The sequence below is a fragment of the Bombilactobacillus mellis genome (assembly GCF_000967245.1).
GTDB classification, from domain to species: Bacteria; Bacillota; Bacilli; order Lactobacillales; family Lactobacillaceae; genus Bombilactobacillus; species Bombilactobacillus mellis.
The window spans coordinates 1-230,686 of the sequence record NZ_KQ033878.1; the positions used below are offsets into that span (position 1 = coordinate 1).

At 36.8% G+C, this 230,686-nt stretch carries 216 protein-coding genes (1 of these 216 cut by a window edge); 44 read left to right on the forward strand and 172 right to left on the reverse strand.

Annotated features, from left to right (window positions below; genetic code table 11):
* Positions 1-23 precede the first annotated feature (23 nt).
* From JG29_RS04290 to JG29_RS04315, 6 genes are all read right to left on the reverse strand, one after another.
* Positions 24-1,811: an adenine deaminase gene (locus tag JG29_RS04290; RefSeq protein WP_045922740.1), complete on the reverse strand. Its 1,788-nt coding sequence runs from the start codon at positions 1,809-1,811 to the stop codon at positions 24-26.
* 14 nt (positions 1,812-1,825) lie between these two features.
* Positions 1,826-3,100 carry a PTS sugar transporter subunit IIC gene (locus tag JG29_RS04295; protein WP_156961625.1) on the reverse strand — a complete coding sequence of 425 codons (1,275 nt, stop codon included), beginning with the start codon at positions 3,098-3,100 and terminating at the stop codon, positions 1,826-1,828.
* 14 nt (positions 3,101-3,114) lie between these two features.
* Positions 3,115-3,423: a PTS sugar transporter subunit IIB gene (locus JG29_RS04300; protein WP_045922742.1), complete on the reverse strand. Its 309-nt coding sequence runs from the start codon at positions 3,421-3,423 to the stop codon at positions 3,115-3,117.
* Between the two features lies 1 nt (position 3,424).
* The gene (locus tag JG29_RS04305) at positions 3,425-3,736 is read right to left on the reverse strand and encodes a PTS sugar transporter subunit IIA (protein ID WP_045922743.1); all 312 of its coding nucleotides are present in this window, start codon (positions 3,734-3,736) and stop codon (positions 3,425-3,427) included.
* 577 nt (positions 3,737-4,313) lie between these two features.
* Entirely contained in the window at positions 4,314-5,480 is a 1,167-nt protein-coding gene (locus tag JG29_RS04310) for a cation:proton antiporter (protein ID WP_045923402.1), read from the reverse strand.
* A 163-nt stretch (positions 5,481-5,643) separates the two neighbouring features.
* The gene (locus JG29_RS04315; protein ID WP_045922744.1) at positions 5,644-7,179 is read right to left on the reverse strand and encodes a ClC family H(+)/Cl(-) exchange transporter; all 1,536 of its coding nucleotides are present in this window, start codon (positions 7,177-7,179) and stop codon (positions 5,644-5,646) included.
* 285 nt (positions 7,180-7,464) lie between these two features.
* On the opposite strand from JG29_RS04315, the gene JG29_RS04320 reads away from it, so the two are divergent.
* Positions 7,465-7,698, forward strand: coding sequence for a hypothetical protein (locus JG29_RS04320; RefSeq protein ID WP_045922745.1), 234 nt, complete (start codon positions 7,465-7,467; stop codon positions 7,696-7,698).
* Between the two features lie 221 nt (positions 7,699-7,919).
* Here the strand turns inward: JG29_RS04320 and JG29_RS08580 are convergent, their stop codons facing one another.
* From JG29_RS08580 to JG29_RS04335, 3 genes are all read right to left on the reverse strand, one after another.
* Positions 7,920-10,736, reverse strand: coding sequence for a BspA family leucine-rich repeat surface protein (locus JG29_RS08580; protein WP_052696306.1), 2,817 nt, complete (start codon positions 10,734-10,736; stop codon positions 7,920-7,922).
* Positions 10,737-11,046: 310 nt separating this feature from the next.
* Positions 11,047-13,494, reverse strand: coding sequence for a BspA family leucine-rich repeat surface protein (locus JG29_RS08585; protein ID WP_052696307.1), 2,448 nt, complete (start codon positions 13,492-13,494; stop codon positions 11,047-11,049).
* 433 nt (positions 13,495-13,927) lie between these two features.
* The gene (locus JG29_RS04335) at positions 13,928-14,605 is read right to left on the reverse strand and encodes a B3/B4 domain-containing protein (RefSeq protein ID WP_052696308.1); all 678 of its coding nucleotides are present in this window, start codon (positions 14,603-14,605) and stop codon (positions 13,928-13,930) included.
* 524 nt (positions 14,606-15,129) lie between these two features.
* Here JG29_RS04335 and JG29_RS04340 point away from each other — a divergent pair.
* The 3 genes from JG29_RS04340 to JG29_RS08675 all read left to right on the forward strand — a co-directional run bounded on the left by JG29_RS04340 (position 15,130) and on the right by JG29_RS08675 (position 17,597).
* Positions 15,130-15,858, forward strand: a complete 729-nt coding sequence (locus tag JG29_RS04340) for a gamma-glutamyl-gamma-aminobutyrate hydrolase family protein (protein WP_045922746.1) — start codon at positions 15,130-15,132, stop codon at positions 15,856-15,858.
* A gap of 16 nt (positions 15,859-15,874) precedes the next feature.
* Positions 15,875-17,170, forward strand: coding sequence for an APC family permease (locus JG29_RS04345; protein ID WP_045922747.1), 1,296 nt, complete (start codon positions 15,875-15,877; stop codon positions 17,168-17,170).
* A 187-nt stretch (positions 17,171-17,357) separates the two neighbouring features.
* Complete coding sequence (locus tag JG29_RS08675) at positions 17,358-17,597, forward strand: SDR family NAD(P)-dependent oxidoreductase (RefSeq protein WP_084232575.1); 240 nt, start codon at positions 17,358-17,360, stop codon at positions 17,595-17,597.
* A gap of 40 nt (positions 17,598-17,637) precedes the next feature.
* Here the strand turns inward: JG29_RS08675 and JG29_RS04350 are convergent, their stop codons facing one another.
* The 5 genes from JG29_RS04350 to JG29_RS04370 form a co-directional block, all read right to left on the reverse strand.
* Positions 17,638-19,881: an ATP-binding cassette domain-containing protein gene (locus tag JG29_RS04350; protein ID WP_045922748.1), complete on the reverse strand. Its 2,244-nt coding sequence runs from the start codon at positions 19,879-19,881 to the stop codon at positions 17,638-17,640.
* Positions 19,871-20,302 carry a MarR family winged helix-turn-helix transcriptional regulator gene (locus JG29_RS04355; RefSeq protein WP_045922749.1) on the reverse strand — a complete coding sequence of 144 codons (432 nt, stop codon included), beginning with the start codon at positions 20,300-20,302 and terminating at the stop codon, positions 19,871-19,873. The genes JG29_RS04350 and JG29_RS04355 overlap by 11 nt, the downstream gene beginning before the upstream one ends.
* 1,131 nt (positions 20,303-21,433) lie before the next feature.
* Positions 21,434-22,243: a hypothetical protein gene (locus JG29_RS04360; protein ID WP_045922750.1), complete on the reverse strand. Its 810-nt coding sequence runs from the start codon at positions 22,241-22,243 to the stop codon at positions 21,434-21,436.
* A 185-nt stretch (positions 22,244-22,428) separates the two neighbouring features.
* Positions 22,429-22,803, reverse strand: coding sequence for a hypothetical protein (locus JG29_RS04365; protein WP_045922751.1), 375 nt, complete (start codon positions 22,801-22,803; stop codon positions 22,429-22,431).
* Positions 22,804-24,133: 1,330 nt separating this feature from the next.
* Positions 24,134-25,909 (reverse strand): DNA/RNA helicase domain-containing protein, encoded by a 1,776-nt coding sequence (locus JG29_RS04370; RefSeq protein WP_045922752.1) that lies wholly within the window; start codon positions 25,907-25,909, stop codon positions 24,134-24,136.
* A 697-nt stretch (positions 25,910-26,606) separates the two neighbouring features.
* Here JG29_RS04370 and JG29_RS04375 point away from each other — a divergent pair.
* The 4 genes from JG29_RS04375 (at position 26,607) to JG29_RS04390 (ending at position 29,104) form a co-directional block, all read left to right on the forward strand.
* Entirely contained in the window at positions 26,607-27,041 is a 435-nt protein-coding gene (locus JG29_RS04375; RefSeq protein WP_045922753.1) for a LytTR family DNA-binding domain-containing protein, read from the forward strand.
* Positions 27,038-27,496, forward strand: a complete 459-nt coding sequence (locus JG29_RS04380; RefSeq protein ID WP_232297089.1) for a DUF3021 domain-containing protein — start codon at positions 27,038-27,040, stop codon at positions 27,494-27,496. Before JG29_RS04375 ends, JG29_RS04380 begins: the two co-directional genes overlap by 4 nt.
* A gap of 1,105 nt (positions 27,497-28,601) precedes the next feature.
* Positions 28,602-28,832, forward strand: a complete 231-nt coding sequence (locus JG29_RS04385; RefSeq protein ID WP_045922754.1) for a DUF6290 family protein — start codon at positions 28,602-28,604, stop codon at positions 28,830-28,832.
* Positions 28,829-29,104, forward strand: coding sequence for a type II toxin-antitoxin system RelE family toxin (locus JG29_RS04390; RefSeq protein ID WP_045922755.1), 276 nt, complete (start codon positions 28,829-28,831; stop codon positions 29,102-29,104). Before JG29_RS04385 ends, JG29_RS04390 begins: the two co-directional genes overlap by 4 nt.
* A gap of 319 nt (positions 29,105-29,423) precedes the next feature.
* On the opposite strand, the gene JG29_RS04395 is transcribed toward JG29_RS04390, so the two are convergent.
* The 4 genes from JG29_RS04395 to JG29_RS04410 all read right to left on the reverse strand — a co-directional run bounded on the left by JG29_RS04395 (position 29,424) and on the right by JG29_RS04410 (position 34,270).
* Entirely contained in the window at positions 29,424-30,428 is a 1,005-nt protein-coding gene (locus JG29_RS04395) for a hypothetical protein (RefSeq protein WP_045922756.1), read from the reverse strand.
* A gap of 753 nt (positions 30,429-31,181) precedes the next feature.
* Positions 31,182-32,837, reverse strand: coding sequence for a DUF2326 domain-containing protein (locus JG29_RS04400; RefSeq protein WP_045922757.1), 1,656 nt, complete (start codon positions 32,835-32,837; stop codon positions 31,182-31,184).
* Positions 32,815-33,054: an ABC-three component system middle component 7 gene (locus JG29_RS04405; protein WP_045922758.1), complete on the reverse strand. Its 240-nt coding sequence runs from the start codon at positions 33,052-33,054 to the stop codon at positions 32,815-32,817. Before JG29_RS04405 ends, JG29_RS04400 begins: the two co-directional genes overlap by 23 nt.
* On the reverse strand, positions 33,041-34,270 hold the full coding sequence (locus JG29_RS04410; RefSeq protein ID WP_045922759.1) for an ABC-three component system protein: 1,230 nt from the start codon (positions 34,268-34,270) through the stop codon (positions 33,041-33,043). The genes JG29_RS04405 and JG29_RS04410 overlap by 14 nt, the downstream gene beginning before the upstream one ends.
* Positions 34,271-34,693: 423 nt before the next feature.
* Here JG29_RS04410 and JG29_RS04415 point away from each other — a divergent pair, with 423 nt between their 5' ends.
* Positions 34,694-35,218 carry a sigma-70 family RNA polymerase sigma factor gene (locus JG29_RS04415; RefSeq protein WP_045922760.1) on the forward strand — a complete coding sequence of 175 codons (525 nt, stop codon included), beginning with the start codon at positions 34,694-34,696 and terminating at the stop codon, positions 35,216-35,218.
* A 366-nt stretch (positions 35,219-35,584) separates the two neighbouring features.
* On the forward strand, positions 35,585-36,115 hold the full coding sequence (locus JG29_RS04420) for a DUF2815 family protein (protein WP_045922761.1): 531 nt from the start codon (positions 35,585-35,587) through the stop codon (positions 36,113-36,115).
* Positions 36,116-36,977: 862 nt separating this feature from the next.
* Here JG29_RS04420 and JG29_RS08895 read toward each other — a convergent pair.
* The 7 genes from JG29_RS08895 to JG29_RS04450 all read right to left on the reverse strand — a co-directional run bounded on the left by JG29_RS08895 (position 36,978) and on the right by JG29_RS04450 (position 41,388).
* Positions 36,978-37,265: a DUF6037 family protein gene (locus JG29_RS08895; RefSeq protein WP_274602249.1), complete on the reverse strand. Its 288-nt coding sequence runs from the start codon at positions 37,263-37,265 to the stop codon at positions 36,978-36,980.
* Complete coding sequence (locus JG29_RS08960; RefSeq protein ID WP_282432005.1) at positions 37,231-37,380, reverse strand: DUF6037 family protein; 150 nt, start codon at positions 37,378-37,380, stop codon at positions 37,231-37,233. The genes JG29_RS08895 and JG29_RS08960 overlap by 35 nt, the downstream gene beginning before the upstream one ends.
* Positions 37,381-37,643: 263 nt before the next feature.
* A complete protein-coding gene (locus JG29_RS04430; protein WP_045922762.1) occupies positions 37,644-38,228 on the reverse strand; it encodes an NAD(P)H-dependent oxidoreductase in 585 nt (194 codons plus the stop codon).
* Complete coding sequence (locus tag JG29_RS04435; RefSeq protein ID WP_045922763.1) at positions 38,225-38,764, reverse strand: TetR/AcrR family transcriptional regulator; 540 nt, start codon at positions 38,762-38,764, stop codon at positions 38,225-38,227. Before JG29_RS04435 ends, JG29_RS04430 begins: the two co-directional genes overlap by 4 nt.
* Positions 38,765-39,537: 773 nt before the next feature.
* Entirely contained in the window at positions 39,538-40,440 is a 903-nt protein-coding gene (locus tag JG29_RS04440; protein WP_045922764.1) for a DUF4097 family beta strand repeat-containing protein, read from the reverse strand.
* Position 40,441: 1 nt separating this feature from the next.
* Positions 40,442-41,077, reverse strand: a complete 636-nt coding sequence (locus JG29_RS04445) for a DUF1700 domain-containing protein (protein WP_045922765.1) — start codon at positions 41,075-41,077, stop codon at positions 40,442-40,444.
* The gene (locus JG29_RS04450) at positions 41,077-41,388 is read right to left on the reverse strand and encodes a PadR family transcriptional regulator (protein ID WP_045922766.1); all 312 of its coding nucleotides are present in this window, start codon (positions 41,386-41,388) and stop codon (positions 41,077-41,079) included. Before JG29_RS04450 ends, JG29_RS04445 begins: the two co-directional genes overlap by 1 nt.
* Positions 41,389-41,939: 551 nt before the next feature.
* Here JG29_RS04450 and JG29_RS04455 point away from each other — a divergent pair.
* Complete coding sequence (locus JG29_RS04455) at positions 41,940-42,254, forward strand: type II toxin-antitoxin system RelB/DinJ family antitoxin (protein WP_198139895.1); 315 nt, start codon at positions 41,940-41,942, stop codon at positions 42,252-42,254.
* Between the two features lie 20 nt (positions 42,255-42,274).
* The gene (locus JG29_RS08680) at positions 42,275-42,589 is read left to right on the forward strand and encodes a type II toxin-antitoxin system RelE/ParE family toxin (RefSeq protein WP_198139901.1); all 315 of its coding nucleotides are present in this window, start codon (positions 42,275-42,277) and stop codon (positions 42,587-42,589) included.
* A gap of 507 nt (positions 42,590-43,096) precedes the next feature.
* Here JG29_RS08680 and JG29_RS04460 read toward each other — a convergent pair.
* Both JG29_RS04460 and JG29_RS04465 read right to left on the reverse strand, forming a co-directional pair.
* Positions 43,097-43,960, reverse strand: coding sequence for an aldo/keto reductase (locus JG29_RS04460; RefSeq protein WP_045922767.1), 864 nt, complete (start codon positions 43,958-43,960; stop codon positions 43,097-43,099).
* A gap of 47 nt (positions 43,961-44,007) precedes the next feature.
* Positions 44,008-44,421 (reverse strand): cupin domain-containing protein, encoded by a 414-nt coding sequence (locus tag JG29_RS04465; protein WP_045922768.1) that lies wholly within the window; start codon positions 44,419-44,421, stop codon positions 44,008-44,010.
* Positions 44,422-44,732: 311 nt separating this feature from the next.
* Here JG29_RS04465 and JG29_RS04470 point away from each other — a divergent pair, with 311 nt between their 5' ends.
* Positions 44,733-45,170, forward strand: a complete 438-nt coding sequence (locus JG29_RS04470; protein WP_045922769.1) for a MerR family transcriptional regulator — start codon at positions 44,733-44,735, stop codon at positions 45,168-45,170.
* A gap of 200 nt (positions 45,171-45,370) precedes the next feature.
* Here JG29_RS04470 and JG29_RS04475 read toward each other — a convergent pair whose 3' ends face one another.
* The 4 genes from JG29_RS04475 to JG29_RS04490 all read right to left on the reverse strand — a co-directional run bounded on the left by JG29_RS04475 (position 45,371) and on the right by JG29_RS04490 (position 48,704).
* On the reverse strand, positions 45,371-46,312 hold the full coding sequence (locus JG29_RS04475; protein WP_045922770.1) for an aldo/keto reductase: 942 nt from the start codon (positions 46,310-46,312) through the stop codon (positions 45,371-45,373).
* Between the two features lie 551 nt (positions 46,313-46,863).
* Positions 46,864-47,661 carry a DUF1129 domain-containing protein gene (locus JG29_RS08590; RefSeq protein ID WP_052696309.1) on the reverse strand — a complete coding sequence of 266 codons (798 nt, stop codon included), beginning with the start codon at positions 47,659-47,661 and terminating at the stop codon, positions 46,864-46,866.
* A 2-nt stretch (positions 47,662-47,663) separates the two neighbouring features.
* Positions 47,664-47,999 carry a PadR family transcriptional regulator gene (locus tag JG29_RS04485; RefSeq protein WP_045922771.1) on the reverse strand — a complete coding sequence of 112 codons (336 nt, stop codon included), beginning with the start codon at positions 47,997-47,999 and terminating at the stop codon, positions 47,664-47,666.
* A gap of 150 nt (positions 48,000-48,149) precedes the next feature.
* Positions 48,150-48,704 (reverse strand): TIGR01440 family protein, encoded by a 555-nt coding sequence (locus JG29_RS04490; RefSeq protein ID WP_045922772.1) that lies wholly within the window; start codon positions 48,702-48,704, stop codon positions 48,150-48,152.
* Between the two features lie 473 nt (positions 48,705-49,177).
* Here JG29_RS04490 and JG29_RS04495 point away from each other — a divergent pair, with 473 nt between their 5' ends.
* The 6 genes from JG29_RS04495 (at position 49,178) to JG29_RS04520 (ending at position 55,368) form a co-directional block, all read left to right on the forward strand.
* On the forward strand, positions 49,178-50,353 hold the full coding sequence (locus JG29_RS04495) for an ImmA/IrrE family metallo-endopeptidase (protein ID WP_045922773.1): 1,176 nt from the start codon (positions 49,178-49,180) through the stop codon (positions 50,351-50,353).
* 108 nt (positions 50,354-50,461) lie between these two features.
* Positions 50,462-50,884 carry a DUF4411 family protein gene (locus JG29_RS04500; RefSeq protein WP_084232577.1) on the forward strand — a complete coding sequence of 141 codons (423 nt, stop codon included), beginning with the start codon at positions 50,462-50,464 and terminating at the stop codon, positions 50,882-50,884.
* 660 nt (positions 50,885-51,544) lie between these two features.
* Complete coding sequence (locus JG29_RS04505; protein ID WP_045922775.1) at positions 51,545-52,291, forward strand: glucose 1-dehydrogenase; 747 nt, start codon at positions 51,545-51,547, stop codon at positions 52,289-52,291.
* A 267-nt stretch (positions 52,292-52,558) separates the two neighbouring features.
* Positions 52,559-53,746, forward strand: coding sequence for a metal-dependent hydrolase family protein (locus tag JG29_RS04510; protein ID WP_045922776.1), 1,188 nt, complete (start codon positions 52,559-52,561; stop codon positions 53,744-53,746).
* Between the two features lie 264 nt (positions 53,747-54,010).
* Positions 54,011-54,523, forward strand: a complete 513-nt coding sequence (locus JG29_RS04515) for an ECF transporter S component (RefSeq protein WP_045922777.1) — start codon at positions 54,011-54,013, stop codon at positions 54,521-54,523.
* Entirely contained in the window at positions 54,520-55,368 is an 849-nt protein-coding gene (locus JG29_RS04520; protein WP_045922778.1) for a bifunctional hydroxymethylpyrimidine kinase/phosphomethylpyrimidine kinase, read from the forward strand. The genes JG29_RS04515 and JG29_RS04520 overlap by 4 nt, the downstream gene beginning before the upstream one ends.
* A gap of 197 nt (positions 55,369-55,565) precedes the next feature.
* On the opposite strand, the gene JG29_RS04525 is transcribed toward JG29_RS04520, so the two are convergent.
* From JG29_RS04525 to JG29_RS04580, 12 genes are all read right to left on the reverse strand, one after another.
* A complete protein-coding gene (locus JG29_RS04525; RefSeq protein ID WP_045922779.1) occupies positions 55,566-56,606 on the reverse strand; it encodes a zinc-binding dehydrogenase in 1,041 nt (346 codons plus the stop codon).
* Between the two features lie 368 nt (positions 56,607-56,974).
* Positions 56,975-57,808, reverse strand: coding sequence for a sugar phosphate isomerase/epimerase family protein (locus JG29_RS04530; protein WP_045922780.1), 834 nt, complete (start codon positions 57,806-57,808; stop codon positions 56,975-56,977).
* A 395-nt stretch (positions 57,809-58,203) separates the two neighbouring features.
* The gene (locus JG29_RS04535; protein ID WP_045922781.1) at positions 58,204-58,674 is read right to left on the reverse strand and encodes a heme-binding protein; all 471 of its coding nucleotides are present in this window, start codon (positions 58,672-58,674) and stop codon (positions 58,204-58,206) included.
* A 12-nt stretch (positions 58,675-58,686) separates the two neighbouring features.
* A complete protein-coding gene (locus JG29_RS04540; protein ID WP_045922782.1) occupies positions 58,687-59,526 on the reverse strand; it encodes a sugar phosphate isomerase/epimerase family protein in 840 nt (279 codons plus the stop codon).
* 469 nt (positions 59,527-59,995) lie between these two features.
* Entirely contained in the window at positions 59,996-60,664 is a 669-nt protein-coding gene (locus tag JG29_RS04545; RefSeq protein ID WP_045922783.1) for a type 1 glutamine amidotransferase, read from the reverse strand.
* A gap of 258 nt (positions 60,665-60,922) precedes the next feature.
* Positions 60,923-62,389 carry an FAD-binding oxidoreductase gene (locus JG29_RS04550; RefSeq protein ID WP_045922784.1) on the reverse strand — a complete coding sequence of 489 codons (1,467 nt, stop codon included), beginning with the start codon at positions 62,387-62,389 and terminating at the stop codon, positions 60,923-60,925.
* Between the two features lie 13 nt (positions 62,390-62,402).
* Complete coding sequence (locus JG29_RS04555; RefSeq protein WP_052696310.1) at positions 62,403-63,869, reverse strand: FGGY-family carbohydrate kinase; 1,467 nt, start codon at positions 63,867-63,869, stop codon at positions 62,403-62,405.
* 61 nt (positions 63,870-63,930) lie between these two features.
* Positions 63,931-65,052 (reverse strand): glycerol dehydrogenase, encoded by a 1,122-nt coding sequence (locus JG29_RS04560; RefSeq protein ID WP_045922785.1) that lies wholly within the window; start codon positions 65,050-65,052, stop codon positions 63,931-63,933.
* Between the two features lie 274 nt (positions 65,053-65,326).
* Positions 65,327-66,271 carry a hypothetical protein gene (locus JG29_RS04565; RefSeq protein ID WP_045922786.1) on the reverse strand — a complete coding sequence of 315 codons (945 nt, stop codon included), beginning with the start codon at positions 66,269-66,271 and terminating at the stop codon, positions 65,327-65,329.
* Positions 66,264-66,710 carry a RusA family crossover junction endodeoxyribonuclease gene (locus tag JG29_RS04570; protein WP_045922787.1) on the reverse strand — a complete coding sequence of 149 codons (447 nt, stop codon included), beginning with the start codon at positions 66,708-66,710 and terminating at the stop codon, positions 66,264-66,266. The genes JG29_RS04565 and JG29_RS04570 overlap by 8 nt, the downstream gene beginning before the upstream one ends.
* Positions 66,703-67,203, reverse strand: a complete 501-nt coding sequence (locus JG29_RS04575) for a hypothetical protein (protein WP_045922788.1) — start codon at positions 67,201-67,203, stop codon at positions 66,703-66,705. Before JG29_RS04575 ends, JG29_RS04570 begins: the two co-directional genes overlap by 8 nt.
* Before the next feature lie 119 nt (positions 67,204-67,322).
* Positions 67,323-68,015: a PAS domain-containing protein gene (locus JG29_RS04580; protein ID WP_052696311.1), complete on the reverse strand. Its 693-nt coding sequence runs from the start codon at positions 68,013-68,015 to the stop codon at positions 67,323-67,325.
* 541 nt (positions 68,016-68,556) lie between these two features.
* Between JG29_RS04580 and mscL the strand changes: the two genes are divergently transcribed.
* Entirely contained in the window at positions 68,557-68,934 is a 378-nt protein-coding gene (gene mscL / locus JG29_RS04585; protein ID WP_045922790.1) for a large conductance mechanosensitive channel protein MscL, read from the forward strand.
* A gap of 30 nt (positions 68,935-68,964) precedes the next feature.
* Here mscL and JG29_RS04590 read toward each other — a convergent pair whose 3' ends face one another.
* The 4 genes from JG29_RS04590 to JG29_RS04605 form a co-directional block, all read right to left on the reverse strand.
* Entirely contained in the window at positions 68,965-70,386 is a 1,422-nt protein-coding gene (locus JG29_RS04590; protein WP_045922791.1) for a nicotinate phosphoribosyltransferase, read from the reverse strand.
* 333 nt (positions 70,387-70,719) lie between these two features.
* Complete coding sequence (locus tag JG29_RS04595) at positions 70,720-75,105, reverse strand: hypothetical protein (RefSeq protein WP_156961626.1); 4,386 nt, start codon at positions 75,103-75,105, stop codon at positions 70,720-70,722.
* A gap of 88 nt (positions 75,106-75,193) precedes the next feature.
* Complete coding sequence (locus tag JG29_RS04600; RefSeq protein WP_198139896.1) at positions 75,194-75,643, reverse strand: hypothetical protein; 450 nt, start codon at positions 75,641-75,643, stop codon at positions 75,194-75,196.
* A gap of 398 nt (positions 75,644-76,041) precedes the next feature.
* On the reverse strand, positions 76,042-80,316 hold the full coding sequence (locus tag JG29_RS04605; protein ID WP_045922793.1) for a hypothetical protein: 4,275 nt from the start codon (positions 80,314-80,316) through the stop codon (positions 76,042-76,044).
* 521 nt (positions 80,317-80,837) lie between these two features.
* On the opposite strand from JG29_RS04605, the gene JG29_RS04610 reads away from it, so the two are divergent.
* Both JG29_RS04610 and JG29_RS04615 read left to right on the forward strand, forming a co-directional pair.
* Positions 80,838-81,545 carry an ABC transporter ATP-binding protein gene (locus JG29_RS04610; protein ID WP_174788910.1) on the forward strand — a complete coding sequence of 236 codons (708 nt, stop codon included), beginning with the start codon at positions 80,838-80,840 and terminating at the stop codon, positions 81,543-81,545.
* Positions 81,546-81,561: 16 nt separating this feature from the next.
* On the forward strand, positions 81,562-84,147 hold the full coding sequence (locus JG29_RS04615; protein ID WP_045922795.1) for an ABC transporter permease: 2,586 nt from the start codon (positions 81,562-81,564) through the stop codon (positions 84,145-84,147).
* Positions 84,148-84,197: 50 nt separating this feature from the next.
* Here the strand turns inward: JG29_RS04615 and JG29_RS04620 are convergent, their stop codons facing one another.
* The 5 genes from JG29_RS04620 to parE all read right to left on the reverse strand — a co-directional run bounded on the left by JG29_RS04620 (position 84,198) and on the right by parE (position 91,962).
* Positions 84,198-85,415 (reverse strand): ArgE/DapE family deacylase, encoded by a 1,218-nt coding sequence (locus tag JG29_RS04620; RefSeq protein ID WP_045922796.1) that lies wholly within the window; start codon positions 85,413-85,415, stop codon positions 84,198-84,200.
* A 96-nt stretch (positions 85,416-85,511) separates the two neighbouring features.
* Positions 85,512-86,441, reverse strand: coding sequence for a manganese-dependent inorganic pyrophosphatase (locus tag JG29_RS04625; RefSeq protein ID WP_045922797.1), 930 nt, complete (start codon positions 86,439-86,441; stop codon positions 85,512-85,514).
* A 52-nt stretch (positions 86,442-86,493) separates the two neighbouring features.
* Complete coding sequence (locus tag JG29_RS04630; RefSeq protein WP_045922798.1) at positions 86,494-87,462, reverse strand: LysR family transcriptional regulator; 969 nt, start codon at positions 87,460-87,462, stop codon at positions 86,494-86,496.
* A 31-nt stretch (positions 87,463-87,493) separates the two neighbouring features.
* Positions 87,494-89,950, reverse strand: coding sequence for a DNA topoisomerase IV subunit A (gene parC / locus JG29_RS04635; protein WP_045922799.1), 2,457 nt, complete (start codon positions 89,948-89,950; stop codon positions 87,494-87,496).
* A 14-nt stretch (positions 89,951-89,964) separates the two neighbouring features.
* Entirely contained in the window at positions 89,965-91,962 is a 1,998-nt protein-coding gene (gene parE / locus JG29_RS04640) for a DNA topoisomerase IV subunit B (RefSeq protein WP_045922800.1), read from the reverse strand.
* Between the two features lie 108 nt (positions 91,963-92,070).
* Between parE and plsY the strand changes: the two genes are divergently transcribed.
* The gene (gene plsY, locus JG29_RS04645; protein ID WP_045922801.1) at positions 92,071-92,691 is read left to right on the forward strand and encodes a glycerol-3-phosphate 1-O-acyltransferase PlsY; all 621 of its coding nucleotides are present in this window, start codon (positions 92,071-92,073) and stop codon (positions 92,689-92,691) included.
* Positions 92,692-92,898: 207 nt separating this feature from the next.
* On the opposite strand, the gene JG29_RS04650 is transcribed toward plsY, so the two are convergent.
* From JG29_RS04650 to JG29_RS04715, 14 genes are all read right to left on the reverse strand, one after another.
* Positions 92,899-93,588, reverse strand: coding sequence for a methionine ABC transporter permease (locus JG29_RS04650; protein ID WP_045922802.1), 690 nt, complete (start codon positions 93,586-93,588; stop codon positions 92,899-92,901).
* On the reverse strand, positions 93,589-94,650 hold the full coding sequence (locus JG29_RS04655) for a methionine ABC transporter ATP-binding protein (protein WP_045922803.1): 1,062 nt from the start codon (positions 94,648-94,650) through the stop codon (positions 93,589-93,591). It lies immediately after the preceding gene.
* Positions 94,651-94,659: 9 nt separating this feature from the next.
* Positions 94,660-95,988: a M20/M25/M40 family metallo-hydrolase gene (locus JG29_RS04660; protein WP_045922804.1), complete on the reverse strand. Its 1,329-nt coding sequence runs from the start codon at positions 95,986-95,988 to the stop codon at positions 94,660-94,662.
* 17 nt (positions 95,989-96,005) lie between these two features.
* Positions 96,006-96,839, reverse strand: coding sequence for a MetQ/NlpA family ABC transporter substrate-binding protein (locus JG29_RS04665; protein ID WP_045922805.1), 834 nt, complete (start codon positions 96,837-96,839; stop codon positions 96,006-96,008).
* Positions 96,840-97,321: 482 nt separating this feature from the next.
* Positions 97,322-98,725 (reverse strand): ATP-dependent protease ATPase subunit HslU, encoded by a 1,404-nt coding sequence (gene hslU, locus JG29_RS04670; protein WP_045922806.1) that lies wholly within the window; start codon positions 98,723-98,725, stop codon positions 97,322-97,324.
* A 9-nt stretch (positions 98,726-98,734) separates the two neighbouring features.
* A complete protein-coding gene (gene hslV, locus JG29_RS04675; protein ID WP_045922807.1) occupies positions 98,735-99,259 on the reverse strand; it encodes an ATP-dependent protease subunit HslV in 525 nt (174 codons plus the stop codon).
* Between the two features lie 118 nt (positions 99,260-99,377).
* On the reverse strand, positions 99,378-101,489 hold the full coding sequence (gene topA, locus JG29_RS04680; protein WP_156961628.1) for a type I DNA topoisomerase: 2,112 nt from the start codon (positions 101,487-101,489) through the stop codon (positions 99,378-99,380).
* Between the two features lie 60 nt (positions 101,490-101,549).
* Positions 101,550-102,398: a DNA-processing protein DprA gene (dprA, locus tag JG29_RS04685; RefSeq protein ID WP_052696314.1), complete on the reverse strand. Its 849-nt coding sequence runs from the start codon at positions 102,396-102,398 to the stop codon at positions 101,550-101,552.
* Positions 102,399-102,440: 42 nt separating this feature from the next.
* Positions 102,441-103,214: a ribonuclease HII gene (locus JG29_RS04690; protein WP_045922808.1), complete on the reverse strand. Its 774-nt coding sequence runs from the start codon at positions 103,212-103,214 to the stop codon at positions 102,441-102,443.
* On the reverse strand, positions 103,207-104,043 hold the full coding sequence (ylqF, locus tag JG29_RS04695; protein ID WP_045922809.1) for a ribosome biogenesis GTPase YlqF: 837 nt from the start codon (positions 104,041-104,043) through the stop codon (positions 103,207-103,209). Before ylqF ends, JG29_RS04690 begins: the two co-directional genes overlap by 8 nt.
* Positions 104,044-104,113: 70 nt before the next feature.
* Positions 104,114-104,347: a YozE family protein gene (locus JG29_RS04700; RefSeq protein ID WP_045922810.1), complete on the reverse strand. Its 234-nt coding sequence runs from the start codon at positions 104,345-104,347 to the stop codon at positions 104,114-104,116.
* A gap of 14 nt (positions 104,348-104,361) precedes the next feature.
* Positions 104,362-104,973, reverse strand: a complete 612-nt coding sequence (locus JG29_RS04705; protein ID WP_045922811.1) for a YpmS family protein — start codon at positions 104,971-104,973, stop codon at positions 104,362-104,364.
* Between the two features lie 2 nt (positions 104,974-104,975).
* The gene (locus JG29_RS04710; protein WP_052696315.1) at positions 104,976-105,767 is read right to left on the reverse strand and encodes an SGNH/GDSL hydrolase family protein; all 792 of its coding nucleotides are present in this window, start codon (positions 105,765-105,767) and stop codon (positions 104,976-104,978) included.
* Between the two features lie 26 nt (positions 105,768-105,793).
* Entirely contained in the window at positions 105,794-106,639 is an 846-nt protein-coding gene (locus JG29_RS04715; protein ID WP_045922812.1) for a DegV family protein, read from the reverse strand.
* 115 nt (positions 106,640-106,754) lie between these two features.
* On the opposite strand from JG29_RS04715, the gene trhA reads away from it, so the two are divergent.
* Entirely contained in the window at positions 106,755-107,420 is a 666-nt protein-coding gene (gene trhA / locus JG29_RS04720) for a PAQR family membrane homeostasis protein TrhA (RefSeq protein WP_045922813.1), read from the forward strand.
* On the opposite strand, the gene JG29_RS04725 is transcribed toward trhA, so the two are convergent.
* The 18 genes from JG29_RS04725 to dnaE form a co-directional block, all read right to left on the reverse strand.
* The gene (locus JG29_RS04725; protein WP_045922814.1) at positions 107,411-107,899 is read right to left on the reverse strand and encodes a dihydrofolate reductase; all 489 of its coding nucleotides are present in this window, start codon (positions 107,897-107,899) and stop codon (positions 107,411-107,413) included. The genes trhA and JG29_RS04725 overlap by 10 nt on opposite strands.
* A gap of 8 nt (positions 107,900-107,907) precedes the next feature.
* Positions 107,908-109,800: a ribosomal protection-like ABC-F family protein gene (abc-f, locus tag JG29_RS04730; RefSeq protein WP_045922815.1), complete on the reverse strand. Its 1,893-nt coding sequence runs from the start codon at positions 109,798-109,800 to the stop codon at positions 107,908-107,910.
* Position 109,801: 1 nt separating this feature from the next.
* A complete protein-coding gene (locus JG29_RS04735) occupies positions 109,802-111,001 on the reverse strand; it encodes a CCA tRNA nucleotidyltransferase (RefSeq protein WP_045922816.1) in 1,200 nt (399 codons plus the stop codon).
* The gene (locus JG29_RS04740) at positions 110,991-112,262 is read right to left on the reverse strand and encodes a tetratricopeptide repeat protein (protein ID WP_045922817.1); all 1,272 of its coding nucleotides are present in this window, start codon (positions 112,260-112,262) and stop codon (positions 110,991-110,993) included. Before JG29_RS04740 ends, JG29_RS04735 begins: the two co-directional genes overlap by 11 nt.
* Before the next feature lie 163 nt (positions 112,263-112,425).
* Positions 112,426-112,701 carry an HU family DNA-binding protein gene (locus JG29_RS04745; RefSeq protein WP_045922818.1) on the reverse strand — a complete coding sequence of 92 codons (276 nt, stop codon included), beginning with the start codon at positions 112,699-112,701 and terminating at the stop codon, positions 112,426-112,428.
* A gap of 164 nt (positions 112,702-112,865) precedes the next feature.
* Positions 112,866-114,182, reverse strand: coding sequence for a ribosome biogenesis GTPase Der (gene der, locus JG29_RS04750; RefSeq protein WP_045922819.1), 1,317 nt, complete (start codon positions 114,180-114,182; stop codon positions 112,866-112,868).
* 174 nt (positions 114,183-114,356) lie between these two features.
* The gene (gene rpsA / locus JG29_RS04755; protein ID WP_045922820.1) at positions 114,357-115,562 is read right to left on the reverse strand and encodes a 30S ribosomal protein S1; all 1,206 of its coding nucleotides are present in this window, start codon (positions 115,560-115,562) and stop codon (positions 114,357-114,359) included.
* 71 nt (positions 115,563-115,633) lie between these two features.
* Positions 115,634-116,299 carry a (d)CMP kinase gene (gene cmk, locus JG29_RS04760; RefSeq protein WP_045922821.1) on the reverse strand — a complete coding sequence of 222 codons (666 nt, stop codon included), beginning with the start codon at positions 116,297-116,299 and terminating at the stop codon, positions 115,634-115,636.
* A 46-nt stretch (positions 116,300-116,345) separates the two neighbouring features.
* Positions 116,346-116,987, reverse strand: coding sequence for a LysM peptidoglycan-binding domain-containing protein (locus JG29_RS04765; protein ID WP_045922822.1), 642 nt, complete (start codon positions 116,985-116,987; stop codon positions 116,346-116,348).
* 112 nt (positions 116,988-117,099) lie between these two features.
* Positions 117,100-117,822, reverse strand: coding sequence for a pseudouridine synthase (locus tag JG29_RS04770; RefSeq protein WP_045922823.1), 723 nt, complete (start codon positions 117,820-117,822; stop codon positions 117,100-117,102).
* 11 nt (positions 117,823-117,833) lie between these two features.
* Positions 117,834-118,397, reverse strand: coding sequence for an SMC-Scp complex subunit ScpB (gene scpB, locus JG29_RS04775; RefSeq protein ID WP_045922824.1), 564 nt, complete (start codon positions 118,395-118,397; stop codon positions 117,834-117,836).
* Complete coding sequence (locus JG29_RS04780; protein WP_045922825.1) at positions 118,388-119,137, reverse strand: segregation and condensation protein A; 750 nt, start codon at positions 119,135-119,137, stop codon at positions 118,388-118,390. The genes scpB and JG29_RS04780 overlap by 10 nt, the downstream gene beginning before the upstream one ends.
* Before the next feature lie 11 nt (positions 119,138-119,148).
* The gene (locus tag JG29_RS04785; RefSeq protein WP_045922826.1) at positions 119,149-119,514 is read right to left on the reverse strand and encodes a hypothetical protein; all 366 of its coding nucleotides are present in this window, start codon (positions 119,512-119,514) and stop codon (positions 119,149-119,151) included.
* 104 nt (positions 119,515-119,618) lie between these two features.
* Entirely contained in the window at positions 119,619-120,482 is an 864-nt protein-coding gene (locus JG29_RS04790; RefSeq protein WP_045922827.1) for a CvfB family protein, read from the reverse strand.
* Positions 120,483-120,498: 16 nt separating this feature from the next.
* The gene (locus JG29_RS04795) at positions 120,499-120,960 is read right to left on the reverse strand and encodes a DUF441 domain-containing protein (RefSeq protein ID WP_045922828.1); all 462 of its coding nucleotides are present in this window, start codon (positions 120,958-120,960) and stop codon (positions 120,499-120,501) included.
* Positions 120,961-121,074: 114 nt separating this feature from the next.
* The gene (pyk, locus tag JG29_RS04800) at positions 121,075-122,844 is read right to left on the reverse strand and encodes a pyruvate kinase (protein WP_045922829.1); all 1,770 of its coding nucleotides are present in this window, start codon (positions 122,842-122,844) and stop codon (positions 121,075-121,077) included.
* A gap of 63 nt (positions 122,845-122,907) precedes the next feature.
* Entirely contained in the window at positions 122,908-123,867 is a 960-nt protein-coding gene (gene pfkA / locus JG29_RS04805) for a 6-phosphofructokinase (RefSeq protein WP_045922830.1), read from the reverse strand.
* A 100-nt stretch (positions 123,868-123,967) separates the two neighbouring features.
* Positions 123,968-127,273: a DNA polymerase III subunit alpha gene (gene dnaE / locus JG29_RS04810; RefSeq protein WP_045922831.1), complete on the reverse strand. Its 3,306-nt coding sequence runs from the start codon at positions 127,271-127,273 to the stop codon at positions 123,968-123,970.
* Positions 127,274-127,376: 103 nt separating this feature from the next.
* Between dnaE and JG29_RS04815 the strand changes: the two genes are divergently transcribed.
* Positions 127,377-127,556 carry a YjzD family protein gene (locus JG29_RS04815; RefSeq protein ID WP_045923413.1) on the forward strand — a complete coding sequence of 60 codons (180 nt, stop codon included), beginning with the start codon at positions 127,377-127,379 and terminating at the stop codon, positions 127,554-127,556.
* A gap of 155 nt (positions 127,557-127,711) precedes the next feature.
* Here the strand turns inward: JG29_RS04815 and rpmF are convergent, their stop codons facing one another.
* The 5 genes from rpmF to obgE form a co-directional block, all read right to left on the reverse strand.
* Positions 127,712-127,897 carry a 50S ribosomal protein L32 gene (gene rpmF, locus JG29_RS04820; RefSeq protein WP_045922832.1) on the reverse strand — a complete coding sequence of 62 codons (186 nt, stop codon included), beginning with the start codon at positions 127,895-127,897 and terminating at the stop codon, positions 127,712-127,714.
* A gap of 150 nt (positions 127,898-128,047) precedes the next feature.
* Positions 128,048-128,857 carry an SDR family NAD(P)-dependent oxidoreductase gene (locus JG29_RS04825; protein WP_045922833.1) on the reverse strand — a complete coding sequence of 270 codons (810 nt, stop codon included), beginning with the start codon at positions 128,855-128,857 and terminating at the stop codon, positions 128,048-128,050.
* The gene (gene rnz / locus JG29_RS04830) at positions 128,854-129,798 is read right to left on the reverse strand and encodes a ribonuclease Z (protein WP_045922834.1); all 945 of its coding nucleotides are present in this window, start codon (positions 129,796-129,798) and stop codon (positions 128,854-128,856) included. The genes JG29_RS04825 and rnz overlap by 4 nt, the downstream gene beginning before the upstream one ends.
* 17 nt (positions 129,799-129,815) lie before the next feature.
* Positions 129,816-131,723: an acyltransferase family protein gene (locus JG29_RS04835; RefSeq protein ID WP_045922835.1), complete on the reverse strand. Its 1,908-nt coding sequence runs from the start codon at positions 131,721-131,723 to the stop codon at positions 129,816-129,818.
* Between the two features lie 20 nt (positions 131,724-131,743).
* The gene (gene obgE, locus JG29_RS04840) at positions 131,744-133,033 is read right to left on the reverse strand and encodes a GTPase ObgE (RefSeq protein ID WP_045922836.1); all 1,290 of its coding nucleotides are present in this window, start codon (positions 133,031-133,033) and stop codon (positions 131,744-131,746) included.
* A gap of 176 nt (positions 133,034-133,209) precedes the next feature.
* Here obgE and JG29_RS04845 point away from each other — a divergent pair, with 176 nt between their 5' ends.
* The 5 genes from JG29_RS04845 to JG29_RS04865 all read left to right on the forward strand — a co-directional run bounded on the left by JG29_RS04845 (position 133,210) and on the right by JG29_RS04865 (position 138,872).
* Positions 133,210-133,968 carry a DeoR/GlpR family DNA-binding transcription regulator gene (locus tag JG29_RS04845; RefSeq protein ID WP_045922837.1) on the forward strand — a complete coding sequence of 253 codons (759 nt, stop codon included), beginning with the start codon at positions 133,210-133,212 and terminating at the stop codon, positions 133,966-133,968.
* Complete coding sequence (gene pfkB / locus JG29_RS04850) at positions 133,965-134,882, forward strand: 1-phosphofructokinase (protein ID WP_045922838.1); 918 nt, start codon at positions 133,965-133,967, stop codon at positions 134,880-134,882. The genes JG29_RS04845 and pfkB overlap by 4 nt, the downstream gene beginning before the upstream one ends.
* 16 nt (positions 134,883-134,898) lie before the next feature.
* Positions 134,899-136,848: a PTS fructose transporter subunit IIABC gene (locus JG29_RS04855; RefSeq protein WP_045922839.1), complete on the forward strand. Its 1,950-nt coding sequence runs from the start codon at positions 134,899-134,901 to the stop codon at positions 136,846-136,848.
* 154 nt (positions 136,849-137,002) lie between these two features.
* Positions 137,003-137,617 (forward strand): copper homeostasis protein CutC, encoded by a 615-nt coding sequence (locus JG29_RS04860; RefSeq protein ID WP_045922840.1) that lies wholly within the window; start codon positions 137,003-137,005, stop codon positions 137,615-137,617.
* A 103-nt stretch (positions 137,618-137,720) separates the two neighbouring features.
* Positions 137,721-138,872, forward strand: coding sequence for a glycosyltransferase family protein (locus tag JG29_RS04865; RefSeq protein ID WP_045922841.1), 1,152 nt, complete (start codon positions 137,721-137,723; stop codon positions 138,870-138,872).
* A gap of 63 nt (positions 138,873-138,935) precedes the next feature.
* Here the strand turns inward: JG29_RS04865 and uvrC are convergent, their stop codons facing one another.
* Entirely contained in the window at positions 138,936-140,747 is a 1,812-nt protein-coding gene (gene uvrC, locus JG29_RS04870; protein ID WP_045922842.1) for an excinuclease ABC subunit UvrC, read from the reverse strand.
* Between the two features lie 113 nt (positions 140,748-140,860).
* On the opposite strand from uvrC, the gene JG29_RS08835 reads away from it, so the two are divergent.
* Complete coding sequence (locus JG29_RS08835; RefSeq protein ID WP_174788682.1) at positions 140,861-141,010, forward strand: SPJ_0845 family protein; 150 nt, start codon at positions 140,861-140,863, stop codon at positions 141,008-141,010.
* 171 nt (positions 141,011-141,181) lie between these two features.
* Here JG29_RS08835 and dhaM read toward each other — a convergent pair whose 3' ends face one another.
* The 5 genes from dhaM to clpX form a co-directional block, all read right to left on the reverse strand.
* Positions 141,182-141,553, reverse strand: coding sequence for a dihydroxyacetone kinase phosphoryl donor subunit DhaM (dhaM, locus tag JG29_RS04875; protein WP_045922843.1), 372 nt, complete (start codon positions 141,551-141,553; stop codon positions 141,182-141,184).
* 13 nt (positions 141,554-141,566) lie between these two features.
* Positions 141,567-142,151 (reverse strand): dihydroxyacetone kinase subunit DhaL, encoded by a 585-nt coding sequence (gene dhaL, locus JG29_RS04880; protein ID WP_045922844.1) that lies wholly within the window; start codon positions 142,149-142,151, stop codon positions 141,567-141,569.
* Positions 142,152-142,154: 3 nt separating this feature from the next.
* Positions 142,155-143,147: a dihydroxyacetone kinase subunit DhaK gene (gene dhaK / locus JG29_RS04885; RefSeq protein ID WP_045922845.1), complete on the reverse strand. Its 993-nt coding sequence runs from the start codon at positions 143,145-143,147 to the stop codon at positions 142,155-142,157.
* Between the two features lie 162 nt (positions 143,148-143,309).
* Positions 143,310-143,900, reverse strand: a complete 591-nt coding sequence (gene yihA / locus JG29_RS04890; protein WP_045922846.1) for a ribosome biogenesis GTP-binding protein YihA/YsxC — start codon at positions 143,898-143,900, stop codon at positions 143,310-143,312.
* A gap of 8 nt (positions 143,901-143,908) precedes the next feature.
* On the reverse strand, positions 143,909-145,171 hold the full coding sequence (gene clpX / locus JG29_RS04895; protein ID WP_045922847.1) for an ATP-dependent Clp protease ATP-binding subunit ClpX: 1,263 nt from the start codon (positions 145,169-145,171) through the stop codon (positions 143,909-143,911).
* Between the two features lie 130 nt (positions 145,172-145,301).
* On the opposite strand from clpX, the gene JG29_RS04900 reads away from it, so the two are divergent.
* The gene (locus JG29_RS04900; protein ID WP_045922848.1) at positions 145,302-146,225 is read left to right on the forward strand and encodes a lactate/malate family dehydrogenase; all 924 of its coding nucleotides are present in this window, start codon (positions 145,302-145,304) and stop codon (positions 146,223-146,225) included.
* Positions 146,226-146,306: 81 nt separating this feature from the next.
* Here the strand turns inward: JG29_RS04900 and tig are convergent, their stop codons facing one another.
* The 5 genes from tig to rpsO all read right to left on the reverse strand — a co-directional run bounded on the left by tig (position 146,307) and on the right by rpsO (position 152,481).
* The gene (gene tig, locus JG29_RS04905) at positions 146,307-147,596 is read right to left on the reverse strand and encodes a trigger factor (RefSeq protein ID WP_045922849.1); all 1,290 of its coding nucleotides are present in this window, start codon (positions 147,594-147,596) and stop codon (positions 146,307-146,309) included.
* Between the two features lie 317 nt (positions 147,597-147,913).
* The gene (tuf, locus tag JG29_RS04910) at positions 147,914-149,104 is read right to left on the reverse strand and encodes an elongation factor Tu (RefSeq protein WP_045922850.1); all 1,191 of its coding nucleotides are present in this window, start codon (positions 149,102-149,104) and stop codon (positions 147,914-147,916) included.
* 202 nt (positions 149,105-149,306) lie between these two features.
* Entirely contained in the window at positions 149,307-150,236 is a 930-nt protein-coding gene (locus JG29_RS04915; RefSeq protein ID WP_045922851.1) for a tetratricopeptide repeat protein, read from the reverse strand.
* Positions 150,237-150,319: 83 nt separating this feature from the next.
* On the reverse strand, positions 150,320-152,026 hold the full coding sequence (locus JG29_RS04920) for a ribonuclease J (protein ID WP_045922852.1): 1,707 nt from the start codon (positions 152,024-152,026) through the stop codon (positions 150,320-150,322).
* Between the two features lie 185 nt (positions 152,027-152,211).
* Positions 152,212-152,481, reverse strand: coding sequence for a 30S ribosomal protein S15 (gene rpsO, locus JG29_RS04925; protein WP_045922853.1), 270 nt, complete (start codon positions 152,479-152,481; stop codon positions 152,212-152,214).
* A gap of 189 nt (positions 152,482-152,670) precedes the next feature.
* Here rpsO and rpsT point away from each other — a divergent pair, with 189 nt between their 5' ends.
* The gene (rpsT, locus tag JG29_RS04930) at positions 152,671-152,925 is read left to right on the forward strand and encodes a 30S ribosomal protein S20 (protein ID WP_045922854.1); all 255 of its coding nucleotides are present in this window, start codon (positions 152,671-152,673) and stop codon (positions 152,923-152,925) included.
* 54 nt (positions 152,926-152,979) lie between these two features.
* Here the strand turns inward: rpsT and holA are convergent, their stop codons facing one another.
* The 14 genes from holA to JG29_RS05000 all read right to left on the reverse strand — a co-directional run bounded on the left by holA (position 152,980) and on the right by JG29_RS05000 (position 168,226).
* The gene (holA, locus tag JG29_RS04935) at positions 152,980-154,005 is read right to left on the reverse strand and encodes a DNA polymerase III subunit delta (RefSeq protein ID WP_045922855.1); all 1,026 of its coding nucleotides are present in this window, start codon (positions 154,003-154,005) and stop codon (positions 152,980-152,982) included.
* A complete protein-coding gene (locus tag JG29_RS04940; protein WP_156961629.1) occupies positions 154,002-156,164 on the reverse strand; it encodes a DNA internalization-related competence protein ComEC/Rec2 in 2,163 nt (720 codons plus the stop codon). The genes holA and JG29_RS04940 overlap by 4 nt, the downstream gene beginning before the upstream one ends.
* A 40-nt stretch (positions 156,165-156,204) precedes the next feature.
* Positions 156,205-156,834, reverse strand: coding sequence for a helix-hairpin-helix domain-containing protein (locus tag JG29_RS04945; protein ID WP_045922857.1), 630 nt, complete (start codon positions 156,832-156,834; stop codon positions 156,205-156,207).
* A gap of 38 nt (positions 156,835-156,872) precedes the next feature.
* Complete coding sequence (locus JG29_RS04950) at positions 156,873-157,907, reverse strand: SepM family pheromone-processing serine protease (protein WP_045922858.1); 1,035 nt, start codon at positions 157,905-157,907, stop codon at positions 156,873-156,875.
* On the reverse strand, positions 157,904-158,407 hold the full coding sequence (coaD, locus tag JG29_RS04955) for a pantetheine-phosphate adenylyltransferase (RefSeq protein ID WP_045922859.1): 504 nt from the start codon (positions 158,405-158,407) through the stop codon (positions 157,904-157,906). Before coaD ends, JG29_RS04950 begins: the two co-directional genes overlap by 4 nt.
* On the reverse strand, positions 158,400-158,969 hold the full coding sequence (gene rsmD, locus JG29_RS04960; protein WP_045922860.1) for a 16S rRNA (guanine(966)-N(2))-methyltransferase RsmD: 570 nt from the start codon (positions 158,967-158,969) through the stop codon (positions 158,400-158,402). Before rsmD ends, coaD begins: the two co-directional genes overlap by 8 nt.
* Positions 158,960-159,247, reverse strand: a complete 288-nt coding sequence (locus JG29_RS04965) for a YlbG family protein (protein ID WP_045922861.1) — start codon at positions 159,245-159,247, stop codon at positions 158,960-158,962. The genes rsmD and JG29_RS04965 overlap by 10 nt, the downstream gene beginning before the upstream one ends.
* A gap of 17 nt (positions 159,248-159,264) precedes the next feature.
* A complete protein-coding gene (locus JG29_RS04970; RefSeq protein WP_045922862.1) occupies positions 159,265-160,443 on the reverse strand; it encodes an FtsW/RodA/SpoVE family cell cycle protein in 1,179 nt (392 codons plus the stop codon).
* Between the two features lie 145 nt (positions 160,444-160,588).
* Positions 160,589-162,427 carry a translational GTPase TypA gene (gene typA / locus JG29_RS04975; protein ID WP_045922863.1) on the reverse strand — a complete coding sequence of 613 codons (1,839 nt, stop codon included), beginning with the start codon at positions 162,425-162,427 and terminating at the stop codon, positions 160,589-160,591.
* A gap of 81 nt (positions 162,428-162,508) precedes the next feature.
* A complete protein-coding gene (locus JG29_RS04980; RefSeq protein WP_045922864.1) occupies positions 162,509-163,282 on the reverse strand; it encodes an inositol monophosphatase family protein in 774 nt (257 codons plus the stop codon).
* A 131-nt stretch (positions 163,283-163,413) separates the two neighbouring features.
* On the reverse strand, positions 163,414-164,838 hold the full coding sequence (gene lpdA / locus JG29_RS04985) for a dihydrolipoyl dehydrogenase (RefSeq protein ID WP_045922865.1): 1,425 nt from the start codon (positions 164,836-164,838) through the stop codon (positions 163,414-163,416).
* 5 nt (positions 164,839-164,843) lie between these two features.
* Complete coding sequence (locus JG29_RS04990) at positions 164,844-166,124, reverse strand: 2-oxo acid dehydrogenase subunit E2 (RefSeq protein ID WP_045922866.1); 1,281 nt, start codon at positions 166,122-166,124, stop codon at positions 164,844-164,846.
* Between the two features lie 22 nt (positions 166,125-166,146).
* Entirely contained in the window at positions 166,147-167,124 is a 978-nt protein-coding gene (locus JG29_RS04995; RefSeq protein ID WP_045922867.1) for an alpha-ketoacid dehydrogenase subunit beta, read from the reverse strand.
* Position 167,125: 1 nt separating this feature from the next.
* Positions 167,126-168,226 (reverse strand): thiamine pyrophosphate-dependent dehydrogenase E1 component subunit alpha, encoded by a 1,101-nt coding sequence (locus JG29_RS05000; RefSeq protein WP_045922868.1) that lies wholly within the window; start codon positions 168,224-168,226, stop codon positions 167,126-167,128.
* A gap of 238 nt (positions 168,227-168,464) precedes the next feature.
* Between JG29_RS05000 and def the strand changes: the two genes are divergently transcribed.
* The 4 genes from def (at position 168,465) to JG29_RS05020 (ending at position 172,207) form a co-directional block, all read left to right on the forward strand.
* Positions 168,465-169,055 (forward strand): peptide deformylase, encoded by a 591-nt coding sequence (gene def / locus JG29_RS05005; protein WP_045922869.1) that lies wholly within the window; start codon positions 168,465-168,467, stop codon positions 169,053-169,055.
* Positions 169,056-169,175: 120 nt separating this feature from the next.
* A complete protein-coding gene (locus JG29_RS05010) occupies positions 169,176-169,397 on the forward strand; it encodes a DNA-directed RNA polymerase subunit epsilon (protein WP_045922870.1) in 222 nt (73 codons plus the stop codon).
* 3 nt (positions 169,398-169,400) lie between these two features.
* Entirely contained in the window at positions 169,401-171,110 is a 1,710-nt protein-coding gene (rnjA, locus tag JG29_RS05015; RefSeq protein ID WP_045922871.1) for a ribonuclease J1, read from the forward strand.
* A 161-nt stretch (positions 171,111-171,271) separates the two neighbouring features.
* Complete coding sequence (locus JG29_RS05020; RefSeq protein WP_045922872.1) at positions 171,272-172,207, forward strand: diacylglycerol/lipid kinase family protein; 936 nt, start codon at positions 171,272-171,274, stop codon at positions 172,205-172,207.
* On the opposite strand, the gene recD2 is transcribed toward JG29_RS05020, so the two are convergent.
* From recD2 to JG29_RS05060, 9 genes are all read right to left on the reverse strand, one after another.
* Positions 172,202-174,589, reverse strand: a complete 2,388-nt coding sequence (recD2, locus tag JG29_RS05025; protein WP_045922873.1) for an SF1B family DNA helicase RecD2 — start codon at positions 174,587-174,589, stop codon at positions 172,202-172,204. The two genes, JG29_RS05020 and recD2, sit on opposite strands and share 6 nt — an antisense overlap.
* A 3-nt stretch (positions 174,590-174,592) precedes the next feature.
* On the reverse strand, positions 174,593-175,255 hold the full coding sequence (locus JG29_RS05030; protein ID WP_045922874.1) for a tetratricopeptide repeat protein: 663 nt from the start codon (positions 175,253-175,255) through the stop codon (positions 174,593-174,595).
* Positions 175,256-175,266: 11 nt separating this feature from the next.
* Positions 175,267-175,929 (reverse strand): histidine phosphatase family protein, encoded by a 663-nt coding sequence (locus tag JG29_RS05035; protein ID WP_045922875.1) that lies wholly within the window; start codon positions 175,927-175,929, stop codon positions 175,267-175,269.
* A gap of 154 nt (positions 175,930-176,083) precedes the next feature.
* Entirely contained in the window at positions 176,084-177,199 is a 1,116-nt protein-coding gene (gene mnmA / locus JG29_RS05040; protein ID WP_045922876.1) for a tRNA 2-thiouridine(34) synthase MnmA, read from the reverse strand.
* 16 nt (positions 177,200-177,215) lie between these two features.
* Positions 177,216-177,551: a hypothetical protein gene (locus JG29_RS05045; protein ID WP_045922877.1), complete on the reverse strand. Its 336-nt coding sequence runs from the start codon at positions 177,549-177,551 to the stop codon at positions 177,216-177,218.
* Positions 177,552-177,568: 17 nt separating this feature from the next.
* Complete coding sequence (locus JG29_RS05050; protein ID WP_045922878.1) at positions 177,569-178,711, reverse strand: cysteine desulfurase family protein; 1,143 nt, start codon at positions 178,709-178,711, stop codon at positions 177,569-177,571.
* A 21-nt stretch (positions 178,712-178,732) separates the two neighbouring features.
* On the reverse strand, positions 178,733-179,422 hold the full coding sequence (locus JG29_RS05055) for a 5'-methylthioadenosine/adenosylhomocysteine nucleosidase (RefSeq protein WP_045922879.1): 690 nt from the start codon (positions 179,420-179,422) through the stop codon (positions 178,733-178,735).
* A 13-nt stretch (positions 179,423-179,435) separates the two neighbouring features.
* Positions 179,436-179,597: a hypothetical protein gene (locus JG29_RS08775; RefSeq protein WP_156961630.1), complete on the reverse strand. Its 162-nt coding sequence runs from the start codon at positions 179,595-179,597 to the stop codon at positions 179,436-179,438.
* Complete coding sequence (locus JG29_RS05060; RefSeq protein WP_045922880.1) at positions 179,590-180,147, reverse strand: NUDIX hydrolase; 558 nt, start codon at positions 180,145-180,147, stop codon at positions 179,590-179,592. The genes JG29_RS08775 and JG29_RS05060 overlap by 8 nt, the downstream gene beginning before the upstream one ends.
* Before the next feature lie 95 nt (positions 180,148-180,242).
* Here JG29_RS05060 and JG29_RS05065 point away from each other — a divergent pair, with 95 nt between their 5' ends.
* Complete coding sequence (locus JG29_RS05065) at positions 180,243-180,689, forward strand: DUF3290 domain-containing protein (protein WP_045922881.1); 447 nt, start codon at positions 180,243-180,245, stop codon at positions 180,687-180,689.
* Positions 180,690-180,703: 14 nt separating this feature from the next.
* Positions 180,704-181,345 carry a DUF421 domain-containing protein gene (locus tag JG29_RS05070; RefSeq protein ID WP_045922882.1) on the forward strand — a complete coding sequence of 214 codons (642 nt, stop codon included), beginning with the start codon at positions 180,704-180,706 and terminating at the stop codon, positions 181,343-181,345.
* An 88-nt stretch (positions 181,346-181,433) separates the two neighbouring features.
* Here the strand turns inward: JG29_RS05070 and JG29_RS05075 are convergent, their stop codons facing one another.
* The 16 genes from JG29_RS05075 to mraZ form a co-directional block, all read right to left on the reverse strand.
* A complete protein-coding gene (locus JG29_RS05075; RefSeq protein ID WP_045922883.1) occupies positions 181,434-181,637 on the reverse strand; it encodes a cold-shock protein in 204 nt (67 codons plus the stop codon).
* Between the two features lie 9 nt (positions 181,638-181,646).
* Positions 181,647-184,424, reverse strand: coding sequence for an isoleucine--tRNA ligase (gene ileS, locus JG29_RS05080; protein ID WP_045922884.1), 2,778 nt, complete (start codon positions 184,422-184,424; stop codon positions 181,647-181,649).
* A 171-nt stretch (positions 184,425-184,595) separates the two neighbouring features.
* Entirely contained in the window at positions 184,596-185,285 is a 690-nt protein-coding gene (locus JG29_RS05085) for a DivIVA domain-containing protein (protein ID WP_045922885.1), read from the reverse strand.
* A 14-nt stretch (positions 185,286-185,299) separates the two neighbouring features.
* Complete coding sequence (locus tag JG29_RS05090; protein ID WP_045922886.1) at positions 185,300-186,064, reverse strand: YlmH family RNA-binding protein; 765 nt, start codon at positions 186,062-186,064, stop codon at positions 185,300-185,302.
* A 1-nt stretch (position 186,065) separates the two neighbouring features.
* Positions 186,066-186,329 (reverse strand): YggT family protein, encoded by a 264-nt coding sequence (locus JG29_RS05095; RefSeq protein WP_045922887.1) that lies wholly within the window; start codon positions 186,327-186,329, stop codon positions 186,066-186,068.
* Between the two features lie 16 nt (positions 186,330-186,345).
* The gene (locus JG29_RS05100) at positions 186,346-186,747 is read right to left on the reverse strand and encodes a cell division protein SepF (RefSeq protein ID WP_045922888.1); all 402 of its coding nucleotides are present in this window, start codon (positions 186,745-186,747) and stop codon (positions 186,346-186,348) included.
* Between the two features lie 11 nt (positions 186,748-186,758).
* Positions 186,759-187,943 (reverse strand): cell division protein FtsZ, encoded by a 1,185-nt coding sequence (ftsZ, locus tag JG29_RS05105; RefSeq protein ID WP_045922889.1) that lies wholly within the window; start codon positions 187,941-187,943, stop codon positions 186,759-186,761.
* Between the two features lie 40 nt (positions 187,944-187,983).
* Positions 187,984-189,291 (reverse strand): cell division protein FtsA, encoded by a 1,308-nt coding sequence (gene ftsA / locus JG29_RS05110; RefSeq protein WP_045922890.1) that lies wholly within the window; start codon positions 189,289-189,291, stop codon positions 187,984-187,986.
* 91 nt (positions 189,292-189,382) lie between these two features.
* Complete coding sequence (locus JG29_RS05115) at positions 189,383-190,171, reverse strand: cell division protein FtsQ/DivIB (RefSeq protein ID WP_052696317.1); 789 nt, start codon at positions 190,169-190,171, stop codon at positions 189,383-189,385.
* Complete coding sequence (murG, locus tag JG29_RS05120) at positions 190,158-191,279, reverse strand: undecaprenyldiphospho-muramoylpentapeptide beta-N-acetylglucosaminyltransferase (RefSeq protein WP_045922891.1); 1,122 nt, start codon at positions 191,277-191,279, stop codon at positions 190,158-190,160. Before murG ends, JG29_RS05115 begins: the two co-directional genes overlap by 14 nt.
* A gap of 3 nt (positions 191,280-191,282) precedes the next feature.
* Positions 191,283-192,647 carry a UDP-N-acetylmuramoyl-L-alanine--D-glutamate ligase gene (gene murD / locus JG29_RS05125; protein ID WP_045922892.1) on the reverse strand — a complete coding sequence of 455 codons (1,365 nt, stop codon included), beginning with the start codon at positions 192,645-192,647 and terminating at the stop codon, positions 191,283-191,285.
* 10 nt (positions 192,648-192,657) lie between these two features.
* Positions 192,658-193,629, reverse strand: a complete 972-nt coding sequence (mraY, locus tag JG29_RS05130) for a phospho-N-acetylmuramoyl-pentapeptide-transferase (protein ID WP_045922893.1) — start codon at positions 193,627-193,629, stop codon at positions 192,658-192,660.
* Between the two features lie 24 nt (positions 193,630-193,653).
* The gene (locus JG29_RS05135) at positions 193,654-195,813 is read right to left on the reverse strand and encodes a penicillin-binding transpeptidase domain-containing protein (RefSeq protein ID WP_045922894.1); all 2,160 of its coding nucleotides are present in this window, start codon (positions 195,811-195,813) and stop codon (positions 193,654-193,656) included.
* On the reverse strand, positions 195,810-196,193 hold the full coding sequence (locus JG29_RS05140; RefSeq protein ID WP_045922895.1) for a hypothetical protein: 384 nt from the start codon (positions 196,191-196,193) through the stop codon (positions 195,810-195,812). Before JG29_RS05140 ends, JG29_RS05135 begins: the two co-directional genes overlap by 4 nt.
* Before the next feature lie 20 nt (positions 196,194-196,213).
* Positions 196,214-197,155 carry a 16S rRNA (cytosine(1402)-N(4))-methyltransferase RsmH gene (gene rsmH, locus JG29_RS05145; RefSeq protein ID WP_045922896.1) on the reverse strand — a complete coding sequence of 314 codons (942 nt, stop codon included), beginning with the start codon at positions 197,153-197,155 and terminating at the stop codon, positions 196,214-196,216.
* 16 nt (positions 197,156-197,171) lie between these two features.
* Positions 197,172-197,612: a division/cell wall cluster transcriptional repressor MraZ gene (mraZ, locus tag JG29_RS05150; RefSeq protein ID WP_045922897.1), complete on the reverse strand. Its 441-nt coding sequence runs from the start codon at positions 197,610-197,612 to the stop codon at positions 197,172-197,174.
* Positions 197,613-197,934: 322 nt separating this feature from the next.
* On the opposite strand from mraZ, the gene JG29_RS08685 reads away from it, so the two are divergent.
* Complete coding sequence (locus JG29_RS08685; protein ID WP_156961632.1) at positions 197,935-198,045, forward strand: DUF4044 domain-containing protein; 111 nt, start codon at positions 197,935-197,937, stop codon at positions 198,043-198,045.
* Positions 198,046-198,134: 89 nt separating this feature from the next.
* Here JG29_RS08685 and JG29_RS05155 read toward each other — a convergent pair whose 3' ends face one another.
* The 14 genes from JG29_RS05155 to JG29_RS05220 all read right to left on the reverse strand — a co-directional run bounded on the left by JG29_RS05155 (position 198,135) and on the right by JG29_RS05220 (position 213,743).
* The gene (locus tag JG29_RS05155) at positions 198,135-198,914 is read right to left on the reverse strand and encodes an amino acid ABC transporter substrate-binding protein (RefSeq protein ID WP_232297090.1); all 780 of its coding nucleotides are present in this window, start codon (positions 198,912-198,914) and stop codon (positions 198,135-198,137) included.
* 8 nt (positions 198,915-198,922) lie between these two features.
* Positions 198,923-199,552, reverse strand: coding sequence for an amino acid ABC transporter ATP-binding protein (locus tag JG29_RS05160; protein WP_045923415.1), 630 nt, complete (start codon positions 199,550-199,552; stop codon positions 198,923-198,925).
* A gap of 10 nt (positions 199,553-199,562) precedes the next feature.
* The gene (locus JG29_RS05165) at positions 199,563-200,204 is read right to left on the reverse strand and encodes an amino acid ABC transporter permease (RefSeq protein ID WP_045922899.1); all 642 of its coding nucleotides are present in this window, start codon (positions 200,202-200,204) and stop codon (positions 199,563-199,565) included.
* 287 nt (positions 200,205-200,491) lie between these two features.
* Complete coding sequence (minD, locus tag JG29_RS05170) at positions 200,492-201,301, reverse strand: septum site-determining protein MinD (RefSeq protein WP_045922900.1); 810 nt, start codon at positions 201,299-201,301, stop codon at positions 200,492-200,494.
* An 11-nt stretch (positions 201,302-201,312) separates the two neighbouring features.
* Complete coding sequence (locus JG29_RS05175; RefSeq protein ID WP_045922901.1) at positions 201,313-201,978, reverse strand: septum site-determining protein MinC; 666 nt, start codon at positions 201,976-201,978, stop codon at positions 201,313-201,315.
* Positions 201,979-201,998: 20 nt separating this feature from the next.
* Entirely contained in the window at positions 201,999-202,535 is a 537-nt protein-coding gene (gene mreD / locus JG29_RS05180) for a rod shape-determining protein MreD (protein WP_084232595.1), read from the reverse strand.
* Positions 202,519-203,379: a rod shape-determining protein MreC gene (gene mreC / locus JG29_RS05185; RefSeq protein WP_045922903.1), complete on the reverse strand. Its 861-nt coding sequence runs from the start codon at positions 203,377-203,379 to the stop codon at positions 202,519-202,521. Before mreC ends, mreD begins: the two co-directional genes overlap by 17 nt.
* 44 nt (positions 203,380-203,423) lie before the next feature.
* On the reverse strand, positions 203,424-204,425 hold the full coding sequence (locus JG29_RS05190; protein WP_045922904.1) for a rod shape-determining protein: 1,002 nt from the start codon (positions 204,423-204,425) through the stop codon (positions 203,424-203,426).
* A gap of 80 nt (positions 204,426-204,505) precedes the next feature.
* Entirely contained in the window at positions 204,506-205,153 is a 648-nt protein-coding gene (gene radC, locus JG29_RS05195) for a RadC family protein (RefSeq protein ID WP_045922905.1), read from the reverse strand.
* A gap of 57 nt (positions 205,154-205,210) precedes the next feature.
* A complete protein-coding gene (locus JG29_RS05200) occupies positions 205,211-206,506 on the reverse strand; it encodes a bifunctional folylpolyglutamate synthase/dihydrofolate synthase (protein WP_045922906.1) in 1,296 nt (431 codons plus the stop codon).
* 73 nt (positions 206,507-206,579) lie between these two features.
* On the reverse strand, positions 206,580-209,219 hold the full coding sequence (locus tag JG29_RS05205) for a valine--tRNA ligase (RefSeq protein WP_045922907.1): 2,640 nt from the start codon (positions 209,217-209,219) through the stop codon (positions 206,580-206,582).
* A 323-nt stretch (positions 209,220-209,542) separates the two neighbouring features.
* A complete protein-coding gene (thiI, locus tag JG29_RS05210; RefSeq protein WP_045922908.1) occupies positions 209,543-210,760 on the reverse strand; it encodes a tRNA uracil 4-sulfurtransferase ThiI in 1,218 nt (405 codons plus the stop codon).
* Between the two features lie 12 nt (positions 210,761-210,772).
* Positions 210,773-211,918: a cysteine desulfurase family protein gene (locus JG29_RS05215; RefSeq protein ID WP_045922909.1), complete on the reverse strand. Its 1,146-nt coding sequence runs from the start codon at positions 211,916-211,918 to the stop codon at positions 210,773-210,775.
* Between the two features lie 136 nt (positions 211,919-212,054).
* Complete coding sequence (locus JG29_RS05220) at positions 212,055-213,743, reverse strand: septation ring formation regulator EzrA (RefSeq protein ID WP_198139897.1); 1,689 nt, start codon at positions 213,741-213,743, stop codon at positions 212,055-212,057.
* 328 nt (positions 213,744-214,071) lie between these two features.
* On the opposite strand from JG29_RS05220, the gene rpsD reads away from it, so the two are divergent.
* From rpsD to JG29_RS05240, 4 genes are all read left to right on the forward strand, one after another.
* A complete protein-coding gene (gene rpsD, locus JG29_RS05225) occupies positions 214,072-214,683 on the forward strand; it encodes a 30S ribosomal protein S4 (RefSeq protein ID WP_045922911.1) in 612 nt (203 codons plus the stop codon).
* Between the two features lie 114 nt (positions 214,684-214,797).
* Complete coding sequence (locus JG29_RS05230; protein WP_045922912.1) at positions 214,798-216,090, forward strand: replication-associated recombination protein A; 1,293 nt, start codon at positions 214,798-214,800, stop codon at positions 216,088-216,090.
* Positions 216,080-216,358 (forward strand): hypothetical protein, encoded by a 279-nt coding sequence (locus tag JG29_RS05235; protein WP_045922913.1) that lies wholly within the window; start codon positions 216,080-216,082, stop codon positions 216,356-216,358. The genes JG29_RS05230 and JG29_RS05235 overlap by 11 nt, the downstream gene beginning before the upstream one ends.
* 73 nt (positions 216,359-216,431) lie before the next feature.
* Positions 216,432-216,911 (forward strand): universal stress protein, encoded by a 480-nt coding sequence (locus JG29_RS05240; protein ID WP_045922914.1) that lies wholly within the window; start codon positions 216,432-216,434, stop codon positions 216,909-216,911.
* Positions 216,912-216,987: 76 nt separating this feature from the next.
* Here the strand turns inward: JG29_RS05240 and JG29_RS05245 are convergent, their stop codons facing one another.
* The 19 genes from JG29_RS05245 to JG29_RS05330 all read right to left on the reverse strand — a co-directional run.
* Positions 216,988-218,196 carry an FtsW/RodA/SpoVE family cell cycle protein gene (locus tag JG29_RS05245; protein WP_045922915.1) on the reverse strand — a complete coding sequence of 403 codons (1,209 nt, stop codon included), beginning with the start codon at positions 218,194-218,196 and terminating at the stop codon, positions 216,988-216,990.
* Between the two features lie 8 nt (positions 218,197-218,204).
* Positions 218,205-218,441 (reverse strand): DUF2969 family protein, encoded by a 237-nt coding sequence (locus tag JG29_RS05250; protein ID WP_045922916.1) that lies wholly within the window; start codon positions 218,439-218,441, stop codon positions 218,205-218,207.
* Positions 218,434-218,745 carry a membrane protein insertion efficiency factor YidD gene (gene yidD, locus JG29_RS05255; RefSeq protein WP_045922917.1) on the reverse strand — a complete coding sequence of 104 codons (312 nt, stop codon included), beginning with the start codon at positions 218,743-218,745 and terminating at the stop codon, positions 218,434-218,436. Before yidD ends, JG29_RS05250 begins: the two co-directional genes overlap by 8 nt.
* A 5-nt stretch (positions 218,746-218,750) precedes the next feature.
* Positions 218,751-218,921 (reverse strand): DNA-directed RNA polymerase subunit beta, encoded by a 171-nt coding sequence (locus JG29_RS08690; protein ID WP_084232601.1) that lies wholly within the window; start codon positions 218,919-218,921, stop codon positions 218,751-218,753.
* Between the two features lie 13 nt (positions 218,922-218,934).
* Positions 218,935-219,924: a rod shape-determining protein gene (gene mreB, locus JG29_RS05260; RefSeq protein WP_045922918.1), complete on the reverse strand. Its 990-nt coding sequence runs from the start codon at positions 219,922-219,924 to the stop codon at positions 218,935-218,937.
* An 86-nt stretch (positions 219,925-220,010) separates the two neighbouring features.
* Positions 220,011-220,244, reverse strand: coding sequence for a DUF1146 family protein (locus JG29_RS05265; protein WP_045922919.1), 234 nt, complete (start codon positions 220,242-220,244; stop codon positions 220,011-220,013).
* Positions 220,245-220,409: 165 nt separating this feature from the next.
* On the reverse strand, positions 220,410-220,838 hold the full coding sequence (locus JG29_RS05270) for a F0F1 ATP synthase subunit epsilon (RefSeq protein ID WP_045922920.1): 429 nt from the start codon (positions 220,836-220,838) through the stop codon (positions 220,410-220,412).
* A 14-nt stretch (positions 220,839-220,852) separates the two neighbouring features.
* Positions 220,853-222,310, reverse strand: coding sequence for a F0F1 ATP synthase subunit beta (gene atpD / locus JG29_RS05275; protein ID WP_045922921.1), 1,458 nt, complete (start codon positions 222,308-222,310; stop codon positions 220,853-220,855).
* A gap of 16 nt (positions 222,311-222,326) precedes the next feature.
* Complete coding sequence (locus tag JG29_RS05280; RefSeq protein WP_045922922.1) at positions 222,327-223,256, reverse strand: F0F1 ATP synthase subunit gamma; 930 nt, start codon at positions 223,254-223,256, stop codon at positions 222,327-222,329.
* 16 nt (positions 223,257-223,272) lie between these two features.
* The gene (atpA, locus tag JG29_RS05285) at positions 223,273-224,805 is read right to left on the reverse strand and encodes a F0F1 ATP synthase subunit alpha (RefSeq protein WP_045922923.1); all 1,533 of its coding nucleotides are present in this window, start codon (positions 224,803-224,805) and stop codon (positions 223,273-223,275) included.
* Between the two features lie 23 nt (positions 224,806-224,828).
* A complete protein-coding gene (gene atpH / locus JG29_RS05290; protein WP_045922924.1) occupies positions 224,829-225,374 on the reverse strand; it encodes an ATP synthase F1 subunit delta in 546 nt (181 codons plus the stop codon).
* Positions 225,361-225,882: a F0F1 ATP synthase subunit B gene (atpF, locus tag JG29_RS05295; RefSeq protein ID WP_045922925.1), complete on the reverse strand. Its 522-nt coding sequence runs from the start codon at positions 225,880-225,882 to the stop codon at positions 225,361-225,363. Before atpF ends, atpH begins: the two co-directional genes overlap by 14 nt.
* Positions 225,883-225,916: 34 nt before the next feature.
* Positions 225,917-226,126 (reverse strand): F0F1 ATP synthase subunit C, encoded by a 210-nt coding sequence (atpE, locus tag JG29_RS05300; protein ID WP_045922926.1) that lies wholly within the window; start codon positions 226,124-226,126, stop codon positions 225,917-225,919.
* A gap of 17 nt (positions 226,127-226,143) precedes the next feature.
* Positions 226,144-226,857, reverse strand: coding sequence for a F0F1 ATP synthase subunit A (atpB, locus tag JG29_RS05305; RefSeq protein ID WP_045922927.1), 714 nt, complete (start codon positions 226,855-226,857; stop codon positions 226,144-226,146).
* Positions 226,858-226,981: 124 nt separating this feature from the next.
* On the reverse strand, positions 226,982-227,611 hold the full coding sequence (gene upp, locus JG29_RS05310; protein ID WP_045922928.1) for a uracil phosphoribosyltransferase: 630 nt from the start codon (positions 227,609-227,611) through the stop codon (positions 226,982-226,984).
* Between the two features lie 2 nt (positions 227,612-227,613).
* Positions 227,614-228,642: an L-threonylcarbamoyladenylate synthase gene (locus JG29_RS05315; RefSeq protein ID WP_045922929.1), complete on the reverse strand. Its 1,029-nt coding sequence runs from the start codon at positions 228,640-228,642 to the stop codon at positions 227,614-227,616.
* Entirely contained in the window at positions 228,639-229,490 is an 852-nt protein-coding gene (prmC, locus tag JG29_RS05320; RefSeq protein WP_045922930.1) for a peptide chain release factor N(5)-glutamine methyltransferase, read from the reverse strand. The genes JG29_RS05315 and prmC overlap by 4 nt, the downstream gene beginning before the upstream one ends.
* On the reverse strand, positions 229,468-230,565 hold the full coding sequence (prfA, locus tag JG29_RS05325) for a peptide chain release factor 1 (protein WP_045922931.1): 1,098 nt from the start codon (positions 230,563-230,565) through the stop codon (positions 229,468-229,470). The genes prmC and prfA overlap by 23 nt, the downstream gene beginning before the upstream one ends.
* A 15-nt stretch (positions 230,566-230,580) precedes the next feature.
* On the reverse strand, positions 230,581-230,686 hold the end of the coding sequence (locus JG29_RS05330) for a thymidine kinase (protein WP_045922932.1). It continues 473 nt past the right edge of the window; the window shows 106 of its 579 coding nt (coding positions 474-579); its start codon lies off the right edge, out of view — the gene reads right to left on this strand; the stop codon is at positions 230,581-230,583.

Genomic DNA, 230,686 nt, shown 5'->3' on the forward strand with positions numbered 1-230,686 from the left:
ACTTAAAGGATAAGGATTTGCCGCTAGTTGGGGTAGTCGGGAAACAGCGGCAGCAGTTGGTGCTGCAGCGTATCTACCAGGCCTAAGTCGGACAGCTTAAAGTAAGGACTGACTAGTAATGATACAATGGTCATTCTGGAAATGGGATTAGCTAAAACGCCCGTACCTAAAGCTTGACCGGCTTGAGTCAGTTGTTGAATTTGTTCATTAACTGCAGCTACCGGTTGGTTCGTCATTAAACCGGCTACAGGTAAGGCAATTTGGGCCAGGATTTGCCCGTCTTTAACGGCGACTAGTCCCCCTTTTTGCTGCTTAACTTGTTGGGCTGCCAACAATGCATCCGAAGAATTACGATAAACAACGGTTAAGTTATGCGAATCATGAGACACGGTGCTGGCAATGGCCCCCTTATTAATACCGAATTTTTGGAGAAGCGCCTTTGCCCAGTGTTTTTGACCATAACGATTAATAACCGCCACAAACATAAAATCCTCCTGTTCGGGAAGCAAAACGCGACCCTCATGCACCGCAAATTCTGCCGTTTTTAAATCAGTAAAAGCAGAAGTATAGGATTGATAAGCAATATAATTCATTTTGATCTTGGAAAGCTGTTGTGCGGCTGATGGTACGGTCAAATCAAAATCAGATTCTTGTAATGGAGGTATGTGAATGGAATCAATCTTTTCTAACGCTAGTGCTTTTGGTTGTTTAAATTCCACTAAGTGTTGCTTTTGATAAGTAATTTTTCCTTCCAACCAAATCATCAGTGGTTGAATATCAGTCAGATCGGCCGTCAACACAAAATCAGCCAAATAACCGGGAGCAATAGCACCTAAATCTGCAATTTGGGCTTCTTGTGCAGCATTAATAGTCGCAAAGCTCATGGCTGCTTGCGGACTGAGACCTGCTCGCATAGCTTTATTAACGATCCCATTAATATGACCCTGCTTTTGAATAACATTGGCACGCCGATCGTCAGTACAAAAAGTAAACCTGCTTAAACAAGGCCAATCTTTGATCTCTTTAATAAATTTAACCAGATTACGAGTAGTATTGGCTTCTTTCAAGTCAATATACATACCGGCTCGTAATTTTTCTTTGATTTCAGCAATAGTGGACGATTCATGATCGGAAATGGGCCCGCCAATTCTATAAGCGGCTAAATCTTGTTGAGAAACTAACGGACAATGCCCTTGAATGTATAAGCCCTGATTCTCCACAGCAGTAATATTTTCGGCCATTCTGGTTGAATCATTGATGACGCCTTGATAATCCATGACTTCGGCTAAACCCACAACACGCTTAAAAGTTAGAATTTTTTGAATCTGCTCTTTATGAAAAACTGCCCCGCTCACTTCCAAATGTTCTACAGAAGGAACACAAGAAGGGATATCAAACAAAACTCGAAGCGGTACATTTTCCGTAGCCGCCAACATGTATTCCAAGCCCTGAATTCCAAACGCATTTGCGATTTCATGCGGATCACAAATTACCGTTGTGGTGCCAAACGGGGCCACTAATTCCGCATATCTCTGCGGCGTTAGCATCGTGCTTTCAATATGGGTATGGGCATCAATTAAACCAGGCAACAGATAATTAGCCTGTCCATCTATTGTTTTCAAACCGGGAGGGGTGGTTTGTTGATCATAATCGACATAAGTAGTGAAGCCGTCTTTGACATAAACCGCGGCTGGACAGATTTCTTTGGTAAAAACGTTAAATACTTGGACGTTAGTAATGACAAAGTCATTTTCGGCCAAATGTAAAGCTGCCTGTTTTAACACTTGGCGATTTTTTTGTTTGAGATACATAAACAAGGCTTCCTTTAATTTGTCCCTAATTCTTCTTTTAATTGGGCTTTTTCATAAACTTTCATAAATGGAAAGTAAATGGCCATATCAATAATTACGAGAATAATAATTAACACTGGCCCTTTAAAGTCCGAAGTAGCAAAATAAGAACCAAAAATACTTGGCATATTAAATGACAACATGGCGAAAGTTTTTTTGACTAAGTGCAGACTCATAGCTAACCACGTCAGAATTGCATTTACGGTGGGAGCTAAAAATGCAGGAATAAACATAATCGGATTCAACATAACCGGTAAACCAAAAGTGATCGGCTCTGAAATACCAAAGAAGGAAGGAATTAAGCCCATTTTACCGACTGCCCGCATTTGTTCTGACTTAGAAAATAGTAATAACATCGCTAAAGGCAACGCACAACCGACACCGCCTATTTGGATAAAATAAGCCCAAGTAGCTTCAGTTAAAAACGTCGGCGGGACATGTCCGGTTGCATTAGCCGCAGCATTGGCAGACAGGTTAATAAACATAATCGGGCCCATCAGTCCCCAAAAAGTAGCGTTATGAATTCCAAAAAACCAGCCTATACTGATAATAATCGTCATAATTAGGACAAACCAAATGCTATCTGTAGCTTTTAGACCCGGGGTAATAATTTTAGTAAACCATTGAGCTAAAGTTGTATGATTCTTATTGAAAATAATAAAAATTGCAGAAAAGAAAGTCATAATAACTATTGAGGTCGACAGTGAAGCAAAGGTATTCGATAAAGAAGCCGGTACACTTTCCGGCATGTGAATTTCGCCAAAGTGTTTTGCTTTCAAAAAGCGATAGAGCTCAACAGTAGCGATAGCCACAAAAATTCCAATTAAAAGTCCTTTACCATCAATATAGGAAATTTCTACCATTTTTTGATTAAAAGTTAATTTGGTCGGCTTGGCAGTCAAAATCATGATTCCAAAAAACGATAACAGCAAAGGTGTCAAGGCTGATATTTGATAGTGTTTACACAAATACCAAGTGATAGTTAAGCATACAAAAATTGCCATGGCACCCAACGTCAGGGTATTAATCCAAGTTAAAATTAAAGAATTGCTTTTGACAAAAGACGCCCAGGCCAATAAAAAGGCATTTTTGGTATGGGGAGTTACCGGCGCAGAACTAATAACGGAAACTAACCCTCCCATAACAGTGATCGGCAAGATGGTTATAAAAGCATTTCTAATTGCTTCGAGATATTTTTGATTGCTTAATTTTTCAGCCACTTCTAAAAATTTATCTTCGATCTTGCTCATTTCATTCATTAGGTTTACAGAGCCTCACTTTTTGCTAATTCTGCTTGAGCGGCAGCCAAAATTTCTTGGGCCCGCATCAATCCGTAACTTCGCGGATCAATCCCAATTACCGGGATATCTTTGGTTAGTTCTTTTCTCATTTGGGGAATCAGGTATCTAATTTGCGGAGCCACCATCACAATATCTTGATCAGCAACAAAATCTAAAAACTCGCCTTCGCCTTTGGCCATAACACTAAACTGGTCAGGAGCTGCTTTATTCATTTTTTGGGCGAGCATCGCAGTTGACATTCCGGAATTGCAAACTAATAATATTTTTTTCAATTTATTTTTTCCCTTCTAATTGTTGATAAATCACCTTAAAATTGTCCATCAAGGCGTAGATAGTTTCCGCCGCAGTTAAATGATCTTCTGCATGAATTAACAATAAGTTAGTTTCAGTGCTATTCTCTTGGGCAAATTCCTGCAATAACTCTCCATGTACTTTTTGGGCCGCTTTTAAGCAAGTCTGGGCTTGGTGGACTTTATTTAAACCCGTTTCAAGTTGCTGCTGTTGAAAACAGTTCAGAGCTTCTTGACATAAAGATTGCGCAGTGCCGCTTTGCGCTATAATTTGCATTAACTGTGTCTCTTCCACAGATCAGTCTCCTTTACTTATACCGAGGGTGTCACTGGCCACCATAATTAAAAAACCAAAATTTCATTTATCACCATTTGGTTCCGATAAACTTGTAATGCAATTAATTATATTGTTCGTTTTTCATAAAAATATAACCACTAAATAAGTAAAATAGAATTCATCTCCTTTTTTATTTCTGAATAATAATTTCGGCAAATCATTAAATAGTTCGTATAACAATTGTAACAATTTTTCAAAAAAAATAAAGGCTCTGTTTGTCTTTTCTCTAAATTTTTCTTCTGAATTACACCACAAAAGCACTGCTGCCAAGCTTTAGCAATTTAAAAATTATTTAAAGAATAATTAAACCATCATTGCAAAGCTAATTTTTACATAATTAATATGAAAAAAGTTCGTTTTTATTTGTAATCCTAACGCCAAAGAGTTATCTATTTATGTAAATTTTTGCTGCAATATAAAGTGTTAACCTTGATCAGACCCAGCAAAAAAGGCGAAAGTCTGGAAAAACTTTCGCCAACACAATGTGCCCTGTAGTCTTGATGCTTTGATCCAAGTTTTATACTCGCTCTGCTATTTATTTGGCAGCTGATCCTAAGCGGTGAATGCTGACTTTTAATAATAAAGGTGCCACAATAGTGGTCAATATCAAAGCGCCTACCACAGCAGAATAACGATCAGGAGCTAAGAGATGATTTTGGACACCAATTTGGGCAATAACTAAGGCCATCTCCCCACGCGAAACCATTCCTGAACCAATGACTAAAGTACTAGCATTAGAAAAACCCGCTAATTTTGCTCCCCCACCAGCACCAATTAATTTAGTCAAAACACCGATCACAGTTAAGACAAGAAACAACTGCCAATCCTGTACTAAACCAGTCAATGTTAGTTGCAGACCGACACTAACAAAAAAGATGGGAATAAATAAAGCATAGCCCAGTGCATTTAATTTTTTACTTAAAATTTTTTGATAAGAAGTCTGCCCGCAAGCCAGCCCAGCAAAAAAGGCACCAATAATCGCACTTAAGCCCACTAAGTCGGCCAAATAAGCTAAGCCCAAACATAAAATCAATGCAATTACTGTTTCGGCTTGAGGAATCAGTAGTTTAGCTGCTAATGCCATAAAACGCGGGACTAGCCAATAACTCACTACCAATAACAATAATAAATAACCACCCTGCGCTAATAATTCCACTCCTAAGTTGGGAAACTTATTTCCCGACTGCAAAGTGGGACCGGCTAAACTACTGACGATACTTAACAGCAAAACTGCCAATATATCATCGACTACAGCAGCTGCCAAAATGGTTGCTCCTTGAGGACTATCCAATTGCTGCATTTCTTGTAAAACCGCTACGGAAATCGAAACCGAAGTTGCCGCCAAAGTCAAACCTAAAAAAATGCTAGTCCAAGTATTAAAATGAAAAGCGATTCCAGTACCAAATCCGCCGATGATCGGCACTACCATTCCTAAAACGGCTACCAGCAGGCTGGGACGGCCAAAGCGTTTCAATAAACCTAAATCGCTATCTAATCCTGCTAAAAACATGAGAATAATGACACCAAGTTCTGATAACAAGTGTAAATCGGCTGTAGGACGCACCCAATTCAAAAGTGCCGGTCCTAAAACTACACCAGCGATTAATTCTCCCACCACCGCTGGCAATTGCAGCCGCACACTAATCTGACCGGCAATTGCTGCAGCTATTAAAATCAACGCACTGACCCCTAAAAATTGCATCTTAGCCACTTCTTTTCTATTTTTAGTTTGAAGAAACAAAAAAAGACCTCCAAAAATTTCCTGGGCAACCCAACCACAGGAAAATTCTTGAAAGTCTTAACTTCAACCATGAATATTTAATTTATTTTTTATTGTACCAGATTAAAAAACTGATTTCCAGACCTTAAGTCTTAGCATCTTCAGGCAATTGTTTTTGTAAAAGCTGATAACCGGCTAAATTAGTAGAAATTACCAAAATATCACCTGTCTGCAGCAAAGTGTCCCCTTGCGGCAATAATTCATGCTCACCACGAATAATTTTTAAAACTAGAGTCTGTGGTGGCCAGGTAAGAGAGCGAATTTGCTGGTTAGCTAAAGGGCTGGCAGCAAAAATTGTCAGCTGAAAAATTTGATTATTATCACTTACAGTCTGGGCTTTTTGTGGAATTAACATTTTATTTAATAAAGAATCATAGATGGGTGCGCCCCCTAATAAATCAACTACCAAATAAGCTACGAGTGCAACTATTGCCAAAGGCATTAAATGCTTTAAGGAACCTACCATTTCAGTAATTAACAAAATTGCCGTAAACGGAGCCTTGCTAATACCGGCAAATAAGCCGGCCATCCCCCAAACTATAAAGCCAATCTGGACGCTGGCCGGTAATAAATGCACTGTTACAAGGCAGCGAGCTACTAAAAATCCAGCCAATGCTCCCAAAGATAAAATCGGCAGGAAAATACCTCCGGGAGCTCCGGAACCATAAGCCAGCATGGACCAGCCAAAACGAACAAGTAAAATTATTACTAGGCTGCCGATACTGAGAACTTGTGCTGCTGGTAATTGTAAAATCAGCTGATTGCCGCCACCTAATAATTCCGGTCGCCAAAAGCCTAAAGGTATAATGAAGAGCAAAGCTAAAGAAATCTGAAAAGGACGGGAAATTCGTCCGGCAATGGTGTAGTAAAATTGCGGCATTTTTAATAAAACCCATTGATAAGCGTAACCCAAGACTCCCAAAACCAAACCTAAAAATAACAAGGCCCAATAATTCTTTAAAGATAAACTGGGAACCAGACCCAAATGTAAAACCGGTCGTAATCCAAAAATATTGCTGGCAACTAAATTAGCACTTAAGGAGCTGGCTAGAGAGCTCATCCAGATTAACGGTGAAAAATTATGATAAATTTCTTCTAAAACAAAAAAGGTACTGGCTAAAGGTGCATTAAAAGCAGCTGCTAAACCACCAGCCGCTCCAGCAGCCAGAAGGACATTTCGATCGGCAGTATTTGTGGACCAAGTTTGCCCCAATCCTTGTCCTACAGCGGCTCCTAATTGAATTGAAGGCCCTTCACGGCCTAAAATCAATCCTGTACTTAAACTTAAAATCCCCGCCAGAAACTTACGCCATAAAATTGGCCACCAAGCAAGATGCAGTTGATTGCGCAATTGCCCCTCTACTTCAGGAATTCCGGATCCCATAATATGTGGTTGTTGCCTACTTAAATTTCCAACAATTAAGGCAATCAATAAATTCCCTGCTAAAATTACCCATAGTATCGTTGGTTTATGCTGAGCCAGACGATATAACTGCTGAGTCAGCTGAAAACCATGTGCAATCAGCCAGCGAAAGGCACTAACAACTAGCCCTGCCAGTATTCCTATGAGTAGTCCTTGGATAATAACCTGTGCATGTTTTAGACGTAAACGTGTCGGCATAGCTGCCCTCTTTAAAGTAAATATTAGAAAAAAGCCTCCTATCTATGGTAGTAGTTTCAGTCCCAGATCGTCAAGCGCAATTATGCGACTTTGCCAGACTGATCGAAAAAATACTAGAATTGGTTGGCAGTTTCGATAAAAAAGAACACTACACCTAAGTCGGCTGCTTTTTATCACAAAAACATTTAGTATTTTCCGCATTTGAAGGCTAGACTATTAATTAATATTTACATAAGGAGTGTAGCTAATGAAATCGGCTTTCTTTACTTAGGAGAATTGATCAATATGCCCCTGCTAGATTTCAATATTTCTAATATTATTGGTCATTTAAGTTCAGCGCAATTTTTTGCAATTTATACCATTATCTGTGGCCTAGGATATGGTCTTTCATCAGTTATCTTTAGCTACTTCACTGACCAAGTTAATGTGGATTTCCTAATTCTGATCGGTCTATCATTTTTAACCTGTTTAATTTTAATAATAATCTCTTTATTCCACCATCAGAAACAAGCCGATTAGCTACATCATATGATAATAATAAACTTAAATTTCTCTAAGCATTATCTACTGTCAAAAAGTGATTGTATCAATTTTGTGATGCAATCACTTTTTTATTTCAGAAAAATTATTCTGGCCTTATTTGCGACCTGCCAAGACTTGAAATCATACTTAAATGCAAATAAAAAAGCTATGATTAAAATCATAGCCAAAATCTTTTCTCTAAGCAAATGAACCCGCTATTATTGAGGTGTATTTTTCAAAGTCCAAGTAGCTGTGGCCTGATATGTTCCCAAAGCAGGCCGTTGACCTTGCAGATTCAGCCAAGGTCCCCTATAATAGTCGCTTAATTTTACTTGTTTTCCACTATTATTTTCATACCAATCCTTACTAATATCACAATCAGTAATATTAAGATCCCTAAAATTGCTACCATTGGCTATTGTAATTTCTGATCCACTGTCTACAGGTGTATTATCATATTTAAAAATACCATCTAAGGTTTTGGATGGATCCTTAGTATTAATAAACTTAGTTATCGATAAATCCAATTTCCAATATTTCTTATAACTTTGAGTTGTATCTTTGACTATTAATCGGGGTTGCTTATTTACGGAGTAATTTAATCCACATTTACTAGGCATAGCCTGACGAATATAACTTCCAAAATTTAGATTGGGCACCTCAAGACTGATAGTACCAGATTCAACGTATGTTAAGGGTATTTCCCGTAATGTTCCACCTGTAGATTTCAAATTTCCCATGCTAGGGTTGTAAGTAACAATATGGCCCCAATCCAAATTATCTGAAATAAGATCATTATAATTACTTAGGCTATAACGCTGCAGATTATTATCCTTATCCTTTCCCCAAAGATATTGGGGTACATACTGTTTAACATCATATACATACCCGTCAGAATAATTATTATTGCTCTCTGTTGCTCCTCTTACTAGAGTCTGAGAATCACGAAGCGGCTTGTTGCTTGAGTTTTGATACTTAAATTGGACAATGGCATTTTCGGCTACGGGCACCTCGAATGTCGCACTTACTGGTTCAAAAACTTCTTGGCTTTGACCATCAATGCCATTATCTCGAGCCTCAACATGAATAGTATGACCACCTCCTTTATGTTTAGGAGTAGCTAAGGCTTTTAAATCATCCTGATCTGTAATAGCAAAGCTCCAATTGACCTTTGTCTTGTTTTTTTCACCATTACTACTTGTAGTATCTACAGTTTTAACTTCCTTTTTATTAGTGCTGTTATCATCAATCCAATAAGACAGAGTAACCTGACTGCTATCCTCATCTCGCAAAGTTCCATAAATATTTAAAGCTGGATAGCTTTCTGGGTTGCAAAATCTAGAATCATCGGGAAGATACGCATAGGGATACACATAGGGATTACCGGAAATTACCGGATTTCTATATGATGAATCTGTAAATGTAAGTGACGGCGAAGCATTATAAGGCCTATTATTCCATACAAGCGTTATTGGTTCATCGCTATCGTGATTAGCAATAAGATCTTTTATACCCCTTAAATTTACTGTGTAGCGGCCATTGCTATCACTAACGGATTTTACATAAGTATTAAAATTTTTCCCTTTGGGATTATGGGGAGAACCTGTCCCTACTTCACTCCATTGAAATTCTTGAGCATTGTTACCAATAGTAATATAATTTAAACCATTATCTTGAAAAACCTGAGGAAATTCTGTTGGTGGCCATGGCCATGTACCAGCACCCCCAATTGAAACATATGGTTCAAAATTTTTCCCAATTTTTAGCTGCCATAATTTAGTATCATAATCAAAAAGATTTACCATCCAACCTCCATGATTATAGTCAGCAGCCTTCCTAGTATCAAAACTACTTATGTCTAAAATTTGTAATTGAGAGCAACTTTTAAACATCTCATACATTCTCGTTACTTTGCTAGTATCAAAATTACTTAAATTTAAAGAGATTAAACCACTGCAAACTGCAAACATGGAACTCATATCAGTAACCTTACTGGTATTAAAATTATTTACATTTATTGATGGCAAAGTACGACAACTATTAAACATAGACCTCATATTAGTGACATTGCCAGTGTTAAAATTACTTACATTTATTGATGGCAAAGCAAGACAATTAGAAAACATAGAACTCATATTAGTGACCTGGCTGGTATCAAATTTACTTACGTTTAAAGACTTTAAACCACTACAACCACTAAACATAGCACCCATATCAGTGACCCGGCTAGTGTTAAAATTACTTAAATCTAATGTTGTCAATGCATAACTGCCACTAAACATAGAATTCATATTAGTAACATTGTGAGTATCAAAATCACTTAAGTCTATTGATGTAAAACCGTAACAGTCATAAAACATCCCACTCATATTAGTAACTTGGCTAGTATTAAAATTATTTAGATTCAAAGATGATAATTTTTTACAATCCTTAAACATATAACTCATATCAGTAACCTGACTATTATTAAATTTACTTAAATCTAAGGAAATTAAGTCATAACAGTCATCAAACAGATGACTCATATTCGTTGTTTCACTAGTATCTAAGTTTTCTAAACCTTTTATCTCTGTAACTATGGGTAAATTAGCAAAAACAGCTGTGGCATCTTTGGGCAAAGAAACACCCGGATTAATGTCTACCTCTTTAATCTTTTTTATATTACCATTCTCAGTCCAATTACTACCACCAGTATGGGTAAATGGATCATTAGGATCATTAATTCCATACGGTACAGTCCCCGTAGCTAATTGACCCTTATCAATGGTCAAAATCCCATCAGCTGTTATTTTCCAATCACAAGTACCCGATGTGCCACTAGCAATTATATCCGGAGAATCTTTTAAAAAACTAAACAACTGGAAAGTAGGAGCCTTTTTTTGTAAGTGCGATACTGCAAGTAAATCTTGCCCAGAAGCTTCTGTTTTAGATACATTAATCGTTTTAACCGCAGCAGCACAATCAAACTTCTGGAAGCTAACAACCATGAAACTAATTATTAAAAAAGCTAACCCCAGTCTGATTATTTTTTTCATTTATAACATCTTTCCTTTTATACAAACTTCAGCATTTATCAAATTGTATTTTTCATAGCAATAAAAAATAGTCTATGTACTCTATCCATTGTTTGATTTCTTTCAGCATGTATAGTGCACACCATCTCAAGATAATGGTATATGAAATTTTATTCATAGACAAGCCCTTTATTATTAATAGTTAATTTAATTGATCACTTTTTGCCTTATTGCGGACCTGTCAAGACTTGAAATCATATTTAAATACAAATAAAAAAGCTATGATTAAAATCATAGCCAAAAGCATTCCTCTAAATAACTGAACCCGTTATTATTGAGGTGTATCTTTCAAAGTCCAAGTAGCTGTGGCCTGATATGTTCCCACAGCAGGCTGTTGATCTTGCAGATTCAGCCAAGGACCTTTATCCTTTTGTTGTTTACCGTCAGAATACCAACTATTACTAATTGAATAAATATGATCCGTATTAGGATTAAAATCGCCACCCTCAGCTATTGTAGCTTCTGAACCACTGCTTACGGGTGTATTATCATAGTAAAAAATACCATCTAAGGTTTTGGATGGATCCTTAGTATTGATAAACTTAGTTATCGATAAATACAAGGTCCAAGATTTACTATTATTTGTATCTTGCACTATCAGCTGAGGGGGTTTATCTGAGGAATACTGTAACCCGTATTTACGAGGAGTAGCTTGGCGAATACGACTTCCAAAATTCAGATCAGGAACCTGCAAAAAACTAATTTGACCAATATCATCATATGTTAAGGTTACCTTTTTGACTAAGTCCTCCTCACTAACAGTAGATGCCAAACATCCACGACCGTTATAAAAGAAATTACCCCACTTTGTCCAAACATTATTTAAAAGATAATTATATTGAGATATACCATAACGCAACAGATGGTTATTGTTATCCTTTAACCAAATATATTGGGGTAAATATTTTTTAACATCATATCCATAGGTATTATCCCCTGGAGTTGCATACCTTTGAGGAGGTACTGGTCTGACCAAAGTTTGAGAATCACGAAGCTGTTTGCCGCTTGAGTCCTGATAATTAAATTGGACAATCGCATTTTCAGCTACTGGCGCCTTGAATGTCACACTGGCCGGGAAATAAACATCTTGATCAGTACCATTATCTCGAGCCTCAACATGAATAGTATGACCACCTCTTTGAGGAGTAGCTAAGGCTGTTAAATCATTCTCATCTGTAATAGCAAAGCTCCAATTGACCTTTGTCGTGTTTTCTTTACCATTACTACTTGTAGTATCTACAGTTTTAACTTCCTTTTTATTAGTGCTGTTATCATCAATCCAATAAGACAGAGTAACCTGACTGCTATCTTCATCTCGCAAAGTCCCATAAATATTTAAAGGTGGAAAATCTTTATCTTTATCACGAAAATCATAGGAATAAGTATAGGGCTTATCCGACCTTAAAGAATCATCTGAAATTATCGGTTTTTGGTCTGAATCTGTAAAAACCAGTGATGGTGGAGCATTATAAGGCTCATTGTTCCATACAAAAGTTATTGGAGTTTTATTTTTAGCAGCATCATTAATATGTTTGATTATACCTTGTAACTGATTCGGATTTATAGCTGTAGTACTTGAATTATCATAAGGTTTATAGATTCTTCCTTTGGGATCTTTGGGATCATGGGGATTACCGTTTCCCACTTCTCTCCACTCAAAATCTGCACGTTTGTCACTATTCTTACTATTAATAGTAGTATATTTTAACTTGCCATCATAAAACGTATCAATATATGGTGTATCCTTATTTGGCCAGGCCCGGTAATCGTTGTCGCATTTAAGTTCAAAATTTTTTCCGAGTGTTAATTTCCATGTATGATTCATAGATAAAAATATACTGTTCATATTAGTAACCTTACTAGTGTCAAAATTACTTACATCTAATGTTGGTACAGAACAGCTATTAAACATACTCAACATATTAGTAACCTGACTAGTATTAAAACTACTTGTGTTTATACTTTGTAAATTGGTACAATGTGAAAACATATAACTCATATTAGTAACCTGACTAGTATTAAAATTTCTTAGATCTAATATTGTCGCAGAACATCCAATAAACATTTGACTCATATTAGTAACCCGACTAGTATCAAAACTACTTACATCTAAGGATGTTATATTGGAACACTGCTTAAACATAAAGCTCATATCAGTGACCTTGCCAGTATCAAAATTACTTACATTTATTGATGTCAATTTAGAACAACCATCAAACAGATGACTCATATTCGTTGTTTCACTAGTATCTAAGTTTTCTAAACCTTTTATCTCTGTAACTATGGGTAAATTAGCAAAAACAGCTGTGGCATCTTTGGGCAAAGAAACGCCTGGCTTAATGTCTACTTTTTTAATCTTTTCTCCATTACCATTAGCAGTCCAGTTACTTCCACTAGGATAATATTCATTAATTGGTACAGTCCCCGTAGCTAATTGACCTTTATCAATGGTCAAAATCCCATCAGCTGTTATTTCCCACTTACAAGTACCCGATATGCCACTAGCAATTACATCCGGAGAATCTTTTAAAAAACTAAACAACTGGGAAGTAGGAGCCTTTTTTTGTAAGTGCGGTACTGCAAGGAATGTAGGTACAGAAGCTTCGGTTTTGGATACATTAATCGTTTTAACCGCAGCAGCACAATCAAACTTCTGGAAGCTAACAACCATGAAACTAATTATTAAAAAAGCTAACCCCAGTCTGATTATTTTTTTCATTTATAACATCTTTCCTTTTATACAAAGTTCAGCATTTATCAAATTGTATTTTTCAGAGCAATCAAAAATAGTCTATGTACTCTGTTTAATTTCTTTCAGCATGTATAGTGCATACCATCTCAAGATAATGGTATATGAAATTTTATTCATAGACAAGCCCCTTATCATAATAAAAGATTAATTCCTGACACTTATCGATTATTTAGAAAAAAATTCGTTTGGTTTAATTAGGGAACTATATTGAAGATTTTCCACATAGCACAATAGCTTTTATTAGCTTTACATAACTAATATAACACTTAAAAAACATCAAAAAACCAACTGAAAAATTCCAGTTGGTTCAGTCAGTTGGCTTAGTTAATAAATAAGCTCGTAGCAAAATAGACCCATGTTAATAATATTTTTTATAATTCCACTTGCGGGTGTTCTTGATCTAAAACCTGCACGGTTGTTGACAGCTGGAGATAGTCTGCAAGCGTTTTTGTAATAAGGCGATAGCCTGTTGATAATCAGCATTCCGTTCTGGATTAGCATTTTCGATAAGAAATAAAACTTCTTTAGTGCTGGCATTCACTCCATAACGGGCACTGTCACGCCAATTTAAACAGCGTGTCACCACTGCCTTTTGATCACTATAAATGATTTCCTGAGGCAAAGTCATTTCCGCATCTTGTTCTCCAATCGGAAAGAATTTTTCTGCACCAGCAGAAACGCGCAATGTTAAATCGCCTTGCAGCCGCTCTAAATCAAGTCCTCCAATCGGAAAAGCTTTTTCTAAAGAGACAGAATTATAGATATCAACTAAGTTATTAATATTACCTACACCTTTACCTTGCTTAGCACGTTTTAATAGGCTTTCTACAGAGCTACGAGCGCCTCTTTTTGTTTTGAATTTGTGAAAAACGTCGCGCCAATCTTTAATTATCAGATTAGTACTGATAGGATCGGCTTTAACCCATTGCACGGCCTGTTGATTTGCTTGCTCCAATAAAGCTTCCGGTATACTTCCACTTTGGTTCAAACTTTCATGACTGTGGCCGATAACTGTCGCCACATGCAAATCAGGAAGAATTCTCCAAACCGAGTCTTCAATAATAAATTTTTTCGGCATTGTCATCATTTCTTTCAGTTTATGAGCCCCGTTAGTTTCTTTATTAAGGATAATTACTGCCCTTTATTTAACCAAACAGGTGCTATTATTTTATTTTTCAATAGTTACAAGTCAATATCCAGCTGAAAATTTATAAACTGCAACTGCCAGTTAAGAGCTAACTTCGATTCTAAACACCTCTTAAAAAAAGAAGCAACTATTAAACTCTTACTTAGGCCTACAAGAGTTAATAATTGCTATGTCCGGCGACATTTTTGATTGCTATTTTCTTTATTATAAATAGTTTTATTTCTATTTCCAAATTGAAGATGGGTCCAGCAGCCTAAAAATGAATTTTGTTTCATAGTTCTTATTTGAGAAAAATTATACTTATTTAATAATACGATAATTGAACTTTTACTGATATGCTTTGCTTCGTGTTTTTGGATCAACGCTAATCTTGGAGCCCTGATTAAAAATCATTGTAAATAATTAAAATTTAGGTATAATTATTAAAAAATAAAAATACGAAATGAGAGATCTTTATGCGCCCAATTATTGCTTTAACTGGAGATTCTTTAGTCACCCCTTCTGCTATTACTAATCTAAATTATGCCGATATGGCTCCACAAATGTTAAAAAACGCGCTTATCAAAGTAGGTGGATTACCTATTATTTTACCGTTTCCTGATGACTTGAAAGTTGCATCTGAATTAGCGGCGGCGGCTGTGCAAACTTTTGACGGTTTAGTATTACCCGGCGGACCAGATGTCGATCCGACACTTTACGGTGAAGAACCCATCAATGCGAGTGGAAGAGTAACCTATCCGAAGGATATCTTTGAATTGGCTCTGATTAAACAGACCCTGCAAGCTCACAAACCCATTCTCGGAATTTGTCGTGGTTTGCAAATTCTCAATGTGGCTTTAGGCGGGACTTTATATCAGGATTTAACAACTCAAAATCAGCAAGCAACTATTAAGCATACGCAGGCTTCTCCCGGGCAATACCCTAGTCATCATGTTACTATTACACCAAATAGTCACCTGGAACAGTTATTAGGCCAACAAGTTTATGTTAATTCCCGTCACCATCAGGCCGTTAAACAAGTTGCTCCGAGCTTAAAAGTTGTTGCTACTGCTTTGGATGGTGTTGTTGAAGCAGTTGAGGGTGACAATATTTTGGCAGTGCAATGGCATCCGGAGAATATGTGGCCGGATTATCCTGAACAACTGCAATTGTTCGCTGATTTAGTACAACGAGCACAATCCTAAGCAAAAGGAGAAAAAAATGAACAAAAATAAACTAGGAATGGGTAGTGTTTTATTATTAGGAATCAATGGTATTATTGGTTCCGGAATTTTTTTGTTACCGAATCAAGCAGCCAAACTTATGGGTACAGCCAGCATTTTCGTTCTGATATTTGATGCTTTACTAGTTATTAGTATTGCTTTATGCTTTGCTCAAGCGGCTACATATTTTGATAAAGATGGTGGCCCTTATCTCTATGCACAAGATGCGTTTGGTGAGTTCATCGGCTTTGAAGTAGGCTTTGTCACTTGGGCTGTCAGGATGATTGCAGAGGCGACAATGGCCGTCGCCTTTGAAACAGCTTTGATTGCAACTTTTCCCAGCGCAGAGCCTTATAAAAACTTGATTATTTCTGTTCTAATTATCGGCTTGGCTATTATGAATATTTTGGGTGCTCAAGTTTCGAAAGTGGTTAACAATATTATTACAGTTTCCAAACTGCTACCCTTAGTTTTATTTGTTGCTATTGGAATCTTTTTCATTCATCAAAATAATTTTACTCCTTTATTTCCTCACGGTACCTATCAAAAAGGGGCTTTTGCCCAAGCAGCTATTCTGATGTTTTATGCTTTTACCGGATTTGAAGGTCTAGCGGTAGCTGCAGGTGATATGAAAAACGCTAAACAAAATTTACCCAAGGCTATTATTATTGTCATTATCTGTGTAGCTTCTTTTTATATTTTAATTCAAATTGTTACGACCGGAATTCTCGGCAGTTCTTTGGCCCAAGCTAATGCCCCAATTCAGACAGCTTTTGCCCACATAGCGGGACAATTTGGTAAGGCCTTAGTTGCAGCTGGTACCTTATTATCTACTGGCGGACTTCTTGTGGCTTCCAGTTATATTACTCCACGCTCCGGGGTAGCTTTGGCTGAATCAGGAATTATGCCGCCGCTCCTCAAGAAACGGAATCGTTATAATGCACCTTGGGTATCTATTATTATAAGTATGATTATTACTCTTCTTATTGCCTGGTCAGGAACTTTCGGTTTTTTGGCGCAGATTAGCGCTATTTCTCGTTTTGCTCAATATATCCCTACTTGCCTTGCGGTCATTGTGTTTGCTCATACTAAAAAACGACAGCCGCAAAGTTTCCATCTCATTGGCGGCCCGGTTATTCCGATTATTGCCGTTTTAGTAAGTGTTTGGTTATTGTTCCAAGTAAATACTCAACAGCTTTTAATTGGTCTTGGAGCTCTATTAGTTGCGATTCCGCTTTATTTGATCATGAAAGCCTATCTAATCTGGGGGCATAAAAATAAGCAAAGTTTATAAATTATTAACCAATTGCTAAGGCAGCTATTAAATAGCTGCTTTTTATCTGGAAAGATTTCTACCTATTAGATTGGTACAAGTAACATCATCTGTCAGCGCACATCTTTTAGTAATTTTAATAGTTGTTAATGGTTAAAACTGTTTAAAGAGTCGGTAATTTTGATTTTAGTAAAATGACAACTGTTTAATTGCAAAACCACCTAAAAGCTCAGCCCTAGAATTTAGTGATTATCATATTAATGTTAACACGATCCTACCTGGTGTCATAGCTACTCCCATCAATCAAGAGATGTTAGCAGATGAAACTATTAGTCAACGTTATCAAGAAAGAATCCCATTGAAACGTCCTGGCAGTCCTGATGAATTAGCCAAACCGGCATTTTTTCTTTCTAGTCCTGATGCCAGTTATATCAAACGACAATATTAATTGCATTGCTTGCAGAATACTCTTACTTGAGTATTCTTTTTTACTTAAAATATTGCTGTAAAGCTCGAGCCGTTAATGTTTTACCCTGATTAAATAATTCCCAAGGCCGACCAGAAAATAAAATTTTACCCCCTTGCGCACCTGCACAAGGTCCCAGATCAACTACCCAATCAGCTTGACCGATAAGACGTAAATTATGCTCAATCACAATAATTGTCAACTGATATTTTTGAATCAGAGCTTGTAATAAAACAATCAGTTCTTGAATATTAGATTCATGTAAACCACTTGTCGGTTCATCCAAAACTAAAATATCACTAGTTCGCTTTAAGAGAAAACGGGCCAATTTTAAACGTTGTAATTCTCCTCCAGAAAAAGTATCTAAAGCTTGGTTTAACTTAATATACCCCAAACCTACCTGTTGTAAAATCTGCATTGCCGTTTGTAAAAAAGGAAATTTTTGGGAAAAAGATTGAGGGTTCAAATTCATTGCTTCTGCAATATTCACTCCCTGTACTCTTAGCTTTAAAGCCTTCTGTGCATAGCGCTGTCCATGACAAGCTTCACAAATGCTGACTGAACTTCCCATATAAGCAAGATCCATTTTCAGTACGCCTTTGCCCTTACAAATAGGACAAGCTCCTTGACTATTGAAAGAAAATAATCCTAAGGACTGCTGTGTCTGCTGAGCAAAATATCGCCGTAAAGGATCAAAAATATTCAGATAAGTTAAAACATTAGAGCGGTTACTTCCAGATATTAAATGCTGATTTAACACCGCTGTTTGCGGATATTGCCTTTTGAAAGCTGAAATCAAACTACTTTTACCAGAGCCAGCGACCCCGGTAATAGCCGTTAAATTCTGTTGGGGAATTTTCACATTGATATTCTGTAAATTGTTTTGGGTTACATTGTTAATTTGATAAAATTCAGCAATTGGTTGATAAGTACTCTTTAACGTGCCTAAATTACGCAGACTCGCTCCAGTCAGCGTAGAACTATTTTTTAAATCTGAATAACTACCACTAAAGGTTACATAACCACCACGGTTTCCTGCTGATTCTCCTAAATTAATAATATGATCGGCCATTGCTATTATTTGAGGATCATGATCATTAATTAAGACGGTGTTACCCTGAGCGCGCAAGCGTTGAAAGATATTAATTACTTTCAATAAATCAAACGCATGCAACCCCACACTGGGTTCATCAAAAATATAAAGCAAATCAGCCAAACCGCTATTTAAATAATTAGCTAACTTTACTCTCTGCGACTCTCCTCCAGATAAAGACGACGTAGTCCGCTCTAAACTTAAATAACCCAGACCAGCGGTAATTAAATTATCCAACTTGCCTTGTAATTCTTCAATAATCGTTTGTACGGAAGAATTAGTAATTGAACCTAACCATTGGTACAAATCAACCAGACTCAGCGCGCTACAATCGGCAATATTTTTATTATTAATCAAGGCTTCTAATGCTTGAGGTTTTAATCTTTGACCATGACATACAGGACAAACACCGATTTTAACAATATGCTGCAATTCTTGTTGATACTGTGTATTATTTTTATTGAGAAAAGTTTGCTGGATTCGTGGAATAAGACCTACATAAAAGGCACTTTTATGCCAATTTGCTGTGGGGTGAGGTGGAGTTTGCCGTTTCCCGTATAACAATAATTCCAGTTTTTGGGCTGACCACTTGTTTAAAGGTAAATTATTGTCAAAAAAACCCGCTTCCGTGTAACGTGAAAGCCGCCAACCACCAGGTTGAAAAGTAGGAAAGTCAATAGCTCCCTCATTCAAGGACTTCTCAAAATTCAATAACTTGTTTGTTTCAATTGTGCGAATTTGACCTAATCCTTCACAACGAGGACACATCCCTGCAGGATTATTAAAAGAATAATTCATCGAATAACCAATAAACGGCTGCGCTATTCGAGAAAAGAGTAGCCTTAAAGCTGAATAAATATCAGTATACGTCCCCAAAGTTGAGCGTCTATTATTACCGATTCCTTTTTGATCAACTACAAGCGTAAAGGGCAAGTTTTTAATTCTTGTCACCTCGGGCTCCAGAAACTGCGGCAGTAACTGTTGCACATAGGCACTATATGTTTTGTTTACTTGACGTTGTGAAGCGGCTGCGATTGTACCAAAAGCCAGGGAAGATTTACCTGCTCCTGAAACTCCGGTAATTACTGTAATTTTTCTTTTGGGAATTTCCACTGAAATATTTTTGAGATTATTGGTTCGAGCACCTTGTACAATAATATTCTCATTGACCATTGGCAATCCGCTCTTTTCTTAACAGTTCAATTAGTTTATTCGCCTGCACAATAAATTGTTGCTGCTCTTCTTTTGACCAAACTTTGCAGGCCTTGTTGTATAATTCTTGATGTTTCACAGCAATATCTGTCATAAATTGTCGACCTTGCGGAGTAATTGCCGTTGTAATTTCACGCCGGTCATGGGCGTCCGGAGTTTGGGTAATATAATTTAATTCACGTAGTTTTTTCAGATTTTTAGAAAGTTTAACTTGAGTAATACCTAATTGCCGACTCATAACAGTTGGTCGACTGGCATGCGTTTGTAGAATATTTAAAATATCGTATTGCAGCCAACTAATTTGCTGAGGATTAACCAAGTTCCGCTCTGCAACTAATTCACACTGGAGATTCATTAAAGTATTATATAAATCTGTTGCCATTTTAATTTCCTTTCAGTAATATTTTCTATACAGAAAATATTATCTTGTTAATTATTAAATGTCAATCCTTATTTAAATTAGTAAATAATAGCCGCAATTAAAAAACGCCAAAATTCAATCTCTTTAAGTCGAAGATAATAATTTTGGCGATTCTAATAAATGTTTTGATTATGTAAAATCAAATCAATACTGAGTTAAATTGAAATTAAGATCCTTGGTTAGTCCTCTATAGCATTTAACTCATTTAGCCAACACTGGACAAAAATTATTAGTCCGTAAAAAAATTAAAAAACCATTGGCCATTAAAAATTAGCCGGAGAAACATAGCGGAGCCTTATAAAGCAGATGACTCTTCTAATGTGATCGTTCCATTTTTAAGTTTGAGATAATTACCTAGAGTGTCTAAGAAATGACCAAAGAGAATTACGAATATTGCAAGCTGAAAATTCCGGAAAATTAAAGTTAAACTATCACCTAATAGTCCAAGTTGTAATTATTGAATATTGGTTATAGCATTATCGCTGGTCCATCAATTGTAATTGCAGCTTCTGATTTTAAAGGAAAACATTGACAACTTCACATTGCTAATGTGTTGCGGCAAGTTAGATTAATAGTTTCAATAGCGGCCTGTATGTACTTATTATTATCTAATATGGCAGTTGTTAAAGCTAATATTTCTAATTATGATGATTATAAAATTGCACAGTCTAATTTATCTAATAATATAAAAAGTAAAATAAAACGTAAAAAAAATTCTAATATTAATTAAATTTCTAAACAAAATAGCTCCAAAAAGTTGAATAAAAAACCAATTAATTTAAAAAAGTTTGAAGTAACAAAAAAGAATAAACAATTAATTACAGAAAAAGAGTTAATAAATTTATTAGCAAAAAAGGCATTTCTATTAAAGAAATACCTAAACAAAAAAAGTATTGTTATGTCAGAAAACATTTAAAAAAGTTAATAAAGAAATAGATCATAAATAAGCTATAAACAAAAAATATTTCTTTATTAGTTAGTGTTTAAATAATAAATATTATTCACAAAAAAAATCGTTTTATTTTATTAAAACGATTTTTAACATTTAATATTTGATATACTATAATGAAGTAAATAAATTGAATCAGTTTATTAAATTCTTTTAAATCTATTTAGATAATTATATATTTCTATAGTTGACATTTGATCTAATACATGCATACTATATTGAGTTAAATCATTATCAAATTCATTTTTTATAATTTGATACATGTCTTTACGTTTTAATTTGCTCTTACCATTTTTTTCTCTTCTATCATTATAGATTGATCTCCAATATCTATAAATAAAATCACGTGTATTATAAGGTAATTTAGTTACCAAAATATCATTAGGAACTATAAGATGAAAATCATCTTCATCCTCAAACTTAGCTATAGTTATTTTCCCCTTCTCCCATGATTTACGATTTGCATTCCATACGTCTATGGTTTCGCTTTTAGTATCAAGATTATTTTCTTTTGCAACTCTCTTGGTATATTCACTTAAGAAAGGAGCTACTAAAGATATTAATAGATCAGAATTATAATCCGCTCCAAAACCCTTTATAAAAACAATACCGAATATAGTATTCATAATCAACTCTATAGCATTGTCTTTTCCTTTAAATTTACGTAATATTTTGATAATACTATTAGGCGAAGGACCTCTTCCATTACCATTTTTCAAAGAAAACCCTAATTTAGGAAACCATGGTTTCTCAGAAAATCCAGACAATTTTTTCAATGCCAATTCTTCGTCACCATTAATAAAAGTGTAATATACATCGGTCATATAGCTTTCAATAGCTAGTGCGCATCCCAAGACGTCTAAATGCTTACTACGTAATAAATGGTTATATTCAACAAATTGAATTTTGTCTGTATTCCCATTTTTATGAAAATCTAAATCTTTTTTTAGCATAGAAGCTGTCCTTTCAATAAATCTACTTTAAATTTGATCAATTAAAGTATATTAGCAATTTCTTTACTTTGAGAGATTCTATGCTAAACTATAAATGTATCATTTATGGTATTAGCATATTTTATATTATGCCAATATACTAAGGATAAGTGGCAGCTTATCCTTTTTTTGTGGTTACTTTTATTTTAATTAGTAACCGCAGTTTTTAAATCAAAAATTAAAGCGTTATTATCTGCATCATATTTACCTATAACTTTAAAACTACTATCCGTAAGATCCCATTCCATCATTGATGATAGGGTTACCAAAAGATCTTTATAATTCAATCTGGCCGTTATATTCTTTTTATCAGGATTAAAGAATGGTGCCGCACCTTCTGTTTTTTTATCAGTAGGCAATACAGCAATCTCTTTATCATCATAATTGATTAAAATTTCTATATAACGTGGCTTATTTAACCTTGTTATTGCGGTTTTCGAAAATGTAATACCCGTTTTAGATATAGTAATAGATATAAGGCCTACGGATAACGAATACTTTTCAAAATTATTTAAATCCAAAATATCACCTCTTCTCTATCCAGATTTTATATTTTTATTTTTATATTGTCAAGAAATTGTATATCATAAACCCAAAAATGCATTAACTTTTTTAGTTAAAAACCGAATATATTTCAAAATAAGGAAATATTTGCCAATAATAATATTTTTGTGTAACGTTTCAATTGCTTTTTTATGAAATTATATTGCGTTAATAAATGTAAAAACTATATTAAAATTTAGTTTTTCTATAAACAAAAACAGTCTATTTTTAACATGTTATTTTTTGCAAAAAATGGTTATTAAATTTTACATATGCAACAATCTTTTTTTATCAAAATACCGATTACAATTATTGCTGATATAATTCATTAATCATCATAATTTATCCTAATATAGGATCATAATAATCTCGAAAAAACTCAAATAAAATAGTATAGTTTTCGATATTTTTTTTGATAGTTTTATTAAAAATGGTGTAAAAAAACAACTATAAAGCATCAAAAACACAATTTTATTTGTGCATATTTACATAAAAATCTCTTAAAAAATATCGTATGTAATCTTTACCTAAATATCTATATAATAATTACTAATTTGTTCATTTACATATTAAATTTATGTACTAAACATATACCATATATAAAGAAGAAAATAACGATTCATAATTATTTATATATTGCTTTAAAATTGTCTTTATAAATATGGAATAATAATAAAATATGGCTATAAATATGATTGAAATTTAAACAATGATAATGATATTGAAAAATAATATATTATTGCTTTCCAAAATTAATACAAAACATCATTTTAGCTAGTATCTTTTCCATTACTAAAATTTCACTCTAAGCATAAAAAAATTAATATCTAAATCAACTCACTATATATATTGTATAGTATATAAGACGCTCAATCAGAATATAAATATCAAAATATAATTCTCAACAATTTATAAAGAATAGAATATTTTCTGTAATAATCTTTGTTAATTTTGATCCAATTAATATTATTTAAATATTTTAAAATCATAATTGTCTTTTAATATAATAGTTTCAGGATTTGATGCATAAAAAATGACCGAGTATTAGTTTATTAAATAACCAATTCTCGATCAGATGAAACTCATATATTAATGTTTATTAATAACAATATTAATTGCACTGTTTACAGTGATACTCTATTCAGAGTATTCTTTTTTACTTAAAATATTGCTACAAAGAACGAGCCGCTTAAGAAAATATAATTTTACCACTTTCGCACCTGTATAAGATCACAGATCAACTATCAAATCCACTTGATTGATAAGATAAGATTCTCAATCAGCATGATAACTGCTAGCTTTTAGTTTTTATTTATATTCAGCTTGTTTAAGAGCTTCTCTTAAAGCAGGATCAACGGCATAAATATAAAGGCCATGTACCCCTCTAGTCATTAAAACGTTAAACTCATTTCTTAGGAGCTTATCTGCATAGCTTTCCTGTGAATGCAATTTATTAGTTGCTTTTTTATTTTGACTCTCATTTAAATCATGAATTATTTTGCCGTTTCGATACTTTACTGAAGGACCTAAAACAACTCCAACATAATTCAAATCAAAACCCTGAACAGTATATAAAGAGCCTATTTCATTAATTGTATAATCTTTTTCTGCCCAAGGTAACTCACTGTATTTAACCAATCCATTATGGTGTTTTTTCTCATATTGATCACGTCTTTTTATTTCGTAATTCCAAGGCATCTTCCAATTTCCTTCAGAAATTTCCCAATATTTTTGTTCAGGTGGAAGTGCCTCTTTTCCACCTGAATATTTCCAATCAAAAGTTGCAACCATTCTACTTATACCATTAAATTGTGTTCTATTTATGTTAGTAATTTCCTGCTGCATTTTTTCTGGATTATCAAATATTTTTATTTCATATTTTGAGTCCTTAGGAATTGGTAAAATTTTATCATCATCAATAAGCGTCCGAATCCAATGAATTGTTTCTTCGCTTGCATCAATTCTCATCTGATTCTTTAATTTAACAATTTGACCACCTGTCTGATTGACAAGTTTGTATAAGTAGTTATTATCAATTATCGAATTAATAGATAAGACTTGATTAGGATCAAAAACCGCCAAAACAACACGAGCCCTTTTCAAAATATCATCAATCATTTTTTGACCATGACCATAATAAGATTGACTCTTTTGTGTTAATAACAAGTGAGCTTCATCAATTATAACAATATCATCCTTAGTAGAAGTCTTATTAATAAACGTTGCTGGTTTCATAATTTTAATATTACGATCTTCAGGAAAAAGTTTATTAGAAATCTCTTCATATACTTTTAGTTGCTCATTTTGGTTGACAAGAATTGAAACTTTTAAATTATTCTTTTCCGATGAACGATTTTCGTGGACCAAATCATAAAATATATTACTAACCAGAACAGTTTTTCCAGAGCCTGCTTCCCCTTCAACTAAAATTAATTTTGCGATTTTTGCATTAGAGGAAGTCTGGAGTGCCTGATCTATTTTAGTAACAACTTCCGTTTTGACCTTTAATTGTTCATTAGTTAGCTTGTTAAAGGGTGAGGCTTTAAAAATAGCTTTAGTTTTCAGTGATTCAGCTTCTGGAAATAAAACTGGTTTTTTCTTATTTAATAATGCCCATATTTGATTAAATAAGTCATTAAATTCATCGGAATCATAATATTTATTTTGATCATTAAAACGTCGATTATTTAGTTTAGAAACGGCTGAAACACTTGTCAAATACTGCATAAGCCTATTTTCTATATCCAAAGTCATTGATTTATTAAAATGATTATGACCAATTACATACATTTCAGCATTTGGAGATTGTTTAAAGTCAGCGAAATCTTGTCGAATTTTTGGATCTTCACCTAAATGTTCGATTGTTCTTCGCTGAATATCGTTTGTTTCACCAACATAAACCACATATTTGCCTTTATTGGATAACAAAGAATTGATTATATAAACAGTAGGATATTCTGTGAACAACTTTTCAGTTTCATAGTTATTCCCATATTTTTGATGGATTTTACTTTCAAGTTCCTTAGCATTTTTTACATCATACTTTGTTTCAAAGATAACTGGGCTCTGGTTTTTATTGTTCAATTTTATGTTCTTACTCCCTTTAGATGCCGAAATATTAATTTTTGATTATCCGTATTTCCTTATTGGAATAACATAGTCTGAAAAAGCCGATAAGTATAATCACAAATTAATATCACTTAAAAATGGCAAAATTGATAATTTTATATATTGATATTTTGTATATAAGATATAAAGAAACTACTATCTGCTTATTACTAACAAAATATCATCCTTAACTTTAGTTAAAGCTTCATGATAACGTTTGCTTCTCTAAAACTAATCACAAAAAAGTTAACCGACTGCCATAAGTATATGCCTTTTAATCTATTATAAGTCCCTTTGTCAAAAGTTAAAATATGAATCTATTTTTTGTTAATTTAGTAGAAATTGTTTGCCATTCCAGTCTCATTTGACAAAAATTAAAAACCAGCTTTCAAAATCAATATATATCAGATAAAACAAATTAATCTGCCACATCTAATCTTAATTTATTCGGCTATTTTCTTCATCTGCATTCCCAGTAATTAAAATTGCTATTTTTCTAATTAAACTTCAGTAAATTGATATAATCTAATTTCTCTTGGCTTAAAAGGAAGCTAGTTTTGACCAGAATTACCATTTTAATAACTAATAATGACACTTATTCAACCATTTAAAGTATTACTCCAATAAAAAAAGATTTACCTATTATACTTATTAGCAGAAAGGAGGGCTAGGAATGAAAATTAATTGTCATGTCGATCCTAATATCAGTGAAGAGCATGGTGAATTATGGATCAAAAAAATGACACCAGCAATTAATGAACTTTTGCAAAAATTAGCACAGTCAGAAAATTCATTATGGTGCCATTATCAATCTCAAATTTATCCGATTAATTTTGAAGATATTTATTCACTTGAGGTTGCTAATAGGGATATTAAAATTTATACAGAAAAACAGCAGCTTATATATAATGATCGGTTATCCAATTTAAAAACAAATTTACCCAATTATTTTATTGAGGCTTCACGCAGCGCCATATTTAATTATCAACACATCGATCATCTGGAATTACTTAATAATGGATTAATTGATGTAGTTTTAACTAATAAGCATAGAGTTCAAATATCAAGAAGAAATATTAAGAACCTGAAAGAGAGGCTAGGAATATGAAAAGCATTAAAAAAATTATTAGCTATACATTTAGGTTTTCAGCTGAAGGAACCCTGTATGGATTGATTGTTTCACTTTTTTACAATTTTTCAAATAAAAGCTCAGCATATTATCCTTCAGGTCCTAGTTTTACTACAAAATTTGCTAACCCTCTTAGTGCTATGACTGTTTCAGTAATTCTTTGGGCATTAATGGGATTAATATTCGGTTTTGGCAGCTTTGTTTTTGCTATTAGACAGTGGTCCTTATTAAAGAAGACAATCGTTAGTTTTATCATTTACTACATCGGGTTTACCCCGCTTGCATTTTTAGCAGGTTGGTTTTCATTAAATATCGTTAACTTTATGATTTTTACTGGACTTTTCATCTTAATTTACGTCACAATATGGTTTATCAGATCTTACCAAGTTATAAGAGAAATCAGAGAGATCAACAATAAAATTAAAAAGAAATAGTTGTGATTATAATAGAGGTTAAACTAGAATATTATTGTTTATCCATTAATTATGAAGAAGCTGAGCATATTAATGCTCAGCTTATTTTGTTATAAGATAATTCAATAATTTAAGAATAATTATTTTAATACAATTTTGGAGGATTACCTTTATTTTTAGCTACTGTTCTTACATCAGCCTCCCATTCTCTCAGCAATTCTAAAAATCCTTTTTTTAAATAATTGCAACAATCTTTAATATCAAAAACTGGCATAAAATTACTAATTATATCCTTTCTCAATATGAGTTCTTTTAAGTGCGATCGCTAACAATCCATTGAATTATAACATAACCCACCTTATAACTTTTATGGCGCTTTTACATCATAATCAGTCACACCTAAAGTTCTGGATTCTAATCCTTCTTCTTGTAGAAATTTTGTTAGACAGTCTAAAAAATAATATTGTATCAATTGGCATCGGTCTACTTAAAAAAAATAGGTATTATCATTGTAACTACTTCTTTCTAACAAATAGTAAAATTTAAAACGCTTACTATATATGTAACTACTAAAATAAACAAACTTTTCAATTTTAAAAAATGAATAAATTATTTAAATACTCTTTATTATTGTTGCTTTATTTTCTCAATACAATAAAGTGGGTGCTTATCATAAGTAACTGATCGCCCTAGATATTTCTTATAAACTAGTTTTTATTACTTTATGTTACATTTATTATTTTTATCAAGTACTATAACTACCTCTACAGGTAACTTTTACAGAATCATTTCTAGATAAATTTATAACCCAATCTTTTGAATTTTTTAATTTGCCAATTATAAAAACTACTATATATACTATAAATAATCTTATATGAAGTGCACAGTAAAAATTGATAAACCAATTAGATTTAAGAATGCAAATTCTCCACATAAGAAAATAAAACAAACATAAATATTGAACTGTTAGTTTTTAAGTAGCCTCTTATCATAAGAATTATATTTTACAAACTGGCCTTAAAACAAAATACAATAGAAAAGTTGCATAATATTTAAAACAAAATTAGAACGCATTTGCTTTCAGATATGTTACAATATAGTTATAAAAGTCACGGAGGATCTACAAATGGCAAATATTAAATCTACTACAATTCGATTTGACAATGATGTATTGGAGTTAATTCATAAGCAAGCTAATTTAGATGGACAATCCACTACTGAATATATGCGTAATGCGGTGCTGGAAAAATTAGAAGATAGCCTTGACTATCAGGATGCTGTCGACAATATTCGTGCATCAAATGGTCACACTGTTTCACGAAAAAACGCCAAAAAACAATTAGGCTTGGAGAAATGAAATATACGTGGTCATTTAATCAAAAAGCTTTTAAAGATTTCCAAAAAAATCTTGATAAACCTGTCCAGTATCGAATTATTAAATGGTTGGATTCTCATATTGAAGGAACCGACAATCCAAGAATATGGGGTAAAGCGCTAGAAGGACAGTTTGGTACATTATGGCGTTATCGGGTAGGCAGCTACCGAATCATAGCTGATATCCATGATGAAATCTTTAACGTTGTTGTAGTTAAAGCTGGTAAAAGAAATGACGTCTATAAAAGAAGATAAAAATATCGCTCTATGGTATAAAGGCCACTAGAACTAGTAATAAATTAGTTCAATTAAAACTACTAACTGACATTAAAGATAATTTAGATAAAAATTTTTCAACAAACGACATCTTGACTATATTTCAGATCTTTCCTGCAAGTTTCTCATAAGCAAAATCAGGCACTTTTTTGTCAAGTTCATTTTTGGAAATGTTCTCTATCGTTATTAAAATATATTAAATTTTTAAATATAAAAGTATTTGACTTTTATATTTAGTAGGAATTGGACCAAATACTTAAACTGTCTTTTTAATTTACTTAAATCAAAATTGTTAATATTAATATGGCAAATCACTACTCTTTATATAAACATGTGGAGCATATTTTCTGACCATTTCTGTAATCTCTTGCTTCTCAACATTACAAGTCGGAGATATAGTAACCGATCGGATACATTCAGGAATAAATTCACAATTTATATAATTAACATTATCAATTTTTAGCTCTGGCAAAATCGATCCATCATTTTTTTTCAATGAAACAAATCTAAATTCTTCTTCATGAAATAACTTTGAATTTTTAAAAGCCATATTGAATAAAGCGATATTTTTAGAACAGCATGTCAGAATTTCTCTAATATCGTCAGGGTCATTTTTTAGTCCTCTGTAAGCGTCCAACCATTCTTGTGCCAATGGTGCTACATATTCTTCTTGTTCTTGTGCATTGTATAACACCTTTAATGGAAAAGTATAGGCATCTCCTAAACTAAATTTATTAAAACTATCTTTACCATGTGAATTGTGAGAAACAAGCATATGCATCACATCTTTTTCTCCTAATTCTAGGGCAAGCCCATCTTGTCTACCATATACATAAAAAAGGGTCTCTGAATCCTCATTTTTTGAAAAAGACCAAATATAAGAATCATGAAAAGGCTGATTATCAACCATTTTTTGAAAATTATCTATTTCCTCATAAGTTGCTTTTTGTTTTTCTAAATACGAAATAGCTAAGCTGCTTGCCCATCTAAACTCATTAGGATCATTCATAGACTTAGCTTGCTTTATTCTGAAGTAACCAGATTTTAATATATTATTTAGGGAACTAACGGTGGTGTAATGAAATAGTGGTGTATTGTCTTCCGCACTATCTGAAAATTTAAAAATGTTATCTTTTAAATCTGCATGTTTATGGAAATCTGAACTTGGATCGTGATAATTGACAATTGCTCTTTTTCCATAATCATTTAGGTTTAAGATCATTGATTTAGTAGCCTCTGGAACATTACTAGTTAACATATTTTGCAAATAAGAATTTATGTAATTAGCATCTCGCATACGCATAAAATAACACCTACCTTACAATTTCCACGATATCACTAATCCACTAACTATTTGTAAATCTATCAGATCAGTATTAGTTCCTATAAATTAAATTGTTGTAACTCAAATGAAGCATCACCAATAATAACTTCATTTGTATTAAGCTCCAATATCATTATAAAGAATAAATTCAACAACTTTGCAACAGTATCTACCAGCTTAAAATCGTCTAGTGTCTGAGACAAGTTTTTAAATCCAATATTCTAAGCATTCTCAAGAACAACGCAAATTTTAAATTCAATCATAATTAGATTATCAGATAGTCTAATTATGTCATAAATATTCTTAGTTTGGTTATTCAACTTATTGTTTAAAGTCGTGTTAATTAAACTAATAACATAGCCTGAGAATAATCATTTGAAATTGTTCGAATTATCTGTGGTAGATATTGGGCCTTAAAAAATTTTAAGCTGTCCATTACTTTTGACAATTCAAAATCACTATTCTCAATATCTTATTACCAAATCTAATAAAGATAATTATAGGATACGTAATAGTCTATAAAATCTTGAATTCTATACTGCCTAATTTAAATAGTATTAATAATATCCGAATAATTTGATTCACAAATTTTAAGTAAAATATGTTATGTTTTTATTCTTTCTAATTTTAGTTATTGATACCGAAACACTATTAAACTTTCACAATTTACCCCTTATCTATGTCACGATCAATAAGTAATTTTCAAAGCTTTTTATAGCTCAAAATATATGATCATTCCCCTCTCTTATTTTTAACACCCAAGGTTCTACCAAATAATTCATTTCCTCCTCGATCAAGCTTTAACACTTGATTTGATTTAATTATTTCCTGTATATCTGGGTCTAACTCATCTACTTTATCAATTGCAATAAATACCTGCTTTATTTGCTTATTGTATAATTTGATAATGTTTTGGACTCGATCAACTTCAATATTTGAAAACATTAACGAATCATGGATTAAAAACGGTAACTCACTAAGTCTTAAACAGGCTAAGTCAAACAAAATTGTTCCTTTATATTCACTACCAGTTCCTGTATCCGCAGAAGTATTGAAAGTATAGTGCTTACCATCCTTAATATTTAAAACTGGTGGAGATACTTCGGAATTGCCGCATACTTCGATATTCATATCTCTCATCGCCTGATTTACATTGTTTTGTGATATGTCTAGACCTTTCTTCACGGCTTTATCCCATTGACCCTTACTTTCTGATTTTTTCTTCTTTAATTCCTTACTTTGTAGAAATAGATCATTAGAATTCTTTAGATTTTGAATTTCATTATCATACCGACCTATCTTCTCAATTAATACCATATTAATCGCAGGTGACTGATTAACTTCTTTAACTTTGTCTTCAAGACCCGATATTGTTTCGTTAATAATACTAAGCTGGTCTTGAAGTTCCTTAATAGAATCTTTGAATTCCTTATTCAAAATATTTACGAGGTTTTTATGAAAATGTTCTACCTGATCTAAATATTCAACATTGAGATTGGGAAAGAATTTTTGTAACTGTTCGAAATTCTGTTTTTTCACTTTAACCTTAAGGTCTTGATTTCTTTCAATAGCACGAATTTGAGAATGTAAAAATCCTTTTTTATCTTTAAGATTATTTATAACTGTTATTAACTCTCTTGTGGAATCATCTTTAACTGCTTTTGTAGTCAGTAGATCTTTTGCACTCTCATCTCTTAACTCTTCTATTTTTAGTCGTAAATTCTTGATTATATCTTGATTACGCTTGAAGGCAGTCACATTGGGTGCTGCCTTAATAAAATTATATTTACCAGCATTCGAAAGCGTTTTTAATTGAGAATCAAATTCATCATAAGCCTTTTTTAGAGCATTAATTTCTTTATAACTCTTAAAAATTTTTTCAAATTTAATAATCTGTTCAGCTCTTGACTGACCCATTGCTGCTTGCAGCGGTGATTCAATTAATTTTGAAGGGGTTCGGGGATGAACTCTAATGAAATTAGCAACCATATCTCTGAAGGAGGTATCAGGGATGGATATACCATAAATATCAAGTAGAGTTTTACGATATTTTTGAATATTAATGGTTCTTAGTACTTCATAGTTTTCATCACAAATATTGACATTATATGGTGTTTGGGTAGACCGAGAAAAATATTTAATTCCTTGTTCTGTTTGAAAAGCAAACTTTACTGTATGTGGCCCGACTTCTTTAATATCAGTAATATTATCCACTATGTAATCATCACCACCAAATGCAAAGTCAATAAGCATTAAAAAGGTGGATTTTCCTATAGAGTTAGCACCACGTTTACCACCAACAACAGCATTTAGCCCTTCATGAAATACTATATTTTTTCGTATTTCCCCATAACTTTTAAATGCGTCACAACTCAATTCCAGTAACATAAGCTAATTTTCCATCCTCATTTAAAGTAATTTTTCCAAGAATAAAACAACAGTCGAGCGCTTCCAAATATTCAGCAATATCAACAAATTTATTCTTGCATCTTGTGTATAAGATTACAGGACTAATTTCATACCATTTATCTATTTCTTCAAGTAAAACTGGTATTTTTGGTAAAATACTTTCTTCATAACTAATAGCCTTATTAGGCAATCGCATTTTGTTCAAACACCTCACAATTTTGTACAAAGAAAGAAGTTACACATTTACAAGCTAATCGTCGATCGTCATAAAAACCTAAAGTTTGTTGCATCCAATCTACCATTGCTTCAAATTGTTCTTCTTTTGTTTCCTTAAATTTTTTAACTTTAATAAAAGCAAATCGTACCTCTTCACAAACTTCATCAAATTCTATTCCATCAGTTCTCGATAAATTGATAAATTCTCGATTAATAATGTTGTAATAGTATTGAACTTGATTAGTTATCTCTCTTTGGAGTAAATAATTTTGGGGTAATTTCTCTTTAACAGATACGGGATTCATCACTAAATCAATATCATCTGTTGATTGCTGATGAAGATTAGCAATCTTTTCAACCACTTGAGCTACTTCATGCTCTAGATTAATCCCTATTAATTGATTCTCTAAATCAAATCTATTTATTGCCTCCTTTTTAATTTTAAGTAATTTTGAATATTCGTCAATTTCTGGTGCTTTTTCATAAGAATTAGCACAATTCAAGCAAAGTGAAATTTTATTATCATCTGCATCCAATTCTTTGGGTGCTTTTTTTATTATCTCAAAGCTACCTAGAATGTCTTGATCAAGCCAATAAGGGAATATAGATGTAATTCGATACTGTGGTACATTCTTACCATTTTTCTTCTTAATTAACAATTTATGACATAACGGACATCTATTACCAACCTCACGTAAAAAAAAGATATCAGTATCCTGAACGAATGAGGTTAGTTCAATATCTTCAGGATTAACATCATTCTTCTTTTTAGTTCTAAATTCAATTATTTTTTCAAAAATATGAGAGCTAATTTTGAAACAGTCATCTTCATCGGCACTGAAGTGGAAATTTCTTAATTGTTTCAGTACACTGCGACATTGTTCAATGCTAGCATTGTTCTCGAAATACTGTTGAAATTTATCAGTATCTCTCAAAGCGTAAATTCGTTCAGCTACTGCTCTACCCATATTACGCACTTTTCCGCCATTCCTGTTTAACCAAGAGGAAATAGTACTTCGCTTAACAAGTTGTTCATCATTCAATGGATTGAACTTGTCCACTTGATCCAATACACGTTCTTTATGAGTTACTGGTTCACGAATAAATGTACCAACTAGTTCAATAAAATAATCAGGTAAAGAACTGCCTTGACCGAATTCTTTATAGAAGATTCTAAAAAATTGATTCAGGTTCACACATGATCCCTCCAACCATTTCGACACACTTCTACATTTTATGTCGAAGAGCTTCAAACTTGGTTTCTCATAATTCGATAAATTAAGTATGTAAATTGTTATTGGCTTACTTCTCAATACATGAGTGATCGATGTATTTGGAAATCATTTTTAGTTAATACAATTTCATTTTAAAGGATTGTTTGGTTTTTTCAATACTATTTTTGTAATTGTAAATCAAATTATGGCGTGTGTTGCTTGATCAACAACTTTTACTAGCATGCCAACCATTTTAATAACCTTCTGTAACTAAGTCACTAGTAAGGCGGCGTTGCAGTATCCGAGCGATTTTTATCGTTTAGGTCTGTTTAACGTGCTTTGCTAGTGCTTTTTTGCATACCTTCATTCTTTTCGCTCGGTAAATAACTGAATGGAGGAATTTTTATGTTTTTCAAAAATCCTGATTACTTTGTAATTTCCGCAAACGACAATGGAATGACGATTCGTATCAAAGCTACTAATAAAATTGTTACTGTAAACCGAGTCGTAGGTGATGTACTAATAGATTTTAACAACGAACAGTACAACTCTGATCACCGATTTGAACGTCATAACAGTAAACCATTTTTCAAAAATGATGGGACAGAAATTCATAAATTAGGATCACTACCAGATCGATCATCCCTTGAAGTGACTTCAGTATATGAAAAGGAAAAGATCTTAGATGACCTAATTAATAAAGAAGATGCAAAAACCCGAAAGAAGTTAATTGACCTATTGCCAGAAGCTGTTGCCACTCTGACCGACAAACAAAAATACGTCATTAAGCGTTATTACTTCGATAGACTAAAGAAAAAAGTAATTGCCAAAGAATTGGGTATCTCAGCCATGATGGTTAGTAAACATACACATGCAGGCTTAGCAAAGCTCCATAAATTCTACCAAAATGTTTTTAAAAAAATGAACTAATTTAGGTTTATTTTTTATTTCTTCTGGCTTTTAAACGTAAGGTTAAAATCCTACAAATAAAATTAATTAGAAAGGAAGTGATTTCATGAAACATCAGGTTTTGATCAATGTTTCCAAGCAACCAATAAATAACAATATTATTAGTTTCAAGAGATTTGAAATTCGTGAACGCCTTTCGCCCTACCTACTTGATAATCTTAAATATATCAAAAGAAATTGATAAAAATTACTAGATTAGAAAAAACCAATAAAATTGTCGACAATCAAATTTACAAATCAGCTAGTAAATAGACTGCCTGGATTCTAAACCAAGAACTAACGCTTCTAAATCCAAACCAGCTGATAAATTTAAGGAGGAAAAATAAAATGTCACAAAGTACAAAAGTAATTACTGGAATCAATACTCGTCTTTCTTACGCTAACATCTGGAAACCCAAGTCCATCAATGGTTGTAAAGAAAAGTATTCAGTTTCTTTAATTATTCCAAAGTCTGATACCAAAACAATCCAAAAAATTAATAAAGCTATTGATGCTGCTATAGAAGAAGGAATTAGTAAGTTTGGTGGTAAGAATCTAAACAAGGCAGCTTTGAAATTGCCTCTCCATGATGGTGATGTTGAAAAGTATGATCCTAACTATGCAAACTGCTACTTTTTAAATGCTAATTCCATCACTCCTCCACAAATTGTGAACAAAAAAGTTCAACCAATTTTGAATCATGATGAGGTCTATAGCGGTTGCTATGCTCGAGTTTCCATTAGCTTTTATGCATTTAATATTAAAGGTAATCATGGGATTGCTTGTGGATTAGGTAATATTCAAAAAATTCGTGATGGTGAACCACTTGGAGCTCGTTCAACTGCCATTAATGACTTTTCAGCCATCGATGATAAATAAGACTTCTTGGCATAATAATTTATGGGTAGCCAAATGGGCCGCCCATTTTTTATGGAAGATATTATGAAATCTATATCAATTGGCATTGAAATTTACTCCAATAATGATTTGGAAAATAAATGATACTGAATCTGATTACTATTAGCCATCCAATTATTAAAATCAGATAACTTTTTAAAATCATAGTGACCATTTTGCTAATATCGACATATTCAATCAGGGTCTGCTTAACTAAGTCAGCACAATCTCATGCTGTTGGCAATTTTTTAATAGCAGTTTTATTCTTCTTTAACTCGAATAACACTTTTTTCCCTTTCCAAACCCAAGTCTTTCTTAATTGGTGCTAAGATAACAATTTACCTTTTGTGTCACTTTACCAGTTAAATCATTGTCTATAGCAATAATCTTTTTGGTTTTATGTATTACTTTTTACCAGTAATTCTACTAATAATTCTACTAAAATTATTCGTAAATACCAATTAACTATTTCAATGAATCTTTCTATCAACGTATTTCACATCAAAAAAGCATCACTTAAGAATACATTGTCTAGTAAAAATACTGCTAAATAACTGAACAAATCCCTGAAAACCCTTTAGTTAAAGTTTAGTCAAGCCTTTAGTAAGTATTAAAGTTATAACGGCCTAATCCAGGAAGCGATGTAGCTACGGAGAAAAAAGGCAGAACATGCAAACAGAAAATTTAATTAAGCAACATCATAAATGACCACCAACGTGATGTTCTTGTATTCGATCCGCAGCTAGTTTGCCGGTTAATCAAAAAAATTACCATCATTCTACGCTACATGGATTCCACATTTAAAGATGGTAAAGTAATTAAAGTTAAAATGTAAATAAGCAATCTAATGGTTTTGACTAAAAGATTGCATTATCTCAGAATCTGTTCTCTCATCCTCTTTATTGTTTGAAAAGTAAAAGCTAATACTATTATCGTCTTTGTATTTTTCAAAAAGAGATGATCTTAACAGATGTGCTTTATTCCCATTAAATTCACTTCTTTTTGAACTTTTTGCGTTTCTTTTCACTGCAAAACAGTATATCTTATTAGGATCTTCCGAGTTACTTTTGCTTAATGATGCTACCTTTGCTTTCTTTTTATGATTTAAGTACTTTAGCTGGAATAAAATCATTCAACTTATCAGCAAATTGAGCTAGAATATCACCTAAGTTTTCAGAATGTTTTATTTCAAAATATGTACGTAGTGTTTTAGCATCAATTAATAATCCATTAACATGTACTTCCACTTTCAGTTAATGGTCCAAATCATTACGTTAAAAGAAAGTTAATTGAACAAGTGCATATTTATTTTTTTTTCAACTTTTCCTTAAATAGTTGAACTAAGACAATATATTTAATTTTCTTATACAGAAACATAAAGCTAGATCTAATCATTAAGTTGCATATCACGTTTTAATAATCTTAAATTTTGTAACATTTTATATCTCCTTAAAAACATAGAAAATAAATTATTTAACAATATTCAGAAATTCGTTTGGGTACTATTTTTCTATACTCTAAAACGTTGAAAATGTAATTTTGTTAAATATTTTTTTCTGCGCTTTTCAGACGAATTGGAGATTAATCCAAAGTTCTGCCATTTAACATTACGAAACCCTAATTGGCGCAAAGTTTTGTTGATGAAAATTTTCTTGATAGCATTACCTAAAACAAAACGAATATACCAAGTTGGCGAAGTGGAAGTGGTTAGCACATAGCAATGCTGAACATTAGTCAGCTCACCTTTCACTCCTGTTTTAGTAACAGTATGTGATAAATCTTCCCCTTCTTTCATCACCTTGTCAATAAAGCCTTTTAACATCCCGGGAATATCATTCCACCAAAAAGGTGTAATAAAAATCACGGTCTTTGCCCGTTGACATAGTTTTAGGTATTTAGTAACCAGTGGATCAGTAGTTTGCCCCTGATGATAAAGTTTTAATTCTTCTTTTGAGTATACTGGATTAAATTGTTCTGCATACAAATCAATTACTTGGTACTCCTGATGAGCAGCACTTAAATTTTCTTTAATTACTTCTAATTCCGCATGATTAAAACTTTGATCATACGGATGGCAATAAATTAGCAAAATCATTTTTTGCTACCTCCAATCATTTCGTCTAAGGTTAGTTCAACCAAACTAGGATCATAATCTGCAACTTCCTTTAGTATCAGTAATGAGTATCCTTGAATAAAGGACCAAATCTGCGTAAAAAATTGCTGATCGGTAATACCACCCTGGTTGACTTGATGTACTAAGCCCATTACCAGATCATAAAATTCAAAGTCATGATTCATATTTTGATAAAAATCATCTAAGCTCGGATTAAAAAACAGAAAGTTAACCAGCTTCGGCTGTTTTTGGATTAAGCCACAGAAACTCTCAGCAAGCGAAAGTAGATTATTTTTAGGTGAAGCTTTAGAGTCAATGGTTAATTCTTCAGAAATTTGGCGGGATAACACTATGGACACCTGATAAAACAATGCATTTTTATTTTGAAAGTACTTATAAATGGCTCCCGTGGTCATCCCTATTTTTGCTGCCAATTTTCGCATTGATAATTTTTTGTAATCATCTTTTTGGATCCAGTCTAACGTTGCTTGAATTATTTTGTCCTGGGTATTGTCCATTTTAAAAAGCTCCTCACATAACAGTGTTATCTACAGCTCATAATATAACAGTGTTATCTAAAACGTCAAGTTAAAATAAACATTATAATATTATATTTTAGAAATCAAAGTACCGTTCATTTGGAAATCTGGACGTCAATTAACACTGATCAGTACCCTTTCTCTCCGAGACATCCTGCTTTCTAAATTTAACTTCAGTAGAGAACATGATAGTTATTCAATTTTAGCTAATAATTGTTGGTGATGGTAATTTTTATAAAGCCATCTTAGAATGTTGTGATGGTCAGAATTATGCAGTAGCGTCTGTTACACTTGGAAGTTCAGAATCTAAAATGACAATAATTATTAGCAGAAGCAATTAGAAGAAAAAAATAGCAAGAAAAGCTCAGCGTTCCACAGAAAGGTAATTAAGTAAAGAGTGCCGCTATCAGAAATGATTAAGTCAGCAACACAACAAAAGCATGGTCGTCAATAAAACAACCATGTTTTTGTTATCTAAATCTAGGTTAAGTATTCTATTCTTTTAAACAAAGTCTGCCTAGTAAGCCAACTCTCCAAAAGGAGCACTGGTCTATGGCTCAACAAGTCGCACTCCCAAATAATAGTGATTAACTCTAATTTACTAATCGATCAATAATTTTTAAAAATCAATCTGTAGTTAATTAGAAACGCTTATGTTTGATAGTCGGTGATTTTTCTGATTAAACACTGCTTTCATTAACTGGAATACCAAACAACTAACAGTCCTAGCCCTTGAAATAAAGGCAGACAGTTTAATTTATCATGACCGTACTGTCATCACAATTTACATATAATAAATTAGCCCCCTGTAAATTATGGTCATGATAACCGTCATAATGTTTTCCCTTATAATAAACCTCAGTATCTTCATTAATCGTATAATTTAAAGGTTCACTTACATTTTGTAAATCAAGTTTTACCTCATCACCGGTAACTCTATTGTTTCCTATAAGAGATGTATTATTCATTTTTATTCTAATTTCCTCAGCTTCTAAGTCTAAATTACTAAATTGCGAGTTCCTTACTAAAAACTTGCCATCATCTGCTGCCAGATATAAATTTTTCAGTTGTGAATTGCTAATGTTTACAACGCTATCATCACTATTAATATGGGCATGCTCTGCGACCTTAACTTTAGTAAGATTTATATTTTGATCATCATTGTCAATCTTTAAAGATTTTAAATTCAAATTTTGTAGATTTATTTTACCATCACCATTAGTGATTTTGATATTTTTTAAAGTATTGGCATCTGGAACTGTAATAAATAAATCTCCCATTCGCTTCGTTTTTGAATAACCATTATGAATAATATTAATGATGGAAGCTGGTTCGCTGCTATCAGATTGTTTTACTTCTAGCTGCTGATTTGTTACTTTTAATTTAGCCTTTTGATTGGACTGAAAACGAACCTGATATTTCCCGCCCACTTTAATATAGATGTTAGCGGTTTCAGCATTAATCAGAATATCTTGAAAGGGTGCCGCTGTTCGTAAGGTTTTTACAGGTCGTGATTTTGGATTTCCCCAAACTACAAAGGGTCCCTCATTACTATTACTGCCTACAGAACGAAAACCATTATTAATAAGACCAATCATTGCAATAATAATGGCTATAACAAATGCTATCGTTAATCCTAAGTAATATTTTTTCATTTTATCTATCCTTCACTTTGTAAAAATTTTCTGTAAAGACGTGCCGGCCAATTTTTTTTGAAAATTTAGTCATTAGAGAAATCAGAAATCTAATAACGGAAAAAATCAGTGGAACTAAAATTAATATAAGAATCACAAAGGCCAGAGATGAGCCAAAATAAAAACATCCTACCGCCCAATTGCTGCCAAAAATTAATGGAAAAGCTTTATACATTATTAAAATAGCTGCACTAAAAAAAGCTAATACCACACCGATTATCACAGCAAGAAAGATACCTAAAACCAACATAAAAGCAAAAATAATTATAAGTAACGGTACTCCTAAAGGAACGCTGGCCAACCCTAGAATAATCCATTTAATTGACTGCAAATCAGTGCTTAATTTGGTAGATTTTTTTTTGCCATTATTTACATCAGTGTCTACTTCATAATTACCATTGATAGAATAGTTGGCTAAAATTTTTCGTGCTAATTGCTTAGGCTCACCAAACTGATTAATTAGATCTGGGCGACTTTTTACTTGAGAATCAAGTAAAATTTCCTGATAAAAATTAAGCACATTTTCTTTTTCTTTCTTATCCATACCCGTTAAATAAAATTTAAGCTCTCGCAAATATTCGTTAACTACCGAAGTCATCAATATCCTCCTTCAAACAAATTATTCATTTTCTGGGTAAAATCCTGCCAATCTTGTTGAATTTTTTTTAAATAAGCCTCCCCCGATTTCGTAATATGATAATAACGTCGATTGCGCCCTGAATATGGTTGATCATAAGTACTTAAAAAGCCTTGTTGTTGCAGTTCTCGCAGAATTGAATAGACAGTTGATTCTGATGCTCCAAAAAGAGTTTTCAATTGTTTAGTTAACTTATAAGCATATAAGTCTTGGTTCAATAACAGCGCCAATAAAGCACCAGTAAGGTATTTATAAGAATCATGTTTACTCAAGCCTGTTCATCTCTTTTTTTATAATATATCTTTATTTTTACTATATTATATAATGTATAATATAGTAATAACATAGACTGCTAATTAAAACAACCCCATTACTTATAGTAATGAGGTTATTCTTGATTTTTTTAATTTAAACTGACTGTCAATTTCAATTTTAAAAGCAGTAATTCCGATAAATATTAGCAAACTAAGAATTATATTTTTCAAAAATAACAAGTAAATCATCATTAAATATTATTCTGATTTTTTATTCAAATTTGGTATCTTCGTTCATTTTATTGTAAATACCAACCTGAACTTGAATTTGTAGTTTCATTCCATTAGAACTAATCAATAGATTCTCTAGAGATAATTCAATAAATTCAGCAATTGCCATAGAAACATGATAAGTTGTTCTTACAAAAACTAGAACAACATCTTGTTCACCTAGTAAAACCGCTATCTTCTTTAAAACATTTTATGACGGTTATTGGCATTATGATTGCAAATGATTGCCATTATATTGCCAAAATGCTAAAATAATTCTAAAAAAGAGAGTGATTATTATGGCAGTCGCAAAGAAGAAAACAGCAAGTGTCTTCACCAGAGTTTCACCTGAACTAAAAGAACAAGCTGAGGCGGTATTAGACCAATTACAAATTCCAATGACAACTGCACTCAATATGTTCCTACAACAGGTAGTCAACCAACAAAAAATTCCGTTTGAGATCACTAATAAACGTGCACCTACTGACTATTCAACCCTTACCAAAGAACAATTTAATAATGAAATTAAAAAGGGCTTCGCTGATTTTGATGATGGCAATACTTTTACTCCTGAACAGGTTCAAGCAGAGCTCTTAAAACATCGGCGAGGTTAGAAATGAAATATTGAAAAGTTATTTATTCTGGACAAGTAAAATTAGATCTTTTAAATATTACTGACGATATTCGCTATAACTTGCTTGCCACGCAATCAGCAATTCGGATCACCGATAAAATTATGGATGAAATTATGAAATTAGATTCCATGCCAGAGCGGTTCTCACTATATCAAGAAGAACCCTGGTATAGTTTAGGACTAAGGTTCTTTCCAGTAGAAAACTATACCGTTTTTTATTATCCTGAAAGTCAAACCGGTGTTGTTCAAATAATCAGAATAATGTACAGTGGACAAAATGAAAGTTCTCATTTGCCTACACAATTGAATAACTAGTTAAGAGCATCGGCTTCTTTAGTCGATGCTTTTCTTATATCCTGAAGGAGTTTATTCAACTATTTTTTTAACAAACTCCTTCATACCAATAAATCATCGCCTAAGAACACCTTTAATCCTAATTCAAATAAAGAAATCGATACATCTTAGCAAAATTAGAATTTTCAGTCCCCCAATCTGGTTAAAACCAGTATTTTGATTATCCTTTCAAAGAACATTTGGTTCCTACATGCAAAACAACTAAAAAATAAGTAAAATTCAATAGCACATAGGTTGCCGACTCTTCAACAATCAATGAGCATAAACCGATCCAAAAGCAGCATTAATTTATACCCCCAGAAAGTTTTACATAGAAACACAATAATAATCATGGCCATACCACCAAACAAAGCTTGCAAGTAACACTTAAAAAGCCCAGAACTTTTACAGTTAGCACAAAAGTCTTGGCTTTCATCGCAAAAAAATACGGAACTTGCTTTAGCAGTTCCGCATACAATAGTTAAGATTCTATTTACCGCTAAAAACCGGAAAATCGCTGGCAGTACCATAGTTGTCAATCTGCGGCAGCTCGGTTAAAGTCTTTAAATCCTCAGGAGAAATTTGAAAGTCAACCTGACTATTTTCGACAATATGTGCTGGATTTTCACTTTTTGGTAACGGTAAAGTGCCTAATTCTAAACAATACCGAATCGCCAATTGAGAAACCGATACCTGATATTTAGCAGCTAATTGCTGAATCGCTTGATTTTGCAGAATCTGACCATGTGCTATCGGCGAATAGGCTTCTACTAGAAGATGCTCTTGTTCACAATAATGCAGCAATTTTAGCGGAGTATTAGAAATATGCAATAAAATCTGATTGACCACCGGCTTGATGCGTCCATTCGTCAAAATATTATCCAAATCTTCTGGTTCAAAATTGGCCACTCCCAGTGCGCGGATTTTTCCAGCATCATAGGCGGTTTCTAAAGCTCGCCAAGCAGCCAAATTTCCGGCAAAATAGTGTTCCCCATTCCGAAATTGAGCCCATGGCTGAGGCGAATGAATAAGCATCAGATCGACATAATCCAAATCCAGATCTTTTAACGATTGATCAATAGCCTGTAAGGCAGCATCGTAAGACTTAATTTCTGCAGCCAATTTAGTAGTCACAAAAATTTGTTCCCGCGGCACAGAAGTTTGGTTCAAAGCTTTGCCAATTCCTTTTTCATTACCATAGGCTTGGGCAGTATCAATATGCCGATATCCAGCAGCCAAAGCTTTCTCCACAGCCGTTGCAACTCGGTCATTATCTATTAACCAAGTTCCAAATCCTAATTTAGGAATTTGCACGCCATTTTCTAATTTATAGGTTTCCTGTAAAACTGTCATCTTCTTCTCCTTTCAAACTTTTCTCTAGAGCATATTTAATTTTTATCTTAACTGGGTAATTGATTATATACTTCATCGGTTACAGGTTCTAACCATTCGGAATTCCCAGTTGTAATGGCCAAATGACTAAACCAGGAATCCTTAGTAGCACCATGCCAATGTTTGACGCCATCATGAGCAATTACAACATCTCCGGGTTGTAAAAGTTGTGCTGGTTTCCCGGCCTCTTGATACCAACCCTTGCCGCCGGTCACCAGCAGGATTTGACTGCCATTATGATGAATATGCCAATTATTACGGCAACCAGGTGCAAAAGTTACATTAGATACTGGAACGCTGACGTCTTGGCTGGGAGTTACTAAAGGATTATTGTAACTTTGACCAATAAAGTATTGAGCATAAGCATCATTCTTAGGTCCGGTTGCAAAAACACCAGGTTGTTCGACCTTTTTGTCTGTCATTGGATAGCCTCCTCAAGTATTACTAAAAAATTTTCCTATAATTTCCAATCGTCCCTCATATTGTTTAGTCTGATCTTCTAGGCGGCAGATTGTTATTTTCACAAGAAATAAAAACTTGCCAAACCGAACTTAGTACTGGCACAACGACCCCAAACTGATCATCAATACAGCTGTCAAATACGGTTTTTCTTTAGGACAAGGTCAAGTATAATACTTAAAGTTAACTTTAAGTCAACCAAAAAATAAAATTTGTCAAAAAAAGAACTTTCGTTATAATTGATTCTAAAGTTAACTTTAATAGGAGGCTCAAAATGACTGCTTTAACCAATCAGCCAGTTTATACAATTAGCGAATTTGGAGCCAAGATCGGCTTAACAGCTTCCACCTTACGTTATTATGAAACTGAAGGTTTAATTAAGCCCCACCGTTATACCAATGGCCGACGCTATTATACAGAAGATGATGTTAGTTGGGTGAAATTTATCAATCATTTAAAAGGCACGGGGATGAGTATTAGTGACCTAAAACAATATATTGCCTGGCGAGAACAAGGAGATCAAACCATTCCGCAACGTTTAGCCTTATTAAAGCAGACTAAAAATAATTTTTTACAGCAATTTGCCAATATCCAACATCATTTACAAATTCTCAACGATAAAATTAATTGGTACGAGGCTAAAGAAGCCGGTCTGACCTCTGAAAAAGAAAGTTTTGCGAATTATTTACAAAGATTAGGCCATCACGAATAATCTGAAGTTTGAACCCAAGTAATTTTCAATAAACTAGCATTACTTAAAAACTAGCTGTTCATCACAAAAAAACTGGAGCTTTTCTCTGCTCCAGCTTTTTAAACTAAAATTGTCAAAAACGAATTTTGCCCTAAATAACCATTCTTATTAAATAGCAATGTTAAACTGCTTATCTTGAGGCGCACTTGATTTTGCAGCTATTAAAAATCACTAAATAATTGATCAATTTGCTGATATTCATCTGGGGATAATTCAATGTGCAGCGCCGCTGCATTATTTTTAACCTGTTCCACATTACGTGCTCCCGGGATGACAACACTAATTGCCGGATTAGCCATATACCAAGCCAATACAGTTTGTGTAACTGTTGCTTGATGACTATCAGCAATTTTCCGAATTCCTTCAATTCCTTGGATGGCTTTATCATATTGCTCTTTACTGAAGTCTCCCAGCAATTGTCCCCCATCAGTATTTTTAAATTTATCCCAATCATCTAAGCCATATTTACCTGTTAAAAGTCCTGAAGCCAAAGGAAAGTAAGGTACAAACGAAATATTTTGGGCTTGTAAGTATTCTAACTCTTCTTTAACAGCAGAACGGTGAACTAAACTATACTGATCTTCAACAATATCAACTTTACCATTGGCATTAGCTTCTTTAATTTGATCCAAGGAAAAATTAGAAACACCAATTGCGCGAATTTTACCCGCTTTGCGAATTTCATCTAAAGTTTCAACAGCTTCATCTTTAGGGGTTTTTTCATCAGGAAAATGTAAATAAAAGATATCAATGTAATCGGTTTTTAACCGTAATAATGCTTCATCAACTGATTTCTTGATAAAATCAGCACTGTTATTCATGGCCATATCCTGGGACTTATCTTGAGCTGCTTTGGTGGCAATTATTACTTTTGAACGATCATAATCCTGCAAAACATCACCGATAATCTCTTCAGATCGGCCAATACCATAAACATAAGCAGTATCCAAAAAATTAATTCCTTGATTCAAGGCTTCGCGGACTAAATCATAGCCATCTTTTTCGTTTAAATTTTTAAATAAATTATGTCCACCCACCTTGTTGGTACCTAAACCGAGTTTAATCGTATAAACGTCGCTTTTTCCAATTCTGACTTTTTCCATATTTCTTCACTCCTTATCAATAAATGGAGATAACTTTAGCTTATGACGAAGCCCTTTGAAGTTCATCGTCACTAATTAACAACAATTGCGTTTCCCCCAGCCAGAGACTTCAACTAAAAAATCGAAAACGTCTACAATAGTTCGACTATTTTAAATTCGGACTGAGTAATTTTTGCCAGCAATAATTACAGCTTTCGCAGCAGATTTTGGGGTTCCTAGTTGTTTTTTAGTTTTAAGGAAAACACATATTGATCAATTGCTTTGGTTCTGATAGCGATTACAACAATACTAATTATAATACATAATCATTTTAAAGAATAGCAGCAGTACCCGTCAAGTAATTACTCTCTAAGCGGTAAATAATGAAAGTTTAACTTTATTAATCTGTAAAATAGCCTACTAAAAATTTAGGTAAAGCCCCATTTTGCTATAACTGCTGCCAAATTGAAGTAATCCAACAATACTTTAACTTTGTATCGAAAAATTTTGTCAATACACGCACTATTCTCAATCCTTTTATAATTGTCATTGCTGGCCGCTGTAGTTTTTAATTATTGCGCTTGCTTAAAAAAATGAAATTTATTATTTTGTTTATTCATTAATAATAAAGCCGCCAAATAGTCCACAAAGCTAATAATTAATCCTAGCCACTCATTGACGGTGAATGCCCCAAATAAGATAGGAAGCGGAATTTGCAACAGCCAATATAAAGCCCATGGTGTCACTAATTTTTTGAACTGCAAACTGAAAATTAAATTGCCGAAAACAAATAACAAGATTCCCGCTAAACAAATTAATGGTTTCCTACTTAAGTCAAAAAGCGACAGACCCCCAAAAAATATCTCAAAAACCACCCATCCAGTTATGATCATTATTAACATTGCAAAGTTAAGTCGCCATTTAGTTTGGGAGTGCCAACGATTAAATTTCAAACTTTGCCCGACTGGGCCCGAAAAACAGAATATTAAGGTTCCACCAATCAGTCCTGCTATTATTCCTTGAGTTTTAGGACCAGTTCCTAAAAAGAAAGCAAAAATAATCACTGCAACTCCTAACACATTAAATAGCGGCCAAATTTTCACTAACCATTGTTTAAGAGAAGCTCTAGGCAATTGGCGAATAATCGCATCTGCAGCAGTTTGGGGATCACTGCCGAAATGTTCTTGTGCAGAAATTCCATTATTTTGTGCAGTCAGCATATCCATTAACATGTCTGTCACCACGTCTTCGACAGCCAGCGCATCTTTATCCAAATATGACCGCAGATATTGAACCAGAGTTTCTGCATAAGCATAATTTAACCCATGTAATTTTTGTAAAAGTTGATTATTCGCTAAATACCGATCCATAATTAACTTTCTCCCTTATTTCCCATTAATTTGGACATGGCCTGTTGTAATTGCTGCCATTGGGGTAAAAAAACTTGTAATTGCTGCTGACCCTTTGGTGTAATTTGATAATATTTGCGATCAGGTCCTGTTGAAGAACTTTTTTTATGTGCTTCAATCAATTCTTGATGTTGTAATTTTAACAATAAAGGATAAATAGTTCCTTGAGGAATATTGCCAAAGCCATTCTGAACTAATTGCTGCTGTAAAGCGTAACCATAGGTCTCACCTTGGTCAATAATTAGTAAAATGGCATTTTCCAAAATACCTTTAAGCATTTGTGTCGGAATTTTTGTCATAAACTAACTTCCTCTACTTTGTAAAACAAAGTATATGTTAAAGTTTCCTGCTTGTAAAGCCAGATAACGCTTTTTTAGACAATTAAAAAGCAGCAGATTTTTAAAATCCAGCCGCTTTAGTTAAATCTAACGAGAATTAATTTTCGAAAATCAAAGTTTACTATCAGGATAGGCTGCTCGACTGCCACCAATCAGTTTCGGTCGAGATGCTAAAAATGTTACATGCGCCTGACCTATTTGTTGTTGGGAGGTCAAAATAGGAATTTGGACGAACTTCACATGCATCCCAATTTGAGTATCACCGATATCCATTCCGCCCTCAGCAATAATATGTTCTACTTCCACAGGATCTTGAAATTGCTGATAAGCAGCCACTTGAGCCGCTCCACCAGCATGTAATTGCGGAATTACGGTAACCTCCTCATAATGATGAGCGGCGGCCACTTTGCGCTCCATTAATAAGGCTCGATTAATATGTTGACATCCTTGAACAGCCAAATCGACCTGATATTTCTGAAGTAAAGAACGCAGCGTTTGGATAATTTGATTTCCAATTTCCTGACTGGAATCCGTACCCATCCATTTGCCGGCAACCGCACTGGTACTACATCCTAAAACAAATAAAGAACCCGGTCGTAAATTTACCTGCTGAAAATAATCAGTTACAGCTTGAGTTAGTTGTTCTTCAATCCTTTCCATTTCCATTGATCTCACTCTTTTTCGTTTTTTAAATTAATCATAACACCAATTTTCCTTAAAAGTTGTAACTTTTAGCCAAATGCTGTCGCTTATCTAATTATTGAGAAAATAAAACTGGTGAAATTTCACGTTAATATAAGTAAAATTAACTGTATTTTTACTATTAATAATAGTTGAAAAATTCATGTATTTTCTAAATACTAGTCCTAGCATTTAAGTAATTAATCCACTTTACAAGCTTTATTAAATTATTGAATGTCACTCAAAAACTTTAAAATCAATAATATGATTATAAATACTTGACGCAGTAGTTGGAATATTGAAAAATATAGAAATAAATAACAAAATTTAGAAAACAGTGACCGTTCAATTAACATAAGTTAATTGCTTAATATGCGAGTATTAAAATAACGTTTACAAATCTAAGTTATTTAATATAATAAAATTAATAGATAAATTTAGAAAGGAAGTGAGAAAATATGACCAAAACCATTAGAATACCAGTTAATCATACCGTAATTGATTGGGCCATCAATTATGGAGAAAAAAGTTATGAAGAACTAATACAAAAATATAAAATAAATTCTTGGAAAAATCCAAAAAAGAAAAATGACTCGCCCACTTTAAAGCAACTACAGAATTTTAGCAATGATACTAGAATTCCCTTTTACTATTTTCTTAATGATGAAATTCCTAAAGAAGACCATTCCTTTGTTAAATTTAGAACAGTAAATAATTCCAATGTAATTCCAAGTCGGAAATTAATTGATACTATTAACAATATGAAAAGTCGCCAAGCATGGATGAAAGATTATATCAATGAAGAGAAAGTAAATAATCAATTCAAGTTAAATAGTTTTATCACATTTGATATAAGTATTAATACTGCAGCAAAAAAGGTTGCACATCTTCTAGATTACAAAAAAACCTATGAAAAGAGAAATACAGACGAAGATACTTTTAAAATTATTCGACAAAAAATTAGCTCTTTGGGAATAATGGTTATGAAAAACGGTGTCGTCGGATTTAATAATTACAGAAAATTAGATGTAAATGAATTTAGAGCTTTTGCACTGGTAGATAATGTTGCGCCCCTAATCTTTATTAATAAAAACGATAGCCAAAAGGCTCAAATTTTCTCACTGGTACACGAATTTATTCATATATTAATAGGACAAAGTGAAATATTAAATGTATCTCCTGATTTATCAAATATAGAACTGACAAAGAAAAAGGAACGCTGGATTAATAGTGTAACCATTAACACTCTTTTACCAAAAGAAGATGTTCTGAAGTATATAAACAAAGATAATCCCAAAGAAAGCATCCTGAGTATATCCAAACATTTTCATACAAGTTTAATGGCAACTTCAATTTATTTAAAAGAATTGGGTATATATAAAAATATTGACTATATTATTAATTGGGCTAGAGAGAAACAAGATACTGCAGTGTCAATAAAGAACAATAAAGAAAAAAAATCAGTTCCTGCATTTTATAACACTGCTATATCTCGGGTTGATGCAAGATTTGCAAATGCTGTTATAAATAGTGAAAAAAGTGGACAAACACCTATCGGAAGTGCCGCTTCTATGCTTGGAGTATCAGTAAAGAGCTATGATAGGTTTGTTCAAAAATTTTTTAATTTGGAGTAATATATGGCATATATAATAGATACTAATTCACTAATAGACGCTAGTATAAAATGGTATAATCCCGCAGTATTTAAATCTCTATAGCCAAAATTATCTAATTGTAATGATATTTTCTTAACTGAACAAGTTTGCAATGAAATTAAATCGCCAGATATACTTGTCAAATGGGTGGACAGTTTTAACAAGCAAAGAATTATTAAAGTAGATCAACAGGCAGTAACTGAATATAGAAATGTAATAAACTGCATAGTAAAATCAAAATATTGGACTGAAAGTGGGATTAGCCAGTGGACAGCTTCGCCAAAGAAAGCAGATCCTTGGTTAATAGCTATGGCAATAGTTCATAATTGTACAATAGTGACAATGGATGGAATTACAAATCGTATTGGCCAATCTAGAAAAATTAGAGGACTCCCTAATAAAAATTCCCCATCCTCAGTTGAACCCAAAATAGCTCCTGTTGCTAATTTATTTGGTATAGAAACTATTACAATTTATGAACTGCTAGTAAAGTTAAAATTCACCTTTTAAGGGAAATAATAATTATTATTTCCTTATTTTATTTTTAACATATAGTCTTATATATAAATATGATTTAAACAATTACTTAATAATCAAGTTCAGATTAATGAAAAAATATAATTTACATTAATTAGTTGCTATTTGCTTTTAGACTATAGTCAGTATGAATTTATGATGAAAAATTTCCTTTACATGAAATTATTAATTGATGTTTTTAATTTACATAACAAGGTAGATATTTATCGATCATTTAATTATTAGCAAAGACACAATCTATAGTTATAGTAAATTTCTAATAAGATCTAAAAATATTATCACAAAATATAAAAGTCATTCCCAGTAGTCGGAATGACTTTTTTTATACCGCTAAATCTTGAACTTAGGCTGATCTAATTAGAAAACAAACTAACATTTTATCCTCATAACCAATATCATAAATATTAAAAACTTCGTTTAAGATTAAATTACCCCTCAAAAATACCCAAGTTCATCAAAGAAAACGCATTCTTAATTCAAAAATAAATATTAATACTCACATTGAGCAATGTCTTTAATATAATAATGCCACCTTTTTTGTAATGGCTTTCATTAGCTTTGTTATCGATAAATGGCGTATAATAAATGTTGTTAGCTAATGACAGATTTATATCAGAATTGGAGGTATTCAATATGTCAGATCGTTTAAAAAATAAAGTAGCTATCGTTACTGGTGGATCATCAGGAATCGGTTTAGCAATTGTTAAGCGCTTTAAAGAAGAAGGCGCTAAAGTTGTGATTGGTGATCTGCAAGAACCTAAAGATCCAGAGCTAAAACAAGCACTTGATAAAGGTGATCAGGCACTTTTTTGTAAGTTAGATGTCGCAAATGAAGATTCTTGGACCGCAATAATTAATACTACCCTCCAAAAATATCAAAAATTAAATATTATTGTCAATAATGCTGGTATCGGTTTAACTACTGATGTTGAGCATTCACAATTCGATGACTGGAGAAAGCTGATGTCAATTAACTGTGACGGCGTTTTTCTAGGAGTTAAACACGGTATAATTGCTATGAAAGATAATGGCGAACAGAATTCTATTATTAATATGTCCTCCATTGAAGGTTTTGTCGGTAATCCGGATTATGCTTCTTATAATGCTTCTAAAGGTGCGGTTCGACTTTTAACCAAATCGGCAGCACTTTACACGGCTCGTCAAGATTATCCGGTACGGGTAAATAGTATTCATCCGGGATTTGTCAATACACCGATACTGGATGAGAAACAAAAACCTGCTATAGCAGCCCAAATGCCAATGAAAAGATTAGCTGATCCAAAAGAAATAGCAAATATGGCTCTATTTTTAGCATCCGATGAAGCCAGTTATTGTACCGGTGCTGAGTACCTCGTTGATGGTGGCTTTACAGCGGAATAAACTCGCCTTTAATTAGAATTAAATTAAAAATAACTTGATTAAGCTCTGATAATTAAATTACCAGAGCTTTTTTGATTTTCATACCAGAGTCTAATTTTCCTATATTTTTATTGCTACAATAGCCGAATAAATTGAAAAAATACTAGCCGCAAAGTATCGCACTTGGTGCTAACTTGACATTAATTCTAATAATTATTATGATTGTATTACTTAATTAAAAAAAATTAATATATTATTAATATATTATAGATATAAGGAGATTTTTTAATGACGACTACGTTATATTCCAATTTTTCATTATTTGATGGTCAACAGCCCCAACTGCAAAAGCAGGCCTGGATGCAAGTTGATAATCAAACAGGAAAAATAACTGCCATCGGCACCCAAAATCCGCCAGCAGCGGATCAGCAAGTTAATTTAGAAGGAAAATATGTCACACCCGGCTTAATTAATTGCCATACCCATATTACCATCGATCCTACAACTTATGATGGCGGTACTTCCATTAACGTTGTCGAGTCTACCGTGCGAGCCGTACTTAATCTGCATACCATGTTAAAATCTGGAGTTACTTATATCCGCGAATGCGGCAGCAGTTACGATATCGATATTACTTTAAGTCAGTTAATTGCTAACGGGATGCTCACTCAAGTGCCGGAAATCTTGCCATCCGGCAAAGCTTTTTCCATGACCGGTGGCCATGGCGATTCTCCAAATAGCGGCCATTTAGTGGACTCACCTGATGAAATGCGCAAAGCCGTCCGTCAAGCACAAAAAATTGGCGCCAAAGCTATCAAAGTCATGGCTACAGGCGGTGTCATGACGAAAAATGATTTTATGAATGATCCCCAATTAAGTGTTGCCGAAATGCAGGTGGCAGTAGAAGAAGCTCATCATAAAGGCAATATTGTTGCCGCTCACGCCGAAGGCAATCCCGGTATTTTTAATGCCATTAAAGCTGGTGTGGATTCGATCGAACACGGCTTTTATGTTAATGACGAAGAAATTGACTTGATGTTACAGCAGGGAACTTATTTAACTCCGACAATTGTCGCTGATTGGGCAATTCCTAAATTTGGTCAAGGTATTTTACCAGATTGGGAAATTAAAAAAGCCGCTGACGCTTTGGATGATCTCTATCACAACATCGCCCATGCCCATGAACGTGGTGTAGCCATTACCTTGGGCACCGATGCCGGTACACCCTTTAATGACTTCTCTATGACTCCCGTCGAATTACAATTAATGGTAGAACATGGTTTTAGTGCTTATGAGGCGCTAGCTACTTCTTCGCAAAATTCAGCACGACTGATGCAGATTGATGATCAATACGGAACTTTAGAAGCCGGAAAATTTGCTGACTTTTTAGTTTTAGACAATGATCCTCTGGCTGATATTACAGCCTTACAACAAACAGACAAAGCCGTTTATAAAAAAGGACAGCGGGCTTATTAAATCTTTATTTGAAGCCTAACGATAAACTTAATAAGCATCAGACTATCCTGTAACTTTGATTAAGTTGCAGGATTTTTACATATCGCAGTTCGCCGAATTTTTTTAATTACAAATGACTTTGAACTTCCTTCAAGAACTATTCAAAATAATGAACAAGTAGAAACATAGTTAACTAATGGCTAAAATTTCAGAATCACAACAAATATAAAATAAGGTTAATTAAGTTACTCACTTTATTATGTATCGATTTTTTGGAGATAGAAAATGAAACAACCGCAACAAAATTCTTCCGCAGCAACCATCGCTTTTCTAGCAATGTTTATTACATTTAATGTCGTCATTGCCCGTCTGGTCATAATTCCTGTGCCTTGGACTCACGGAAATGTTAATCTATGTGACAGTGGTATTTTTATAGCGGCTTTTCTTTACGGTCGTAAATCCGGTGCTATTGTCGGCTCTCTAAGCGGTTTCTTATTAGATATGATTTCCGGTTATAGTCAATATTTGCTTTTCTCCTTTATAATTCATGGCCTGGAGGGCTGGATAGCGGGTGTAATCGGTAAACATACTGCTGGGCCCTCGCAAATTACCGCCGTTTTGGTAGCTGGTCTTATCACCATTGGCGGTTATTATTTAGCTGATACCATCTTATATGGTAACTGGGCAGGCCTAGCCGATATTGTTCCTAATATAATTCAAATCGTAGTTAATGCTGCTTTAGCAATTATCTTAAAACCTTTCATTCAAAAACATTTTTCCAGAAAGGGCTCTTTATGAATCGTCCTATTCAACCTATGATTTTAACGCAGGATTTGTCGACGGTCGGCAAGCTATCCTTATCGGCAGCGCTACCCATTTATGCCGCGGCTCAAGTACCGGCCGCCCTTTTGCCCACTGCACTTTTATCCACGCAAACAGAAGGTTTCGGTACTCCGGTGCAACTTTCTACTCATCAATGGCTGCAACAAACTTTAAACCAGTGGCAAACACAAGGGCTGCATTTTTCAGGAATTAGCGTCGGTTATTTGGGGGATATTCATTTATTTCCAATTTTAATCAATTTTATATCTCGCCAAAAACTGCCCTTAGTTATCGTTGATCCGGTACTGGGAGATAATAACCAACTATATCCCCAATTAAATGAAGCTTTCATTAGTAAAATGTTACAGCTTTGTCAATGGGCTGATGTTATCACACCTAACTGGACAGAGCTGCAACTCTTAATCGGAAAGCAGGTATTAGTTGCCCATCCTAGTTGGTCTCAAGTTCAAAATAGTATTTTACAGTTGGACCAAATGCTGAAGCATCATACTAATATTATTGTTACCGGCATTCCTGAAAATCAGGCAGTCACAACTATTTGGCAATTTAATCACCAATTTCACAAACAAAATAGCTCTCTACGGCCGGGACATTTTTATGGCAGCGGTGACGTCTTAACGGCAGTTTTAGGCACTCTTTTATGGCATAAACTTGACTTTAATCAAGCTGTCACTTTAGCAATTCAAGAAATTGGTCGTGCTTTAGATGATACGATTGCTACTAATTATGAACGCCGTTTTGGAATTAGTTTAAAGCAATTATTAAAAGACTTAAGCAATTTTTCGTTTAAGCAGTGCTAAATAATTTGTTAATTAAAAAAGAGAGGTTTTTATGCTTTTTATACAATGACCACTCTTCTAACTAAATTTTTTCTTATCAAACTTCATTCAAACGGTCTTTTAGGCAGCTGATACTTAATAATACTTTGCGACTTTTCTAATAAAAAAATTGCAGCAAAACGCGCTCCAATTTTTCTTAATTTGAACTTTTACCCAATTTATTCACTTATTATGACTAATGACTTAATCGCCTGCCGTTGATCCATAGCTTCATAGGCAGCTTGAATTTGTTCTAAATTAAACCTCTTAGTAAAGACTCGTCCCGGGTTGATTTTCTTAGTCAAAACTGCATCTAATAAAATCTGGCGGTCATAAGTAGTCACACTGGCAATCCCACCGCGTAGACCTACATTTTGGTAAAATAAAGCATTAGTATCCATAGTTGCTTGTTGCGGAATTCCCACACGCCCGACAACTGCTCCCGGACGAGCCATCTGGGTTGCCATTAAAACAGCCTGCTCAGTTCCCACACATTCTAAAACAGCATCTGCACCGGCATTCGCAGTTAATTGTTTGACCTGATCAATAGCAGCCTGATCACGTGCACTAACAACGTCAGTGGCTCCAAATTCTTGAGCCAAACGGGCGCGATCTTCATGATGGCTTAAAGAAATTATTCTGTCAGCACCACGTAATTTGGCAGCGATAACACCACATAATCCCACAGCTCCATCACCTACAACCACCACGGTATCTCCTGGATTCACTTCAGCACTGGCGGCAGCATGATAGCCAGTAGCCATCACATCCGAAAGTGTTAATAAGGAATTTAACATTGCATCATCATAATCCTGCGCTTGGCCCGGAATCTTTACTAAAGACCAATCAGCATTAGAATAGCGTAAAAATTCGGCTTGGTAGCCGGGGTTAGTTCCCGGCTCTTTATTAAAGCAATTTCCTTCAAAACCTGCTCGACAGGCGGCACAATGACCACAACCATGAGTAAAAGGCGCAATCACAAAGTCACCAGCCTTAATTTGTTTGACTGCTGAGCCTACTTCTTCAACTACTCCAATGGCTTCATGACCAACTCCTTTATTAGCCTCTCGTTCTTCTAAACCGCGAAACCACCATAAATCCGATCCGCAAACACAGGCCCGTAAAACACGAATAATAGCATCAGTAGGCTTTTGCAATTGCGGGCGTGGACGCTCCTGAACTGCGATTTTGCCGGGTTCAATAAAGATTGCTGCTTTCATTGTAAATACCATCCTTTGATTAAAACTTAAATTCTGCCGCAGTTTATTAAAGCGCTTTCCGGCTCCAACTGCGGTATCTAAAATTGAAACTTTCCTAATATCAAAAGATCTTATTAGAGTTAATCAATAATTCTTGGTGATTAGTATAGTATAACTAAAAGTAAAAATACAGGTGCAAATCAAAGTCCATATCCGTGTGAAAGAAAATTAGGCTTTAATATTTTATAAAAAATGAGCGTCCTTTTTACTATGTAATTTGTTGGTTTATTCTAGCAGGCTTATCTGCAAAAAATCTCCCTCTTAATTTCACAAGAAGAAGATTGGAGGTCTTTTTAGTTTTACCTAATTGCGTGAACCATTTTCTGACACTAGTTAGTGCCCTGCACAAGGTCATCAATTTGGCGAGAATTGGTTATCGCAGTATCTAATAAATCATTTTCCCAATGGCGCGGGCTGACCAGCTCCAAGGACCACGGACCATCAAAGCCAGTTGCTTTAACAGCATTGACCCAAGCTTGAACATCAATATCCCCTTCACCAACAGCATAATCACGCTGTACCAATTCATCCCATAATTCACCAGGATGGGGCAAACGGCCATCACAAATATGCACTCCAATAATTTGGTCTTTATCTAATTTGGCGATATCTTGCGGCTGATGCCCGGAAACATACAGATGCCAAAAATCAATTACTAAACCTACGTTATCCATGCCGGAACGTTTGATAACTTCCAGGGCTTGTTCGATTTTATTAAACTTGGTATAGCCCACTAATTCAATTTGTAATTTAATGCCGCCATACTTCATTCCCATTTCGGCAAGTGCCCGGATATTATCGGCCAACACTGTCAGCATCTGCTCTTCCGGTAAATAATCTACTTCATGCATAGTCATAATTTGCACAACAGGACAATGAAAGGCCTGCGCTGTCCGAAAAATTCGTTCTGCTTCTGCTAGCAATTGTTCGCGTTGATGACCTTGGTGGCGGCCAATTTCTTTGATTGCATTAATATTACCAACATTTAAACCGTAGTTATCCAATAATTTTTGATATTTCTCAATGGTGCCGCCGTGCTCCAAATAACGAAATAAATGCTCTGGTAGTAACTGCACGGAATCAAATCCTGCTTGGTAGGCTATTTTAGCCTGAGTTACTACATTAGAATAATTAAATGAGTAGCCGTGTAATCCCTTAATCATTGTAAAAGTTCTCCTGACTGCCCCTAATGTCGCATCTGTCTGTTTTCCAATAACATTAGTAGGCTCTCTCTTCTTTTTAATTCATTTAAAGCAACAACCGCTCTCTTACATATGAACCCTTTAAATAAAATAGTGCCCAACAATTTGTTTTTAATGACAACTCTAGTAAAACTTATCAGATTGAGTTGTTAATAACACATTTGAAAATAATTAACAAATCACTGATTTCACAACGGCTTCAATCTTGAGAGCGCATCCAATTGGCGCCTTGTGCACCCTCAAAAAAATCGGATTCTGACAAGCATTTTGAATAGTGCCAGTTTCTCTATTTTTAAAAACAAAACCATTTAGTGCGGTCGATATTCTGGCATACATTTACTTTAAGTACTGCTATTTTAGCAGGCAAACTTCTTTTTAAAATTCATCAAGCCCTGATAACAGGTCAGATGGTCATCTTCCATCGGAAAACCGGAAATAGCTATTACTCCTACCATTCCCACTTGTTCCACAAAAATTGGAAAAGCGCCTCCATGAATAGCGTAATCATGATGACTCAAACCGTTGCGGCGATAATATTCTTCCTCATCAGCGTTATTATCTAGGCGTACGAACATGGAACTATGCTCATGATGTAAAACTACATTCCGTTTACGAGCGGCCCAATAATCATTTTCAAAAGTTGTCTGACTGCCCGCACGCACATATACCAGTCTGCGACCTAATTGGATAGTTACAATCAGCTGCTCAGGATCACCCACTGCAGCTTTGCGTACTTCTTCTCCTAATTGATAAGCATCAGCTAAAGTAAAGTGCTGTAAGACTGTCTCTTTTTCTTGTTGTAAGATTAATTCTTTAGTAAGTTTCATTTTGAATTTTCCTTATTCCCAATCCGTGCCAATATATTGATCCATAATATCAGAACATTTTTGAGCATTTTCTTTTAAATCCTTTTCCCAATTATCAGGACTGACTAATTCTGAGGACCACATGCCATTATAGCCGGTAGATTTGATTGCATCAGTCCATTGTTGAATGTCAACTTCACCTTCGCCGACCATGTAATTTCTTAACACCTGCTCATCCCAAGGTTGACCATTTTTGGGACGGATCCCATCGCAAAAATGAACTCCGTAAATCATTTTAGGATCTAAGGCAGCTACAGTTTGAGGAGTATCAATACCAGCCACGGTAAAATGCCAAAAATCTAATAACAAACCGACATTATCCATGCCGACCCGTTTAATAACTTCTAACCCTTGACTAATATGATTAAACTTGGTATAGGCCACCAACTCAATCTGGAAGCGGATTCCGCCGTAACGCTTCCCCAATTCAGCAATTGCCCGAACGTTTTGCACCAAAATGTCCATCATCTGTTCTTCTGGTAAAGCATCCAATTCATGTAGAGCCAAAATCTGAATTGTCGGACAATGCAATTCTTGAGCAATTCTGCATAAACGCTCGGCTTCGGCCAACATTTCTTCTCGTTCCCCATTTTGGTAACGTCCCATGCCTTGTAAAGCGTTGATACAACCCACTTTAACCTGATTTTTTTGAGTAATTTGATTGTATTCGCTGGTAGTGCCGCCATGCTCTAAATACCGTAATAAATGTTCCGGCAACAATTCTAGTGCCCCATAACCGGTCTCGTGAGCAATGCGTGCCTGGGTCACTACATTACTATAATTTAATGAAATTCCATGTAATCCTTTAATCATGAAAAACCCTTCTTTCTTTAAAATTTTTAAATCCTGTCAGTTTTAGTTACGATAGCGTTTTCTTCATTATTTCTAAATTCAATAATAGCCACCACTTTTCCAAGTTTCAACCATCAAAATCTCAAAATAATAATTTTATCCTAATATATAATCAACAATCAATCTATATATAATACATAATACACCAAAAGATTATAATAAGGTCTTGAAAGCACTTTCTTTTTTCGTGATTCGATTAAGATCTGTTGTCAATAAAAAACCTTCGGCAATAATAAATATCCGAAGATTTCTAGTAATGATCTCTGATATTGATAAAGCAAGTTTAACCCTCAAAAAGTTTTTTGACCATGTCTTGTAAAGGATTACAAATAAATTAAGGGTTCTCTTAATCAAGATAGTTTTACCGCGACTGCTTGTAAGCAGGAATTTTTAAAGTTGCTTTTTCCGCCGGATGAGTAGTTTTGTACAGCTAATTGCCGGTCAGATAATCCAAAATATGAAAGAGAGCCGCTTGATTAGCTTGGGGCAGAGGCGTTTGCATAATTTCTGCTGCTGATTGCTGTAAAACTGAACCAGCGATATATGGCGCATCATTGACCACTATTTCTTTGACATTATCTACTTGCGGTTCTAAATGAAATTGTAAGCCGACTGCTTGGTGGCCTAGTACAAAGCCTTGATTAGTCAAATTATCGTTCGAAAATAATAAAGTTGCCTTTTTGGGCAGTTCAAACATTTCTTCATGCCAATGCAAGACTGTCAACTTATCCGGTAAACCGGGAATTTGCGCTGATTGCAAAGTCACCGGACCCCAGCCGACTTCTTTAACAGGGGCTTTATGAACTGCGTAACCGAGAGTTTTTACAATTTGTTGGGCGCCAAAGCAAACTCCTAAAATTGGTACTTGCTGCTGCAGCAAAGTCTTAATTAATTGCCGCTCTTGCAAAATCCACGGCAACTGGTCATTGGGACTCATCGGTCCCCCTAAAATTACCAAAAAATCAGTTTGAGCTGCTGAAGGCAAAACTTGAAATTGATAAGGATGATAAACATAAAAATCGTATTGATGTAAATGAGCCCACGTTTGAATAGCACCGGGACCTTCATTGGGTGTATGTTGTAACACATTAATAATCATCTTTAATTCCCTCTTTTTTCGACAGAAAACTGGCTAAGAACGACTTTTCTACTGGAATCACTAGAATACACTAGAGCTCATTTTTTACATAACTAGCAAATAGTCCTAATGGCAGAGCAATTTTGCTAAGTATTTTTTAATTCTAGCATAATTAGTAGCTCGCAGACTAACAGCAAGTTAATTTTGATAGACAAAAAAAACCGCTATTAAAATAAGAGAAATTTAATAGCGGCTTTTTCATAAGCTAAGATTATTATTTTAAGTATCTTTTTCGTTCATGAATTGCAGCGGTATTATATTACCGGCATTCATCGTATTTTGGGGATCAAAACAAAGAAACAGCTTTTTTAATAAGGGGTATGAACTGCCGTATTCTTGCTTAATATAAGGTGCCCGTGCTTTACCAATCCCATGATGATGTGAAATCGAGCCTTGGTGTTTCAAAGTTTCTTCCACAATAATTTTATTCAACGGATCATGGTAGCGGGCCATTTCTTCTTCAGGGGCAACATCTGCTACTTTAAAAGCATACACAAAATAAATATTGGTTCCATTGACATAACTATGGGAAGAATGCCCACCAATGCCGAGCAAGTTAGGTATTTCTTGCTTTACTCTTGTAGTTACCGCCTCAAATATATCAGCGACAGTACTCCAAGGCGCCGCAATTTCCGTAGTAAAACCTACATAAGGCAATTTTTGCATTTGTTGTACTTCTTGATCAACATTAGTTTGATCCCAAGTTAAGTTCTGAAACCAATCAATGATCGGTTCCAACGGCTGAATTGGGGTCACTTGGGAAGATTTTTGGACAATTTCTTGGATGCCCTGGGCAGTGGCATCGGAAATTTTTTTAGGTCCTTCACTTCGAAAAATCAAAATCGGTTGTTTATTTTCGGGGAAATATTGACTCCAATCCACTGGATCATATAAACGGATAATGGACGGTTTATAGCCATTAACCATGACTTGACGTAAAATTTGAAAACCTGCGCGCATTGTAGCCACATTATAGGCCAAATAGTGATAGTTTTGCGGCCAATAAGGAAAAACTTTTACTGTTACTTCCGTAATAAACGCCAGCGCCCCTTCACTACCCAAAAAAAGATGGCGTAAATCCGGTCCCACCGAGCGGCGCGGTTCATTTTTAATCCGAATAATTGTGCCATCGGCCATTACTGCTTCCAGACCCACTAATAAATCTTCAATGCCGCCATAATAAGTGGATAACTGGCCAATACTGCGGGTCGCTACTAACCCGCCAAAATCGGCTAAAGGTTGCGATTGCGGCAGATGACCGGTAGTTAAGTGTTTATCGTTTAAATATTTTTCCGCAATAACTAGGGGCAAGCCGGCTTGAGCAGTTAATTGTTGATTTTCCACATCCAGTTGAACAATCTTATTTAAATGGGACCCATCAACTATAATATGTGGCTCTCGAGCTGATTCTAACCCCCGTTCAATGCTGGAATTACCCGTGCGGGCAATCACATTGATCCCCTGCTCATTCGCATACTTTAGAATTCGTGCTACTTCTGCCGTATTATTCGGATAAACAATGGCCACGGGCCGAGCGGCAGTATAAATCTGATGTGCCTGCGGATATTTGCGATAAAAATCTTCGCTGGCTTTTTTTAAATGGTCCGCGTCCAGATCAATTTGTTTTGATGTTACAAGCTCTTGTAACCGGCTAATAATCTGCTCCTTATTTAATGCTTCTGTCATGATCTTCTCCTTTTTAATCCCAACTAGCAACAATCGGTGCTCCTGGCTCTTTTTCCTGCGCTACACCATTAATCGTGGCGAGGTGTTTCATTACTGGATCAGTTAATTGATGTAAAGTTGAATACTGCGCATAAACTGCTTGATAACGAGCCACATTAGCTGCAATTGGTTGAAAAGTATCCTGTGGATGAACCATTTGTTGAATTGCTTCAATATAATTAGTATAAACACCTACGCCTACAGCTGCATTAATGGCAGCACCCAAACCTGCCGCATCAATTACGGCATTTCTCTGCGTCGGCAAATCATAAATGTCCGCAATTAATTGCATAAAGACATCATTTTTAGCGCCGCCACCAGTAACAATTAATTTTTTCACGGGACGTTTTAATTCTTCGATCATCGCTAACGAAAATTGCTTTTCCGTCATCGCTAAACCTTCCAAAATTGCCCGAAACATATGCGCTCGTGTATGGCGGCCATCAAAACCAATAAAAGCACCTTTACGAAAATAGCGATCCGTTGCCGGCAGCCAATCCATTAACGCCATTAAACCGTCACAGCCGGGGGGAACTTCTTTAGCTTCCGCAGTTAAGACATCCAAGGTGGATTTTCCTTGAGCGGCACCGATTTCTTGAAACTGGTTAGCAAACCAACTCACAGTCCACATTCCTCGAGAAATCCCATTACTTTCATACAAATATTCATGGGGAATATCCGCAAAATTGGACCAAAAGTGCTTGCTAGAACCATAAGGCCAAAATTTATCCCCTTGCATCATCGAGGTTACATAAGTTCCTAAAGAAAGTAATAAATCCTGACTTAGCGGCAACCCCGTACCCAAAGCTTCGACTGCCTTATCATTAGCAGTGGCAAAAACCGGCGCTCCTTGGGGCAAACCCGTTTTTTGAGCCGCTTGGGCGGTAATCGTTCCTAATAAAGAACCGGGAGTAACTAGTTTAAAGAGCATTTTGGGTGTTACATTAAAATACTGGTAAAGCTGATCATTTGTTGACCAATCCCAAGTATCCATATCCACCGGCCAACCATAATAATTCGATACCGTATCTAAATGCTGCCCTGTAAGTCGCGAAGTCAAATAACCGGTACTTGTAGTTAAATAAGCGGCATCGGCGACTTCTTTTTTATAAGGAGCGTGAGTCCGGCTGTCCAGCCAGCTAATTACCGGCTGGGCCAAATTACCATCTTTTCTTAACACGACCCGATTGAAACGAATACTGCCCAAACCAATGGCAATAATATCCTCAGCTTTTCCCGGAAATTTTTGCATCAGATCCTGACAAGTTTTTTGCAATGAATCCCACAAATCATCATCTGGATGTTCCACTACTCCGTTAGGTCCCAAATGAAACGGGCGCAGTGATTGCGACTGAGAACAGAGAATTTTCCCTTGTAAATCAAAGATGGTAATTTTATTACTTTGTGTACCCTGATCAATTGCTAAAATGTATTGACTCATGGAGCGTATCCTCCTAAATGTTCTACTTCATTTTAAAAATCATGACCCTACGCAGCCTGAATTAAGATTGAACTAATTGCCGATTTTGATAATCCTTACTATATTGATCTGCGGCGCGCATGGCAGCTAATAAGGCTTCAGGACTAGTATCAAAACGGAATTGTTCCAAATAAAATTCCGGCTTGGCCGCAAAACGAGTTACTTTTAATAAATCTTCATCGGTCGCTTTTTCCCAACCGACATCCGCTAAAGTGGTCGGCAGGCCCACACTTAAGAAAAAGTTCAGATACTTATTAATCGTAGTTGTTGCGGCGTTTTGTAAGAACATCTGAGTTAACAAAGCAAAGGCTACTTTTTCACCATGCATGAGATGTTTGGTGGATTTTAAGACAGGAAAAGAATTCTGCAGAGTATGGGCAACACTAGTACCGGCATTCTCAAAGCCCAAACCACTCATCAAAATATTCGCCTCAATAACGCTGTCTAAAGCCGCAGTCACTACCTGTTGCTTATTCGCTACTAAAGCTTGGGCGCCATATTTAAAAATAGTCTCTGTCGAAGCTTCGGCAATTTTGATTGACGTTATAGTATCCAACCCAATTGCATTATTGAAACCTTTAATGTCATAAACCGCCTGGGCCTCATAATAAGTCGCTAAGGCATCGCCAAAGCCTGAAATTAAAAATTTAGTAGGTGCATGGGCAATAATATTTGAGTCTACCAACACCAAATCAGGACTTTTAGTATGCAATTTATAACTATTAAAAGTTCCATCCTCGTTATAAATTACTGATAACCTTGAGGTCGGCGCATCAGTTGAAGCTAATGTCGGAATAATTATGGTATTAATCTTGAGCTTTTCGCCAATTTCTTTTGCAGTATCTAAAGTTTTACCACCGCCAATTCCCGCTACAAAATCAATGTCACCATCAATTTCATCTATTGCTTTTTGAACGGCTTGCGGTGAAGCTTCTCCGCCAAAATCGAGCTTGCTCACTTGAAAATCATTATCCTTTAAATAGGCAATAAACCGATCGCCAACCAGCTGATAAACATTGTCATCACCAACAATGGCCAACTTTTGCCCCCAGCGTTTTAAATAAGTCACCGAATTAAATAAAATATCCTTAGCTTGAATATAATTAGCGGGACTGATAAATATTTTCGGTAATGCGATTTTCATTTTGTCTACCTCCATTCACTGCATCCAAGAGTGCTAAAGCTAATTAGGCGGAATCGTTAACAATGATCGTGCCAGATTATTTGCTCTTAGTGGAAATGCGCCTATTTTCCCACTAATTGCCTAATTTCATTTTAAAAGCGCTTACACATGTAATGCAATTAAAGCGCTTGCAATTATTTGCACAAACGCTGGAAAAATCCTCTCTCTAAGAGCCTGACTTAATAAAAAAGCAGCAACCAGCTTCTTAGAGTGGTTACTGCTTTAAAATCAATTTTTAGCGGTTATCATGACCGTGAAAATTATGCGGGGTGCCGCCGCTTTGCCAATAATGTTCTTGATAATATTGCCGTAAATCCTGCATCGCTAGTTGATAATTCTGCCAGGCATTACTCATACCCCGATAGTGTGCTTGATTAGTTATATTTTGTCGTAACCGGGTTAAGGCAGCATAAACCGGCTGTACTACTTGTAATACGGTATAGCCGCGCTTGACATAATATTGGGGCTTTCTAATGGCGTGAATTACCGCCAACAGCGGCTGGGTTTTTGGTGGCATTATAACAGGCAAAGTAGTCAAAGTCTGTTGCACTTTTTGGAGGGTGTGACACCAAGTCGGACTACTGGAAAGCGCAGCCAGAGTTAGATTTTGCTGAATCTGCTCTAACTTTTGGGCTATTTTACGAGAGGCAACTTGGCGATATCGAGTATAACTGCTCAGACAATTTATTAATTGGGCTAACTGAAGATCACTAGTACGTAAATAAGCTTGCTGCTGTGAGGTTAATAAGGTAGCGTTTGCTAATTTTTGCAGCCGTTTTTGAAAAAGTTTCAGCGGTAATTGACTATCAGTCGGTAAGTTTTGACTCCAAACCGCCAATTGCTTCAGGGTTGTTGTTTCCAAATTCAGCGCGGATATCTCCTGGAATAATTTACAAGGCTGATGATAGCGTGCCCAATACTGCTGCTCTAAGGACATAGCCTGCTGCTGCATGAGCTGCCACTGTTGTTGTACTTGGTGATTTTGCTGGGCGGCTTTCTTTAACTGCTGCTTGATTTGCCGTTGGAGATTTTGCAATTGACGATGGGCTTGTTTTACAAGTAAGCGGGTCTGCTGGCGCTGCTGTGTCTGTTGTTTCAGCTGTTGTAAATATTCGGGCATTAATTTTTGTAATTGTTCTTCTCCCTGCAGTAAGTGAAGCAGCTTATCATTATTATTCATCTTGATCAATCCCGATTAGACGCACTTCGGTTCGCGGAAATTTTTTTTCATTGAGCTTCAGCGACTTAATGCCGACAATGCGACTATCACGAATAGCTAAATCTTTAAAAATACTATCCATGATGGCCTTTTCCAAGTTATCAATATCGGGAGCCGTTTTGCGCATTAAACTCTTCACTGTTTTTTGGTGTTGGGGAATTTGCAAATAAAAAATAACTTCCATTAAAACTCCATAAGGATTTTGAATAGTCTGATAGAAATCATCATTATATAACTGGTGTTGCAGCAGATAATCCTTGACGGCCTGCATATATTCAGTATATTTTGTCGGATAATAAGTAATTACTTTGCCCCGATTGCCGCTGTTTTTGACAAATTTAAATTGCGGCCGCGGCGTTGCTTGGGGCGCGAACGGAATAACTGCCTGCCACTCACTCATGATTTTGCACCTGCTTTTGATATTTGTCATATTTCTTTTGTTTAGCAGCCGGCCAGCGCTGCAAAATTGCGCGCGCCTGCTGTTTTTGTTCAGCACTGCCCTGCTGTAAATCAATTAATTGTGCAAATTCCAGATTGTCGGTAATCTCACCCCAGCCATATTGATGCAAAGTTTTGGTTAATTGCGCTTCTTGATGATCTAAATCAGCTTTAGCCGCCTTTTTAGCTGCTAAATCAGCTTTTTGGGTTAAATACTTTTGCCAATCAGCATTTTCCAGTTTGATCAAGGTCTGCACTTGCTGCAAAGTAAATAATTCTTCAATACTGCTGGTTTCCTTTTTGATCTTGTCCAAATAGCGATAGAGAGTATTGCGCCCGATACCCAATTCCTTGGTTACTTGGGTACGATTAGCCAAATGCAGCAGCCAATCTCGAAGTCTTTTTTGCGATAAATCACTAAAATGAATCATTCCTAACTTATATGGCCGATACATAATCTCCGCACCCCTTCTTCTTTAGTCCTATCATACTGGAAAATCAATTTTAACGAAAGTTTTTCTCGCCAATTTTCTGATAAAAAATAGCCCTCAAGGGCCACTTAATGAAAAACAACTTATTTATCCAGATGGGTGGAAGCCCCCGTAATACTATCCGGAAGATCATCAGGGTCAATAGTCTGAGACTTCGCAGCTGATTGTGAAGCTCCGGTTAAAGCATCCATATCCGGTTTAGGGGCAGCAGGAGCGGAATTTGAGGGTACTAATTTTTGTCCAGTCTGCTGTAAATACCAGTTAATCAACGGCATAATATCGACACTCCACTCATTGACACCGGCATAGTTGCCCGCCTGATCATGGACCGCTTTATAAAAATAAACCACATAGCTTTCTTGATTATTAGTCGGCAAGGGAATTTTGACAAGGTCACTTTGACCAGTTTTTAAAGCATGCATCACCTGCTTGACGTAAGAAGAAATTTGCTGAGGATGGGTATTCTCTATGGAATCGCCGACTTGCACCGCCAATTTCTGATTTTTTTGATTTTCCGGACTATTATTATAGTATAAAAATTGATTATTTGAATCCACGAAAGTCAATTTTCCCGGTAAAGAATTCAAAAGATTAGTTAATTGGTCAGCTGTTAAAATTCCCCGATCTAGTTGTACATAATTATCTCCGCAAGTAGCCTGAGTTTGGGCTGCAGCTTGTTCGACCCAATCACTGGCCTGCATATCTACTCCTTGAATTGTGGTTTTCAAAGGATGATTACTGGATAAATCTTCCTGCTCAAAGTCTGAATTTGCCAAAATAAAAACCTCCCTTGTACTTATAGTTAACCTCATTATAGACTTCTTCTCAAGCATTAGCTACTTAATTCACAATAAAGAAACAAACAAAAGTTTTTTATTGAACAATTTATTAAATCAGCCGCGATTTTGCTATTTTGAACAAGAAAAAACTCCTTTGTTGTTGAAACAACAAAAGAGTTTTTCGTGATTTTCTCAAAGAATGCTATTTAAAGCAATTAAAGAAACCACCAATATCTTGTAAAATTCCTGAGCCCAGTGCTAAAGCACCTTGAACAATATTAATCCATGAAAACATTGTTGCCACCCCCCATTAATTTGTTGATATTGCAGAAAGAGAATTTGCAAAGCGTCCCTACGCTTTACAAAGTAATTATAACAAAAAAATAGCCGCAAAAACGGTGGCGGTCGCCAATTAAATAATTATTGTGCTCAAAAAGGAAAAATTTTTTGATGTCGGCGACAAAGCGCATATGCTTGACAGATGCAGCAGATATCAGTACATTAATCTTAATATCAAGGGATTATGGGAGGTTTCAAGATGCTCAAAGAGTTTAAAGATTTTATCTCTAGAGGTAATGTAATTGACCTAGCCGTCGGGGTCATTATTGGGGGTGCCTTTAATAACATTGTCAACGCTTTAACTAAATATATCCTTAACCCGTTTATTGGTTTATTTTTAGGACATATTGATCTGTCATCCATTGTTGTCGGCAAATTTAAAATCGGGGATTTTCTCAATTCCATCATTGAATTTTTGATTATTGCTTTTGTGGTCTTCTTAATTGTTAAAGGCATTAATAAATTACATCATCCCCAAGACCAGCCAGCTCAGCCAACGCCGGAACAGATGTCAGAAAAGTACTTAGAAGAAATTCGTGATTACTTAAAAAATAATCAACAACACCTCAACCAATAAATTAAAAAGCCGCCGTTCAAGGCGGTTTTTTTAATGGGCAATGAGATCTTTCTGTAATTTATTCAAAGCTTCAGTCATATAGACAGGATAAATATCCGGATTAGTTAAACGCTTAGTTTCAATCGGTAATTCATCTAGCCAGCGCTGACTAGTTCTTTGAATGGCAAACACATCTGTCGGTACGGGGTGTTTTTGCGAAAAATCCAACGGGTGTAATAAAGGCTGGGCAACAAAATTAGTCAAAACTACCGGCTTTTGCAATTGCAGAGGATTACTATTAACTACAGTAATTCGTTCTGAATGTATTAAATCTTCATCAGCCAAAGCAATCACATCAGCAAAGGCTTCTTGAGTATGTTCATAATACAGGCGATAGACTTTTTTAGGACCCGGGATGGTTAATTTTGCCAGATCATTGCTGACTTTGATTTTCGGAATTAACTGGCCATTTTGTTCAATGGCTGCTAGTTTATAAACCCCGCTTAAAACAGGTGCTGAAGAACTGGTAATTAACTTCTCACCAATGCCAAAATTATCAATCGGTGCTTGCTGTTGTAGTAAAGAAGTGATGATATTCTCATCTAAGGCATTCGAAATAGTAATCTTCACTGAGGTTAGTCCCGCTTCATCCAGCAAGGCACGGGATTTCTGGGTCAAAGAAGCAATATCACCGGAATCAATGCGGATTCCCAAAGGCTGATGTCCTTGTGCCTGCAATTCTTGAAATACTTGAATAGCATGCGGAACCCCAGATTGCAAAACATCATACGTATCCACTAGTAAAGCAGCATTATCAGGATAGAGAGCAGCCCATTTACGAAAAGCCGATAATTCATCAGGAAAGGCTTCAATCCAACTATGTGCCATCGTTCCAGCAGTCGGAATATGAAATTTTTTAGCTGCTAAAACATCTGAAGTACTGCTGGCTCCCCCAATGACTGCAGCTCTGGTTCCATACAATGCACTATCAGGTCCTTGCGCTCGGCGGGCGCCAAATTCCATAATCGGTTTCCCTTGGGCGGCTTGGGTCATCCGTCGGGATTTAGTAGCAATTAAAGATTGATGATTGAAAATATTCAAAATCAAAGTTTCTAATAATTGTGCCTGTGCGATAGGTCCGCTCACTGTAATCAAAGGTTCACGCGGAAAGACCGGCATTCCTTCCGGCACTGCAGAGATTTGGCACTCCAATTTAAAATTTGCCAAAAATTGCAAAAAGTCCTCATCCCAGAGCTTTAAACTGCGAAAATATTCCAAATCATCAGCAGAAAAATTAAAATCCTGTAATTGTTCCACTATCTGCTGCAACCCCGCTGCGACTACTAAACCACCTTTATCAGGTACTTTACGAAAGAAAACATCAAAGACAGCACGCGTTTGCGGTAAATAATGCTGAAACCCGTTTGCCATTGAATACTCGTATAAATCAGTCAGTAAAGCTAAATTTTTCATGAGAAAATCCCTTCTTTATTTACTCATTAACTCCAAATAATCAAGGAGTCCCCAATTAATATTATTGGAATGTGATAATACTGATGCCATAGCTATGATAACGCTTTACAGTTAAAATGCAAAGACTATTTATTTAGTCTTACTCTTTTTATCCGTAAAAAATAATGTTAATGCAGTATTATTAAAGATATTCATCTGCTCAGACGAGACAACGACTACTAGTTCTTGGTTATAGGCAGTTATAAAATTTAAGTTGGCCTCTTTTTTAATCAATCAAAAAATAGAAAAAAAAACAGCCCCGAACGGGACTGTTTAAAGGGTAATAAGCTTTAACTATAAAGAATTGGTTAAATTCCAAGTAATCTTCGTATTATATTGAGTTCCAGGAGTTGGGGAGGAATTTTGTCCTAATTTTAATATAGGACCAGTAACTTGTTTACCATCATTATTAAACCAACTACTTGAAATATTTTGTGAAACATTTGTTCCAACTGAGTCATGAAAGACAGTTACTTTATTTGTCATAAGAGTATCAGAATCATCATTATTCTTTGTTTTTCTATAATATAACCAATTATTAAGACTATTAAGACCACTAGTGTCGCCATCTACTTGGGCTGTTAAAGTAATTGGTTGACTAGCTGATGTATCATTTTCTATCTTAACTATTGGATACTGTTTTTTCATAAATAAAGTTTTTTGTTTATTGAGCGGCAAGGCAGAAGTTCCATAGTTAATACCACCGCTAACGTTTAAGACGATAGAACCTATTGAATTATATCCAATACTATTACTTGTGCTTAACAAGGTGCCTACTTTATTATCCCCTTCTTTTGAGTACATTTGATCGGCACCAATTTTAACAAGTTTATCAAGATCATCCTTGGCTTTTTTCTTAACCAATATTTTGTACGTTATAGTGAACTTTACCCCTTTTGGAAATGTGCCTTGGTTTATACCAAACTGTTTTGGTATATAGTCGGTCTTATATTTAAAATCAGATTCTAACTGTTTGTTAGTAATTTGACCTTTGTTGTCACTGTAAGACGCTGTCAATGTATAATCAGAATTCTCTTCAATATTTGTATCGCTATTATCAATGCCATCACCTATTGTGTCAGGATGATTAAACATGACCGTAGATAGAGTACCATTAGTAGTATTCACAGCTTCAAAAACAGTCTTTACGGTATAGTGCAAATTACTTACAATGTTGCCAGGTTTTGTTGTATCACCTGTTGTATGATCATTAAGAACTTTTTTACCATTGTACTTTGGCAAATTAGAAACTGTATATTGCCAAGATATAGGGTCATCCGGACCAGCATTACCAGAATCACCTACGTCATCAGTCCCATAAAATTCAACCACATAATTACCTGGCTCTGAGGTGGCTCCTGGCTTTGAAGTGGTTTCTGTTGGCAAATCCAAAGAATTAGTTTCCCATCCATTAGATTGTTTTCTATCCACCTGCTGTTTGTTGAATGTGCAAACCTCCTTCCTTGTAATAATTCCATCATCATCATTTACTAATTTGTATATAGTTCCGCTAAGAAAAAGCTTATATGCTCCTGTATTCGTGTCGATATATTGAAAAGGCATTGTAACTTTATCACCTATAAGAAATGGTGTTTTTGGCTCATCACCCTTTTTTAGGTATAAATTAGTAAACCGTGTATTTTGAACCGGTGTCTCTTGATAATTAGTGACCACGCTTGTAAGAACTTGATCCCCAGGCTGCAAACTTATTTTTTTGTCTGTATGATTGTCATTATACTTGTTGATAACATCTTGTAAGTTATAACTAAAACTGTGTTGTGGATCATTTTCACTACTGGAGGTATCCTTAGACCAACCATTTTTGTCCCATGTTACTATCTTTGGGTCTAAATATTTAGGTTGTGGGTTAATGGTATCACCGTCAGTAGTAACCTTTGTACCGATCATATAATTACCATCGGTATCTGTTCTAACATTTCTATTACTATCGATTGGATTAGGCGTAACTTCTGTAACTCTCGTATCTTGAGGATCAGTATTAGTTTTTTCTTGGGCAGCATTACTATTAGGCTCTGTTCCTAAATCTACAGGAGACTTACTATCCTTTTGCTTGAGCTGCACTCTGAGTAACGGTGGAACCGGACTAAATAAAGTTTTATCAGATTCATCATCATTGGCCCAATAATCACCACCAACTTTTCCTGTAATGTTTCTTTGTGTAATATCAGTACCAGGTACACAAACCTTATCAACATCATCCACAGTTGGACCAGGCAAGTCGGAAAGACGAACATACCGGAACTCTCTTCCATTCATTTGAACCATAGCTGCTTTTAATAAATCTAAATCTGTTTTATGCCCCTGAATTACATTTTTTGCTGGTTGGGTTAAATATTGGGTAAAATCTATTGCATAACGATTAAAGGGTAATGTCAGGGTTTGTGCTCGAATAGGATCAGGTGTACATTTTCCACCGTTGTTATTCGGATCACTTTTGTCTCCCATTCCTAAGCTAATTATTTGATTATATTTATAATCTATACCAGAAGGTACATAACCTGCTATTTTACTATTGTTCTCAGTTTGATTAACACCGTTACCATTACCATCCAGTTTATTATCACCCCAAGCTTGAACACGAGTATCGTAAGCATAGATTTTAGATTGGTTACCATAGGCATATACTAAGGCACTGTCAGGATCATTATTGTTTCTTAAATCTAGACTAACATTTTTAGGGTTCATTAAATTAATTAGTGCGCCACTACCAAGATACAACAGATTAACTGGAGAACCGGTTACATCATCATCCTTATGATTAGAAGCTGATATACTAAAGTCACCACCAGTTTTAACTTCAATACGCGTATTAGAACCAGTAACAGCCATTAATCCACCAGTACCAGAACTACTATTATTTGTATAATGAATTATTTTATTATTATTATTTACATCTTCTTGATTATTTAAATTCGTCGCTTTAATACTGAATTTACCATGAGACAGTTGGGCATTACCACCACCAAAGTTAACCAATGGATGATTACCATAAATCGGTCCTTTACCTTCGATATTAATTTCTGGTGACAATATTTTCTTAGTACCATCAGTAACTTCAGTAGTTTCATGGTAAGTGATACTAGATTTACTACCCTCCATATCTAAAGCACCAGCAGTAGAAGGTGAGATTTGATGTGAGGCATTGGTACCTATTCCTGCTGCTTGTTCTTGCGCAATAGTAACTCCTGGTTGCCAAGTTGCTGAAGAGCCATCCTTACTTGGGGTTATTAAATCATTACCATCATGATTATCACAATGAATATTCAACTGAGAATCACCATATAAATCTAATGATGGATTACTATTACTGTAAAATTGAAAACCCCAACCTAATGACATATCAACATCTTCAGGACCACTTCCTATTCCTGCATTACCATGTGGATATAAATCTACCTTTGCTCCAGGTTCCAGAGACGCGCTACCACTTAATTCTATAGCATTTGCATTATAAGTAGCGCCAGTAAAATGAGAATCCTTTCCAAAAATAATACGATCCACTTGAAAAATTTGCTGATTGCCACTACTGTCTGTCTGCCATAAATAGTTAGAATTAATGCCTGGTTCTGTATAACTGAAAAGAGAACGGCAAGTGACATTGCCTAAAATGGTAGTTCCGGCAACTCTACTTCCAGAAGTCCATGAAAGTTGTGAACCAGTATAGGTCATATTCTTAAAAGTCAACCAAGTATAGCCACCATTGCCACCAGCTTTTGCAGTATCAATATCCGATTGAGTTAATGTTTTAGTATTGTCATCAGGATCTTTATCTCCAGGATTAGCACGTGCTCGTAAATAATTAGAAGCTTTGCCAACATTAGCACTTACAATACCATAATAAGAAGTACCATATGTGTCCATATTTTCTAAAGTCCAATCTTCTTTATATGGATTACTATTATTAGCGGTACCATTAAGTGCAATATTATTATAGCCACTATTTAGCCAATACTTATTCTGTCCATCAATAGTAAGCTTATCATGTCGAGTATAAATGTAATTATAGTTTCCATATCCGCCTCTATGATTATTGTTGCTGTTAATAGAATCGTTACCTTTGCCAGTTTTAGCAGCACTACCGGACATAAGATCAGGTCTAACTGTATTAATTTCATAATTAAGTGCGGTGTCACTATCAACCACATCCATATCAATATTATTTTCGAAAACAATCTTATGAATTTTCGAAAGGGGACGAGGAGTAACGTTTAAATTAGAATATAAAGCACCATTATGATAACTTGCCCATCCATTAGGATCCTTTGAATTCATCGGAAAAGCAGGATTAGCAGGATCAAAAATGGCTTCAAAAAAGCCCTTAGTATTATAAATATGAGCTATATAGCCACCATTACCGTCAGACTCCATGATTAAATCCTGCTTCTCAATTGGTAATACTTCGCCATTATCATAATTAGTATATGCATTTAAATATGGATCAGTAACTCCTGATTTTACCAATTTCTGTGATACTGGAAATATCGGCATATTAGGAGTATTTTTTACCACTGTATTACTTTTTCCACTTTGCAAAGAAGCAACACTAGTGGCTTTGATCGGATTGATAGTATTCTCCGATACTGTAGTATTGTTATTTGTATTCTGTTTATCAGCTGCTAATGTTTTATTAGCAAATATGAAAACGCTTAGACCTAACATCAAGGCAAAAAAACAAAACTGAATTATTCTTTTTTTCTTCATTTAAATCGCCTATTTCTCAAAAAATTTATTTCCAAAATTCCTTAATTTAATATTGCTGGAACTTTTTTAAAATCTTATGTTGACGTCGTTGACTCAGTCGATATGTAGCTGAGAAGAAACCGCTTACTGTAGCTATCAGGGCCAAAATTATAAAACTCCAGCCAAAATAAGGCACGTGATTGTTTTCCAAAACCTCGTAGATACTGGAAAGGGTTTTAAACCAGCCCCCTACAGAAACAAAATACCAAGCGGTAGCTTTATCACTAAAACTCATTAAAGTACGGTATTCTTGTTCATTATCTACAAACTTTTTCAGAATTTTTAAAGCGCGGTATTTTTCCAGGTATAATTTGAGCGGTGGCAGTAACCAATACCAAGGAGAAACTTTGACAGATTGTTCGCTGTAGAGATCAAACTTATCAAATAAGTTCCGATACTCAACTAATTCCATCAAGCCCTGATACATAGGAAAAGTAAATAAGAGCCAGTCACCCAATAATGAAATAATATCAATAAAAATTTTAATCAGAAGGACCCCCCAATTAATATTCTTTTATCCTTACAATTCTATAATATAACAAGTTTTGAAATTTTTTAAACCCTTAAAGGATAAAATGTTCAATAATTTTCATGAATAAACTGCCAAAAACGCTAATTTCCCGTCCCATTAGCTATATTAGCATTGTCTGCCAAAATTAGGCTTTTAACTATTATTCCTATAAAAATATCAAAAACCGCTACTATTGTAGCACAAACAAAAAGAAAGAATATGAATAAACTCTTTTGGCTAATTAAGCAGGTGTTTTTATTTATGAAACTTTGTCTGAATATTTTTGAACGCAAAAAACAGCCCGCACTAATTGCGAGCTGTATTTGTTACAGAAACCTTCTAAATCAAGGACCTACTGTCAGTGTCCAAGTAATTTGACTTTTATGAGTTCCTGTGCTGACATTGGGCAGCGAGTTAAATTTTAACTCTGGGCCAGCGATCTGGTCATTTTCATGAAACCAGTCGGCAGTAATATCTTTCCCATTATTCGCTGCTAAGGCATCCGTCGAATAAACATTCACGGGCTCTCCTGCCAAAGGCTGATAACTATTACTGCTTAAATAATTCAAGTTATTACTAAACACATCATCTAACTCTGGACTAAGTTGCGCTGTCAGGTTGATTTTTTGGGATTCAGTTGTATTATTAGTTACCTTCACACTTAAATTCTGACTCTTATTCTTGTCAATTTTTAAGATACTGCCCCTTTTCAGCGGTAAGATCCGATTTCCATAATCAATGACGCCGGTTGTGGTTAAAACCACAGAACCACTGCTATTATAATTCAAAGCATTGCTGGTAGCTAAAGTAGTTTCTTTACTATCATCAGCGATAGATATTAAAGAATCAGAATTAATGCGAATATTGGTTCCGGGATCATTTTGTGGAATGCTCAGTTTGCGCTTAATCGCAAAAGTTGTTCCTGCCGGAAAACTAGCCTGATCACTCCAAAAGTCTGTTGCATGATATACCTTATCATAACTAAAAGGTAAACTCTGACTATGAGAGCCCTGCGCATCTGTATACGTCGCCGTTATTGTCTCGGAATAGAGATTATAATTGCTTTCGCTTGGATTTGCAGTAGCATCTTTAGTTATCTTAATAGCATTACCCGGACTAGGAAGATTAGGATTTTTCGGAGCAAATTTTGTAATTAGGTCATAGTCTAAGCCACTAACAATCTTTTTTTGTTGGCTGATTGGTGTTTGATTTTTATCTACAATGTTCTTATTGCCGCTATAACGGGGCAGGTTGCTGACATGATAAGTCCATTGCAAAGCATCTGATTGACTGGAATTTTGCTGATCGTCTTTACCATTGAAAGTGACAGTATAATCACCACTAGTACTGGTAGCATCTGCTGGCAGCGTCAAATTAGCGGAAGTCAAGGTATTGTGTTGAATAGGAGTAATCGTTTGGACAAAGGATTCAGGACTGCCGCCGCCAGGTTTAGCAATGGTACCATTAATCGTAATTTTAGAAGCCGCATCATCGTTTGCTAAATATTGCACAGGCATATCGGTTATGGAATCACCAATAAGATATTCTTTCGGAGCACCCGGCTGTAAATACAGTTTATTAATATTAGTAGTCGAGATAGGTGAAGACTGATAGTTAGTAACGACACTAGTTAAAATCTTATCCGTAGACTTTAAATTCAGCGGCTTATCAGGATGTGCATCATTATATTGTTTAATTAGTTTTAACAAGTCATACTTAAAACTATGGTTGTCCTGATTTTGCTGATCCCAAGTACCGCCATCCCAAGTGACATCAGAATCCTTGAGATAATGCGGTTGTGGATTACTGGTAGGGTCAATCTTTTTCCCTAGTCCAGTAGCTGTATTTACTTCCAAATTGCCCGTTTCATTATCACGAGTTAATAAGCTGGGGGTTACTTCTGTTACGTCCGTATTTGTAGGATCAGTGTTAGATTTTTGCTGAGCCGCGTTTTTATTAACTTCCGTGCCGAGATCAATTTTCGTCCCGTCACTACGTTGCACTTGAACTCTGAGTAATGGCGGATGGGGCGTAAAGGCATCTTCCGGTTTTTCCGGTTCATTAGTATTAAGCCAATGATCTCCTTGAACCTTGCCATTTATTATTCGTTGATTTGGTTGCAGTGGTAAAGAAGTTTGTGAATCAGCATCCAAATTTAAGTCCGCTCCTGGCAAATCGGACAATCGAATATACCGGAATTCTTTGCCATTCATTTGTGCCATTGCAGCATTTAAATAATCCAAGGTTGTAGCTTTAGGGGCTTGAATAACATTATTATTCGGGTCAGTCAGATAGGCAGTGAAATTAATTCCACTACCGGAAAACGGCAAGATTACTTCCTGCGCCCGCAAAGGATTCTTAACGGTTACGCCTTTAGTATTGGAATTTGCCAATGGTTGAGTAGGATCCCCCATACCAATGCTGACCGTTTTACTTGTGGATTTTTTGTCTGCCAATCCTATATTACTTATCCCAGGGGGCTTAGTATTGTCACCCCAGGCCGAAATACGCGTGTTATAAGCCTTAATTTTAGCCTGACCATTAGTAGATACCAAGGCGCTATTTTCAGTCAGTCCGGGTGAATCGCCATCTGCACCCAAAACATTCTTGTTTCCCCGTAAATCAAGACTGACATTTTTCGGATTCATAATGTTAACATTCAAGCTACCGGGAGCATACAATAAGCACATTGGCTGGTCATCGTCATTTGCCGCAATACTGAAATCACCGCCGGTCTTAACATCAACACTAGCCTGATCGCCAATCGCCATTAGACCGTTAGTGTGGTTACCCCAACCCATCGTATTATAGCCGACAGATTGACCATTAATCACTTTACTTAAATTTTTGGATTGAATACTAAATTTTCCCCGTTCTAGTGTCACTTTACCACCAGCAAAATGAACTAAGGAAGCATTTTTAGAGATCGGACCATCGCTATCTATATTAATTTCCGGTGAGGACTTACCATTATTAGAGGCCTGATAAGTAATGTTAGAATTTGCATTACTCATCAAAATAGCTGAGGCTGGTTGCGGAAAAGCATTGTGAGCTATACTACCTCCTGAAGGAAAAGCACCAGGTTTATAGGTACCATCATTCTGTATTAAATCATTACCATCATGATCATCACAATGGATATTCAGTTTAGATGCGCCCTTTAGTAATAATTTCCCTGGCATATCGCTCTTAAAATATAACCCATGATTAATACCATCATTGTTTGAATGCTCTGCACTTGTTCCATGGGGATAAAGATTAACTATTGCTCCATCATCTAAAGTTGCTGTTCCCGTTAACTCTAAGGCATCTCCATTATAAGTAGAGCCGGTAAACCTACAATCCGGAGCAAATTCAATTCGATCTTCTTCAAATACTTGTTGATTTCCTGGACCTTCTGTAACCCAATAGTTATTTGGCCTTAAAGGATCCGCATAATAATAAACACATTGCGCATTCACCGTACCCGAAATCGTTGCGCCAGCCACATGGCGATCACTAGTCCAAGAAAACTGCGATCCTGTATAGTTAATATTTTTATAAGTGATCCAGGTATAACCGCCATTTATTCCATCTGCATAAGAATTTTTACCTGGAACAACATATTTTTTTGTCTTAGGGTCTATAACCTTATTTCCAGTATCTGGATCTTTTCCCGTCTGCGCTATTATACGATTAGCAGAAATTCCGGTATTACAACTAATAACCCCCCAATATGAAGTACCATACGTATTCATATTTTCCAAGGTCCAATCTTCTTTATATGGTAAGGTATCCTTTGTTGAGTCATTATTAGGATTTACTTCTGCCCCATAAAAGTTATATCCTCTTAAAGCTAGATCATTATAACCCATATTTAAAATATGGTTCTCACCATCAATGTCTAGGTTATCATGTCTAATACAGACGTTATTCCAATCGTAACCAGGAGCACTCATAATTCCATTGCTATCAGGGGTACTAACATTAATCTGATAATCAGCAGCAGTATTCGCATCTAGTGTAGAAAGATCAATATTATTTTTCAAAAGAATTTTATGAATTTTTGAAACTGCTGTTGTATTTTGGCGATTATGCAGCTGACCAATTAAATTCGAACCACCATTAGCCGTTAAATAATGCTTCCAACCGTTTGGACCGTTAGGGCCTCCCTTATCATAACAATTCATTGAGTACCCGGCGCTATTCTGTTGTTCAAGTGTTAATGAATTAGGGTTATCTATTTGCGTAGAACTCAGCGTACCCGAACTAGCAGGATCAAAAATAGCTTCTAAAAATCCCTTAGCGGTATAGACCGTAGCCGTATAACCGCCCTGCCCGTCTGCTGTTAAAATTAAATCCTGTGGTCCACTGCTATTTTTATATGAGTCTAAATACGAATCAGTCACGCCCGCATCCCGTAGTTTGGGATCTACTGGCAATACGGGCATCTGTGGCTTGACCAGTTCAGAAGTAGTTTTAGTTCCCGATAAGTTAGGAATACTAGTTGCAGTAAGTGTGTCTGATGGTGTGGAATAATTATCGCTGTTTGTTGCAAATACTGGCTTATTCACAACCAAAAGTCCCACGAAAAATGCAAAAACCATCAAACAATACTCTAATATTTTCCGATTATTCATATCTTTTGCCTCTCCCACGCAAAATCTATTTCGTAAATATTGATATTGATTTTATGAAAGTTTTTTATTTACATAAATAGTAACATCAATTTTACGAAAATGATGCTAATATGCTGATAATTTTTTCATTTTAGCCGCTAGTAGTTTTAATTTTAGCTGTATGATTCATAAAATTGCGGATGTTCGCAATTAATAAATATCATTATGACTTTTTTACATAATTTTCATGAGCAGTAGAAAACATTATCTAAATTGTGTATACCTAAATTAAAGCATCACTTTTTAGTAGTTTAAATCAGCCTACCGCGATTTTTATTTGCTGATCTTCTTTTAAACTCGTATTTAATAAGCAACCGCTACCAGAAATTTTTATGCTAAAATAACGCTAGTCAGTCAGGACTTAGTTTAAAAGTTCTTTTAGTTTATTAACCTCGCTTCTCTTATTAAAATAAAAGTAAGACTTTCCTTAATTAAAAGGTTGCAGCTACAAATTACAGTTAGGTTTTTTTATTAGAGGAGTAATTATGGCATATATTGAATTGAAGCATGTTTTTAAAATCTACAATCGTGGTCAAAATAATGAAATTCGGGCTAATAATGATCTGACCTTTGCTTTAAACGCTGGTGAATTAACAATCATTGTCGGCGAATCAGGTGCCGGCAAATCAACTTTGTTAGATATTTTAGGGGGAATGGATACTATTACTGCCGGTTCTGTTCGGATTAATAATGAAGATATTTCTCATTATAACTATCGCCAGTTAACCGCCTTTCGCCGCCGTGCTGTCGGGTTTGTTTTTCAATTTTATAATTTATTACCTAATTTGACTGCCCGTGAAAACGTAGCTCTAGCTGCAGAATTAGTTTCTCAACCAGCAGCAATTGATGACATCTTACAAGCTGTAGGTCTTCACACCCGCCAAAATAATTTTCCCGGTGAATTATCCGGTGGTGAACAACAACGGGTTGCAATTGCGCGGGCTATCGTCAAAAATCCCGCCTTACTGCTCTGCGATGAGCCCACCGGAGCGCTGGATTATCACACAGGTAAAAAAATCCTCAAACTCTTGCAGGATTTTTGTCATTCACAAAATAAAAACGTCATTATAGTTACGCATAACCAAATGATTAAACCGATGGCCGATCATATCTTAGAATTGGCGGACGGACAGATTAAAAAAGACGAACTTAATCCGACGCCGACACCGGTAGAACAAATTGAATGGTAGTTAGGCCGTGATCGCAATGAAGAAAACACTACACAAAAATATCAGAAGAGAATTTCAGTTTTCATTTTCCCGTTTTTTATCGGTAACTTTATTATTGGCTTTAGGAGTTTTTGTCTTGGTTGGTCTCAAATCTACCGGACCTGATATGCGACTGACTGCCAATCACTATTATCAACAGCATCATCTTGCTGATGCACAGCTAACAAGTAATTTCCCTCTCAGTAAAACTGACCGAAAACAAATTAAGAAACAACTGCAACAACATCATGGTCAACGGTGGGCTGCAGTACAACAACAAGATGGCCTCATTACTACCGGTTCAACTCCAAAAGTAATTCGGATACAGAACTTTACCACTAACTTAGCTCAGGTTCATCTTTGTCAGGGACATTTACCCCGGCAAAATAATCAGTTGGTTCTCAATGTTCGTGATCGGCATCATTATCATCTGGGCCAGTGGTTAAATATTAAGTTTACTAGCGATCATAACGTTTACAATAATCTCCCGAAACAGCGCTGGCAGATTGTTGGATTTGTTACTTCGAGTGATTATTTAGATAAATCGCAATTGGGAGTGACCCCTTTACACCATGGTCGGGTGCAAACTTTTGGCTATGTGCGTCGTCAGGCTTTTGTGCATTGGCAGCCGACTATTATCAAAATCAATTTTAAATTACAGCTGCGTAAAGCCTATAACCAAAGCTATGAACAACAAAATCAAAAATATGTCGATCGCCTGCAGCCGCTGGTTAACCGCTTGGCCGCCGCCAAAACACAACGTATCCGCCAACACTGGCAAGCTATTTATCAACAACAACTGCAGCAAATGCAAAGTTTAAATCCTAATAATCCCGCTGCCGTTTTCCAAGCACCGCAGCTATTGCAGCTTCAACAACGAATAGCGCATCTGCCCTCAGTTAGCTATACTATTCAAACCCGTAATGATTATGATTATGGTTATCGCACTTTCGGGGAAGAAGCCCAGCGGATCGATATTTTGTCTCGAGTTTTTCCTTATGTTTTCTTTTTAGTAGCTTTAATTGTTTGCTTTACAACAATGTCCAGAATGGCAAGTGAAAAGCGCACGGAATTAGGGGTCTTAACCGGACTGGGATATTCCAAGCCGGCAGCTGTGGAAGTCTTTTTAGTTTATGGTTTCTTATCTGGTCTATTGGGCTCGATATTAGGAGCTTATTTAGGTACCAAATTTTTAGCAGTGAAAATTTACCAAGCCTATGCAGCCAACTATGCCTTACCAGCACTTTGGGCCCGACCAGCTTGGAAGTGGATTCTTATTGCCGGCACTATTGCTTTACTGGTCGCAATTGTGCCGCCGTTATTTGTTGCCTTTCGAGAACTGCAAGAAAATGTTGCTGACCTTTTGCAGCCGCTGGTTCCCACTAAAGGCGGAAGAATTTTTTTGGAAAAATGGACTGGATTCTGGCAGCGTCTGAGTTTTAAATATCAAATTGCTCTGCGGAATATTTTTCGTTATCAGATGCGGATGTTAATGACTATTATTGGTATTTTTGGTTGTACGGCACTTTTAATTACCGGCTTTGGTATTCGTGATTCGTTAACGGGAATTGTTGCTACCCAATACCAAAAGCTCATTCATTACGATGCGGTGGCGCTCTTGTCGCCGCAAATAAACTCGGAGCAACAACTGGCCTATCAAAAAAAGGTCCGGCAGCACCATGATGTCCGCCAAACCCAATTAATTAATTATCAAACTGTTTATGTTCGCTCCCCAAAAAATGCTGTCAATCAGGAAGTGACAGCTATCGCCGCACCGACTTATCACCAGCTAAATCACTTTATTACTTTAAAAAATCCTCAGCAACAACCGCTGAACTTACACAAGCTCTCCGGAATTGTTATTACCCAAAAATTAGCTGCTGCCCAACATGTTGCAGTGGGTGATCAGTTAAAGTTTCAAGATCAATTGGGGCACCATTTACATGGTCGTGTGGCCGCTATTAGTCAAATGTATGCCGGACATTTTATTTTCTTAGCTGGTACCCAATATCGAAAAATTTGGCAACAGCCGCTAACTGCCAATGCTTTAATGATTAAGAACCGGCAACGCTCTTCCATTCCCTTGGATCATTTAGCAACGTGGCTAAATCACCAATCTGCTACACAAGGAGTAATTCGTTCCGATACGATTAAAGATGCCGTTAATTATATTCTAGATGGATTAAATAACTTGATTTTAATTATTATTATTTGTTCTTCTTTGTTAGCCTTGGTGGTTCTCTACACCTTAACTAATATTAACGTCGATGAAAGAAAACGCGAATTAGCAACTATGAAAGTTTTAGGTTTTTCACAAACCGAAGTGGTTATGTCAATTTTTCGAGAAACACTCTTTTTAACAGGCATCGGCATTCTTTTAGGATTTGCAGGCGGTTATGGATTACATCATTATATTATGCAGACTTTGCCGCCGCAAAATGTCATGGTACTGCTGCGTTTGAAACCAACCAATTTTTTGGTTTCGACACTGATGACTTTCTTATTTGCCATCATCGTGATGTTAATCATGGCTTACAAAATCCAAAAAGTGGATATGTTAGCAGCTCTTAAAGAAACTGATTAAAAAAGCAGTGACCAAAGTTCGTCACTGCTTTTTTACTGCTAATAACAAGGCTATTTAAAATATTCTTTAATTATTTGCTGGTAGATATCAATGAAATCTAAATACATCGTTTGGGAAACGAATTCATTATCTTGATGCGCATTACCATTACCCGGACCAAAGACCACATAGTTAAAACCTTGAGGCTGATCAATAAGAAATTTAGAAGCATCAGTTCCTCCAGAAACCCCGACTGTCAAGATTTCATCGGCGGAAAAAGGAATTCCGGATAATTGTGCTTGTTTTTCTAATTGCTCAATTTCTTCAGCACTATAGTTTTGTTTTTGTAAATACGGTTGGACAATTTTTTGAATTAGTTTGATGAGCTTGGCATCTTTATTACCCAAAATTGGAATAATGTTCATGTCGCACACTAAGTTGATTTGACCAGTAGTAGTGGCATTATAATGTTCAATCACATTTTGGATAGTATCCAGAATTTTTTGATTAGCTAATTCAGGAATTGTCCGAATATTTAAAACAGCTTCGGCATAACCGGGGATCGCATTCGGCTGCTGGCCGCCCTTAATCACATCAATATTAAATAAGGTTTTACCTAAGACGTCATTTTCAGCAGTTGTCATTAAATCTGATAATTGACTTTCAATCTGATTTAACACCCGTAGAAGATGTTCTACTGCATTATTGCCTAAAGCTGGCATGGAACTGTGGGCTGCTTTACCAAAGGATTGAATTTTAAGATCTAATTCTCCTTTGCTGGCATAAACTACTACATAGCCTGAAGGTTCGCCAATCAGCAAACTATCAACATCTTGCATGTAACCCTGCTTTTGTAAAGTTTCAGCCCCATATTGTCCTACTTCTTCTCCGGAGGTCGCCAAAAACCGAATTGTTCCCGGAAATTGAAAATTACTTTCTTGAAGTTCGATTAAGGCAATAACCATTGCCGCTAAGCCTGATTTCATATCAGTACTGCCGCGACCATAGAGTTTATCATCCACGGAAGTTAATTTAAAGGGATCCGTTTGCCAATTATCCCGCTGGACATCCACCACATCCATATGTCCTGACAAAGCTAAAACCGGTTTACCAGATCCTATTTCGGCAACTAAATTGGCCCGATCACCTTCTAATGGTAAAATTTGGCTGCTAATATTATGTTCTTGTAATAATTTTTGTAAATAAATGGCTACCTGTTTTTCATGGTCATTAACCGAAGGAAAGCTAATCAATTTACTTAAAATATCCAATTTTTCTTTTATATCCATTCTTACTACCTCCTGAAACAAAAAGGACAGAGAAAATTAGCATTCTCTGTCCCTTTTGACTAGAGAAATAAGTATCTTCAAACTCTAGTCTATTAGTTAAAATTGTTCTTGTAATGGTGGTACAATTTGCTTTTTACGCGAAACTACCCCCGGCAATTGCAGCCGATTTTGTTCAATTTGCTGATTAAAGGCCGCACTAACCTTAGCCTGCAAGTTTTCATCACCGGCAACAACCATTGTAGTATCACTATCTAAGACATTGGTAATAGCTAATAAAAATAATTCATAGCCATTATCTTGATTACTTTGTTGCATAGCAGTTTCAAATTCATTTTGCCGGGTCAATGCTTCCGGCAAATCAACTACATTAATCTGAGCAATCCGAATCTGATGTCCGCCCATGTCAAAACTCTTGGCATCCGCATCAATTAATTCTGCAGCTGATTTAGCCGCAATATTAGTACCTGCCTTGAGCATTTTCAAGCCATAATCTTGATAATCAACCGCCGCCAGCCGAGCTAAAGCTGTGACTGCTTCGCGGTCAACATCTGTAGTAGTTGGTGATTTTAACAGCAAAGTATCGGAAATAATTGCAGACAGCATTAAACCAGCCATTTTTTGCGGAATTTCAATAGCATGTTCGTTATAAAGCTTCCATAAAATGGTACTGGTACAGCCGACTGGTTCTGCACGATAAAACAATGGTGCGGCAGTTTCAAAGTTAGCAATCCGATGGTGATCAACAACATGAGTGATCGTCACATTTTTTAAATCTGCTACACTTTGTTGTGCCTCATTATGGTCGACTAGCATTACTTCTTGAGCTTGATCGCCAACTTGATCAATAACTCGTGGTGCTGGTTGTTGGAAATAATCCAATACGAATTTGGTTTCATCGTTGGGTTCTCCCAAAGCTACAGCCTCAGTTTCCAAGCCGAGCTGGTTTTGCAAATACGAATAGGCGATTGCGGCCACAATCGCATCTGTATCTGGGTTTAAGTGTCCAAATACTAATTGTTTTGCCAATTTCATCCCTCCAATTAATTACGTATTGTATCTATTATAATACAAAGACCCACTAATTGGATAGCCTCTCTTGCAGGCGCTCGCGATAAGATTTTTTTTCAATAAACTGATCCCAGCATTTTAAAAATTCAGCAATTCGGGGAATATTTAACTTGTCAAAACGATAAACAAAACTTATCTCAAATTTGATTTTGGGATCCAGCAGTGTTTGATAAACATGTACTTGATCTTGATTAGCCAAAACAAAACTTTCCGGTAACACTGCATAGTAATCCTTTTTCTGAGCAAAATGGAGTATCTGCCACGGTGAAGCAAAGCGACCTTGCGTTTGCGGCGGATCTAAAAGTTGATTTTTAAAACACTCATGTAGCAAATCCGTTAAATAATAATCATCCGGATATGTCACCCAAGGATGGTCTAAAGTGTTTTTCAATTTCAAATACTTCCGCTGTTTCCATTGAGGATTTTGGTGTAAGAGCACTAAATGCTCATTGATGATCTTTTTCGAATAATACAATTTCCAATTTTTGATTGAATCATCAGGCAAATACATAATCGCTAAATCAATTTTATTATTTTCCAAGTCATTCCATAATAAACGTCGTCTTAACAATGAAACCTCAATTTCAATTTGCGGCTGGACATCTTTATAATGAATAATAAAATCTTCCAGCACTTGATCTTCAATGGTGGCTAAAAGACCAATTTTAATGAGTCCGGTGGAAGCCAACGTTGTTTGTTGAATATTATCCACCGCGCCAATCATTGTTTCATAGATATTATTAACCGCAGCTAAAAAAATACTGCCCGCATCCGTCAAATACACGCGTTTTCCGATATTATAAAATAAAGGAGCACCGAGGCCGCGCTCTAATTTTTTGATTTGCTGCGTGAGCGCCGGCTGCGTAATTCCCAAAATGCGCGCCGTTTGGGTGTAATTCAAATTATGAGCCAATTTGACGAAATAACCTAAAGATTTCGAACTTAGTGATCTAATAAAATCATCTTGATTAGCATTCATATAAACTCCTCCGTTCTACAAACCTGCACTTTTATTTTGAAGCAGTAGTCAAACGGGAATGGACTGTGAGATACAATGGAACCCCATCTTGAGTCGGATTAAGCACTCCGGTACCACTGGCAGAGCGGGGCTTAAAATTAAAATTCTGCGGATCAATTGTAATAGTCGCCAATTTATCTGTAATTACTGTCAAAACTTCCTCTGCTGTCAACACACGGGCAAATTGAAGCTGGTGAGGCTGCTTTTTAAGTTCCCTCATGACTAAAGTTCCCCGCCGGGCTCGAGTACCGGGGGTGATTTCCGATAAGGACATTTTCTTAAAATTACCCTTTTTAGTTAATAATACAATAAATTGTGGCTGTTGTGGATCAACAATTGCAAAATCAACAATCTGATCAGCTTCTTTTAGAGCTAAGAATTTAACACCAGCCGCTTGTGCGCCCACGACGGGTACTTCATTAAGGTTAAATAATAACGCATACGAATGTTCGGTAAACCCGAGTACTTGCAGATCAGAACGCTGGCTCGGCAAATAAAAGACTTGAACAATTTTACTAGTAGGCTGATGTAATTTCATCGTCTTCAAGGCACGGGAACGATAGGTTCTACCAGGTAGTAAATCTTGAAAATCAACTTGCTTGATATAGCCATCGGAAGTTGCCAAGACAAAACGACCCGTTTGTTTTAAGTCTGGAAAAATAAAGGCGGTTAAAATTTCTTCGTCGGGATTCAAACCAATGGACTGCGATAAATGCTGCCCGGTCTCTTTCCAGCGCAGATCACTCAGTTCATGAACGGGGCGATAAATCAAGTGTCCCTGATTAGTAAAGATATATAAATGATCCAAAGTGGAAGCTTCACAATCTAAAATTGGATAATCTTCCGGACGTAAACCATTATCAGTAGCTGTAGAAGCCTGATAAGAACGTAGGCTGCTTCGCTTCAGATATCCTTGGCGGCTTACCAAAACGCGGACTTGTTCCGGAGTAACCATGACCCGGCGGTCAATCTTAATTTCAGCTACTTCTGCTTCAATCTTAGTTAAACGCGGCGTAGCAAATTCTTTTTTCACTGCCGCTAACTCTTTTTTAATCACACGCAACAACTGCTGAGGATCCGCAATTATTTTTTGATAACGGGCAATGGCTTTTTGTAATTGAGTTTGTTCTTTTTGCAGTTGGGTAACATCAGTATTGGTGAGGCGATATAGCTGTAAAGCAACGATGGCCGTGGCTTGAGCTTGAGAAAAATCATGCTGAGTCATTAAGTTTTTGATTGCCGCACTCTTATTTTTGCTGGCGCGAATAGTTTGAATTACTTGATCTAAAATTGAAAGTGCTTTAATCAAACCGTCCACAATATGCAAGCGCTGTTGGGCTTTGTTCAGGTCAAATTTAGTCCGGCGCAAAACCACGTCTTGTTGATGCTGCAAGTAAGCTCGCAAAATCGGCAATAACCCTAACTGCTGTGGGCGCATATGCGCAATGGCCACCATATTAAAATTATAAGATACTTGTAAATCCGTATTTTTAAACAAGTAATTTAAAATTGCCTGGGCATCCACATCCCGCTTCAGTTCAATAACAATACTTAGACCGTGGCGATCAGTTTCATCGCGAACTTCGGCAATACCGTCAATAGTTTTTAAAAGTCTTATTTCGTCAATTTTTTTCACTAATTGGGCTTTATTAACTTCATAAGGAATTTCAGTTACGATAATCTGGCTGCGGTGACCACGTAATTGCTGAATTGTAGTTCGAGCCCGTAAAACCACCTTGCCGCGACCAGTCTCGTAGGCTTGCTTAATCCCGGCCTGGCCTTGTACGATGCCGCCCGTTGGAAAATCCGGTCCCTGAACAAATTGTAAAGCTTCATCCAAGGTTAAATTTGGATTATCAATTAAGGCAATGGTCGCATCAATCACTTCACCTAAGTTGTGTGGTGGTATTTCTGTAGCATAGCCTGCCGAAATCCCGGTAGCTCCATTAACTAAAAGATTAGGAAAACGAGCCGGCAAAACGGTCGGTTCTTCCAAGGTATCGTCGAAGTTTAACACCATATCGACTACATCTTTATCGATATCTTGCAACAAAACTCCGGCAGCCTTACTTAAGCGGGCTTCAGTATAACGCATAGCTGCTGGCGGATCACCATCCATGGAACCGTTATTTCCGTGCATTTCAATTAGTGGCACCCGTAATTTCCAAGCTTGACTGAGGCGGACTAAAGCCTCATAAATTGGTGTATCTCCATGAGGATGAAAATTACCCATGACATTACCAACCGACTTGGCCGACTTGCGAAAAGCTTTATCAAAGGTATTACCATCTAAATGCATCGCGTACAAAATACGCCGCTGAACTGGTTTTAAGCCATCACGGACATCGGGAAGGGCGCGTTCTTGAATAATGTACTTTGAATAACGACCAAAGCGATCGCCCATGATTTCTTCTAATGAAAGTTCTTGAATTTTGGAACTATCTGCCACTGTCTTCACTCACTTTATTTGGAATTTAATTGCTTCTTTAGATCTTGTTCACCCAAACTATGATCTAAATCAGTCTCTAAAATACTGCCGTCATCTTCTAAATTAAATTTAACATTTTCTTCAATCCATTTTCGACGCGGGGCGACCTTATCACCCATCAGAGTTGTTACCCGCCGTTCAGCCAAAGCTGCATCATCAATGCGCACACGGACTAAAGTTCTGGTGGCCGGATTCATGGTTGTCTCCCATAATTGATCCGAATTCATTTCTCCTAAACCTTTAAAACGTTGCAAACTATAATGGGCTCCTAAGTCTTGAACCGCAGCTTTTAATTGGGCGTCAGTCCATGCATAGCGCACCTTGAGTTTATCACCGCGGCCCTTTTGAATTTTATATAACGGCGGCAAGGCCAGATAAACTTTTCCCTGCTCAATTAAAGGCCGCATATAACGATAAAAGAAAGTTAATAATAAGATTTGAATATGGGCTCCATCTGTGTCGGCATCTGTCATAATAATAATTTTATCGTAACTGCTATCATCCACGCGAAATTCCGGTCCGACACCGGCGCCAATAGTATAAATCATGGTATTAATTTCTTCGTTTTTAAAAATATCATCCAATTTAGCTTTTTGGGTATTTAATACTTTTCCCCGTAAGGGTAAAATGGCTTGAAATTTACGATCACGGCCTTGTTTAGCCGAACCACCGGCAGAATTACCTTCTACTAAAAATAATTCATTTTTTTGCGGGTTACGGGATTGTGCCGGCGTCAGCTTTCCGGATAAAACCCCTTGATCCTTCTTTTTTCTTTTACCAGAACGGGTATTATCACGGGCTTTACGGGCAGCTTCGCGGGCTTCTCGCGCTTTTAAGGCTTTTTTGACAAGCGTTTGGCCAAAGTCCCCGTTTTCCAATAAATAAAAACTCATCTGGTTGTATAAAACATTATCTACAGCTGAGCGGGCCGCCGGGGTTCCCAACTTGCTTTTTGTTTGTCCTTCAAACTGCAAAATATTTTCCGGAATACGCACGGATAAGACAGCGCTAAGCCCTTCACGTACGTCACTGCCTTCTAAATTCTTATCATTTTCTTTTAACAGCCCGATTTTACGGGCATAATCGTTAAAGGCTCGTGTCAGACCGGATTTCAGACCTACTTCGTGACTGCCACCATCCGGCGTGCGGACGTTATTAACAAAAGAAATAATATTTTCCGAATAACCATCATTATATTGAGCGGCGAATTCTACTTCAATCTGACTTTGCGTACCTTCAAAGTAAAAAACATCTTTAATCGGATCTTTACCTTCATTTAAATATTTAACAAAAGACTGAATCCCATCATGAAAATAATATTCTTCTTTTCGCGGAGGATCGGTTCTTAAATCTGTTAAAGTAATGGTGACGCCTTTTAATAAAAAGGCCGATTCCCGCAAACGTTCGGCTAATGTATCGAAGTTAAAATTAGTCGTTGGAAAAATTTGCGGATCCGGTTTAAAAGTAATAGTGGTCCCGCTGGTTTGTTTAGCAGGACCGATTTTTTTGAGGGTTCCTTGAGGATGGCCGCCATTAACAAATTTTTCTTCATAGGCGATATGATTCCGCACCACACGTACATTCAACCACTGTGATAAGGCATTGACCACAGAAGAACCCACACCGTGCAGACCGCCGGAAGTTTTATAATTATTTTCCGAAAATTTACCACCAGCATGTAAAACAGTTAAAATAACTTCAATCGTTGGAATTCCTGATTCATGCATGCCAGTAGGCATTCCGCGACCTTGGTCAGCGACAGTGACTGAATTATCAGCATTGATAGTTACATCAATGCGTTTGCCGTATCCGGCTAAGATTTCATCAACAGAATTGTCAACAATTTCATAGACTAAATGATGCAGTCCGCGCGCATCGGTAGAACCGATATACATACCGGGACGTTTGCGCACCGCCTCTAAACCATGTAAAATTTGAATTGATGAATCATCATATTGCTGTTTTTTTACCATTGATCAAATCTCACTTTCAAAAAAGAACAGTATCTTTATTTAAATTGTATTAAAATATCTATGATACTCATTTTTACTAAATGTATCGATATTTTGGAGGTTTAATAATTGAAACTTATAATTTGCTTTATTTTAGCATATCTTATTGGTTCTATTCCCTCAGCATATTTGTTAGGAAAGCTTTGTTTTCATCAAGATATTCGCCAATTAGGCAGTGGAAATATTGGAACTACTAATACTTTTCGCGTTTTTGGTTTTTTTCCAGGAACAACTGTTTTATTATTAGATATTTTTAAAGGGACTTTAGGTGCAAGTCTGCCTATGTTTGTGGGAGTTGCCGGCAAACAATGGGAATTAGTGGTCGGAATGGCTGCTGTGATTGGACATTGCCTGCCTCTTTTTTTACATTTTCAAGGAGGTAAGGCGGTGGCTACCGGTTCCGGAATTTTGTTAGCCTATAATCCACTCTTATTTTTAGTTGCCGCGGTTATGTTTGCTACTTTAGTCTTAATCACTAGTACGGTCAGTCTGGCCAGTTTAATAGTGATGCCCATTTTTACAATCATTACCTTGCTGGTTAAGGACTATTATTTATTTGCGGCCGCAGTTTTAGTGACCATTATCATTTATGTGCGCCATTTGCCCAACATCAAACGCTTAAAAAATCATCAGGAAAATATGGTGCATTTTGGCCTAGTTTATTATCTAAACCAAAAAAGACATAAATAATTATACAACAGAACACACGTTTGGTTAAGACCTAATTAACTAAAGTACCAGCTTGCAAACAGAATTCATTGTAGCTAACTTCCCCAGAAATTGAAACTAGAACGACAAGAAAAATTAAGCCCCATTTACCTGAAAGTTTTGCTTATCAAAAATAAAGAGTGAAGATTAAATATCTTCACTCTTTATTAGTTAGCTGAATTTAAATTATTAATGTTGTAATTTTCTGACGGCAAAATCGCCAATTCCCTGCACTATAAATACTAAAATTAAGATCAAAATCATGGAAACAATAGTTACATCATTTTCAAAACGCTGATAACCCACGGCAATTGCCATGTTTCCTAAACCGCCGCCGCCGACAGCACCAGCCATTGCTGTTAAACCAATTAAACTAATTAAAGTCAAGGTGGCGGAGCGAATAAGTTCAGGCAGACCTTCTTTGAGGTAAACATGATAGATAATCTGCCAAGGCGACAAGCCCATCGCTTGCGCAGCTTCAATAATTCCGGGATCAACTTCGACCAGGGCTAATTGAACCTGCCGGGCAAAAAACGGGGCTGTCCCCACAATTAAGGGAACTAAAGCTCCTGTAGGTCCGATAGTTTGTCCAACCACTAATTTAGTAAAAGGACCAATTACCGCTAACAAGATGACAAAAGGAATGGAACGAAATAAATTAACTAATTTATCTAAAATATAGTAAAAGTGTTTCTGGGGTAAAATTCCCTGTTCATCTGTAATTAATAAGGCCACCCCTAAAATCAACCCCAGAATGCCGGCAAAAACAGCACTAACAAAAGTCATATATAAGGTTTGATAAATTGCAATTTCAAAACCGTTATCACCACTCCAATTAGCAACTACATTCGGCATCCAACTACTTATGGTCTGCCACATTTACTTCGCCCCCACTTCTGCTAAGTTAATTCTTTGGACCTCAACTTGTAAATGATTCAAATACTGTAAAGCGGCCTTAATATCTGCAGCTTGGCCATTTAAAGCCAATAACATGATCCCTACAGTTGTACCTTGTAATTGTTCAATATTACTGAATAAAATATTAGCTTCAACTTGATATTTTTTGTAGAGCTCCACAACAATCGGTTCTTCAGTGACATCCCCCAAAAAGTTTAGCTCAATTAAATTTTGCGTATCATTAGGTAAAAGCTGGCTTTGCTTAATCTGTTCCAAGGCCGGTCCCAATTGCGTAGAAGAATCCACAAATTTTTTCGTTAATTCTTGTTGGGGATGACCAAAGATATCCAAAAGACTGCCTTCCTCGATAATAGATCCCTGATCCATAACGGCAACACGATTGCAAATTTGTTTAATCGCATCCATTTCATGCGTAATAATGACAATTGTAATATTTAAGGTTTGATTCAAATAACCTAATAAATTTAAAATTTCCGTAGTAGTCTCCGGATCCAGTGCGCTGGTGGCTTCATCCGAAATTAAAATTTCCGGATCATTGGCTAAAGCGCGGGCAATCGCTACACGTTGTTTTTGTCCACCGGATAATTGAGAAGGATAATTATTTGCTTTATCACTGAGTCCTACTAGATCTAAAAGTTTATTTACTTTTTGTTTTTTTTCTGCACTGGATAACTGCGAATTCATCAGCGAAAAAGCCACGTTACCATAAACGGTGCGGGAATCTAATAAGTTAAAATGTTGAAAAATCATCCCGATGTTTTTCCGTTTGGCCCGTAATTGTTTAGCAGAAAGACTTAATAAGTCCTGCTGTTTCACTAACACTTTGCCACTGGTCGGCCGTTGTAACAAGTTAATCACCCGCACCAGCGTACTTTTCCCGGCACCGGAATAACCGATGATGCCATAAACATCGCCTTGATTAACGGATAAGGAAACATTTTTAACAGCATCTACGGTTCGTTCCTTTTGCGAAAAACTCACCGAAATATTTTGTAATTCAATAATAGTTTGCTTAGCTGCCATGCATACTACCTACAATCTCTCTAAAAATTGATCAAAAAATTCAATAAATTCTAAATAATCTGAAATTCGAATATTCTCATTAGGCGCATGATTACCTGATTTACTATAGCCCACGCCACAAGCTACAATAGGAGCTTGGGTATATTGATTGATTAACGCCATTGGTCCAGTACCGGGACTGGAAGGAAGCAGCTCAATTTGATCAGCGCCACCGTAACATTTTTGCGCAGTTTCTACTAACAAATCTACTAGAGGATGTTGGAGATCCCACCGATAAGCAGATTCCCCCAGCAAGTAATTAACCTGAATATCAGAAAATCCTTGATCTTGTAAATATTGTGTCAACTGAGTAAAAATCTCCTGTGGATCTTGATTGGGCACCAACCGAAATTCCAATTTTGCCCGCGCAGTTTTCGGAGTGACAGTTTTCACACCCGGTCCCTCCCAACCACTACTGAGGCCTTCAATATTAATCGTAGGACTAAAGGTTAAATTATAATTAACAGATTTATTTTTTAAAAGGGGCAAGGTCAACTGCCATTTTTCCTGTAAATCCGGTACCGCCGCCTGTTCGACTAATTCTTGTTCCCGCGAAGTCGGAGGCAGCACTTGCTCATAAAAGCCCGGGATTTTGATGTGACCGTCGGCATCACGCAAAGAATTAATTGCCGCCACTAAGCGCCAAGGCGCGCTATCGACCACAGCCGCATAAGAAGAATGCAAGTCAATAGCTGCAGAATTAGCAACTAATTCAAAGCACAATACCCCTTTATTTCCTCCTTGAATACTAAATTGCTCTTGCTCATTTTTACTGCCTGATTCCCATAAGACCAAATCCGCGGCTAAGAGTTCATGATATTTAGCTAAATACTGTGGTAAATGTTCACTGGCAATTTCTTCTTCACCTTCCAGCAAAAACTTAATATTGCAAGGCCAATCACCGTGTTTTTGCTGATAGCGCCTTAAAGCTGTCAAGCGACTAATAAAATCGCCTTTACAATCAGCAGCTCCCCGACCAATTAATTTATCCTTGGTAATTTTTAAATGAAAAGGATCAGAATGCCACAGCTCTACAGGCTCTTCAGGCTGCACATCGTAATGATTATAAATCAAAATAGTAGTTGTACTCGGTTGCTGCGGCTTGATTTCTGCAAATACTAAAGGAGCCGGATAATCAGTCAAAACCTGAACTTGAGCGCCCACTTCTTCTAATAGTTTTTTTAAAAAGTCAGCAGTCTGCTTTTGCGCTTGATGCTTGGCCGAAACAGAGGGCAAAGCAATATAAGTAGCCAATTCTTGAAAAGATTGCTGTACTAGCGGATCGTCAATTTTTATCATGCTATTATGCTCCCTTATTAAAATTTAGAATTCCAAACGGTTACTGCTCCTTGGCCGTAAACATGCTTAATTTCTTTAGCTACAGCTGGAGTCTGGAAAGCTTTTACAACTTTTTTATAGGTAGCATTATTCTTATCTTTTTTATTGGCAACAATGATATTAATCCAAGGTTTGGATTTTTGAGAAACTTTTTCTTTGTAGATGGCTTTTTTCGGACTCAATTTAGCAGCATTGGCAACATTACCGTTAACTACTGCGATATCCACATCGTTTAACGAATGAGCGGTCTGAGCGGCATCTAAAACACTAAATTTGAGAGCTAATTTATTAGCTTGAATATCTTTAGTTGAAGGCAATTTTTTATTGGTATTACGTAAAGTGATCAAACCAGCCGCTTCCAGCAATTGCAAGGCCCGTGCTTCATTAGAAGCGTCATTGGGCAAAGAAACTTTTGCACCAGATTTTAGTTGTTTGATATTGATAATTTTATTTGAATAAATTGTCATTGGCTGAATCACGGTATTACCAATTGCTACCAAATGGGTATGATGCGCCTTGTTCCAGTTATTTAAGAAGAATTGATGCTGATAAGCATTAATATCCAGTTCTCCTTGAGCTAAGGCTGTATTAGGCTGGTTATAATCAGAAAATTCGACAATTTTTAATTTAATATGGTCCTTTTTCACCTGTTTCTGGACGACTTTCCAAATCGGCGTGTCCGCATTGTTAATTCCAACTTTTACAGTTTTATCTTGGGCATTTTTATTGCCACAACCGGCAATTAACACAATTAAACCCAAGCAAGTGACCCAAAGTAAACTTTTTTTGATAATTTTTTTTAAGTTTTTCATTTTCTCCACCTCAATCAGTTATTTTTAGTTAAAAATAATATTAACAAACAAAAAACCGCTCCTAATCAGCCATTACAGCTAGTTAGAAGCGGTCTTACGCGGTACCATTCTAATTCAAAATTAGTTTACACTAATTTCCTTATCAACGTACAAAATTATACGCGTGTACTTTAAAGGGTACCACTCATTGCCACCTTATTAATAATTGCTTATTAACTCAGCGCACCAATCACAGGTCATTTTCACTCAAGATAGCGGCCTGATCTCAACAACCCAGGCTTTCTGTACACCAATTCTTAAAGCTACTTCCCCTGATCACTTTGTTTATAATATTTATCTTAACTGTTGTGAACCATCATAGAATTAATTTTTATTCTTGTCAACTAAAAATTCATTTTCTTAGTATTGCATTAAAATTATTTGCCGTAAAACAGCTAGTTAGAAGTGCAAACTATTTTTGTTGCTCATAAATTTTAAGAAAATCACAAAATATACTTCGTCAAATCACTGTCACTAGCAATCGAGCCCACTTTTTGGTCTACATATTCTTGAGTAATCGTAATGTCACCCATTTGCATATCGGGAGCTTCGTACATAATGTCTTCCAATACTTTTTCAAGAACTGTTGCTAAGCGCCGCGCTCCGATATTTTGACTGTCATGATTGACCTGATAGGCAATTTTGGCAATTTCTTCAATTGATTCTTTAGTAAAAGTTAAGTGGATGCCATCGCTGCCAATCATCGCAATATACTGCTTGACCAAAGCATTATCAGGAGCGGTCAGAATCCGAATGAAGTCAGTTTCCGACAAATCGTTTAATTCAACTCTAATCGGAAAACGACCTTGTAGTTCCGCAATTAAGTCGCTCGGCTTGCTTTCGGCAAAAGCTCCGGAGCCGATAAACAGAATATGATCCGTTTTCACCGTTCCGTATTTGGTATTCACACTGGAGCCTTCCACAATCGGCAAAATATCACGTTGGACCCCTTCACGGGAAACTTCACCGGAATTCTTTTTATTGCCAGCAGTGATCTTGTCAATTTCATCAATAAAAATAATACCGTCATTTTCCGCACGTTGAATGGCTGCTTGATAAATAGCATCGTGATCTACGAGCTTGCTGGACTCTTGTTCAATTAAAACTTCCCGTGCTTCTTTGACCGGCAAGGTTCGGCTGACTTTTTTCTTCGGTAAAATGGAATCCATGGCACTATTGAGATCAATTCCCATTTGTCCCATCATATCATTCATCGGGTTAATCTTATGCGACTCTTCAACTTGAATGGTTACTTCTTCATCTTCCAAAAGTCCCTTATCCAATTGTTCTTTGACACTGAGACGCTGATTACGTACCTCATCACTGACTTCTTCATTATTCTGAACTGCGGGCTCTTCTCCTTGAGAAAGCGAATTTAAGGCAGCCATCATGTCTTGAAAACCATTAATTTGCTTCGGAGCTTTTTTTATGCCCGGAACTAATAACTTAACCAGCTGCTTATTGGCAGCCCGAGTCGCTTGGACACGCACATCTTGATACTGTATGTCTTCTTCAATTTTAACGGCTACATCTACCAGATCGCGAATCATTGATTCCACATCACGGCCCACATAACCCACTTCGGTAAACTTAGTAGCTTCCACTTTAACAAATGGTGCCTGGACAATTTTAGCTAAACGACGGGCAATTTCTGTTTTACCGACACCAGTAGGTCCAATCATTAATAAATTCTTGGGAGTGATATCTTGTTGCATTGCTTCGGAAAGCTGCATGCGCCGATAACGATTATAAAGGGCAATTGCAACAGCTTTTTTAGCCTCGTCTTGACCGACAATATATTTATCTAACTGTTGAACAATCTGTTTCGGTGTCATTTGCGTTGTCATTATTTCCTCCTACAACTGATCTGTAATAATACTTTTATTTGTAAATATATCAATATCTGAAGCAATATTAATAGCTTCTTGGGCAATCTGAGCTGCACTTAACCCAGAACTATGGCGAATCATCGCAATTGCCGCAGCTTGGGCAAAATTACCGCCCGAGCCAATCGCAATTACATCTTCATCCGGTTCGATTACTTCTCCATTACCAGAAATCAATAATAAATCTTCTTGGTTGAAGGCAATCATCATTGCTTCTAATTTTTGCAAGGTGGGATCTTTACGCCAATCCTGAGCCAACTCGACTGCCGCCCGCTTCAGATTACCCGAGTAGCTTTCGAGTTTTTTTTCAAACCAATCTTCTAATGTGAAAGCATCCGCAACCCCGCCGGCAAAACCAATTACTACTTGATTGTTAAAAATTCGCCGAACTTTATGCGCAGAAGCTTTCATGATTGTTTTTTCTCCTGCTGTTACTTGACCATCTCCGGCAATTGCGGTTTGATCGTGATAACGTACAGCACAAATTGTTGTCATATTTATACCTCATTTTTCTAAATTAACTCCAGGACAGAACGAAATCATCCGTTAAAAAAGCACCTGCCATTACTTTCATACCATACCACAAGAGTAATAACGGTGCTAATAAAATTTATTATTTTTGTATTTCTTCTTGATAATCACCATTAGGACAGAGTATTTGCCTGCCGCCTTTGACTTTTTTTTCAATCAGATAATGCCCATCTTTGGGACAATTACGATTAATCGGCTTATTCCAATCTACAAAATCACAGTCGGGATAGCGCGAACAACCGTAAAACAGCCGGCGTTTTTTGGATTTACGTTCCACGACTTGCCCCCGATGACACTTCGGACAAGTTACTCCAATTTCTTTAATAATAGGCTTAGTATTGCGGCAATCCGGGAAACGACTGCAAGCATAAAACTTCCCGTAGCGCCCTAATTTAATAACCATTGGCGCCCCACAAATATCACAGTTCATGCCCGCAGGTTCGTCTTTAATTTGTAATTTTTCAATTTTTTCATCAGCATTTTTTAATTCTTTAGAAAAAGGCTGATAATACTCATCCACAACTTGTGTCCATTCTTCTTTGCCGGCTTCAATTCCGTCTAGCTCATCTTCTAAATGAGCCGTAAAATCAATATTCACAATATCAGGAAAGTACTTTTCAATTAGATTATCAACGATTTCTCCCAATTCCGTTGGTTCAAAACTACGCCCGTTCAGCTTGACATAATAGCGTTTTTGAATTGTCTCAATAGTGGGAGAATAAGTTGAAGGCCGACCAACGCCGTTTTCCTCCAAGGCCTTGACTAAAGCGGCCTCACTATAGCGTGCTGGCGGTTGAGTAAAATGCTGTTCCGGATTAATATCTACAATCTGGACTTCTTGACCTTCAGTTAAGGCTGGCAAGAGATTATCCTTAGTTTTTTTATCATCCTGATAAAGTTTTAAAAACCCGTCAAATTTAATCTGTGAACCTGTCGCCTGAAACTGCACTTGATTCTGTGCTAACGTTACTTTCATAGTATCCATCACAGCCGGAGTCATTTCACTAGCTACAAAACGCAGCCAAATCAAATTATAGAGCCGATATTGATCTGGTGTCAGCACCTTTTTTAAAGATTGCGGCGTTCTTAAAACTGACGTGGGTCTAATCGCCTCGTGTGCGTCTTGGGCGCCTTCCGGGTTTTTCGTTTTATGCAATTTCACGGCGGCATAGTCAGCACCATATTCATCATGAATAAATTGGGAAGTCTCATGTTTAGCCACGGCCGCAATTCGAGTAGAATCAGTCCGCATATAAGTAATCAGACCGACATTCCCCTGACGCGCTCCCAAGTTAATGCCCTCATATAATTGTTGGGCCAACATCATAGTCTTGCGTGTCTTGAAATTTAATTTTCGATTGGCTTCTTGTTGCAGTGAACTAGTTGTAAAAGGTGCGGCAGGATAGCGTTGACGTTGTTTCTTAACGACTTTTTCTACTGTAAATTTTTTCTTTTTATCAATTTTTTGTAAAATAGCCTGCACCGCTGTTTGCGAAGGCAGTTCCTCTTTATGACCGTTAAGCCCCACAAAGTTAGCCGCAAAAACTTCTTTGGAGCTGGAACCACTCTGAAAATGACTCGTAATAGTCCAATATTCCTGCGGTTTAAATTGTTGAATTGCTTTTTCGCGTTCAATGACCAATTTTAGAGCGATCGATTGCACCCGACCAGCACTTAAACCCTTTTTGACTTTTTGCCAAAGGATGGGGCTAATAGAATAACCGACTAAGCGATCCAGTACCCGGCGGGCTTGTTGCGCATTCACTAAATTCATGTTCACAATGCGTGGATGCTTAAACGCTTCTTTAACAGCATCTTTAGTAATTTCATTAAAAACAACTCGATTTTTATCTTGCAGATCTAAACCTAAAACATAAGAAACATGCCACGCGATCGCTTCTCCTTCTCGGTCAGGATCGGCAGCCAGATAGACATTTTTAGCATTTTTGGCCGCTTTTTTTAATTCTTTAATGGTATCACCTTTGCCACGGATCGAGATATAAGTTGGCTGATAATTATTTTCTAAATCAACACCCATTCTGCTTTTTGGTAAATCGCGAATATGACCCTTACTAGCTAACACTTTATAGTTTCTACCCAAATATTTTTCAATTGTTTTAGCCTTTGCAGGTGATTCCACAATCACTAAGTTCTTAGTAATCGGTTTACGTCTTGTCGTTTTTGATTTTACCAAAAAAAGGCCCCTTTCTTTAATCAAGTCGCCTCATATCATATGCTAGATACTTCTATTTTGTCAAATATTCTTTTGCGCACGTAAAGCTTGAATAAAGGTTTCTGCATCTAAAAATGGTCGCGCCCCGCTAGCAATCAATTGATTACAACCATAAGACAACGATTGAGTAATCGGCCCCGGTACCGCCCAGACATCACGATTTTCCTGTAAGGCTAATTCCGCCGTAATTAAAGTGCCACTGCGTTTTTTAGCCTGGGTGACAATCAGACTATCACACAGTCCGGCAATAATGCGATTTCTTTGCGGAAAATAATAAGGCCGCGGGCGCGTATGCGGCGGATATTCACTCAAAACTAACCCTAAATGTTGAATTTGTTTTTGCAGATCACGATTTTCCGCCGGATAAAAGTAGTCTAAGGAATTGCCTATTACGGCAATGGTCGTACCCTGATAATCCAAAGTTACTTGATGACAGCAACTGTCGGCACCGCGAGCTAGGCCGCTGATAGTTGTGATTTGATTTTGAACTAACCGGGGAACCAGGCCCTGAACAATTTGCTGTGTATAATAATTACATTGCCGAGAACCAATCACGGCCGCTGTCGGATTTTGCAATAAGGCTAAGTTGCCCGCATAGTACAAAATAGCCGGTGGATTATAGATTTGCCGTAATTTTTGGGGATAAGCCTGATCAAAAAAGGTCAAAAAAGCAGGCGGTTTGGACCCAGATTGCGACCAACGCTGGTAAAAAAGCTTGTGCTTGGCAGTTTTTAAATGCTGACATACAAAAGCTAATAAAAAATCAGTTGCTGTACTCACTTGGTAATATTGCTGGCAAGTTTTTAAGATTAACTGATTACTAACACAGCGGGTCATGGAAAGGCGCCAAATTAAGGCTTGAATAGACACAAAAATCATCTCCGTTTTTTTTTTTTAAAATTACGGAAATGATTACAAATACTTTTTAACTGGAGCAAAGCTGTGGCGATGCAAAGGACAAATACCCCAGCGCTGCATTCCTAATAAATGTTCTTTCGTGCCGTAGCCCGCATTTTTTTCAAAGCCATAATGCGGATAAATCTGGGCATAAGTCTGCATTAACTCATCTCGATAGACTTTAGCAATGATACTGGCCGCACCAATAGAAGCACTGCGGGCGTCGCCTTTAATAATTTTTGTTTGGGGTATCGCTACCGGAACCTGCATGGCATCAACTAATAAATGCTTAACGGGGACATTTAATTGCTGCACGGCTTGAGCCATAGTAACTTCGGTCGCATGATAAATATCCAACTCATCTATCAAAGCGCGACTACCCACACCAACACTGACATCTATCGCTACAGCCAGAATTTGTTCGTATAATTGCCGCCGCTTATGCGCACTTAATTTTTTGGAATCATTAATTTCCCAAATTTGTACATCCGCAGGCAAAACTACAGCGGCAGCAACTACCGGACCAGCCAAAGGACCCCGTCCAACTTCGTCAATACCGGCAACCAGTTGCTGCTTCTGCCAAAACGGCCGCTCAAAAGTTAACCGGCGTTCGAAATCTATTTGCAGTTCTCGTTGCCGTTGTTGCTGTTGCTGATGTTTTCGGACTAATTTTTGCACTCCTTGGCGCGGATCCTGAGCTAATTTGGACCAGAGGTCCGGCTGAGCAGACGAAGTTTTCAGTAAATCTTTTATTTGTTGAATTGTGAGCTGGGACAGATTTTCAGTCATTTAACGGCACCTGATCCAAAGTATAACGTCCCAAGGTGCCTTTTTGCACATCCTGAATAACTTTTTGGGCAGCGTGATCCCAATTAGACTGTTGTGCTAATAATTTAAACAGCTCTGTACTGTTATCAGCTAAGTCTTGATCAGAGAAATGATAAGTTTGTTGTAATTGCTGCGGATAATATTTTTGCCAATATTCTAAAGCAAAAAGTGCCAGATCTTCATTAGCTACTAAATCAGCTTTTAAAGCTCCGCTTAAAGCCAATTTCAATCCCACCTGCTGATCTTCAATTTTAGGCCACAGAACTCCGGGAGTATCCAACAATTCAATTTGCTGGGGAGCTTTTAACCAATTTTGGTTTTTAGTAACTCCCGGTCGATTCCCAGTCACGGCAATTTTTTTTCCCACTAATTTATTTAAAATCGTGGACTTTCCCACATTAGGAATTCCCAGACACATGACGCGAATAGTATAGTTTTTAACCCCACTTTTCCGGTATTTTTCCAGTTTAGCTGCCATTAATTTTTCGATAGCGGCAATAATTATTGGCAAATGACCATTATGCTGGGCATCAATTGCTATACTTGAACAATCATGCTGCTTTAAATAATCCTGCCAGCGGCTGGTTTGCTGTGGATCGGCTAAATCTTTTTTATTTAAAATAATGAGCCGTTTTTTCGATTGAATTATTTGTTCTAGCAGCGGATTGGCTGACGATTGCGGTAAACGGGCGTCGCGAATTTCTAAAACGACATCAACCAAACTCAAACGCTCTTGAATTTGATTTTTGGCTTTATTCATATGCCCTGGATACCATTGAATAGTTGCCATAAATTCTGCTCCTTCATATTTGCAGATTTTTAACCTATTTTCAGAAAATAAGTCCGATATTCCAACGCTCTTATTTCATAATTGAGCCCTGAGTTTCTTGATAATTACGAAAAGCAGCATCAAAAATATCCATTGACGGCAAATAAGAACCATTTAATTCTAAATAGTTGGATAATTCCGCATAATCATGCGATTGCTTAGGAAAAGTTGAATCAAAAAATGCTGCCTGAGCAAAATTAGCGATGGGTTCCGAACTATTAGGATCTCTTTGCGTCATCAAATATTCATAAAAAGTCTTTCCCATTATTCTCGTTTCCTTTACATTGCAGTAGAAAATACTTTAATTATTATCCGGTCCTGCGACAAATTTAATTGATCAACTTTAAAGTAATATCCTTGTTTACTATGATGTGCTGGTAAATTGATATTGATCAAACGTTGTTTGCTGTTGATTTGTACCCACTTGGGAAAATGATAGTTATGTTGAATATAAAACAAAACAAATTCTAGGGGAATCCCCAATTTACCCACTTTTAAACGCTGGGCTTTTAACTGAATCCCCCCATTAGCAGTGGCGTAGGGCTTGGTTTGCAGGGTAAAGTTAATATGAGATCCTAAAAAGATCGCACTTCCCAACAAATTAACCTGATTTTTTTCTACTGTCAAATGATATTTAATATCATCATTATTCAGAAATTCCTTAATATAATGATTAGCCAAACGCTGTGTTTGTTTTTTAGTTAGGTGAACCTGAAAAATTGCTTGCTGTTGCTCTACTCTGGTTGTGGGCTGACTTTCATTCCAATTAGTTTTCATATCGCTATGAAAAATCTGAAAAGCCAAAAAAGCTAATCCTAAAACCAACAAGGCCATTACAATAAGAAAGGCATATTTCCAAGGATTAAATGACTTTTTTTGCGAGCGGGACATATTCAAGGCCTCCATTCTGATTTTGTTTTTTGTAATTTTTGCCAGAGTTTATTAGTCATCAGCTGATAACCTTGACGATTAGGATGAAAATAATCCTTGGTGTATAAGAGCGGATTAGTGGTTTCCTGAGTTTTCTTGGAATATTGTAATTTCTTAGGGCGGGCTAGAGCGCTAATATCAACAAAATGAACCCGCCAATGTTCCTGAGTCAACTGTTGCGTATTTTTATTCCAGTTATTGATTGCCCGTTTCATTCCGGGGATTTTTTTGAAATAAATTGCATAAGGATTATAGATACCGTAAATATAAATCGGGGCTTTTTTGTTTAGGGTTCTAATTTCATGAACCATTTGCTCCATATTATTGGTATATTGCTTTTGATAAGTTAATAACTGTTTTTCAGAAAGTTTTAATCCCCGCGCACGTAAGGCATGCATGACATCATTGCCGCCAGCCGTTATCACAATCAGTTGCCCCTGCTTTAAGTCTTGACGTAATGAGCTTTTAGTTTTTACCCGCTTTAAAATCTGTGCACTGGTTTCTCCACTAATACCAAAATTAGCCACCCGTACTTTTTGCTTAGTAGCTTTTTGCAAGGGCTTTTTAATCAAATAACAGTAACCGCCACGATGATTGGGATCACCAACCCCATAGGTTAAGGAATCCCCAACGGCCACTACTGAAAAAGTTTTACTTTTTGCTTGAACACTCTGGGGCAGAGCCCAGCTTATAATTAGTGTTAATACTAGCAGGCAAGTCAACCACCGACGAAGCGGCCGCATCTTGTTTATCATAACTTAAATGCTTCCTTTAAATCTTATTAACGGTAATAATATATCACTGCCAAGGCCCCTTTACCGGCATGAGTAGCAATGGTAGGACTGGTAATTTGGGTTAAGATCGGAATTTCCGGTAATTTTTCATGAATTTGTTGTTCTAATTTACGCGATAAGGTGATGTCATCCACATACGATATGCCAATTTCAGCAATTTTAGAACCATTTTCTTCAATCTTTTGGACTACCGATTCCATATAGTTTTCAATGGTTTTTATACCGCGACCTTTTTTCAGAATATTAATTTTGGCATCTTTTAACTGAATAACGATATTAATTTTGAGAAAAGTAGACAAGCTGGCGGCTAATTTCCCTAAGCGACCACCTTTTAAAATGTTCTCTAAGTTCGGGATTCCCATGTATAAATGAGTTTGCTGTTTGATTTTTTCAACTGCCGGCAAAATTTCCTCCAGGTCGGCACCTTCTTGCGCCATTTTGGCAGCATTAATTACCTGAAAAGCCAGAGCCCGATCAGTATATTCACTGTCAACTACAGTCACATCAGCATCGACCATCTCTCCCGCCTGCCGAGCAGCATCAATAGTTCCACTAAGACTTTTAGTCATCGCAATTACTAAAATTTTACTGCCATCAGCACTCAATTCCTGAAATTTATCTATAAACCGTCCCAAAGGCGGCTGGCTAGTTTTGGGAACATTTTGCGCTGCCAGCATTTTTTGGACGAATTCTTCACGATTAATGGTCACTCCATCAATAAATTGTTCACCATCAATATCAATCGATAAAGGTACTACGGTAATCTCATATTTTTTAATTTCTTCATCAGTAATCTGCACAGATGAATCAGTAACTACTTTAACTTTACTCATCAAAATCCCGCCTTTAATCTTTCGGATATTTAATCTAAAATGCATTATAATCTATGATAGTTATAAATTCTAACTAGTGACTATAATTTTATCATAATAACTAAGGAGAAATAATGTGTCAAATTTATTCCATAAGCGCTCAACCCGTAGTCATGTTTATTATATTACCAATGAAATTTTTAGTGCAGTTACCCATGGTATTGGCCTTATTCTAGCAATCATCGGCACTATTTTGATCTTAGTCAAGGCTATTCGCCAAACTTCTCCCACCAAAACTAATTTAATAGCCTATACGATTTATGGTAGCACTTTAATTTTCTTATATCTTTGTTCTACCTTATTTCATAGTCTTTATTTTACTAAAGCCCGACACGTTTTCCAAATTTTGGACCATAGCTCAATTTTTCTCCTGATTGCCGGCACTTATACTCCTTTTTGTCTACTCGGCGTTGCCGGAAAACAAGGTTGGATTTTATTGAGTGTTATCTGGTTGATTACTATTGCTGGTATTGTTTACAAAATTTTTAATATTGGCCATCATCCTTTTATCGATACTTTTTTATATGTTTTCATGGGGTGGATGGTTGTGCTCATTATGAAGCCGCTGCAACTTAAAATTGGCGAAAAGGGTATTCTCTTACTTTTAGCAGGCGGAATCGCTTTTACCGTGGGTGCTTTAATTTATACAATGCAAGGCATTAAATATATTCATGTAATTTGGCATATTTTTGTTATGATTGGGACGATTTTGATGTTTTTAGCAGCCTATTTTTATTTATAACGTTGATAAACTAAAAACTCATGCGGCCACGGATTTTGGGAATTGACCTCTCCTTGACGCCGAGAAATCAGCTGAAAGTCCTGATAGTCAAGTGGCGGCATGTAGACATCGCCGACAAATTGATGCGCAATTTTAGTAACATACAGATAATCAACTTCTGCTCGTAATTGAGCAAACACGTTACTGCCGCCAATAACAAAAATTTTTTTTGAAGTGGCAGCTAATTGTAAAAGTTCCGCTTTACTATAAATCATTTGCACGTGTGGTAAGTGTAAATTATGGTCATGACTTAATACAATATTTTGCCGCTGCGGTAGAGCTCCGTGCGGTAAACTGGTAAAAGTTCGATGGCCCATGACAATGGTCTGCTGCCAAGTTACGCTTTTAAAATAATGTAAATCATTAGGCAAGTGCCAAGGCAAATGGCCTTGATTGCCAATTAAATGCCGTTGATCTTCGGCCCATAAAAATGCTAACATCTTTTCTCCTACTCTTCTTTTTCAGCTAATTGCGTCCAGCGTTCAACTTTTTGATCAATTTGCTTTTTTAATTGATCCAATTCCTGCTGTTGCTGCAAAAGCTGCTCATAGTTATTATTGGTTTGACTCATTGTTTGTTCCAGAGCCTTTTTCTGCTGTTCTAAAGCATCTATTTGCGGTTCTAATTTTGTTAATTCTAATTTTTCTGTATAGGTTAATTTAGAGCTGGGAGTAGAATGATGCTGTTGTTTAACAGAATTTTTCGGACGCGTAGTTTTCTCGGTAGCTTTCTGTGAGCGGGATTTTTGTTGTAAAAATTCTGAATAAGTCCCCCAATAACGCTCCACTTGACCTTGGCCTTCAAACACCAGCAGATCATCTGTAATTTTATCTAAAAAGTAACGGTCATGGGAAACGGCTACAACCGTGCCTGCAAAATCTAATAAATAATCTTCCAAGATTGTCATGGTTTCAATATCAAGATTATTAGTGGGCTCATCTAACAAGAGCACATTGGGGCGCTGGATCAATATCGCCAGTAAATATAAGCGCCTTTTTTCTCCTCCGGAAAGATCCCGAATAAAGGCTCCTTGCTGTTGGGGAGTAAAGAGAAATCTTTCCAATAATTGCGAAGCCGACAGGCTTTCGCCTTCAGCATTTTCTACATTTTGACCAATAGCTTCCAGATAAGAAATAACTCGTTTATCGGCCGCCATATTTTCAACATGTTGCGTATAATACCCTAAGCGCACGGTTTGTCCGACCGCTAGTTTACCGCTGCTTAGTTGTTGTTTTTGCGCTAAAATATTCAAAAAAGTTGTTTTTCCGGCCCCATTAGCACCGATTATTCCTAAATGTTCTCCAGAATTAATCCGCAAATTTAATTTTTGCAGTAAAATTTGTTGTCCAAAACTGAGAGCGGCATCCTGTAGTTCAAAAACATCTTTACCCAGACGCTGCTGTTTGAGATCGATGGTTAATTTTTGATTAGAATCTAAGTTTGAAGTCCGTATTTGTTGACTGAGTTTTTGAAAACGGGCAACGCGGGCATTTTGCTTCGTTCCCCGAGCTTGGACACCAGCGCGCATCCATTTCAATTCATGACGATAAAGATTTCTTTGATGTTGACGAGTTGCCTCCCAAGCGGCTTCATTTTTAGCTTTTTGAGCCACATAGGCCTCATAGTTTCCGGAATATTCGGTGACTTGCTGGCGATTGATTTCTAAAATACGATTAGCTACTGTGTTTAGAAAATAACGATCGTGAGTTACAAAAATTACAGCACCGCGATAATTCTTCAGAAAAGTTTCCAACCAACTGATAGCATCTTCATCTAAATGATTAGTTGGTTCATCCAAAATTAATAAATCAGCGGTTGAAACTAGTACTTGTGCCAAGGCCACCCGCCGCTGTTGGCCGCCGGATAACTGGCCAATAGTCTGATTAAAATCCTTAATTCCTAATTTGGTCAAAATAGTTTCCACACTAGCCTGAAATTCCCAGCCGTCAATACGATCCATATCTTCTTGAGCTTGAAAGAACCTTTTTGCTACCTGCGTATCTTCCGGCTGGCGCGAATACTGGTTTAAAACTTGTTCATAGCGGCGCACTGTTACATATAAGGGTTCTTCCCCTTGTAAAATAGCTTCAATAACAGTCAATGACTTATCAAATTGCGGTGTTTGCCGTAAGTAGCTAATTTGATAATCATGAGGATGTTCAATCACTTTTTGCCGCAATAACTGCTGATCAATTAACGAATTTAACAGAGTGGTCTTGCCCACACCATTTAAACCAATTAAACCAATCCGATCAGCCGTATTAATTTTAAAAGAAACATCCTGATACAAAGTCCGTGCTCCGACACTTTGTTGAAGCTTATTGACACTTAAAGTTTTCATATTATCTATCACTCAAATTATTATTTTTTAAATAGTTGACAATGGTTTGATAGTCGTTAACTAACTGACCGGCAACAATTGCCTGCTGGATCTGTTTTAAATATTGACCAATTTGTGGTCCTGGAGATAAATTTAATACTTGCATAATCTGTTGTCCATTAATTGCTAATTGTTGAGGCGACTTTAATGGTAAGTCTTGATATTGTTCGATCAGTTGCTCAGCCAACTCCTGTTGGCAAGTTAAGCGTAAAACTTGAGCCGCGATTGCAGTTGCTGCTTGACCGGCAATATATAATTGCCAGTTGGATTCTTGATAATTATTTAAGAGCTCAATTGCCGCCTGGGCCAATTTAATATTATTATTGGCAACTTTCCACTGCCGTAAAAATGGCCGCACTTGAGCACGCTTCAGCTTACCTAAGTAGGTTAAAAAACTCCAAACAGTAGCCTCATCTGTGATTTGGCCGGCGGCAAACTGTAAAATTTTTGGAAAATCATAAGTCGCCAAACCGGGACAAAAACGATATAACTGGGTTTGATATAAAGAAATCAGGCCGGCTTGACGATTACAACCCTCCATTAATTTAATAAATTCTTCGCGAATACGCTCAGTTGCAATATGGGACAATAAAGCTGCATTGGTTTTAATCCCAGCTAAAGTCTGCTTTTCAATGGTAAAGTTCAGCTGGGCTTGAAAGCGCACAGCCCGCAACATTCTTAAAGCATCTTCATGAAAACGATCTGCAGCTACACCGACAGCTCTAATTTGCCGCTGCTGTAAATCAGCCATTCCGGCAAATAGATCAATAATTTCTCCCTGGGCGTTCATCGCTAAAGCATTGATAGTAAAATCACGGCGTTTTAAGTCTTCTTTTAAGGAACGAACAAACTCCACCTTATCCGGACGGCGATAATCCTGGTAGCCGGATTCAGTACGAAAGGTCGTAATTTCATAAGCTTTTTTTTGATAAATTACTGTTACTGTGCCGTGCTCAATACCTGTGTCAATCGTCTGGGGAAAAATTTGTTTAATTTCCTGCGGGTAAGCACTAGTTGCTAGATCCACATCATGTAAGGGCCGTTGTAATAACGTATCACGGACACAGCCACCTACAAAATAAACTTCAAAACCGGCTTGATTAATCCGTTCTAAAACGGGCACTGCAGCTTGCAGTTGTTGAGGCCAGTGCTCAATTCTCATTCCAATCACCTAATTCTTGCTCAAGTTCAATTATATCTTGGTCATCAGGCACTAGTTGCAAATAACGCTTGACAGCAGTTAGTAATAATTGCTTTTGGGAACCCTGCCGCAAAATTTGAATTAAATCTTTTAAATAAGCGGCATTATTTTGATAATGCTGATAAACGCTTAACATTTCCTGCAAAGCTTGAGGAATTTGGTCTAATTCCTCTAAAGAACGCGCCAAATTCCAATGATACAAAGGTTCATCATTCAATTGTTCTTTATGTTCAGTTAATAAATCCCGATTATCTTGGTACTGCTGGTCTTGCAACAGTAAATTACTACAATCTAAGATCAAATCAGTGTTTTCCTCTACACGCTCAATCCCTTTTTGTAACAGACTCACAGCTTGTGGTACATCATTTAATTTCACTGCTGCCTGGGCTGCCAATTGATATAAACGGCTATTAAACGGATCATAGCCTATTCCCAGCTGGGCCTGCTTTAAAGCTGACTGATAATCTTTTTGATGTTCCGCAATTTGCACAGCTAAAACATAACCCGGGGAATAATCCGGATTAGAAGCCAACAATTCCGTAATAATTTTTTGAGCAGCCGGATAGTTTTTTAATTCGACTTCTACGGTTGCGTAATTGGCCAGACTTTCAGCATTCAAACTAGCTAAGGACATTTGCTGATACATAGTTTTTGCCTGTTCATATTGACCAGCACCGGCATAAACGGCGGCTAAGCGCTGAGTTAAAGAGCAGCCGGAAAATTCCTGATAGCCTTGCTTGATTAATTTTTCATAAAAAGTGGCCGCCTGCGAATACTTCTTTTCAACAAAATACAGCTCGGCCAACGCAAATTGAATAACCTCTTCATCAGGGGCCAATCTTAAAGCTGTCAATAATTTTTGTTCACTGACTTCATATAAACCCAGTGTTTGGTATAAATCGGCGCTTACCAGCAGTGCTGATAAATAAGCACTGGAAGTGGGCTGTACCTGATTTAAGAGGTCAGTTGCACGATCAATTTGATCATCAGAAATTAAAATTTCTGCCAAATTAACTTTTAAAATATCTTCTTGGGGATATTTTTTCAATAAAGATTGATATATTTTCTGAGATTCAGTAGTAATACCCGCAGCAGTTAAACTTTCCGCCAAATCGAATAATTCATCGTCGCTATCTTGCTGCAGAGCTTGCTGCACCAATTTTTTAGCTTGAGTGAGATCACCGTTTTGGTAGGCTGCTAGTGCTTTTTCAGAAAAGGACATAACTACTCTCCTTTGATGCTTTAGATTCACCATAACACAATTTCTTAAGACTAGCCAAATAGTCTTTGCGCTTTTTAGAAAAAGAGTTAATTATAGTGTAATTAAAAAAATAGAAACAACGCAAGCGTTGTTTCTATTCAGATAAATAAATCTTTTAAAAAAATTATTTAACTGCGTCTTTTAATGTCTTACCGGGTTTGAAGGCAGGTACTTTGCTTGCAGGAATAGTAATCTCTGCATTAGTTTGGGGGTTACGTCCCTTACGGGCAGCACGATGACGTACTTCAAAGTTACCAAAACCAATTAATTGTACCTTTTCACCCTTGACTAAATCTTCTTGGATGGTATTAAATACTGCATCAACAGCTGCTGTAGAATCTTTTTTGGTCAAACCAGTTTTTTCTGCAACGCTTTGAATTAATTCTGCTTTATTTGCCAATAATTTCACCTCCGGAAAGTAACAAATCCAAATTAATTTACTACTAATAAATTACTAATGACGACTACCAAACCATCATCCTTTTACAAACTATCATAACCCGCGCTCTGGAGCAAGGATTATCACTTTTTTTTGAGTCATTTTGCTAAATCTTAAGAAAATCCTTATTTACGTTTTCGAGCGATAATTTTAATAGGAGTGCCGGTGAATTCAAAGGTAGTACGCAATTGGTTAATAAGAAAGCGTTCATAGGAAAAATGAAACAAATCCGGATCATTTACGAAAGCGACAAAAGTTGGTGGTGCTGTCGCTACTTGAGTTAAATAATATAAACGCAAACGTTTATTCTTCACGATAGGTGCAGGAGCCACTGCCGTCGCCTTGAGCAACAGCTCATTTAACAATGAAGACTGAATACGGCGGTTTTGATTAACAGTTACTTGCTGAACTAATTCCATAATTTGATCTAGACGCTGATGGTGAAGCGCTGAGACAAAGACTATCGGAGCATAATTTAAATACCGAAATTCATCGCGAATATAATCACGAAATTCCTGCATAGTTTTTTGATTTTTATGAGCTACGGCATCCCACTTATTAACGGCAATAATGACTCCGCGCCCCGCTTCATGAGCCAAACCGGCGACCCGTTTGTCCTGCTCCCGAATTCCTTGGGCGCCGTCTAAAACCATCACGACTACATCACTACGATCAATGGAACGCATGGCCCGCATAACGGAATATTTTTCAGTATTTTCATAAACTTTACCCCGTTTTCTGATACCGGCAGTATCAATCATCGTATAAGCGGTTTGGTCAGCCCGATTAATAAACTTCGTATCAATTGCATCGCGCGTGGTACCTTCCGCTGCCGAAACTATGACTCTTTTTTCACCTAAAATGGCATTAACTAAAGAGGACTTGCCCACGTTAGGCCGTCCGATAAAACTAAATTTAATAGTGTCATCAGCTGGTTCATTACCTGCAAGCGGCAATTGGTTTATCAGCGCATCTAATAAGTCTCCCATTCCTGTTCCGTGAACACCAGAAACTGCATAGGGTTCTCCTAATCCTAAAGCATAAAAATCATAAATATCTTGACGCTGCTGCAAATTATCAGCCTTATTAACCGCCAAAATCACCGGTTTATGTGACCTAAATAAAATCTTAGCTACTACTTCATCTTCATTAGTAACCCCTACGCGCGCATCAGTCACCATTACGACTACATCCGCTTCATCAATGGCAATTTCAGCTTGACTCGTGATTTCTTGATTAAGGTTTTGATCATTTAAAGTAATACCACCAGTATCAATTAAACTAAACTCTTTTCCTAACCACTCTCCATGGGCATAAATTCGATCTCTAGTTACCCCTGGAGTATCTTCGACAATTGAAAGCCGTTGGCTAATAATCCGATTAAAAATGGTTGATTTGCCCACATTAGGGCGGCCTACTAGGGCCACAACTGGTAGGGTCATATTTTCACCTTCTTTATTTAAGATTTAAGCATAAAAAAGGACCGTGACCAATAATTTCACAATCCCTGAATTTATTATTCGAATACTACGAAAAAACATGATCCTGGTAACGCGCAATATTGTCTTTTATCATTCTAGAACAATAACTCACTGACATCAATTTTTATGAAACAACTACTTCTTTAATTTGTCAGCATCTATCATATCACCTACTGAAAAGCCGCGTTCTTCATCAGGTAAGCTGTAATCCGTCGGCTCTGCAGTTTGTTCATTTTTTTGTTTTTTGCTGGCATGTGGATTATCAATTAAGGCTTTAATCGATAAACCCAGACGATGTTTCTCAGGATCAACATTTAAAACTTTTACTTGCACTTCTTGTCCTACTTTTAAAACATCACTCGGTTTATTAACCCGATCCCAAGAAATCTGGGAAACATGAATTAAACCTTCCACTCCCGGTAAAACTTCCACGAAAGCGCCAAAATCAGTCAAGCGGCGAATAGTACCCTTAATTTCATCACCAACACTGATTTTTTCAGCTACACTCTCCCAAGGGCCTGGTTGAGTAGCTTTGATAGAAAGAGAAATTCGCCCGCGTTCTTTATCAACATCCAAAACTTTTACTTTCACGTCTTGACCGGGTTGTAAAACATCTGAAGGCTTATCAATATGCTGATAAGAAATTTGAGAAATGTGGACTAAACCATCAACACCGCCTAAGTCAATAAAAGCTCCAAAATTAGTTAAACGTGATACTTTAGCTTCAATTACATCACCGGGTAAAATTTTAGCAAACACTTCTGCTTGTTTGGCAGCTTTTTCTGCAATTGCAATTTCTTTATGAGACAAAACTAAACGATTCTTGGATCGATTAACTTCAATAACCTTTAAGGTCAGTTCCTGACCTACAAAAGGTGTTAAATCACGTACATAATGATCTGAAATCATAGAAGCCGGAATAAAGCCCCGTAGTCCATCCACATCAACTAATAAACCACTTTTAACAGTACCGGTCACTTTACCAGTAACAGTTTCATCAGCATCTTTAATTGCATTCATCTTATCATAGGCCTTTTTATTTTCTATACGCCGTTTCGATAAAACAAAGCTGCCATCTTCTTTATCACTTGCTGAAGGCCGAACCACTAATAATTCTAATTGGTCGCCCACTTTCGCCAAGTCGTGAATATCAGCTTTACGGTCAGAGGTTAATTCTTTTAAAGGAACTACGCCTTCAACTCCTGAATTGTCAATACCTACAATTAACTGATTATCATCAACTGATAATACCTCGGCATTCACAATATCTCCAATTTGTACTTGGTTAAAATCATTCAAAGCCTGCTCCATCGGATTTGCGCTGTTATTATCTTCAGCCATTTTTACATCCTCCTCGACATCATTCGAAATCTATCTTAATTGAAAAACGCCACAATTACCAGTGGTAATCGTCATTTATTTATTTTATTGTTAATAATTTTTAATATTTTTTGTACCACCTGATCGATACTTAAGCTGGTAGTATCGACTTCGATCGCATCTACGGCCTTTTTTAAAGGCGAAATTGAGCGATGAGAGTCTTTATAATCACGCAGAGATATTTCTTTTTCCAACACTGCTAACGGTGTTTGAATGTTCCGGGTCAAATTCTCCAAGTACCGGCGATGGGCCCGCTCTTGGACACTGGCAACCAGAAAAATTTTGACATCAGCTGCTGGTAAAACCGTCGTCCCAATGTCACGTCCATCCATAACTACGTTATTATCAGCGGCAATTTGTTGTTGCTGGCTTACCAAGAACTCTCTTACTTCAGGCAAAGCTGCCACTTGTGAAACATTATTGCTGATTTGCGGCATTCTAATTTCCGTACTAATATCACGATCACCAACATAAATATATTGTTGGTCTGAATGTATTTGAAAAGATATGGGATTCTTTTGTAATAGCTGGACAATTGTCGCACCCGCATTATAATCAACCTGCTCTTTTTGCGCCAACCAAGTAGCAGCTCGATACATCGCTCCGGTATCGGTATAAATATAATCTAATTTTTTGGCAATTATTTTGGCGATCGTACTCTTGCCAGCAGAAGCAGGCCCATCAATAGCGATCTGCATTCAATTCACTCCTAAACAAAAAACAGGTTATCCCTGTTTTTTTTTATTATTTTACCCGCAACTGCATTCCTGGCCGTAATACTGTTCCGGCAGACAGTCCGTTTAATTGATATAACTGAGCTGTCGTCAATCCATGATTTAATGCAATTCGATAAGCATTATCATGAGGTTGCACTGTATAATATTGGCTGCTGGCTGCTGCCGCATTCTGAGCAGCATTATTAGCTTCATTATTATTAGCTGCTGGTTGACTTGGCTGAGCCGCCTCTGCGTTAGAGTTAGCTTGGGGTTGATTGGCAGCCGTTGAATCATTATTGTTTTCTTGATCAGCCGGTTGCGAAGCAGCTTGCTCAGTTTTTTGTGATTGATCCATTTTGGAAACTACTTTTTTGGCTTTTTGCTTCTTTTTACTTTTAGTCTTATGTTTTGTAACCGTCTTTTTAGGCTTAGTGCTGACCGTTTCTTGATTAACACTGTCAATAGCAGATTTATTATGGTTAGAAGTCAATTTCTGACCGATAATCGGCAAAAACATTACTATTAGTAAAATAATGAAAAGACTCCAGACTAATAATTTATTGCCATGACGATTCTTCTTTTGCCGAACACGAGAGAGTTGTTCAGGTTCATCAGAATCGGAATCATCGCCAAAAGTTGATTCCCACAATTTTGGATCCTTATCGCTCATATCACTCACCTCTATGTTTAATTCTAGTTTACCAGTTTTTTTGAAAAAATTCTTGAATATTAGTTAGAATATCATAATTTAGTTCACCCATTGGATAATTTAATATCATTAATTACAATTTCTTGAGAGCCTTAATTTCCTCCCGCTTTAAAAACCGCCAGTCTCCAGAAGTTAGTCCTTTTAAAGTCAAAAATCCAATCTGTTCCCGCTTTAATTTTATGACCTGAGCTCCAACTTGCTGAAACATTTGTTTTACCTGATGATTCATGCCTTCATGAATAGTCAATTTGACAATAGAGGTTTTTTTCTTCTGATCAACTGAAATCAGTTCGGCTTTTGCAGCCGCAGTTTTTTTGCCATTAACTTTTACTCCATGCCGTAATTGCTCTAAAGCAGCTGATTGAATCACTCCATTAACTTTGGCAACATACACCTTGTTAATTTGATTGCGCGGATGCAGTAAATGATTCGTTAAATCTCCATCATTAGTTAACAATAATAATCCCGAAGTATCATAATCTAAACGCCCCACGGGATAAATACGGGCTTCAATAATATCGGTAAAATAATCGGTCACTACTTTTCGATTTTTTTCATCGTGAACTGAACTAATAACTCCGCGCGGTTTATAAAACAAAATATAAATTTTAGGATCCCTTTCTAAGGGGACTCCATTAACTTCAATTCGGTCATGAACTGTAAATTTCGATCCCAATTCTTTAACAATCTCTCCGTTGACCCGGACCTGACCATTTACAATTAATTTTTCAGCCTTACGTCGTGAAGTCACTCCGGCATTAGCAATCAATTTTTGTAATCTTTGTTTATTCTCCATAAATGCTCCCTTTATTTTTCTGAAAATAAATCTATATTCAGTGCCTGCTGCTTACTTTCATTTTGAAAATTGGCCAGATCCGGTAAATCTGCTAAAGAATGGAGGCCAAAATAATTTAAAAATTCATCAGTAGTAATATACATGATGGGTCGGCCCACAACTTCTTTTCGGCCTTTAGTAGTTATTAAGCGCCGATTTTGCAAAGATTGCAGCGTACTACTGCTATTTTTTACTCCTCGTAAAGAATCAATTTCAACGCGGGTGATAGGCTGCTTATAGGCAATAATTGCCAAAATTTCTACAGCGGCTTGACTTAAATTACTGGCCTGCTCATTACATAGATACTTATCAATTATTCCTTGGTAGGCAGGCTTAGTTAAAAGCCGGTATTTTTTCCCATATTGTTCAATCATTAAAGTCTTAGCGTCATCTACATTCAATTGCTGCTGTAATTGTGTTAACTGTTGGCGCAAAGCGGCTTGATCAGTTTGTAAAACTTCTGCCAATGTCGCTATTGTTACTCCTTGTTCTCCCGCTGTATACAAAATAGCCAGCAGCGCTTGTTTTAATTGCATAATAACTTCGACCTTAATTGTACTAAAATATCTGCCTGATAATCAGTTTGTTGTACTACAATCACTTGCTTTTTTATTAACTCTAATAAAGCCATAAATTTGGTTACTACTTCTTCAATGCTCGCTTGTTGGCGTAACAAATTACCAAAGGTAGTCTGCGGCTGTAATTGCAGTTGTTCCATAATTGCTGTTTGAGCCTGCTTCAAAGTAATCTTCTCTGCTTTAATTTGCGGCGCTTGCTTTGTTAAATCCTGCTTTTGCAATAAGTCGGCCACAGCTCGGGCTAAATCGGCAGCCACTTTAACTCCCGGTTTTAATCTGATTCCCTGACCCTTGGCCGCCGCCAAAGCTGATAGGGGTTTAGCATGCAATTGCTGGCGCTTTTTTTCTTGTTGTTTTAATGTCTGCGCCACACTCTTAAAAGCTTGATAAGTCAGTAATTGTGCCACCAAGTCGCTGCGAGGATCCACGGGATTGTCAGAAGCGGTAGTGTGCTGTTCAATGGGCGCTTGGGGTAACAATAACTGACTTTTAATGCGCATTAAAGTAGCCGCCATTACTAAATAATCGCCTGCAATATCTAATTGCAGAACGTTCATTTTGTGTAAATATTCCATATATTGTTCAGTAATTTCGGCAATTGGAATATGATAAATATCAATTTTGGATTGACGAATCAGATGCAATAATAAATCCAATGGGCCTTGAAAATCTGATAAAACTAATTGTAATTTTTCCACTTTATTTTTCCTCAAGGCTGGCGCTGTTGCCAGGCCAAAATCAAAGGGGTTACGGCAATAGAACCCATGATTTTAGCTTGCGGATAGTAGGCTTGGATTTCATCCAGAACCTGATAAATGTTATTAGTTGAACGCTCAGCCGGACTTAAAGAAAGGTAACGCACCATCACGATTTGATTTTGTTGGTTTTGGATTTCGACAGCAATCACCCCCGCAAAATTACCACCATTATTTTTATATAATAACAGCTGATGTCGCGAATCTGTAGTATATAACTTCAATTCCATCCGTAAATGGTCTAGGTCTTTTAGTTCTGGAATATAAGACATAAATCCCATGGCGATTTTTTGATAGTCAGGACTATATTTAATTAACATTTTTCTACTCCTCCGCTGTTGGCAATCTCTCTTGTCCAGCGAAAATTCTCTGATTTCTGAAAAAATACAATTTATTTATTAAAATTGAAAGCCAATTACTGAAATTACTGATCTTTATTAACTAAACTAATCCCCTGCTCATCTTGAGTAATCATTTTTTGTTTTAACAAATGACCGATAGCGCGTTTAAAGTTGCCTTTACTGATACCAAAATATTGTTTAATGGCTGCAGGGGAACTTTTATCATTAAAATTTAAAGTTTTAGTCGGCTGGTGTTGTAAAACTGCTAAAATCATTGCCGCATCATCATTAATTTCTTCATAGGCCCGCGGCTTTAAAGAAATATTCAAATGGTCATAGCTTTTACCGATAACCCGCCCATGCACTACTTCACCCAAGCGCGGTTCTCTCTGCCGCTCACTGGCATGAATAAAGCCCAGATAATAATCTGAAGTTAAGACAAAAGAACCGCTTAATTTGAGACGATAAACTGTAGCGGTCACATTTTTATTTTTCCAATTAGCGGGAAAAGGACGACTAATTTGTTGATAAATGCTGCCATCAGCCAATTGCCCCCACATCCGATTTTTTTTATCTACTTTTAAAGCGATTAATAAGCGATCGCCTTTTTTCGGCCATAAGGACTTTAAATTAGGTAAATCATCCAAGGATACTACAATATCTTTGTCCTGTAAGCCGATATCGACAAAAACCCCTAAATCAGTCCGCACGTCTACTACTTGTCCAAAACCGTAACGATGACATCCAATGACGGGGATTTTAGTAGTCATGACCAATTGATGATTTTGATTTTCATATAAAAACCCGCGTATCGGTGAACTGCTAGAAGCCAGCTCCTGTTTATTTAATCTAAAAGTAAAACCGGCAACACCAACAAAAAAATACTGCTCATTTTGATCATTAATTGTGCCCGTTTGCACGGTTCCTAATAATTCTTGTAATTCCAAAACTACACCTCATAATCTACTTAATCCCCATATTAGCCAGTAAAGTAACGATACAATAGGTCATACCAGAAGCAATGACTGGCCCCGCAGCAATTCCTTTAAATAAAACCACTCCTAAAATTGTTCCAAAAACCAACGCCACTGTCATTTCCGGGCTTGTAGCCATTAAATGGACACCCTTAGCCGATAATACTGCCACAAGAATTCCGCAAAAAACAGCCACATAACCGGCCGGGCCTTTAAAAGCATTTAATAGATCCCGAAAACCAATTTTTCCCAGGGCAATCGGCATCAGAATTGCGATAGAAATTATCGTGACACCCCAATTAATGCCTCGAGTTTGAACAATCTGCATTAAATTTTTGGTCTGAGGGAACAATTTACAAAGCAGGACTATTACGGCTGCAATTTGAAGAGATTTATTTTTTCCGATAATTGCAATTACTAAAATAATTAAGAGAAAAAGCCAACTTTCCATTTTTTCACCTCATGACTAGTAACTATCTTATCATATAAATAAAAAGAGAACCTCCAAAAATGGATTTTAATTCCATCTTGGAGGTTAGCAATAATATCTTAAATTAAGAAACTTTTACAAGGAATTAGAAGCTCCACGGTAGACATTTCCCCGACGAGAATCAACCGTAATAATTTCTTCATCCTTAATTAATTTAGTAGCATCCTGAGCACCTACAATAACTGGAATTCCCATTGCAATTCCAACTACTGCTGCATGCGAAGTTAAGCCGCCGTTTTCAACAACCAAAGCACTAGCTTTTTCCAGCGCTGGTAGATAATCTTTATCAGTGTTTTCCACCACTAAAATATCTTGATCTTTAATCTTGTTTTGAGCTTCTTCAGCACTGTGGGCAATTACCGCTTTACCAACGACGGTTTCATCACCAACACCTTGACCTTTAACCAATTTAGAACCGATCAATTGAATCTTCATTAAATTAGTAGTTCCACTCTCACCTACTGGAATACCAGCAACAATTAAGATTAGATCGCCTTCTTTAGCAAAACCTAATTCCTGTGCTTTTTGGGTAGCCAAATCGAACATTTCATCGGTTGTGTTAGGTTTTTGAGCTACTATTGGCACTACACCCCAATTAACAGTTAAACCACGTTGAGTTTCTTCATCAAAAGTAATAGCCAAAATATCAGCACTCGGACGATATTTAGAAATCATTCGTGCTGTATAACCGGAGTTGGTAGCTGTCACAATGGTATGAATGCCTAATTCTTGGGCAGCACGGACAACTGATTCACCGATTGATTCAGTAGCGTTAGCACCTTTATATTCTTCAAAGCGTTGTAAAGCCAGTGTATTAGCATTATCTAATTGAGCTTGAGTCTTAAGATTGATTTTACTCATTGCTGCAACTGATTCTACCGGATAGTCACCATTAGCACTTTCACCTGAAAGCATCGTAGCGTCAGTACCATCTAAAACCGCATTTGCAACATCAGTTACTTCGGCTCTAGTTGGACGGGGGTTTTCCTGCATGGAATCTAACATTTGTGTTGCAGTAATAACTGGCTTTCCTAAAGCATTACATTTTTTAATAAGTGATTTTTGAACAAAAGGAACATTTTCAAAAGGAATCTCGACACCCATATCACCACGAGCAACCATTAAACCATCAGATGCTTTTAAGATATCATCGATGTTATCAATACCTTCTTGGGATTCGATTTTCGGGAAGATTTGCACATGTTCCATATGTTTAGCTTCCAATAATTCCCGAATATCTAAAACGTCTTGGGCCTTGCGCACAAAACTAGCGGAAATATAATTAATATTATGATCTAAGCCGAAATTAATATCATCAGTATCTTTTTCGGTAATACCTGGTAAACGAATTTCTACACCGGGAGCATTAACACCTTTTTTAGAACCGATAGTACCGGCATTTTGAACGACAGTAACCAGCTCTTTATGCTCCTCGTCTTTGTCCGTAATTTTTAAATCAACTAAACCATCATCAATTAAGACATGACCACCAACATGTGTATCATCATATAAACCGGGATAAGTAACCGCGATTTTTTGAGGATTACCTACTAATTGATCATCCATGGAAACGCGGATGGTTGCTCCTTCTTGAGCTTCAAACTTGCCGCCTTCCTGATCAGTAGTTCTAATTTCTGCACCCTTGGTATCCAGCATAATACCTACGGTTTTACCAGTAATTTTTTCTGCTTCATGAACCATGTTCATCCGTGCAAGATGCTCTTCATGGTCCCCATGAGAAAAGTTAAAACGAAAGACATTAGCACCTGCTTCAATTAATTTAACGATTGTATCAACGCTATTACTAGCCGGTCCTAAAGTACTAACAATTTTGGTTCTTTTCATCAATGTCTCTCCTTTTAAAAATTTAAAAATGATTATACACAAAGCCAGTATACCAGAATTTATTTACTTTGCTAAAGTTTTGTTTATCTCATACAAATCTAAATCCGGCCGATGCCGACCTTCAAATAAATCAGTCATCTGATGATAGGTCAATTGATTTTTTTCCATCCCAATTGCAATACCACCTTTACCTGCTTTGAGTAAATCAACTGCATAAGCGCCCATTTTACTAGCTAAAACACGATCACGGGCCGTGGGTGAGCCACCTCTTTGCACATGTCCTAAAACTGTACTGCGGGCATCAAAATCACCGTATTGTTTCAACTGATCCATGAACTCTTGCGCATGCATAACCCCTTCGGCTAAAACAACAATTGTATGCTTTTTCCCCCGGGCACGCAAGCTCTGAATATTTTGAGCAATGCGTTTAATTTCAAAGGGCCGCTCAGGTACAATAATTTCATCGGCACCACCGGCAACTCCAGCCCACAATGCAATATCACCAGCACCACGACCCATTACTTCAATAACAAAAGTCCGTTCATGGCTGGCTGCTGTATCGCGAATTTTATCAATGGACTCTACAACAGTATTCACCGCTGTATCAAAACCAATAGTGAAATCAGTATAAGGTATATCGTTATCAATCGTGCCTGGTAAGCCGACAGCATTATAGCCATGTTCAGTCAAACGCAGCGCTCCGTGATATGAACCATCACCACCTATTACCACTAAAGCGTCAATACCAAACTTTTTTAACTGTTCAATGCCCTTTAATTGGCCTTCTTCGTTGGCAAATTCCGGATAACGGGCAGAATAAAGAATAGTACCACCACGAGTAATAATGTCACCAACACTGGAGCGTTCCATCTTAAAAAGATCTCCCGCTACTAAACCGGCATAGCCATACTTAATTCCATAAACCTCAAAACCATACGACATAGCCCGCCGTGCTACAGCACGAATAGCTGCATTCATGCCTGGTGCATCACCACCACTAGTCATAATACCAATTTTCTTCATCTTCACACCTCAGACAAATTTGATTTCTTCTTAAAAGTCCCACTAAAAAATATAACATTATTTGGAAGAAATTACATTCTTATTTTCATAAAAAACGTAATCATTGATAAATAAAATTATTTGCGCCCACTAAGGCCGTCAGTTCTGCCTGCAAACTGGGATTATAAGCAATATAATTTTGCTTTTTCAGTAAAAATTTTTCATCACTATCCGCAAAATAGACTACTACCGGCGTTTTGCCTGGAAATTTCTGTGATATTTTCAATAAGCGTTCCAAATTTTGATTATTTTTGGTTTGAAAACGAACATATAATTGATGCTCCTGTGGTTTAGGGGCAGCTTCAGCTGCCAATTCTATTTTCTGAGCTAGATATTCTTTCGGATTTTTGCTACTGGAAGTAATTTTAAGTTTCATTAGGTAAACTTGCTGAGCTTCTAACTGTACTCGTTGATAAAGTCTCGGAAAGACAGTGATCGGATAATCTCCCAGATCATCGCCACCATTTAAAAAAGCCATCTGTTCGCCTTTTTTAGTCCGAATCACACGTATATCTTGAATATAATATAAAACTTGGGCCGTATGCCCGATTTTTAAATCGACAGATTTTTGCAAATGATAGCCGGTTAATTTTTTTTCATACCGCTCCACAGGATGGCCTGTGACATAGGTGCCTAAATACTGTTTCTCCTTCGTTAATTTCTCATTGAGAGAAAAATCAGCTACTGGCTGTTGTTTCGGCTTTACTACGTCAAACAAGGCAATACTTCCGGCAGCTAATTTAATGCTTTCAATTAAATCCGTTATATTCTGCACCAACTGGCGCCGATTGCTGGTAAAAACGTCTAAAGCCCCACTATAAACCAGGGGTAAAATATTTTCCTTTTTTAAAAAACGTGGATCTAACCGACGTAAAAAGTCAACGATATCGTGATATTTTCCCGATTGTCGTTTATTTAAAATTTCCTTAACTAAGTCCCGACGCACTTTTTTGATAAAGAACAGACCAAAGCGCAAATGCTGCTGATCTTCCAAGGTGAAATATTGTTGACTCTCATTAACACTAGGAGGTAAAACCTGGATTTTTCGTACTTTTAAAGCCTGTAAATAATTAGTAATTTTGGTATCGTTATTGATATTAGAATTTAAAAGGGCTGCAAAAAAAGCTTGCGGATAATGCACTTTAATATAAGCCAAAGAAAAAGCCAGTTTACTATAGGCTACTGCATGCGACTTATTAAAGCCATAATTAGCAAAACGTTCAATATAATCGTATACTTTCAGCGCTTTTTGCCGTTGATGTCCGCGCGCTACTGCCTTAGTTACAAATTCATCACGTTTTTGTTCCAGTAAAGTGTCATTTTTTTTGGCAATTGCCCGCCGCAATAAATCAGCTTCTGCCAGACTAAAGCCTGCCATTTGAGATACCACTTGCATTACCTGCTCTTGATAGACTAATACTCCATAAGTAGAACGTAAAATTGGCTCTAGGCTGTCATCAGGATAGCTGATCGGTTCTTGATGATGCTTACGGGCAATAAAATGATTAATGTTTTGCATCGGGCCGGGCCGATAAAGGGCATTGGTAGCCACAATATCTTGAAAACTAGTCGGTTTTAGACGGCGCAGTACTGAACGAATTCCCGCTGATTCAAATTGAAAAACTCCGGCTGTATCACCTCTTTGAAAAAGCTGGAGGGTAGCTTCATCTTGTAAGGAAATATGCTTTAATTCAAAGTTGGAATCAAAATACTGCCGAATTAGTTGCACGGCGGCATTAAGAATAGTTAAATTACGCAAACCTAGAAAATCAATTTTTAACAGGCCTAAAGCCTCAACATTTTCTTTCGTTTGCTGTGTCAACAAGGCCCCATCACTGCCGCCTTTTTGCAAAGCAACAGTCTCCTCCAAATCACTGGCACTAAGGACAATGCCGGCAGCATGAGTTGAAAAATGCCGCGGCAGATTTTCAATTTTTAGAGCTGTTTTAAAAATTAATTGATTACGAGCAGACTGGCGATACAAATTCTGCAAAGCCGGTGATTGTTGATAGGCCGTTTTTAAATCAATTCCTAAAACACTGGGAATAGCTTTGGACCAGCGATTTAATTCCAATTGACTCAAGCCAAAAACTCGACCCACATCACGAATTGCTTGTTTAGCTGCAAAAGTTCCAAAAGTAATAATCTGAGCCATATGGTTATCACCATATTTGTGTTGCATATACTGGACCAATTCGTCACGACGATCATCGGGAATATCTAAATCAATATCCGGCATATCCACACGTTCCGGATTTAAAAATCTTTCAAATAACAGATCATATTCCACAGGATCAATTTGTGTAATACCAAGAGCATAACTGACTAAAGAACCGGCAGCAGAACCCCGCCCCGGTCCGGTCATAATTTTTCGCTGATGTGCTTGCTTGATCACATCCCAGACGATCAAAAAATAATCAGCATAGCCCATTTTAGCGATTACGGCTAACTCATGTTGAGCCCGTTGTTGATAAGCCGCAGGAATTTGTGCGCCCAACAGGTGCTTTAAGCCTTGAGCTACCAGCTGCTTTAAATAAGTCATCGAATCTAAATTTTGGGGAGTGGCAAACTTAGGTAATTGCGTTCTTTGAAAAGGGATATCTAATTGACATTGTTCAGCAATTTTTTGCGTATTATCAATGGCCGTTTGCAGATTGTGTTTTTGAAAAGCTTCTGTAAAATCTTGGTTTGAACGAAAATAGTTTTCCCCTTCTTTAGTAAAATAAGAGATTTTCTCACCTTGGGCAATATGATGCAGAACTTCATTACTAAAAGCATCTTCGGCTTTTAAATATCTTATTTCATCTATGGCGACACAAGGTAAATCATGTAATTGGGCTAAACGTTGAATGACAGAAGCCTGTTTTTCAGCGTGGTTGCATAAACCGACTCCCAAATACAGGTCACGATGCTTAATTTTCTTGAGCGCTTGGACGTAATCTGTCACTTTTGAAGAACCCTTGAATAACAGTTGGCTGAGTTCACTCTGTTGTGTTGGTACAATCATAATTAAATCTTCTAAAAGTGCTTCATAATTTGGCAAACGAAAGTGATCCGCTTGCGTCATTAAAGCGGTTGATAACTTTAATAAATTATGATAGCCCGTGATATTTTTAGCCAAAACTACCAGATGATAATTTTCTGTTGGCTCCAGCAAACCCGGAGCGGCAATGGTCATCCCCAAAATGGGATGTAAGTGTTTGTGCTGCGCTAATTTATAAAATTTTACTAATCCATAGGTCACATTAATATCCGTTAAAGCCACACTAGTATAGCCCAGCTTTTGTGCCTGATCCACTAACTGATTAAGATCAATAGTACTTTGCAATAAGGTATAGCTGCTCAAAACTTGCAATTGTGTTGCCATAACAACCTCCTCTTGCTGTCATTTTACCGCATTTTTTTCAAAAATTTATAGAAAGGCTTTAATTTATGTGTTAAAATTTGGCTATGAAAGTGAGATGGACGTTTTGAAATATCTCGTAGTTCTGTTTTGGACAATTGTTTATGGACAAGTCATTGGTTTTATTGGTTCTTCTCTTGTCAGTGCCACTTATAACCCTATGAATACTCTGATTGTTTCCATTATTTTTGGCATTATTCTTTGTGTTTTGCCAAATATTATGCAACCTAATTCTAAAAAAGGATAACCCGCAGAGGGTTATCCTTTTTCTTCAGCTTGAAGCAGACGCACCAATGTCTTTAAAATTAAAAATTGCTGGTGTTTTTAGATATAAAAATAGGATGAGATAAAGTACCCCATCACTAATTTTGGCTATCTTTTCTTGAACCTTTTAAGTCCTTTTTAATTGTTGCCTTGGTTCGCCTTTACAACTTGACGTCCCTTATAATATCCCTTAGGGGAAACATGATGATTCATGCGATATTCACCTGTGGTGACATCAAATTGAATATTCGGTTGACTTAATTTAATATGTCCTCGACGTTGACGCTTTTTTTGTTTAGATGTTTTTCTTGCTGGAACAGCCATGTTTAATTATCTCCTTTTCCAATTACTCTTACAGATACATAAAAACCTCATATTGGTCAGTACCATACCTATGACATGTTACTATCAAATCTTCAAGAGAGCAAGCATCTTTTGTATTTTCCCATAATTAATATGAATTTGTCAATTTTTTTATTTCTTATTACCAATATTTTGCGTTACCCAATCCCCTAATCTAGGAAAAATTTCATAAAAAACATGCCCTATTTCCATAATAAAAGGTATATTAATTTCTCTAACTGAATGTCCAATACTAGCCACAATTTTTTGTGCGAGTTTTTCAGGATCAAGCATAATAAAATCTACTGTTTCGACATATTTGCCGGTATGATCTGCTTGTTTAAAAAAATCAGTATTCACTGGTCCCGGATTAACGGTAGTTACTTGGATATTAAAGGGCTTTAGTTCTAATCTTAAACTATTAGAAAAAGCAATCACCGCCGCCTTTGTAGCCGAATAAACCGCTGATTTAGGCGTAGCAATTTTACCACCCATCGAACCAATATTAATAATTTGCCCTAACTCCTGCTCCATCATGTTGGCAGCAATATAACGGGACATTAACATGGTTCCCAGAACATTAACTTGAAACATTCGCTGCCATAAATCATAATCAGTTTCCACAAAGTTGGTAAAATCGCCAAAACCAGCCGCATTAATTAAAACATCCAAATGTTGGTAATTAGTAATCAATTTTTCAACGGTCGCCTGCACTTGCGCAGCGTCACTAACATCTAACACCTGGATTGCAATCGTTTTAGCTGATAATGCCTGGCACTGTTTTTGTAATTGGAGCAAACGTTCTTCGCGCCTGGCAATGAGAATCAAATTTGCATTTTGTGCGGCCAATTTTAAGGCAATTTGCCAGCCAATTCCTGACGAAGCACCGGTGATAACAATATTTTTATTCTGAAGATCACGTAGTTTGATTATATTAGTCATGAGGATAGCTCCTGGCGTTTAAACTTGATTTCGAAGTGATCAAAATCTTTTACTACATAACTTTGAGGAAAAACTTCGCGCGCATCATTTAAAAGCTCATAAAATTTATTTCCTACATAACGAGCAGAAATATGAGTCAGCAGTAATTGTTGCACTCCGGCTTTTTGAGCCACTTGAGCTGCTTGTCTACTAGTCGAATGAAAATGCTGATGAGCTAATTTTGCTTCTGAGCCGGCCAACGTACTTTCGTGCACCAAAACATCAGCCTTTAATGCCAGTTTAACACTTTCTGCTGTGTAACGGGTATCACCAATGATAGTAATAGTTCTTCCCGGCTGTGCCGGGCCAATAAAGTCTTGGCCATTTAAAACCGTACCATCAGCTAATTGAATGGACTCTCCTCTTTTCAATTGTCCCCAGAGCGGCCCATTGGGAATCTGATATTGTTGCAGTTGGTCCACTAACAATTCCCCCGGATGCGGCTTTTCTTCGATACGATAACCATAAGAAACAATCCGATGATCTAATTTACCACAGGTTACTTTAAAAGTCTGATCTTCAAAAATTACGCCGGGATTTTTAATTTCATGATAATTAATCTGATAACCCAAATGACTATCTGATAAATTCAAGGCAGTCTGCACAAATTTTTTAATACCTTGAGGGCCATATAACTCTAGTGGCGTTTGTCCGCCCTGAAAAGAACGGGAAGATAATAATCCCGGCAATCCAAAAATATGGTCTCCATGTAAATGAGTAATAAAGATTTTACTAATTTTACGGGGTTTAATCGTAGTTGCCAAGATCTGTTGTTGTGTGGCTTCCCCGACATCAAACAGCCAAATTTCATTACGTTCATTTAATAATTTTAAAGCTACACTGGAAACATTACGACTACGCGAAGGAGCTCCAGCACCAGTTCCTAAAAACTCTAATTCCATTTTTCAACTTCCACATCTTAATATTTAACTTTTTTTAAAATTTGTTGGGCAATAAAATAACTATAATGTTGGGAGCCCTTTTTATTGGTATGAACCTGATCTTCAAAAAACCAATTTGTATGTTTCTGGGAATAACTATACCAATCGATTATCTGTAAATTAGTAAAATTACGAGCCTGCTGATTCAGAATATTATTCACGGGTTTTTCCCAAGGCTTTGTCGGCACATGGACATTAATCCAAAAAACCTGTCTTTGGGGACCCGCAATTTGCATGGCTTTTTGAATTTGCGCAGCACTAATCATTCCGTTAGTGCCCATTCCCAGAACCACGACATCTGGTAAAAGACCCTTATTTTTATAATATTGCAGTAAATCTAAAGCCACATCAATTCCGCGACTAACGTCAGCATTAATAATCATATTCGGAAAAAGCTTACGTAAACCAGCAGAACCGTCCACCATTACTGAATCACCGATAGCTAAAACCGGCAAGTCCTGTGCCCGTTGTAAATCAAATTGAGACAAACCCATTTTTTCATAACGCCGATTAACAGGATGTTTTTGCGCTTGCTGGCGCCATTTAAGCACTTGTTTATTCGATTTAGAAGAAGTCTTTTTCGCACTTTGCTCATGCAGCTTTTGCACAATCCGCCGATTATTGCTATTATTTTGCCGATGATTTTCTTTAATATTTTGAGCCAGTTGACTATGATTAACGTTTCCGGCCGGCACTTGTCCAGATTTAACCAGACCATAAGTACCAGCTACAACAACCAACCCCAGCAAGCTGAAACCTAATTTAGAACTCCAATGCCGCGGCGAAAAAGCCTGACGCCATAAATTGGCCCCCTTTTGTTGGGCTAAAGGCCGCTCTACCAGATAATAAGAAAGCCAACTGATAATAATTATCAAACTCAATTCGATTACAGGATACAAAATTCGATGATCCGCCAAATTCATAACTTTAGCTTCAAAAAAAACCATCACTGGGTATTGATATAAATAAATCCCGTAGCTTAACTTCCCAATTTCACTAAACAACGGGTTAGTTAACAGCCGATTCCAAATTGCGGCCGGATGAGCCGTTACAGCGATAACAATAGTTGTTAAAACAGAAAAAATTAAAATACCACCGCGATAAGCAAATGGTTGCGTAGCTTTCATTTTTAACATAAACCAAAGCATTCCCGCAAAAGCCAAACCGCCAATAACATTTAGGAAAATTTTATCTTGTTTGAGGATATTTTTTCGCAACCGATCCGTTGGCCAGACAAAAGCTAATAAACAACCTAAAAAAATAGAAAAAATTCTTGTATCAGTTCCATAATAAACCCGACTGGGATCGACCTGCGGATTATACAAGAGCGCCATTAAAAAGGCTGACATACAGGTCATTAAAAAAGTTAAACCTAATACGCGCTTTTCTGATATAAATCGTAAAAGCAACACTAAAATTAGCGGCCACAAGAAATAAAATTGACCCTGAATTGAGAGGGTCCACATATGTGTAAAGGGCGATTGATTGCCGGCAAAACGTTCAAAATAAGACTGCCCATGGGCAATTTGCCAAAAGTTATAAACATTCAAAACATTGGCTACAAAAACCGCCCGTAAATTTGCTAATAAATTTTTTTGAAAAAAAACCATATAAGAGCTGGCGGATAATAACATTAACAAGAGACCAGGATACAGGCGTTTAATTCTTTTCCAGTAATACGCTTTAAAATTAAAAACTCTCCTTTTACGCAAGGCCCGCAAAATTTGATCCGTAATTAAGTAACCTGATAATGCCAGAAAAATTGGGACCCCCAAGTAACCGCCCGAAAAAACATCAGGGTTTAAATGGTATAAGATAACTCCTAAAACCCCGATTGTCCGTAACCCATCAAAGCCAGTAATATAACGACGACTTGACTTGTTCACTTTAATTTTACTCCAATATTTTACATAAACTCAAATTCAAAATCATCAATGACAACTGTATCTCCAGTTTGAGCCCCCGCCTGAATTAAGGCATCATCAACTCCCAATCGTTGTAATTTTCGTGCAAAACGCATAATACCATCTTGGTAATCTAAATTACTACGTTGTAAAAGCTCACTAACCCGTAGACTAAGGACTTGATAAGTATGCTCATCTAATCTCTGTACTTTTAATTCTTTCTTATCATCGGGAGCAAAATGATAAATCTTTTCATCAGATTCTTGAGTCGCAGCTTTTGTTGTAGCCTTAGAAGGAAGCTGTGCTAAAACATCCGCAGTATGGCGCATTAAATCTTGAACCCCTTGATGGGTGACACTGGAAATTGGATAAATCTCTGCTACCTCAGAGCCCAATTCTTGTTTAAAATTAGCTAAACACTGCTGTGCTCCTGTGAGGTCCATTTTGGTAGCTACAATTATTTGTGGTCGTTGAAGAATTTTCGAATCATAATTATTCAATTCTTGACAAATTTGGCGATAATCAGCTACCGGATCGCGGCCATTATTAGGATCCATTTCTATTAAATGTAAAATAACACGTGTTCTTTCAATGTGCCGTAAGAATTGAAAACCCAAACCACTGCCTTGTGAAGCCCCGGCAATCAGCCCCGGCAAATCTGCTAAAACAAAATCTCGGCCATCGTCTAATTGCACCATGCCTAAGTTCGGACTCAAAGTCGTAAAATGATAGGCCGCAATTTTCGGTTTGGCCGCAGTTACCGTTGATAATAAAGTAGACTTACCTACTGAAGGCAGACCCACTAAGCCCACATCGGCCAATACTTGCAGTTCAAGCTTTAGTGCCCGCTGCTCACCCGCTGTGCCGTTTTCAGCAACTTCCGGAGCCGTGTTACGAGAATTCGCAAAATGTATATTGCCGCGCCCGCCATGGCCACCTTGAGCTACTACTAATTCCTGCTCATTCTGCGTTAAATCACCTAATACTTGACCACTATCTAAATCAGTTACAATCGTCCCTGGTGGTACAGTAATATAAATATCTTTAGCGTTAGCGCCGTGCATGGCCTTAATCATGCCGGCACCACCAGCAGCAGCTTTAAAATGGCGCCGATAACGAAAATCAGTTAAAGTTCTGAGTCCCGAATCAACTTTTAAAATCACACTGCCACCATTACCACCATCACCGCCAGCTGGACCGCCTTTGGGAACATATTTCTCATGACGAAAAGCTACCGCACCATCGCCACCATTACCAGCCTTAACTGTAATTGTTACATTATCAACAAACATGCAGTTCCTCCATTGATTCTTATCAATCAATCATTTTATCATACTTAACCGCATTATTGACTATAATTACCTTAAAAATCCATCTTTTTAGTAGTAAATTTTTTAATCAATTTTGAACGCTTTTGATTGCTTTTGAATAAAAATAGTGTATTATATGAAATGGAGGTGAGGTGTAAGTGATTACAGAGCGGCGTCATCAGCTCATTTTACAACAATTAAAATCTAATCAAGTTCTAACAACTAAAGATTTGATGAAGTTAACCGGTGCTTCCGTCTCTACTATTAGAAGAGACTTAATGCAATTGGAAAAGCAACAATTGTTATTAAGGGTTCATGGCGGTTGTAAATCTCTCAATTCCCATCTACATGAGGAAGCGCGTGTTTCACAACGTCAGCAAATGTCGCTGCAACAAAAACGACAGATTGCAAAACATGCGGCCGCACTGGTCCAAAATAACGAAGTCATTTTTTTAGATTCTGGTACAACTGTTCAAAAAATGATTCCTTTTTTACAAAATAAGAAGCAGTTACTAGTTATCACTAATAGTGTAGATAATGGTTCTATCTTAGCCGATTACCAGATTAAAACTATTATTTTAGGTGGTAATTTACGTTCCTTAACTAAGGCTACAGTTGGTCCTAATATTGCCATGTATTTAGACAATTGTCATATCAACCGGGCTTTTATGGGAACTAACGGCTTTGATTACGTTCACGGCTATACTACTCCTGATCCGGATGAATCAGCAGTTAAAAGATTAGCCATTCAGCATTCCGATCAGGCCTATATTTTGGCAGACAGTTCCAAATATGGTCAGGTCCGTTTTAGCAAATTTGCTGATTTGGCAGCTGCACAATTAATTACTGATCATTTACCCACCACTGCTTATCACCATTTGCTTGACTATACTAAAGTAACGGAGGTTAAAAATTGATTTATACCATTACGGCTAATCCCTCAATTGATTATGTTTTACAGTTAAAAAAACTCACCGTTGGTGTGGTCAATCGGACCCAAGCTGATTTTAAATTACCTGGAGGTAAAGGTATTAATGTTTCCCGCATTCTCCAAGAACTGGCGATAAATTCTACTGCTTGGGGCTTTGTTGGCGGTGAGACGGGGCAAATGTTCACTCATATGCTGCAGCAACATCATTTAAACACTGATTTTGTGACAGTAAGTGGTGATACCCGCATTAATGTTAAAGTCAAAGCCGAAGATGAGGAAACAGAAATTAACGGTCAAGGCCCGGCCATTAGTGCCTCTGAAAAGGCGGCTTTATTGGATAAAGTCAGTCACATTAGTGCGCAAGATGTTGTTATCATGTCTGGCAGTTTACCTTTACAATTAGATAATCAATTTTATCTGGAAATTGCTCAACTGGTAAAACAATTAGGAGCGCAATTTGTCATTGATACCACTGGAAAGGCCTTACTAGACACCTTATCGCTTCATCCGCTGGTAATTAAGCCCAACCATCATGAATTAGCCGAGTTATTTCAGACGACTTTCACTGATACAAAACAAATTATTGCAGCTGCTCAAAAGCTGTTAACACAAGGGGCTCAAAATGTTTTGGTTTCCATGGCCGGGGCTGGAGCTTTGTTAGTCACACCGGAGCACGCCTATCAGTGTAACGCACCAAAAGAAGCTGTCAAAAATTCGGTGGGTGCTGGTGATTCGATGATTGCCGGTTTTGTTGGTACGTGGATGCAGAATCAGGATCCAGTTGCTAGCCTGCATCAAGGTGCAGCCTGTGGATCTGCGACGGCCTTTAGTGAAGATTTAGCACAAAAAGCAAAAATTCAAGAAGTTTATCAAAAAATTAAAATTACCCAAATCCAATAAAAGTGAGGAAAAATTCATGGATTTAAAAGAATTACTCCGTAAAGATGTCATGATTATGGATTTGCAAGCCACAACCAAAGAAGCAGCAATTGATGAAATGGTTGCAAACTATAAAAAACATGACGTAATCGATGATGTAGATCTTTTTAAAGCTGATATTTTAAAACGTGAAGCAGAAACCAGCACCGGGATTGGTGATGGCATTGCGATGCCGCATGCGCGCGATAAGGCTGTTAAAGAAGCAACAGTTATGTTTGCCAAAAGTAATAAAGGGGTTGATTATGATGCTCTTGACGGGCAACCAGTTAATCTCTTCTTTATGATTGCGGCTCCTGAGGGTGCCGATAGCTTACATCTTCAGGCTTTAGCTGCCCTTTCGGCTCTTTTAATTAACCCAAAATTAGTAGCTGATTTAAAAAAAGCTCAAACTCCTGAACAAGTGCAGGAACTTTTTGATGCTGCTGAAAAAGCTAAAGAAGCCAAAGATCAGGCTGATAAAGCTCAACAACAAGCTGCTAGTGCTGGGGCGGCTGCTTCAAATTCCCAAAAATCTCAAAAAGGTTTTATCGTTGCAGTCTCTGCTTGTCCTAATGGTATCGCTCATACGTATATGGCTGAAGCCGCTTTGAAAGAACAGGCAGAAAAATTAGGGGTTGATATTCGCGTAGAAACCAATGGTTCTGAAGGCGTAAAGAATAAATTAACTGCTGCGGAAATTGCGCAAGCTGACGGTGTAATTATTACCGCTGATAAAAAAGTCGATATGCCCCGTTTTGATGGCAAACCGCTCTTAAATCGCCCAGTTATTGATGGAATTAACAAGCCGCAGGAATTAATTGAAAAAGTTGAATCCGGAAAAGCTCCAATTTACCATGCTGATCCAAGTGAAGCTGGCGCCGGTACTAATGATGAAGGCGAAGAAAAATCGCTTTGGAATCGAATTTATGCTGATTTGATGAATGGGGTTTCCCACATGCTGCCGTTTGTGGTCGGCGGCGGAATTCTGATGGCTTTATCATTCTTGTTAGAAAATACAGTAGGACCTAAATCAACTACTTTTTTGTTCTTTAATGGGATTGGTAATTTTGCTTTTAGTTTCTTAATTCCGGTTTTAGCAGCTTATATTGCTGTTTCTATGGCTGATCTTCCTGCATTAATGCCTGGTTTTGTTGCTGGTTATATGGCTTCGCAAGCCAGTGCCAGTTTTGTGCATTCCAGTAGTCCGGCTGGTTTTATTGGCGGTCTGTTAGGTGGATTTATTGCTGGTTGGGTCATTGTACTGTTGAAAAAGGTTTTTGCGAAAGTGCCAAAATCTTTGGAAGGACTCAAACCAATGTTATTGTATCCGGTCTTTGGCTTACTGATTGTCGGTGCCATTATGTATTTTGCCATCGATCCGATTTTTGCAGTAGTCAACCAATTTATTACACAACTTTTGACACACATGGGTACCGGTAATGCGGTCATTTTAGGTGCTATTTTAGCCGGAATGATGGCCTTAGATATGGGTGGTCCTTTCAATAAAGCAGCCTACGCCTTTGCAATTGGTACTTTCACCGCTACGAAGGATGGTGCTTTAATGGCAGCAGTAATGGCTGGCGGGATGATTCCACCATTGGCCATTGCCTTAGCCACGACCGTTTGGAAAAATAAATTTACGCAACAAGAACATGAAGCGGGCATGAGTAATTATATTTTAGGTGCAGCTTTTATTACTGAGGGTGCTATTCCTTTTGCCGCGGCGGATCCTTTACATGTTATTATCTCCAGTGTAATTGGGGCTGCGATTGGTGGCGGCTTAACACAATTATGGAAAGTCAATGTTCCAGCTCCTCATGGCGGAATCTTTGTTTCACCGCTCTCTAATCGGCCTTGGTTATTCATCTTAGCCGTGGTTGTGGGAGCAATTATTGCCGGTATTATTTATGGCCTCTGGAAGCCGGCTCCAAAAGCAGCTGACAAATAATTTATAACTAAAATTAAAACTGTAAATTCAGTATTGAAGGACTGAATTTACAGTTTTTTTGTAGTAAATTTTCTTTTTAATTAGATTAAAACAAACTCTCAGCTTTTATTTTATTATATTATGAAAGAAAAGAATAATTGTAAGAAGGTATTTTATGATTAAAGAAGCTTGTGTTGGTGATTTTCGATCTGCAGTACGCGCAATTCATCACGGTGCCAATCGGCTCGAATTAAATGCTGACCTCGACCATGGCGGCATCACTCCCAGTTTAGGAGTAATCACAGAAACAGTCCGTTTTGCACACCAACATCATATTCCGGTGATCGTGATGTTGCGCCCACGCGGAGGCAATTTTATCTATTCTCACCATGAAATCCAAATTATGCGTTTTGATGCGCAAAAAATTGCTCAAGCTCAAGCTGACGGAATTGCCCTCGGCATTTTAACTTCCCATCACCAATTACAAACCGAACAACTACTGTATGTTACCCAGCAATTGCCTCTGGAATTAACTTTTCACATGGCTTTTGATCAAATTGCAAACCAAGCGGCGGCTTTGCACTGGCTGAGTCAACATCATTTTCAACGCATCTTAACGCATGGCGGACCTTTAAATCAACCTTTAAATATTAAACATTTGCAAGAATTAATTACTTTAGCGGCTCATCAAATCCAAATTCTACCCGGTGGTGGCATCACCAAAGGTAACGTGGCTGATATCATGCGGGTATTAAATGTCGAACAAGCCCATGGCAGTAAGATAGTTTAATAGCAACTTTTGCCCCATTGGCCAGTAAGAGTGGTAAATTAGGACTAGATGCAGTCAATTTCTTGATTGTATCTAAATATTTTTTATAGGAGGATGAAGTTTTGTGGTTAAACCTTTAAAAACACAAGTTGCATCTGTTCAAGAAGGTGATATTCATGATTATGATAGTATTCTTGATTATTTTAATAATAAAATGGCCCAGCAGGATCTAAAAAAGAATTATCATTCCATAACTTTCGTCACTACAGGCATTGAGGCCTATAATGGCGGTCAAACGACTATGCTGCATTTAGGAACTCTTTTAACTCAAGCAGGTTATGCTGTTTATTATTTAAGTTATGTCCCTCAAAGTACTGCAAGCATGGAAAATAACGCCGAATTTAATTATCCGGGTTATCAAGGTACATGTTTAGAAATGTCCGAAATGAACAATCACCAATCTGATATCTGGATTGCTACTCTCTGGGAATCTGCTTATATTATTAAAAACCTTCCCGGTTACAAAATTTACTTTGTTCAAGATTACGAGCCTTATTTTTATCCTTTTGGAGACCGCTTTCAATTAGCTAAAAAGACTTATGAATTGGGGTTGCATATGATTTCTCTAGGGCCTTGGTGTAAACAAATGGTGCAAAATAATTGTCAGGTGCACAGCCCGTTAGATCAAATCAATTTTCCGGTAGATTTAGAAAATTATCCTTATAAAAAACGCGATTTTAGTACTTACCAAAATAAAAAAACTATTAAATTAGCCGTCTATACTAAATTCAATAGTCCCAGACGAGCTCCGATTAATATTCAATTTATCTTAAATAATTGTGAGAAAATTCTTCACAATCAAGGCTATCAATTAAAAATTAATTACTTTGGCACAGAAAAAGAGGAAACGTTTATTAACGGGCAAAACTTAGGTAAACTGACCCGACCTGAACTAATACAGCTTTATCAACAATGCGACTTTGGGATTGCACCCTCAATGACCAATTTTTCCTTAGTACCTTTCGAAATGATGAGCACTGGTTTACCTTTTATCGATTTTCAAGAAGGTACAGGGCGTCATTTCATTGCACCCCATTGTTGTTTTTATACGCACTTTGATGAAAATGAATTAGCCCACTTACTTATTCGATTATGCCAAGATCCCACAACTTTGCAAACTGTGACAAATAATGCCCGTCAACATTTGCATTCAATCACTTGGGATCGAACCTTGGCTGATATTCTGAATATCCTAGCTCATTTACCACAAAAATAAATCGTAAATTAAATTTCAAGACCTTAAAAAAGCTGTGCTATCAAGCACAGCTTTTTTAATTGCTTAAGAGCCAATTTTACGAATTGGTGTGGTCGATAAGGATAACTTGATAGTTTGCGCAACAGTTTGAGAAACTCCCAATTTCATTAAATCTTCTACGGGGGCTTCTTTGATTTTTCTGACAGACCCATAATTCTTTAATAACTTAATTCGGGTCTTCGGTCCTACACCCTTGATACTTTCTAATTGCGATGATAAAGCATTTTTACTATGTGTCTTGCGATGATAACTAATAACAAAACGATGGACTTCGTCTTGAATTCTTTGCAACAAATAAAAACCCTCACTTTTAGGATCCAGCGGTACATTTAATCCTTGTTCACCCACAATCAGGTGGGAAGTATTATGATGATTATCTTTTACCATTCCGGCCACAGGAATATGAATTCCTAATTCATTATGCAAAACATCTAAAACTACCCGCAATTCAATCAACCCCCCGTCCATCAAAATCAAATCAGGCAAGGGTTTCTTTTCCTTTAGTAATCTTGAATAGCGGCGATAAATTACTTCTCGGGTATTAGCTGCTTCATCAGCACCATTATGTTCTTCCAATTCATTTTTAATTTTATATTTTCGGTAATTAGATTTTTGCGGTTTACCATCAACAAAGCTGACCATTGCCGAGACGGGATCCATCCCTTGAATATGCGAATGATCAAAAGATTCAATGACATGACCATAAGGTAAATCTAAAGCGGCAAAAATTTGCTTTTGGGCTTCGACAGTTTGACGATTATCCAACTCCATTAAACGAAACTTTTCTAACAAAACTAATTTGGCATTCTCTTGTGCCATCTGCAATAAATCGCGCTTTTGTCCTCGTTGAGGTGTACGCAAAGGCACATGCAAAATTTGCGCTAAAGTAGAACGGTCGACTGCTTGCGGCACCAAAATTTCTCGAGGCAGAACATTATTTTTGCGATTATAAAATTGTAATATAAAAGAAGCCAGTTCTTCTTCCGGAGTATTGATACACGGAAAAATTCTTTTTTCACGCTTCATCAGGCGCGCTTGGCGGATAAAAAAGACTTGAATAGAAATCCAGCCCTTATCCACATAATAATTAAATAAGTCTCGGGGTGTATGATCATGAGAAATAATCTTTTGTTTTTCTACTGTTTGCTCAATATAGTGAACTTGATCTCGTAATTCTGCCGCCCGTTCAAATTTCAAGTTTTTGGAGGCTGTTGCCATTTTTTGTTGTAAACTCTTTTTTACACTGCTGACATTACCGTTTAAAAAACTTTTAATCTTGGCAATTTGCCGATCATAAGTGGCAACAGGTACTTCTTGAAAGCACGCCCCTAAACATTGCCCCATATGATAATAGAGACACGGTCGGCCTAAATTACCCTTGCAACGTCGTAAAGGATAAACTTTTTGTAAGAAGTGTAAGGTTCCTTCTGCCGCATAAACATTGGGATAAGGTCCAAAATAATAGCCGCCATCCTTTTTAACTTGACCAGTAATCATCATTTGGGGATCTCGTTCGTTAGTAATTTTAATATAAGGATAACCGGTGCCCTTTTTAAGTTTAATATTAAAATAAGGTTGATGTTTTTGAATTAAGGTAATCTCTAATAAAAAAGCCTCTTTATCAGTAGAAGTAATAATCGTTTCAAAATCACGAATCTCACTAACCAATTTGGCAGTTTTGCCTTCATGAGAACTTTTAAAATAAGAGCGCACGCGATGTTTTAAATTTTTAGCTTTTCCAACGTAAATAATTTTGGCGTTAATGTCCTTCATCAGATAACAACCCGGACGATCAGGCAATAACGCTAATTTATGTTCCAAATATTCAGTTGCCATCGCTAATCTCCTTTACTTGCTGGAAGATATTTTACTATTTTTCTCAATAAATACCAACAATTTTGCAAACCTTAGCGTAATTATATATAATAGCCTAAAAAGGAGCGATGAGAATGGGATTAACTGTAAAACGAGAAAATGATTTTGGAAGTTTATTTGATAAGTTTGCCTCTTTACCAGATGACGTCAAAAAAAATGTGGCTACCGTTGATCAAGCGGATAAAAAATCCAAGGCTTCTAAAAACAACCAGGCAAAAAAATAATCAAAATATAATTTAGCAAATCAAAAATCATCTAAAATTAAAGCACGATTTAATACACGATTCTGGCTCTTCAACCAAAATCGTGTATTTTAATTTCTCAATCATAAGTTTTTAAATTTTTATTTGAGCCTGAATGCTGCTCCAGCTTTTCGATCGGTGTTTTTTTTAAGTTTATTTTCTTAATTGCAGCTTTTTTAAGCTCTGAGAAATGGTCGTCCATGAGCTGTCAATTTGCGCCAAAGTCCCTGCAGTATAAGCACCCTCAACTAAAGCTACATCAAATTTATGAATAACCTTAGTGGTAGTTTCTTGAACCATTTCCAGATTCATCTTCGAGCTGCCTAAATCATAGAAGGCCAAAATTTCTGCACCTTGATTTTGTTGTACTGCCTGTTGAATTAATTCAAAAGAAGAACCTAACTGACCTTCTTCAGTGCCTCCTGTGTAGGTAATAGAAATATCAGGCGCGGCTTGAGCTACTAGTTGAGCTACTCCTTGAGCAATTTCCGGAACATGTGAAACAATTAAAATACCATATTTCATCAGCATGCCTCCCTTAATTTAGTACTTGCAATAAATCAGTAAATAAAATCGTACTGCTTTGAGCCCCGGGATCGAGATGCCCTTGAGAACGTTCTCCCAAATAACTGGCACGTCCTTTGGTAGCTTCTAAATTTAAGGTAGCCTGTAAATGCGAGTCTAAGTTGGCTTGATTAAATTGTTGTTGCTGTAAGTCTGCTGCTACCGGCTGCCAAATATCATACATTGTTTTTTCACCGCCATTAACCTGTCCGCGCCGTTTAATTCCTAAAGCTCCGGCATTAATCACAGAGGCTAAATCATCATCTTGATTTTGTAAATATTTAGACATCTCTAAAAAAGCCGTTCCATAAAGCGGCCCTGAGGCCCCGCCTACCTTACTAATCAAAGCAAAAGCTACTTGTTTCAGCAAATCACTGACTTTTTGATCCTGTGATTGTGAAAGAATTTTAGAAACTTGTTCCATTCCGCGTACCATATTGGTTCCATGATCGCCGTCGCCAATAGCAGTATCCAGTTCATTTAAATGGGCCTGGTTTTTTTGAATATCTTGAACAAATAATTGCAGCCATTTGTAAGTCATTGCTTGTGTTAATTTCATTTTTTACCACCCTAATGTTTGAACATCTTGTTGTAAATACTCTTGCCAACTATCCTCTAACTTTAACAGCGTTACTGATAAACCACTCATATCCAGTGAAGTGACTAAATTACCAACTTTGGTAAAGCCCACCTGAAAATGCTGTTGTTGCAAATAATCTAAGATATCATTCATAAAAATATATTGTTCCATTAAAGGAGTTGCACCCATACCGTTCACTAAAACTGCTAATTCATCAGTTGTTTGTAAATCCTGATATTCGGCTAAAATTTTAGTCAACAACTCTTGCGCCAACTGGGAAGATGACTGAATTTTTTGAGTTGAGTATCCTCTTTCATTATGAATTCCCACACCATATTCAATTTCGTCATCTTTAAGATTAAAACCGGGATGGCCTACAGCCGGAACCGTCGCAGCTTGTAAAGCAATTCCTAAAGTTTTAGTATTAGTCACTACTTTTTGTCCTAAGTTTAGTAATTGTTCTAAGGTATAGCCCTGCCGTGCAGCTGCTCCCAAAATTTTTTCGACTAAAACAGTCCCGGCAACGCCTCGTCGCCCCTGCTGACTATCGGGCAGGGAAACATCATCGTCAACCACAATAGTTGCTACTTTAATATTATCCGCTTGAGCCATTTCTTGAGCCATATCAAAATTCATTACATCGCCGGAATAATTTTTGACAATTAAAAGAACCCCTTGACCCTGATCAGCTGCCTTAATAGCAGCATAAATTTGATCAGGAGTCGGCGAAGTAAAAATTTCCCCACAAACAGCAGCTGTCAACATTCCTGCACCAACAAAACCCGCGTGTAATGGTTCATGGCCACTGCCACCGCCGGAGACCAATCCTACTTGTGGTCTTTGGGCAAAGAGTTCATCATTTCTAATCACTGCCTGCGTGTTAGGAATCCTTCTTAGTAAGCCATTGCTAGATTTTACCAAGCCTGTAACCATTTCTGGTACGATGTTAGTTACCTGATTAATAATCTTTTTCAAATTATAATCTCCTTTTTTTAAAGCTATTATAACTCTGATAGCGCTTTAACCATAGAATAATTCTGCTTCAGCAGCTTTTTAGATCTGGCAAATTTATCTGGTTTTTTGCTATTAAAAAGAGCTCAAACCTTACGGTTGAGCTCTTTAGATGACGATATTCTGTCAATTATTATTAATTCTGGTAGAAATCCAGTGCCAAACTTCTGACTGACCACTTTTATTAAGTGCACTAAATAATTGTAATTGATCGGTTGAATTTAAATTTAAGGTATTGGTGACTGTTTGCACAGTCTTATTCCACTGATTTTTTTTGACCTTATCCATCTTGGTAGCAACTATTAAAGCTGGTAGTTGATAATATCTGACAAATTGATACATCGAAACATCATCAGCAGTAGGTTCATGACGCCCATCAACTAAAATAATTACTCCCTGCAAAACTGATCTGGTGGTCAAATATTCTTCAATCATCTGTCCAAATTGCGCCCGCTGCTGCTTAGAAACACGGGCATATCCATATCCCGGCACATCAACTAAATAAAAGGCCTCATTTACCTGATAAAAATTTAAAGTCTGGGTTTTACCAGGGGTACTAGAAGTTCTAGCAAATTTTTTTCGCTGTACTAAAGTATTAATTAATGATGATTTACCGACATTTGATCGCCCTAATAAGGCGATTTCGGCCAAATTATCCGTCGGATATTGTTGAGCACTAACAGCACTTATATCCATTTTCAAATTTTTGATTTGCATTTTCTTACCTAAGCTACTTTGCTGCCATCAGCAGAATAGAAAAGTGGCTGCTGCTGGCCTTCCACGGCTTTTTTCGTAACTACTACCTTGCGAATATCATCACGACTAGGAACTTCATACATTGTTTCCATCAAGGTAGACTCAATAATGGAGCGAAGCCCCCGAGCTCCGGTATTACGCTTAATAGCTAAATCAGCCATCGCTTCTAAGGCATTTTTATTAAATTCCAACTTTACCTTATTCAGAGCAAATAATTGCTGATATTGTTTCACTAAAGCATTCTTCGGTTGCGTTAAAATAGCTACCAAATCTTGCTGTGTTAATTGATTTAAGGTGGTTATAACAGGAATCCGACCAATAAATTCCGGAATAATTCCGAATTTCATCAGATCCTCGGGAATCACCTGCCGCATTAAAGAATCATGATCATTAAATTCTACTACATCAGAATTATTGGTACCAAAGCCAATGGTTTTTTCACCTAAACGTGACTTGATAATCTCCTCTAAGCCATCAAAGGCTCCACCAACAATAAATAAAATATTAGTAGTATCCATTTGAATCATTTCTTGTTGAGGATGTTTACGTCCTCCTTGAGGTGGGATATTGGCAATAGTACCTTCTAAAATTTTTAAAAGTGCTTGCTGTACACCTTCACCGGAAACATCCCGTGTAATGGAAACATTCTCGCTCTTTTTAGAAATTTTATCAATTTCATCAATATAGATAATCCCATGTTGGGCTTTTTCAACATCATAATCAGCATTTTGTAAAAGTTTTAATAAGATATTCTCCACATCTTCACCGACATATCCGGCTTCGGTTAAAGTGGTGGCATCAGCAATAGCAAACGGCACTTTCAACATTTTAGCCAGAGTTTGCGCTAAATAGGTTTTCCCAGAGCCTGTTGGGCCAATTAAGGCAATATTACTTTTTTGCATTTCTACTTTTTGTTGATCTTGATCATCCAATTGATTATTAATGCGTAGATAATGATTGTAAACGGCCACAGATAAATTTTTCTTGGCTTGTTTTTGGCCAATAACATACTGATCTAAATGTTTCATGATTTCTGCAGGAGCCGGCAATTTATTTAAAGAAAAGTCTTCTGCTGGTTTATCACCGGCATCAGCAATAATCTGCTGGCAAAGTTCAACGCATTCATTGCAAATATAAACACCCGGACCAGCAACAATTTGTTTAACCTGATCTTGGGATTTTCCGCAAAATGAACACACAATTGCTCCACTGTCATTTGTATTATCGAACATATTTTTCCTCCGAAAAATTAAATTACTACTACCATTTAAGCAATAAAAAGGTTAGCATAGACTTTAATAAAAGTAAAAGTTTTTAACTTTGACTTTTTATTTTTAATTACTGAGAAAGGAAGTACTGTTAATGAATAAAGTTGGTATCATCGGTTTAGGTCATGTCGGAGCCACTGCGGCTTTAGTAATGGCTCAACGTGGTAAAGTAGGTAAAATTGTCTTGGTTGATAAAAACCAAGAAAAAGCTCAGGCTGAACAAGTTGATCTGCAAGATCAAATTGCCCTTTTAAATACTGATACCCAAGTGGTACTGCAAGATTACGAGGCTAATAAATGGGAACAATTACAAGATCTCGATGTTTTAATATTTTGCGCAGGCCAAATTGCCCTTTTAAAAGATCATGGTGGTCAAAGAGACTTTGAATTACACATGACTAGTAAAATTGCTGCCGAAGTTGCTCCAAAAATTAAAGCCTCAGGCTTTAATGGCGTGATTGTCAATATTACTAATCCCTGTGATGTCATTGCCCGCCTCTTACAAGAACAAACCGGGTTGGCAACCCATCAAGTTTTGGGTACCGGTACCGGCTTAGAAACGGCCCGTTTGCATCATGCGGTTGGCCAAGCTCTGAAACATAACTACCATGATGTTACCGGTTATGTTTTTGGAGAACACGGCGATTCCATGTTTCCTGTCTGGTCAAGTGTTCAGGTCGCAGGACAATCAATTAATAACTGGTCACTAAACTTAGATGACCTCACTCAAAAAATTGTCACCGGCGGTTACACAATCTTTGCTGGTAAGCAATACACTAATAACGGTATTGCCACTTGGGTTAATCTTATCACAGAAGCGATCTTAAGTAATGCAAACCGCGCTTTACCGGTCAGCGCTTATGATCCGCAATTAAAACTATACATCGGCCAATTAGCCATTATTAATCAAAGTGGTGTGCGCGAGCTAGTAAAACTGCCTTTAACAAAGACTGAAGCACAAAATTATCAAAATTCCGCGCAAACAATCTTAGAAAATTATCATAAAGTAGCTCCGTAAAGGGTAGCTCCATAAAAAAATAAGCCTGCTTATCTAAAACTAATTGATAAAATCACGAAGTTTTAGACTCAGCAAGGCTTATTATTTTTGTACTGCTGTGTCCGTAATCATTTCTACAGCTTTTTTAACTGCAATATCATGATCCAACATTTCATCTGTTAAAGCACCGCGAACGTCTTCTTCTTTCATTCCGTATTCAGAAGCCAAATCTTTGATTTCTTGATCGCGTTCTTCTTTAGTAACCTTAATATCTTCTTGTTTTACAATAGCTTCTAATAACAAGTTAGTTTTAACACGTTTTTCTGAGTCTTGCGAGAAACGCTTTTTAATATCATCCTCGGTTGTTCCTGTCATCTGGTAATACATTTGCGGATTAATCCCTTGACGCTGCATATTGCCTAAGAATTGATCAACCTGATTTTGAACATCCTGATCAATCATTGCTTGAGGGATTTTTTCGAATTCAGCATTGTTGATAGCTTTATCTACAGCTTCCTCTTCAATCTTATCTTCTGCTTGTTGTTGACGCTGTTTAGTTAGACGGTCTTTAATTTTTTTCTTCAAATCATCTAAAGTATCAACGTCTTCATCCACGTCTTTAGCAAAATCATCATCCAGCTGAGGCAATTCTTTGGTTTTGATCTCATGAATAGTAGTCTGGAAATGAGCTTCTTTGCCCGCTAAATCTTTACTTTGATAATCTTTAGGGAAAGTTACTTTGACATCGACTTGATCTCCGCTTTGATGATCCACTAATTGATCTTCAAAACCGGGAATAAAGGTATTAGAGCCTAACTCTAAAGAATAGTTTTCGGCACTGCCGCCATCAAAAGCCTTACCATCAATTGTTCCTTGATAATCAATAACTACAGTATCACCCTTTTGGGATTTGCCGTCTTCTTTCAAAACTAACTCAGCTTGTTGCTTTTGTAGTCTCTCTAATTCATCAGTAACATCTTGGGCTTTAACTTCTGTATTTTGTTTTTTAACTTCTAATTTTTGAAATTGGCCCAATTTTACTTCTGGTTCTACAGCCACTGTAGCTTTAATTTTCCATGGTTGGTCCGGTTCCATACTTTCAACACTTACTTGCGGTTGACTAACTGGCTTAATTTCTGTTTCTGTCACTGCAGCGGAATAAGCTCCCGGCAAAACAGCATTCAAAGCATCTTGATATAAAGCGGGTTCACCGTACATTTGATCAAAAACCACGCGTGGAACTTTACCCTTCCGAAATCCAGGTACATTTAAATTTTTTCTTACACGCCGAAAAGCTGTATCTAAACCTTTTTTTATTGTATCTTGATCAATTTCAAAACTTAATTCACCATCTTGATCTTTTTTCTTCGTCCATTTAGCTTTCGAAGCCATATTATCCCTCCGGTACTCATTATCTACATACTCATTAATATTACCCTAAATAAAATTACTTGTAAATGTTATAAATCTGATTATAACATTTTTATTAGTCAGCTGAAGCGCTATTCAATTATCTAGGATTAAAACAAATCATTTTAACATAAAAAAAGGGTGAGACAAAACTTGTCCCAGCCCTTAATGATAATTATACAAACATTTGCGTAATATTGTGAATCAAAAGTTGGAATCGGAACTATCAGAATTCAACCCCAACTCCAACTAGATAAGATAATCACATCATTACATTAAGCAGCAGTCTGGTACTGTAATTAATCAAGAATTTCAGTAACCACGCCAGCGCCAACAGTCCGGCCACCTTCACGGACAGTAAACTTAGTTCCCTTTTCAATCGCAACCGGTGAGATTAAATCAACTTCAAATGTTACATTATCACCTGGCATAACCATTTCAACACCATCAGGCAATTCAATAACACCAGTAACATCAGTTGTGTGGAAGTAGAATTGAGGACGATAATTGGAGAAGAATGGCGTATGACGTCCACCTTCTTCTTTAGTTAAGATATAAACTTCGCCCTTGAATTTGTTGTGAGTTTGAATGGAACCTGGTTTTGCCAAAACTTGACCACGTTCGATTTGATCACGGTTAATACCACGAAGCAAGACACCAACGTTATCGCCAGCTTCACCTAAGTCCAAAGTTTTATGGAACATTTCCAAACCAGTAACAGTTGAATGTTCTACATCGTCTCTTAAACCAACAATATCAACTTCATCACCGATCTTAACTTGTCCACGATCGATACGACCGGAAGCAACAGTTCCACGACCAGTAATAGTGAAGACATCTTCAACTGGCATCAAGAAAGGCTTATCAGTATCACGTACTGGTGTTGGAATATATTCATCAATGGTATCTAATAACTGTTCAATGACTTTAACTTGTTCTGGATCGCCATCTAAAGCCTTTAAAGCAGAGCCACGGATAACTGGAACATCGTCCCCAGGATAACCATATTCAGATAATAAGTCACGAACTTCCATTTCAACTAAATCAATTAATTCGTCGTCATCAACTAAATCAGTCTTGTTTAAGAAGACTACAATATAGTCAACACCAACTTGTTTAGCTAACAAAATATGTTCCCGAGTTTGCGGCATTGGACCATCAGTAGCAGCTACTACTAAAATGGCACCATCCATTTGCGCTGCACCAGTAATCATATTTTTAATATAGTCAGCATGTCCAGGAGCATCCATATGCGCATAGTGACGTTTTTCAGTCTCATATTCAACATGGGCAGTATTGATAGTAATCCCACGCTCTTTTTCTTCAGGCGCCTTATCAATATCCGCATACTCCTCAGCATGAGCCAAACCCTTATCGGATAAAACTTTTGTAATTGCAGCGGTTAAAGTTGTTTTACCATGGTCAACATGGCCGATAGTACCAATATTTACATGGGGCTTAGTTCTTTCATAATGTTCTTTTTCTGCCATTAAAAGAAACCTCCTATTTGTCATTGTTAATAAGTCGCTTATGCAAAAAAATATAAAGAGCATTGCAAAAGCAACTCTTTATGCAGAAATTATACTACTTTTGGGGACAAAAAACAAAATTATACTCACCAAAAAATATCCACCAAGGTAGTATATAAATCCTTTGAGAAAAAGTAAATAGCTTTTTCCAAATTACTTAAAATTAATTAAATAAATTCAGCAACTCATCAAATTTATTCAACCACATATCTACTTTACCAGCTTTTGCGTCTTTTTCAAGGGTTTGCACCGTTTTTTCAAGACCAAAATGCTGTAAGATCATTTGCAGCCACAATTTAGGTTGCATAATAACAATATCTGTAAATGGATAGAGCAAGGCCGCATACAAAGTGATTTCCGCTTGCAGATCACTAACAAAAGCAGCAGTTAGTTCATTATGATCAGCTAAAAGACTTAACATTTCTGTCAGTGACTTTAAATGAGCAATTAAGGGATATTCCTGCGGTCGAAAGTGACGCTGTTTTCCATAATAATTAATAGTAAAAACTGACTTTTCTTTTAACTTGACTAAATCTTCACATAAACTAGCTTTAATCATGGGATGCAGATAAGGATTATCCAACAAAAGTTGCACAGTTTGCAAAAAGTCTTCTCGCGATAAAAAGTGTAAATTAGCTGCGACAGTCACTTGTTGGGTGAGCGGCAAAGTTAAAATTTGCAAAATTTGTTGATAAATTTGTTGTTGCTGCTGAGCATGCGTCTGTGCATATAATTTTTGCTGTTGGATGATCAACTGCTGCAACCGAGCTTTTTCAACTGCATCCTCCCATTGAACTGCTGTCAAAATTTGCCAAGCACTAATAAAATCAGGCCGTGCCAACACCACTTCGATTAATAAGTTAGTATCGGCGATAGTAACTAAATACTGCTCCCAACTATCTTGCAGAATCACAAAAGCCCGTTCGTCAAGATGGGCGTCATGAAGACAATAAACCAATTGGCGGACAATCTCCTTATTATCCGGTTGTAAAGAACAAGCCTGTTCATATAACGAAGCCGCTGCGGAGTATTGTTTTTGTTGCAGGAGCTTGTGTGCACTCTGGAGTAAGTTTTTTACTTGTAAATTTGTCATTTGTGTATTCTTAATCTAGTTAATTTAACATTCAAATAATTCTGAAAACTCTCTAATAAGAATATCGATAAAGATTTTGAGATTTAACTTTTACTACTCTTTTTATTGGTACTATTACGATGGCGATTTTGATTAACTTCCATAATTACCGGTAAAATCATGGGATGACGCTTTGTTTTATTCCACAAAAAGTGATTTAAATCTTCGCGAACATCTTGTTTTAAATGACCCCAATCAAATTCTTTATTGTCTAAATTATTTTGGACAGATTTAATAACAACTTCGGCACTATCATTTAATAACTGGTGATTTTCCCGTAAATAAACAAAACCGCGGGCCGTTACTTTAGGAGGAGCCACAATTTTTTTCTTTTTTCGATCAATAGTTACAACGGCTACAAAAACGCCATCATCAGAAAGTAGTTTCCGATCTCGTAACACAATAGTCCCAATATCACCCACACCCATGCCGTCAATCATGGTGTCCCCAGCAGGCACAGCTGGAGCTAGGTGAAAGGCTTCGTGTTCATAACTTAAAACATCACCATTTTGCAAAATAAAAATGTGGTCCGGTGTTAATCCGGTTTCTTGAGCAATTTGCGAATGCGCAGTTAAAAGTCGATATTCTCCTTGGACCGGAATTAAATTTTGTGGATGCAGTAAATTAATCATGAGTTGTAAATCACTTTTAGAAGCATGACCCGAAGTATATAATCCGGAATCCGATAAGGATTTAATTTCTCCGCCAGCCCGAAAAATTAAATCTCTGGTTTTGGCAACATTAGTTTCCATAGCATGAGATGGAGTGGTAGCTATAAAAACAAAATCACCGGTCTCAATATGATAAAAATGATGCCGACTAGTTGCCATTCTCTGCAAAATTTTAATGGGTTCACCCATTCTGCCGGTTTCAATAATTAGAACCTTATTTTGGGGTAACTTTTCGGCTTCCCGCGCGGAAATTAAAAGATCATCAGCAATATTCAAATAGCCCAACTTAATCACAGCCCGCACAATTTTAGAAGCATCTTGGCCGGTTAAAACTACTTTTCGGCCCACTTTTTGGGCAGCATCAAAGATTTGCTGCATTCTTAAAATATTAGAAACAACTGAAGCAACAATAATTCGCCCTTGTTGACATTCAAAAGTTTCCCAAATATAGGTATAAATATTACGCTCATCAGCAGCTGGATACGGTGATTCTGCATTAGCCGAATCACTTAACAAGGCGACCACTTTTTCTTTACCAATATCAGCCAAACGTTGATAATCTGCCTGGTACATCGGTGTAGCTGATTGATCAAATTTAAAATCACCAGTATAAACAACCTGCCCTACCGGAGTTTTAATCACAATACCTAAAGAATCAGGAATAGAATGGGTTGTCTTGAAAAATGAAACACTTAAATTATCAAAATCAATTGCCGTTTGAGCATCAATAACTTGAAAATCGTTAAACTTGCGGCTGCGCTTATCATTTCCTACTGTAATCTTAGCCAATTCGATAGTTAATTTGGATCCAAACACAGGAATATCATATTTATCCACTAAATAAGGCAAAGCCCCAATTGCATCAACATGTCCATGAGTTAAAAAGATACCGACAATTTTATCAATATTATCTTCAATATATGTCAAATCCGGAATTACAATATCAATCCCAAATAATTCATTTTCCGGGTATTGCAATCCACAATCCAGAATAACTATTTCATTACCATACTCGACGGCATACATATTTTTGCCGTTTTCCCGCAATCCTCCTAAAGGAATAATATTTAAATTTGCCAAATAATTCACCTTTCTTAAATAAAATTTATCATTAATAGTTCAGAAAACTTTACTGTCATCAATGACAACTAGAAGATATTTGCTCTATTGTAGCACACTTAAAATAAATTGCCCAAGCGAAAGAATAATAAAAAAGAACCGAAACAAAATCATTGTTTCGGTTCTCAGACTTGTTAATTTTAAAATTAACGACGTAAGCCTAAACTCTTAATTAAGTCGCGATAACGATTAATATCTTTATTCCGTAAATAAGCTAATAAGTTCCGCCGATGACCAATCTTCTTTAACAAACCAACATAAGAGTGATGATCTTTTTTGTTAATTTTCAAGTGGTCATTTAAATTATTAATTTCGTAAGTTAAAATCGCGATTTGAACTTCTGGAGAACCAGTATCACCGGTTTTACGTCCATATTTAGTAATTAATTCTTGCTTCTCAGCTTTAGTAATTGCCATTATTATCCACCTTTTTTATTTTTATTCAGCTAAACAGAGCCTGCGTCGGTGACACGACAAACTTTGCCTAGCTAATACAGTTAATAATATACCGAAGTTTAATTAATAAATCAAGTCCAAGCATGTTGCAAAACTAATAATCTTCGAGTATAATTTTGTAGTATTGAGTATGGGTACGGAGGTGATAAAATGCCACAAATTAAATCAGCTATAAAACGAGTTCGTCAGTCCGAAAAAATTAATGCACGCAAATCTACCCAGAGAAGTGCTATGCGCTCAGCTATTAAAAAATTTGAAAAAGCTGCTGCTAACAATGATCCACAAACTCAAGATTTATATAAGCAGGCCACACGTGCAATTGATATGGGTAAAAGTAAGGGCTTGATTAAACAAAACAAAGCTGCTCGTGACAAGTCGCGTTTAGCTTCTAAGATTAATAACTAAAAAGCTAGCTTAATAAAACCAAAAAATTCCAAAAGTTTGAACTTTTGGAATTTTTTATTGGCCAATTTTTTGGGTAAACCGAATCATAAATAATTCAAAAAGATATTCCTTATCACCCTGCCCCGACTTCATTTGATAATCCATTTCAAATAATTCGGTTAGGGCCTGCTTTAACTTAGCCAGGGAAAATTCTTTCTCATTTTGAATGGCTAACTTAATGCGATAGGGATGCACCTGTAAATAATTAGCCAGTTTTCCGGCAGACATTCCCTGCGCTGTTAAAATTTTAACCTGCAGCAACAATCTCAGTTGGCTAATAGCCAAAGCTGTTAAGGCAATGGGATCATTTTTTAAAAGTAATAACTGTTGATAATAAATTTCAGCCTGCCGTAAATTACCCTTTAATAAAGCATTTAGCAGATCAAAAACATTATCATCCAAAGTTTGCGGCACAAGACTCGTGACGGCTTCGAGAGTAATATGATGTTGATCCATGGCAAAAATATAAAGTTTAGCCAACTGCGAAATTATTAACGTATAATCATTATTACACCGTTGCACCAGCTGTTTTAAGGCGGCATCTGTAATTGTGAAACCAGCGGCTTTAATCTGTTGTTGGATCGTAGTTAGGGTCTTTTGATAACTTAGTTTAGCAGTATCAATAGTAATAGCCGCTTTTTCTACTAACTTAGTGATTTTTTTGCGTCGATCCAACTTGTCATAAGGAGCAAAAATAACCAAAACTGTTGTCTCTTGTGGATGTTTTAAATAATCAATAAACACATTGAGGTCTTGTTCAATTTTCAAGCTGGACTTATTAGCCTGCAAAAAATATGGATGCGTTAAAAAAATTAATCTTTTGTTACCAAAAAAGGGCAACGAATTTGCTTCTCCCACCGCCTCGGAAATATCATTTTGTTCTAAATCAAACTCCGCAAAATTCATTGCCGCTTCTTCAGGAGCTAAAATTTTCATAAAGGCTTGCCGAGCTTGATCTTGAAGCTGTAATTCTGAGCCTGCTACCAGATATAGCGGCGCTACTTGTTGGCTTAAAGCCGTCGCCAATTCTTGAACTTTCATTTTATCTTTTCCTTTGAAAATAATTGCCATTGTGGTTTGTGCCAGTTACTATATCGCCAAGTCAACATTCCGTGTTCAGCTGTACTGAGAGCTTTAATTTGTAATTTTTTAAGAGTAGCCATGGTTTCCGGACTCGGATGTCCATAACGATTATGACGACCCGCTGAAATAAGGACTAGTTTAGGCTGAATCATTTTTAAAAATTGGGGATTACTGGCCGTTTTACTACCATGGTGCCCCGCCTTGAAAAAATCAATCAGGCAAGGCCGCTTAAATAATTTTAACTCATTAGCTTGATTTAAGTCACCTGTAAAGAGCCATTTAATATTTTGAATTGTAACTAATAAACTTAAAGAATCTTCATTAGTACCAGTAGATAAATGTCGCGGCCAAAGTACCTTAATTTTGAATTGAGGTGTGATGATGATTTCATCATTGAGATGTAATCGACAAAATTGGACTCTTTTTCTAAATGGATTAAGTTGTCTATTGACCGCGGCATTATTTTGCATGCCATCCGCAAAACAAACACGACGTACAGGAAATTTTTTTAATAAAACTTGCAAATCTCCAATATGGTCTGCATCTTGATGACTTAAAAATACATAATCCAGATGATCAATACCTTGATATTTTAAGTAGGGAATCGTTATTTGTTCCACTCTGTTACTAGAACTATGATAGCGTCCAAATCTTAATTTGCCGCCTGTATCAATTAAACAAGTTTTACGCCTAAAAGGTGTCGTTAATAATATACTATCACCTTGTCCAATATCAATTAGGGTTACTTGCCCTGTACTGGGAAAATGATTTCCCACCATTACAAGACAATATCCCAAAAGTAATAAGGTGTACCAGTACTTAGAATGAGAAGAATTAGAAACTACTATTAAAGTAATAATTACAAAAATCATTGCTACCATCACAGGCAAATGTCCCACTATCAGTTGGGTTTTATTACAATCTGCTAAAGCCGTAACGGGAGCATAGATAATATCAAAAAAACTTTCTAAAATTTGCAGCAACTGCGTACTTTTCTTTATCAATAAACTCAAAAAAGTAAGCGGAATAATTAAATGTTCAAAAAGAGGTGTTAAAAATATATTAGCTGCAAAAGTTAACCAACCAAAACTATAAGTATGAAAAATAAGTACCGGAGCACTCAAAAAATTAATTAACAGTGAACGCTGCCAAGCTTTATTTACCCGAATAACAATTAGACCATATGATAATAAGTAACTTAGCTGTCCCGCTAAAGAAAATAACACGTACGGTTCAAACAATGTTTGTCCTAATAAAACCAGTGCAAAGCGATCATGCCGTGATATTGGCCAGTGAAAATGACTTTGAATAATTTGAACCATTTGCAAACCACAGGCTCGCCAAACTCCCACTCCAGATCCAGCAATCACAGCAAACATTGGCAGAAGGAAAAACAAAACCAACTGCACCGACTCTTCGGGAATACGTAAAAAAGAAGTCAATTTGATAAGGATTCGTACTAATAAGTAAACATGAAGACCAGAAATGCTAAAAATATGAATTATTCCTAAATTTGTTAAACCGGCTCTTAAGTCCACCTCGCTTGTATCAAAATCTCCCAGTAAAAGACTACAGGCATTGATTCTCAACCAGTGGGGTAACTGTTGAAAAGATCGTAACCAGCAATAGCGCAGCAAATGGAGGTAGTCGAGTAAAGTTTTCCTTGACAGCATTGGCGTTATTGTCATTTTGGGGGCTGTTGCCCGATAATAAATATTTTGTTGTTGATAGTATTTTCGAAAATCGAACTCTCCTTGATTAGTCGCAGGAGCAATCCGCTGCCATTGCCAGTCCCCTTTAATTTTGAGAACTTGTGCCGGTATATTTTTCTTCTTAGTTATAGAAGAACCAAAAAGAACCTTTTGGCCATTACTTAAAGTTCCCGTTCCAGAAATCCAGCCCGGTTTTTGCTTAATTTGATCCGGATAAACAATAATTTCTTTATTATGAGGCAAAGTCAGCTGCGGCTTTTGTCCTAAATAAAATCCAACCCCTATTAACAGCAGCATCTCCAGTAAAACGAAGTAGCGTTGATTTTGCCAAACCGTGAGGACTAATAACGCTAATAGTATTAACCACGGCCAAGAGAAAGAATTAACTAAAATTGCCAGTGTCAATTGCAAGGCAAGCACCGGAAAAATGTACCAACCCCGGTTATCAAACTGTGAGCTGCGATTTAATTTTAGCAAAAGTCTTCTCACCGATACCCTGCACCTCGGTTAAATCTTCAATTTTAGAAAAACTGCCCTTTTCTTGACGATATTGAATAATCAATTCAGCTTTTTTTGGACCTACTCCGGGCAAATTTTGTAATTCAGTAACATCGGCAGTATTTAAGTTAATCGTTTTGGTGTCGGCTGGGGAACTGTCGGTATTGGCAGAAGTAGTCTGAGCCGTATTGGATGCTGTTGAACTATTATTTTTATCCGGAACAAAAACTTGGCTTTGATCATGCAATTTTTGAGCTTGATTAATTGCACTTGTATCAGCTTGTTCAGTCAAACCACCGGCATGCTGGATGGCATCATAGACTCTGGCTGTCGTCAACAAGCGATAAACTCCCGGTTTATTAACCGCACCTTCAACATCGACAATTAACCATTTACTAGTGGCCGTTTTTGTCGGTTTAGAAGCTGATTTTTGTGCAGTTTTAGAAGAATTGACAGTCAGATCATCATTATTCACTGAAGGAGCCGGCCATAGTTGCCACAGAGCCAAGATTGTTACCAGTATTACCAGACTAACCAGCTTAATATGTTCTTTTAACCATTGCCAAATTTGCTTCATTTTTATCACCCATTTATAATTACCAAAAAACACACCAATTATTGGTGTGTTTTTAAATAATTATAGGCATCATCAAGGCTCTTAACAGGCACAATTTTCATTTTAGTGTTTAAACGAGCAGCGGCCTTTTTAGCAATTGTATAATTATTTTCATAATGGGGATCTACTTTTAAAATCTTCTTGGTCACGCGATCATTTGGTGCAAAGAAAATCTGCGCATGTTCGCGATTAGCCGCGTAGACTTTTTTGTCAATACCACCAATTGGCCCCACTTTACCTTGAGAATTAATTGTACCCGTTCCGGCAATTTTACGGCCCCTTGTTAGATTCTGCTTAGTTAATTGTGAATAAATCTGTAAACTAAACATTAAACCGGCCGAAGGACCGCCAATATCACCTGCATTAATTGCTACCTTCGGGGTAGTCCGAATTCTAACATGATCAACTAAACTAATTCCTAAACCAGGACGTCGCGGATGAGTCATTGCCATGAGCTTCTGTTTCGTTTGATGGGTTTTACCGTGGCGCTGATATTTCACAGTTACTAATTGGTTAACCTTTTGGGCTTTAACATATTTAATAAAGGCTTGCGAACTGGAAAAGCGATGACCGTCAATTTCTGAAACAGTATCTCCTACCTGCAAATGGCCCTTAAAATGAGAATTTTTGAGAAAAGACATGACATAAATACCTAAATATTCTTTAGTATAAGAGCGGTGTGCTTTCTTAAAAGCGGCTTCGATGGCACTATTGCTGGCATTTTCCATAAAATAGTTTTGCATTTGTAAATACTCTTTGGTATTATCACCAGCCATAACTTCCTGTCGGGGTTCAATGTCATGAAAAGGAGTACAAGCAGCCCAGATCAGCGATAAAGGTGTTGCCGAAGATAATTCAACTGTAGTAAATAAAAATTTACCTGCCCGTTGATCATGATGCTGATTGACAGTAATACTATCAGCAGTAGGCTGCGCAGACCCGGGCGACTCAATAAAAAACGGCAAAGGTAAAAATAAAGCCACCAACAACACAAGAATACTAACTATTACTATTAATTTGCGATGCTTTTTCATAGATTCTTCCCTAATTTTTGATGTAAGGCCACTGCTACAGGTTGAGGTACTAAATCTGTAATTTGACCGCCATATTTAGCTACTTCTTTAATCATACTAGAAGCTATAAACATATATTCCGGTTTGGCCGTTAAGTAAACTGTTTCCAAATCAGAAGCCTGGAGGCTATTAATCTGTTGCATAGAGATCTCATAATTCCAGTCCGCAGTCGTTCGTATCCCCCGTACTAAAAAATGAGCTCCTAACTCTTTTGCTACCTCAGCTACTAATTTATCCGCAGCCACTTTAACTTGAATATTATCACAAGTTAGTGTTTGTAGCGAAGCTTCCACTAATTCTTTTTTCTCTGCAAAAGTAAATAGATAATTTTTACTAGTATTATTCATCAAAACCACATAGAGCTGATCAAATAAATTACTGGCTCGTTGAATAATATCTAAATGACCATTAGTAATTGGATCAAAACTTCCTGCATAAATACCAATTTTTTTATCAACCATTACTGTTATCACCCTGATATTGCCAAATTTCGATATAAGTTTGTCCATATTGTTTTGCGGCAATTAATAAACAATCATCACGACGCTCAGCTTGTAAACTATAGTCCGTCTCCAATAAAATCAAAGCTTGCGGCCTTAGCAACTTTTGTTCAATAAAAGCTTGAACAATAGCGGGATTAAGGTGCTGCAGATAAGGTGGATCTAAAAACAGTAAATCAAATTGAATTTGCTGCTGTTCAAACTGGCGCATAGCCTGCTGATAACTCACAGGCCAAATTGTAAACCGCTCTGGCTCACGAGTCTTTTGGACATTACTTTTAATAACCTTAATAGCTGCACGATTTTTATCAATTAAATAGACTTGGGCCAGTCCACGCGAAACCGCCTCAATGCCCAAAGCCCCACTACCGGCAAACAAATCTACTCCCACCATTGAAGGTGATAAATAAGGATTTAACATATCAAACATTGCTTCCTTAACCTTGGCGGCAGTAGGCCTGGTAGTACGACCTGTAATAGTTTTTAAGGCCAAGCCCCGCATTTTACCCGCAATTACTCGCATTGATGATTCTCCATATTACTTATATTATGCAAATTAGCAATCTGTTCTTCACTGTAATCCGTTTTTAAATCTTGCCGTGGTGATAACTCCACATCTTTCACAAAAGCCAGTTGCGCAATTTGGGCCATTTTTTCTTCCGCTTGCGCACTGTTAACATACATAATAACGTATTTCATTTTAAAAGAAACATAAATGATGGTTCCAAAACGGCGTAATTTTTTACATAAACGTCCATTGGTTAACCAAACTATTATTTCTTGACGTGCCGTCAACTCCATAAAATTGCTCTTCCTTTTTAACTTAAATGTTCAAATTTACGTAAATTAACCGATACATTCAAGGCAATACCAATACAACAGGATAAAACCAGTATACTGGAACCGCCATAACTAATAAAGGGTAAGGTAACACCCGTGATGGGTAGAATTCCGAGTACTCCTCCAACATTAAAAAAGGTTTGAACAAATAAAATAGCCGCTATTCCATAATTTAATAACGAAAAATAAACCTTTTTAGTCCGTAAACCCAGATATACAATTCGAGCAATCAGAATAAATAACAGGCCCAAAACAATGATTACTCCGACCACACCTAATTCCTCACTAGTTATTGCTAAAATAAAATCAGTATATGGCTCTGGCAAATAACCTAATTTTTGAATGCTGTTACCTAATCCTCGTCCTAATAAGCCACCATTATTAATGGCATAGTAGGAATTAACTAATTGTGATCCTCCTGTTTTTTCTAATTGAAAAGGATGGTAAAAAGCTAAAAGCCGCTGCATTTGGTAAGTTGAAACAACCCCGCCCGTTAAAGCTTGGTGCTTAAACCAAAAATAACCACCAACAAAAACAGATAACAAGACTAGAACAGTCCCAAAAGCATATTTTAGTTCCATTCCTGAAGCAAAGGACATTAATAACATAATGGCCGCCAGAGAAGCAGCTCCCCCTAAATCAGGTTGTTTCAAAGTTAGAATAATAATAAAACTGGTTAAAATTAAGGGCGGCAAAATCTCCTTCATCATTTCTTTAAAGGGCAGTTGCCGAATACGCAGCATCCTTTGACTATAGATTTTAGATAAATATAGAACTAAAGCCAATTTAGCTAATTCCAAGGGTTGAATATTTATCGGTCCTAAAGGGATCCACGCGGCGGCTCCATTCACTGCTATAGAGGGAACAAAATGCTTTAAAACCAACAAAAATATTAACAAACCCATTACGGATAACAAAAAGAACTGGACAAAAAATTTGGTTTGTAAAGCATTAATCTTTAAAAGATAGAAAAAAGCACATAAAAATATCCCCATCACAACAAAAAGTAATTGTCGTTTAAGATAAGTTGTACTTTTCAATCCTTGCAAAACAGCTGCATTGGAACTAGCAGAGTAGACCATGACAATTCCGATAGCAGTTAGCAATAAAAATGGAATGAGAATCCAATAATCAATATTTTTTAATTTGATTTTCACTACCAAAACCCCTATCGATTCTATTGGCTTCAATTATAACATTCAATTATGAGAATAACATAATCAATGACTAACCAAATTAAGTCGGCACCCAATAATTACTAAGAAACTGGAACAAAAATTGTTCCAGTTTCTTTAATTAATATTATTTACCGGCTTTTCGCTTTTTATCAGCCTTACGCCGTTCATTAGTATTTAAAATTTTCTTTCGTAAGCGAATACTCTGCGGTGTAACTTCACAATATTCTGTCTCATTCAAAAATTCAATTGATTGTTCTAAGGACATTTTCCGAGGAGTTTTAATTGCAGCTGCGTGATCTTTTCCAGAAGCTCTCGTATTAGTCAGGTTTTTACCTTTAGTAACATTCACTGCGATATCTTGATCCCGACTACTTTCGCCCACAATCATGCCTTCATAAACATCTACTCCAGCGCCAATAAACAATTGGCCCCGATCTTCTACTGATTGTAAACTATAAGTTGTTGATGAACCCTGATTAATGGAAACTAAGGCTCCCGAGCGCCGTCCCGGTTCCCAATTTTTAATTACTGGCAAATACTGTTCAAAAGTATGATTCATAATCCCATAGCCACCAGTTTGGGACATAAATTCTGAAGAATAACCGATTAAGCCACGTGAAGGTGTTAAAAATACTAAGCGAGTTTGTCCATTGCCAGTACTTTCCATATTTTTCATTTCACCTTTACGCTGAGCCATTGAATCAATAATTGCTCCGACATACTCATCCGGAGTATCAATCTGAACCGATTCAAAAGGCTCACAGGTTTTGCCATCAATTTCTTTATAAATAACCTCAGGTCTTGATAATTGCAACTCAAAACCTTCACGGCGCATTTCTTCAACTAAAATAGATAGGTGCAATTCGCCACGACCGGAAACAATCCAAGCTCCAGCTACTCCAGCATCTTCAACCCGCAAAGAAACGTCAGTCTGTAATTGTTCTTCCAAGCGATCCTCAATCTTACGTGCCGTAACTTTATCACCTTCACGTCCCGCAAAAGGTGAATCATTTTGTAAAAATGTCATTCGTAAAGTTGGCGGATCTATTCTTAAGATTGGCAGGGCCTCAGGATGGTCAATCGGTGCTACCGTTTCTCCCACAAAAATATCTTCCATTCCGGATAATCCAATCAGATCACCGGCTTTAGCTTCTTGAATTTCTACTCGTTTCAAGCCAAAGAAACCAAACATTTTGGTAACTCGAAAATTCTGTTTACTGCCGTCTAATTTTAATACTGAAACCTGATCGCCGATTTTTATCTTACCGCGAAAAACTCGTCCAATTCCGATACGACCAACATAATCATTGTAATCCAGCATCGCCACCTGAAATTGAAGCGGTTCATCACTATTATCAATTGGTGCAGGAATAGTTTTAATGATTGTATCAAAAATTGGGTCCATTGTATGTTCTTGAGTCGCTGGATCTTCATCATAACTGGAAGTCCCATTCACAGCTGAAGCAAATACTACAGGAAAATCTAATTGGTCTTCATCAGCACCTAAATCAATAAACAAATTTAAAACTTCATCGACTACTTCTGCTGGTCGAGCCCCGCTACGGTCAATCTTATTAATAACCACAATCGGGGTTAAATGTTGTTCCAAAGCCTTTTTTAACACAAAACGGGTTTGCGGCATGGTACCTTCATAAGCATCAACCACCAGTAAGACACCATCAACCATCTTCATAATACGTTCTACTTCGCCACCAAAATCAGCGTGTCCTGGAGTATCCAAAATATTAATTTTAGTTCCTTTATAGTCCACAGCGGTATTCTTGGATAAAATAGTAATTCCACGTTCTTTTTCGATGGCATTTGAATCTAATGCACGATCACTAATCTCCATATGTTCAGGAAGAGTATCAGATTGTTTTAAAAGTTCATTAACTAATGTAGTTTTACCATGATCAACGTGTGCTATAATGGCAATATTACGAATATCTTCTCTTCTTTTCAATGTTTTGCTTCCTTCCGTACAATTCTTGTCAGTCCTGTATTTGTGTATAAAAAAGCTGTGATTGGTTGCAATCACAGCTTTTTAAACTCTGGAAAGCACATCCAGCGCCTGTTGTGTAGCGCACCTCGTTCCGACAATTACAAGTTGTGATTTTATCATATTTAGGGGCTTGGAGTCAATAGTTGTAACATCTATTCCTAAACATTGACCAATGGCTCTTCCAGCAGCCAAGTCCCATGGCTTAAATTTACCGATATACAAATATTCTTTACCGGTCAATAAACGTGTAAAAACAATTCCGGCACTACCAAAAATACGCAGGCCACTACTTTGGCGAACCAAATTTTGATATTTAGGCATTTCATTTTGTAATAAATAATTGCTGACAGTAATTAAAGCTTCTGCTAAAGGTACATCAGCAAGCGGCATTAATTTTTTTCCATCAACAAAAGCCCCAATTTGCGGTCCTCCATAATAGATTTGATTCTGCATCACATCTACAATTGCCCCAAAAATTGGTTTTCCGTCTTCATAAACGCCAATCATTGAAGCAAATTGATCATGGCATTTAACAAAATTCATAGTTCCATCAATAGGATCCACAAAAAAAACCAATCCTGCCAGGTTAACCGGATTATTTCCCAATCCTTCCTCACTAATTATTTGTGCCTGAGGATATTTGTCCCGCAAAAAGGTAACGATTTCTTTCTCAATTTGAAGATCTCGATCTGTAACTAAATCATTACGATTAGTTTTCGTATTTACATAAGCAAAATTGGGATTAGAATACAACTGTGTTTTTATTTGATTCAAAATTGTTAAAATTTGTTTTTGAATATCCAGAACATCTGCCATAGTATTAAACCCTTAATCTATTGAATAATTTCCAGCATTCCTATTTTATTATAGCTTGAAATAAGCGCTAAGAACAAAAAAATCGACGATTTACGTCGATTTTTCTTTAGTTCTTAATTAGACAGTTGATTTTAGACATTGGTTGGATAACCTATCAAAATATCTGCTGCTTCTTGAACAGGTTCACCCAAAGTTGGATGTGGATGAATAGTTAAGGCAATATCTTCTTCATTTAGTTGACAATTGACAGCCAAGCTAATTTCAGAAATCAAGTCACTAGCACTTGGTCCAATAATTTGACCACCTAAAACAGTTCCAGTCTTTTTATCAGAAATCAACTTAACAAATCCATCAGTACTATCCAATGAAACTGCACGTGCATTACCTGCAAATGGGAATTTAGCTACTTTGACATCTAATTTTTGGTTTTTAGCCTCAGTTTCGGTTAAACCAACACTGGCCATTTCGGGATCCGTAAAGCAAACAGCTGGCACACCAATATAATCATTAGCGGTATTTTTACCAGAAATTGCTCCAGCCGCAGTTTTACCTTCAAAGAAAGCCTTATGTGCAAGTGCAGGGCCAGCAGTAATATCACCAACTGCATAAATATTACTTACAGAAGTCCGACCTTGTTCATCAACTTCTACTAAACCACGATCAGTCAATTTGACATCAGTCATCTCTAAACCAAAAGTATCAGTATTAGGCTTACGACCAACGGAAACCATTACATAATCAGCTTTTATAGTAGTTGATTTACCATCAACTTCATAGGTGACCTCAACATTATCACCATTATCTTTGGCACTTTTTGCCATCGCGTTAGTGACAATATCAATACCCTTTTTCTTTAAGTGCTTAACTACTACTGATACCATAGTTTTCTCAAAGTTTGGAATAATCTGCGAAGTACCTTCCAAAATAGTAACATGAGTTCCTAAATCGGCAAAAGCACCTGCAAGTTCAGTACCAATATAACCGCCACCAACAATTACTAATTCTTTTGGTAATTCTTTAATATTTAATAAGCCAGTCGAATCAATTACCCGACCACCAAATTTAAAACCATTAATTTCAATTGGACGACTACCCGTAGCAATAATTAAATTCTTAAAGTGAATAGTTTGACCGCCACCGTTATCCATAAATTGACGCGGACCTGGATCCATCACCCGAAGTTGATTATTATTATCCAAGAATGCTTCACCACGAATAACTTCTACTTTGTGCTTCTTAAAGAGCATTTTGACACCATTAGTCATTCTTTGAACAACCTTAGTATTCTTCCACTCTTGTAATTTATCGAAGTCCAAAGAAGCATCACCAGATGTAATACCATAAGTTTCCGCGTGTTGAGCATTCTGGAAACGATGGCCTGCTTGAATTAAAGCCTTTGATGGAACACAACCAACATTCAAGCATACACCGCCAAGACTGTCATCCTTTTCAATAACAGTAACTTTTTGACCTAATTCTGCAGCTCTAATTGCAGCTACATATCCGCCAGGTCCAGCACCAATAATCACAGTATCTTTTTCTTCAACATCAGCCATCTAAATTAACCCTCCATTAACAACATGTCTGGATCATGTAATAATTCGCTCAATTTATTTAAAGCATTTTGTGCTAGAGCACCATCAATAAGGCGATGATCATAACTTAAAGAAAGTTTCAACATATTGCCCACTTTAATGGAGCCATCTTCAGCAACATAAGGTTCCTTAGCAATTTTACCCATTCCTAAAATTGCAACTTCAGGTTGATTAATTACTGGTGTGAACCAGCCACCACCAATAGAACCAACATTACTGATAGTAATAGAACCACCACGCATGGAAGCAGCACTTAATTTATTATCATAAGCTGCTTGAGTATTTTCAGTAATTTCTTTAGCTATTTCAAATAAACCTTTGGAATCAGCGTTTTTAATATTTGGAACATACAAACCATGATCGGTATTAGTTGCAATACCAATATTGAAATAATGCTTGTAAACAATTTCATCTGTTGTTGAATCAATGGAAGCATTAAATTCTGGAAAATCTTTTAATACAGCTACAATGGCTTTAACTAGGTATGGTAAGAAAGTTAGCTTAATGCCACGATCAGCAGCCATTTGCTTATATTTCTTGCGATTTGCCATTAAAGCAGATACTTCAACTTCTTCAAAACTAGTAACATGCGGTGTAATCTTTTTACTTGCAGACATTGATTTTGCAATAACTTTTCGAGTCATGCTCATCTTTTCGCGTGTTTCTAATTCTGGTGTATCTGATTTATATGGTGCAATCGGTGTTGCCTCTGGTTCACTAGCAGCAGCTGCTGGTGCAGCAGTTGTTGCCGGTGCAGCTTGACCATTAAAGTTATCAATATCCGCTTTAGTGATTTGACCATGCTTACCAGTTGGAGTAACATTAGATAAATCAATTCCCTTGTCACGAGCATATTGACGGACTGAAGGCATTGCTAAATAGTTTTCATTAGCGCTACCTGTTGCTGCAGGTGCTGGTGCAGCAGCGGCTGCAGGTGCGGCTTCTTTTTCATCAGCCTTATCTGCTGAAGATGAAGTAGCTTCCTCTTCGTCATCGCCAGTATCAGGTGATCCATCATCAATAACAACTAAAGTATCACCGATTTCTACTGTGTCGCCTTCTTGGGCAACAATTTTCTGTACTTTGCCCGTTACAGGAGATGGAAGTTCAGAAACAGACTTATCGTTTTGGATTTCGACTAAAGAATCATCTTCTTTAATATCGTCGCCTTCCTTGACTAACCAGTTAGCAATTTCACCCTCGGCCATTCCTTCGCCAAGTTCTGGTAATTTGAATTTAAATGCCATGTTTTTTCTTCCCTTCCACTAATTAGTAATTAATAATTTCTTTTACTTTGTCAATAATTTCTGCTTTTCTTGGAATCCATACTTCCTCAGCTTGTGCAAATGGATATACAGTATCTGGGGCAGCCACACGTCCAATAGGAGCATCTAAGGAAAGGATCGCATCTTCAGCAATTGCAGAAGCAACTTGTCCTCCGACACCGGCCATTTTTTGAGCTTCTTGAACAAGAACAACTTTATGAGTCTTTTCAATAGACTTAAAAATAGTCTCTGTATCAATTGGAGAAACTGTTCGTAAATCAATAACTTCGCAAGAAATATTTTCTTTTGCCAAATCATCAGCAGCTTTCTGAGCTTCTTGTACTTGAGAGCCATAAGCTACAATTGTAATATCATTACCTTCCTGAACTACTTTAGCTTGATCTAAAGGAACTGTATATTTGCCATCAGGAATATCATCTTTGACAGAACGATATAACTTCAAGTTTTCAAGGAACAATACTGGGTCGTTATTTTCAATAGAAGAAATTAACAAACCTTTAGCATCATAAGGATTACTTGGCATTACAACCCGTAAACCAGGTACGCCGGTGAAGAAATTCTCTAAACTGTCAGAGTGCATTTCTGCAGTATGTGTACCACCACCATAAGGGCTACGAATTGTAATTGGGCTATTTTTCTTGTTATTAAATCTGAAACGCATCCGGGCCATTTGTCCCGCAATTGAATCAATACATTCAAAAGTAAAACCACTAAATTGAATTTCTGGAATTGGACGCCAACCAGTTAAACCAAGACCAATTGACAAACCAGCAATTCCTGATTCTGCTAGTGGAGTATCAAACACACGGTCCTCACCATATTTCTCTTGCAAGCCATCTGTAGCTCTGAAAACACCACCGTTTTTACCAACATCCTCACCAAAAATCAAAGTTTTCGGATCTTCTTTTAACATGATGTCTAAAGCATCAGTAATCGCTTGAATATAACTTCTCTTTGTCATGTTATTTAGACTCCTTTTCTTCAAATTCTGCAATTTGAGCTTTTATTTCAGGTGTTGGAACTTCAAAAGTCCGCTTGAGCATGTCGGATACTTTTTCTGGCTCAACTGCATCTGCTTCTTTAATTGCATCCTTAAAGGAATTCTTATATTCTGTAACTAATTTATCTTCTTTTTCTTGTGACCATAATTTCTTATCAGTTAAAATTTTACGCATTCTAATTAATGGATCACGTTCAAACCATGGTTGTTGTGCTGCCTTAGTCCGATAACGGCTTGGATCATCACCCGCTGAAGAGTGAGCACCGTAACGGTCGGTCAAAGTTTCAATCATAACTGGTCCATTACCTGCAATAATATATTCACGTGCTGCTTTTGCTACTGAATAGCAAGCTAAAATATCCATTCCATCAACTTGAACACTTGGAATACCACAAGCAACCGCTTTTTGTGCTAAGGATGGAGCTGCAGTTTGTTTCTCACGTGGAACTGAAATTGCGTAGTTATTATTTTGAACAATGAAAAGTGCCGGCACTTGAAATGCCCCTGCAAAGTTCATACCTTCATAAGAGTCACCCTGCGAAGTACCACCATCACCAGTATAAGTAAAGGCAATCGCATCTTCACCATTTTTCTTCAGTCCCAAAGCTACTCCAGCAGTTTCCAGATAAGCTGCACCGATAATAATTTGTGGCATTAAAGCACGTGCAGAGAATTCATTTCCCTTCACATGTCCACGTGACCACCAATATGACTCAGTAACAGTCGCACCATGTTGAATTAACTGTGGAAGATCACGATAAGCTGGCAACATGTAGTCTTGTTTTTCCATAGCCAAAACTGTACCCATTTCAGTAGCTTCCTCACCAGCAGTAGGTGCGTAGAAGCCCATTCGGCCTTGACGTGAGAAATTCAAGGTTTGTTCATGCAAAGCACGCTCCCAAACCATCTTTGTCATAAATTCCACTAATTGATCATCACTAAAACTCTTAAAAGTATCTTGATCAACAATTTTTGCGTCTTGGTCAACTACTTGAATTGGCTTAGGTAAATCTGCCAAATTCTTTTTGATTTTTGCAAAATCAACTATTGACTTTTTTGCCATTTTATTCATTCCTTTCACAATATCCCTTTATTAATCTGTAAAGGTTTCCAGTTCTTAGTTTATCATGTTTTAAATTTAACACAAGGGGTAAAAATGATTTTTTTTGTGATTCTTATAACAATGCCTTAAAATCGCCCTTTAAAACCATCATTTATCCAAATAATTTATAGGTTTCTTCTCAGACTTTTTATCGGTATAATGAAATAGTAGAAAAATTAAAAAGAAGGAATCAATAAATATGTACATGATGAAAGACATTGTTCGCGATGGTGATCCAGTTTTAAGAAAGATTGCCCAGCCGGTAAAATTTCCGCTGAGTGATAGCGATAAACAATTGGCTGCGAACATGATGGAGTATTTAATCAAAAGCCAAGATCCTCAATTTGCCCAAAAGCATCATTTACGAGCAGGAGTGGGGCTGGCTGCTCCTCAAGTTGGTATTTCCGAGCAAATGGCTGCTGTGCTTGTGCCAGAAGATGATAGATCTGTTGATTCAGAAGACAAAGCTCAAGATAAAAAGCCTCAGTATGCTCTTAAAATCACTTTAATTAATCCGGTAATTATTTCTAACTCAATTCAAAAAGCCCAATTATTCGAAGGTGAAGGCTGTTTATCTGTTGATAAAGACATTCCCGGTTATGTTCCCCGCAGCGCGCGTATTACTATTAGATATCAGGATTTTTCCGGAACTACACAAACCATCAGAGTCAAAAACTATCCGGCTATTGTTTGCCAACATGAGATTGATCATCTTAAGGGCCATTTATTTTATGACCATATCAATAAAAACGATCCCTTTAAAAAAGCTGATGATACTATTATTATTTAGACGTTCAAGTAGAGTTTCTATACTTTAAAATCCAATTGTGATAACATCTATTTAAATATTATCGGTCAAAGAAATAGATTCAAAAGTTAATTATATTATTTTATTTAAGGAGGAATACTTTTGATTTATAAAGTATTGTATCAAAAAAATCAAATTCAAAATCCACGTCGTGAGACCACTGAAACCTTATATACCCAGTCCGATTCTGCTATTAAGGTACGCGAAATTCTTGAAGCCAAAACTGACTTTAATGTGGAGTCAATTGAAGAATTATCAGGCAATTATTTAGAATATGAACAAAAAAGTCCCAATTATAAATTAACGGACTTAGCGGAGTTATAATTAATGGCTCTGCAAATCGAAAACAATGAAGTTGCCGTTTTTGCTATTGGTGGTCTAGGTGAAATCGGTAAAAATATGTACGTTATTCAATATCAAAATGAACTAGTTATTGTAGATGCGGGAATTAAATTTCCGGAAGATGACCTCTTAGGTATTGATTATGTTATTTCTGATTATCAGTATTTAATTGAAAATCAAGAGAAGATTAAGGGATTATTTATTACACATGGTCACGAGGATCATATTGGCGGTATTCCTTTTTTATTGCAAAAAATTCCTAATATTCCAATTTATGCAGGTCCCTTAGCCACTGCTTTAATCAAAGGTAAATTGGAAGAACGGGGCCTCTTAAATTCAACTGAAATCCATGTTTTGCAAGAAGATGATTTTGTTAAATTTAACTACTTAAGTGTTGAATTTTTCCGCACAACTCATTCGATACCGGATACTTTGGGAATTGCGGTTCATACGCCGCAAGGTGTCATTATTCAAACGGGAGATTATAAATTTGATTTTACACCGGTAGGCAACCAACCAGCTCCCAATCTGCAGAAAATGGCCAAATTAGGGTCTGAAGGTGTGCTTCTACTTTTATCTGATAGTACTAACGCTGAAATTCCTACCTTTTCTAAGTCGGAGCGTTTTGTCGGTAATACTATCCACCAAATTGTAGAGCGAATAGATGGTCGAATTATTTTTGCTACCTTTGCTTCTAATTTATATCGTGTTTCTCAAGCCATTGATGCGGCAATGCAAAACGGCCGCAAAGTAGCAGTCTTTGGTCGAAGCATGGAACAAACCATTGTTAATGGTAGAGAACTAGGCTACTTAAACATTCCCGATAGTGAATTAGTTGATGCTGCCGAAATTAATAAATTACCTGCGAATAAAGTTTTATTACTGTGTACCGGATCTCAAGGCGAACCAATGGCCGCCTTGAGCCGCATTGCCAATGGGACTCATCGCCAAATTGCCATTCAGCCGGGTGATACTGTTATTTTTTCTTCAAATCCGATTCCAGGAAATACTATCAGTGTAAATCATTTGATCAATTCTTTAGAAGAAGCCGGCGCTAATGTCATTCATGGCAAGATCAATAATATCCATGCTTCTGGGCATGGCGGACAAGAAGAACAAAAACTAATGCTCCGTTTGATTCAGCCTAAATATTTTATGCCGATTCATGGTGAATATCGGATGCTTAAAATTCACACCGGTTTAGCACAACTATGTGGTGTTCCTAAGGAAAATACCTTTATCTTTGATAATGGTGATGTTTTGGCTTTAACCGCCAACAGTGCTCGTAAAGCTGGACATGTACCAGCAGGTGATGTCTATATTGATAGTAATGGTATTGATGATATCGACAATATTGTTATTCATGATCGGCAAATGTTGTCTGAAGAAGGTTTAGTTATTGTTGTCGCCACTATTGATTACCATAAGGGTTTGGTTTTATCTGGCCCAGATATTTTATCTCGGGGTTTTGTTTATATGCGTGAATCCAGCACCCTTATCAGCCAAGCACAAAAACGAGCGTTTCATGTCATCAAAAATTATCTCGACCAAAGAAATGAAGAAAAAACACCAAAAAATAGAAATTTCGAAAGCATCTTAAAACGTGATATTATCGATGACTTGCAAGAATTTTTATATCGCAAAACTGAACGTCATCCGGTAATTTTGCCCATGATCATTTCAACAAAAGTATAAAAAGATAAATCAAAAATTAAAAGCCCTGCTCTTCAATTGAGTGGGGCTTTTTTATAGTTAAAATTAAAGAAATTTTCTTTGCATTTGCGGGATTTGTTATATACTAAAAACCAGGCATACATGCCATTACATTGATGAATAAAACAAGTGGAGTTTAACACATGACCAACTATCCAACCTTAACTATTATTATTAATCAACACGCTGCTAGTGGGCATTCCAAAAATATCCTGCGACGTGTTATCAAATATTTAAAAAAGGAACACGTTATCTACCATATCTGCAGTACTCCCAAAGATGGCGCTCAAAAATTAGTCCGCGATTTAATTAATAATCAAGAGTTAGACCATAGTATACCCGTAATTATGGGCGGTGATGGTACTATCAACCAGGCAATCAACGGAGTTAAAGATTCCCAATTTCCCCAAACCGCACTTGCATATATTCCTGCTGGATCAGGTAATGATTTTGCCAACGGTTTAGCATTGTCTAATTATCATGAAATTGAAATTTTGCAAAGAATTTTAACAGCAGTAATTCCGAAAAAGATCAATCTGGGCCAAGTTGAAATTAATCAACAACGGCATTTTTTTATAAATAATTTAGGAATCGGTATGGATGCTGATATGGCTCATTTTGCTAATCAGTCACGATTAAAGCCGTTTTTTAACCATCTCCATCTAAATAAACTAATTTACTTATCGCAAATTAATAAGGTCTTCAAACAAGGCCCTTTTCAGGTAAAAATCCAAATCGGGCAGCAACATTTTAATTTTGAAAAAATTGTGCTCTGTATTATTGCCAACCACCCCTTTATTGGCAGCGGTATTCCCATTTTACCCGCAGCCAGCCCTTATGAGAATAATTTAGATCTAGTGATGGCCGACCAATTAAATATTGTTCAAATAGCAGATTTAGTCCATAAAATACTCACTAATGGGCAACATTTGCAAAGTCCTCTGGTTCACCACTATCAATTACACAATTTTAGCCTTACAGTTACTTCCAATGAATATGGACAAATGGATGGTGAAGATTTGGGAAATCACAAATTCCATCTGGATTTTTCTACTAGCTCACAACAATTTTGGTTATGACTCCATAAAATCTTGCGGAGTAACGTTAGCCATTCCTATCAATGGATCAATCATATTATTATTAATAGCAGTAGATGTTAAAATATAGTCCTTCACGTCTTTTGCGAACGTTTCGCTTGATTGAATCTGAGATACAATTTGAAAAATATTCTGCACGCGATTTTTTAACATGGTATGACGTAATCCCGAATTGTCCGCAATCGCCTTTTCATAGGCTTGACGATTGCCAAGCATAATTAATTTGGACTTTGCGCGAGTAATAGCAGTATATAATAGATTACGCTTCAACATTCGGGCATGCTGATTAACCAAAACTAAGATAACTAGATTAAACTCACTCCCTTGAGCTTTATGAATGGAAGTACAATAAGCTAAAGAAATTTTGGCTAAATCCGATTTATAGTAATCAATCTGCTGCCCCTCAAAATTTAAAGTTACGAGATCGCCCTTGCTTCTATCAGTCACGGGTAAATATTTTTTTGGCGTTATCCCGGTAATTTTACCAATTTCACCATTAAAAACATTGGCCTCCACGTTATTAACTAAATGAACGATTTTATCACCAATCCGATATTCAATATTGCCAAAATTAATGGTTTTAGTCCGTTCAGCTTTCGGGTTCAGCGTATTTTGCAGCAGCTGGTTCAGATAATCTATCCCCGCAGGGCCACGATACATAGGCGCCAACACCTGCAAGGTATCAATATTGAATCCTTTTTGCTGACTTTTTACAATAATTTGTTGCAAAACTGAACCAACCTGTGCAGCACTGCACTCGATAAAACTTCGATCAGGATAATTATGAAATAATTGCTCATTAATTGTTCCTGTATTAATCTCATGCGCTAAGGTAATAATGGTAGAATCTGCACTTTGACGATATATTTTTTCTAATTGGACAGTTTGAAAAGCCTGACTAGAAATCAGATCAGAAAAGACCTGCCCCGCCCCTACTGAAGGTAATTGGTCACGATCACCAACCAACACTAATTGCATTCCCGGTGCAATTGCCGAAACTAACAGTTTGAACAATTCAGTATCCACCATGGAGGTTTCATCAATAATTAGTAATTTGCCGCTAATATAATCTAGTTCTAAATTTGAGGTCTCTTCTTGACCTGTAAGGCCTAATAGACGATGAATGGTACTAGCAGGCAGGCCGGTACTTTCAGACAGATGTTTGGCTGCACGTCCGGTAGGAGCTGCCAAACGTACAGGAAACGGTTCTTTGACATAATCATCAACGTCTAAAGAATAATTATGCAATTGGGCAAAAGCCGCGACTAGACCATTAATGATAGTAGTTTTACCCGTTCCGGGTCCACCAGTTAATAACAGTACTGAACTGTTGACTCCTTGAAAAATCGCATTTACTTGATTTTCATCATAAGAAATATGAAAATCAGTCTCAATCTGTCGTAAAACTGCTTGTACTTTCTTTAAAGAATAATTAGGTGATTGAAAATTATCAGCTAAAATTTTTAGTTGTCGCGAGATGAACCATTCATCATCATATAAAAACTGTGGCGCATAACACTTTTGTTCATACTTAATTTGGCCCTGCTGAACTAAATCACTTAAACTGGTTTCTAATTCTGCTGCAGTAACTTTTTGCTTTCGAGAATCATTCAACAATTGTAAGGTCTGCTGCACTAACTCATTTTCCTCTACATAAGTATCACCCGTTGAACTAATTAGGAAGTTCAACATCTGCCATAATCCTGCCTTTAATCTTTGCGGGTAATTAAATGGTAGCTGAAATTGCTCGGCCAGCTTATCAGCCCTTTTGAAGCCGATTCCTTTAATATCTTGCACTAATTGGTAAGGATTTTGCTGCAAAATCGTCAACGTATCGGCTTTATATTGATGATAAATTTTGAAGGCCAATTTATTACCAAAACCTAAACGATTTAACTGTAAAATAACTTCTTCTGAATGATAGGTAGCATTAATCCGGTCTAATAATACCTTTTTCTTATCCGCCTTAAGTGGCAGTTGATCTGCGGCTTGCGGATTAGCTACCAAGGTCTCAATAGCCTTATCTCCCAGCGTGTCAACAATCTTTTGGGCCGTTTTGATGCCTATTCCCGGAAATTCCGTACTTGAAAAATAAGTAATAAGACTTTTACGATCAGTAGGATTATTCTTTTGATAATGCTCACATTTGAATTGCTGCCCATACTTAGGATGATTAACTTTTTGTCCCCAAAATTTATAAGCCTGTTCCTGATCCAATTCATCAAAATTTCCAGTAATGACAATTTCCGGATCAACCCAATCAAAAGAAGTTTCCTGCACTTTGACCATCATAATTTTGAAATAATCCTCCGGTTTTTCAAAAAAAATTGCCCGGACTTGTCCAATAACATATTCTTCTGCCAACTATTATTCATCCTTTGTCTGCGTTGTAAGATAGCGTTCAATATCAGCCAATTGTTGTTGATGGGTTGCAAAATAGGACTTATCCAACTGTTTAGCCTTTTGAAAATGTTGCGAAAACTTAGGATCTCCGCACACCATTTCTACCAAGGCTAATTTAAAATAAGCAGGCGCCGATTGTTTTAATGTCAATGCCCGTTGATAGTAATCTTGCGCATTGGCAAAGCGTTTTAATTGTAAAAAAATATCCCCTAATAATAAGCAATTATCATCTAAATGAGGATTTTTTTCATAAGCTGTTAAAGCATACGCTAAAGCTTGCGCCACTTGCCGCTTTTGCAGAAATTGCTTGGCCATTAAATAATAGACGTCTGAGGCCAACTTAGTATCAGTAATATTTTGCAGCCATTGTTGGGACTGTTCTCTTTTGCCCGCCATAAAATAAATTACTGCTAAGTTATAATCTATTTCCTGCGCTTGAGGAAAAAGTTGTTTAGCTTTTAACAGCAGTTCCTCAGCTTGGGCTAAATCTCCCCCCGCTGTTAAATAGCCTGATAATTGTAAAAACCAATCTAAGTGACTCATATCCTGCTGCAACTTCTGCGCTAATAACTTTACTGCTGCCTGCTTTTGATTCTGCTGGTATAATTGTTCTGCTGTTTTTTCCACTTTTATCACCACTATATTGTATCGGTTTGAGTTGTTGGTCGCTGTAAAAAGCTAGTATCATTCCATTTAATTAATTGAAAACTTTGACCATGATCATAAGTATCCAGAGTGGTCAAACTAGTATTGGCCAAGCCCCCCTGGTCGCGAAAGTTGTGCAAAGGGACCTTAAGTAAACCTTTAATCATTGCTACCGAAGCTGCCCCATGGCTGACAATAATAAAAACCTGTGTTTGGGCTGCTAAAGGACGAGCCAAGCCCTTAATAAAATCATTAGTTCGATGAACCACAGATTCAAAGCTTTCTCCTTGAATACTCGTTGCATCATATTGACTGGGATCATGGCGAAAGGCCCAAACTTCTTGAGGATACTTTTGTTCCATTACGGAAAATTTCTGTCCTTCCATAATACCCAAATCAAATTCTTTTAAAGCAGCATTAGTGGATAAAGGAATATCCCCGCCCAAAGCTTGATCTAAAGTTTGCGCAGTTAGATAAGCCCGCTTAATGGGACTAGAATAGATCCAGTCAATATGTTGCGGACGCAAAAATTGAGCCAAGCTTTTAATATCTTGATAACTTTCCGGTAATAAAGGTGAATCTCCACGGGCTCCTTGATAGCGTCCTTCTAAATTCCAAACGGTTTTGCCATGGCGTACAAAATAAAATCTCGTCATCTTCTTGCTCCTAATTTAATGCTTATATTATCTTAGTTTTTTTTCAATTATTCAAGAAACTATTGACAATTAATCTTAATAAAAAGGATGGCAGAAAATCTAAGCCATCCTTTAAATTGATTAAATTAAAAATAATTAAACTGGCCTTAGCCAATTAAACATATTGCAATTGATGATCATGGCTATAAGCGGCTGCAATAGTCGCTCCACCTAAGCATTCAGAACCATCATAAAAGACTACTTCCTGTCCGGGTGTGATGGCTCTAACCGGCTGATCAAATTCAACGTGAACCTGATCATCAGCCAATAAATGAACCGTGACTCCCACATCCTTTTGGCGATAACGAAATTTAGCCGTACACTGAAAGCTAGAGTCATAACTTGGTAATGGAGCAATAAAGGCAGCATCTGTAGCATCTAAATCGGTAGCATACAATAAAGGATTTTCAAATCCTTGATCAACATATAAAATATTATGTTCCATGTCCTTACCCACTACAAACCAAGGTTCATTTGAGCGACTACTACCACCAATACCTAAACCCGACCGCTGGCCAATAGTATAATACATTAAACCTGCGTGAGTCCCCATTTCTGTTCCATCAGGAGTTAACATTTTCCCAGGTTGAGCTGGCAAAAATTCACTTAAAAATTTACGAAAATTCCTTTCGCCAATAAAACAAACTCCTGTGGAATCCTTTTTATGAGCTGTAGCCAAACCAGCCTGAGCCGCAATTTGGCGGACCTGAGATTTTTGTAAGTTACCAATAGGGAAAAGTGCCCGTTGTAATTGTTGTTGACTCACCGTACTTAAAAAGTAGGTTTGATCTTTATTAGGATCGGCACCGCGTAATAAGTGAACTGTTCCGTTTGCGTCACGACTTATTTGCGCATAATGACCCATCGCAATATAATCAGCATCTAACTGGAGTGCATAATCTAGAAATGCTTTAAATTTGATTTCCTTATTACACATGACATCAGGGTTAGGCGTCCGTCCTTTTTTATATTCTGATAAAAAATATTCAAAAACCCGATCCCAGTACTCCTTTTCAAAATTGACGGAATAATAAGGAATCCCAATTTGTTCTGCGACTTGAGCTACATCTTCATAATCTTGCGTAGCTGTACAAACCCCAGCATCATCACTATCATCCCAGTTTTTCATAAACAGACCTACAACATCATAGCCCTGTTGCTTTAATAATAAAGCTGACACGGAAGAATCAACGCCGCCGCTCATACCAACAACTACTCGCTTCTTAACCACTTATTTCACCTTTTCTTCATACTACACTTAAAATATCGCGATCTAATAAATTTTGAATAGTATAATTATATTGTTCAATAACTTCCTGATTATCTTTTAATTGAAAAATATTGATCACATGCATACCGCTATCATCCGTTGTATCCATATGCAAATTTTTTAAATCTTTCATAATCCGGATTTTTAGTTTATAACTTTCTTCATAAGGAGAGATACCACTAATGGGTTGTTCTAAAAGAAAATTACCATTTTGTGATCTTTGAAATCCAACATCGGTTAAAGCATAAGCTTTAATTGCTGCACTAATTTGATATTTTCGTTTATCTCCACTGACAGTTGCGACTGTGGCCATTATTATCACCTCATCAACTATTTCTGTTGGACAATTTGTGTTAAAGCACGTGCAAATTTGAGTATATCATCTTTTTGAGTATATTTGTTAAAACTAATCCTAATCGATTCATTAATCCTTGGAGAGGAATGGCCAAACATAGCTTGTAAAACATGCGAAGGTTCCAAGCTCCCTGCGGTACAAGCCGAACCTCCGGAAACAATGAAGCCCGCGAGATCTAGTTTAATTTGTAAAATCGAAGTTTCCCATTCCGGCAACCATAAATTTAAAATGTTGGGTGCTGCCTGCTCTAATTGCGGCCCATTAATTTGAAAATCAACTTGGTTTTGTTGTAAAAGTTGCACTAATAATTGTTTATAAGATGCTAAACGCTCATTAGTCTGCCTTTTTTCGGAAGGATTATTAAGTTCCACAGCCTGAGCAAAGCCGGCAATCGCCGGAATGTTCTCGGTGCCAGCCCGTCTTTTAGTTTCCTGATCGCCACCACGGATTAACGGTGGAATATTTAAATCTTTACGCTCATATAAAAAGCCCATCATTTTTGGACCATTTAATTTATGCGCAGAAGTAGTTAATAAATCCACCTTTAAGTCCTGAACATCAATATCCTGACTGCCATATCCCTGAACAGCATCTGTATGAAAAACGGCTTGATGATTTTGTAATAATTCTCCAATTTCTTGGATAGGATTAATGACACCTATCTCATTATTGACCATCATGATCGAGACTAAAATAGTGTCTGAGCGTAAGGCTTTTTGAACATCAGCTACTTTAATTTGTCCATATTTATCTACCGGTAAATAGGTTATTTCAAAACCCTGACTTTCTAAATACTGCAAAGGTTTTAACACTGCTTCATGCTCAATACTAGTAGTAATAATATGCTTACCTAAATGCTGTCTGGCTAAAGCAGTGGAAATTATTGCATTATTGTCTCCTTCACTGCCGCCACTTGTAAAAACTATTTCCGCTGGCTGGGCGTGGATACTTTGCGCGATAGTTGAACGCGCCTGGTCTAAAATATTACGAGCTTGTCTGCCGTAATAATTAGGAGTAGAAGCATTACCAAATACATTTTGCATTGTAGTAGTCATTTTAGCAATAACTTCAGGAGCCATGGGCGTTGTGGCAGCATTATCTAAATATACATGTTTCAAAATTACTGCTCCTTATAAATTTCAATTATTATCCATAAAATTGAGTAACATCTGGACAGAACGTTCTCCGGCATCATGCACAAATTCCTCAAAAGAGACACTAGCCTCTTCGTTACCGACATCACTCATTGAACGAATAACTACAAAGGGAACCTGAAACTGCGTGGCCACTTGCGCGACAGCAGCGCCTTCCATTTCTACCGTTAAGGCCTCCGGAAAATGACTCAAGATTTGTTGAATCTGCTGTTGACCATTGATAAATTGATCTCCAGAAACTATCAATCCGACATGACTTTGCTGATTTACCATCGTACCAGCTTCTACAATTTGATTAACTAACTGTTTATCACTTTCAAAATATAAAGGTTTTTGCGGCAGTTGCCCCCATTGATAGCCCGAAGCAGTCACATCAACATCATGATAAGCAACTTTTGAAGATACCACAACATCACCAATACTTAAATCAGCCCCAATTCCAGCGGCCGATCCAGTATTAATGATAATATCAGGATGATAATGATAGCATAAAATTGTGGAAACCATTCCGGCCTGAACCTTGCCGATACCACTTTGGGCAACATAGAGTTGATGACCATGGTAAAGTCCAATACTAATCTTAAAACCAGCTACTTTATCTACCGTAACATTAGTCATCGATTGAATTAATAAATCCATTTCTTCTTCCATTGCGATAATTACTGCAATTCTCATTAATAAAACTCTCCTAAATAAAAAATAAAATTAAATAAGTGATCACGATTAAAACCACAACTACTAAAATAGCTTTATCTAACTGCTGTTGCAAGTGTTTGGATTTAGCAGATGCACTATTTTGCGGTTGAGAACGCCGATAAGTAGTGGCTAAATTTTTTTCGTCATTATTCATGGTAATGTTCCTTTAAACGTAATTTTTCCCATACTAATATCGCCATTAGCGTTTTGGCATCACATATTTCTCCCGTTTGAATTTTTTCCTGCACTTGCTGATAAGTTAATAAATGTACTTTCAAAAATTCATCCTCATCTAAAGGTCGTTTATGTGTAACTGGTTCTAAGTGCGGCGCATAGAATAAAGTTAAATATTCATCCGTAAATCCCGGTGTGGAATAAAAACCAGTAATTCTTTCTAAAGTTGGACATTGATAACCTGTTTCTTCATTTAACTCGCGTAAAGCTTCGTCTTCTAAATTTTGCGGCCCCGGTTCAACTTTACCCGCTGGAATTTCTAAGGTTAATCTTTGAATAGGCTCACGCCATTGCTCTACCAATAATAAACAATCATTCACAAAGGCCATTACTGCCACAGCTCCATGATGATGCACAATTTCCCGCTGGGCTGTTTGACCATTAGGTAAACGTACTTCTTCGATATCTAAATTGAAAATTTTTCCTGTAAATAAACGTTTATTATTTAACAATTCTTCTTTTAAATTCATCTCTGCTTCCTTTCAGACGTACGTTAAACAGCAATTTTTTTCATGTAAATGCTATAATACAGACGGAATTACAATCTTGATGATGGAGGTTGAAAATGACCAATTTTTATACTTACAAGTTTCTAACCCGTCAACCAAATAGGATGAATGCCATTATTTGGACTATTGTCTTTATTTTGGTTCTGATTACTATCATATCTTTATTTTTATTTTTACGCCACCGTGATGACGGAAAATATCGCGAATTAACTATTATTACCATTCTTTGTTTATTATTAACAGTCACTATTCAGTATGACCAGTGGACACAAAACAAAAATAGTCGGGCCAATAACGGGCAAGTCGCTAATTTAATCAAACAAGTGGCGACAGATCGGCACGTGAATGTCAATAACATTTATTCAAATTCTACGGATTTAAAAAATGGGATGCTGATCAAGATGAAAGATTCAGTGTACGAAGTGGAATTAAACTCGGACAATTCCAGCTTTCAATTACATCCGGCACATCTCACTAATCCCAAAATAAATTTAATTAAATAAGAGGAGGGCAATTCATGACATTTTATTGGCAGACATTTTTAAAATTTATCATGGGTTTTTTCGCTATGGTCATTCAAATTAATCTTTTAGGTAAATCTAATTTAGCACCCAGCAACGTAATTGATCAAATGCAAAACTTTGTTTTAGGCGGTATTATTGGCGGTGTCATTTATAACACTGACATTACTTTACTCCAGTTTTTTATAGTCCTTATTATTTGGACCTTAGTAGTTTTTACGACCAAATTTTTGACTAATCATAACGGCTGGATTAAAAAGTTTATCGATGGCAAACCATCGATCATTATTTCCAACGGTAAAGTTCTGTCTAATAAAGCCACGCAAAACGGGTTATCTGCTCACGATTTAGCTTTTAAATTACGACAAGCTGGAATCAATGGTTTAGATGATATTGACAAAGCTGTCTGGGAAGAAAATGGTCAGATCACTATTACTAGTAAAAAAGATTTAAAAACCCTCTATCCAATTATCATGGATGGAGAAATTGATACTTTAGCCTTAAAATATACCCAGCACGATGAAAAATGGATTCATAGCCAAATCAAAAGCCAAGGATACAAGTTTAAAGATATTTATTTAGCTTACTTAAGTGATAATGATCATTTAAAAATTTTTCCCTATGGTATCGATGACTAATTTGTTGTTCCAATCTTATTCCAGTAAAATAGGCAAACGAATATTTTTCGTTTGCCTATTTCTTTTTGAACTGAAAATAAAGCTGCCTCTAATGCTCTAAGACGTAAACATTAACGGCTTGTGGGCCTTTGAAACCTTGAGCTATTTCAAATTTAACTTTTTGTCCAGCTGCTAAACTATGATGACTTTCATTTTGGATCGCAGAAAAATGAACAAAAATCGGTTCGGACATTTCGCTCGTTATTTCGCCGACACCTTTATTAACATCAAACCAAGAAACTATTCCCAGCATTGGTCTTACCTACTTTTCTAAGCCTTCACTTAAAGCTTCTGGATAATGATTACGGATAATTTGGGCACAGCGTACACATAAATTAGGTAAATCTGCATCTTGACCGACGTCTTCTTTGGTCATCCAGCAGCGTTGACATACCTGACCCGGAGCAGCAGTTACTTGAACTTGGACATCATCATATTCATCCGCTGAAGCTAATTTTGTTTCACTAACTTTAAATTGCGAAACAATTAATAATTGACCAACATTAGCATTGAGACTATCTAAAAGTTGTTTTAACTGGGCCTGTGGATAAATTGTTACTGCCGCTTCTAAGGACTTTCCAATAACTTTTTGATCCCGGGCCTGTTCCAAAGATTTTAAAACTTCGTCACGAAAATGCATGAAACTCTGCCATTGCTGTAAAATTTCGGCTGCCTGCGGATAATTATGCACTTTTGGCATAAAAGTCAGCTGCACAAAATCCTCGGACTCTTTCAATTGCTGCCATACTTGTTCCATAGTATGCGGCAAGATTGGTGTCAATAATTTGGCAATTGCGACTGTGGCCGAATACATTACAGTTTGCATTTGCCGTCTGCTTAAGGAATCCGGCGCATCAATATAAATAACATCTTTAGCAAAATCTAAATAAAAAGCTGACATATCATTAGCTAAGAAACTGACGACATGTTTATAAACTGTTGGAAAGTCAAAGTCTTCATAGGCTTTTTCGACAGTAGCCGTCAATTGATCTAATTTAACCATTAAATATTGGTCAACTGAACGCAAGTCATCAAAAGCAACACCATTAGTTTGTGGATCAAAATCAGTTGTATTCGCCAGCATAAAGCGTAAAGTATTACGAATCTTCCGATAAGTTTCTGAAACTTGTTTAAAAGTTTCAACAGAGACCGGCACATCAGAACTTGTATCTACTGAAGAAACCCAAAGACGAATAATTTCTGCTCCAAATTGACGTTCAATATCCCCTGGAACAATTACATTACCTAAAGATTTGCTCATTTTGTGGCCTTTGCCATCCAAAATAAAACCTTGAGATAAAATTTGTCGATAGGGAGCCACACCATTCACGGCTACAGAAGTAATCAAACTGGAATTAAACCAACCACGATACTGATCTGATCCTTCCAGATACATATCGGAAGGAAAACTTAAGTCATCACGGGTTCGTAAAGTATATTGGTGTGAAGATCCGGAGTCAAACCACACATCGAGAATATCTGTTTCTTTGGTAAATTGACCATGAGGACTGCCTGGGTGACTGAAGCCTTCAGGTAATAACTCTTTGGCCGACTTTTCAAACCAAATATTAGAACCATATTGAGCAAATAAATCGGCAACATGTAAAATTGTTTCTTGAGTCATAATCGGGGTTCCGTCTTCAGCATAGAAAATAGGCATCGGCACACCCCAAACCCGTTGCCGGGAAATTACCCAATCTCCACGATCGCGAATCATATTATATAAACGGGTTTTGCCCCAAGCAGGTTTAAATTTAACTTCGTTAATCTGCTCTAAAATATCTTCGCGAATGGGATCAATAGAGGCAAACCACTGCGGAGTTGAACGAAAGATAACCGGCTTTTTGGTACGCCAATCATGGGGATAACTATGAACAAAGAAATCCAGTTTCATCATTAAGCCCTTATCTGTCAAAGTTGCGGTTACTTTCTTATTGGCATCTTCGTAAAATAAACCGTCAAATCCAGGAGCTTCTTTAGTTAAATAGCCATGATCGTCCACTGGCGATAAGACTTCAAGCCCATACTTTTGGCCGACATTAAAGTCATCATTTCCTAAACCAGGAGCTGTATGCACTAAGCCGGTACCATCATCCAGCGTTACATGATTGCCTAAAATCAATAAAGAGTCCCGGTCATAAAAAGGATGCTTAGCTACCATATATTCCATTTCGCGGCCTTTAAAGGTCTTTAAAACTTGCCAGTTTTCCCAGCCGAAGACTTGGGCGAGATAATCTATCCGTTCACTGGCAACTACATATTTTTTGTCGTTAACTTGCAAAAGTGAATAATCAAAATTAGGGTTAACACAAATTGCCTCATTTGCTGGCAAGGTCCAAGGAGTAGTAGTCCAAATTACAAAATAAGCATCATTATCAATTAAACCTTTGCCGTCACGAACCGGAAAAGCTACATATAAGGAAGGTGACTTAATATCCTTATATTCTACTTCAGCTTCTGCCAAAGTAGATTCTGAAGATGGTGACCAATAGACTGGCTTTTTCCCACGATAAATCAATCCGCGATCTACCATTTTAGCAAAAACTTTAATTTCTTCTGCCTCATATTTAGGCAATAAAGTCAGATAAGGATGCTCCCAATCTCCGGAAACGCCCAAACGTTTAAAATCTTTTTTTTGCTTCTCTACTTCATTCATTGCGTAATCGTAACATAATTTACGATAATCAACCGTACTCATTTCCTTACGCTTGATACCTTGCTTGGTCAATTCCTGTTCAATAGGTAACCCATGAGTGTCCCAACCGGGAACATACGGAGCACGATAACCCAGCATTGATTTAGACCGAATAATAATATCTTTAGTAACTTTATTAAGAGCATGTCCCATATGAATATTGCCATTGGCATATGGTGGTCCATCATGCAGAATAAAAGTCGGTAAATCTTTATTTAAGGCTTGACGGCGTTGATAAATTTGCTGATCATCCCATTCCTGTTGCCATTCCGGTTCTTTTTTGGGCAAATTACCCCGCATGGGAAAAGCGGTTTTGCCAACATTCAAAGTATCTTTAATACGCATAACAACTACCCTCCTAAAAGATAAAAAAAACGCCCTAAATTAGGACGAATTACTCGCTATACCACCCAAAAACAGTAGACTAGTGTTTGAGAATGAATTAGAAACTGATAAATAATTTTTAGAGCCTTATCGAACTTTCACCGTACTTTCGACTCGCTAAAAGGTTAAAAATTACTCTTGTTTTTCTAATTTAGTGTGATTATCTTGATTATCATCATTTTCCTTGGAATTGTCAATACCTTTATCCGAAGAATTCTTAACTACTAGATCATCATCTTCTAATTTAACCTTATCTGCAAATTGATTTAAGCGAGCTAAATAATTTTGACATTCTGCTTGAATCTTCTGCATTATTTTTTCTTCGTCACCATTAATTAACTCTTGCCAAGGAACAGAGTCAACTAACTTTTGTTGAGATTGGATAACATTTTTTAGATTCTCATAATCACGCCGCACGCCTTGATTAATTTGATTGCTTTGCTCAATAATTGTCTGGGCTTGTTGTTCAGATTCCTGGACAATTTGACGCGCTTTTTTAATGGCTTCATTGACCATTCGTTCAGTATTTAAACGTGTCTGCGTCATTAAGGAGTTAGCCTGGACATCAGCCTGATTTTTGACTTGATCAGCAGCATTTTGCGCCACAATAATTGCTTCGTTAACCGTATTTTGCAATTCATTAAAATAAGAAATTTGGGTTTGGGCATCTTTGAGATCATGCTCCAGCTGCTTATTTTTATTAATTTCGGCGTTATAGTCTTTGATAATTTGATTTAAAAATTGATCAACTTCATCTTTATCATAGCCGCGCAATTGTGAACTAAAATTCTTTTTCTGAATATCTTTTGGTGTCAATGTCATCCTTATAACCTCCATTAATGACGGAATATTCGTAAGTAGAGCTGATATTTATTAGTCCGTGTTTGTCCTAAAAAGTCCAAAATTGTCAGACGCCCCCAGCCACGACAACTAAGGGAATCGCCAATCGTCACTAAATAGTCACTGTGCTTTTGATGTTCCCAATTCACAAAAACTTGTCCCGACTGAATCAAATCTTTCACTTGTTTGCGTGAGCGGTGAAAAGCAGCGGCAATTACAGCATCCATTCGCAAAGAAGAACTAATGATCGTTTCATTGCTGAAATCACCTTTAACAGCTACAAGTTGCTCTGTAGGCTGGGGCAAAACTTTAACTTTATTATGACCTATTCTGGTAATTTCTTGAAGCAAAAACTCCTGAAATTGTTTCTCTGCCCAAAACTGCCAACGATCACCATCCGTAATAATATCACCAAAGCATTCACGGTTTAATCCTAAATTAGCTAATGTCCCTAAAATTTGTGAATGTTTTAAATGGACAAACTTATGATTAAATTCAATCTCAAAAAGTTGAATTTCAAAATCAGCTTCGTCTACAGGAAGAAAACTAGGAGCTAAAAGTAATCGTTGCCGCTCCGCATGGGCGTAACCACCAGAAAAATAGGCATTACAATCGCCAGCCTGGAACGCTAAAATTTGTTGAGCCTGAAAGCATTGAGCCGGATTTAAAAAAGGACTTAATTTGGGAGTATAGTATTTATGAACCTGATTGATCAGCGCTAAAATTTGCTGGTTAGTTTTATTCTTAATAATAGTTGACATGCTAAAATATTGACCCGATCCAACGCTCAATAATATCTAAAACAATAAAAGCAAAGATCGGCGATAAACTAATCCCAAAAATTGGTGGTATAAAACGATCAAAAAGATTCAAAAAAGGGTTAACTATTCGTCCAATCCACATTCCTAATTTCGAGGTTACTGCCCCGGGTAGCCAAGTCATAAAACAATAGATAATAATTATCCATTTATAAAGGCCAATTAAATCTATCAGAATAATTGGTAATCCATTGACAATATTGGTCACTTAAATCTTTCCTCACCTATTCCGTAAAATTGTCAGTACCGTTATCAATTTCAAAGTTAGTGGGTGTATATAAAAACACATGGTCATCTACGCGCCGAATATCACCATTAATTGCAAATACGGTTCCGGTTAAGAAATCGGTAATGCGACGCATTTGCTCTTCACTAACATTTTTCAAATTAACCAGTACTGCGCGATTATTTAATAAATCCTTCGCAATCTCTTTCGCATCAGCATAGCGACGTGGTTCAATAACTTTGATTTCACTACGCTGAGAAGTGCGCGGCTGCGGAGAATTTATTGAGACAACATTATTTTTGCGAACTTCCTTATTAGGATTTTCCGGCTGTTCTGCAACAGTATAATCATCTTCTTCATCATTCATACCAAAAAAATTAGCCAATTTGTCAAAAGCCATTCTACTCCCTCCTATCTTTTAGGACGGTGCTTCAAAAATGGGGGCATTGAGTCCTCATCGTCATTATCGTCGTTTAAAGCATCTGATTGATTAAAAATATCAAAACCAGTAGTATTGCTGTCTTTATTATTACTATTAAAATCAGGTTGACTGCCTACACCCCACGGATCATCGATCTTATCGCGATTGCTGGCAGGAGTTGTTGTAGGTTGTGAGTTAACAGTTTTGTTCTTTTTGGTTACTGGTTTTTCATCATCAATTCCCGTCGCAATTACTGTAACCCGGACTTCATCACCCAGATTTTCATCCATCGAGGTCCCAAAAATAATATTAACATCTTCACTCGTCGCTTGCGAGACTACATTAGCTGATTCATTAGCTTCAAATAAAGATAAATCCGGGCCCCCCGTAATATTTAACAGTACCTGTTTTGCTCCATCAATTGAAACTTCTAAAAGTGGTGAGGAAATTGCTTTTTTAGTGGCTTCTACAATTCGATTTTCGCCATTGGCAGCCCCAATTCCCATTAAGGCTGAACCTTGATCAGACATGACCGTTTTGATGTCAGCAAAATCCAAATTGACAAATCCCGGAGACGTAATTAAATCTGATATTCCTTGAACTCCTTGTCGCAAGACATCATCCGCTACATGCAGTGCTTCTTTCATAGGTGTTTTTTTATCAACAATTTCTAAAAGTCGATTATTAGCAATAACTACTAAGGTATCCACATGTTGCTTTAAATCCTCAATACCCTTGTCTGCATATTTGGCACGTTTGGGACCTTCAAACATAAAAGGCCGAGTCACTACTCCTACAGTTAAAGCACCCGAATCTTTCGCCACACGGGCAATAACGGGAGCCGCTCCCGTGCCTGTGCCGCCGCCCATACCGGCAGTAATAAAAATCATATCTGATTCTTTCAACAAATCAGAAATCACATCTTCACTTTCTTCAGCAGCTTTTTGGCCAATATCCGGGTTCGAACCGGCTCCTAGACCACGAGTTAACTTCGGACCTAGTTGCAAACGGGTATCAGCCTGGGATAAATCAAGGGCCTGCATATCAGTATTAGCAGCGATAAATTCGACACCCTTAATATTTTCCTCAACCATTCGATTGACAGCATTACCTCCAGCACCACCAACGCCGATTACCTTGATTTTTGCTTTTGTATTTTCCGTTGAATTTTCCATGATAATTAAATCCTCCTGCTCTTACTGTTTACTTATTTAATTAGTCAAAGAACTTTTTCCAAAAATTCTTGAATTTTTCTCCCATCGGCGTTGACGTTGGATGAGCATTATTATCGGAACTTTTTGGCGTCTGCGATTCTTCAGATTGAAAAGATTGAAAATTATCCTTTCCATCAGTGAAATTATGTTGTTGGATGACAGCATAGGCCAAAAGATCCAAATCATTCAAACTTTGTGCATAAGATACTAAGCCAAGGCTTTCAGTAAAAGCAGGATGACGCAGACCCATTTGCTGAGGAACAAAAGTTTTTACTTTTACACCAAAAATATTTCTTGCTAATTGATCGACTCCATCCATTTCTGCTAAACCACCAGTAATCACTACTCCGCCTGGCAAATCAAAAGCTTTAATTTTAGCTAAACGCTTTTGTAGACGTTCAAAAATTTGCTGAACACGTGCAGTAATGATTTCTGATAAATATTTACTAGTTACTGCTTGCGGCTCATCTTGGCCAACAACTTCAACCGGAAATTCTTCGGCCTCTGAAGCCGCTTTAATATTAACTGTTCCATAGTATCGTTGTAATTTAGCAGCATTTTGTAGAGTAGTATTCAAAACTACCGAAATATCATGTACTACAAGATTACCTCCCTCAGTATCCACTGTAGAGAATTTTAGTTTGCGATCGTGGATGACTGAGGCCGTACTTTGGCCTCCGCCCAGATCAATAAGAATCGTCCCAAAATTTTGTTCACCGTCAGTCAATGCTACTTGACTTAAAGCAGCTGGAGCTAAAACAGTGTGGACAATACTCAGCCCTGCCCTTTCTACTGCTTTTGCGACATTATGAACGATTGATTTAGGCAGAGAATACAAAATACCGCTAAATTCTAAGCGCGTCCCAATCATACCGCGTGGATCTTTAATATTTTTAAAACCATCAACACTAAAATTATTTGGTATTAGAGCCACATATTCTTGTTCAGCTGGTAAAGTTTGCATTAAAGCAGCAGTCATTACCTGTTGTACATCTTTATCGTCTATTTCTTTAGTTTGATCACTTAAAGCAATAGTCCCCTGGCATGAATAAATTTGTACACCATTAGTCGGTAATCCGACAACTACATCATGTATTTCTGTATTTGACTGCGAAGCAGCCTTTTTTACAGCCTCTTTTACTGCTGCAGAAGCTTTATCAATATCAACTATAACCCCCCGATTCATGCCCTGAGCATGCGCACTGCCAATGCCTATGACATTTAATTGTCCCTTGGAAACATTGGCAACGACTACTTTCATCGCAGTCGTTCCAATATCTAAACTTACAATAATCATTGAATCATCCATCAAGCGATCCCCCTGAAATGCATTGGTACAACAAATCCAATCTTACATTAAATGATACCACAAAAACCATGGTTACAAAATTACACACCCTTTATTTTTTCTTTGGAAAAGATTTTGAATAAGCCCCTAATTCTAAATTAACGATTCCTTTAGCCGGCATTTGTTTGGCGATCTCCGGATAATACTGTAATTTATCTTGAAGAGTTCGAATGTCGCCAATGACAATATTGCCGTCATTCATATATAAAGTAATACGATATTGATTTTTAACATTTTTATTCCCGTGAATTTCGGAAATATCATTTCTTAATTTGGCTGGTAAATGTAAATACAACTGTACAAACTTGGCTAACGAAGTTTTCGTGCCAAAATCTTGATAAACCGGAAAATTACCAATAGGCTGGGCCAATTTTTCAGAGAGAATCCGACTGTTCTCTAAAATTCGATAATAGCCACCATTTTTGAGTAAAAAACCGACTGTTTGGTATTCATGAACATTAATTTTTAAATTATTAAAATCCTGATAATGATAATTGACCGTTTTGACTAACGGTACCTGTCGTTGAATGCGCCGATAAATCGCTTTTTTATGAATTAGGGTATTAATTACTAAAGACTCATTCTTAATTTGTGAAGCATCGATAATTTGTTGAGCCCCCAAGTAATTGGTTCCTGTTACAGAAATAGTGCGCACGTGTCCCAGCGGTGAAAACAAATAGCCGATAACAATTATTAGTATTCCTAAAAAAACAATAAAATAATTTTTAAAAGATATTCGCCTTAACTTTTGGATAAGATTAACTCCGTGATGTTGTTTCGACTGAGCTGGCTGATATTCATTATCTATAAAAATTAAGTTATTACGCTTACGTCTGGCCATGAGCCCCACTTCTTGTTTTTATTAAATTTTCTAATACTGAAATTAAACGATCACTGGCATCAGGTACCCCTAATTTACGGGCATTTTGTGCTAATTGAGCCTGTAATTTCCGATCGGTCAAAACTTGATCAATCAGGGCTAATAAGCGGTCGCCGGTAAGTTCTTGTTCAGCAATCATTAAAGCCGCCTGCTTATTGACTAAAGATTGAGCGTTTTTAGTTTGATGATCATGGGTTACATAAGGACTGGGAATAAAAATACTTGGTACTCCTAGAACTGTTAATTCAGCAATCGAGGTCGCTCCGCTACGTCCAACTACTAGGGCTAAATCCGGTAAAATTGCCGGCATATCATCTATATAAGGTACTATTTTGATGTTGTCTTTTAAATTAAGCTTAGCCACTTGCTGGCGCACATTATTATAGTGAACTTGACCAGTCACGAATAGGACTTGATAAGAACGATGCGCTAGTTGCGGCAGCATTTGAATAGCAGTTTTATTAATAGGAGCAGCCCCGCGGCTGCCACCAAAGATCATAACTGTTGGAATTTGCGGTTGTAAATCAAATTCAGTTAATCTTGCATTAGCCTGAAAACTTGCTACTTCTTGAGCCCGCGGATTACCTGTAAACACTAACTTATCTTTTTCCTTAAATTGTTGGGTTACATCATTAAAGGCATACGCAATTTTATCTACAAAATGACCCAAGAATTTATTCGTCAATCCGGCTACCGAATTTTGCTCATGAATTAACGTGGGGATTTTTAATAAATGAGCGGCAAAAACCACGGAACTAGACACATACCCCCCAGTACCGACTACTACATCTGGTTGAAAATGACGAATAATTCGTTTAGCTTTGCCGATACTACTTAAAAAAAGCTGCAGAGTTTGTAGGTTATACCAACTTAGTTTCCTTTTAAAGCCTTGAATTTTGATAGTTTGAAAATTAATTTTTTCCTGGGTAATAATTTTTTCTTCTAATCCCGACTCGGTACCCACATACAAAACTGCATCTAATAATTGTCGTTGTTGCAACCGTTTAATTAAAGCCAAAGCCGGATAAATATGACCTCCAGTCCCCCCACCGGATACAATTATTCTCATAAATTATTCACCTAACTTTTTAATATCATTTAAGAAGCGATCACCACGCTGTTCAAAGGTTTGAAATTGATCCCAACTAGCTGCTGCCGGTGATAACAATAAAACATCTCCTGGATCTGTTAGTGACCAAGCTAAAGGCACGGCTTCATCTAAATTGTCTACCAGCTTTATTGTTGGTATTTGTGCCTTTTGAGCAGCGGCAGCCATTAAGTGCTTAGTTTGCCCATAAAGTATAATTGCTTTAACTTTTTTTAAGGGTTCCACTAATTTATCAAAAGTAAATCCTCGATCCAATCCGCCGGCGATTAAAACTATCGGCTGAGAAAAAGCCTCTAAAGCCACAATAGTTGCTTCTATATTAGTTGCCTTAGAATCATTATAAATGCTGCGACCAGCCAGTTTTTCAACAAATTGAATCCGATGTTTTACCCCTTGAAAAGTTGTTAATACCTGACAAATATCTGCCTTAGTTTTGCCATAAATTTTAGCTACGGCAATAGCCGCTAAATAGTTTTCGATATTATGCTTCCCTGGTAAGGGCAACTCACTTATAGAAATTATTTTTTCATCTCGAAAATATAAATCATTTCCCTTTTGATAAGCGCCGGCTTGAGACTTATTTAACCGTGAAAAGGGAACAATTTGAGCCGCACTTTGCTGGGCTAAGTCGCGCCATTCTTTTTGATCATAATTAACGACAAAATAATCCGCAGCAGTTTGATTTTTGGTGATATTCATTTTGGCCTTGATGTAATTAGCACGTGTTTTATGATAATCCAAATGCGCTTCATAAATATTAGTTAGAACGGCTATTTTAGGACGCAGTTGCGTTACTCCTAACAGTTGAAAGCTCGACATTTCTACTACAATATCATCTTCAGCGCTAGCCTTTTGAACCACTTGTGAAACTGGGATGCCAATATTGCCGGCTTTATAAGCATGGCCCGCTGACCGATTTTGATCCAAAATAAGTTGAATTAAGGTAGTAGTAGTCGTTTTGCCATTGGTCCCGGTAACACACACCATAGGAGCCGAACTAACTTCATAGGCTAACTCAGGTTCTGTTATAATCGGAATTTTCCGGGCCATCGCTGCTTTAATGAGGGGATTATCATACGGTATCCCTGGATTTTTGACAATTAACGAAAAATCCTCATCCAACAGCTGTAGCGGATGTCCTCCCATAATGACTTGAATGCCTAATTGTTGCAGCTGAACTAAACTTTTATCGTCGTTAGGTAAAGTTTGCTTATCATTGACTGTTACTTGCGCACCTAATTGCTGCAATAATTGGGCCGCATAAAAACCACTTTTGGCTAACCCCACAATAAGCACCTTTTTATTTTGATAATCTTGTATTAATTTCATTCCATACCACCTATCCTATAAAAATTAGTAAATAGCTTGCACTAGCTATCAGACTGACCAGCCAAAAAGTCAGTACTATTTTCCATTCCGACCAGCCGAGCATTTCAAAATGATGATGAATAGGTGACATCTTAAATACTCTTTTACCAGTTAATTTGAACACCAGAACTTGAATAATCACACTGGCGGTTTCAATTACAAAAACAATTCCAATCCACAATAAAGACCAAATATGCCCTAGTAAAATGGCAATAGCTGCTAAACCGGCACCTAAGGCTAAAGAACCAACATCTCCCATAAAAATTCGAGCCGGTTTATGATTAAAGACTAAAAAGCTAAGCATAGCCCCGCAAACACTTAAGCAAACCAGTAAAATATCCAGGTTTTGCTGACGATAAGCAATATAAGCGTAAGTAGCATAAGAAATAATACTTAAACCTGCCACTAAACCATCCAAACCATCAGTTAAATTGACCGCATTAGAAAACCCTACCAGCCAAAAAATCATCAACAAACCTAATACTACCTTTGAATGCCAAATAAAAGGTCCAACCTGTAAGTCAATAGGCAGTTTTTGGTAAAAATAAAAGCTAATAAAAACTATTGCAAAAAGCAATTGCAAAAGTGATTTTTGCCACGCATATAAACCTAAGTTTCGATTATTTTTTAATTTAATAAAATCGTCTAAAAACCCAATTAAACCAAATAACAGCAGCATTAAGCTAACTAAAAATAAAGCAGTAGAATATACTTGTAAGTAAGAACCAGCCCAAATATTAGTGGCTACGATTGCCACCAAAAAGACTATCCCACCCATAGTGGGAGTTCCCGCTTTATAATTCTGCCACTTGGGTCCTTCTTCTCGGATTTGCTGTCCCTCTTTATGGACAACCATCATTTTAATAAAGAGTGGCATTAAAATGCTAACAATTACCAAACTGCTAATAAATGACCATAAAAAATTAAAATTCCAATTTTGCATTAGTAAAATTCCTCACCTATACACTTATCGTTTAAGATTTATTATGATTTGTTTGACATTATTTAGGATGGCACCCGAGGCCACATTTTGCTTAAAAGCATAACCGCGACCTTTTAAAATAATCTTTTTACCAGTAATTTCTGAAAATTTCAACAAATCACTTTTGGACCATCCGCTAACATCCGGCATGGTCATAGCTCCATTAGTTAATAAAATAATTCGTTGTTCTGGTAAAATTTTCGATTTTGCTGTGGGTAGTTGTTGAACCACAGTATTTCCAGTTCCGACAACTCCGACATTCAATTTTTGAGCTTGCAAAGAGCTGCGTGCTTGCTCCAAATTTTTGCCGGTTACATCGGCTAAAGAAACCGTCAGGTCGTTAGTTTTCACATCTTCTATTTTACCGGTTCCCAGCAAACGTTGCATTAATGGATTAAAAACTTCGGATAAAACTTTTTCAGCAGAAGTGTCCAAATTCTGCGGCTGTTGCATGGTAATATAAACTAGAAACTGCGGATCAGTTGCCGGTGCTAGACCAGCTACGGAATAAATATAATCATTACCGCCCGTCAAATAACCGCCTTTAGCACTGGCAATTTGGGCAGTCCCAGTTTTTGCGGCAATATCTTGGCCTTCTATTTTATAAACTGTTCCCGTTCCATACTTTGTTTCTACAACCTCACGCATTGTTTTTAAGACTTCTTTAGCTGTAGCTGCAGAAACCGGTTGTCCGACCTTTTGTTTAGGCAGCCGTTTCACTTGACCAGTATTAGGATCTTCAATTTGTGAAACTAAGCGGGGTTTCATCATTATCCCCTGATTGCCAATGGCCCCTAAAGCTTGAATCATTTGGACGCCAGTAACATCTATACTTTGGCCAAAAGCAGTAATTGCTTGATCGGACAAATGTTGAAAACTAATACTTCCTGCGACTTCTCCCGGTAAAGTCACCCCCGTTTTTTGTCCCATATGAAATTTTTTTAAATAATTAAGCCAAGTATCTGCTCCCATTTGCTGTTCCAAAAAAACCATGCCAACATTACTGGAACGTACAAAAGCTTGCTCCAAGGGAATATCACCCCAGCCAGTCATATTCCAATCGCGCACTACTCGACCACCAATATTTACTGCTCCCGAATGATAATATTGATTTGGATTATAATGATGTGATTCAATTGCAGCTGCTAAGGTCATAACTTTCATTACTGATCCGGGCTCATATTGATCTTGGACATTAATATTGCGCCAAGAATTGGCCAGCCCAGTTTTAGTTTGCGGATTAAAATTAGGCCGTTGGGTTAGCGCAATAATATTACCATTCTTAGGATTAGTAACAAACGCCTGCATGGAAACTGGATGATATTTTTCTACAACTTGGCTAACTAACTGTTCCAGATAGTACTGATAATTGGGATCTAAAGTCGTATAAATATTTTTTCCTTGTTGTGGATTTTTAATTTCTCTATGAGTTTGCGGCAAAGTATATCCTTGCGGATCTATCCAGCGAATATCAGAACCATTTTTCCCTTCTAATTGCCGGTTATAATATTGCTCCAAACCCATCTTTCCTTCCAGCTGGGACTGTTTGTCGCCACTTGGTTGAGCCAAGCCGATAGTGTTTGCGGCCATTTCGCCATTAGGATAAGAACGTGATGGTGTGGCATAAAAATATATTCCCGGCAGATGATGACTGACAATACTTTTTTTAACGCTTAAACTTAAATTCTTCCCAGCACTTCCGAACTCTACTTGAAAAACATGAGTATCACGCGGACAAAGAATTTGATAAATTTCTTTTGGACTTAAGGAAATATATTTACTTAAAATTTGTGCAGTTTGCTTTTTATTGTTCACATATAAGGGCTTTTTATTGCTACCAACATAATTTTTATCTATAACTGCATACATACTATAAGTTTTATTACTGTAAGCTAACTTGGAACCATCATTAGCATAAATCGTCCCTCGTTGGGCCCATAGAGTTTTTTGATGACGATATTTTTTAGTAGTCCTTTGGGTTAAATCCACACTGCCCACATGGCCACTAACAGCAATATAAGTAAAACGAACAGTAAACAAAATAAAAAATAAGGCAATCACGCCGAGAAAGAATAAACCAATAATTCTTCGATCACGTCTTGCCTTTTTTATTATAAAATGTTTTTGCTTTCTTGAATCTTTCATTTTGAAATATTCCTTATATTATCAGATCTTAAGGTTAAGTGATGCTCATTGGCAATCTGCAAGAGCCGACTAGAACTGTTTAATTCACTTATTTCTTGTCGTAATGTAGTATTTTTAGCCACCACTACCTGGGTTTTAGTGGCCTCATCTTGAATCTGGCGCTGTTGTTGCGCATTGCTAGTCCTGAGATTAACAAGCAGCAGCATCATAAGTAAAGAAATCAAGCCAATACCAATCACTAGGGCCTTTTCCAGTTTTGAAAAGGGCACCGCCTTATTGTTAACTTTTAAGGCCTGATGGACATTATTATCCTTTTCAGTTTCAATTTTTGGTGCGGTTTGTATTTTTTGCTCAACATCTCTAGCCGTATTCTGCAACATAATCTAATCCCCAATAATATTTACTTTAATTTTTGTGCCACCCGTAAATGAGCGCTGTGGGCACGATGATTGGCTGCTATCTCTTCTTCAGTTGGTAAAATCGGTTTTTTCGTAATAACTTTTAACTTAGGCTGCAACTCTTTTGGTACAACTGGCATATCGGCAGGTACTTTAGTTTGTGAATTTTCACGAAAAATTTGTTTCACAATCCGGTCTTCCAGCGATTGGAAAGTTATTACACTCATAATTCCTTGGGGAAGCAGCAATTCAATCGCTGCTTCTAAAGACTGCTCTAAAGCACCTAATTCATCATTGACTGTAATCCTTAAAGCTTGAAAGACCTTTTTGGCAGGATGCCCACCATGTCTTCTGGCTGCCGCTGGAATAGCTTCTTTAATAATCTCAACTAATTGTCCGGTACTTTTAATTGGAGTCTTCTGTCTTTTCTTAATAATCAATTTTGCAATTCTTTTGGCAAATTTCTCATCACCATAACGATAAAAAATTTTAACCAATTGATCATATTGCCACTGATTAACAATATACTCAGCATCTAATTGCTGGTTTTGATCCATCCGCATATCCAATCGGGAATTATACCGATAACTAAACCCGCGTTGCGGATCATCAAACTGTGGCGAAGAGACTCCCAAGTCATAAATAATACCATCAATTTGTTTAATCTGAAGCTGCGCCAGAACTTCTTTTAAATCAGCAAAATTAGCCTTTACTAACTTTAAATGATTATTAGTCTGACTATTAGTTTCTTGTACTAATTTTTGACCAGCCGTAATTGCCTGCTGATCCCGATCCAAGGCTATTACTGATAAATTTTGGCCACAATTTAATAAATATTGTGTATGACCGCCACGTCCAAAAGTAGCATCAACATAAATTCCGCCATCATGTACCTGTAATGCCGCAACTGCTGGTGCTAATAAAACTGTTTGATGCTGCAGCATTAGCAAATTCCTCTTACTATAAATTAAAATCTAATAAATCTTGTAGCTCTTCTGACGTTTGGGAAAAGTTCTTTGCAGTTTCCGTGTTTATTTGCTGCCATTTTTGTTCATCCCAAATCTCAATTCGTTCCAAAACACCAGCAATCACACAGTTAGTAGATAAATGCGCGTAATCTCTCAAAGCTGCCGCAAGGCCGACTCGACCTTGTTTGTCAAATTCATATTCTGCAGCTGCAGAATAAAAGAACCGCACAAAACTTCGCGCACTACTTTTAGTTAAGGGTAGTTGCTGCAACTGTGATTCTAAATGTTGCCACTGTGCTAAAGGATAACCAAATAAGCAGCCATCCATTCCTCGTGTCAAAACAAAACGGCTCCCCAATTGCTGACGAAACTTGGCTGGAATAATTAAGCGTCCTTTTGCATCAATGTTTCGGTGAAATTCACCCATAAACATAGAATCACCCCTACCGTCTAACTGAATATTACCACAATCTTCCACCTATCACCACTATTTGCCTAAAATACGCTGAAACTTTTTCAAAAAATAATTCGCAAAATTTTTTTAGTTTTCTAAAATCACCAAGAGCTATAAATCAATCTTTGACAACCATTTGTATTCAAAAATCGAGGGAATTTTTTTAGTAAAAAACGTAATTTCTGATCAAAACTCATGAAATTTTCTTAACTGAGATCTCCGCAGTCTCAGTTGCATTTTCTTGTGATTTCACGTAACATAGGTGCAAACCCAATTTGAACTTAAAGCAAGGTGATTGACATTGAAGAAAAAGAAAAGTACCACAACCAGAATTATCCAATCTGTTATCTGGTTAATGATTATTGTAACAATTGTGGGAGTAATTGCTCAGGCACTCATCTCGTTTATGTAGTTTCATTATGAAGTAATTGATTTAAATATTTTCTCTTAAAATCTAAGCAAAAGGAGCTGCGACTTGTAAAGCCACAACTCCTAAAATTTTTATTGGCTGATATCCTTACCAAACCAATGATAACTTAATTTTTTTAGTTGCCCCGATTTTTTTAAATAATGTAAAGCTTGATTGATTTGCTTTTGCGTTTGTAAATCATTTTTTCGGCTACCAACGGCAAAACTTTCACTCCGATAAGGTGTAATCAAAATTTTAAATTGATCTTGCTGGCGGTCATGTTTCAGATAGTATTCCGCAAAGACGCGATCTATCAAAAAGCCCTGAATCCGCCCGGCTTTTAAATCCATCATTCCATTTTGAATATTATCATATTGAAACGGGGTTTGATTTTGAATGATATTTTTTAAAACCCGCGGCTGTTGCATTAAATCTTCATAACCAGTGGAACTAGACTGAACCCCTACTGCTTTATTTTTCAATTGCTGTAAGCTGTTAATATGATCTGAATTTTTGACCACAACTACTTGTTGATTACGTAAATAAGGCTGAGAAAAATGGACTTTTTGCGCTCTTTCAGCAGTTTTGGTATAGCCATTCCAAATTAAATCAATGGTTCCATTACGTAGTTCGGTTTCTTTCATCGACCAGTCAATCGTCTGGAAAACCACTTTCCGATGTAAAACTTTACCGGTTTCTTTGGCTAAATCAATATCAAAGCCACTCAATTTACCTGCTGGAGATTGAAATCCCATGGGAACAAAAGAATCGTCTACGCCAACTATTAAAGTATTTTGACCAGTACCTACCCGCTTCATTTGTCCACAAGCACTGAGAAATAATATACAAATGCTGCTTAATATAAATGCCATTATTTTTTTCATGTCGGCTGCTCCAATTTAAATATTTGATCGGATACTCGTTCAGCAAACTCTAAATCGTGACTTACTACTATTTGAGTCATTTGTGCCAGTTTAAATTGTGTTAATAAATCAGCCACTTGCCACTTACTAGTGGCATCTAATGCACTTGTGGGTTCATCATAACAAAGAATCTGCGGCTGCAAGATTAAGGCTCGCGCAATCGCTACCCGCTGTTTTTGACCTCCTGACAATTGATAAGGATAGACGCCTTTTTTGTCTGCCAACCCTAAAGACTGTAGTAGTTTTTCCGCAGCTTGTACAGCTTCTTGTCGCGGCAATTTTTGAACTTGAATGGGAGCTAAAATAATATTTTCTAAAACGGATAAATTGGGAAATAAACGATAATCTTGAAAAACTACCCCCACACTATTTTGGCGATGATCCTGGGGATCAAATTTTTTCCCTGCCAGTAAAAATTGCCCTTTATCAACACTTTCTAAACCTAAAATTGTCCGTAAAAGGGTCGTTTTACCGACTCCACTAGGACCTACAATCGATAGAATTGTATGGGGTTGGACTTGTAAGTTGACATCTTTAAAAATAAGTTGTTCTCCAAAACGCTTCGTTACGTTAATTAATTCTAAGATAGGCTGTTTTTTATTCATAATAGGAATACCTCTGTTCAATTTTGGTTTGAATAAAAGTCAAAACTGCCGTCATAATTAGATAAATAATTCCCACCAGTACCAAGGGAATTAATGTAACATCACGGGCAGTAGCTACATTTCCTGCTCTTAATAGATCGCCGATACCTAAGACATACACTAAAGAAGAATCTTTGATTAAATTAATTACCTCATTTCCAATCGAAGGTAAAACAATCTTCATAACTTGTGGCCATACAATAAATCTAAAAGCTTGCCATCTACTAAGTCCCAAAACAGCCGCCGCTTCTCTTTGATCTTGGCTCACAGCCTGTAGGCCACCGCGAAATATTTCTGCAAAATAAGCGGCATAATTCAGGGTAAAAGCCACTACTGCAGCTGTGAAACGCTCAAAAACAACACCAATGGTTGGTAATCCATAGAAAATGAAAATCAACTGTAATAATAACGGCGTGCCCCGCATTAACCATACATATCCGTGCAATAACCACTGGAGGGGCTTAAAATGACTACGTAAACCCCAACTTAGTATTACGCCCAATGGAATTGATAAAATTAAAGTAATGATAAAAAGCCATAAAGTAACTTTAGTTCCATTAAGTAATGATGGTAAAATCTTTCCAACATAAGTCATTTTAATTCTCCCTTTCTTCTAAAGATTAAAAACAAAAAATCCTCTTGAGTATCATACTCAAGAGGACGAATTAATCGTGGTCCCACCCCAATTTATGACTGAACTCACGTTCAATCAACTCCGGTAGTTATTAACTACAGCTCAATAACGGCTGCTGCCGAATGGGATTAACCACCAACTTACAAGTGTGTTCTATGACTGCAATATCTGTTCTCAGCGTTCACAGACTCTCTAAAATTGCTCCATCATATCTGTCTTGATCATTGTTATTAATTTTTAATTTATTTTTAATGATGAAACATACGATACCAAAATCCGGGCTTCTTGTCAACTGTTGAATTATCATTAATTTCATTTAAGGGCAAATTCTCCCCTAAAATTCGCCGTGCCAAGTTCGCATAACCAATAGCCGCAGGATTCTGAGCTTGACTGGTAACCACAGATTTTCCTTGGTTGGATGTAGCAATCACTTCATCGTCATCAATAATTACGCCAATTAAAGGCACTGATAATCGATCAACGATATTTTGAATATCCATGGATTTGCCGTTTTTCAACATTTTCATACGGATCCGATTGATGACTAAATGCATTCCATACTTTAAATGCATCTCTTCAAGGATCCCAACTACACGATCAGCATCACTAACGGCTGCAATTTCCGGTGTGGTGACAATAAGCGCGCTATCAGCAGCTGCAACAGCGGCTTGAAACCCAGCACCAATACCAGCAGGACAATCCAGAATCACAAAATCAAAATTGGTTTTTAAATCATTAACAATTTCCTGCACCCGTTCAATGTTTAAATTGTGTTGGGTAGCGCTTTGGGAGGCCGCCAAAAGATAAAGTCGATCATCATAGTCAGGATGAGGTATTAGTGCCTGAAAGACATCAATCCGATTTTCAATGACATCAATGACATCATAAATTACCCGATCACTTAAACCTAAGATGGCATCTAAATTGCGCAATCCCACATCTAAATCAACTACACAAACTCTTTTATCAGCTTGTACTAAGGCTAAGCTAAGGTTTGCAGCAGTTGTAGATTTGCCAACGCCACCTTTACCAGATGTCACCACAATTGATGTTCCCATGATTTTCTCCTTTAGTCCAAAGTAATTTTTCGCCGCGGCTTAATTTTATTTAAATTAATAATCTGGTCATGAGTAATTACATGTAAATCATTAATATAAAATAATGAGCTGTCTGTAAGTTGTTCTACCTCCAAGTCGGCTACAATCTGAATTAAATCGCTAATACGAATTTGGCTAGCATGATTGATATTACCCGTAATAATAGCATCATTAAAATCCGGAAAACCAGCATGAATTATACCTTCCACATTACAACCAATATAAATATCACCCGTAGCTCGAACAATCGCATTTTTATGCACATCACCTAATAACAATAAATTACCTTGATATTCAGCAATTTTTCCCGAACGAATTACTTTCGTTTCAATATTTAAAAAATTCTTTTCTACTAATTGTTTAACCTGCTTGCGGCTCCAAACGTTAGACACAGTTTGCTGTAAGGTGAAAAGGGGAAACTGCGCGATGATGCTTTTAATTTGTCCCCACTGTTGTGTAGTTAATAAACGATTTTGGGAATCAATAATAATAGGAATTGGTTCTGATTGTAAAGGTGCATTTTTCTTTAATTTTTGTAATAATTCGTTGATTTCATTTAAAGATTGAGCAAAATCGCTATTAGAATTAATCTCTAAATAATACTGGTTTCCCTTTCCTTTCAAATTGACACTTTTCATCATACCACCCCTATGACCAATTATTGCAGCCAACCAATAATTTTAGTTACAGGCCAATACAATATTATAAAAACTAGTGAATTAACTAATAAAGTTGGTCCTAACCAGTCAGTAATAAAGTGGGTGCCATTAACCATGGTTAAATGTAAAAATGATCCGATGATATACAAATAAATTAAAGAAGCCGTTAATGCTATAAAATAAGTACTCCACTCAAAGATCACAGATTCCGTAACATATTGGCGGACACTTCTGGTACATAAAACTGTTAAAGGAAATATAACCGTGTATAGTCCAAAAATACGCGAATAATAGGAATCATATAAAACTCCTAAAAGAAGGCTAAACCAGAATAACTGATTATCATGATCAGAATTGTGTAATACCATTAGAATCAGTAGCATCAATAAAATTTGGACTGAAACCTGAAAAAAAGACCTGTTTAATAATGGTAAAACACTCTTTAAAGAACCATCTAAAAAAAAGCCCACCAATAACAAAATCAGCTGTCCCCAATACTTTGCGGTTACACTTTTTATTTTACCCATGTCTAACATCTCGACTAATCACTGTTACAACTGTAAAATTATTTAGATCGGTTGCCGGTTTAATAAAAATCGAGGAAGCCAACCCATAATCATCTTTTTTTATGCTGACTACTTTACCGACATATAAACCACGTGGGGTCAAGCCGCCTAAACCAGAAGTAATTACCAGCTGCCCCGCTTTAATTTTATCAGGTGCAGCCACATTAGTCATAACTAAGAGATTATGTTCTTTATCATAACGACCAATAATGCCGCTCGTATTGGTTCCGTCTTCTTTAGTCACTTCCACTGCAAATTTATTACTTAAAGACTTATCAGTAGAAATGAGACTGACTTTCGAATTAGTTTGATTGACCTCTACTATGCGTCCAATTAAGCCCGAACCTGCCATTACCGGCATGTCCTTTTTAACACCGGCTAAAGCTCCCTTGTTAATAATCAGATAATTCTGCCAATTATTAGGCGAACGTGATGTAACAGAAGCGGTCATTTGATGATAATCAGTTAGTGTTTTATTTAATTTTACTAATTGCTTTAATTCTTTATTTTCTTTTTTTAAAGCATTAATTTGGGCCTTAGTTTGAGCTAAATCATCTATATTAGCCTTCAAACGACGATTTTCTTGATAAGTGGTAAATAAGCTATGAACATTATCACCAATATCACGCACCCCATTGATTGGTGCCGATACGACACTACCAATTAATCCTAGGCCATCATTAGCTGCTTGATGAATCAAAGCTGGTTGTGATTTTTTCTGCCCTAAAGTTAAAGAGGCGGTAATCATAGAAACTACTAAAATCACCACTACCATAATAATAATTAACTTTTTATTGGAAAAAAAGTTATGCATGAAACCCTCCATTAAAGTAAAAAAGCGGGGGCTCCCCCACTTCTTTAGCGGTGCTTTTTGATAACGTCAAGATTTTTTAAAGATTCACCAGTGCCGATAGCCACACAATCTAAAGGATCTTGGGCCACAAAAACTGGAACTTTAGTTGAATCGGAAATTACTTCTGCTAAATTCTTGAGTAAAGCTCCACCTCCAGTTAAGACAATTCCATGATCAATTACATCAGCAGCAATTTCCGGAGATGTCTCTTCCAAAGTTTCTTTAATAGCATTAACAATTTCTTCAATATCTTCATGAATTGATTTGGCTACATCTTCAGCTTTTAAATCAACTGTTTTAGGTAATCCGGATACTAAATCACGACCACGAATACTCATACCGGGTAATTCTGCAGCTTTTTCAATTGAGGCTGAACCAATTTCCATTTTGAGTTGTTCCGCTGTTCTTTCACCAATCAATAGATTAAATTCTTGACGGATATAGGCAATAATAGACTCATCAAATTTATCGCCTGCCATTCTGATAGAGCGGCTAGAAACAATTCCCCCTAAAGAAATAGTTGCAACATCTGTAGTTCCACCGCCAATATCAGCGACCATACTTCCAGTCGGATCCATTACCGGCAGCCCCGCTCCAATAGCAGCTGCAAACGGCTCTTCAATTAAGTAAGCATCCCGAGCTCCTGCATGCTGGGCTGCTTCAATCACAGCTCTTTTTTCTACTTCTGTGACACCGCTAGGAACACAAACCATTACTGAAGGTTTCGCATTGCCGACGGCTTTCTTCAGAAAATATTGCATCATGGCAGCAGTAGTATCATAATCAGCAATTACTCCATCTTTCATGGGTCTAATAGCTTTAATACTACCGGGAGTACGGCCAATCATTGCCCGTGCTTGTTCTCCTACAGCAACGACTTCTCCTGTTGCCACCTTTTTTGCCACTACTGAGGGTTCTCTTAAAACAATCCCTTTACCATCAACATAAACAATTGTATTGGCTGTCCCCAAATCTATTCCAATATTTCGTGATCGCATTCCAAACAAGACACTATCTCCTTAAACTAAAAGCGTACTTAAACTATCTCTTTGATTATATCATAGAAAAATTTAATTAAAAATAATAATTACAGCAATCCGCGGTCCTGAAAACTCAAAAAATCATCTTGACCAATAATTAAATGATCTAACAAATTAAGATTAAACAATTGACAACAAGATTGTAACCGCTGAGTAAACATTAAATCAGCTTGAGAAGGTGCTAAATTGCCGCTCGGATGATTATGCGCAATCACTAAACTAACACAGGGTAACATTAAGGCGGTTTTAATTATTTCCCGGGGATGAACTGTCGCCATCGTTAAGGTACCCCGAAATAAAATTTTTTCAGCTAAAAGGCTTTGATTCACATCTAAGAAGAAGCCCATTAATTCTTCCTGCTGATAACCGGAATATTTCGTTACTAAGTGTTGAACTATTGTATTTTTAGCAACTGGTTGTTGAAGTGGCAGCCACTGGCAGGTCTTTAAACGCTGCATTAATTCCAATAAAGCCAAAATTCTTCCCTGATTGGCTTGGCCAATTCCCGGAATCTGTAAGAGAGTTTGCGCATTTAAAGCAGCCAGATCTGTAAAATTCTTCGATCTATAGGCTAATTGTTGCACGATCTGTTCAACCGGATATTGCTTAGTTCCTGAACCAATAATCAGCATGAATAACTGTTCTGTTGTCATACTGGCCGGACCAAAATGATTAATTTTTTCCCGAATTTCCATAATTTCACCTCAAATATTTTCAAGGTAAATTACCCAGAAATTCACTGTTTTTTAGAGTTAATCATTTTGTTGCAGCAATTCTAAAATTGCACTGGCAAAATGTAAAGAACCACAAATTACTAAGATATTTTCATTATCTAAACTTGTAATTGCCTGCGCAAAAGCTACCGGCCAAGGTGCTATATAACGTTCCTTAGCAGTTAAAGCTGAATAATCACTATTTTTGGCTGCCCGTTTTTCATCTAAAGTGGTAATAATGATGTCATCAGCGTAGTTAGCCAATTCTTGTAAAATTGCTGTCCGATCTTTATCAACCATGGCTGCATATAAAATGTGTAAGCGGCGTTTTTGTCTTAAGGGCACTATATTAGTCAATAAAGCCTTAATGGCCGGCAAATTATGTGCTCCGTCCAATATAATTAAAGGATCGTGACTTATAATTTGGGTCCGTGCAGGTAAACTGGCGGCAGCTAAACTGGCTTTAATTTCCGCAGTACTTAGTTTTTGGGGAAACAATAACCAATAGGCTTTAAGAGCAATAGCAGCATCGATAGCCTGGGTCGGAGCAAAGGAAGCAACTTTTAAATCTTGAAAATGTTGTTGTTGATCATGCCAATCAAAAGTCAGTGCTTCTTCTGAATTTAATTGTACATGTTCAATCTGAAAATCCTTCCCATATTGATAGATTGGAGCCTGCATAACCTGAGCCTTATGCTCTATAACATCTTGCACACTAGCAGGAATTTCCCCCAGGACTAGCGGGCGTTTACTTTTAATAATACCAGACTTTTCGTGGGCAATATCTTTTAGAGTAGGCCCAATTAATTGAGCATGATCCATACCTATATTTGTAATAATTGCTACTTCAGGCGTGATCACATTGGTTTTATCATATTCTCCGCCAATCCCCACTTCTATCACACCAAAATCCACCTTTTCCACAGCAAAGAATTGAAACATCATAACAGTTAGAAATTCAAATTCCGTTAGACAAAAGGTATCATCATGAACTTGAATTTGTTGAACTAAGGCAGCAATTTGCTGTGTAAGATCTAATAGGTCTGCATCACTAATTGGTTGTCCATTAATTTGAATTCTTTCATTAAAGACTGTGACATAAGGTGATGCAAAAGTTCCCACCTTTAAGCCGGTAGCTACCAATAAATTAGTTAAATAATAACAAACACTGCCCTTACCATTTGTACCAGTTACATGAATGGTTTTTAGCTTTTGTTGGGGATTTCCCAATTTTTTTAAAGCGTGTTGAACATACTTTAAACTTTTATCTGGGTGTAAATGAGGCAAACTGTGAATATAGGCAATGGCTTGCGCCGCATTTTTTAAATCGTTCATTTTTCCTCTCTTATTTTCAGCCAATAAACGGACTGAATAAAATGAAGCTTTCAGTCCGTTTTCTTGATCTATTTTAATTTTGCTTTAACTCGCTAATTCGCGCCTTAATTTGATCACGGCGATTTTTATAAGAATCTAATTTGGTTCGCTGTTGCTCAACTAGCTTTTGCGGTGCGTTTTTTACAAAACCCGGGTTGTTTAATTTATTATTTACAAAGTCGATATCTTTTTGAAGCTTGGTTAATTCTTTTTCTTGACGTTGAATCTCGGCTGTAATATCAACTAATTCCGCAAGCGGCACAAAAATCTGAGCGCCATCAATTACCGCGGTCAAAGCCAACTTCGGTGCACTGACTGTCGATGATATTTGTAAACTTTTCGGATGAGCCATTTGCTCTAAATATTCTTGATTGGCAGTTAAAATCTGCTGTACTGAAGAATTTTGAGTTTTAATCAAAATATCAATAGGATTTGACAATGGCGCATGGGCATCAGCTCGCATTTGTCTAATGCCTTTAATCGCCATAATTAAGATTCTCATCTGAGCTACAGCTTGAGCATTAGCCAGTTGTTCATGTACTTGCGGATATTCAGCAACTACCAGCGATTTGCCTTCGTGTGGCATAGTTAACCAGATTTTTTCAGTAACAAACGGCATGATAGGATGCAAAAGACGCAAAATTTGGTCTAAAACATAAGCTAAAACTTGTCGTTTATGTTTTTTAGCTGCTTCATCATCACCATTTAGAACGGCTTTACTGAACTCAATATACCAATCACAGAAATCATTCCAGATAAAGTTATATAAAGCCCGTCCGACTTCACCCAATTCATATTTTTCTGAAAGTCGTAAAACATCTGCTACCGTAGTATTTAATTGCGCCAAAATCCACTGATCCGCTAAATCTAAATTTGTTGGTATGGTGGTCGGTGCTGGTGTGTCAGCTAAATTCATAATTACAAAACGGCTGGCATTCCAAATTTTATTAATAAAATTCCAAGCTGCCCCGACTTTTTCATAACTAAAGCGGGCATCTTGTCCGGGAGCTGAGCCCGTAACTAAAAACCATCGTAGAGCATCCACGCCGTATTTATCAATTACTTCCATGGGATCAATACCGTTGCCCAAAGACTTACTCATTTTTCGACCTTGTTCATCGCGCATTAAACCATGTAATATGACACTTTCGAATGGCCTTTGATGGGTAAATTCAATACTTTGAAACATCATCCGCGCTACCCAAAAGAAAATTATATCGTAGCCGGTAACTAACGCATTAGTAGGGAAGTATCGTTGAAAATCTTTAGAATTTTTATCAGGCCAGCCTAAAGTGGAAAATGGCCATAGAGCACTGGAAAACCAAGTATCCAAAACATCGGGATCTTGTTCCCAATTAGCAATATCTTGCGGTGCTTCTTCACCAACGTACATTTCACCAGTTTGTTTATTATACCAAGCAGGTATCCGATGTCCCCACCATAATTGGCGAGAAATAACCCAATCATGAACATTTTCCATCCATTGGTCAAAAGTATGTTCAAACCGTTCCGGAACAAAGTGGACTTTTTGATCTGTTTTTTGATTTTTCAAAGTCATTTCTGCCAACGGCTTCATCTTGACAAACCATTGCGTCGATAATCTCGGTTCTACCTGGACTCCAGAACGTTCAGAATGACCAACGCTATGAACGATAGCCTCTTCTTTTAGTAAATAGCCTTCAGCTTTCAAATCCCGGACAATCGCTTTACGCGCTGCAAAGCGATCCATTCCTTGGTACTTGCCGGCTTTGTCATTCATTGTACCGTCAGGATTCATAACGTTAATTCGCTGCAGATTATGACGATTACCCACGTTAAAATCATTCGGATCATGAGCCGGAGTAATTTTAACTAAACCTGTTCCAAATTTTGGATCTACATAATGGTCTTCAATAATCGGTAGTTTACGTCCAAATAATGGTAAAATTGCTTCTTTTCCTACGATATCTTGATAACGTTCATCACCTGGATAAACGGCAATCGCCACATCTCCGGGCATGGTTTCTGGTCGAGTAGTTGCAATTTCTACTGCACCGGAACCATCAGCCAAAGGATATTTAATATGATAAAAAGCACCCTGATCATCTTGGTGTTCTACTTCAATGTCTGATAACGCCGTTTGTAATTCGGGATCCCAATTAATAATATATTCACCGCGATAAATAAGCCCTTGTTGATAAAGGTCAACAAATACTTTCCGAACTGCTTTAGATAGACCAGCATCTAAAGTAAAACGTTCCCGCGAATAATCTAAGGATAAACCCATTTTAGCCCATTGTTGGTGAATAATTTTAGCATATTCATCTTTCCAGCGCCAAACTTCTTGAACAAAAGCTTCTCGTCCCAGATCAAACCGTGTTTTGCCTTCTTTTTGCAGTCTAGCCTCCACTTTGGCTTGGGTGGCAATCCCGGCATGATCCATACCTGGCAAATACAAAGTATCATAGCCTTGCATACGTTTTTGACGAATCAAAATATCCTGAATCGTAGTATCCCAAGCATGACCCAAATGTAATTTACCTGTAACATTGGGTGGTGGAATAACTATGGAATAAGGCTTAGCTTCAGGATTACCATTAGGCTTAAATAAATCTTGTTCCAGCCATTTTTGATAACGACCTGCTTCTACTGCTTGATGATCATATTTAGTCGACATTTCTGGTTGTGTGGTCATATAATCACTCCTTCACTCTTCTTCACGCTAATATAAAAAAACGCCCTAATTAAATTAGGACGAATGTGGATAACCGCGGTACCACCTAAATTAAAGCAATAAAATCTGGACTTTTATCACTTTATCTCCAACGATAACGGTCATCCCGGTCACAAAACGACAGCTCCCAAGCTACAAATTAACAAATCAGTTGAACCATCTCTCACCATGGTGGTTTTCTCTGTAGAATTAATCTGCTAATCCCTCTTGTTCAACACTTTATTATTAATATTAGTTAATATAATAAGAAATAAATCAAGCAACGTCAACTCTTTTTGATAATTTTATAGTAAAGAAGAAATCTCCTGATTTTCCTTTTCTAAATAATGATCAAAAGGAGTAATCGTAGTGACTTTAATCCCAGCTACAGCTCGTTGTATTAAACCTTTCAGATCTAATTGAGCCTCATATTCACGGGCCTTATCTAATTTAGGTTTTGTTTTGGGGTGCGTAGGTGCAAAAATAGTACAGCAGTCTTCAAACGGTTGAATTGAAAGCTCAAAAGTTCCAATTTTTTCAGCAATTTTAATTATTTCTGTTTTATCCATTGTCGCCACCGGACGAATTATTGGAGTATTAGTGACATCATTAATAGCCACCATACTTTCTAAGGTTTGCGACGCAACTTGACCAACAGATTCACCATTAAAAATAGCTAATCCATGACGTTCTTTAGTAATTATATCGGCTAAACGTAACATTAATCGCCGTTGCACCGTCATTAGATAACCTTCCGGAACTTGTTTTTTTATTGTTTCTTGAATTTCAGTAAAAGGCACCTGAATAAACTGAATATTGCCTGCATATTGGGCTAATCGCACAGTCAAATCTTGGGCCTTCTGCAAGGCATGAACACTGGTATAAGGAGGACTATAAAAGTGAATCATCTCCACTTCTACTCCTCTTTTCATGGCTAAATAACCCGCAATAGGTGAATCAATCCCACCGGAAAGCATTAACGAAGCTTTACCAGCAGTTCCTACTGGTAAGCCCCCTGCGCCGGGATAGGTTTTACTTGAGAGATAAGCGCCATCAAACCGGACTTCGATTTTAATTTTAATATCCGGACGGCGCATTTCCGCTTTAATAGCGGGCAGATGATCACTAACATAATCTCCTACGGCGAGATTAATTTGATTAGTATCATAAGCAAATTCATGATCAGCGCGCTTCGTAGTGATTTTAAAGGTTTGCTTTCCATCATATTGTTCCTGCACCATTTGTAAGGCGGTCTGTTTAATAATTTCTAAATCTTTAGCCACGCGAACGGCTGGAGAGTAATTTTGAATTCCAAAAACCACCTGTAAGCGATCCATTACTGCCTGTGCATCTGTGCCATTTAAATTAATATGCATGCGATCTCGTTTCGGGTGAATACGTAAATCGGGAAAATCTTGTAAAACCTTAGCCACATTGCCGTGCAAACGGTCAATAAAACTGCGCCGATTTTTGCCTTTTGTGGACAACTCCCCGTAACGAATCATGATTTCAGTATATTTCATTAATTAACCTCTTTAATTTAACACTTGAAAGTGTTGATAAATCTTATCTAAAGTTTTAATAAATTCCTGCATTTCTTCAAGTGTATTGGTACTATCCAAACTAACACGCACCGCACTTGTAGCAATTTTATCCGGAACATGCATGGCTGCTAAAGTCACCGACTCGGCACTGCTGCGAGAAGAACAGGCACTGGTGGTGGAAAGATAAATTCCCTCCTGCTCAAATGCATGTACAATCGTTTCGCCACGAACACCTGGAATTGCAAAACAGAGAATATGCGGCGCAAAATCAGTTCCTAGTTGGGAAAAAATAACAACATTATCTAATTTTTGTAAATGCTTATAAAGTAATTGTCGTATTTGATTTTGTTTTTGCGCTTTTTGGGATTCATCTGTTGTAGCTAACCTTAAAGCCCGCGCCATCGCTACAATGGCTGGTGTATTTTCAGTGCCACTGCGCCAATTGTTCTCCTGTCCACCACCGTTAATTAAAGCGGCCAAGCGACGGCCTTTTTTCGCATAGATAAAGCCGGTACCTCGAGGAGCATGGAATTTATGCCCCGAAAAAGTCATAAAATCAATCCGATCTTCCCGCAACAAAAAGCCCAAATTCTTTCCTACTGCTTGGACAGCATCCACGTGAAAATGAACACTGGGATAGGCTTTTAAGATTTCGGCTACTTCTTTAAGAGGTTGAATTGCTCCTACTTCATTATTAACCGCCATAATTGTTACTAAAATAGTCTCGGGTCTTAAAGCAGCCCGCACATCGTCTGGGTTAATATGTCCTGTCCGATCTACCGGTAAATAAGTCACTTCAAAACCTAATTTTTCTAATTGCTGCAAGGAATTAGTAACGGCCGGATGTTCAATACTGGTAGCGATTATATGATTACCAAATTGCCTTTTTTCCAGAGCTGTTCCCTTAATTACCCAATTATCGCCTTCTGAACCACCGCTGGTAAAATAGATTTCACCTGGCTGGCAATTTAAAATATCGGCGATTTGTTGACGTGCCATCTGCAAAATTTGCTGGGCCCGATCACCCAAACTATGAAGGCTGGAGGGATTCCCCCAAAAATCTTGGCTTACTTTTTCATAAGTCTTTAAAACTGATGGATCGATTAACGTTGTTGCACTATTATCAAAATAAATCATTACTTCACTCTCCAACATAACATCATAACGTTTATTTAGAAAAATGAAAATAAAAATGTTTATCTATCAAATAACAATTTGACAGATAAACTCTATATTTATCATTCACTCACAAATCTTAATTAATTGAGACTAGTCAATCTTTGTTTTCTGCATAATATAAATCACTAATTCTTTGAGCTGCCCCGGGTTCAACTTGTTCTAAAGCTTGAGAAATATTTAAACGTGCTTGATGATAATTAAACTGTTGATCGTACAGATCTTGAGACAGATTAGCCGCCTGTTGAATTTTAGGATGATTTTCCACATAGCGATTAGCATATTGCAGTAACCGTCCCGTTATTTGGGCATCAGCCCATAGATTTTGGGTTTGCTGTTCCAAATTATTTAAATCTTCCTGAACTACAAAAATTTGTTTCGTTACTTCTTCCACATTAACGGGCCGAGTTTGTAACAACTGTTGCAAACTTTGGGCTTCATCAGAAACCATTTGGTAATTATTGCGGTACTTTTCGGGTAGTCCCGGTAGTCGCATTACATCCAGCTTATGTTTTAATTGATGCAAATGCTGCGAAATCTGCTGTAGATTATCCCAGCCGACACTTTCACCTTGATAAAGGCCATCAAAACTTTCAGCAATCCGTTTTTGCTCCTGTTCGATTTCTTTGAGTTGCTGGGAAGCCTGCTGAAAATCATGCCAAATTTTAGAAAAAATAACTCCTTGCGGCTGCTTCATTGCTTTGACTAATTCTTGATAATGTTGAGATATTTGTTCAATTTTTTGCTGACTGGATAAAGCCAATTGTTGATCATCATCATTAATTACATAATGTTTTTTTAAACGACTAATATTTTGTGATAATAAACGATTTTGCCGGCGAGCATGTTGAATAAAATCAGCTAATACTAATTGTGACTTTTGGACTTTTTTCTGAGCGCTCCATTCTTGAGAAATCCGATCATAAAGATAATTCAAGCGTTCATTAATATTTTGTTCCAGTTGATCAAAGTCAGTAACTTTTAACTGGGCCAGCAAATCCTTGAGTTCTTTGATTTGCGCTTTAATATTATCCAGTTCCGTATTGATTTGGGGATCTTCTAAATTAATTCTTGCTATTTGCAGTTTTTGGGCGGCCTTTTCCAGCTCTTTGATCTCGGGTTTAAAATCCGTTTCTAAATTAATACCGCGCTCTAGTACTTGTTCAGATATAGTCTGAAATTTACTTAGATTAACCTGCTGCTGTTCTAATAATTGATGAGCTTTTAAGGCATCACCGGTAACAACTAATTCATTAATTTGGGGTAATTGCTGGGTAATCTGAGCTAATTGATCTTGCAGCGGCGCATAAGCTTCTTGATAATGAACCATATTACTTTGTAGTTGTGTTTGTAATTTTTTTGCCTTTTGCTCAACTTTATTAAAGTCTGCTTGATTTTTTTGAATATGATCAAATAAATTACTTAATGAGTTTTTTAATTTTTTTAGTAGTTTTTCCTGCTGCAAGGACTTTTGATTCAAGGACTTTAATTCACGATGAACACTCCAGACCTGCAAGTTAGCATTTTTTTCGGCATAATCAAGGAGTTGAGCCTGCATTTGTGGCAGCTGTTTTTTTATTATTTGCAAATAAGCGTTTTTATCTTTTTTAAAATCATTTAACGTTGCCCCGGCTAATTTTGTATCAGCAATTTGATCAATCATTTCTTCAATATTATCTTGTTGAAATAAATCTAAGCGCTTAGTTAATTGTTCAACTAAATCATTATTTTGCTTATGATAATAGAATAAACCGCTAATCACTGCCAGAATAATTATAATTAGCACAAGAACTATTATAATAGTCAAACTCAGCACCCCTTATTGTTACTTATCTAAAGTTTAGTATAACAAAGAAAAGTACTATTGACTTTTAAGAAAGAGTTAAAAGTTTCTCCACCTCCCAATTGACATTTTGTCATGAAAGAAGTAATGTGTTACATGTGTAAAATAATTGCAGCAGTGAGTGACAAGCTCGTCAACAGTCGCTGGCTTAAAAAGTCCAATTGAGTAACCTGCGGCTGCAAAAGGTGAAAATGGCAACAGTGACTGCACGAATGTTGAACTCATAGAGTTAATTATTTTACTCCAACAACTAGATTATTGGAGGAATTTTATGTCACGTTATACAGGTCCAACTTGGAAAAAATCACGGCGTTTGGGTATTTCTCTTTCAGGAACTGGTAAAGAATTAGCCCGTCGTCCTTATGCTCCGGGCCAACATGGTCAAAATAACCGGAATAAGTTATCAGAATATGGTACGCAATTGCGGGAAAAGCAAAAATTACGTTTAATGTACGGTTTGAATGAACGTCAATTTAGAAATACTTTCTTACGCGCAGGTAAGATTCGTCAAGGTAAGCACGGTGAAAACTTTATGGCTCTTTTAGAGTCCAGATTAGACAGTGTTGTTTACCGTTTAGGCTGGGCAGTAACCCGAGCTCAAGCTCGTCAGTTAGTCAACCATGGACATATTTTGGTAGATGGTCACCGAGTAGATATTCCTTCTTATGAAGTTAAACCTGGACAAGAAATTAGTCTGCGTCAACGTTCTAAAGACTTACAAATTGTTAAAGATGCTTTAGAAGCAAATGTTGGCCGACCACCATTTGTTGAATTCGACGAAAATACCATGACTGGTAAATTAATTCGATTACCTCAACGGGATGAATTAGAACCAGAAATTGATGAATCACTTGTTGTTGAATTCTACAATCAAATTCTTTAATAAAGAATTTTTTGAGCAAAGCAACCTTCGGGTTGCTTTTCTTTTATCATCATTAACAAATTTATTGTAATCTATGAATATAATAGATAATTAATTTTTAAAGGAAGTAGCATTATGCAAAGTCCTCTTGCTTATCGGATGCGTCCCCAAAAGCTCACGGAAATTGTTGGACAGCAGCATTTGGTGCAACCTGGCAAAATACTTTGGCGCATGGTGCAGGCTCAAGCGCTATCATCAATGATTTTATATGGGCCTCCGGGTACTGGAAAAACCAGCATTGCTAATGCCCTTGCACAAAGTACCAATACTGCTTTTCGGCAATTAAACGCTGCGACAGATTCCAAAAAGCAATTACAAATAGTAGCCGAAGAAGCCAAGATGAGTGGTCATCTAGTTTTATTGCTGGATGAAATTCACCGTCTGGATAAAACTAAACAAGATTTTTTATTACCCTTATTAGAGAGTGGCCAAATAATTTTAATCGGAGCTACTACAGAAAATCCTTATATTACTATTAACCCTGCTATTCGCAGCCGCACACAAATATTTGAGGTTTACCCTTTAAAACCGGCTGATATAAAAAAAGCATTACAACGAGCCCTCCAAGATAAACAACGTGGTTTGGGCAATTATCCAGTGCACTTAACCCCAGCCGCACTGGACCTGTTAGCTCAAGCTACCGCTGGTGATTTAAGAAGCGCACTTAATGGCTTAGAATTAGCGGTCAAATCCACTCCTGCTAATAGTGAAGGTGTTATTTATCTGGATCCTAAAATCATCAAAGAATCCATCCAAAATAAAGCTATAACTGCTGATAAAAATGGCGATGAACATTATAATGTTATTTCTGCCTTGCAAAAATCAATTCGCGGCAGTGATACAAATGCTGCTTTGCACTATTTAGCCCGTTTACTAGAAGCCGGTGATTTACAGTCTATTATCCGCCGAGTGCTGGTCACCGCCTATGAAGATATTGGCCTGGCTAACCCTGCTGTCTGTCAGCGAACTGTTCTCGCCTGTCAAGTGGCGACACAAGTAGGTTTGCCCGAAGCCAGAATTCCCTTAGCTGATGCTATCATTGAATTATGTTTAAGTCCAAAATCTAATTCTGGTATCACCGCCATTGACGCTGCTCTCAAAGACCTGAAAAACGGCCACGGTGGATCTATTCCTAATAATCTTAAAGATACCCATTATAAAGGAGCCCACCAATTGAATCATGGGCAAAACTATCTTTATCCGCATGACTACCCCAATGATTGGGTTGCCCAACAATATTTGCCGGAGGCCTTAAAAAACAAAGAATATTATCAACCCAAAACTAATGGTAAATATGAACAAGGCCTGAAAAAAACTTACGATAAATTAACACAAATGCAAAGAAAGGAGCAAAACTTTGCTGATTAAATTATTGATAGTACTATTTTTAATTTTATTAATAACAATCGGAATTTTAATGCTGACACATCTAGACCGACCTTTTTTTATGTTTTCTCAGTCTAATCTTCCTTTTGTTCAAAAAACTATGAAAATCACTGCCTATTTATTGCTGTTGACTAGTCTGATGGGAATTATTATTCTCATATGGGCACCTTTGTCTTGGAACTTATTAACTTTAGTCTTAGGCAGTGTCATAACCGGCGCTTTTGCGCTCTTAATTTCCCGCGCCAGTTAGACAAAAAAGAGTGCTTTTTGCAGTAAAAAAGGTTAAACTAAGTTTAGAATAGTAAACTTTGGAGGTATAAGCGATGTTACAACAATATAATAACATCCTTGTTGCGATTGATGGTTCTTACGAAGCAGAAATGGCTTTTCATAAAGCAATTGAAGTAGCAAAAAGAAATCAAGCTACCCTACACGTTTTACACGTCATTGATACTCGAGCATTTCAAGATGTCTCCAGCTTTGATTCATCAATGGTTGAACAAGTTACAGAAACAGCTAAAAAGACCTTGGCTGAATACGAAAAAACAGCTCAAGAACAAGGAATTTCGCAGGTTATCAGTAAAATTGAATACGGTGCTCCGAAAACCACCATTGCCCGCAATTATCCTCAAGACCATCACATTGATCTCATAATGATTGGCGCCACTGGTTTAAACGCAGTTGAACGTTTACTGATAGGTTCAGTTACTGAATTTGTCACTCGTAACGCTCCCTGTGATGTCTTAGTGGTACGAACAGATATGGACGGTCAACCTCTCAAGACTCCAAAAAATAGACGTTAATTTTAATAAAAACCTCCAAGTTTGAGTAGAACTTGGAGGTTTTTTATTACATAGAATAAGCTTTTTAGATTTTTAATTAATCAAACTGGTCACTGCTGAACATATAACTTTTATAGTGATAACGCATAGACATAATGACACCCACGCCAATCATATTCGCAATCAGGGCTGATCCTCCTTGCGAAATAAAGGGTAACGGAATACCAGTCATTGGTAACAAACCAATACTCATCCCAATATTTTCAAATACATGGAACAAAATCATCACGACAATACCAGTTGAAACATATGCATAAAATTCATTTTTAGTATCAAAGGTAACTTTAACCATTTGTGAGATCAATAAAAAATACATCATAATTAGTAAACAAGAACCGATAAAACCAAAATTCTCTGCAATAACTGAAAAAATCATATCTGATTCTCGCACTGGCACATAAACATTAGAATGGTTGAAACCTTTACCAGTTAACTTGCCGGAACCTACAGCTTTTAAATTTTGCCATAATTGATAACTATTATTAGAAGTGTCATGTGATGGATCCAGCCATGAATCGATCCGCTCGAATTGATACGCATGAAAACCAATATGGCTCAGCATTTCCCGCCCAGAATTGGTTGCAACTAAAGAAATAGCTGCAAACATCAGCGCCGATGCTATGATTACCAATCCGAGAATAATCCGCCAATCAATTCCGGAAACCAACATCGTTCCCGCTAAGATGGCCAAAAAAACCAACATGGTTCCAAAATCTTTTTGTAACAACATTAAAACAATAACTGGTAAGGACCACAAAATCATCTTCCCGATTAAAATTTGGTCACTATGCAGTGTATGTTCATGATAATTGTGGTTATGCTCAGTTACAACTCGGCCTAACATCAAAATAAAAGCTGGTTTCATCAATTCGGACGGCTGAAAAGAAAACGGCCCCAGGGCAAACCAACTTTTGGCTCCCGTCTTGGCTGCATAATCACGACTATAAAAGAAAAGTACTGCAACTAATAAAAAAATTCCGATACTATAAGCATAAGGAGCAATCATCCACAATTGCTGAGCATCAAAATGCATAATAATAACTACTCCGACCGCTCCTAAAAAATACCAAATTAGTTGCGACATGACCATCTGCGTCGGACTACCAGTAGTTCCATTATCATGACTAGCAGCTACATAAATGGACATTAAACCAATCAAAGCTAACACCATTACCGAAAAAATAATACCATAATCAATTCGTGAATTCTCATCAGTATTTTTTGTTTGCTTCTTTTTCAAATCCATATTAGCTCCTAATGTAAATGCAAATTAAACTGCATTAATGCACTGTTTAAAGCCTCTTCCAAGCTTGCAGTAACAACTTTAGATGTCATACTATTAGACAGCTGTTCTACTTCATAATGCTGTTGATCTAATTTAGTAATATGTGCCACCGTTTGGGATTTTTTTTTAAAAGAGACAATTACGCTCCAACTACTACTAGATTTTTCTTGTAACTCAACCTCAAAATTTCGTTCTTTTTTACTCATTAGTTTCCCTTCGTTTTTGCGGATGAAATTTTTGAGCAATAATTTCATCTTCATATTGTTCTGGATGCTGATTGCGCAATAAAGTAAAAGTATCTGGGACGGGATCAAAACCGCCACGATTAAAGGGATTGCACCGCAAAATACGGGCTAATCCCATAATAACTCCCAAAATCAGGCCTTGTTTTTGAATAGCTTCAATCATATAGGCGGAACAGGTTGGGTAATAACGGCAAGAGGCCGGCAAACCTGGTGAAATATATTTTTGATAACCATGAATAACTCGAATAAGCAGCTGACTAAACATTCTCATCACCGTGAAAATTGTAAAATATGCGACCAAGTACTCGGCAAAAGCGGTGTTAAAATATTACCTCCACCGATTACGGCACCAATCATTGCTCCGACAATAAACAGAATCAGAAATACTAGCATAATTAATGCAATGGTTTTTAATAATTTATTACCGTAAGATTTATTCATTTTTCAACCTTCATTAGTATTGCTCATTATTTTCGATATGATCCAGCAAAATACCGGTCCCTAAAGCTACCGTATCCAGTGGATTTTCAGCAATAATAACCGGCACTTGTAATTCACGTGCAAATAACTTATCAATACCTCTTACTAAAGAGCCGCCACCAGTTAACATAATTCCATGATCAATGATATCAGCAGATAATTCCGGTTGGGCCTGCTCCAAGACAGTTTTTGCTCCATCAATAATAGTATAAAAAATATCATTTAAAGCCTGCTGAACATCTGTTTCAGAAATAGTGACACTGACAGGCAGACCAGTTTGCACATCACGACCTCTAATAGTTATTGTGTTTTCTGGATTGGGTTCAAAGGCCGTCCCAATTTGTTTTTTGACATCTTCAGCGGTTCTTTCACCAATCACAATATTATGGTGAACCTTGACGTAACTTTGAATTGCCAGATTCATTTTATCGCCGGCAAGTCGAATCGATTTACTAGCAGCAATATCTCCCATGGATAAAATTGCAATATCGCTCGTTCCGCCCCCAATATCAATCACCATATTTCCTTGAGGTTTAAAGATATCCATTCCGGCACCCACTGCCGCCACTTTAGGTTCTAATTCTAAATAGACATCTTTACTTCCGGTCTGTTCGGCCGCTTCAATAATAGATTTTTGTTCAATCGATGTAATATTGGTCGGACAGCAAATCATAATTTTCGGGCGCGAAAACATAGTTTTCACATTAGTTTTTTCAATAAAATACTTTAACATTTTTTCAGTAATATCAAAGTCAGCAATTACACCATCTTTAAGGGGTCTAATTGCCTTAATATTGCCCGGAGTCCGGCCTACCATTTTATAAGCCTCAGTCCCTACAGCCACTACTTCATTGGTTTGGGTATTAATTGCTACTACTGAAGGTTCATTGATTACAATACCCTCGCCCTTGACATTAATTAAGATATTGGCCGTTCCCAAATCAATTCCAATAGACTTTGCCATCTTTCAGCCTCCAAATAACCTTACCTGCACAAAAATTATATCATAGTTTTTTATTATACTCTGTTTTATTAAGATCGCCATTGTATTTAAAACATAAAAATTAAATTTTGAAAGGCTTGTACTAAACTAATAAAAAAAGAGCTGACCGAGTAACCTAAAGTTATAGCCGTAAAAATTAACAGTAATTTACCTAAATTATTATTAACTTGGGGGCGCAAAAATTTATCCCAGTCTAATGTTTGAACAGCCAGAAAAGCAATCCAAATAAAAAAAATATGACTAAAAATTATTAATAAATTTTGAATACCAATTTGTTTCAAGATTAATCTCCCTTAAATAATCGTACCCCATAATTTTAACAAAAAATAGTCAAAATGTGTTAAAACCAATCCCCATCTCTTGGGCTATGTATAATAAAAAAGGTTCCAGATTATGAAAAAAAAATTTCATAACCGCAGAACTTTTTTATAAATATAAAAGTCAGTTTAATGATGTTCAGAAACTCTGATCCGATTAATTGCCCGTGCTAGTGCCACTTCTCCCCGACGTCGATCATCAACATCATGGGTTTGTTTAGCTTTTTCAATCCGCTTTTCAGCACGTTCTTTAGCGTAACGTGCCCGTCTTAAATCAATGTCACGAGACAGTTCAGCACTATCGGCAATAATGGTTGCAACATTATCCTTAAATTCTAAATAACCACCATTAACTGCAATTGCATCTTCACGATTCTCATTTTCAGCACATAAGGAACGTACTTCTGCAATTTGTAAAGTTGCAATAATGGGTAAATGATTAGCTAAAATACCCAAATCTCCATCGGTGGCGCGCGCAACTAAACGTCGCGATTGCTGCGAATAAACTTGACCATCAGGAGTAACGATATTGACTTGAAAAACACCAGATTCGTCCATATCAATTCCTCCCACTAATTAGCTGCTGCAGCCTTATTGTCCGAACTATCAGACTCTTGTTCGTCTGCAGGATGATAACCCATCTTTTTAGCTTTTTCTAGAACTTCTTCAATTGTACCGACACTACGAAAGGCATCTTCCGGCACATCATCATATTTACCTTCTAGAATTTCTTTAAAGCCTTTGACTGTATCTTTAATTGAAACATAAGATCCTGGAAGACCGGTAAATTGTTCAGCTACATGAAAATTCTGAGATAAGAAGAATTGCATCCGCCGCGCGCGGGCAACTATTTCTTTTTCTTCATCTGATAATTCATCCATACCTAAAATGGAAATAATATCCTGCAGTTCATGGTAGCGTTGCAAAACATGTTGTACTTCTGTCGCAACTTGATAATGCTCTTCTCCAACAATCGCCGGATCCAAAGCACTAGAAGTCGAAGCTAATGGATCCACCGCTGGGTAAATACCTTGTTGCGTCAAACTCCGCTCCAAGTTGGTCGTCGCATCCAAATGGGCAAATTCGGTTGCTGGTGCTGGGTCAGTATAGTCATCAGCAGGAACATATACAGCTTGAATAGAAGTAATTGAACCCTTTTTGGTGGAAGTGATTCGTTCCTGCAATTGTCCCATTTCAGTAGCCAAAGTCGGCTGATAGCCAACGGCTGACGGCATTCTGCCTAACAACGCAGAAACCTCGGAACCAGCTTGAGTAAACCGGAAAATATTATCAATAAATAACAACACATCTTGACCTTCAACGTCACGGAAATACTCAGCCATAGTAACTCCAGTTAAAGCTACTCGCATCCGCACACCAGGTGATTCATTCATTTGACCAAAGACCATGGCTGTTTTAGCTAAAACTCCAGAAGCCTTCATTTCAAAATACAAATCATTACCTTCACGGGTTCTTTCACCAACACCGGTAAATACAGAAATACCATTGTGTTCTTGAGCAATATTATGAATTAACTCTTGAATTAAAACGGTTTTTCCAACACCAGCACCGCCGAACAGGCCAACTTTTCCACCCCGAAGATATGGTTCCAGCAAATCAATAACCTTGATACCAGTTTCCAAAACTTCTGAAGTAGTATTTAAATCATCATATTTTGGTGCGTCTTTATGAATACTATCACGCTGAACATCTTCTTTAATCGGATCGCCACCGTCAATAGGTTCTCCCAAAACATTAAAGACACGGCCTAAGGTAACATCACCAACAGGAACACTAATCGGTTTACCAGTATCAACTACAGTAGTTCCACGTTGTAAACCATCTGTCCCGGACATAGCAATGGTCCGCATGACACCATCACCTAGCTCCAATGATACCTCTAAAGTAATTTTTCTACCCTGATTAGTTTCAACAGTTAAGGCGTTATTAATATCAGGTAAAGAACCGTCAAGTGGAAATTCCACGTCAACAACGGGGCCAATAACTTGTACTACTTTTCCTTGACTCATTTAAACAACCCCTTTCTTATTCTAATGCTGAAGCACCACCGATAATTTCAGTGATTTCAGTTGTAATTTGTTCTTGACGAGCACGGTTATACTTTAATGATAAACTAGAAATTAAATCATCTGCATTATCGGTTGCTGTCCGCATAGCGGTCATGGAAGCAGCATGTTCGGCAGTTTTGGCATCCAAAATTGATCCAAAAACAACACTTTCAATATACTGCGGCACCAGTTTTTGTAAAACTACCTCAATTGAAGGATCAACTATATAACTAGAAGTATTGCCAATTTTTTTAAAATCAACTTCATCAGCAATATCGCGTGAAATCGGCAATAACTTATCAACTGTAAAAGTTGAAGTTAAAGAATTAACATGATGATTATGACAAATATATAATTGATCAAACACCCCGGTATCAAACATCTCTACACAGGTTTTAACTAATTTTTGAATAGTTTTAAACTGGGGCACATCTTCCACACCCCGATATTCATAAGCAACATCGTAGTTCCGCTTCTTAAAAAAATCAGCCCCAGTACCACCCACGGCAATAATTGAGAATTTTGATTTATCATTTTGATGATTTTTTCTCAATAAATCCATAGTTGCTTTAATAATAGTTGAATTATAGCTACCTACAAGCCCACGATCAGAAGTAACTACAATATAGGCGGTCTTTTTAATAGGACGATTTTTTAAAAGATGGTCTAATGACATAGAATCATTTGAAGATTCAGTATTATTATCTCTATATTGACTGATAATTTTACTAGCAACTAAATGACCCATAGTTTCTTTTAGCTTCTGCTCATATAATTGATAAACATTAGACTGTTTTTCTATTTGTGTTAATTTAGCGCCAGAAACCATTTGCATAGCGTGAGTAATTTGACCTGTCTTCTTAGTTGAAGCAATGCGGCGTTTAATATCCATTAAGGATTCAGCCATTAGTCATACCTCCTCACTACTTTTTTGCCTGTTGAGCATTTTTGGCAGAAGAATCAAATCCCTCGGCAAACTCTTTAACAGCTGCAGTCATTTTATCTTCATCAGGCAAATTACCAGTTTCTCTAATTTCTTTGAGCAAATCCGAATGATTCCCATCAAAGAAATCAAAAAGTCCTTGCTGGAAAGCCTGAGCTTGATCAACTGGTATATTATCCAAAAATCCTTGAGTTAAAGCATAAAAAATTATAACTTGTTTTTCTACAGGAATCGGTGAATGCAAAGGTTGCTTTAAAATCTCCATGGTAATTCGTCCACGATTTAACTTAGCTTGAGTAGCAGCATCTAAATCAGAACCAAATTGCGCAAAAGACTCCAACTCATTATAGGAAGCAATATCCAAACGCAGAGTACCAACAACTTTTTTCATAGCTTTAATCTGCGCATCCCCACCAACACGAGAAACCGAAGTACCAGCATCCACAGCTGGCCGATTACCTGCATAAAACATATCACTTTGCAGGAAAATCTGACCATCAGTAATGGAGATAACATTGGTAGGAATATAAGCGGAAATGTCACCCGCTTGGGTTTCAATAATCGGCAGAGCTGTCATAGAACCTCCGCCTAATTTATCGTTTAATTTAGCAGCCCGCTCCAATAAGCGTGAATGCAAATAGAAAACATCACCCGGATAAGCTTCACGCCCAGGTGGTCTCCTTAATAGTAAGGATATTTCCCGATAAGCAGCAGCTTGTTTACTTAAATCATCATAAATGATTAAAACATGCTTGCCGTTATACATAAACTCTTCACCCATGGCTGCGCCAGCATAAGGAGCAATATATAACATTGGAGCCGGTTCACTTGGACCAGCTTCAATAACAATAGTATAGTCCATCGCGCCCATTTTTCGTAATGTTTCTACTTGCGATCTAATGGTTGATTCCTTTTGCCCAATTGCGACATAAATACAAATCATATTTTGATCTTTTTGATTCAAAATGGTATCAATCGCAATGGACGTCTTACCAGTTTTCCGGTCACCAATAATTAATTCCCGTTGGCCCCGGCCGATAGGAACTAATGAATCAATCGCCTTTAAACCTGTTTGTAAAGGTTCAGAAACTGATTGTCGATCCATAACTCCCGGAGCAGTATTTTCAATCGGACGAGTTTTTTCAGTTTTAATAGCACCCAAACCATCAACCGCTTGTCCTAGAGGATTAACGACCCGACCGATTAATTGCTCTCCTACCGGAACTTCCATAATTCTTTTAGTTCTTTTAACGCGATCGCCCTCACGGATATCATCATATTTACCTAAAATAATGATACCAACATCATTAGTTTCCAAGTTTTGGGCAATTCCAAACGAGCCGTTAGTAAATTCCAGCAACTCGTTAGACATTACATTATCCAATCCATGAGCACGGGCAATTCCATCACCAACGTAAGTTACAGTTCCAATTTCTTCAACTGCTAAATCGTCGTGATAATTTTTCAGTTGCTCTTTAATCAATGAACTGATTTCCTCAGCTTTGATGCTCATTAAATTCACCTCTATATTTATTACTAATCATTCAGCAGCACGCGCTTTAACTTCTTAATGCGAGAAGCAATACTACCGTCAATAATTTGACCACCAACTTGAACAATCAGACCGCCAATAATTGTTTTATCCACTTCTGTAGTCAGATTAATTTTTTGTGCATTTAATCTTTCCTTTAAGGCTTGTCTTAAACTGTCAAGTTGTTCGGCATTTAATTCCACAGCCGCAATTATATGTGCATTGTAAGTACCCGTGAATTCGTCGTACAACTGTTCATAAGCAGTTACTATTTCTGGAAGCACATTTAACCGCCGATATTCAAAAAGCAGTTGCAAAAAGTTTGTCATGATTTCACTAGCTGAATCGGTAATTTTCGTTAAAAGCTGCTTTTTTTCTACACTTCGTAAACGAGCATCAGTTAAAATCTCACCGAGATCAGGTATTTGCTCATATATTTCCATCAGAACATGTAATTCGTCCAGAATCGCAGTTTCCTGCTTCTGCTCTAACGCAAACTCAAACAAAGCCTTCCCATAGCGCCGGCCAATTTCAATATTACTTAGTTTCATGGTTGGCATTCAACTCCTTAATATATGAGTCGATTAAATTCTCCTGATCACTAACTGATAATTCGCGGCCAATAATTTGGGAGGCAATATCAACTGATAGTTGAGCAACATCTTTTTGAACCGACTTCATTGCCTCTTGCTTAGCTTGCTGCGCATTGGCTTGTGCTTGAGATTGAATTTCCTGAGCTTCAGAATGAGCCTGATCGACAATACTCTGACGTTGAGTTTCCCCTGATTTTTTTGCGTTAGCAACGATTTGGACAGCCTCTACTTTAGAATTTTTGAGTGCTGTTTCCCGTTGTTGTTTTAAATTTTCCGCATCCTGCCGTTCTTTATCAGCATAATCCAAATCACCAGTAATTTTTTGATTCCGCTTTTCCATCATATTAGTAATTGGTGTCCAAGCATAGTGTTTAACTAATAAGGCTAAAAGGATAAACGCGATTAAAACAAACAACGTATCACCTAATGAGGAAGATTGCGCTGCTAATAATAAATTATTTTGCAATGATACGTCATCTCCTTTTTTAGTTCCAGTAAAATTAAAGGACCATTAAAAAGGCAATAACTATCGCAATAATGGGCACAGCTTCAATCAAACCAACACCAATAAACATCATTGAACGTAATTGTCCAGACATTTCCGGCTGCCGAGCCATATTTTCAATAGTTTTAGAAATAACATTTCCATTACCATATGAAGCGGCCAAAGCGGCCAATCCTGCTGCAATACCTGCACCTAAAAATTTCATTTAAAAATACCTCCAAATTATTCTGTTACAATTTTATGTGATATATAAACAGTTGATAATGTTACAAAAACATAGGCTTGAATTGCGCCAATAAATACTGAAAATCCTTGCCAGACCATAGATATTAATAACGAAGGAATCCACGTTACAATTCCATAAGAACTAGCCATTTTAACAATTAAATCTAATAATACTTCACCAGCAAAAATATTACCGTAAAGCCGCAAAGATAGAGTTAAAAAATTAGTAAATTCTTCCAGAATATTAATCGGCGTCAATCCCCACATAGGTTCAGCGTAATGATGCAAATATCCCTTAATTCCACGTTGTTGTACACAATAAAACTGGGCTAGAACCAAAGAGATTGTACCCAAAGACATGGTCACAATTGGACTAGAAGTCGGTGATTTAATATAAGTTTGACCACCAATTGCTACTTCAAGGATTAATCCTAATTGGTTAGCTACAAAGATAAACGCAAACATTACAAAAACATAAAACATAATAGGTTGCGCCTGACTCTTTTCTGGAATCATTGATTTAACGATTCCATTTGTAAAATCGACAATCCATTCCAAAACATTTTGAGCTTTTCCTGGACGCATTTCAATTTTTCGGGATAAAGCAAAAAACAAAATGAAAACCAATAAGGCCGCAATGAAAGTCGACAAACAATTTGCAATATTAAAAGTCAGCCCACCAATTGTAATTAGTGGAGAAGATCCATTCAATCGATATCACTTCCTCCCTTTTTATTTATTTAGATCTTAAACCTGATAATATTCAAGCATAAAAACAGATTACCACCAAAAAACAACAAATTCAAAGTAAATCTATATATTTCTAAAGGGAAATTTATTTTGTACCGAACAATCGATCTCCCGCGTCACCTAATCCTGGGAAAATATAACCATTTTCATTAATTTTTTCATCTAGAGCAGCCGCATAAATGTCAATATCCGGGTGATTTGTCTGTACAGCATGAACACCTTCGGGAGCAGCAACTAAAACTACTAAACGTATATGCTGAGCTCCACGTTTTTTCAAAGCATCAATAGCCATATTAGCAGAACCGCCAGTTGCCAACATTGGATCGACAATAAAGAGTTCGCGTTGATCGATATCAGAAGGCAATTTAACAAAATATTCATGGGGTTGCAAAGTTTTTTCATCACGATACATGCCAATGTGCCCCACTTTAGCAGCGGGAATTAGCTGTAAAACTCCGTCAACCATTCCTAAACCAGCCCGTAAAATTGGGATTACAGCCAGCTTTTTACCTGCTAATTCTTTTTGCACGGTTTCTCCCATCGGCGTAGTTACTTTAACATCTTTTAAAGGTAAATCTCGTGTAATTTCATAAACCATCAATTCTGCAATTTCATTAACAATTTCACGAAATTCTTGCGTGCCGGTATCTTTATTTCGAATAAGTGTTAACTTATGTTGAATTAATGGATGATTTAAAACTGTAAATTTGGACATTATTAGGCCTCCTGTGATTTAAAATGTTTATTACCCGCTGACTTATTTAAACGGTTCATATAAGCAGCACCTAAACCAGATGCTGTAAAACCCTGCGCTAAAATATATTTAATCTGCGGGTCCAAATCAAATTTTCGTAAAGCTGCAAACAACAAATGACTCGCTGAATCCAAATTACTGCCTAACGAAAAAGTGGCTCTGGCAGCTGTCAAATCTATTTGGTCTAAAACCGACTGTTCTGCCATAACTGCAAATGGTTGGTTTTGCTGTTTCACCCAAGATAAAGCGGGCTCAAAATCCTCAACCGTATCCACAATAACTACTTGAGCTTGAGGCGCGTAATGTTTATATTTCATTCCGGGAGCCTTAGGAATTTCTCCGGGCTGAACTTTATGATGGTCACTTTGTACTGTGCCAATAACTTCCTGTAGCTGTTGTTGAGAAACAGCTCCCGGACGTAAAATGGTTGGTATGCTGCTAGTTAAATCTAATACTGTAGATTCCAGCCCTACTCTTGTAGGTCCATCATCAAGAATGCCACTAATTTTACCTTGCAGATCATGGTAAACATGCTGAGCTAAAGTTGGACTAGGTTTACCTGAGGTATTTGCCGACGGCCCAACAAGAGGACGACCTAAAGTACTGATGAGATTTAAAGTAGCCTTATTATCCGGCATTCTAAAAGCCACCGTATCCAAACCACCGGTTACTGTTTTAGACAAAGTACCGGCTTTAACCGGCAGAATAATAGTTAACGGACCTGGCCAAAAGTTGTCCATTAATTTTAAAGCTAGGGATTTATCGGCCACATCCGCATACTGCCACACCATTTGAGGTGAATCCACGTGCACAATTAAAGGATTATCACTGGGGCGTCCCTTAGCTTCATATACCGATTGCGCAGCTTGAGGGTTAGTCGCATCGGCACCTAAACCATAAACTGTTTCGGTTGGAAAAGCGACTAATTTGCCTTCCGCTAACCATTGGGCTGCTTGGGAAATTTGTTCTGGCGATAGAATTGTAGTTTTCATTTTTTCACCTCTTTTCGTTGTAAACGCAAAAACCGGGGATGATTAGCCACATCATGGAAAAAATCAATTTGCCAATTTGGTAATTGCTCTTGAAATATTTTACTAATTTTTTCTTGCTGTTGAAAGCCAAATTCCAAATAAATTTTGCCCTGCGGTTTTAAAAATTGCTCTATCTGCGAAAAAACTCGCCGGTAAAAGACTAATCCGGATTCTGAAGCAAACAAGGCTTGATGGGGTTCAAAATTTACTACTGAAGAATCCATTAATTCAATTTCTGAAGTTGCTATATATGGTGGATTAAATACAATCAGATCAAATTGCTGCTCTTGGACCGGTTGAAATAGATCTCCTATTACAAATTTAATTGGCAAATGATACTGGTAACTATTTTGCTGTGCTATTTGGACAGCTGCCGGTGAAATATCCGTTGCTGTCAAATTCTGATAATTTCCTTCTAATCCTAAAGTAATTACTAAAGCTCCCGATCCCGTGCCTAATTCCAGTAAATCAACCGCAGTCGGATTATCCTGCAAAATCTGAGCAATCATAGCTTCACTATCTTGGCGGGGAATTAAAGTATCAGAAGAAACCTTAAATTTCCGTCCGTAAAACCAAGCATAGCCTAAAACATATTGCGCTGGCCAGCCTGCTGCTACTAGGTCGATATCTTGTTGATAAACTTTTTGTAAAGTTGTCGGCATTAAATCTTTTTGATGCAAAGAAAATTGGGTCCAGTTCCACCCCGTCAATTCCAATAGTAAATACCGGGCACTTTCTTGATCTTGATGTTGTTTTTCTAACATTAAAAAAGCCCGCTTAAGGGCATTAATATAGCTTAGTCTCTCCATTTTGGATACGCTCCAGCTTTTTAGTCTGATCAGACAAAATTAAAGCATCAATAATCTCATCCAATTGACCATTCATAATTTTATCTAATTTATTCAAAGATAAACCAATACGATGATCAGTTACCCGATTTTGCGGATAGTTATAGGTACGAATACGTTCGGATCGATCGCCCGTACCGACGGCAGATTTACGCTCAGCATCATACTCACTTTGGTTTTGGGATTCATAATAATCATAAACACGGGAACGTAAAATCTGCATTGCCTTCTCGCGATTTTGCTGCTGAGAACGTTGATCCTGCATCGCAACAACAATCCCAGTCGGAATATGAGTCATTCTTACGGCAGAAGAAGTCTTGTTGATATGCTGGCCTCCGGCTCCTGAAGAACGATAGACATCAACACGGATATCTTTGGGATCAATTTCCAAATCTACTTCATCATATTCCGGCATTACTGCGACTGTGGCCGTTGATGTATGAACCCTACCGGCAGATTCCGTTGTTGGAATTCTTTGCACACGATGGGCTCCATTTTCAAATTTCAATTTGGAAAAAACCTTTTTACCGGAAATCATTATCGCAACTTCTTTATAGCCGCCAACTTCGGTTTTATTTTCGTCAATAATTTCAAATTGCCAATTTTGCCGCTCTGCATAACGTTCATACATATTTAAGAGATCGCCCGCAAACAAACTGGCCTCATCGCCACCGGCAGCCCCACGAATTTCCATAATAATATTCTTATCATCATTAGGATCTTGTGGAATCATTAAAACTTTAATGTTTTCTTCTACAGCGGCCAACTGCTCTTCTTGCTCAGAAATTTCTTCTTTAGCCAAATCTTCTAATTCAGGATCCTTACTTTCATTAAGAACCTCTTTACTTTGCTCAATATCAGATTTTAGTTGCTGGTACTTTTTATATTCAGTAACCACCTTTGCCATGTCAGCTGCTTCTTTAGAAATTTTCAAATAACGCGGAGTATCATTAATTACTTCAGGGTCACTCATCATTTCTTGTAGTTCATCATAGCGTTCAACTAAACCTTCCAATTGATCAAAAATTTTATCCACATTCAGCCCCACTTTCTAAATTTTATCTAACGGCGGATTCAAATAGTGCTTACGGCAAACCGGATAGTAACTTTCATTGCCGCCAATTTGGATTTGCTCGCCGCCATAATCCGCTTGTCCA

Bases quoted from the DNA above. Each gene is read 5' to 3' on its own strand.
- JG29_RS04290 (WP_045922740.1), bottom strand. From the start codon at position 1,811: ATGTATCTCAAACAAAAAAATCGCCAAGTGTTAAAACAGGCAGCTTTA.
- JG29_RS04295 (WP_156961625.1), bottom strand. From the start codon at position 3,100: ATGAGCAAGATCGAAGATAAATTTTTAGAAGTGGCTGAAAAATTAAGC.
- JG29_RS04310 (WP_045923402.1), bottom strand. From the start codon at position 5,480: ATGCAATTTTTAGGGGTCAGTGCGTTGATTTTAATAGCTGCAGCAATT.
- JG29_RS04315 (WP_045922744.1), bottom strand. From the start codon at position 7,179: ATGCCGACACGTTTACGTCTAAAACATGCACAGGTTATTATCCAAGGA.
- JG29_RS04320 (WP_045922745.1), top strand. From the start codon at position 7,465: ATGCCCCTGCTAGATTTCAATATTTCTAATATTATTGGTCATTTAAGT.
- JG29_RS08580 (WP_052696306.1), bottom strand. From the start codon at position 10,736: ATGAAAAAAATAATCAGACTGGGGTTAGCTTTTTTAATAATTAGTTTC.
- JG29_RS08585 (WP_052696307.1), bottom strand. From the start codon at position 13,494: ATGAAAAAAATAATCAGACTGGGGTTAGCTTTTTTAATAATTAGTTTC.
- JG29_RS04335 (WP_052696308.1), bottom strand. From the start codon at position 14,605: ATGCCGAAAAAATTTATTATTGAAGACTCGGTTTGGAGAATTCTTCCT.
- JG29_RS04340 (WP_045922746.1), top strand. From the start codon at position 15,130: ATGCGCCCAATTATTGCTTTAACTGGAGATTCTTTAGTCACCCCTTCT.
- JG29_RS04345 (WP_045922747.1), top strand. From the start codon at position 15,875: ATGAACAAAAATAAACTAGGAATGGGTAGTGTTTTATTATTAGGAATC.
- JG29_RS04350 (WP_045922748.1), bottom strand. From the start codon at position 19,881: ATGGTCAATGAGAATATTATTGTACAAGGTGCTCGAACCAATAATCTC.
- JG29_RS04355 (WP_045922749.1), bottom strand. From the start codon at position 20,302: ATGGCAACAGATTTATATAATACTTTAATGAATCTCCAGTGTGAATTA.
- JG29_RS04360 (WP_045922750.1), bottom strand. From the start codon at position 22,243: ATGCTAAAAAAAGATTTAGATTTTCATAAAAATGGGAATACAGACAAA.
- JG29_RS04375 (WP_045922753.1), top strand. From the start codon at position 26,607: ATGAAAATTAATTGTCATGTCGATCCTAATATCAGTGAAGAGCATGGT.
- JG29_RS04380 (WP_232297089.1), top strand. From the start codon at position 27,038: ATGAAAAGCATTAAAAAAATTATTAGCTATACATTTAGGTTTTCAGCT.
- JG29_RS04385 (WP_045922754.1), top strand. From the start codon at position 28,602: ATGGCAAATATTAAATCTACTACAATTCGATTTGACAATGATGTATTG.
- JG29_RS04390 (WP_045922755.1), top strand. From the start codon at position 28,829: ATGAAATATACGTGGTCATTTAATCAAAAAGCTTTTAAAGATTTCCAA.
- JG29_RS04395 (WP_045922756.1), bottom strand. From the start codon at position 30,428: ATGCGTATGCGAGATGCTAATTACATAAATTCTTATTTGCAAAATATG.
- JG29_RS04400 (WP_045922757.1), bottom strand. From the start codon at position 32,837: ATGTTACTGGAATTGAGTTGTGACGCATTTAAAAGTTATGGGGAAATA.
- JG29_RS04405 (WP_045922758.1), bottom strand. From the start codon at position 33,054: ATGCGATTGCCTAATAAGGCTATTAGTTATGAAGAAAGTATTTTACCA.
- JG29_RS04415 (WP_045922760.1), top strand. From the start codon at position 34,694: ATGTTTTTCAAAAATCCTGATTACTTTGTAATTTCCGCAAACGACAAT.
- JG29_RS04420 (WP_045922761.1), top strand. From the start codon at position 35,585: ATGTCACAAAGTACAAAAGTAATTACTGGAATCAATACTCGTCTTTCT.
- JG29_RS08895 (WP_274602249.1), bottom strand. From the start codon at position 37,265: ATGATTTTATTCCAGCTAAAGTACTTAAATCATAAAAAGAAAGCAAAG.
- JG29_RS04430 (WP_045922762.1), bottom strand. From the start codon at position 38,228: ATGATTTTGCTAATTTATTGCCATCCGTATGATCAAAGTTTTAATCAT.
- JG29_RS04435 (WP_045922763.1), bottom strand. From the start codon at position 38,764: ATGGACAATACCCAGGACAAAATAATTCAAGCAACGTTAGACTGGATC.
- JG29_RS04440 (WP_045922764.1), bottom strand. From the start codon at position 40,440: ATGAAAAAATATTACTTAGGATTAACGATAGCATTTGTTATAGCCATT.
- JG29_RS04445 (WP_045922765.1), bottom strand. From the start codon at position 41,077: ATGACTTCGGTAGTTAACGAATATTTGCGAGAGCTTAAATTTTATTTA.
- JG29_RS04455 (WP_198139895.1), top strand. From the start codon at position 41,940: ATGGCAGTCGCAAAGAAGAAAACAGCAAGTGTCTTCACCAGAGTTTCA.
- JG29_RS04460 (WP_045922767.1), bottom strand. From the start codon at position 43,960: ATGACAGTTTTACAGGAAACCTATAAATTAGAAAATGGCGTGCAAATT.
- JG29_RS04465 (WP_045922768.1), bottom strand. From the start codon at position 44,421: ATGACAGACAAAAAGGTCGAACAACCTGGTGTTTTTGCAACCGGACCT.
- JG29_RS04470 (WP_045922769.1), top strand. From the start codon at position 44,733: ATGACTGCTTTAACCAATCAGCCAGTTTATACAATTAGCGAATTTGGA.
- JG29_RS04475 (WP_045922770.1), bottom strand. From the start codon at position 46,312: ATGGAAAAAGTCAGAATTGGAAAAAGCGACGTTTATACGATTAAACTC.
- JG29_RS08590 (WP_052696309.1), bottom strand. From the start codon at position 47,661: ATGGATCGGTATTTAGCGAATAATCAACTTTTACAAAAATTACATGGG.
- JG29_RS04485 (WP_045922771.1), bottom strand. From the start codon at position 47,999: ATGACAAAAATTCCGACACAAATGCTTAAAGGTATTTTGGAAAATGCC.
- JG29_RS04490 (WP_045922772.1), bottom strand. From the start codon at position 48,704: ATGGAAATGGAAAGGATTGAAGAACAACTAACTCAAGCTGTAACTGAT.
- JG29_RS04495 (WP_045922773.1), top strand. From the start codon at position 49,178: ATGACCAAAACCATTAGAATACCAGTTAATCATACCGTAATTGATTGG.
- JG29_RS04505 (WP_045922775.1), top strand. From the start codon at position 51,545: ATGTCAGATCGTTTAAAAAATAAAGTAGCTATCGTTACTGGTGGATCA.
- JG29_RS04510 (WP_045922776.1), top strand. From the start codon at position 52,559: ATGACGACTACGTTATATTCCAATTTTTCATTATTTGATGGTCAACAG.
- JG29_RS04515 (WP_045922777.1), top strand. From the start codon at position 54,011: ATGAAACAACCGCAACAAAATTCTTCCGCAGCAACCATCGCTTTTCTA.
- JG29_RS04520 (WP_045922778.1), top strand. From the start codon at position 54,520: ATGAATCGTCCTATTCAACCTATGATTTTAACGCAGGATTTGTCGACG.
- JG29_RS04525 (WP_045922779.1), bottom strand. From the start codon at position 56,606: ATGAAAGCAGCAATCTTTATTGAACCCGGCAAAATCGCAGTTCAGGAG.
- JG29_RS04530 (WP_045922780.1), bottom strand. From the start codon at position 57,808: ATGATTAAGGGATTACACGGCTACTCATTTAATTATTCTAATGTAGTA.
- JG29_RS04535 (WP_045922781.1), bottom strand. From the start codon at position 58,674: ATGAAACTTACTAAAGAATTAATCTTACAACAAGAAAAAGAGACAGTC.
- JG29_RS04540 (WP_045922782.1), bottom strand. From the start codon at position 59,526: ATGATTAAAGGATTACATGGAATTTCATTAAATTATAGTAATGTAGTG.
- JG29_RS04545 (WP_045922783.1), bottom strand. From the start codon at position 60,664: ATGATTATTAATGTGTTACAACATACACCCAATGAAGGTCCCGGTGCT.
- JG29_RS04550 (WP_045922784.1), bottom strand. From the start codon at position 62,389: ATGACAGAAGCATTAAATAAGGAGCAGATTATTAGCCGGTTACAAGAG.
- JG29_RS04555 (WP_052696310.1), bottom strand. From the start codon at position 63,869: ATGAGTCAATACATTTTAGCAATTGATCAGGGTACACAAAGTAATAAA.
- JG29_RS04560 (WP_045922785.1), bottom strand. From the start codon at position 65,052: ATGAAAATCGCATTACCGAAAATATTTATCAGTCCCGCTAATTATATT.
- JG29_RS04565 (WP_045922786.1), bottom strand. From the start codon at position 66,271: ATGAATAATAATGATAAGCTGCTTCACTTACTGCAGGGAGAAGAACAA.
- JG29_RS04570 (WP_045922787.1), bottom strand. From the start codon at position 66,710: ATGAGTGAGTGGCAGGCAGTTATTCCGTTCGCGCCCCAAGCAACGCCG.
- JG29_RS04575 (WP_045922788.1), bottom strand. From the start codon at position 67,203: ATGTATCGGCCATATAAGTTAGGAATGATTCATTTTAGTGATTTATCG.
- mscL (WP_045922790.1), top strand. From the start codon at position 68,557: ATGCTCAAAGAGTTTAAAGATTTTATCTCTAGAGGTAATGTAATTGAC.
- JG29_RS04590 (WP_045922791.1), bottom strand. From the start codon at position 70,386: ATGAAAAATTTAGCTTTACTGACTGATTTATACGAGTATTCAATGGCA.
- JG29_RS04595 (WP_156961626.1), bottom strand. From the start codon at position 75,105: ATGTTAGGTCTAAGCGTTTTCATATTTGCTAATAAAACATTAGCAGCT.
- JG29_RS04605 (WP_045922793.1), bottom strand. From the start codon at position 80,316: ATGAATAATCGGAAAATATTAGAGTATTGTTTGATGGTTTTTGCATTT.
- JG29_RS04615 (WP_045922795.1), top strand. From the start codon at position 81,562: ATGAAGAAAACACTACACAAAAATATCAGAAGAGAATTTCAGTTTTCA.
- JG29_RS04620 (WP_045922796.1), bottom strand. From the start codon at position 85,415: ATGGATATAAAAGAAAAATTGGATATTTTAAGTAAATTGATTAGCTTT.
- JG29_RS04630 (WP_045922798.1), bottom strand. From the start codon at position 87,462: ATGAATGCTAATCAAGATGATTTTATTAGATCACTAAGTTCGAAATCT.
- parE (WP_045922800.1), bottom strand. From the start codon at position 91,962: ATGGTAAAAAAACAGCAATATGATGATTCATCAATTCAAATTTTACAT.
- JG29_RS04650 (WP_045922802.1), bottom strand. From the start codon at position 93,588: ATGTGGCAGACCATAAGTAGTTGGATGCCGAATGTAGTTGCTAATTGG.
- JG29_RS04655 (WP_045922803.1), bottom strand. From the start codon at position 94,650: ATGGCAGCTAAGCAAACTATTATTGAATTACAAAATATTTCGGTGAGT.
- JG29_RS04660 (WP_045922804.1), bottom strand. From the start codon at position 95,988: ATGATAAAAATTGACGATCCGCTAGTACAGCAATCTTTTCAAGAATTG.
- JG29_RS04665 (WP_045922805.1), bottom strand. From the start codon at position 96,839: ATGAAAAACTTAAAAAAAATTATCAAAAAAAGTTTACTTTGGGTCACT.
- hslU (WP_045922806.1), bottom strand. From the start codon at position 98,725: ATGACAACGCAAATGACACCGAAACAGATTGTTCAACAGTTAGATAAA.
- hslV (WP_045922807.1), bottom strand. From the start codon at position 99,259: ATGACAACAATTTGTGCTGTACGTTATCACGATCAAACCGCAATTGCC.
- JG29_RS04690 (WP_045922808.1), bottom strand. From the start codon at position 103,214: ATGACTGAAAATCTGTCCCAGCTCACAATTCAACAAATAAAAGATTTA.
- ylqF (WP_045922809.1), bottom strand. From the start codon at position 104,043: ATGGCAACTATTCAATGGTATCCAGGGCATATGAATAAAGCCAAAAAT.
- JG29_RS04700 (WP_045922810.1), bottom strand. From the start codon at position 104,347: ATGGGAAAGACTTTTTATGAATATTTGATGACGCAAAGAGATCCTAAT.
- JG29_RS04705 (WP_045922811.1), bottom strand. From the start codon at position 104,973: ATGTCCCGCTCGCAAAAAAAGTCATTTAATCCTTGGAAATATGCCTTT.
- JG29_RS04710 (WP_052696315.1), bottom strand. From the start codon at position 105,767: ATGATAAACAAGATGCGGCCGCTTCGTCGGTGGTTGACTTGCCTGCTA.
- JG29_RS04715 (WP_045922812.1), bottom strand. From the start codon at position 106,639: ATGAGTAAAGTTAAAGTAGTTACTGATTCATCTGTGCAGATTACTGAT.
- JG29_RS04725 (WP_045922814.1), bottom strand. From the start codon at position 107,899: ATGTTAGCATTTTTATGGGCCGAAGATCAACGGCATTTAATTGGCAAT.
- abc-f (WP_045922815.1), bottom strand. From the start codon at position 109,800: ATGAAAACTTTAAGTGTCAATAAGCTTCAACAAAGTGTCGGAGCACGG.
- JG29_RS04735 (WP_045922816.1), bottom strand. From the start codon at position 111,001: ATGAGAATTGAGCACTGGCCTCAACAACTGCAAGCTGCAGTGCCCGTT.
- JG29_RS04740 (WP_045922817.1), bottom strand. From the start codon at position 112,262: ATGTCCTTTTCTGAAAAAGCACTAGCAGCCTACCAAAACGGTGATCTC.
- der (WP_045922819.1), bottom strand. From the start codon at position 114,182: ATGACCCTACCAGTTGTGGCCCTAGTAGGCCGCCCTAATGTGGGCAAA.
- rpsA (WP_045922820.1), bottom strand. From the start codon at position 115,562: ATGGCTGAAGATAATAACAGCGCAAATCCGATGGAGCAGGCTTTGAAT.
- cmk (WP_045922821.1), bottom strand. From the start codon at position 116,299: ATGCAGATCGCTATTGATGGGCCTGCTTCTGCTGGCAAGAGTACGATC.
- JG29_RS04765 (WP_045922822.1), bottom strand. From the start codon at position 116,987: ATGAGCGATAAGGATCCAAAATTGTGGGAATCAACTTTTGGCGATGAT.
- JG29_RS04770 (WP_045922823.1), bottom strand. From the start codon at position 117,822: ATGGAGAATAAACAAAGATTACAAAAATTGATTGCTAATGCCGGAGTG.
- scpB (WP_045922824.1), bottom strand. From the start codon at position 118,397: ATGCAATTAAAACAAGCGCTGCTGGCTATTTTGTATACAGCGGGAGAA.
- JG29_RS04785 (WP_045922826.1), bottom strand. From the start codon at position 119,514: ATGTTAATTAAATATAGTCCTGACTATCAAAAAATCGCCATGGGATTT.
- JG29_RS04795 (WP_045922828.1), bottom strand. From the start codon at position 120,960: ATGGAAAGTTGGCTTTTTCTCTTAATTATTTTAGTAATTGCAATTATC.
- pyk (WP_045922829.1), bottom strand. From the start codon at position 122,844: ATGAAAAGAACCAAAATTGTTAGTACTTTAGGACCGGCTAGTAATAGC.
- pfkA (WP_045922830.1), bottom strand. From the start codon at position 123,867: ATGAAGAAAATTGGTATTATGACTAGTGGTGGTGATGCACCAGGCATG.
- dnaE (WP_045922831.1), bottom strand. From the start codon at position 127,273: ATGGCAACACAATTGCAAGTTTTGAGCAGCTATACCTTATTGCAAAGT.
- rpmF (WP_045922832.1), bottom strand. From the start codon at position 127,897: ATGGCTGTTCCAGCAAGAAAAACATCTAAACAAAAAAAGCGTCAACGT.
- JG29_RS04825 (WP_045922833.1), bottom strand. From the start codon at position 128,857: ATGACTAATATAATCAAACTACGTGATCTTCAGAATAAAAATATTGTT.
- rnz (WP_045922834.1), bottom strand. From the start codon at position 129,798: ATGGAATTAGAGTTTTTAGGAACTGGTGCTGGAGCTCCTTCGCGTAGT.
- obgE (WP_045922836.1), bottom strand. From the start codon at position 133,033: ATGTTTGTTGATAATGTAACAATTACAGTTAAGGCTGGTAATGGTGGC.
- JG29_RS04855 (WP_045922839.1), top strand. From the start codon at position 134,899: ATGGATTTAAAAGAATTACTCCGTAAAGATGTCATGATTATGGATTTG.
- JG29_RS04860 (WP_045922840.1), top strand. From the start codon at position 137,003: ATGATTAAAGAAGCTTGTGTTGGTGATTTTCGATCTGCAGTACGCGCA.
- uvrC (WP_045922842.1), bottom strand. From the start codon at position 140,747: ATGGCAACTGAATATTTGGAACATAAATTAGCGTTATTGCCTGATCGT.
- JG29_RS08835 (WP_174788682.1), top strand. From the start codon at position 140,861: ATGGGATTAACTGTAAAACGAGAAAATGATTTTGGAAGTTTATTTGAT.
- dhaM (WP_045922843.1), bottom strand. From the start codon at position 141,553: ATGAAATATGGTATTTTAATTGTTTCACATGTTCCGGAAATTGCTCAA.
- dhaL (WP_045922844.1), bottom strand. From the start codon at position 142,151: ATGAAATTAACACAAGCAATGACTTACAAATGGCTGCAATTATTTGTT.
- yihA (WP_045922846.1), bottom strand. From the start codon at position 143,900: ATGCAAATCAAAAATTTGAAAATGGATATAAGTGCTGTTAGTGCTCAA.
- clpX (WP_045922847.1), bottom strand. From the start codon at position 145,171: ATGTTCGATAATACAAATGACAGTGGAGCAATTGTGTGTTCATTTTGC.
- JG29_RS04900 (WP_045922848.1), top strand. From the start codon at position 145,302: ATGAATAAAGTTGGTATCATCGGTTTAGGTCATGTCGGAGCCACTGCG.
- tig (WP_045922849.1), bottom strand. From the start codon at position 147,596: ATGGCTTCGAAAGCTAAATGGACGAAGAAAAAAGATCAAGATGGTGAA.
- tuf (WP_045922850.1), bottom strand. From the start codon at position 149,104: ATGGCAGAAAAAGAACATTATGAAAGAACTAAGCCCCATGTAAATATT.
- JG29_RS04915 (WP_045922851.1), bottom strand. From the start codon at position 150,236: ATGACAAATTTACAAGTAAAAAACTTACTCCAGAGTGCACACAAGCTC.
- rpsO (WP_045922853.1), bottom strand. From the start codon at position 152,481: ATGGCAATTACTAAAGCTGAGAAGCAAGAATTAATTACTAAATATGGA.
- rpsT (WP_045922854.1), top strand. From the start codon at position 152,671: ATGCCACAAATTAAATCAGCTATAAAACGAGTTCGTCAGTCCGAAAAA.
- holA (WP_045922855.1), bottom strand. From the start codon at position 154,005: ATGAAAGTTCAAGAATTGGCGACGGCTTTAAGCCAACAAGTAGCGCCG.
- JG29_RS04945 (WP_045922857.1), bottom strand. From the start codon at position 156,834: ATGAAGCAAATTTGGCAATGGTTAAAAGAACATATTAAGCTGGTTAGT.
- JG29_RS04950 (WP_045922858.1), bottom strand. From the start codon at position 157,907: ATGAAAAAGCATCGCAAATTAATAGTAATAGTTAGTATTCTTGTGTTG.
- coaD (WP_045922859.1), bottom strand. From the start codon at position 158,407: ATGGTTGATAAAAAAATTGGTATTTATGCAGGAAGTTTTGATCCAATT.
- rsmD (WP_045922860.1), bottom strand. From the start codon at position 158,969: ATGCGAGTAATTGCGGGTAAAATGCGGGGCTTGGCCTTAAAAACTATT.
- JG29_RS04965 (WP_045922861.1), bottom strand. From the start codon at position 159,247: ATGGAGTTGACGGCACGTCAAGAAATAATAGTTTGGTTAACCAATGGA.
- JG29_RS04980 (WP_045922864.1), bottom strand. From the start codon at position 163,282: ATGGCAGATGTTCTGGATATTCAAAAACAAATTTTAACAATTTTGAAT.
- lpdA (WP_045922865.1), bottom strand. From the start codon at position 164,838: ATGGCTGATGTTGAAGAAAAAGATACTGTGATTATTGGTGCTGGACCT.
- JG29_RS04990 (WP_045922866.1), bottom strand. From the start codon at position 166,124: ATGGCATTTAAATTCAAATTACCAGAACTTGGCGAAGGAATGGCCGAG.
- JG29_RS04995 (WP_045922867.1), bottom strand. From the start codon at position 167,124: ATGACAAAGAGAAGTTATATTCAAGCGATTACTGATGCTTTAGACATC.
- JG29_RS05000 (WP_045922868.1), bottom strand. From the start codon at position 168,226: ATGGCAAAAAAGTCAATAGTTGATTTTGCAAAAATCAAAAAGAATTTG.
- def (WP_045922869.1), top strand. From the start codon at position 168,465: ATGTACATGATGAAAGACATTGTTCGCGATGGTGATCCAGTTTTAAGA.
- rnjA (WP_045922871.1), top strand. From the start codon at position 169,401: ATGGCTCTGCAAATCGAAAACAATGAAGTTGCCGTTTTTGCTATTGGT.
- JG29_RS05020 (WP_045922872.1), top strand. From the start codon at position 171,272: ATGACCAACTATCCAACCTTAACTATTATTATTAATCAACACGCTGCT.
- JG29_RS05035 (WP_045922875.1), bottom strand. From the start codon at position 175,929: ATGACGAGATTTTATTTTGTACGCCATGGCAAAACCGTTTGGAATTTA.
- JG29_RS05045 (WP_045922877.1), bottom strand. From the start codon at position 177,551: ATGGCCACAGTCGCAACTGTCAGTGGAGATAAACGAAAATATCAAATT.
- JG29_RS05055 (WP_045922879.1), bottom strand. From the start codon at position 179,422: ATGAGAATTGCAGTAATTATCGCAATGGAAGAAGAAATGGATTTATTA.
- JG29_RS08775 (WP_156961630.1), bottom strand. From the start codon at position 179,597: ATGAATAATGACGAAAAAAATTTAGCCACTACTTATCGGCGTTCTCAA.
- JG29_RS05060 (WP_045922880.1), bottom strand. From the start codon at position 180,147: ATGAATTTAAAAGAAGAATTGTTAAATAATAAACGTTTATTTACAGGA.
- JG29_RS05065 (WP_045922881.1), top strand. From the start codon at position 180,243: ATGACCAATTTTTATACTTACAAGTTTCTAACCCGTCAACCAAATAGG.
- JG29_RS05070 (WP_045922882.1), top strand. From the start codon at position 180,704: ATGACATTTTATTGGCAGACATTTTTAAAATTTATCATGGGTTTTTTC.
- JG29_RS05075 (WP_045922883.1), bottom strand. From the start codon at position 181,637: ATGCTGGGAATAGTTTCTTGGTTTGATGTTAATAAAGGTGTCGGCGAA.
- ileS (WP_045922884.1), bottom strand. From the start codon at position 184,424: ATGCGTATTAAAGATACTTTGAATGTTGGCAAAACCGCTTTTCCCATG.
- JG29_RS05085 (WP_045922885.1), bottom strand. From the start codon at position 185,285: ATGACATTGACACCAAAAGATATTCAGAAAAAGAATTTTAGTTCACAA.
- JG29_RS05090 (WP_045922886.1), bottom strand. From the start codon at position 186,064: ATGTCAACTATTATTAAGAATAAAACTAACCAGCAAATTTTAGCGCTG.
- JG29_RS05100 (WP_045922888.1), bottom strand. From the start codon at position 186,747: ATGGCTTTTGACAAATTGGCTAATTTTTTTGGTATGAATGATGAAGAA.
- ftsZ (WP_045922889.1), bottom strand. From the start codon at position 187,943: ATGGAAAATTCAACGGAAAATACAAAAGCAAAAATCAAGGTAATCGGC.
- ftsA (WP_045922890.1), bottom strand. From the start codon at position 189,291: ATGGATGATTCAATGATTATTGTAAGTTTAGATATTGGAACGACTGCG.
- JG29_RS05115 (WP_052696317.1), bottom strand. From the start codon at position 190,171: ATGGCCAGACGTAAGCGTAATAACTTAATTTTTATAGATAATGAATAT.
- murG (WP_045922891.1), bottom strand. From the start codon at position 191,279: ATGAGAATAATTGTATCCGGTGGGGGGACTGGAGGTCATATTTATCCG.
- murD (WP_045922892.1), bottom strand. From the start codon at position 192,647: ATGAAATTAATACAAGATTATCAAAATAAAAAGGTGCTTATTGTGGGG.
- mraY (WP_045922893.1), bottom strand. From the start codon at position 193,629: ATGCAAAATTGGAATTTTAATTTTTTATGGTCATTTATTAGCAGTTTG.
- JG29_RS05135 (WP_045922894.1), bottom strand. From the start codon at position 195,813: ATGAAAGATTCAAGAAAGCAAAAACATTTTATAATAAAAAAGGCAAGA.
- JG29_RS05140 (WP_045922895.1), bottom strand. From the start codon at position 196,193: ATGTTGCAGAATACGGCTAGAGATGTTGAGCAAAAAATACAAACCGCA.
- rsmH (WP_045922896.1), bottom strand. From the start codon at position 197,155: ATGCTGCAGCATCAAACAGTTTTATTAGCACCAGCAGTTGCGGCATTA.
- mraZ (WP_045922897.1), bottom strand. From the start codon at position 197,612: ATGTTTATGGGTGAATTTCACCGAAACATTGATGCAAAAGGACGCTTA.
- JG29_RS05155 (WP_232297090.1), bottom strand. From the start codon at position 198,914: ATGGCATTTATATTAAGCAGCATTTGTATATTATTTCTCAGTGCTTGT.
- JG29_RS05165 (WP_045922899.1), bottom strand. From the start codon at position 200,204: ATGACTTATGTTGGAAAGATTTTACCATCATTACTTAATGGAACTAAA.
- minD (WP_045922900.1), bottom strand. From the start codon at position 201,301: ATGGGAACATCAATTGTGGTGACATCTGGTAAAGGTGGCGTTGGCAAA.
- JG29_RS05175 (WP_045922901.1), bottom strand. From the start codon at position 201,978: ATGAAAAGTGTCAATTTGAAAGGAAAGGGAAACCAGTATTATTTAGAG.
- mreD (WP_084232595.1), bottom strand. From the start codon at position 202,535: ATGTTAGACATGGGTAAAATAAAAAGTGTAACCGCAAAGTATTGGGGA.
- mreC (WP_045922903.1), bottom strand. From the start codon at position 203,379: ATGCATAACTTTTTTTCCAATAAAAAGTTAATTATTATTATGGTAGTG.
- radC (WP_045922905.1), bottom strand. From the start codon at position 205,153: ATGGAAATTCGGGAAAAAATTAATCATTTTGGTCCGGCCAGTATGACA.
- JG29_RS05200 (WP_045922906.1), bottom strand. From the start codon at position 206,506: ATGAACGATTTAAAAAATGCGGCGCAAGCCATTGCCTATATTCACAGT.
- JG29_RS05205 (WP_045922907.1), bottom strand. From the start codon at position 209,219: ATGACCACACAACCAGAAATGTCGACTAAATATGATCATCAAGCAGTA.
- thiI (WP_045922908.1), bottom strand. From the start codon at position 210,760: ATGAAATATACTGAAATCATGATTCGTTACGGGGAGTTGTCCACAAAA.
- JG29_RS05215 (WP_045922909.1), bottom strand. From the start codon at position 211,918: ATGATTTATTTTGATAATAGTGCAACAACGTTAATCGATCCATCAGTT.
- rpsD (WP_045922911.1), top strand. From the start codon at position 214,072: ATGTCACGTTATACAGGTCCAACTTGGAAAAAATCACGGCGTTTGGGT.
- JG29_RS05230 (WP_045922912.1), top strand. From the start codon at position 214,798: ATGCAAAGTCCTCTTGCTTATCGGATGCGTCCCCAAAAGCTCACGGAA.
- JG29_RS05240 (WP_045922914.1), top strand. From the start codon at position 216,432: ATGTTACAACAATATAATAACATCCTTGTTGCGATTGATGGTTCTTAC.
- JG29_RS05245 (WP_045922915.1), bottom strand. From the start codon at position 218,196: ATGGATTTGAAAAAGAAGCAAACAAAAAATACTGATGAGAATTCACGA.
- JG29_RS05250 (WP_045922916.1), bottom strand. From the start codon at position 218,441: ATGAGTAAAAAAGAACGAAATTTTGAGGTTGAGTTACAAGAAAAATCT.
- yidD (WP_045922917.1), bottom strand. From the start codon at position 218,745: ATGTTTAGTCAGCTGCTTATTCGAGTTATTCATGGTTATCAAAAATAT.
- JG29_RS08690 (WP_084232601.1), bottom strand. From the start codon at position 218,921: ATGAATAAATCTTACGGTAATAAATTATTAAAAACCATTGCATTAATT.
- mreB (WP_045922918.1), bottom strand. From the start codon at position 219,924: ATGGCAAAGTCTATTGGAATTGATTTGGGAACGGCCAATATCTTAATT.
- JG29_RS05270 (WP_045922920.1), bottom strand. From the start codon at position 220,838: ATGGACGAATCTGGTGTTTTTCAAGTCAATATCGTTACTCCTGATGGT.
- atpD (WP_045922921.1), bottom strand. From the start codon at position 222,310: ATGAGTCAAGGAAAAGTAGTACAAGTTATTGGCCCCGTTGTTGACGTG.
- JG29_RS05280 (WP_045922922.1), bottom strand. From the start codon at position 223,256: ATGGCTGAATCCTTAATGGATATTAAACGCCGCATTGCTTCAACTAAG.
- atpA (WP_045922923.1), bottom strand. From the start codon at position 224,805: ATGAGCATCAAAGCTGAGGAAATCAGTTCATTGATTAAAGAGCAACTG.
- atpH (WP_045922924.1), bottom strand. From the start codon at position 225,374: ATGAAACTAAGTAATATTGAAATTGGCCGGCGCTATGGGAAGGCTTTG.
- atpE (WP_045922926.1), bottom strand. From the start codon at position 226,126: ATGAAATTTTTAGGTGCAGGTATTGCAGCAGGATTGGCCGCTTTGGCC.
- upp (WP_045922928.1), bottom strand. From the start codon at position 227,611: ATGTCCAAATTTACAGTTTTAAATCATCCATTAATTCAACATAAGTTA.
- JG29_RS05315 (WP_045922929.1), bottom strand. From the start codon at position 228,642: ATGAAAACTACAATTCTATCGCCAGAACAAATTTCCCAAGCAGCCCAA.
- prmC (WP_045922930.1), bottom strand. From the start codon at position 229,490: ATGGAGAGACTAAGCTATATTAATGCCCTTAAGCGGGCTTTTTTAATG.